Origin of the sequence: Acinetobacter sp. ASP199, from assembly GCF_022700675.1 — a bacterium.
Lineage (GTDB): Bacteria > Pseudomonadota > Gammaproteobacteria > Pseudomonadales > Moraxellaceae > Acinetobacter.
Genome location: NZ_CP062182.1, coordinates 749,729 through 980,414, shown reverse-complemented (window position 1 = coordinate 980,414; position 230,686 = coordinate 749,729). Strand labels below are relative to the sequence as shown.

The window sequence follows — 230,686 nt, the reverse complement described above, 5'->3', positions numbered from 1 at the left end:
ATCTGAATAAATCCCACATTTTGATGCTATATTTTCATCATGAGCAGGAAATAAATCTCCACCATACACCCCTGTTATTTGTTCATGACTATCTTCCATATGCCAATAAGCAATATCGCCTACATTCCTCCAAAATTCATAAATAGCTTCAAGAAAATCGGGAAGTTGCTTAATAATTGAATTTACGAAGCTTGGTTTACTGGATAAGAATTCGGCAATATAACCTGGTGTTACATTTGCTTTTAACATCTGCTGATAAAAATGATCAAAATTAGTAAAAATAAAGTCGAATTATAAATTTTGTATTTCAAATAAAGAATATTTCTTTTTTAACTCATCTCTTGTATCTAATTGTTCCACTACCAATGCCATTGATCTAATACTGGCAACTACCGATTCCAGTATGATTTCTCCTTTATCATCATATCTAATATTACTCAGACTTTTTGTTACGGAGTCTCTTAGATGTTCTGCGACGTGAATTTTTCCAGCTTCAAGATTTTTTTGTAGAATTTTCAACCTTTCTTTAAGCCTAGTTCTATATTCTTCCTGTTCTGGAATACCCATCATTAAGGTGCTCTTTTTAATGTAAATTATTTATATAGATAGAGGTGAAATAGATGATTTCAATAAGTTAAATATACTTTTTATTGTTTACTATAGGCTTACGTTGCATAAACTCCAAAAACAACAAAGCCCTGACAATGTCAGGGCTCAGTGCTTGTAATTTGGCGGAAGCGGTGAGATTCGAACTCACGGAGGGGTATAAGCCCTCGTCGGTTTTCAAGACCGGTGCATTAAACCGCTCTGCCACGCTTCCATGTGCGCCATCATACGGAGCTTTTTCTCAACTGACAAGTGAAAATTACAGTGAATGCAATCAACTGCATATAGTTTCATCAAATCCTTACAATCTGGCTGCCAATTCAGCACCTTCACGAATCGCACGTTTCGCATCCAGCTCTGCCGCCAGTTTAGCACCGCCAATAATATGATACTTGGCTATAGTTTTTTGACCTTCAACAGGCATGATTTCTTTCACTGATTCCTGACCGGCACATACCACGATAGTATCTACGCGTAGCAATTGGTCATGTCCATCCACTTCAATCCATAAACCTTCATCTGATACAGATTTGTACTGCACACCACGCAACATACGTACACCATGCTTTTTCAATTGTGCACGATGTACCCAGCCTGTAGTTTTACCCAGACCCGCACCGAGTGGTGTCGTTTTACGTTGTAGTAGGTAAATTTCCCGGACAGGTGCCTCAACCTCCGCAGGTTGCATACCACCTTCAGTCACATAATTTGGATTTGGATCTACACCCCATTCGCGCTTCCATTCATCTACAGGCATTGGCTGGGGTTGCAATGGGGGTTTTAGTAAAAATTCAGATACATCAAAGCCAATTCCACCTGCACCAATTACAGCAACTCGATCACCAACAGAGGCCCCATTCAATACTTCGCTATAGGACAGTACCTGTGGCGCATCACTACCAGGAATCTTCAAAGCCCGTGGTACTACACCAGTCGCCACAATGACTTCATTAAAACCTTCTCGTTCTAACTGTTCACGATTGACCTTGGTATTCAGACGTAATTCAACACCTGTTTTTTCTATTTGCACCTTAAAATAACGAATGGTTTCGTGAAATTCTTCTTTACCTGGCACTACTTTGGCCAGGTTGAACTGACCACCGACATCGTTCGTGGCTTCGAATAGGGTCACCTCATGACCACGTCCGGCAGCAACTGTTGCTGCTGACATGCCTGCAACTCCACCACCCACAACGGCGATCCGTTTCGGTTTTTTGGTTTTGACATAAACCAATTCAGTTTCATATCCGGCACGCGGATTCACTAAACAGGTAGCACGCTTGTTTTTAAAAGTATGGTCCAGACAAGCCTGGTTGCAGGCGATACAGGTATTGATTTCATCAACACGGTTGGTCGCTGTTTTGTTGACCCAGAAAGCATCTGCCAGTAAAGGGCGTGCCATTTGCACCATGTCCGCCTGACCTGATGCCAGAATTTCTTCTGCAGTATCTGGCATATTAATCCGGTTAGAGGCAATCACCGGAACAGTGACATTTTTCTTCACTTCCGCCGTGTAATCGACAAAAGCGGCACGTGGTACAGAAGTGACAATAGTTGGGATACGTGCTTCATGCCAGCCGATCCCAGTATTGAGTAAAGTAATTCCGGCCTTCTCTAATGCTTTAGCGACGGTAATGACTTCCTGCATGGTATTGCCATCATGCACCAGATCCAGTAAAGACAGACGGAAGCAGATAATAAATTTTTCACCAATCTCAGCCCGAATCGCTTTGACAATTTCCACCGCAAAACGCATCCGGTTTTCGATCGAACCACCCCAGCGATCACGACGCTGATTAACATGACGACTCAGGAACTGGTTAATCAGGTAACCTTCTGAACCCATGATTTCCACACCATCATAGCCGGCTTTTTTTGCCAGACTTGCGGTTTTTACGTAGTCCTGAATGGTATCCAGAATCTGTTTTTCTGAAAGCTGGCGTGGCTTAAAGGGAGAAATCGGGGATTTAATTGGACTTGCTGAGACCACAAAAGGTTGATAGCCATAACGACCCGCATGCAGGATTTGCAACAGGATTTTAGCACCATGTTTATGCACCGCATGTGTTACCAGTCGATGTGGGGCAATATCCCCTAAGGTATTCATGGTCCCACCTGCAGGCAGCAACCAGCCCTGACGGTTTGGAGAAATGCCACCCGTAATGAGTAGACCTACCCCACCTTTGGCACGCTCGCCAAAATAAGCCGCCAGCTTGGGATAATTATAGAAACGATCCTCCAGCCCGGTATGCATTGAACCCATCACCACCCGGTTTTTGATCGTGGTAAATCCCAGATGAAGCGGTTTTAAGATATTTGCATAACGAGTCGTTGTCATGGCTATTCCCTTTCATTATGGCTTTGCAACTTGTTGCATATTACTCTAGCGTGTTTTTTATTTTTGTTTATGGCATTTTCATAAAATTATCGCTTTCTCAGGTCAATTCAGGCTTTCCACTGCTTCGTCGAACTTTTCCATAATGCAATTGCACCAAGCACAGTTCCCACAGGAAAGCTGAACAGCATCAGCACCGCCATAATCCGGGAGAGTGTGCGTCCCTCGCCCTGACCTTTTTTAACTTTCAGGGCTGCCTGAATATTGAAATAGATCAATACCAGCATTAACAGAATGACAAATCCAAGGCTAATGGTTGAAGCGGTTCTTTGCTGAAATTCAAGATAAAGAAATACTGCACCACTAAAGATCAACAGGCCGGCATAAATGCCATGTAATACAGACAAAGTCTGATTACGCTCATGCAGTCGTGGCAGCTGTGGCGGGGTGATACTTGAATTCATAAGAGACTCCTAAAAAATTGTTATTGTTGATTTTATCGTATCAGGATCAAATAATGATTTCTAATTGGCATATTAAAACCCAAGACTGGATCTAAATCAGTAGTTTTTCGATCTATGGCAACATCCGTACAACCTGTATTTTTCCAATGTTTTATAGATAAAAAAATGCAGTGCGAGCACTGCATGAGATAGGCCAGATCATATTATTATTGTTGTTATTCCCAGTTTTTCTGCTTATTTCCAGTATTTCAGCTTTGAGCTATGCCCAATACCGACATTAAAACTATTGGTCGGGTCCAGCTTCTGGTAATGGTTTTTTAATGCCGGTTTGGCAATGTAGAGATGTCCTACATTATGTTCAGCCGGATATTCCGCACCACGATCATCCAGCAGCTTCCACATGGCATGTTCCATTTTCAGCGGATTAACCCCTTTTTTCACGATATAATCCTGATGAAATACATGGCACAGGAAGTGACCATAATAAAGTTTATGTAAGATCTGCTCTTCCATCTCCTGTGGCAGAGTTTCTACCCATTGGCGGTCATTCCGACGCAGCGCAATATCCAGCGCCACAATATCTTCCACTTCACTTAAATGGGTATCACGGTAACGAATTGCTGCACCTGCTACGGCAAAACGGTGCAGAAATGCCTTACGTCCTTCATCTTCGGTACAGAGAAAATAGTTCCCGTCAGGATGGGCCTTAAAGTACCCTTCAAAGAATGCCTGTACCTGTGCCACATCCTGATTTTCAATTCTGAGAATCAGATGATGCTCATACAGATCACGGTACTCATTCATGCGTTTTGGCAAATGTGATGGCAGCATTTTACTGATCATTTGCAGAATTTTGTCGCTTAAGCCACGTAGCCCCAGTTTCTGCAATATTCCATCAACCTTGTCTTTCATGGCAAATGCGGCAGGCACTTTGGCAGTACCAAATTTTTCAATGAACATAAAAGTGTCTTTGCCATATTCCGCACCGATGTCATAAGCCACACGGTGAATATATTCTCCAGCAATCGGTAGACGCGGTAGATCTTTGAGCAGAAAACGACGGATTTCCGTCAGGTCCTCCTGCGAGTTAGTGCCGACATAGAACACCTGGCTTGGAATCTTTTCAAAAGTATCCAGACGCACGGCAAATACGCAAACTTTACCAGCAGAACCAGAGGCTTCAAACAGACGACTTGGATCGGCATTGAAGCGTGCCGGAGTATCAGCATCGACCTGACGCACATCCTGACTATAACGATGATCGGAAGCACAGCGATGTTCCTGCTGCTGGATATCCTGCTCATTATATTGTTTCTGTTCCAGATTTTTTAGGATCTCTTCCGGACTGTGACCCAGATGGATACCGAGATGATTCACCAGCTCCAGTTCGCCATGTTCATTCACACGCGCATACAATGCCAGTTCAGTATAGGCCGGCCCCCGGCGAACCAAGGCTCCACCGGAGTTATTGCATACGCCACCCAGCACCGAAGCACCGATACAGGATGAACCAATCACCGAATGCGGTTCACGGTTAAATGGCACTAGCTGTTTTTCCAGTGCATCAAGTGTTGCACCCGGCAAACAGACAACCTGTTTGCCTTTCTGGATCACCTGAATGCCTGCCAGACGGCGAGTACTTATCACGATCACTGGACGGTCATATTCACCAAACGGCGTTGAACCACCAGTTAAACCGGTATTGGCTGCCTGCATAATCACGATACAGTCTGCGGCAACAGCAATTTGCAATACTTGCCATTGTTCCAGTAATGAACCTGGAGTGACGACTGCAAACACCTCACCTGAACCATAACGTCGGCCTTGCCGATACAGACGAGTATCGTTATCGTTCGTCAATACATGTCGCTGGCCGACCACAGCGACCAGATTGTTTAAGGTCGCAGTAGCGTCAAATGAGTTTTGCATAGTAGAGCCCCGTTTCATTTTTATGGCTATCTTTTTATAAAATCAGCCATAAGCATGTTTTGGATTTTTAATCTTGAATAGATGAAATAGCCGTAATTCTGTTGTTCCGAATTGCTCTAGGATGACCACGATTTAGAGTGGTCATCCTGATTGGTTTTATTGTGAAATTTCGCGATCGAGCTTTACCAGACAATCCTGTGTAATGTCAGCAATGGTCTTGGCACCTGTTAAGGTCATGGCAACACGCATTTCCTTGTCAATCAGATCAAGAAGGTTGCTGACACCTGCCCCGCCTGCAGCACCCAGTGCATAAACGAAGGCCCGACCGAGCATACAGGTGTCCGCACCCATTGCCAGCATACGCACCACATCCAGACCATTACGGATACCAGAGTCGACCAGAATTTTCAGTTCACCTTTTACCGCATCAGCAATTGGTGGCAAGGCACGTGTGGTAGATAACACACCATCTAACTGACGACCACCATGGTTGGATACTACAATGCCATCCGCACCGAAACGTACAGCATCTTTAGCATCTTCAGGATCCAGAATCCCTTTGATCACCATCGGACCATCCCAATAGTCACGGATCCATTCCAGATCTTTCCAGGAAATAGACGGATCAAAATTGGCACCCAACCAGCCGATATAATCTTCAAGGCCTGTCGGTTTACCGAGGTATTTCGAGATATTGCCCAAGTCGTGTGGACGACCCATTAAGCCGACATTCCAGGCCCAGTGCGGATGCATGCAAGATTGCATATAACGGCGCATCGCTGCATTTGGTCCACTCATGCCGGAATGCGCATCACGGTAACGTGCACCCGGCACTGGCATATCCACGGTAAAGACCAGCGTTGAACAGCCAGCCGCCTTGGCACGTTCCAAGGCATTTTTCATAAAGCCACGGTCACGCAGGACATAGAGCTGGAACCACATTGGGCGCTGGATCGCTGGTGCCACTTCTTCAATTGGACACACAGATACCGTCGACAAAGTGAATGGAATCCCTTTTTGGTCTGCCGCAACTGCTGCCTGCACTTCCCCACGGCGTGCATACATACCGGTCAAGCCTACAGGTGACAAGGCCACCGGCATCGAAAGGGTTTCATCAAATAATTTAGTTTCCAGATTTAGTGCTGACATGTCATTCAAGACACGTTGACGCAGCGCTACTTTTGATAAATCTTCTACATTGCGTTTCAGCGTGTATTCTGCATAAGCCCCACCATCAATATAATGAAACAGGAATGGTGGAAGACGACGTCGTGCGGCTTCACGGTAATCATTTGCAGAAGAGATAATCATAATTTAGATCCTGTTTAATCGGCTCATACGCTGCTGACGGGCTTCATCCTCATCAATCGTGCGTACTTGCTGAATGACAAACTCAATGTGTCCACAAACTGCCTGACGTGCAGCTTCTGGATCTTGACGCTCAATTGCGGCCATCACCTTAAAGTGCTGGTCCTGCAACTGATCAAAACGGTGGGCCTCGGAATAGACCTTGCGTCGTCCGAGTACCACATTAAATTGCAGCAGGTCGAACAGACTGCGCATCAACTGGATCAGCACCACATTATGCGATGCCTCGGCAATCGCAAGATGAAAACGGGCATCCGCGCGAGCTGCCTCATCGTCATCACCCAACAGCTGATAATGTGCAATCTGGTCATAACACTGTCTGATTTTTTTTATATCATCGGGTGTGGCTCGCTGTGCTGCATACCAGGCTGTACCGCCCTCCAGAATCAGACGAGACTCCTGAACATCAAAACGGTATTCAGGATCGACATCCATCAGGTCACTTAAAGGCTGCACAATATGATGCTGTGACCAGTGATTCGGCAGTTCCTGCAAATAAGTACCGGCACCAACACGGCTCACCAGCATGCCCTGGCTAACCAGATGCTGCAGCGCTTCTCGCAACGAAGAGCGCGACACGCCTAACTGCTCACATAATTTACGTTCTGCGGGCAAACGGTCCCCGACCTGCATATGATTTTTTTCAATCAGACTACGCAGACTTTGTACGACTTTATCAGAGACTTTCATTGCACCGCCCTCAGTATGGTGTTATGGAATCATCCATGGGAACACATAAGCTTGTAAGGTGATAATGATACCGATCATCACCGTGAAGGTGATACTGTGTTTTACGGTAAAGCGGAATAAATCCGATTCTTTACCGACAAGACCTACTGCGGCACAGGCAATTGCAATCGATTGTGGTGAAATCATTTTACCGGTTACACCACCGCTGGTATTCGCTGCCACCAGCAATACTTCAGGTACACCGATCTGCTGAGCCGTGGTTGCCTGTAAAGCCGAGAACAATGCGTTTGCTGAAGTATCAGACCCTGTCAGGAATACACCGACCCAACCCAGGAATGGCGAGAAGAATGTGAAGGCTTGTCCAGTATGTGCCAAGGCTAACGCCAAGGTTGCCGATAAGCCTGAGTAATTGGCAATAAAAGCAAACGCCAATACCATACCAATTGAGTAAATTGGTGTTTTCAGTTCATTTACCGTTTCCGCAAAGGTCGCCACAGCCTCTTTCGGTTTCATTTTTAAGTAAATGATGGTGATGATTGCAGCGATCATGATCGCTGTACCCGTCGCCGATAACCAGTCAAATTTATAGATCGCGTCGTAATCTTTCGCTTCAGCGACCACCGGCGGCAACTTTTGGATCATTTGATGCAGGAAAGGCACTTTAATGGAAATTACTAAATCACTTAAAGCCCCATCTTTGGCAAACAGATCTTTAAAGGGTTTGATGCTCCATAAAGTTACCATGGCAGTCAGTACCGCAAATGGCGACCATGCTTTAATAATTTGACCGATGCTATATTTTTGCTGGCTTGCCAAAGCAATATTGCTATCGACCTGTTGTTCATTATCAAAACGGAAAATATGTTTTGGCTGCCAGAACTTGAGTAATACCGTTAAGCTCACCAAAGATGCAATCGCTGCAGTGATATCGGGTAATTCAGGACCCACATAGTTAGCAGTCAGGAACTGCGCCAGGGCAAAAGAACCACCACCGACTAAAATTGCAGGCCAGGTTTCTTTCACACCACGCCAGCCATCCATGATTGCCATAATCCACACCAGTACAATGGGTACCATGATTGGCAATTGACGTCCTACCATCTGGCTGATTTCCATGGTGTCTACGCCTGATACCTGACCAGCGACAATAATCGGAATTCCCATCGCACCAAAAGCCACAGGTGCAGTATTCACAATCAGACATAAACCCGCAGCATACAGCGGTTTAAATCCAAGACCTACTAATAATGCAGCAGTAATCGCAACCGGTGCGCCAAAGCCTGCAGCACCTTCCAAGAAAGTACCAAAAGCGAAGCCGACCAATAACATTTGTAAACGCTGGTCTTCGGTTAATGACAGGATCGATGAGCGAATAATGTCAAATTGACCGGTCTTCACTGAAATCTTGTAAAGGAATACGGCGCCAATAATAATCCAGGCAATCGGCCACAAGCCGTAGAAGAACCCATAGACCATGGAAGCCAATGCCATAGTGACTGGCATTTTGTAGAGAAACATTGACACCAGAAATGCCAAAGCCACAGTAATCGTTCCTGCTACACTGCCCTTCATTCTGAAAACAGCAAGAGCAAGGAAAAAGAATACGATTGGGATGAGGGCGATCGCGCTGGAAATCCAGATATTTCCGATTGGATCGTAAATTTGTTGCCACTGTTGAAGCATTCTCTACTCCTTGAAATGCTTGTTTGTTATTTCATTACAGGACATGTCCAAAAGATTATTGGTATGACCAATTTAGAATTAAGCAGACCAATATCAGTCTTTTAGGTAGCTAAATTAATAAAATATTTAAAATACCGCAATAGTTAAATCATTAAAATATAATTGGTATGACCAATTTTATATATTAAAAGATGAGATTCAATATGAGCGAAAGCTAAGCAACATCCGGTATTTAACAAGTCGAGAGAAGCAAAGGTTGAGATAAAATGAAGCCTATAGAACTTTAGTCTTAGCCCGCTTTAAAACCCTGGATTTGGCCAATTCAAGGCCATTTTTGATAGCTCTCTTTGCATTAGATTGTTTATTTTTTTGTCTATTTTTTAGATTTTGCATTTTTTTTGCGAAAACTTGCCATTTGAAAGGTGTTACAATATCTGCATTCAAAATTCTCCTTGGCCACCAATATAAGTGGTGCCTATATTATTTTAGGATTAACAATGTCTGATAATGCAACTATCTTACAGAATGTACCTGTAGGCAAAAAAGTTGGTATTGCCTTCTCTGGTGGTCTAGATACTTCAGCTGCACTTTTGTGGATGAAACAAAAAGGCGCTGAGCCATATGCATATACTGCAAACTTGGGTCAGCCTGATGAAGATGATTACGATGCAATTCCAAAGAAAGCTGAAGCGTATGGGGCAGTGAAAGCACGTCTAATCGACTGCCGTTTACAGCTTGCATTAGAAGGTATTGCTGCAATTCAATGTGGCGCGTTCCACATCTCGACTGGTGGTGTCCCTTACTTCAACACGACTCCATTGGGTCGTGCAGTAACAGGTACGATGCTTGTTACAGCAATGAAAGAAGATGACGTAAACATCTGGGGCGATGGTTCTACGTACAAAGGTAACGACATCGAGCGTTTCTACCGTTATGGTTTGTTGACCAACCCTGCGCTTAAAATCTATAAGCCTTGGTTAGACCAAACCTTTATTGACGAATTAGGCGGCCGTGCAGAAATGTCACAGTTCCTGATCGACAACGGTTTTGACTACAAAATGTCAAAAGAAAAAGCATATTCAACTGACTCAAACATGCTTGGCGCGACTCACGAAGCGAAAGATCTTGAATACCTCAATGCGGGTATCAAAATCGTTGATCCAATCATGGGCGTTGCGTTCTGGAAAGACGACGTTGAAATCGCACCTGAAGAAGTATCGATTACTTTTGAAGAAGGCTTCCCTGTTGCAATCAACGGTCAACGTATCGAAGATCCAGTTGAGTTCATTCTTGAAGCGAACCGTATCGGTGGTCGTCATGGTCTAGGTATGTCGGATCAAATCGAAAACCGTATCATCGAAGCGAAATCTCGTGGTATCTACGAAGCTCCGGGTATGGCACTTCTTCACATCGCTTACGAGCGTCTTGTGACAGGTATTCATAACGAAGATACGATTGAACAATACCGCATCAACGGTTTACGTTTAGGTCGTCTGCTTTACCAAGGTCGTTGGTTCGACTCTCAAGCGCTTATGCTTCGTGAAACTGCCCAGCGTTGGGTTGCTAAAGCAATCACAGGTACTGTGACTTTAGAACTTCGTCGTGGTAATGACTACACGATCATGAACACTGAATCTGAAAACCTGACTTACGAAGCTGAACGCTTGACAATGGAAAAAGGTGATTCAATGTTCTCTCCAATGGACCGTATTGGTCAATTGACGATGCGTAATCTGGACATTACAGATACACGTGCAAAATTGGGTATCTACACTCAGTCTGGTTTACTTGCAGTCGGTACAGCTTCTGCTGTTCCACAACTAAAAGACAAAAACTAATTTTTATCTGATTAAAAACCGCTCAAATGAGCGGTTTTTTTATTATCTGTTATTCAGAAAATATTTAACTGGTATGCATCGGGTTTGAACTTGCTGAAGCAATGCTCTGATAATAAATCTGATTGCGCCCCAGTTGCTTGGCACGGTACAGCGCCTGATCTGCAATGCCCAATAATGCATCTTTATCAATATCTTCTTCACCACGATAGACAGTAATGCCTAAACTGATGGTGATATGTTTTGCAACCGAAGATTTTTCATGTGGAATTTCCAAACGTTCAATGGCTTTGAAAATATTGGATGCCACTGCATAAGCCCCGTGTGCATCGGTTTCTGGAAGCAGCACCACAAACTCTTCCCCACCATAACGTGCCACAAAATCCATATGTCGAATGGCATTTTTGACAGTCTTGGCAATATTCGAAATGACGTCATCGCCCTTCTGATGCCCATAAAAATCGTTATAGTTTTTAAAGAAATCCACATCGATAAACAGAATAGCCAAGGAGCTTTCTTTACGCTGAGCGGTAGAAAAATAAATTTCCAGCATTTCATCAAAAGTACGACGATTCGAGATTTTGGTCAGTTCATCATGCTGGCTCAGGTGCAACAGTTCAGTATTATGAATCCGATGAATCTGTTCGCTGATCCGCGCCCGCATGGAATAGAGGAAAATCATCCGTTCACGTGCAAAAATCATATGACTAATCACAAAACCCAGCAGGCAACTGCCCAACAAAATTCTGCCAAATACCAAGGGATTAAAGTTCGCTCCAATCAGTATCAGGCAAATAATCGTGGTTCCTGCTGCCAATACACCAGTCACCATCATCTGAATCGGCTTCACACCGGTAAGAATATAACCCAGCACATAAATAATGGTGACAATTGCCATAGACTGATGTTGTAAGGCAGCTGTCTGGATAGACATGGTCAGGCATGAAATTGAAACCAGTGCCCAGAAAATCAGGATCAATGAAGCTGGCTGAAAAAAGGGTTTTAATCTCTCTAAACTGGAAAACAAATAGAAGACAAATAAACTGATTCCACCATTAATAATGCCCAATAAGCATAGTGCAAAATCATGAACAAAATATTGTTTATCGATGATCCAGTAATCGGTCGGAATAAGAATAAGCATACCGACAAAATAGATTAATAGTCCCGCCCAGACATACCGATCGGCGTGCTTACGGGCACGTTCCAGATTTTTAGTCCAGAATTCATCTTCAAGAGGTTGTGGAAAAACTCGGCTTAATTTCTGCCCAGCAATAAGTTCTTCGACTTTTTCCTTTTGATCCTGCAGTTTCGCTAAATTGTATTTATATTCCATGGCAAGCATGTATGTAATTTTTTTAATGTTTTTAAAATAACATACTTTTTTAAATTAATTCATAGTTAATGCATCTTTTGTCAGTATTTCACATTACCATTTTCAGCATAGATGCATTATCATTCATATTATTTCTCTGATTGAATTCGCCTTGAATACGATTACGATTCTCCAGCCAGATGACTGGCACGCTCACCTACGTGATGGTCTAGCACTTAAGCGTACTGTTCCTGATTTAGCTCAACAATTTTCCCGCGCAATCTGTATGCCAAACCTGGTTCCGCCAGTAAAAACCGTGGAAGAGGCAAACAGCTATCGTGAACGCATCATGGCGCATGTGCCTGAAGGCTTAAACTTTGATCCACGCATGGTGTTGTACTTCACCAACAATACTTCACCTGCAGAAGTCAAAAAAATCAAAGAATCTGAGCATGTGAATGCTATCAAGCTTTACCCGGCTGGTGCGACCACAAACTCGGATAGCGGTGTAAGCGATATTTCTAAAGTCTATGCCGTGATTGAGCAACTTGAAGAACATCAGGTGCCTTTATTGCTACATGGCGAAGTCACGCATAACCACGTCGACATTTTTGATCGTGAAAAACGTTTCCTGGATGAAGTGCTTTCCCCATTATTAAAGCAGTTCCCGAAGCTGAAACTGGTGCTAGAACATATCACCACCAGTGAAGCGGCAAACTTTGTGCTGGAACAAGACCGTAATGTGGCTGCAACAATTACGCCTCAACATTTATTGTTCAACCGTAATGACATGCTGGTGGGCGGTGTAAAACCTCATTTCTACTGCTTGCCGATTTTGAAACGTCAAACACATCAGCAAACCCTGCTTGAAGTCGCGACCAGCGGTAATCCCAAGTTCTTCCTTGGAACTGACAGTGCGCCGCACTCAAAAAACGCCAAAGAAAATGCATGTGGTTGCGCAGGATGTTATAGTGCGCCCACTGCAATTGAACTTTATGCTCAGGCATTTGATCAGGTCGGCAAAATTGACCGTCTGGAAGGTTTTGCAAGCCACTTTGGTGCTGATTTCTACGGCCTTCCTCGCAATACCAATACCATTACCTTGGTAAAACAAGATCAAGTGATTCCTGAGAGTCTGGACTATTTGGATGGTGAACAAATTATTCCGTTATATGCGGGTAAAACCATTCAATGGAGAAAAGTGTGACAAATGAAACTCTCCCAGTCATTGGTCAACGTTTCCGTGGATTCCTGCCTGTTGTTGTCGATGTAGAGACAGCAGGCTTTAATGCACAAACTGACGCCTTGCTGGAAATCGCTGCCATTCCTATTATTTTTAATGAGAAAGGTGAATTTGTGCCTGGTCAAGCTTACCATGCACATATTAATCCGTTTGAAGGGGCAAACCTCGACCGCCGTTCGCTGGACTTTATTGGGATCGATCCCTCTAATCCGATGCGTATTGCGATGGCCGAAGATGAGAAAACTGCGTTAAAACGCATTTTTAAATCTGTCAATGAAGTACGTCGCCAGCAAAACTGTACTCATGCAGTTCTGGTGGGTCACAATGCCCATTTCGATTTAGGCTTTGTACAGGCAGCGATTGCACGTACAGGGACCAAAAACCAGAATCCGTTTCATAGCTTTTCTGTGTTTGACACAGTGACTTTAAGCGCGGTGATGTTTGGTCAAACCGTACTGGCAAAATCCTGTATTCAGGCCGGAATTGAGTTCGATGGCAAAGAAGCCCACTCTGCGTTATATGACACACAGAAGACAGCTGAACTGTTTTGCTATATTTTAAACAAACTCACCCCACACCTCCTTGACACTTTAGTGGCGGATCAATAAGATACCGCCATCTTCTAAACGTCCCTATCGTCTAGAGGCCTAGGACATCGCCCTTTCACGGCGGTAACCGGGGTTCGAATCCCCGTAGGGACGCCATCTATTCTGCTTCTCTCTTTCAGTTTTATTCTTATTCATCAAGAATATCCAGTTTTTAATTATTCATTTCAATTTTAGTTTTGCGAATACGCTACTTTAGTGCCCTTTCCAATCTGCTTAGGCTATAATCAAAACAAGTTCAAGATTTATCATTTTTCATTATGTTCAAGAAACTCCTGATTGTTTTACTTATTCTGGCTCCTTCAATGCTGTATATTTATATTGTCAACCGTGATGATAATAAAGCTGCTGAAACTAAGACAGTCACTACACCTGCAGAAAAAATACCAACTGAGCAATATCAGACGCCAGATCACTAATTACAGTGATCTGCACCTGTATTTACCTTCTAAATAAAAAATGAATATTCATTTGAATATCCTTATTAATTGCAAATATTCATATAAATCAAACTTAAAATAGCGCCTTTATTTCTCTCATGAAATTTAAACTTTTCTTCAAAAGTGAACCTCACTTAAGTCAGGTTTACTTTTTTATTTATATTTCAGTCATTTGCTGCAATAACAATCACCTGATAAAATAAAGTTCTTGTTTTGTTTAATGTTTAATCTGTTAATACATTTTTAGCAAAAAGCCTTTTGACAAAACCTGGCTTAGTCCTTAATATAGCCATCACCTCGCAACGTCCCTATCGTCTAGAGGCCTAGGACATCGCCCTTTCACGGCGGTAACCGGGGTTCGAATCCCCGTAGGGACGCCATCTTGATCATCTCCGATCAGCACTAATTGAAATTTACTATTATTCCATTGCAGATTTGTAGTTTTTCACTACAATAGCTCGCTTCATTCCTTTTGAAGTTTTTTTTATTTCCTATGCACTCATCTCCGAATGATGCTTCGCATCAGGGCAATTCTGCGCCTTTAAAACGCGCTATGAGTACTCGACATCTGGTCATGATTTCGCTTGGTGGCGCAATCGGGACTGGCCTATTTTTAGGGTCGGGTGAAGTCATTGCACAGACGGGGCCTGTAGGTGCCATTCTTGCTTATCTCCTTGGCGGTATCATCGCTTACATGGTTATGCTATGTCTGGGCGAACTTGCCGTACATATGCCTGAATCTGGTTCATTTGGTGCTTATGCCAAACGTTATATCGGTCCGGGCACAGGCTATACCATTACCTGGTTATACTGGCTGACCTGGTCAGTGACACTGGGAACCGAATTTACCGCTGCAGCTTTATTGATGCAGGAATGGTTCCCGGACAGTTCCATGTGGATGTGGACACTGGTCTTTGGTGCCCTTGTATTTACACTGAATATGATTTCGACCCGCTGGTTTGCAGAATCCGAATTCTGGCTGGCGTTGATTAAAGTGATCACCGTTATTGCTTTTATCCTGCTGGGCTTGTTAGCCATCTTTGGTGTACTGGGTTATGCAGGTCAGGAAACGGCGCCACTGTTTACCAATCTGACAGCTCAGGGCTGGTTCCCTGAAGGCCTGCTCCCGATCTTCACCACCATGCTAATTGTCAACTTTGCCTTCTCAGGTACAGAACTGATTGGTGTAGCGGCTGGTGAAACCAAAGATCCTGCCAAAAATGTACCGAAAGCCATCAATACCGCAATTTTTCGCCTATTGATTTTCTTTGTAGGTACGATTGTCGTGGTGACCTGTCTATTACCCCATCAAGAAGCAGGTCTTGCTGCTGAAGGCGTAAGTAGTAGTCCATTCGTGACCGTATTCCAGCACATTGGTATTCCATACGCTGAAGATGTCATTCGCTTTGTAATTATTACTGCGCTGTTGTCTGCTGCAAACTCAGGTCTATTTGCTGCTTCTCGTATGATGTGGTCATTGTCTTATAGCAAACAATTACCAACAATGTTCTCAAGAGTGAATGCACGCGGTATTCCTTACATTGCAGTGATCGTGACCATGATCGGTGGTATGCCAGGTCTGTTATCTGAACAGTTTGCGCCAGAAACCATTTTCACTAACCTGTTGGGTATTGCTGCCTTTACCATGGTGGTGGTCTGGATGAGTATCTGTCTCAGTATGTTCAACTTCCGCCGTGAGTGGTACAAACAGGGCAAAACTGCAAAGGATCTTGAATTCGCTGCACCATTGTTCCCGATCGTACCGATTCTAGGCTTCCTGTTCTGTCTGCTCACCTGTATCAGTATGGTATTTGATCCAACAATGCGTATCAGCTTCTTTGGCTGTCTGGTGTTTATTGGACTTTGCTATGCCAGCTACTACAAGTTCTATCACAATAAAGCTTAAATCTTAACGCTAACAAAAGAGCAGCTCCGGCTGCTCTTTTTTTATCTATACTGAATATGTTTCAGGCAGCCACAGCGATGTGTCGATGAAAATTATTTATATCCACGGGATGAACAAGCAGAAGTTTAGTTCTGCTTCTTTAAGGCAACGTTGGCTAAGTTTGCTTAAACATGGTCTGGAACAGTCACATCGACAGGCCTGTTTTGCCTATCTCAAACGCCATGTTCGCATCCCGTTTTATGGGGATTTACTGTTACGGCATCATTTACATAATGTATTGAACGCCAGTACCTTAATGCCACAAGACTGGCCACATTTTCCCTTGCGCCATCCACTTAAATCCCAACCGCCACCGCCACATTTCCATCAGTATTCACCTGAAACTTGTAAGATTCCTGAATTAAATGTTGAGGATGCTCTGACCTTCAACCAGAAGCTGAAATTCATTACTACCTTAAGCCGAAATACGGCCTTACGGGATTTTATGGTCTTGCTGAATTATTTCCCCCATCTGCATGATACGCTCGTCAAAAAATTCCTGATCGAAACATATTCCTATCTGGCCAATGCCAGATTCATGCAGCAAGTTCACCAGCGTATTGGCCAGCAGCTGCATGACAATAAACCCTGTATGCTGATCGCCCACTCCTTAGGCAGTGTGATTGCCTATCATTATCTGCTTTTACATCCGGAATTAAATGTGCAGCGTTTTATGACGCTGGGATCACCCATGGCCTTCCGTATGATCCAGGAACACCTACCACAACCCATTCGCCGACCGGAGGCAATTAAGGGTGACTGGATCAATTTCTATTGTAGCGACGACTTTCTGACTGCCTTCCCATTATCAGAACCACCCTTTCAGTTTCAGCCGGCAATTATTAATCAGAAAATTCGTACCTCCATCTATCATCCGCATGATATTGATGGTTATCTTCAGCATCCGGACGTTATCAAAACACTGCTGGAATTAATCTAGGACTGACTTAAAAATCTGGATTCAACTTTTACCGTTCTATTCGTATCTTTTTTCTATCCAGTAAAATCCTTAATCCGCACCCGTCAATTTACTGCTTTTTCTGCCTTTTTTATAAATATACAACTGTCTGTTAATGATTGTTTTATCGAAGAAATTTACACATTAACACCACAAAAAGTGCAGCTTGGCTTGCGGTAATTTTCTCTATACTGTGAATATATAGATCGACCTCCGTGAGGTATCGATGAAAGTTATTTTTATTCATGGAATGAATCAGCAACATCATAGCGCTGCATCGATCCGCCAGCGCTGGCTGCATATACTTCAAAAAGGCATTCGCAAACATCGTCATGATGCCAGATTCAGTTATTTACGACGTCACATCCATATTCCATTTTATGGGGACTTGCTTTCACGCTATAACGTTCGCAACATCCTCAATGCTGGCACCCTGATGCCACAGCAATGGCCCAGTTTTCGTTTTCGTAAGCCTGTTCAGCCTCAGCTTCCTGCACCAGTTCCACGTCCTGGCTGGCGCAAACCCGTGATTTCCGATCTTCCCCAGTTCAATCTGAAGGACTCAATGAATTTCAAACAGAAATTCAAATTTATTACCACACTGAGCAAAAATTTTGCACTTCGGGACTTTGTATTATTACTCAATTATTTTCCCAGTCTGCATCGTAGCCTGCTGCAGAAATTTCTCATTGAAACCTATTTGTATCTCGACAATCCTGGTTTCATGAAGGAAGTTCATGAGCGGATTGCACGGCAATTGAATGGTCGCCAACCTTGTATTGTAATTGCTCATTCTCTAGGCAGTGTGATTGCCTATAATCATCTCATCCAGCATCCGGAACTGAATGTACAGCGTTTTATTACTTTAGGATCGCCATTAGCCTTCCAGGTGATCCAGTCACATTTACCACAACCGATTGTACGACCTGCTGCAATTACAGGCGACTGGATAAATTTCTATTCAACTGATGATTTTCTCACCGCCCTTCCTCTTAAACAACCGCCATTTCAGTTTCAACCTGCAATTATTAATCACGGCATTCGTACGCATATTCACCGTCCACATGATATTACCGGCTATTTACTCCATCCGCAGGTGGTGGAAGCCATTCTGGAATTGCTTAAAAATCCGGCTTAAACCATGTATTTTTCAAGTATTTTCTTAAGATTGTTTTAATTTTATGCACTCGATTCAAAAAACCCGAAAAAGTGCAGAAATGCGTTTGACACCCCCCTTTTTTCACCCTATTATACGCCCACCTCTGAAACGTCCCTATCGTCTAGAGGCCTAGGACATCGCCCTTTCACGGCGGTAACCGGGGTTCGAATCCCCGTAGGGACGCCAATTTTCAGAAGTACATTTTATTAAGTCCCTATCGTCTAGAGGCCTAGGACATCGCCCTTTCACGGCGGTAACCGGGGTTCGAATCCCCGTAGGGACGCCATTACTTCAAGCTAAAAGTAAGGGTTTTAAAATTTATCTTCTGTACTGTCCCTATCGTCTAGAGGCCTAGGACATCGCCCTTTCACGGCGGTAACCGGGGTTCGAATCCCCGTAGGGACGCCATATTCGAGATGATTATCTTAAAATGATCTTCTCATAAAAAAGCTCAGGCATTATGACCTGGGCTTTTTTATTGCCTTCAATTTAATTTATTTTTACCATGTATTCAAAATTATAAACCTCTAAAAATTTACGCACTTTTGCAAAGCCCTTGTATTTTCCGCCATAAAATCGAACAAAAACCAAACATCTGACCTTTTACATAAGGCTAAGGTAAGTTAGGAGCCAATATGCAAGGATAAGATTATGTTCACGAGTACGGAGTTTTGTTTAACTGCACCCCCATTTGAAAATCTTGCTCAACAACCAAATAAAAGCTTCAAAGATTGGGTGAATTTTTTTCTGGATGAGCAAATCTCTAAAAAAACAAAAACAGATTCGGCAGAACAATACCTCAGTCGGTTAATCCAGCACATCGATCTGAGTTCTATGCGCTGGCTCGACCAACCCGAACGTGCCGCTACGCATTTTTTAGAAGAACATCATAAGATTTGTGGCATATTTCAGGACTATCTCAACCGCCGCAAACAAGGCGGGCAACGTGAATACTTTGCTACGGTATCGCATGCGTTTGAATTTCTTTACCGTGTTGCGCCTACGAAAATGGTCGATGGCTCATGGTTATACTCCACCCTGGAACATGCAGATCAGCCTGCGCTGAAAGACCTGATTCATATTTATCTGGAAGAACTGGGGCTAGGTCATCCACAAGCCAACCATGTCACCATGTATCAGGACCTGCTGAATAACTATGAACTCACTGCCTATAGCGAACAGCTCGATGATCGCCACTATGAACAGGCTGCCGTCCAGTTGGCCTTGGCTTATGCACCAGCGGAATATTTACCTTTGGTGATTGGCTTTAATCTGGGCTATGAACAATTACCGCTACATTTATTGATTACCAATTATGAACTGGCTGAACTCGGCATCAATCCGCATTACTTTAATGTACATATCACGATTGATAATGCACATAATGGACATGCGCAAAAATCCCTGCAAGCTTTCTTGGACCTGTACCGTTCCGCAGAACATCCAGAGCATTATTTGAAAATGGTCAAACAGGGTTACCTGCTCAATGATATAGGCAAAAGTTCTACCCAGATCGTGCGTGAACTGAATCTCGATGCCCAGGTGTTGAAACTGTTCCAGCAGAAGGCTTTAATTGGTCAGTACATTCATAACCAGAAATGCCAGTTTGGCGGCAAGACCCTCAATGAATGGTTATCACAGCCTGAACAGATTCAGGATTTTCTACAGATAATGATGGATAAAGGCTGGATTCAACGCGGACAACCTGTAGAGCAAAGCCGTTTCTGGAAACTGATTGATGATCCAGATGGCAAAATGTTTGGCGTATTTAATGCCACAGAGAAACAGATGATTCGTGACTGGATTCAGGGTCCGGAACTGGCTCGAAGGCTTTCTTCACATCAGCTACGGACGCAAACACCGATAATGAGCCGGCAAGAGCAACATAAACTGGAAGAACTGCGCTTGCATCTAAAGCGTTGTGAAAATACTGAAGAAAAACTCGAGATTCTTACCCCTTATGTCGCACCACATTGTCATTATCAGCAGCCTGGACTTTGGGCGACACAACAGGTCTCTAAAATCCTGTTTCCTTTCCAGACCCAAGCGGTACAATTCAGCTAATTCTACGGCATTTAAAAAGACACCTTAGGGTGCCTTTTTATATTTAGATCAGGTTAGGCAGATTTACGTGAATTGATCTGCCCTTTAATCACAGCAGTGACATTGTCTTTGAGATAATGCAGGAAAACTTTTAATGGCGACAGTTTCTGATTTGGCTGCTTGCCTTGAGCAATCTGTTTAAACTGCGCGGCATACCAGATGATTTCCATGATTGCCATTTTATCAATCATTGGAATACCGGTTTTAATCTTCTCTACGGCATAGCGTACATCCTGCCCTGCCACGAGCTTCTGCCCCAGATCCGTTTCTACCGCAAACGGACGGGCAATACCAATAAAGTCACAGGCACCACTTTCAAGTGCGGCATTCATACCAGCAGCAGTTCTAAAACCACCAGTCACCATAATATGGCAGTTTACTTCCTGACGGATTTTTTCGGCAAAATCCAGGAAATAGGCTTCACGAGCAATCGTGGAAGCTTTACGTTTATCCGCTTTGGCGCCTGCCATTGCTGGCGCCTCATAAGTACCGCCGGACACCTCAATCAGGTCAATCCCTGCCGCATCGATGGCTTTAAAGACATAGATTACATCTTCTTCGGTAATACCACCACGCTGGAAATCAGCCGAATTTAATTTGACAGAAATGATAAAATTTTCAGAAGTTGCAGCACGCACTGCCTTATAGATTTCCAAGAGGAAACGAGTGCGGTTTTCAATACTGCCACCCCACTGATCCTGACGTTTATTGGTCAGGGGAGATAAGAACTGACTGATCAGATAGCCATGCGCACCATGGAGCTGTACGCCCTCAAAGCCTGCTTTTTCACAAATTGCAGCTGAAGTTGCAAAACGCTGGATAATATCCAGAATTTCATCTTCGCGCAGTTCACGTGGCGTACCAAAACTGACCGCCAGTGCCGGACTAAATGGCACTGCCGATGGTGCTACAGTTTCCCGATTCAAACCTTTCGGACACTGACGCCCCGGATGTGACAACTGTACCAGTTGCACCATACCGTAACGTTTGCCAACGTCTGCCCAAGCCTTGAGTTTTTCCAGGTCACGTTCTGTTTCAGCGACTACAACACCCGGTTCATTCTTGGCACGGAAATCCACCATGACATTACCAGTAATCGCACAGCCTAGCCCGCCTTTAGCCCAGGCTTCATAGAGTTTTAAATGTGATTCATTGGGCTGACCAGCATCATTGGCGAGCGCCTCACTCATAGCACCCTTGATGATGCGGTTTTTAAAAGTGGTATTACGAATCTGAATCGAATCTGCCAGTTGTGTCATGCTTTTTCCTAAAAATTATACTTTTATTCTGTCGGTGTTATAACCTGTCAGCAAGAAATTGACAATGACCCATGTCAATTTCATCTGAAGAAATTTGTAGTTTTAATACTGGCTGGCTGCAATCAGCTGACGGGTATACTCAGTTTGTGGATGCAGGAATAATTGTTCGGTTTCCTGAACCTCCATGACTTGAGCATGATGTAGTACCAAAACCTGCTGACAGAGTGCACGTACTACCTGTAAGTCATGACTAATAAACAGGTAACTAATCCCTTCTTCCTGTTGAATACGGCGTAACAGTTTCACAATTGCACGTTGTGTAGTGCGGTCCAGCGCAGAGGTCGGCTCATCTAGAATTAAAAGTTTTGGGCGTAAAATCAATGCCCGTGCCAATGACACACGTTGACGCTGGCCACCAGAAAGCTCATGCGGATAGCGGTCTTTAAAAGCTGCTGGCAGCTCTACTCGTGTTAAAGCCTCCTCGACACGACTCCGGATTTGCTCATTGGTCATCGCCCTTAAACCAAGCCCTTCGCCAATGATCTGTTCAATGGTCATACGCGGATTCAGGCTGCTGAATGGATCCTGAAAGACAATCTGGAAATTACTACGTAATGGCCTTAAGGCTTTTTCAGACAATTGATTCAAATCCTGATTTTCCAGAAGGATTTGACCATGGCTTTCAATCAATCGTGCTATGGCTAAAGCAAGCGAGCTTTTACCTGAACCACTTTCTCCCACCACACCAATCGATTGTCCTTGCAGCATAGTTAAATCGAGCGGCTCGACAGCAACTACATAATCCTTAACCCGATTCAGTAGACCCTGTTTGATAGGAAATTTGACTTCTACCTGCTTGAGTTCGAGCAAGGTTTCGGTTTGTTCTAAAGGCAGCGCTTGACCAAAATCATGATTGAGCAAGTCTTGGGTATAAGTTGATTGTGGTGAATTAAAGATTTTCTCGACCTCACCTTGCTCTTCAACACTGCCCTTGTTCATGACAATCACCTGATCAGCATAACGCCTCACCAGATTCAGGTCATGGCTGATCAGAATCATCGCCATCTGCCGACTCTCCTGTAAGGATTTGAGCAAATGTAAAATCTGGGCTTGCAAGGTGACATCGAGTGCTGTAGTGGGCTCATCAGCGATCAGAATATCTGGATCTAACGCCAATGCCATGGCGATCATCACGCGCTGGCGCTGACCACCAGAAAGCTCATGTGGATAACGCTTAAGTTTATCTTCCGGGTCAGGAATACCAACATCCTTCAGCAACTCCAGAACCCTTTCTCTTGTCTTGGCTTTGGACCATCCCTGTAGCAACAAGGTTTCGCCAATGATCTTTTCTACCCGATGCAAGGGATTCAGTGCCGTCATCGGCTCCTGAAAGATCATGGCAATTTTCTTGCCACGAATCTGACGTAATTGAGCTTGAGTCAGGGCTAGTAGATTTTGTCCGTCAAGTAAGGCCTGTCCTTGTACTTGAAGATTTCTTGGCAATAAGCCCAGGATTGCCAGACTACTGATGGATTTACCTGAACCGCTTTCACCGACGATCGCTAAGGTCTGCCCGGCAGACAGTTCAAAACTCAGCTGTTGGACCAGGACCTGTTCTGAACTGCGGATCTGCAGATTTTCGACCTGTAGCAACGGTGTTGCGTTATTGACGTCTTGGATCGAATGCATCACGCGTCGCCTCCCCAATGTAGATCAGTAAAGATAGAACAATGGCCAGCGTAAAGAAGCCGGATAAAGCCAGCCACGGCGCATTCAGATTATTCTTGCCTTGTAGCAGCAATTCACCCAGTGAAGCTGCATCAGGTGGCAGGCCATAACCGAGAAAATCCAATGCGGTTAAAGCGGTAATATTAGCAGTCAGCATAAATGGCAGCTGTGACAGACTTGAACTCATGGCATTCGGTAAAATATGCCGGAAGATAATCGCGCGATCAGAAACACCGAGACTACGCGCGGCACGGACATAATCAAAATTACGTGCCCTTAAGAATTCAGCCCGCACCAGACCGACCAGTGTGGTCCAGCCAAACAGCAGCATGATCAGGAACAGCCAATACACATTTGGGGTAAACATGCTGACCAGAATCATCACCATAAATAGCATTGGCAAGCCACCCCAGACTTCCAGAACACGTTGTCCTGCCAGATCAATCCAGCCACCATAGTAGCCCTGAATCGCACCAACAATAATACCGATCAGAGCCGATGCAATGGTCAATGCAAAGCCGAATAATAAAGATATTCGCAGGCCGTAAAGGATTCGCGCCAACACATCACGACCTTGGTCATCAGTCCCTAGCCAGTTTTGTGAGGTAGGTTCAGATGGTACTGGCACTGCCAGTTCCAGGTTTGGTGTCTGGTAGGAATATTCAATCAGCGGCCACAATGCCCAACCCTTGGCATTGATTAACTGCTGGACGACGGGATCTTTATAATCTGCTTCAGTTTCAAATACCCCACCAAAGGTGGTTTCCGGATAAGTCTTAAATGCCGGCATATACAGTGAACTGTCATATCTCACCAGCAACGGTTTATCATTAGCAATCAGTTCTGAACCAAGGGACAAAATAAAAATAATGATAAAGACAATAAAGCAGCTGAAGCCCAGTTTATTTTCCTTAAAACGCTGCAAACGCGCCTGCATGATCGGTGACATTATTTGGCACCTCGCGATTCAAAGTTAATCCGCGGGTCAATCACCTGATACATCACATCACTGATCAAACGCAGAATCAGCCCAAGCAAAGTAAAGATAAACAAGGTCCCAAAAATCACCGGATAATCACGTTGCACAATGGCTTCAAAGCCAAGCAGCCCCAGACCATCCAGATTAAAAATGATTTCAATAAACAGGTTGCCGACAAAGAAAATCCCGACCAGCGCTTCCGGCAGACCCGCGATGACAATCAGCATGGCATTTCGGAAAACATGCCCATACAGTACACGCGATTCGTTTAAGCCTTTAGCACGTGCTGCAAGTACATACTGTTTGCTCAGCTCTTCCATAAAAGAATATTTGGTCAGATAAGTCAGCCCGGCAAAACCACCAATCACCATCGCCAGCAATGGCAAGGTCATATGCCAGAAGTAATCCTTAATTTTCCCTAACAAAGATAATTCAGCAAAGTTTTCCGATACCAACCCTTGCAGTGGGAACCATTGAAAATAGGAACCGCCGGCAAAAAATACGATGAGTAAAATGGCAAAGACAAAAGCCGGAATGGCATAACCCACAGCGAGCAGCATGGAAGTGGATTTATCAAACAGACTGCCATGCTGACGCGCTTTTCGAATCCCCAGTGGAATCGAGACCAGATAAATCAGCAAGGTGCTCCATAACCCCAATGACAGAGAAACTGGTAATTTTTCCAACAATAACGTGGTTACTGGTTTATCTTTAAAGAAACTGATTCCAAAATCTAGCTGCACATAACTTTTCAACATTTCCCAAAAACGGATATGAGCGGGCTGATCAAAACCGTATTGGGCCTTGATCTTTTCCACCATCTCATCACTCAGACCTTTGGCACCCTGATAGCTACTTTTGCTCTGTGCCGTTTCTGCACCTGTGGTTCCGCCCATGCCCTGAAAAGTTTCTGCCTGTTGAATGGCCTGCTCTACCGGTCCACCCGGAGCAATCTGAATGACAATGAAATTAATCAGCAAGATCAAAAATAAAGTCGGGATAATCAGCAAGAGCCGCTTAAGTATGTAAGTTCCCATTGTCAGTAATATTCCTTATTATTTTTGACGACGTAGATATTGGCTCACTTGTGCAGCTTTTTGTGGATTACTCCACCAGAAGTCAAATCCAACCGCAAGCTTCGGCTTGATCTTTGGCTGTTCATACATATTCCAGTAAGCATACCAGTTGCCGCCTTTCCCATAGGTCGGGATCTGATAATAGCCAGCACGCAACAGACGATCCAGAACTTTGGTTCGAATTACCAACTGCTTACGATCCGGCGCCTGAATCACCTTGCTAATGGCATCATCAATCACAGCATTTTTGATACCCGCATAATTGTAGTTACCCGGCTGATCTGCCGAGGCACTACTCCAGAACTGTGCCTGCTCATTGCCCGGATTCAGCGATTGTGGCAAGACATTGGTCGTCATATCAAAATCTTTACTGCGCATACGCTCAATATACTGAGGTACATCGACATGACGGATATTCACCGTGATCCCAAGTCGTTTCAGGTTACGTATAAAAGGCATTAAGGTCCGTTGCAAACCATCCTGATGAATCAGAAACTCAAGTCGAATCGGCTTACCTTTTGGATCTACCAGTTGCGCATTGTGATAACGATAACCCGCCTTGAGTAATAATTCCCGCGCGATCAGTAAATTCTTGCGATTAAAACCTGAAGCATCCGAAACTGAATATTTCCAGTCTTTTAGTACACCAGCACGCTGAATCGGATCCAGCTTAGCCAGATAAGGCTTTAAAATCGCCAGTTCTTCAGCTGAAGGGATGCCCTTCGCTTCCAGCTCACTATTGGCAAAATAACTTTGTAACCGGTGGTATTGACCATAGAACAGCGCCTTGTTCTGCCATTCAAAATCATAGGCATACGTTAAAGCCTGACGGAAGCGGATATCCTGCATTGGTGCACGACGGGTATTGAACACAAAGCTTTGCGTCGGGATCGGGTTTTCATGGTTGAAGTTGTATTTCACCACCATCTTGTCCTTGATAGCAGAAAAATTATATTCAGTTACCCATTTACGCGCGGTGTATTCCTGATGCACGGTGTATTGACCAGACTTAAAGCCCTCAAAACTAACATCCATATTGCGGTAATAAACAAACTTCAGGCGGTCAAAATTATATTTGCCCCGGTTAACAGGTAGATCTTTGGCCCAGTAATTCGGATTACGTTTATAGCTAATGCTGCGCCCTGCATCAATGCTTTCAATCAGATAAGGACCTGAACCCAAAACTGGCTGCATGGTGATGCGGCTAAAGTCTTTACCTTGCCAGTTTTTCTTAGATTGGATAGGCATCTGTGCCAGGATCAGCGGCATTTCCGAATTATTATTCGACTTAAAACTCATCTTGACCTGGTACCTGGAGAGTACCTCGGTTTTATCCAGATCTGACAGATACATCTGCAAGCCCAGATTACCCTTGGTGGTGTATGTATCAAAACTGAATTTTACATCTTCCGCAGTGACCGGCGTACCATCACTAAAACGTGCTTTGGGATTCAGATGATAAATCACATAGGCAGTTTTTTTCGGATCATAGGTAACTTTTTCCGCCAGTAAGGGATACATCACGCCCGGCTCATCCAGTGAACTGACCATGAGATTATCAAAAAGATATTCCACCCCATCTGCCGCCGTACCTTTACCGTTCATGGCATTCAGATTATCAAAGGTACCATTGGCAGACTGGCTGAGATAACCGCCTTTAGGCGCTGCAGGATTAGCATAGGGTAAATGTGCCAGCCCGGCATATTTGGGCTGGCTATGAATGGCAATATAAGGGGTAGTCTGCAGTGCAGCCCAAGCCCCCTGAGTAATGACCGAAATTCCACAGATATAAATCAGGCGCTTTGCAGCAGCAAACGGCATTCAGATACTCCCTGTATCATTTCGGCTTTAGAGATTTGGAACCTTGATCACATCCCCGATACGCAGTTGAGTATTCGGTTTCAGGTCATTCATTTCTGCCAGTGTACTACTGTCCATACCATAACGTGAGGCCAAACCGATCAGTGTATCGCCACGCATGATTTTATATTCCGTAATCCGTTTAGGCACTTGCAGACTTTGACCCACACGCAAGCCTGCATTAGCACGCAGATTATTTAAGCTGGCAAGTTCTGTCGTAGTAATTCCCAAACGACTGGCAATCGCGTTAAGTGATTCACCTGACTTTACGGTATAGCTTTCTGTCGCTTTAGATAAAACAGTCGTGCTTACTGCTTTGATCCCATCGACCTTTTTACTTTCTGGCAGATCACCATCAATCTTCAGACGCTGTCCAACACGTAATGGACTCGATACAGACAAATCATTCAGTTCAGCCAGATATTTCAGCTGTAACTTGTACTTGCGCGCAATTGAACTGAGGGTTTCACCTGATTTCACTACATGGCTGTCTGGCTTCACACCTTTCACCGCCTGTTCAGTCACAGTTTCACGAACTGCTTCCGCGTCTCCGGTCAATTTCAGACGTTGTCCTACTCTCAGACCCGCATTACGGGACAAACCATTCAGGTTCGCCAGATGATCCATGCTCAGGTTATATTTGGCTGCGATCCCTGTCAGGGTATCACCCGACTGCACAGTATAATTCTCTGGCACAGTGCTGCCCGCAGGAATCTTGATCGTTTGACCAATACGCAAACCACCATTGGCCGCAAAGCCATTTAACGCTGCCAGTTCAGCCACACTGAGTTTGGTCTGATTGGCAATGCTATACAGCGTCTCACCGCGTTTTACCTGATAGTTTTCAGTGGCAGTCTGATCGACTTTAATATTTTCAAACTTCTGCTCAACTTTCTTGCTTGAGCTTGCAGATTCAACTTCGTTTACAGGCACATTGATTTTTTGGCCTGCCATCAGACTGCTGCCTGACGTTAAGCCTGGCGTCAACGCAGCCAGTTCCGCATTTGAAAGTGCATAACGGTCTGCAATTAGCTTTAGATATTCACCGCGCTGAACAATATAAGTCTTCGTCTGAACTTTGGTGCTTTCCGCTTTTTTCGCTTCTTCAACTTTTGCTTTAGAAGCAGCGGTTTCTTTTAATGATAATTTTTGACCAACAAATAAACCGCTGGTCGTGCTCAAACCATTATAGTCTGCTAGCTGTTTTACTGTTAAACCAAACTGGTTGGCTACACCGGTAAGAGAATCATTGGCTTGAACCACATAGCTTTCTGGTTTTGCAGCAGGTTTTGCTGCTTCCTGTACAGGCTTGGCGTCATAAAGATAGATGGTGGTACCGACATATAAAGTAGCATTTGGATCAATCTGGTTCCATTTCGCCACATCACGCCAGTTCACCCCATTTTTAGCCGCAATCAAAGCCAGGTTGTCACCCGGTAAAACCGTATAGGTACTACGCTTACCTTTTGGTGCAACAACCACAACTTCCGAATCTGTTTTAACGTAGTTCTTACCTTGGTTCAATTTAGCTTCGACTGAATCTGCCTTGGTATTTTCCGCTACGCCTTTTGGATAAGAGAAACCTTTGGTCAGTTCTTTACCCTGCTGTTCTGCTACAGAAAGGCTGGTCTGAATCGCTGTCAGCTTAATCTTGCCATCATAAGGATCAACAATTTCGGTACCCGCAGGTGCCAGTGCTTTCAGCTCTTCTACCACTTCTGCCTGTTCTGCGGCTGTCGCCACCGGCTTCAGGATTTCATCGACAGACTTTGGAATTTCCTCTGCCATAACTGCCGCTTGAATCTGTTCTCGTTCGGCTGCAGAAATTGCCGGTTCAACCTGAATCGGTTGTACGGGTGTGACCGGTGTCACTGCAACTGGAATACGCGGTGCGCTTGGAATCGGTAATTCACTCTTCGCAGCGAAATCAGCCAAAGCTGAAGAACCTTTTGGTGTGCTGACCCGGGTCTTGCTTTGGGCAGTCAGATTTGGTGTGGTTGTACTTGCAGCTGTTGATGTTGCAGCAGCCACACTAGTTGTAGTCGTTATCGGCGTCGCTTTGCTTACAGTAGCAGCTACAGGGGTTGCAGGTTTAACGGTAGTCGTCGTCGATGCAGTGATTGCAGGTGGTGTCGTTTTTATTGGTGTAATTGTTTTACTATTTAGCTCAGGTGGTGTGGTTTTTACTGGCGTAATCGTCTGATTATTCTTCGGCAAATTACTGTTAGTGCTTGCCCATAAGCCTGAAGATGATTGAAGCTTTTTCAGCTTTTCATCAATGGATGGACTCAGGTCAGCTGGAATCAGAATACGGCGCGGACTATCCGGATCAATCCGGTCGCCACGATGACCCGGGTTTAATTGATACAGTTCAGCCCGACTTAAACCTGTAATTGCAGCAATTTCATTTAGACTGGTTGCCCCAACACTGACTTCACGAAAGTGCGGACGGTTAGCAATTGGAGGCAGGTTCACACCATATTTGGCCGGATTTTTTACAATCTGCGCCACTGCCATGAAACGAGGAACATAGTTCATGGTTTCTTGCGGCAACTTCAGTGACCAGTAATCGGTTGGCAGACCGGCTGCCTTATTACGGTTAATCGCCTGCTGGATACGACCTGGACCGGCATTGTAAGCTGCTAAAGCCAGTTCCCATGAACCGAACTGATTATATAGTGCGCCTAAAAACTCATAGGCAGCACGGGTCGATTCAACCACATCACGGCGACCGTCATACATCGAGGTCTGTTTTAAACCATAAATACGACCGGTACTTGGAATAAACTGCCACAAACCCGCCGCAGCCGCACTACTGGTTGCTGCCGGATCGTATGAACTTTCAATGACTGGAAGCAATGCCAGTTCAGTCGGCATACCACGGCGTTCAGCTTCTTTCACGGTATAATATAAATAACGTGAAGCACGTGCACTTAAACGCTCCAGATAAGGTTGACGTGATGCAAACCAGCCACACTGGGCATCAATACGTGGATTCCAGATATCCAGGTTCATCTTGAAACCGACAGTCATACGTTTCCACACGTCACCGTGTTTCAGCACCAATAATCGATCGCCTTCTACCGCACGCATATCAGTTGCAGATAAAAGATCTTCCAGGCTATCCAGACTGTCGGCGCCTAAATAATTAGAACTTGTTTGTTTATGTTTGGACCCTGCCGCACTTTGTGTCGTCGAACAACCCGTTAAACCTAAGGAGGCAAGCGCAGTGCCGAGAACTGAGACTTTTAAGAATGAAGGTAACGATGGCTGCCACATGAATGCGGTTTGCTTATACATAAAGAAATCCAAACAACTTGTATAAAATTTATTTTTTAGATATGCCATTTTAATTAAGCATGTCGACGACACAAGCTAATAATTTACCGCGATTTGACGTTAAATGTTACAAGAAATTAAAAAATCGCGGAGATATGGATTATTCAAACGTATTTGCGTTATACAATATCCTGCTCAGCTTGTTCTTTTTTGATCGGATTTGGTTTATGTCTCAAACAATCACACTGTATGTGGATGGCGCATGCCGCGGCAATGGTAAGGAAATCGCTGTAGGTGGTTGGGGTGCTTACATTCAGCATGGTTCGGATGAGCATAAAATTTATGGCGGCGAGCTTCAGACCACCAATAACCGTATGGAACTGATGGCTGCCATTGAAGGGATTTCTGTCTGCCCGAAAGATGCCAAGCTGGTGATCTGGACCGATTCCAACTATGTCAAAAAAGGTATCACTGAATGGATTGAAGGCTGGAAACGCAAAAACTGGAAAGATGTCAAAAACCCGGACTTATGGAAACAGCTGGATGCGGTATGCCAGGGTCGTGACATTGACTGGCACTGGATCAAAGGACACGCCGGTCATGAGGGCAATGAAATGGCCGATCAGCTGGCAAATCTGGGGGCAGATCTCGCCTTAAAAAATGGCGAAAAATCCCGTCATGTTCCAGCAATTCATTTTGCAGCAAGCACCGAGACAAAAACACAAGATATAAAAAAGCCTGAAAAGGACTGGTTACTGGATGACCCGTTTGGCCTGGAACTGGCTGAAGCTGAAGAAATGGATGAACTCATGGAAGATGAAACTGAACTGACAATGGAAACTGATTTAAGCAATGAGTCCGTCGTTACTGAACAAGCTCCGGCGGAGAACCAACTGCACCCGCAGATTGTGATTACTCCAGCCACATTAGATATATACGGTCCTCGTCAACTAATTCTTGATACTGAAACCACCGGTTTCTATTATCAGGATGGTGACCGGATTATTGAGGTTGGTGCCATTGAAATGGTGAATCGTAAACTCACCGGCAGCTCGATTCATATCTATATCAATCCGAAGAAGCCGGTCGGCGATTCAGTCAATGTCCACGGTATTACCGATGAGTTCCTGCAAGACAAACCTTTATTTGAGGATATTTCTCAAGTTCTGTTCGATTACCTGAAAGGCGCAGAAATCATTGCGCATAACGCGACCTTCGATATGAACTTCCTGGATATGGAGTTCAAGCGTGCTGGTTTCCAGACCCTGTCAGAAGTATGTGAAGTCACCGATACACTGGCAATGGCCAAGTCACGTCATCCGGGCCAGAAAAACTCTCTGGATGCCCTAGTGCGTCGTTATGAAATCCCACAGCGTGACCGTACCTTCCATGGCGCCTTGCTCGATGCGGAAATCCTGTCAGATGTTTACCTGGCGATGACTGGTGGTCAGGTGTCTTTTGATATGGATGCCCTGTCTCAGAGTGAAGAACAGAATGCCGGTTCAGGTAGCGTAAAAATTGAAATTGACTTGCCGGTGATTTTACCGTCTGACGAAGAATTGAGCGCTCATGAGAACTGGGTCAAACAATATGAAGAAAAACATGGAGCACCTTGCCTTTTCGCAAAATAAAATCCATTATTCAGTTAACAATTTATGTTAAAAAAAATAACAGTTCAGTTATAGTAAATACAAAGATGTCCTGCCAATTGCAGCAGGACTCAACTATTAGATAAAACTTCAGGAAAGGTGCAGATCAATGTCTTACCAAACCTCTATACATTTTGACCCTACGGCTTTACTGATAATAAAAAATGAGGTTGATAATTCGATCAAATTGGTTGAATCAGCAGTCAGCACACTGGTAGAAGATCAGACCTTGCCATTTGGGATTGATGATGCGCTCAACCAGTTCGAGCAGTGCGCACAAGTTCTTGCACTGATCGATATGCCAAGCCTGGCCAAAGTTGCTCAATATTCTGCTGAGCTTATGCGCAAGATCATGGGGAATCCTGCCAGCGTGAACACAGCGGAAGTGATCGCCCTCAGTGAAGGGACGACCATGCTGAAGCGCTATATCGAATTCATTTGCTTACGTGAAGTCAAAATTCCACAATTTTTGCTGGATACTTTAAACCGGCTGGAACTTGCTCTGGGCAAGCCACTGACCACTGAAGGCCATCAGATTGAGCCCCTGCTCGACCTGATCACGCCTGATTTTGATCTGCCACAAGCACCCGGACTGGAAAAATCTGCTTATGTGCATCGCCTGTACAAATTATCGCTGAATAAACTGCTCAAGCAGGAAGAAAGTGATCTGGACTTACAAGCGATCAAACTGGTGGGGACTTATCTGACTGGCCTTTCTGAGCAGCATCCAAGCAAACAGTACTGGAATCTGGTTTATGTGGCATTCAACCATATCGATGAGATCCTGATCAACGAACCACGTCTGCGCACCCTGATCAGTGTTGAGCGTAATATGGCACAGTATTTCAATGCACCAGACCGTTTCAAGGCGAACATTGCTGATTTGGCCAATATCTTGAGCTTATGTATCAGCCAGGAAGATGATATTGCCCATCATATCCGTAGCAAGCTGAATATCGGTGAGGACTCGCTGACCGATACGCAGTTACAGGTATTCAGCCGTCATTTGTATGGTCCTGATTTTGAAACCATGCATACCATCAGTAATCTGGTGACTGCAGAAATGGCTCAGATCCGTAATGACATCGAATATAACTATCAGAACATGACAGCTGAAAAGACCCAGGAATTGCAGATTCAACTGAATAGCCTGGCGAACATCTTCAAGGTGTTGAACCTGAATGAAGCTTATATTGACCTCACCCGTCAGGCTGCTTCACTCAGCCAGGCTGAAATTCTGAAAGATGAAGGCTTTGCCCAACGGCTCATGAATGTGATTCTGTCTGCGATGAACTCGATTGGGGTGCTGGAACGTCATCACACCTCTAGCCGTTTACAGCTCCGTGTCAATAACATGAATATTTCACTGGATCGTCTGGATGAAGCACATGCTGCTTTACTGAGCGAGACCAAAGCGCTGATCGAACTTGCAAGCCACACCCTGACCAATTACTTGCAGGACCATAACCTGCAGGCACTGGAAAGCTTACCAAACCAGATCCGTGAAATTGCGGGTGCAATGCTGTTCCTGAATGCTGAAAATGGCCAGGCTGCACTCAGCACAACGGCTGACTTTATCCAAGGCCGTATTGAATCATCTACTGCACTGAGTGCAGATGATGTCAATCGCGTGCTCGATCCACTCGCCAGCGCAGATATGCTCATTGACAATTTAAAGAGCAAACAGCCTGTATTACAGTCGATGTTTAAGGTAGCATTGGACAGTAGTCAAAAACTGAAAACTGTAGCCTAATGTCTAAATTGTCACTTGCGTATATCTTTCAACAACAGCAACTTTTAGTCGATGAAAATCTCCAGCTTCCCCAAGTAGAAGCACTCGCAAGTGACATACAGCTCGGTACGGGTGATCAGGTGATTGCCCGTGACCTCCTTCCTGATGAACCAATTCCTCCAGGTCTGCAACTCGTTCCGATCCGTCAATTACTGCAATACTGGAATGTTCGTCAGTTTGAACAGGCCAGCCGTGCTGTACAGCTACTGGAATGGCGTCGCAATCATCGTTTCTGTAGCCATTGTGGTACACCGACCGAAGCCCATGCCGTAGAATATGCCATGGTCTGCCCAGCTTGCCACTACCGTCAATATCCACGCGTACAACCGTGTGTCATTACAGTGATTACCCGTGGTGAAGATGAAATTCTACTGGCTAAAAATGCTCGCAATAAAAACAGCCAGATGTATGGGCTGATAGCCGGTTTTGTCGAAGTTGGTGAAACTCTGGAAGAAGCGGTCCGTCGGGAAACGCAAGAAGAAGTCGGAATTAAGGTTAAAAATATTCAATATCTTGCCAGCCAGCCTTGGCCCTTCCCAAGTAATCTGATGATTGCCTTTAAAGCAGAATACGCTTCTGGCGAGATCAAACTGCAGGAAGAAGAGATTAGTGATGCACAGTTCTTTAAGCTGAATGCATTACCAGAAATTCCCTTCAAAGGCAGCATTGCACATTCTATGATTATGCATATCACGCAAGGTACGCCTGTCGCTGATGATACTCAGGCTTGGCTCTAAGCTAATTGATAAACAAAAAGCCCGATATTAAAACCGGGCTTTTTGCATTCAATAAAATGAATTATTTAAATACATCTTCTAGTGCCCACAGCACTTTAGACTTGGTCACAAAGAACCGGCTAAACAGGCTTGAGAGTGATCCAACAATGGTAATGTGACCGAGTTTCGGGATACTGATCACGTGACTGTGATTACCATATTGCTTCAATACTCGATCCAGATCATGGCTGTTGAAATGCCCCACGATATTGTCCTTTTCAGCAATAAACAGATAGTGCTTTAAAGGCTGAGGCTGTACAAAGTATAGTGGCATCACCTGCTGATAAGGCACCGCCTGATCAAAGGCATCGGCACAAATCGGATCATCTTTATAGTCAAAATGATACGGTCCCGCCAAACCAATGATGGCGCGGATATTTGCCAGTCGTTCTGGTTTATGCTGCTGCGGATAATACACCGCTGACATGACATTAAACGCACCGGCAGAATGTCCCATCAATATAATATTCTCTGAAGAAATTTGCAGCTTTGCCGCCGCAGTTTTCAGATGATCCAGGAGTAGATGCAAGTCATCCACAGATTGCGGGAAGATATGTTCGGGCGCCAGATGGTAATTTGGAACCACGACATCATAGCCTTCACGGGCAAAAGCCTCACCAATGAACTGATATTCTTTCTTATCCCCATGTAACCAGGCCCCACCATGTACAAAGACAATCAGGGGGCGATGCGGCAAAGGCTGTGCACTACGATACAGGTCAAAACGCTGCCGGGCTTTAAGGCCATAGGCCAGATGTCGTTCGGCGCTATAACCCGCTTTGGGCGTGAAACGGTTCAGCACATAGCTGCCGAGATCATATAAACGAAAATCCCGGTAGATTTGTCTTGCAACGTTCAGATGACTCGACAGCCTGGCTTTAAATGAGTGCACTTTATTGTGCATAGGTTGGTTCAACTGTATCAGGATCAATCGCAACTGGGGTCTGGATCAAGGCACTCGACGAACTGGCTGTTGCATAGTTTTGGCTCGTTGAATTGCTGAGTGTCTCCACATTATCAATCAGGGTGACGATCTTGGTCACATTACCCACCTGAGCCAGCACCTGATTTAAGTCGGCAATTTCTGCACTATTCAGACGGCCCATCACATATAACACACCATCTTCAGTATGCACATGCACCTTGCTGTCTGCGACTACAGGCGCTTTCATGATCAGACCACGGGTATTTGCAGTTACTGCAGTATCCTGCATGATGGTGCCATAGCTAATCTGATTACCGACAGTAATAAAGTTATGTACGGCTTTTACATCACTCATGGCTTTGACATTGTCTTCAGCCAGTTGTTTCAGATGCGTATCTGGCACCTGCCCGGTGAGCAATACATGACCATGGAAACTTTCAATATTGACTCGCGACTGTTTGAATCGTGAATCCAGTTTATAAAGATTAATTTTTGCGGTGCGAACAATCGAAGAATCGATAAAAACCTGTCCAAGGGTACGCGCCCCCTGCTCCGTACCGACAGGAGCCGTGCCAGTACCACCTGAAATAAAGCTGGCACAGCCCGATAAACTTGCGACACATAACATTGTTATTGCAATACGCTTAACCACTCAGCAAGACTCCTTATTTTTTAATGCGTCTTTGTTCAATTTAATAAATTCTGTCGCGCAATCTTGATCAACTTTTATTATCCTTGAACATTACCATAATCTCTGTACAGAAAACCGCACAAAGAAAGCCTGTGTTGTTCAAAGATTAATAAACTCTTGATCAAAAGTAAAAGCATTTTCAATCCATTGCGAATCATAAGTGTAATTGCAAAAATCATGCTGTATAGTTTTTGCAAAATGTTGATTAAAATCAAAACAAATCACATCAAAACGACAATAAAAATACTGAAATTCTTCATGATTTTGCAGGAAATATAGGGCAGTTTTCATCATTTTTCGCTGTTTGCTGGGGGAAACAGACTCAAGTGCATTGGCATAATCTGTACTTGCCCGTGCTTTTACCTCGACAAAGACCAGCTCCTGATCGCGTTGTACGATCAGATCAATTTCACCATAACGGCTATGATAATTGGCTTGGATTAACTGAAAACCATGACCCTGCAACAAGGCAAGCGCTTGCTGCTCTGCCCATTTTCCCAATTGTTGACTGATACGCATAATGGTTAAATCAGCTTGACGCCCTTGGTGGTATTTTCAAAACAGGCAGGCATACGTTGCAGTCCCTGCGCATTGACCTGAATATGTCCGGTACGCCCCTGAAATTCCAGCTGTTCGGCTTTCTGGTGATTTAAATACAGCTGACTGATCTGCCAGGCATCTCCACCAAAGGCGATTAGCCGCTGATAGGACATCTGCACGGGTGCCTGCTGATAAGCATTCAGTACATCAGGCCAGGCATGCGTATACAGTGCAGGCACATCACAAAATTTAATGCCTTTAGGCAAGGTTACATGTTGGTCAATTGCATTGGATACGGTATAGAGCCGTTTCTTCGGCAAGTTTTGCATCCCCGCCAACCACTCTGCATTGCCCATGAGTAATAAACCCTGTTTAGAGGATAACGATTTTGGCGCGGTATCGATAATATCGACTCGAAGATTCCCTACACTGAGCAAAGACATCAACATCAGTTCATACTCAGTTTCACTCCCCGGCTGACGCAGTACCTGTAAATGCAGAATCCGGTCCTTGGTCAGTACATTCTGTAAAGCAATTGCATCTTCACGTTTAGACAGACTGAACTGCCAGACTTGCGGTGAACTGCCAATGCTGTCATTCAGACTTAGGGTTTTGACTTTGGGCTTGGCCTGAACCAGTGCTTCAATATCCTGACGAGCCAATGGCCCGACAATGAGTTGAGTCTTTTTATTGACATGCTGTTTCAGTAGTTGTGACATTTTCTTCTGCTCAGAATTCACCCATTTAATCGGTACTTTTTGCCCTGACGCCAGATAGGCACTCATGAATCCCTGTTTGATATTCGATGCAGCTCGCGCCAGAGGGCCAGATTCGGGTAGAATGACCAGAATTTCCGCTTGCACGCTGCTCATGCAGCCCAATAAGCTCAAAGCCAATATTTTTTTAATATTCTTCCGTTTTTTATAATTCTGTTGATTCCACATGGAGAAACCTATGAGTGCTCAGTTATTTGTTGTTGCGACTCCAATCGGGCACTTAGATGATATTAGTTATCGTGCAATTGAGGTATTGAAGTCGGTGAGTCTTATTGCTGCTGAGGATACACGAACTTCTATGCAATTGCTCAAGCATTTTAATATTTCCACTCCACTGACGGCCTGCCACGACCATAATGAAAGCAACAAGATCGATCAACTTATTCAACGTCTGCTCAATGGCGAAAACATGGCACTGATCAGTGATGCGGGTACACCATTAATTAGTGATCCGGGCTTTAAATTTGTGCGTGCTGCACAGGAACACAATATTCGTGTGATTCCTGTACCTGGTGCCTGTGCTGCAATTGCTGCATTAAGCGCAGTAGGTTTACCGAGTGATCGTTTCAGCTTTGAAGGCTTCCTGCCATCGAAACAAAGCCAGCGTCTGCTCAATCTGGAAAAACTCAAAGATGAAACCCAGACCATGATTTTCTATGAGGCACCGCATCGCATTCTGGAATGTGTGAAAGATATGGCGAATGTATTTGGTGCTGATCGTCCGGTGGGTTTTGCCCGTGAAATTACCAAGACTTTTGAAACGATCCGCAAGATGACCCTGGGTGAATTGATTGAGTTTATCGCTAATGACTCTAACCAGCAAAAAGGTGAAATCGTCCTGGTGGTAAGTGGAGCGACTGTCGAAAAAGATATGGAGCAGGAAAAACTGGATAAGCTGCTACTTCGTTTATTACAGGATTTATCGGTAAAAGCAGCTTCCCAGCTGGCGGCTGACCTGACCGGTATCAAAAAGAAAGTGGCTTACCAACGTGCACTTGAGTTGACGGGTGCTAATGACTAAATAGCGTCCATCGATGGATAGGCATAAAGAAACACCACAGTAATCTGTGGTGTTTTTTATATTCAGGAGATAGGCAACTTATTCGCGTACTGAGTCGTCTGCTGGTACTTCAGTAATTCGACCACCGCGAGCCAGGAACGCAGCCACTTCATCTTCAAGTGCCTGACGCTTTTTCAGCTTCGCTGTTACAGTCAATGTTTCAGCTTCCTGAACATCTGTATCACTAACAACTTCATCACCTTCAGCAGCGCCTTTCTCTGCTGCTTTCGCTTCATCATCATCAACTACAGCATCTTCTGCTTCATCATATTCATTCATATCTGTCATTTTCATCTCCCCCACAAATGACCATCACATGTGCATTTAAACTAGGTTGTAAATTACCTGAAATTTAGCAATCTCTTTGTGTTTCGCCTAGTACCAAATATTAAAAAATCGTATCTTTTTTAAACAAATTCGTTTCTTTTTACACATGATTGTTTAAAAAATAACAATTCCAGGTCATATGGCGTAGCGGGTATTTTTAAGCAGCGCCAAACCATTGGCCTGCGCCATAAAAGCATCTTTTAATACAGGCAGCTGTTCGACCTGTTTCAGGCCAAAATTGCGTGCCCAAACTACAGGGAAAAGTTGGGTAGTTTCCATCCAGCCAATCGCAGACATACTGTGCATCATGGCATCATTTTGCCCCTTACGCAGATGTTCATAGCGCTGTAAAGTTTGCTCATGTGCCCAGACACCACGTGCTTTATCATGCAGTAATACATCACAGAGCACTGCCGCATCCAGACAGCCAATATTGACCCCTTGTCCTGCCAATGGATGGATGACATGAGCTGCATCACCGATCAAGGCCAGACCATCTTGCACATATTGCTGAGCCGCACGTGCTTTAAGCGGGAAAGTTGCTCGTCGGGTCGCTTCCAGAACCTCACCGAGCATATGATGACTTTCTCGGGTGAGTAATTGAGTAAATTCCTGATCTGACAGTGCTGCATATTCTTCAGCATAATCATCCGGTAGGGTCCAGACGATCGATTGCCAGTGACCCTGTTCTTCAGCTTTTAAGCTTGCCATCGGTAAATAAGCCAATGGACCAGTTTCCAGGAAAATCTGGCGTGCGACGTGCTGATGTGGTTGTGCAGTCTTAATGGCACAGCTGATGCCAGCCTGTTTATAATCCAGCACATCAATATCAATAAAGGCTTGTTCACGGACAAAGGAATTGGCACCATCTGCACCGATCAGCAGTCTGGTTTTGATCTGGGTACCATCGGCAAGTTGTACCATCCAGACACCCACACCGCGTTCTACCCGGCTAACTTTGACCTGTGTGCGGTAATCTTTCAGTTCTTCCAGCATTTTTTGCTGAATGGCCAGGTTCAGAATACTGGGTTCAACCATGGAACCAAGCGCCTGCTCGGCTTTTGGTGTGTTCTCTGAAGGCTGGCCAAAATTGATTTCACCATAACCATTTTTATTCCAGACCTGCATGCCTGTATATGGCTGCTGGCGGGCAAGTTTATCCCAAACACCTACAGTTTTTAGCAAATGAATGGTGGCCTGACTCAGTGCCAATACGCGTGGATTGGCAACACTTAACGTCTTTTCAGCATCCAGAATCGGTGCAGCATCCAGCACGGTTGCCTGTACGCCACCTTGAGCCATTAATAATGCCGTTAAACCACCTACCAGTCCGCCACCCACAATGACAGCATCGAGTACCTGATTTTGTTCTGTCATGCTTTGAGCCCCATTGCATAGTTTGCTACAAGTGGCTTGATGCCTGGAATATTTTCAAAAGCCACCAATCCGGTATTACGAATCAGTTTCAGGAATGGATTCTGGTTGCTAAAGCCACGTACGACTGAATCACAGAATTTGATCACACGCTGCTGGTCTTTTAAGCGTGATTTTTCATAGTCTTGCAGCATTTGAGCATCGCCCAGATCAGCAGCCTGTTCCAGCTGTTCTGTCAGATAACGGTTCAGCACATGAGCATCGCGCATACACAGATTAAAGCCCTGACCTGCCACTGGATGAATCGTATGAGCGGCATTCCCCATTAACACTACACGACCCACCGCCTGCTTTTCTGCCAGGACTTGTGATAATGGGAAACTGAAACGCTTACCAGTTTTCTGGAATTTTCCAGCACGATCGCCATAGGTCTGCTGCAGCGCATCCAGGAAGTGCTGATCATTTTCCTCACCAAGCCATTCATGCTCGGTACCTTTTGGTACTGGCCATACCACAGAACGGCGGTATTCGCCTGGAAGTGGTAGCAAAGCTAATGGGCCAAGCGGACTAAAACGCTCAAAGCCAACATGACCATGTGGTTTAGAAGTTTGTACGGTCGTGACAATCGCGACCTGATCATAGTCATGCACCGACGCACCGATACCAAGTGCCTTGCGACAGAAAGAATCACGACCGTCTGCAGCAATCACCAGTTTTGATTGCAGTTTTAAAGTCGTCTCGCCACGCTGTGCTTCAATATAAGCGAAGTCTGCATCCTGGATGAGTGAAGTCACCTGGACACCATCGATCAGTTCAATGCATGGCTCTCTTTTGACTTGTGTCAGCAGTACACGACCAAGCCAGGCATTTTCAATCACCTGACCAAAGCTTTCGACTTTTTCTTGTTCTGCAATTAAACGTGCCTTACCAAAACTGCCCTGTTCGGTAATATTCACTTCCAGAATCGGCGTTGCATGTTCCTGCAGAGCATCCCACAGACCCAGTTCCTGATAAATCTGTACGCTACGGCGTGACAAAGCGCTATTACGGGCATCGAAGCTGGAGTGATAGGGAGCAAGATTGATGTCATCATAATCTGGGTATTGGATTGCCTCTAACAGTTTGACCGCAATCCCGGTTTTCGCCAGCATCAGTGCGAGGCTTAAGCCTACCATCCCACCACCGACAATGATGACTTCTTGTTGCATGCTTTGATCCTTATCTGGGGTATCTATAAAGTCTAGATACGTCTAATCATGTTGGATTTAATCTTACCTTAAAGATTTTTATTTTTATAATGAATTAGTAGGGTTCTTTCATAAATCATTTTTGAATCACTGCAAAGGAAATTCCCTCTCATTGTAGGAGACTTGCGGAGCATGCTCCTCAGGGAGAGGTTTTTCTAAGAAATCCCCTCATCCTCTTGCGAAGTAACACTTCTCATCCCAGAGGGAGAAGGAACTTTCAATATCCATTTAAATATAACAATCATTTTTTGATTTATGGAAGAGATCTAATAGACCTCTTGCGAAAGTTGTTATTGCAAGTTGATTCGGTTTACCAGTGCAGCAATTAAGTTCATGCGTAAACCGAATCTTTTCCGTCTATTTCGATAGCGTTCACTTAAGATTCTAAATGTTTTCAATTGACTATTAATGTGTTCGATCACAACGCGTATTTTTCCAATCATTTTATTGTACTTTTTCTCAACTTCAAATAAAGGAAAATTCTTCTTTTTCTTAATGGGCATCAATAATTTAAAGCCATCTTGCTCTAATCCGTAGTACCCTAAATCAGTCATAACATATTCACAATGTTTGAATTTCTTAACCGTTTTCCTTGCCAATTTAATGTCATGCTGACTGCCATACGATATATCTAATCCTATGATTTGTTTACTCTTAGGATGGTAGATCACTTGGGCTTTAAGCGTATGTTTCTTCTTTTTACCACTATAGAACTTACTCTGATTTTTTTTTCGGGCGTTCTATTGAACATTCTGTCGCATCAATAATGACCCAGTTAAAGCGTTCGTCTGTTGTGGTAAGGCTTCGTTTTGGCAGAGTAAAACGTCTTGATCTCATTAAGGCATCTTCAACCTTTTTAATGGTTCGGTTCACATTACTTTCAGCGATATGATAGTGTGCTGCTAACTCCAATTGAGTGCTATAATTTCGTAAGTAATTGAGTGTTAATAACAATTGATCCTCTATAGCTAAAGTATGAGGACGGCCTGATTTCTTTTTGAGTGATTCTGCTTTTTCTAAAACCTCGACCATTTCGGTAAAAACTGCTCGAGGTACGCCAACCAAGCGCTTGAATTCAGAATCTGAAAAACGGTTTAAGTTCTGATATCTCATGAAATCTATATGGGGATGGTTTTTACTTTCGCAAGAGATCTATTAAATTAAGTAAAAAACATTGACTATTATTTTTCTATTGCAATTTCATAAAAAAATTATAATAAACAACCAAATACAAAAAGATACAGCACAAATATTCTAAAATTAAATAAAATTATCTATCTTATTAGGCCTCTTTCATAAATCAAAAAACAAACAGTCTCTTGCTGATTATTTGTACCGAAGAATTTTAAATATTCATGCATAATCTGCGGATGAAATACATCGATTCAAAAAAGCTTTCTGAAACACAGTTTAAGCGATACACAGGCATCTCATGGTCAACCTTTGATTTAATGGTGGAACAACTGAAAATGCATGTTCCTGCTAAAGGTAGACCCACCAAATTAAGCATAGAAGATCAAATCCTTCTGTGCTTAAGTTATTGGCGTGAATATCGAACATTGTTCCATGTTGCAACTAGTTATGGTGTGTCAGAGCCGACTGCTTCAAGAATTGTCCGTCATGTAGAGGACTGCCTGATCAAGTCTAATCTATTTAATTTACCGAAGCATTTACCTAAGGGCGAAGGCATCGACTGGAACGTGGTGATTGTTGATGCCACAGAAATTCCAATACAAAGACCTAAAAAAACAGAAGAAAAGCTATAGTGGCAAAAAGAAGGCACATACTTTCAAAGTACAGGCCATCATTCATTATAGAACTCAACAAATTCTGAGTTTATGCACGAGTCGTGGTGCTGTACATGATTTCGCACTCTTCAAACGAAACTTGCATCAGATTCCGGCAGGTGCCTTTATCCTTGCAGATAAAGGCTATCAAGGGATTTACTCAGTGTATCCAAATAGCCTATTGCCATTAAAAGCAAAAAAGCGCTGTAAATTGAATCCTGAACTAAAAATCTATAATCAAGAAATCAACAAAAGAAGAATTGGGATTGAGCATGTATTTGGCAGTTTAAAAACCTTCAAAATCCTTGCTGAGCGATATCGTAATCGAGGAAAAAGACTGGGTTTAAGATTCAATTTAATTGCTGGAATCTACAATATGGAACTGAGTAAAAAATGACTTATGAAATAAGTCTATTATTCAGATAAATAAAAATATAAATCTATATTTAATTATTCTTTATACAATAAAAACGGAGCATAAGCTCCGTTTTTATTTAGCAGCCAACTCACTTTAACTATTTAATTCATTAACTAAATAATGAGTGAGCTTATATATGCTGATTTATTAATGCATTGTTCGTGTATGAGCTTCATGATGCACATCATGACGGCCTAACTTAGTTGCAGTATAGATCAGGTAAATCGCAGACAGGCCAACCAGAACATAAATAATTCGAGAAAGTGCACTCTGCTCACCAAAGATTGCTGCGACTAAGTTAAAGTCAAATGCACCAACCAAGCCCCAATTCAAGCCACCAATAATGGCTAATGCGTAGGCGATCCAGTCTAAAGTTCCAAGTCTTCTCATGATTTTTCTCCAGGTTATATTTGATTAATTCTCACCCAAAATTATGCAAGCCATAGCGGAATGAATATGTAGTCTTGATGCTAAAAGTCCGTATTCTGTGTTGATCTATGTTGAATAAATGTCATGTTATAAGCATTAAATTTTAATTGAGTTGGTTTTCTTTGAGTTGTTCATATTTTACGTAAACCAAATCAAAATTTGAGCTTTAAATATTTTATTAAAACATATTTAATCAATTGATTTTAAAATCATTATTTTATTTAAAAAGCAGTAAAAAAACAGTAGACCTCTTTCATAAATCATTTTTTGCTCAGTTCCAAGTTGTAGATTCCAGCGATTAAATTGAATCTCAAACCAAGCCTTTTACCTCTATTTCGATAACGCTCAGCAAGGATTTTGAAGGTTTTCAGGCTGCCAAATACATGCTCAATTCCGATTCTTCTTTTATTGATTTCCTGATTATAGATTTTCAATTCAGGATCCAATTTACAGTGTCTTTTGGCTTTTAATGGTAACAGGCTATTCGGATACAACACATAAATCCCCTGATAGCCTTTATCTGCAAGGATAAAAGCCCCAAAAGGAATCTGGTTTAAATTGCGTTTGAACAACTCGAAATCATGCACTGCACCGCGACTGGTACATAAACTCAGAATTTGCTGAGTTTTGTAGTGAATCATGGCCTGTACTTTAAAGGTATGGGTCTTTTTCTTGCCGCTATAGCTTTTCTTCTGTTTTTTTAGGCCTTTGGATTGGAATTTCCGTGGCATCCACGATCACAACATTCCAGTCGATGCCTTCGCCCTCGGGTAAATCTTTGGGTAAATTAAACAGATTGGACCGAATCAGGCAGTCTTCAACATGACGGACAATTCTTGAGGCTGTGGGCTCTGAAACCCCGTAACTCGTCGCAACGTGAAATAAGGTTCGGTATTCCCGCCAATAGCTCAGACAGAGCAGAACCTGATCCTCCAGGCTTAACTTGGGCGGTCTGCCTTTGGCAGAGACATGCTTCTGCAATTGCTCAACCATCAAATAGAAAGTTGACCATGAGATGCCTGTGTATCGCTTGAACTGAGGATCAGAAAGCTTGTTTGAATCGATGTATTTCATCCGCAGATTATGCACGAATGCCAAGAAATCCGGAGTGCAAATATTAACCAAAAAGAAGATCGTTTTTTGATTTATGAAAGAGATCTAATTAATTATTTATTCTTTTTCCTCCTAATTTAATCTCTTATCATTACTGGCAAGATTTCTTTTTAAAAGTATTCGCAATCACTTTCATGAGTTTAGGCTTTGCTTTGTCCCTCAAAATATTTCCCTCTGCAGCCACCAGAGATTGAATATCCAAATCCAGCAAATGATGAAAAATCAGACTAAAGCCTGTTTTTCTGCGCAAAGGGAGCAATCTTGATACTGGCTCACAACAGATACACCTTAGGGACAATTTCTTGCAGCTCATCAAGCCTGGATAGTTTGGTCTTAACCAATTTTAGTTTATAAAATCATCTGCTTCCAGTTTGGCTTTTTTCTTATGCTCATACATATTCTTATCTGACTCTATTAAAACCTCATATAGATCTGTTGTCAGCTGGCGGACTGCGTAGCCAATTGCGACATGAATATTAGCAGTTGCAAATGTATCGGTTAGACGAAGATATAAAGCCGCTGCGTCTTCAGCTTTAGTTTCAGGACATAAAATCGTAAATTCATCACCCCCCATACGTGCAATCACATCATTGACACGCATATGTTCTACCAGTACAGCTGAAGTACGCTGAATTAACTGATCCCCTGCATCATGTCCAAACTGGTCATTCACCTGCTTTAAATTATTCAGGTCAATACTAAATATTGCAGCGGGTAAGCCATAACGCTGACAGCGTCCTTCCTCAGCTTCTAACAACTGATCCCATGCCCGGCGGTTATACAGTCCGGTTAAACTGTCGGTGAGCGCCTCTACCTCATAACGTTCACGTAAACGTCTCTGCTTGTTTTCTCGCAATTCACTTTGCAAAATTGAGCTTAATAGACTGCCTAAAAGTGAAATAAGTGCTGCATCTTTTAAAATGTCTTCAGAATGAGGCTCATCATCAATAGCACAAATTGTTCCAAAAATTGAGCCATCCTCATTAAACAGTGGCTCACCGATATAAGATTCAATCGACAATTTCTTATTTATTGGTGCCTTGGCATATAGCTCGATTGCCTTGGAGCATGGCGCTATTTTAGGAGCCTTTCCCTGTACCATGTGATAGCAAAATGAATCGGTCCAACTGAAAACTTCGCCAGGCTTAATATCATATTTTTCATTTTCAGCCTGTAGAATAATCCAGTCCTCATTTTCTAAACGAGTGATCATCCATAAGCCAAAACCCAAATGCTGATGAAGATATTGAAGTACCTGTTTACCCGCTTCTTCAAAATTATGAAATTTTATACTGTGCATGGAGAACACTCAGAATGATGAGTATTTATAAATACTAGTGAGGGAGATTAAAAAAGAATTATATAAGAATTGAATCAAAAAATAACCAGATTAACTTCGATAAGACCAATTGGTAAAAAAATAATTCATTATTTATTTGATTGAATTCACATTAATTTAAAAAACAAAAAAGCTGGTCAAATGACCAGCTTTTTTTCAATCTCTCTTATTTTCAGGCAGCACGAGCTTTTGCCATCAAGGCTTCAATATCTTCCACGGTTTTGACCACTTTGGCTGTTAATACCAATGGGCCATTTTTAGTAACAGCCACATCATCTTCAATACGGATCCCGATACCACGCCATTTTGGATCTACCGTTTCATCATCCGGTGCAATATACAGGCCCGGTTCTACGGTCACGACCATGCCTTCTTCATAAGCACGCCATTCGCCATTGGCTTTATAAGCACCGACATCATGCACGTCCATGCCCAACCAGTGTCCCGTACCATGCATATAGAACTGGCGGAAACTTTCGGTTTCAATAATTTCCTCAATATTGCCCTGCATAATGCCCAAGTTCAGCAAACCTTGAACCAGAATGCGTACCGCTACATGATGTGGCTCTTTATATGATTGACCAATCTGAACTGCATTGATCGCCGCAATCTGTGCATCAAGCACGATGTTATACAGTGCTTTCTGTTCAGGACTGAATTTACCATTTACCGGGAAAGTACGGGTAATGTCGGATGCATAGAACTGATATTCGCAGGCTGCATCAATCAGTACCAGATCACCGTCTTTCAGTTCTTTGTCATTTTCCACATAATGCAGAATACAGGCATTTTCACCGCCACCGACAATACTGTTATAAGCAGGTACGCAGCCATTTTTGCCAAATACATAATTCAGCTCTGCTTCCAGTGCATATTCCATCATGCCAGGACGTACAGTCTGCATCGCTTTAGTATGGGCTTCCGCAGAAATATCTGAAGCAATCTGCATCAATTCAATTTCATTGGCATCTTTATGCAGACGCATTTCATCAACAATACAGTCTAACTGAACGATTTGAGCAGGTGCAGATTTTCCTCGGCGGCTTTCACCACTGGCTTGTGCAATCCATTTTGCTACACGCGCATCAAACTCTGCACTATGGCCGACACGGTAGAATAACTTGTCCTTATTTTGCAGTTTTTCCAGAATTTCTTCATCCAGCAGATCAATCGCATAGGCTTCATCTGCCTCATAGTCATCGACAGCACCATCTACCCCAGCCCGATAACCATTCCAGATTTCCATCTCGCGGTCACGTTCACGACAGAACAGGCTGTAGGTATAGCCTTCTTCTTCACTGTCAAAGGTTTCGATGACAGCGACAGCTTCGGGTTCAGCAAAGCCCGTTAAATAAAAGAAACTGCTATCGGCACGATATTTATAGTCAGCATCACGGTTACGCAGTGCCACTGGGCTGGTGGCAATAATGGCAATACTGCGTAGTCCCATTTCCCCTGCGAGGGTGTCACGACGTTCCTGAAATTCTGCTTGTGTCAGTTTCTTCATTGGTCCTTACTTCTTATATCAATGCTGTTTTTGAATATGATTTGATGTGCCGGAATAAGCCAGATGATTACTGGACTTATTACCGGGTTTTCTAAAGCGAAATGGCGATGCTTCAGCTTGGGCGGTTTGGTGAGAAAATCTCAACCACGGATTGTGCCTGAGTTGGGTCCGTAGACTCAGTTTTTACTTTCGCTGTAAAACGCTTCAAAAGTGGCGTTTCCTCAACTTCAACTTTTTTACGGCCTATAGATAAACTTACCGGAATCAGACGTACAAATTCGTATAACTCCAGATAGCTTTCCTCACCTTCAGCATCGTCGTCAGAATCTTCAAATTCCACTGCTGCAACATCTTGTAAATGTTCAATCAGTTCCATTTCATCATCACGGATATGACCTGTTGCCAGACCAAAGCCTAGGACTACACCGGCACACCAGTCTGCCAATGCCTGCACACGTTCTGCCAGGCTATGCTCGTCATCTGGAAGTAATGGAAGATAATCCAGCTCATCTTCAGAAAGTGAGTGAAAAACATCTTCTGCTTCACCCGTCAACAGTTCCAGTGCTTCAGCATCCAGCTCCGGGATATCTAAAGTTTCCAGAATCTGTAACCATTCTTCGCTACTCGGCGCCTGGGTCACACAAACAATACCGGTAAGCAAACCATGCAGTTCGCTTGGGCTGGAAATTTCCTCAATTGAAGAAAAATTGCGGTGCCAATCTGACCAACCTGAAATATCGTCTTGCATTCGTTTATCCAATCTCTATACTGCTTATATATTACCTTTGTTTGCAATACTGTGCGACCTCGATATGTTAGAAGAATTACAGCGTCTACAAGTGCATATTGGCGTTTTAAAAACGCGCCTTGCACATCTGGAGAACGAAAACTCCAGCCTGCGTGAAGAACAGGACTCCTCTCTGAGTCAGCATCAAGCCGAAATCATTCAAAAAAACAGCATTATTAGCCAAAAACAACAAGAAAATGACAGTTTAACTGAACAGTTAGCTGAGTCTCGCTCGCAATATCAACAGCTTAATAATGATGCAACTGCACTCGCAGACCGGTATGGCCGTCTGGAAAAAAGCTGCACCGATCTGAAAAACCGTTTTCAGGAAATTCTGGCTGAGCGTAATGAACTGCGTGCTTTGAAAGAAAAGCTGCTGAATGAACAGCAACAGGCGCGTCAGGAAATTCAGCGCCTGCATCAGGAAACTGAGCGTCTGACCCAGAAGAATGAGCATGCTAAAGCCAAGGTTGAAGCGATTATCCAGCGTCTGGCGATTCTGGGCACAGCTCAAGACCATCATGCACAGGAAATTCAGCAATTGGCCCATCCGACTGAAACGACTGAGGAAGCGTCAACATGAGCGAACAGATTGCTATTGATTTAAGAGTAATTGGCCATAGTTTCCGTCTGGCCTCCACCGCAGATCAACGCGAAGAACTTGAACGTGCAGCGCAACTATTGAATGACAAATACGATGAATTTCGTCGTAAAGCACCACGTATGGAACCAAGTAAGCTGGTGATTATGATAGCGCTAGAACTGATGCAGGAAGTATTGAGCATGAATAAATCGCTGCAACAATACGCTCACTGCGAACGTTTGTTACAAACTATTTTAGAAGAAGTTGAGGAACTGACTGAATAAGCAGATTTTGTGTTTAAACTTCATCCGATCAATGGTGAAGTTTACAGTTCCAACACAGCATAGAGTTGCCACATAAACTTTATCGTTTATACTAGGTCTAACTCTGGGATGTTCGCCAGCAGGTCTATATCCCTGCCGATACTTATATCTCCGGATGCGTTCTGTATATTTAGAGTGTATGCCCACCTTCGAGTGGGAAACCCAGCAAGTATGCGTCGCGTCCACCTTGAACTCGTCGGGTTCAGGGTAACGACATTGCAGCGGCATCTCCGGAGTGTTTTAAGTGATTATTTTCTAACAATCATGAACAAAATTTCTAAATTTCCCACTAAATCAATTTTCATTTTCTAGCCCTTTGCATATTCCATATATACCAAAGATCTAATCCCTAATTCAGCTAGTGCTGGTAGGGAATGATAAGGTCAAATAAAAAAGTAGTTATTACCCTCTCATTTGTTAAAAACCTGATGATCCAGACGTGGAAGATTCAAGTTTTTAGTAATTTTTTATACTTAGCTACCTATAAAGGCATTTTCAAAACACAAGATGGAGATAGCATTCTACTTATCTGATCCATATAGTGCAGGCAGAGAGATACGAATGAAAACACCAATGGTTTAATCAGGCAGCACATCAGCAAAGACAGTGATTTAAAGGATTACTTAGAGGAATATATTGCTGAGATTGCCCAACGACTTAATCATCGGCCAAGAAAAAGACCCGGATTTAAAAGTCCGAGTCAGATATTATTCAAAGAACATGGTGTTGCACTTTAAATGCTAATCTAAGGCTTATATAAGTTTATGTAATACTTAATTTTAGTTCATGCTGTGCTTCAAAAGCCCGATAACTGCGGCGCTCTGCCGAATCTTCAGTTAAAGGTTCAACTTCCTGCATAGTATTTAAACAGCGTGTAGTGAGCTGGATATATTGTTCAGTACCATGACTTTTCCAGACTATTTCTTTTTCTTCTAGTGGGCGAACGACTTTTGCCGGGCTGCCAAGTACCAAACTATTCGCTGGTACTTTGAATTTGGCTTTTACTGTGCTGTTGGCACCGACAATCACATTTTCCCCGATCTCGGCTTCATCCAGAATCACGCTGTTCATACCAATCAGGGCATTTTTTCGCACCACACAACCATGCAGAATCGCACCATGGCCGACATGTCCATATTCCTCGACTAGGGTCACACTGTCTGGAAAGCCATGAATAGTACAGGAATCCTGCACATTGGCATTTTTCTGGATATGAATCCGGCCAAAATCGGCGCGTAAAGAAGCGAATGGTCCGATATAGGCACCTGCTTCAACAATGACATCGCCAATTAGCACGGCAGTGGGATGCACATAAGCTTCAGGACTAACGACAGGAATGACCCCATCAATGGCATAACATGGCATTTGATCCTCCTTGATCTGATGCAGATTTTATAAAGTGCTTACCAGCTGTTTCAGGCCACCAAAGCGTTTATAGAATTGTGGATGTGCCGGTGGCATAGGCCCCTCGGCAGTACGGGCAATGTCGAGGAAAAACTCATCCCCTGCTGCAAACACCGCCTGATACAGGTTGGTACTCAGGTTTCGGGCGATCAATGACAGCCAGTCTGATGGCAACAGTTCAAATGGCAGATTCGGATCTTTCAGTAAAATACGGCGATACTGGTGAATTAGCAGAATACGGATCTGGAAGGCTTGTGCCGGGTCCAGCTCATCTTCATTTTCCACCAGATAGAAAAACTCGCGGAAATCACTGATAAATTTTTCATAGCGCTGATGTAATTCCTGAACCGGCCAGTTAGTTGCGACCATGCGCTTAATAGTCGGATAAGACTCCTGCCATAGCTGCAAGGTTTCAGCACGAAACACCACGACCTGATCAGTCATCTTGTTATTGAGTAGCAGGTTTTGCAATTTCTGCTGATCACAACCCGGATAGGCCATGACATTGGTCGCGATATTGGCAAAACCGAGCCATTCCAGTTCTTTTTTCAGGATCTGTTTATTTTCCAGCTCAACTGAACTAAGCAGTACCAGATCCCATTTCTGGTCCCATTCGCTATGCTGAAAACTGTAAATCTTCTGATCTGCCATGATAAAACGCTGACGACTGCTGTCAGTAATACAGTAATAACTGGTTCGGCCAATCTTTTCAGAACTGAGCCAGCCATTTTGTACCAGACGAAATACTGCGGTTCGTACAGAACGCTCATTAAAACCGAATACGTCCATCAGCTGGATCAGACTAGCAAGACTAATCACTCCCCCACGGTGATAAATGCTGTCACCAAAAATCGTCATTACCAATGAGGTTCCACTGAGCGCCTCATGCTGAATGAAATCATCAATTACTTGTTTTAATTTCGGATTCATTGCGTTTAATTTTACCTTATCAAAGCCGGATGACAGACCAGAGCCTGTCATCCGCGCATATTTAAGCGGACTTTCGGATATCAAAAACCCGCTGAGCCTTACCTTCAGAACGTGGCAAGCTACCTTCTGGCAGAACTTCGACGCTGACACTGATCCCGACCATAGTCTTGATTTGGGTTTTCAGCTGATTTGCCAGTTGGTGTGTCATATTCATGGCATTATCTTTACGCATTTCGGTACGAATATGCAATGTATCCAGATGACCCTGTTTACAAATATGGATCTGGTAATTTGGAATAAGTTGTGGAATGTGCAGTATTTGCTCTTCGATCTGTGACGGAAACACATTTACCCCACGAATAATCATCATGTCATCACTACGACCGACAATCTTGTCCATACGACGCATAGTACGTGCTGTTCCTGGTAATAAACGTGTCAGATCGCGGGTACGGTAGCGAATCACCGGCATGCCTTCTTTGGTAATGGTGGTAAATACCAGTTCACCCAGCTCGCCATCCGGCAGGACTTCACCTGTTTCCGGATTGATGATTTCAGGATAGAAATGATCTTCCCAGATGGTCGGACCATCTTTAGATTCCAGACATTCCATCGCCACACCAGGTCCCATCACTTCAGACAGACCATAAATATCCAGCGCATTGATGCCCAGACGTTCCTCAATTTCACGGCGCATTTCATTGGTCCATGGCTCTGCACCAAAAATGCCGGTCTTGATTGAACAGTCCTTGGCCGTTCCAAATTTTTTCTCCAAACATTCAATAATATTCAGGCAGTAAGACGGCGTCACCATTAAGGCAGTCGGTTTGAAGTCATGAATCAGCTGTGCCTGTTTCTCGGTCTGGCCACCAGACATTGGAATCACAGTTGCACCCAGACGTTCTACGCCATAATGCGCACCTAGACCACCGGTAAACAGGCCGTAACCATAAGATACCTGAATCGTATCTTTACTGCTAAGCCCAGCCGCACGTAGCGAACGTGCTACCACATCTGACCAGGTAGTGATGTCATGCTGGGTATAGCCCACCACGGTTGGCTGACCTGTAGTACCAGAAGAAGCATGCACACGTACGATCTGTTCCTGAGGCACGGCAAACATACCAAACGGATAATTGTCACGCAGATCCTGTTTGGTGGTAAACGGGAATTTCGCCAGATCTTCCAGTGACTTCAGGTCATCCGGATGCACACCGGCTTCATCAAACTTTTTCTTATAAACCGCGCTGTTCTGATAGGCATGCTGCAGCGTTTTTTTCATACGTTCCAATTGCAGGCTACGTAATTCATCCACTGAAGCGGTTTCAATCTTTTCCATTGCATTGTTATTCATATTGTTACTCCTGACGCAGTCTTCCTGACCACGATTTAATTCATTGATTGATAGGGTCTGTTGACAATTCGTCTATGTTTGCGACTACGCATATTTTTTAGCTGATAGAAGGCATGAGGCAGGAAATTTAGTCACTCTAAATGACTGACTCATAACGCAATAGCAGCAAAAAATATGCTTGTCCTGAAAGGCTGTGGCTAAAACTTTCTCAGATTGCGTTATGAAACTTAGCAATAGTCTCGCTATTCCTTTCGTTTCATGCCTGATCTGCTCAGTTTTAGCCTACAGCGCAAGCCATTTATGAAATGCCAACAGACCCTAATGTGTTTAATCCATATTTTCTAAAACCAGTGCAACACCTTGACCGACACCGACACACATGGTGCAAAGTGCATATTTGCCATTGCGGCGTTTAAGTTCATGCATGGCAGTAATCACCAGACGTGTACCGCTCATCCCAAGAGGATGGCCGAGGGCAATGGCGCCGCCGTTCGGGTTGACCCGTGGATCATCATCCTGAAGTCTCAACTCACGCAGTACCGCAAGTGCCTGTGCGGCAAAGGCTTCATTCAGCTCGATGACATCTATCTGTTCCAGACTGAGACCGGTCTGTTTTAATACTTTCTGTACGGCCGGTACAGGACCAATACCCATATAACGGGCTGCGACCCCTGCACTGGCAATTCCGACCACACGGGCCAAAGGTTTTAAACCATGCTGCTCGGCAAATGCCTGATTTCCTAAAAGCACGCAGGCTGCACCGTCATTAACACCGGAAGCATTGCCCGCAGTCACCGAACCACCTTCCTTACGGAATGGCGCTTTCAGAGAGGTTAGTTTTTCTAAAGTAGTATCGGCACGTGGATGCTCATCTTCAGCAACCAATTGAGTAGAGCCTTTAGTACCCTTGATTTCTACTGGCAAGATTTCTGCCTGGAAAATGCCATTCTGCTGTGCCTGTGCAGTTTTTTGCTGACTGCGATAAGCAAACAGGTCCTGATCTTCACGGCTGACCTGGTATTTTTCAGCCACGTTTTCTGCCGTTTCCGGCATGCTGTCCACACCAAAACCGGCCTTGAATTTTGGATTAATGAAACGCCAGCCAATGGTGGTGTCATAAATTTCCGGGGTACGGCTAAAAGCAGTGGTTGGCTTAGACTGTACAAATGGTGCGCGGCTCATTGATTCCACACCACCAGCCACTACAAACTGCGCTTCACCCGATTTAATTGCTCGTGCAGCGAGGCCTACAGCATCAAGTCCAGACGCACAAAGGCGGTTTACGGTAATGGCGGGCACGCTTTCCGGAAGACCAGCTAAAAGTGCAGCCATACGTGCGACGTTACGGTTATCTTCACCCGCCTGATTGGCACAGCCTAAAATCACCTCATCAACATCTGCCCATGGCAGGTCAGGATGCTGGTTTTTTAAATACCGGATCGGTAAAGCGGCCAGGTCATCGGCACGAATGCCGCTCAAACCACCCGCATAACGACCGATTGGGGTACGAATACCGTCAAAAATATAAACATGTTCCATCATTTTTATTCCTTAGCCCGCCACACGTAACTGTGTTGGCGATACTTGTTGCGCCTGTCCTAGCGCTGCCTGCTTAGCTAAATATATACTAGGTCGGTACCGTTCTTCACCATAAATACGATACATATTTTTTAATATTTGTAAAATTGTGTCATATCCAATTTTATTCACCCATTCAAATGGGCCATTTGGATAATTGACACCAAATTTCATCGCTGAATCAATATCTTGCTCATTAGCAATATTATGTAGAACAGCTTCACAGCCTTCGTTGACCAGCATGGCAATGGTACGTAGCACATAAAGACCAGCATGGTCTTTAGACCAAATTGGTATCACATTCATACCTACCAGCAGCTGTTCGATCACATATCGATCCTGCTCCGTACAGGCAGGTGATGCAGTTACCGGAATCGCTTTGGCATTATGCCAGTCCGCATGCCAATCCATCAGTACGACTTTCTGCTGGGTATAGTCCAGTTCAACCGACTCACCCAGAGACAAACGCAGTGACACGTCACCAATCAGAATTTCACTGTGCTCAGCTGCCTGAAAACTCAGCTCTACATGCGAGGCTTGCTTTAAGCGTTCAATTAACGCGGCAGAATACTGCCAGGCACCTTTCACTGTCACTTTAAGTTTTTGTACAGATTTGGCATATAGCACCGGCAATTCATAAGTCGGGGTACGCACATCAGTACGGTAGTCATAGAAACCCTGCTTGGACTTGCGCCCCAGACAGCCGGCATCGACCAGTTCTTTCTGGATTAAAGATGGACGGTAACGTGGTTCATTAAAGAATTCGTTATAGACGCTTTGAGTCACCGAAAAATTCACATCCTGCCCGATTAGGTCAGTCAGCTCACATGGCCCCATGGCAAAGCGACCACATTCGCGCATGATAAAGTCCAGCTGTTCAGGGGTGGTGACATTTTCCTGCAAGGCACGAAAGGCTTCTGCATAGTAAGGACGTGCCACACGATTCACGATAAAACCTGGAGTAGATTTTGCCGTGACCGGTACTTTTTTCCAGCGTGTCATCAGCTCAATCAGGGCATCCGCAATTTCCGTAGCGGTTTTCAGACCACGAATAATTTCCACCAGCTTCATGACTGGTGCCGGATTAAAGAAGTGCAACCCCACCACCCGTTCTGGATGCGGTACAGCCGCAGCAATGGCAGTAATTGAAATCGATGAGGTATTTGAAGCAAAGATGGTCTCAGCCGGGCAGATTTCTGCCAGTTGCTGGAACAGGTTCTGCTTCACTTCCTTCTTTTCAACAATTGCTTCAACAATCAGGTCACGGTCAGCAAGCTGATTTAGATCATTCACTACTGTCAGGTTGGCAAAAGTACTGTCTAGCAGTTCTTGAGTCATTTTACCTGCAGCGACACGCTTGCTCAGCTGTGCCTGTAATTCCTGTAGTGCAGTCTGGGTCCGGCTAACATCGACATCATAAACATAGGTCGAGTGACCATGCATCGCAGCCAGCTGGGCAATCCCGATACCCATGGTACCGGCACCAATCACCGCAACTTTGGCCTGAATTAAATCAATATCTGGCATATTTAGCACCCCTTATATTGCGGTGTGCGTTTTTGCATAAAGGCCTGTACACCTTCACGGTAATCGCTAGAACGACCAGCCAGACGCTGCAGGTCGCGCTCCAGAATTAGTTGCTCATCCAGATTATTGTCTGCAGCAGCATGAATCGCTTTTTTAATCAGAGATAGACCATATGTTGGTTGAGTCGCCAGATGCTCGGCCATTTTCGCTGCTTCCGCTTTCAACTGATCATCTTCGACTACTTGCCAGATCATGCCGAGTTGCAGCGCACGTTCAGCAGAGATTTTGTCACCCAGCATTGCAAGACCCATTGCCTGGGCACGACCGACCAGACGTGGCAGGAACCAGGTACCGCCTGAATCTGGTACCAGACCAAGGCGGCAGAAGGCCTGAATAAAAGAAGCAGATTTGGCTGCCACCACAATGTCACAAGCCAGGGCGATATTGGCGCCTGCACCTGCTGCTACGCCATTTACGGCACAGATCACCGGTTTAGGCATTTCGGTAATCAGCTTGATTAGCGGGTTGTAGTATTTCTCAATTGACAAACCCAGATCCGGTGCATCGGCATTCGGATCAACCACACGGTCATTCAGGTCCTGACCGGCACAGAAACCACGACCTTCCGCCGAAATCACCACGGCACGAATTGCAGTATCTTTAGCCCAGCGTTTCATCACAGAAGATACTTCCTGATGCATGGTTTCGTTAAAGCTGTTGAGCTGTTTTGGACGGTTAAAGGTCAGGTAGCCCACTGCATTTTTTTCTTCGACAATAATTGTTTGGTAATCCATTACGCACCTATAAATTCTGGTTTTCTTTTTTCCAGGAAAGCGTTAATGCCTTCCTGACGATCCTGTGTAGCCGCCAGCCAGACAAAATGCTGACGTTCCAGTTTGAGGCCCTGACTCAGGGTCACTTCATGTATTGATTTCAGGGATTGTTTAATCACACGGATGGCCAGTGGCGCCTGTCGGGCGATTTTAGCTGCCAGTTCTACTGCATATTGCACCGTTAAATCAGCTGGGCAGATCTGGCTGGTGATGCCGTGCTGCAGTGCGGTCTGTGCCGAAATTACTTCACCGGTCATTGCCCAGCGCATACATAGCTGCTGACCGACCAGGCGGGCCAGGCGTTGAGTTCCTCCGGCTCCCGGCAACATACCCAGACCAATTTCAGGCAGTGCAAACTGGGCATTTCCCCCTGTCAGCACCATGTCGCCGTGCAGAGCCAGTTCAAAACCGGCACCAAAGGCATAACCATTTACTGCCATAATCAATGGCTTGGAAAATTCATCAATGCGTTTCCACAATAATGGACGCTGATCCTGCTGAATGCTCACTACATCCAGCTGCGCCAGTTCATTTAAATCGGCACCAGCGGCAAAACACTGGGTGTTACCGGTGATCACTACAGCCTTGACCTCAGTTTCTGCATCCAGGTTCTGCAAGGTATCAGCAAGCGCCTTGAGTGTGGCATTGTTCAGGGCATTGCGCTTTTCCGGGCGGTTCAGCTCGATCAGTACCACGCCGGCTTTGGGTGAACTGGTTTTAATCAATTCCGTTTTCATCATTTCCATAGTGATCTTCCTGTAATGGACCTGACTTGCCTGTTATTCATCAAAACTGAGGCGGACATTGGCAGAGGTCGGACGGGCCTGACAGCTCAGCACATAACCTTTCTGGATTTCTTCTTCCTCCAGGCTGTAGTTAATCGCCATTTCCACTTCACCCTGCAGCACCTTACATTTACAGGTTGCACAGACCCCGCCCTTGCAGGCATAAGGTAGATCGGCACCAGCACGTAAAGCGGCATCCAGAATGCTGTCATCCTGCTTGGACACTTCAATGATCAGTTCACGACCATCAAGAATAATATTGACCTTTTCTTCACTACGGCTTTCGATTTGCTGTGCAGAGGCTTTTGGTACTGTCCCTGTATTGAAACGTTCGGTGTGAATCTTGCTGCGGTCGATCCCCAGTTCCGGCAAAACGGTTTCTACCGCATTCATCATTTCTTCAGGACCACAGGCAAAACAGTGATCGGTTTCTGCCGGAAGCAAACCGGCCTGATACAGCTGCTGCAGTTTTTCTGCATCAATACGGCCATTAAAAATTTCGCTGTCATTCAGCTCACGCGAGAAAATGTTAATCAGCTGCAGGCGCTCCTTGAAGCGGTCTTTCAGGTCCATAATCTGCTCGGAGAACATGGTCTGTTTCCAGGAACGGTTACCATAAACCAGGGTAAAGCTTGCACCCTGATGATGGTTCAGAACCGCTTTGACAATCGACAAGATAGGCGTGATTCCACTGCCCGCCGCAAAGCCCAGATAATGTTTGCCGCCAGTTTTGGCTGCTTTCTGGAAAAATACGCCTTGTGGTGGCATCACTTCCAGCACATCGCCAACTTTCAGGTTTTCATTGGCCCAGGTCGAGAACTGGCCCTGATCAATTTTCTTGATCGCGATACTCATATCTTCTTCAGTATCACTACAGATGGAATAGCAGCGGCGCAATTCTTCCTGTTCAGCCAGGTGACGAATCGTCAAATGCTGACCCGGCTGATACTGAAAGCTTTCGGCATGTTCAGGACTCAATTCAAAAGCAATACAAATTGCCTGTTCAGTCTGAGGCTGAATAGATTTAATCGTTAACGGAATAAACTGGCTCATTTTAAAATCCTTCTTAAGCTGTGGCGATCTCACGCTTTATTGTTCTGGCTTGTGCGCTTAAGCCCTTAAATACATTTAAAATAGTCAAACGGCTCCAGGCATTCCTGACATTTGTACAGCGCCTTGCAAGCAGTTGAACTGAATTCACTTAACAGTCGGGTGTGGTGGCTATGACAATATGGACACTGGATACCATCACTGAGCGCGATATGGGTACCGCAGCTGCTTGAATTCCCTTTGGGTGGGGCGATCCCGTATTGCTGCAGCTTCTGTTTACCTGCTTCGCTCATCCAGTCAGTGGTCCAGGCTTCGGACAGGTCAACCACTACTTTGACCGGCGTCAACTCATGTGCTGCAAATGCCTGGGTGATCTCGGTTTTGAGCAGATCGGTTGCCGGACAGCCACTATAGGTCGGTGTCAGGCGGACCACGATTTCATCCTGCGGGTTAACCTCTATCCCACGAATCATGCCCAGATCGAGAACTGACAGTACTGGAATTTCCGGATCGGAAACCTGCGCCAGCACTTCCCAACATTGATCTTCTACATGTCTGATCAGGTTCATGCCACTCACTCCCTGTGATGTGTTGGATTTACCAGTTCATGCCTGGATAGCTACGCTGCATATATTGCAGTTCCGCCAGTACATAACCCAGATGTTCGGTATGCAACCCTTGCTTGGCACCGCTACGGTAAGCTCCACTCTCTGGCAGGCTCAACTCAAAACGTTGCAGCTCGGCGTTAATATTTTCGAGCCATTTCGGTTTCAGCAATTCCAGATCAGGAATCAGATAGGCTTCTACCAGCTGACGTTCATCTGCGGTTAGACTGAACAGCTCTTCAGTGAAGCGCCACAGCTGGTTCAGACCTTGCTGGATTTTTTCATGTGCTTCTGCAGTGCCCAGACTCAGGCGTTCCATCCATGCAGTAGAAAAACGCAGGTGGTATTTCACTTCTTTTAAGGACTTAATTGCGAAAGCTGCAATATCTTCATTCTTGCTATTACTGAGTGCTGCAAACAGCAAGGCATGGTAATGATCCATCAACCACTGGCGTACGATGGTTTGACCAAAATCGTTATTTGGTTGTTCGCAAAGCAGCAAGTTGCGATATTCACGTTCGGTACGGAAATAGGCCAATTTGTCTTCATCACGGCCCAGTCCTTCAATTTCGCCCGCCAGACTCAGTGCGGTACGTGCCTGCCCCAAAAGATCCAGACCGATATTGGCCAATGCAATATCCAGCTCCAGCTCAGGTGCATGACCACACCATTCCGCCAGACGGTGTGAAAGGATCAGCTGGCTGTCGCCAACATGCAGCAAGAATTGTGCTAATACCTGATTTGTCATTGTTCTTTCCTCCACCTTACATATGCTCGATGCCATCTGGAATGTGATAGAAGGTCGGATGACGATAGACCTTGCTCAGTGAAGGGTCAAAAAATTCCTGTTTTTCATCTGGCTGTGAAGAGGTAATCAGTTCAGATTTCACCACCCAGATACTGATTCCTTCATTACGGCGGGTGTAGACGTCACGGGCATTTTGCAAAGCAATTTCATCATCAGGTGCACGCAGGCTACCCACATGACGGTGACTCAAACCCTGTTTGCTGCGAATAAAAACTTCGTATAAAGACCAGTTGTTTTTGTTCATTTGCATATCCTTTTGCTATTCCGTTGCCTTAGGCGATTTTTCTGTTATCTGACTGCTGCTGTTGCTTGCTGGCATAAACTGCCGCTGAATCACGCACCCACTTGCCGTCTTCCCAAGCCTTACGACGCGCTTCAATACGCTCGTGATTGCATGGGCCCTTGCCTGCCAGTACGTCAAAAAACTCATCCCAGTTCACTTCGCCAAATTCATAATGGCCCGTTTCTTCATTAAACTTCAGGTCTGGATCCGGCACGGTCAGGCCCAGCTGCAATACCTGTGGTACGGTGTTGTCGACAAATTTCTGACGCAGCGCATCATTACTGAACAGCTTGATTTTCCACTGCATGCTCTGTGCACTATTTGGAGAGTTGTCATCGCTTGGACCAAACATCATGAGTGCTGGCCACCAGAAGCGATTGACTGCATCCTGTGCCATCTGCTTCTGCTCAGGGGTTCCTTCTGCCAACTGCATCATTGCTTCAAAGCCCTGACGCTGGTGGAAACTTTCTTCCTTACAGATACGTACCATGGCACGTGCATAAGGACCATAAGAGGTACGGCACAATGCCACCTGATTGACAATCGCAGCACCATCTACCAACCAGCCAATCGCAGCAACATCTGCCCAGCTTAAAGTTGGGTAGTTAAAAATTGATGAATATTTCATACGGCCAGCGATGAGTTTTTCCATCATGTCATCACGGTCGGCACCCAGTGTTTCTGCTGCGCTATAAAGGTATAGGCCATGTCCAGCTTCATCCTGAACTTTAGCCAGTAATACCGCTTTACGTTTTAAAGTCGGTGCTCGGGTAATCCAGTTACCTTCCGGCAACATGCCAATCACTTCTGAATGTCCATGCTGACCAATCTGGCGGATCAGGGTCTTTCTATAGGCATCTGGCATCCAGTCCTTCGCTTCAATAGAAATGTCCTGTTCTATTTTCTGATCGAAAGTTTGTTGTTGCTTATTCATGTTTGTCTCACTTATCCCAAGTGCTGATACATTCAAATTAAAACGATACAAATATAAAATCAATAGTATTTTTTAAGTATCAAATAATTTTTCTAGATGATTTTTTTCAACTTATTGTTTTTATTATTTTTAAATTTTTAATTACATGAAATTTACTTTTTTACCTGTGGATTATGATTGACATTTGAGCTTTTTGATTGCAATTTATGAAACATCAAAAGTAAAAATAAACTCAACAACGTATCATAAATGGAGTTATACAATGTTGGAGCTAGACAGCACTACCCAGAATATGGATCTTCAGGACGACATGCAGGCACACTACCCACCCGCAGTTAAAGTATTGAGTTCACTGGTTTTAGGTCGTGAACATAACGCGCAAAGTGATTTACGTACGGTCTATCACGCCATTAGCGGTGAAGCGATTTATCAGGTCAGTAGCCACGGCATTGACATGCATAACGTGGTGCAATATGCCAAACAGAAAGGTGCATCCATTGCCAGCTGGACCTTCCACCAGCGTGCCAATGCCCTGAAACAGGTGGCACAATATTTACTGGAACGTAAGGAAGATTATTACCGTCTGGCAGCAGCTACGGGCTGTACCCGCAAAGATGCCTGGATTGATATTGAAGGCGGGATCGGCACCCTGTTTGCCTATTCAAGTCTGGTTCGCCGTGAACTCAGCGATGAAACCGCACTGGTTGAAGATACCTGGATTCCACTGTCTAAACAGGGCAGCTTTGGTGCCAAGCATATTCTAAGTCCAAAAGCCGGTGTCGCTGTGCATATCAATGCCTTTAACTTTCCGATCTGGGGCATGCTGGAAAAAATTGCACCGACTTTACTGGCAGGTGTACCGTGTATTGTAAAACCGGCAACCGAAGGTGCCGAGCTGACGCATGCCGTGGTAAAAGACATTCTGCAAAGTGGTTTACTGCCAGAAGGTGCCCTGCAGCTGATCTGTGGCCAGACTTATGACTTATTTGATCACCTGAATGCACAAGATACCGTGACCTTTACCGGTTCAGCAGCAACCGGCCAGAAACTGCGTGCCCATCCACATCTGAATACCCATTCAATTCCATTTAGTATGGAAGCCGATTCTGTTAACAGTGCCATTCTGACTCAGCAAGCCAATGATGAAACCATTGACCTGTTTGTACGTGAAGTCTTCCGAGAAATGACGACTAAAGCCGGCCAGAAATGTACTGCCATTCGCCGTGCCTTTGTTCCGGCAGAAATGCTCGAGACCGTACAGCAACGTCTGACTGAAAAGCTGCAAAAAGTGGTCATCGGCGATCCCGCACAGGACGGCGTGACCATGGGTGCTCTGGCCAGCGTTAAACAGAAACATGATGTCGCTGCTAAAGTAGAACAGCTGGCACAGGAAGCTGAAATTGTCTTCGGTAGCCACCTGCGTCAGGACTTTAATATTCAGGGGGGGCATCCTGAAAAATCTGCTTTCTATCCACCGACAGTGCTGTTGTGCAAGGATCCGGTACAGGCCAAGCAGATTCATAATATCGAAGCATTTGGTCCAGTTGTAACCTTGATGCCGTATAGTGACTTGCCACAGCTGGCAGCCTTGGTGGCACGCGGTGAAGGCAGTCTGGTTGCTTCGATTGTGCGCAACCAGGATGAAAATATTGAACAGCTCTTAAGTAAAATTGCGCCTTGGCATGGTCGTGTACATATTCTGGATCGTGAAAGTGCCAAGGAAAGTACCGGCCATGGTTCACCATTACCATTATTAGTTCATGGTGGTCCGGGGCGCGCTGGTGGTGGCGAGGAACTGGGCGGACTGCGCGCAGTGAAACACTATATGCAGCGCACCGCAATTCAGGGTTCGCCAAATGTAATGACCCAGGTTGGACACAGCTGGACGGCAGGTGCAGAAGTGTTTGAAGACCGTGTGCATCCATTTAAGAAATCCTTTGATGAATTGCGTATCGGTGAACGCCTGCTGACTGCACGCCGTACCATTACCGAAGCCGATATTGTCAATTTTGGCGGACTGAGTGGTGACTACTTCTATGCCCATATGGATAAGATCGCGGCAGCAGAGTCTCTGTTCGGTGAACGTGTCGCACACGGTTACTTCATTGTTTCTGCAGCTGCCGGCCTGTTTGTTGATGCTGCACCGGGTCCTGTGATTGCCAACTATGGTATGGACAACCTGCGTTTTGTAGAGCCAATAAAAATTGGCGATACTATTCAGGTAGAATTGACCTGCAAGCAGAAAACACCAAAACCGCTACGTGATGAGCAAAAACCACACGGCGTGGTGGTCTGGGACATCAAGGTGAAAAACCAGCGTAATGAACTGGTTGCGACTTACGACATTCTAACCTTAGTGGAAAAAACGGCTTAATACCCGTTTTCAGTGAGTCGAAATATCAAAGGGAATCTTTATGATTCCTTTTTTTTATAATTCCATTTTTATTGTATCTATTTCAAAAAATATATTGACTGAAATTTGATTTACTCCTAGATTAGAGAATAACGATACATTAAAAATATAAAAATAATTAATTTTGTATCGTTTAAAACCAATCACCATAAATTGCACAGGATGTTGCATGATGAATGAAAAAACATTGGTCATAGACAAGGTTGACAATGATGTACAACCGCTTGATTCCCATTTGAAAATTGCTACGCCAGAGCCTAAACAGGCTACTGTAGAACTTACTCCACCTACAACGGAAAGCAGCGCCTACCAGTGGTATGTTGTGCTCATCTGTATGGTGGCCTATATCCTGTCTTTTGTAGACCGTCAGATCTTGTCGTTGATGATTGAGCCGATTAAAGCCGATCTGATGCTCAGTGATATCCAGTTCAGCCTATTACAAGGTCTGGCATTTTCCCTGTTCTATGCCTTTATGGGCGTACCAATTGCCGCACTGGCTGATAGGAAATCCCGGATCAAGATTATTTCTATCGGGATCGCTTTCTGGAGTCTGGCAACTGCGGCCTGTGGCCTCAGTAAGAATTTCATTCAGATGTTTGCTGCACGACTCAGTGTCGGTGCAGGTGAAGCTGCACTCTCTCCTGCCTTTTACTCTATCGTGGCGGATCTGTTCCCGAAGCATAAACTCGGACGCGCACTTGGCGTGTATGCCATTGGTGCCTTTGTCGGTTCAGGACTTGCTTTCCTGATCGGTGGTTATGTGATTGGTCTACTCAAGGATGTCAGCTTTGTCACTTTACCAATGATCGGTGAAATCAAAACCTGGCAGCTCACTTTTATGATTGTCGGTTTACCGGGGGTTTTACTGGCGCTGCTGATGATCCTGACAGTACGAGAGCCACAGCGTAAAGGCTTAAAAATGGATGCCAATGGTGTAGCGGTTAAGGCTTCTTTCAAGAATTCTTTAGGTTTCCTCAAAACCCATAAAAAGACCTTCTTCTGTCATTTTATTGGTTTCTCATTTTATACGATGATGCTGTATTCTCTACTCGGCTGGGCACCTGCCTACTACATGCGTCACTTTGGACTGGATGCAAGCCAAACAGGATATATTCTTGGAAGTATTATTCTGATCGCTAATACTGCAGGTGCCCTCTTCTGCGGCTGGCTAATCGACTTCTTTTCTAAACGTGGCTATAGCGATGCAGCAATACGTGCCGGTGCAATTGGCTGTGCAGCCTTGATCATTCCAAGTGTGCTGTTTACCCAGGTCGACAATATGCATCTTTCATTTGCGCTGATCTTTGTCGCGATGTTCTTTTCCACTTTCCCGATTCCAGCATCCGCTGCAGCAACACAAATGCTGACACCGAACCAGTTACGCTCTCAGGTATCGGCTAAATTCCTGCTGATCTCCAACCTCATTGCACTTGGTGTAGGTACCACTGCTGTTGCCGTGATTACAGATAAATATTATGAAAATACTTTAATGGTCGGTAATTCAATTTCCATCGTAAATGCAGTTGCAGGTGTGATTGGCGTGTTCTTGCTATATAAAGGTTGTCAGTACTATCGTGAAAGTATGAAAGCGGAAAAACTGATAGATTAAGCTGAATATTTAAATAGCATAAAGCCCTTAGATCTAAAAATCTAAGGGCTTTATTATGAAAATCTTGTTTAACTTGAGCTGAAAAATAATTAAAGATTTAAATCTTAATGCCACAAAAAAACACCTCGTTGTTTACCGCATTTGAAAAATGCATATTCAAATAACAGCACATGTAGCAGCATCTTCGGAGTGTTTTATTTCTAAAGAATATGAACAACTCAATTCTTAGCAGTATTCTAAAAACAATAGACCTCTTTCATAAATCATTTTTTGCTCAGTTCCAAGTTGTAGATTCCAGCGATTAAATTGAATCTCAAACCAAGCCTTTTACCTCTATTTCGATAACGCTCAGCAATGATTTTGAAAGTTTTCAGGCTGCCAAATACATGCTCAATTCCGATTCTTCTTTTATTGATTTCCTGATTATAGATTTTCAATTCAGGATCCAATTTACAGTGTCTTTTGGCTTTTAATGGTAACAGGCTATTCGGATACAACACATAAATCCCCTGATAGCCTTTATCTGCAATGATAAAAGCCCCAAAAGGAATCTGGTTTAAATTGCGTTTGAACAACTCGAAATCATGCATTGCACCGCGACTGGTACATAAACTCAGAATTTGCTGAGTTTTGTAGTGAATCATGGCCTGTACTTTAAAGGTATGGGTCTTTTTCTTGCCGCTACAGCTTTTCTTCTGTTTTTTTAGGCCTTTGGATTGGAATTTCCGTGGCATCCACGATCACAACATTCCAGTCGATGCCTTCGCCCTCGGGTAAATCTTTGGGTAAATTAAACAGATTGGACCGAATCAGGCAGTCTTCAACATGACGGACAATTCTTGAGGCTGTGGGCTCTGAAACCCCGTAACTCGTCGCAACGTGAAATAAGGTTCGGTATTCCCGCCAATAGCTCAGACAGAGCAGAACCTGATCCTCCAGGCTTAACTTGGGCGGTCTGCCTTTGGCAGAGACATGCTTCTGCAATTGCTCAACCATCAAATAGAAAGTTGACCATGAGATGCCTGTGTATCGCTTGAACTGAGGATCAGAAAGCTTGTTTGAATCGATGTATTTCATCCGCAGATTATGCACGAATGCCAAGAAATCCGGAGTGCAAATATTAACCAAAAAGAAGATCGTTTTTTGATTTATGAAAGAGATCTAATATACAAAGGTATTTGGATTGATGGGGAAGTTTCCGATAGATAAATTAATTCTATGTATATTTATAAAATACTTTTCAAATTCCGAATATCTTTACAAATTCTTTGTCATCGCCTGATTATCCTCAGAACTTATCCGGTCTATCCTTCTTTTTACTTTCTCGCCCCTTTCCCTTAAACTTGGTTCGCCTGTTTATTTTACTTAAAGATGTCATGACTACGACGATTCCGGAACTTCGAAAACAAATCCGCCAAGCCCGTCGTCGCATTTCCCGATTTGAACAAAAACAAGCCGCCCAGCAGGTCCTAAATCTGCTGAGAGCAAATCCCCAATTTATCCATGCACAGCGTGTTGGCCTCTATTTAGATGCTTTCGGTGAAATTCAAACGCAAAAGATCATTGAATATTGTTTTTCGGTCGGTAAAAAAGTCTATTTGCCGGTGATCTCCAACATGAATCAGCGACTAGAATGGGTAGAGATTAATAAGCATCAATATCGAAACAAACGTTTTTTTCATCACCGTTTAGGCATGCGTGAGCCTATGCAAAGCCGCGGTTTGCATGTATCAAAACTTGATTTGTTAATTATGCCCTTACTGGTCTGTGACTATCGAGGCACCCGAATTGGTATGGGGGGTGGGTATTATGACCGCACCTTGGCAACGGCATATAAAAAACCCTATCGTCTTGGTTTGGCACATGATTTGCAACTTGTAAAAACATTATTACATCGGGAGAAATGGGATCAACCTTTAGATGCGCTTTTAACTCCTACACGCTTGCTACGTTTTAAGCGCTTGTAGATCAATTGAATGACTAAGTTACTTTTAAATCAAATGATTAGTCAATAATTATACAATTTCATCTGAACGGCCCTTGTAATTTTAAAAATACCCATCACTATAAAATACATGGCAACATTGTTGTCACTCATTAGGAGTGCCCATGTCTGAAATTATTATGAATGAAGAAAGCTTTGAGCCTCAGGTTCCAAGTGTATTACCACTTTTAGCGTTACGTGATGTCGTGGTATATCCACACATGCAAATCGCGCTATTTGTCGGTCGTGAAAAATCGATCAATGCAGTTGATGTGGCTCGTAACAGTGACAATCTAGTATTTGTGGTTGCGCAAAAAGATTCGCTTACAGAAGAAATTGATCACGATAACTTATATCAATACGGTACTGTCGCGAAGATTGTGCAGGTTGTGAATCATGAAAATGATGAAAACTGTATCAAGGTTCTCATCGAAGGCCTATATCGTGCCAAATTAACTAAAATCATTGATGACACTGATTATCTGACTGCTGAACATGAGCTTAGTCCGATCACAGTCAATATGGATCAAGACACGCAGGATACGCGTGTAGAGGAATTGCGTGCGCTATTTGCCCAGTATGCAGAAGCGAAGTTACGTAATGCACGTGAACTGATTGCAGCTGCAAATAAAATTGAAGACCTGCTTCAGTTATTGTTCTTTGTCGCAACTCGTGTGCCGCTAAACATCGAAATCAAGCAAAAATTCCTTGAGCACGATGAATTTGAAGCACATCTGACTGAACTCATGACTTATTTGCTGCAACAGTCTGAAGAACAGCAGATTGAGCAGACTTTGCATGATTCAGTAAAACGCCAGATGGAAAAGAATCAGCGTGAATACTTCCTGAATGAAAAAATGAAGGTGATTCAGCGCGAACTTTCTGACCTGAACGGCGGTGCAGAAGATGATGTCGCTGAAATTGAAAAACGTCTGGCTGAAGCAGATCTGCCTGAGCACGTGCGTAAAAAAGCAGAAGCTGAGTTCCGCAAGCTAAAAGCAATGCAGCCTGCATCAAGTGAAGCTGCGGTTGTTCGTAACTATCTTGAGGTGATCCTGGATACACCTTGGAATAAAGCGAGCAAAGTCAGCATTAACCTGAACAAGGCTCAGGAAATTCTGGATACTGATCACTATGGTCTGGATGATGTCAAAGATCGTATTGTGGAATATCTGGCAGTTCAGTCACGTGTGAAAAAATTGCGTGGCCCGATTCTGTGTCTGGTCGGTCCTCCGGGTGTAGGTAAAACCTCTCTGGGTGAATCTGTTGCCAAAGCAACTGGCCGTGAGTTCGTGCGTATGGCCCTAGGTGGTGTACGTGATGAAGCTGAGATCCGTGGCCACCGTCGTACTTATATCGGTGCGATGCCAGGTAAAATCGTACAGTCTTTGACAAAGGTTGGTGTGAAAAACCCACTGTTCCTGCTCGATGAGATCGACAAGATGGCTCAGGACTACCGTGGCGATCCAGCCTCAGCCCTGCTTGAAGTCTTAGATCCATCACAGAACAGCAAGTTCAACGATCACTACCTGGATCTGGATCTGGATCTCTCTGAAGTGATGTTCATCTGTACTGCGAACAGCATGAATATTCCTGAGGCCCTGCTGGACCGTATGGAAGTGATTCGTCTCCCGGGCTACACCGAAGATGAAAAAGTGAATATTGCTGAGCGTTACCTTGTTCCGAAAGCAATCAAGAACAATGGTCTGCGTAGCAAAGAATTAACTATTCACGAAGAAGCGATTCGTGACATCGTACAGCGTTATACCCGCGAAGCTGGTGTACGTAGTCTGGAACGTGAAGTTTCTAAAATCGCCCGTAAAGTTGTCAAAGAAGCGGTGAGCAAGAAAGCGAAAAATCTTCAGCTTGAAGTCAATTCGACTAACTTGCCTGAGTACTTAGGTCCTCACAAATTCGACTTCGGTATGGCTGAAGAAGAAGCTGAAGTGGGGCGCGTAAATGGTCTGGCTTGGACTTCGGTTGGTGGTGAGTTACTGACGATTGAAGTTGCAGCTGTGCCTGGTAAAGGTAAATTCATTACCACCGGTTCTCTTGGTGATGTGATGAAAGAATCAATTACCGCCGCGATGACTGTGGTACGTACGCGCGCTACTGAATTGGGTATCGAAGCTTCCCGCTTTGAAGAAACCGATGTACACGTGCATTTACCTGAAGGTGCAACACCAAAAGATGGTCCATCTGCCGGTCTGGCACTGACCACTGCTCTCGTGTCTGCATTCACAGGTATTGCGATTCGTCCTGATATTGCGATGACAGGTGAAACCAGTTTACGTGGTCGTGCGATGCGTATCGGTGGTCTGAAGGAAAAACTGCTTGCCGCACACCGTGGTGGGATCAAGCTGGTATTCATTCCACAAGACAACGTCCGTGACCTGGCTGAAATTCCTGAAAATGTGAAGGAAGGTCTGGAAATCAAAGCCGTGAAATCAATCGATGAGGTTTTACCGTTGGCACTTACTTCTATGCCGAAAGCATTAGTAAAAACACCAATTGTAAAAGCAACTGATGAAGGCAAAGCCGCACGTCACTAAGTGATCTGCTCATAAAAAACCCTGCTCCGGCAGGGTTTTTTATTATCTCTCTATTTAGAGTTTATGGACTTAAAACGGTGTGCACCAATCCATCTATCACATAAGTCATTTTTTTCAGATCCAGTTTATCTAAAGTATCCTGCTCTGTGTTGTAATAAGGATAACGGTAATGAGCTGTATCACTGATCAGTACGGTGGGAAAGTTCTGTTTGGCATAACTGAGATAGCCTGAATAATCCAGTCCCTGCATAAAAGTAGGAATAATAAAACGTTCGCAGTCTAAATCCTGACGCGTCTGCATGGCTTCGCAAAATCTTCCTGTAAGTCCTACTGAACTGAGATGCCCAATACTGGCAATATAATTGGCATGCCGAGGATAGAACCATTTTAAAGTTGCTGGATAGCTTTGTACCAGATTTTCATCATAGTAGCCGATAGAGTCCAGTACAAAGACGCCACGTATTTTCTGCTTTTGTTTTCTTAATGACTTGGCATGGACCGCACTGCCCATATGCTCGGTATTGAAATAAGGTGGTTCTTCCAGACCATAGAAAACAAACTCGATATTATTTTTCAGTTTGTTTTTTTGCAGGGCCAATAATCGCGCTGTTTCCACCACTCCTACTACACCAGAGGCATTATTATTCGCGCCGAGATGATTGGCAAAAACATCGTAGTGCGCTCCGATGACGACTTTGTCTTTGGATTTTACATTGAGCTGACAAACCAGATTACGATAGCCCTGACTATTCACAATATAGCTTTGAAACTGACACGGGATACCAAAGCGTCGCATCTGCTCTTTTAACCAACCGGATACCCGGTTCAGTTCAGCCGTATTCTTGTGGTTTCTAAATTCATCCACATTCAGGATCTGGCTAAAGTAAAGCTCGAGATTCTTGACTTGAGCGTTTCTGGCCGGATTGGCCCAGGCCCAACTCGGGAAGATTAAAGAGAGACCGATCAGCAAACCCAGATAACTTTTTCTTAAAATAGCTACAATCCGCATTTGTTATTATTTCCATGACATGATCAAGTGGCAACTTGAACTCTGGATATTTATGCAGCAGTACTTTTTCTAATTCAATTTCAATTTGTTTCTATACTCAACTTCATGTTGTTTCATCGTTATAATGATCCCTTCCTGAACTACACGATGTCTGTATGAAAATCCGTATTCTGACCATTGGTCAAAAAATGCCAGCTTGGGTGCTCACTGGTTTTGAAGATTATTTCAAGCGCATACAGCCATTTGTTCAAACACAAATCATTGAATTACCGATGGCGAAACGTGGCAAGAATGATTCTGAAGCCGACATCCTGAAATATCGTAATATTGAAGGGGACAGCATCCTGAATGCGTTGAAGCCCAATGAAACCCTGATCGCACTTGAAGTCGGCGGTCGTGAATTCAGTACCGAAAAACTGGCTGAAACCATGAAAGGCTGGATGCTGGAAGGCAATGATGTGGCTTTAGCCATTGGCGGACCGGATGGTCATTCTGAAGCGGTACGTAAGGCAGCTGCATGGCACTGGTCATTGTCCAAACTGACCTTGCCGCACCCTCTGGTTCGTGTCATGCTGATTGAGCAGTTGTACCGTGCCATGAGCATTAATCATAACCATCCTTATCACCGTGCGGGTTAACGAGAATGAGTGATTGTTCTATTTTCGCAACGAATTGTTGAACAATCCCCTCTCCTTACTTCGCTTGCTTTCGTGCATTATTGAAGACATCTTCCAGATGTGGTTTTGAACTATGAACTTACAAACGCTTCCCGGCCTGTTTATCTCCCATGGCTCCCCAATGCTTGCCCTTAACCCTGAACAGGTGGGTCCGGCACTGGAGCGTTTAAGTGTTAATCTGCCACGCCCTGAGGCCATCATTGTGATGTCTGCCCACTGGGAAAGTAATGCACTGGAAGTGAATACCGGTATTCGTCCAGAAACCTGGCACGATTTCCGTGGCTTCCCGCCTCAACTGTATCAGCTGCATTATCCTGCGCCGGGTCAACCAGAATTGGCTGAACGGATTCTTGGCTTGCTATCTGAAGCTGGCTTGAGTGCTTATGCGAATAATTCACGTCCGCGTGATCATGGCGTATGGATGCCATTGCTGCACATGTACCCGGATGCAGATATCCCAGTTGTGGAAATTTCCCTGCCAATGAACATGACTGCACATGACATATATAAAATTGGTCAAACGCTAGCTCCCTTACGTGAACAGCAGGTTCTACTGATCGGTTCAGGAAGTATTACACATAACCTGCGCGAGCTGGATCGCACTGGACAATCCAATACCGCTCCAGAATGGGCATTGACCTTCCGCAATTATGTGGTAAACAAACTCGCTCATAGTGACTATGAAGCAGTACTGGACTGGTCAAGTATTCCGTACTTGGAACGTAATCACCCAACCTTGGAACACTTCGCACCGATCTTCTTTTCGATGGGAACCGGTACACGTTTCAGTCTGGTGCATAGCAGCTTTAGCATGGGTTCACTGGGTATGGATATCTACCGTTTTGACTAGGATCTAAAGGCTCTATCTGAGCCTTTTTTCTTGGGTCTAAGAAAATTTTGTTCTCTTGCTTTACTCATCATTCAATTTCCATGGATACATTTTGCTACCTAAAGCTTCAGAATGTATCCATATTTTTTAAAAATGAATCGTTTAAGCTTAAGTCTGCTTTATTTACTTCATGACTATTCAATCAATGAAATTAAAATACTTAATTATCGCTTTATTTCCCCTAACCCTTGCAGCTTGTCAGTCCAATGATGTCCAAAAAGTAGGAGATCTTGCCGTGTCCGTATTACAGCAACAAAATGCCGAAAATACCTTGAGTGCTTATGAATGGCACATTGATACCGGTGCAAAAGAACATATGGTACTGAGCTTCCATGATGAAAATCGTTTTAGTGTCACTACCAGCTGCAATAGTTTAGGTGGCAGCTGGAAAATCACTGAGGGTCAGCTGGAAACTGGTACCTTAATCTCAACCATGAAAGCTTGTGATGCGAATGCCATGCAACAGGAAAAGCTGGCAGGCGAAATTTTTAATGATGCCCGTATTCCGTTTAGCTTAAATACCAGTGATGCTCAAACTCCGGTTCTGACGCTGACCGTAAACGGAAAGACTTATGTATTCACAGGCAAGATGACACCAGAAGCCCGTTATAATAGTCAGGCTGATATCATTTTCCTGGAAATTTCTCCTGAAACCAAGACCTGTAGCGGTGTAGCACAGCAAACCTGCCTACAGGTACGCGAAGTGAAATACAATGAGCAGGGCTTGAAAACTCAGGTCGATAAAAATTGGACCCTGTTCTATGACCAGATTGAAGGCTTCCAGCATACGCCAAATGAACGTCAGGTGATTCGGGTAAAACGCTTTGAAATCAAGAATCCGGCAGCAGATCAGTCTAAATATGCCTATATTTTTGATATGGCAGTCGAGCGTGAAGCAGTAAAAGGCTCGCTGTAAAATATTTTTATGTCTCATAAAAAAACCGAGGTGAATACCTCGGTTTTTTAAAGCTTAAACTAAGTCAGACTTAGAATACGCCTTGAGCAAGCATTGCATCAGCAACTTTTACGAAGCCAGCAATGTTCGCACCGTCAACATAGTTCACAGTACCATCTTCTTTAGTACCGAATTTCACACAGTTACGGTGAATTTCTTTCATGATCGCGTGAAGACGTTCGTCAACTTCTTCGAAAGTCCAGCCAAGACGCAATGCGTTTTGAGACATTTCAAGACCAGAAGTTGCTACACCACCAGCATTCGATGCTTTACCTGGCGCATAAAGGATTTTCGCTTCAACGAATTTCTCTACTGCACCTAGAGTAGATGGCATGTTTGCCCCTTCAGCAACACAGATTACACCGTTTGCAAGAAGTTTATCAGCATCATCAGCATCTAATTCGTTTTGAGTTGCGCATGGAAGTGCGATGTCACACTTAATACCCCATGGGCGTTGGCCTTCAAGGTATTCAAAACCGTGTTTAGATGCAAATTCTGAAATACGACCACGTTTCACGTTTTTCAATTCCATCACTTCTGCAAGAAGTTCAGTCGTGAAACCGTCTTTCACATACACAGTACCGTTAGAGTCAGAAAGTGAAACCACTTTCGCACCTAAGTACATTGCTTTTTCAGCAGCATATTGTGCAACGTTACCAGAACCTGAAATCGTTACGATTTTATCTTTAAAGCTTTCGCCACGAGTTTTCAGCATTTCCTCAGCGAAATACACTGTACCAAAACCTGTTGCCTCTGGGCGCGCCAAAGAACCACCAAAGGTTAAACCTTTACCTGTGAATACACATGAAGTGTCATTGCTGAGCTTCTTCATCATACCCGCCATGTAACCCACTTCACGGCCACCCACACCAATATCACCCGCAGGGATATCAGTATCTGAACCTAAGTGACGATATAACTCGATCATTAACGCTTGGCAGAAACGCATGATTTCGCCTTCTGATTTACCCTTGGGGTCAAAATCAGAACCGCCTTTACCACCGCCCATAGGCAAAGTAGTCAAAGCATTTTTGAAAGTTTGTTCAAAACCCAGGAATTTCAGGATTGAAAGGTTCACAGATGGGTGGAAACGCATACCACCTTTAAATGGACCAATCGCTGAGTTGTACTGTACGCGGAACGCACGGTTTACGTGAGTTTGACCTTTGTCATCTACCCAAGAAACGCGGAACTGAATCGCACGCTCTGGTTCAACTAGACGTTCTAGTAAACCGTGAGCTGCATATTGCGGGTTCTTTTCAATGAAAGGCCACAAGCTTGTCATCACTTCTTCTACAGCTTGAAGAAATTCTGGTTGATGTGCATCACGTGTTTTAACGTAATCTAGGAACTCATTAAGTGTGTTGTATTTCAACGCTTAATCCTCAGCAGAAAATGGATCAAAATTGGTCAAATTTACAATCAATGTTAAATTTTGGCGCAAAATATTAAATATCTTTTGTAACTAATCCACAATAGTTTTTTTGAAAAAATATGAAAATTAATTTTATAACAGATATTTATATTTATTATGAATTAAATTTGTAAATAGTAAAATATGAGTGTAATCAACGCTAAATTCTCATTCATGCATGATAATAAGGCATTTTGGTTACCCTAATTGTGCACAAACAAGTCGTCCAAAATATGCTAAAATTTCTAACTTTGACATATTTTGTTTCACCTCCTGAAATGCTCACTGTGAGCGACTTTGAAATATCATGAATTCGCAGATTTCTCTCATCCAATCTATTGATGCGCTATTGCCACAGACCCAATGTGGTCTGTGTGGTCATCGTGATGGCTGCCTGCCCTATGCCCAGTCCATTGCCGAGGGAGAAGAGGCCAACAAATGTGTCCCCGGTGGACAACCGGTAGCAGATGCCCTTGCCCAATTGTTAAATCGTCCTAAACTTACGGCTGAACCCAGTGTCTGGCCCATTCAGGCCGATGGACGTCCTCAGCGTATGAAGGCCGTGATTCGTGAAGATGAGTGTATTGGCTGTACCAAATGCATTAATGCCTGCCCGGTCGATGCCATTATTGGCTCAGGAAAACTGATGCATACCGTGCTGACAGATCTGTGTACCGGTTGTGAACTCTGTATTCCGCCCTGTCCGGTCGACTGTATTGACCTGGTGGAAGATATTCATCCCCTCATGTCGGCTGAACAACATATTCAGGAACAAAATGATCTGCGCCAACGTTACTATGCGCATATTCAGCGAGAGGAAAAACGCCGCATTGACCGTAAGGGACCGGTAGTTCGTGCTGAAATCAATACCGAGCTGTTTGCCGAGTTCTCTGCACAGAGTCAAAATGTGCCAGTAATTGAAGTGGTAGAAAAGCCAAATGAAGATGTACTGATCCAGGATGCAAAAACGACAATTGAACTGGCCAAACTGCGTACCCAAATCAAAAAGCTCGAGAAACAGTTGTCTGTACGCGAAGATGCGGGGAAACGCGCCCAGCTTGCCGAACTAATGCAGCAATTACAGGATTTACAGGGATAAGACGATGACAAGCATAAGCGGCAAACCTGTAAAGAACATGAACCGGAAACAGATTCAGACTTTTTTTGAACGATTACGCGAACAACGTCCGAATCCAAAAACTGAACTGAATTATTCCAATCCTTTTGAATTATTGGTTGCAGTGACGCTCTCTGCTCAGGCCACTGATGTCAGCGTCAACAAGGCGACCGATAAGCTATTTCCGGTGGCAAATACGCCAGAAGCGATTTATGCCCTTGGTGTGGATGGCTTGAAGGAATATATCAAAACCATCGGGCTGTATAACTCCAAGGCAGAAAACGTCATCAAAGCCTGTGAGATGCTGATCAAGAAACACAACAGCATAGTACCGGATAATCGTGCTGATCTGGAAGCTTTACCGGGTGTAGGTCGTAAAACGGCGAATGTGGTACTCAATACTGCATTTGGTCAACCGACAATGGCGGTCGATACCCATATTTTCCGGGTCGGTAACCGGACTGGCCTGGCCGTCGGTAAAAATGTGCTTGAGGTTGAACATCGCCTGGTCAAGGTGATTCCAAAAGAATTTATTATTGACTCTCATCACTGGCTGATTTTACATGGCCGTTATTGCTGCATTGCACGCAAACCAAAATGCAATGAATGCGTGGTCGCGGATGTCTGTAACTGGCCGGACCGTTTTAACTTTGGTGCACTCAAACCCATTACAGTGAAAAATATCGACTGACCCCTTAATAAAAAAGCTGAACTCTGGTTCAGCTTTTTTATTAAGGGGTCAGCAGATGAGAATACTTACTTTTGCTTTTCTTCTGACTGCTGTTGCGTCTTTTTGCGCTGCTCTAATTCAGCCTGTAATTTCGGGTGCAATTGTCGTTCTGGGGTTTTGTCCCTATTTTCGATTTTTTCCTGCTTCTGCACTTTGTTCAGCATTCGGTAGCTCATGACCAGAAGACCTGCTAAAACAGCCAAGAACACCACCATGAGCAATAACAAACCAATTTTCACAGTCGCAATTCCTTTAAAGACACAGAAATAAAAAGAGCCCTAATATGACTTAGGGCTCTTCGATTGTCAAAATAATCGGTTAATGATTATTTTGATTGATCTAGAATCGCGAATAGATCCGTTTGAACTTGTTCAATTGGACGTAGACCGTTCAATTTGTCATAAGTCGGAGCATTTTCGCCTGATGCTGCACGGCCTTGGTAGAAGCCAACCAGCTGTTCAGTTTCAGTGTGATAAGAGCCCAAACGCTTACGAATAGTTTCTTCCTGGTCATCAGGGCGTTGAACCAGATCTTCACCAGTTTCATCATCTTTACCTTCCACTTTTGGCGGATTATAAACAATGTGGTAAACACGACCAGAAGCCGGGTGCTGACGACGGCCAGAAAGACGTTGTACGATTTCTTCGTCCGGTACATCAATTTCAATCACGTGATCGATGTTGATGCCTTCATTTTCAAGCGCTTCAGCCTGTGGAATAGTACGCGGGAAGCCATCAAAAATGCAGCCATTTACACAGTCAGGCTGTGCAATACGTTCTTTAACCAGACCGATGATCAACTCATCAGAAACCAAACCGCCATTATCCATGACGCTTTTAGCTTTTAAACCTAATTCAGTTCCTTCACGAATTGCAGCACGGAGCATATCACCGGTTGAAATTTGTGGGATATTGTAGCGCTTACAGATCAACTGAGCTTGTGTACCTTTACCTGCTCCAGGTGGTCCGAGTAAGATAATGCGCATATATAAACATCCTCATTTTTTTAACAATGTATAGGACACCAAATGTCTGGACATCCCCAAAGGTATCCAGCATTTCAGCGTCTCGTTATAAGAAAGCCACAAACAAATGGATTAAACCCGCGACAAAACCGGTTACTCCACCCAATACAATCAGAATCCACTCATCCTCCTGAAACGCAGGTCGTAACAGATTCTGAAACTCCTTCGGTGTCAACTCGCGTATGCGGTCTCTAAACATTTGATAGATTTTCTGTGCACGGCTCGCATTAAACGCAGGGTCGCATACAGGCACCATCGTAATTTCAATTGAGCGATCGATCAAGTCTGTCTTGAGTTTTGCATACTCTCTTGGCCCTAAAGATAGCTGTAAAGAGGTGCGAACCAATGGAGTTTCCATAATTTCGTTAATGTGACGTTTGACGATCCGGCGGGTTTTTTCTTTCTTACCACCATACATCATTTCTGTCATGATCGATTTTAGCGTAATCAGATCTTCTGTCACTACGCTTGCGAAGACGTCAGAGACTTCTTCCTGACGTTTCATAAAAGCACCTTGTATGTTATAGGTGCCAATACGTGGAATAACCGGTTTGATCCATGGAAACTTGCGACTCTGCGTGCGGGCGAAGAACTGCGGGTATTTCACATAGTGTGGTTCTATCGGATTGAAGACCATCCAGATAGCGATCCAGTTGGTCAGGAAACCCCAAATTGCTGCCCAGAAAGGTACAGTCCAGTGCCAAGGCACCACAAACCAGACGATCATCTGAAACAGACCAAAGAACATACCAATTAAAGCACTGATATGCCAGATAAAGTTAATTTCTTTCTGTCCGACCTTCAGGAACATGCGCACCATCAAACGGCGGTCACCCTCCATTTGACTAACCACCATGTCACGCATATCCACAAGTGACTCGACGTTCATGGTCAGCTCAGTCACTAATTCGCGCAACACATCCGGCAACTGCTTGTGTGCCTGGGAATAAATACGGCGCTTGATGGAATACGGCAAGTTTTCCCACAAGACTGCATTACGGTCGATCATGACCTCATCAATCAGATGTTCAAGTTCGAAACCCACCTGCTCACCGATGATCCGTGCCATATCATCCGGATCCATCGCCTGTAGAAATTCCTGGATCGATCCCAGTTTAGACAAGGTATTGTCTGTGATAATGCCTGAAATTCGTCCTGCTTTACGCGGCACAATGCCCTGCCAGCCGACAGGCAATGGACCAATATGGAATCCCCAGAACGTGATTGGATAAAACACCATTTTCAGTGCCATCCATACGTGTGCCCAGGTAACGAATGCAGTGACAGGAATAATACTGAGCACGGCCCAGAAATCTGGACGCATCAGAAAGGCTTGCCACAACTCGTTAACGTACTCAAGCATGTATAACTTCCATATTTAATTCTTTGTTCACAGAATACAATTTCTTATCAAGTCGAATATTTTCTCTATAAACCGATACTTAAAGTATAGGAGAATTGTAGTTGAGGTTCGATTTCGGCCACAACATGTCCACTTCGGCTTTTCATTTCCTCACCCGCACCGATTCCGACACTGAAGGTACTGATCCGTTCTGAACTCAGCATGACATAGGATAAATCCACCCCGCCACCAAGACGTGCTTCATATTCCCCATCTACTTTTCTACTCTGGATATGACCAGCATATGCCCCGACATAATACCCATTTTTATCTTTTCCTGTGAGGTGTGCCGGGTAGCGGAAGCCAACTTGTGCACCAAATGGCTTATCATCGTCCAGAAAAACACCACCTTTTACATATGTAATCCCATATGGATTCACCCATTCAGTATTCAGGTGAATCATATTACGGGTAAATCCTGCCCCCACATTCCAGGTACTTGCCTGACTATTGCTCAGTTTTGCTTCAGGTATAGACGTGGAATCATGTGCATGAGCCGCATTTGCGATTAAAGCAAATGCCAGCAAAGGGTATAATTTATTCATTCCTTTTCACCAATATCCTTGATTCATTATAATTTTAAGGTATCGTCCTTTTTTTATTCACTTTGGACTTTAGCAGAATTATCCACGCAGTTGTATACAACAGTGGACAATTTTAATGTCTGCAAAGTCAACGTTTAACCGGTGGGCAACCTGCTCGTATTTCAATATCCAAACCAGGCCAGTTGGGTTAGAATAACGCACTTTCATTCCCATCCGTGTTCAGGTCTAAGTCGATCTCGTATGAAGCAGCATTTTCCATTAAAAAATGTACAGCAAGAAAAACGCATTTATCGCAATCGTGTGTTTTTCTCGATTGGCTTGGTCATCATCTGTATGCTGCTACTGATCAGCCGCTATGCGTATTTACAGATTGTCAGCTTCAATGAATTCAACACCGCTTCTGACCAGAACCGTATCCGTCTGCAACCGCTTGCCCCTGCACGCGGCTACATCTATGACCGCAATGGCGTACTTTTAGCGGATAACTATCCGGTATTTACTGCCACCTTAAGTCGTGCCGATGTTGAGGATATTGATGATACGATTAAGCGCCTGACCCCGATTCTGGAGCTAAACGAAGAAGATATCGAACGTTTTAATAGCCGGATTAAAACCGCAAAAAAAACAGAACGTGTTTCTATCAAACTAAATCTGACCGAAACCGATATTGCCCGCTTTAGTGAGATCAAACACCTCTTCCCCGGTGTAAAAATTGATACCCAGATGACCCGCTACTATCCACATGGTGAATTATTTGCCCACGTGATTGGTTACGTCGGCCGTATCAATGACAAAGAATTAAAAAGTATTGATAAGGACCTGTATGCCGGCACCAACCTGATCGGGAAAATCGGGGTGGAAAAATCCTATGAGGAGCTGCTCCACGGCGTGCCAGGAAATGAATCGGTCGAAGCCGATGCACATGGTAATGTGCTGCGCCATCTTGGGCGTAAGGATCCGGTACGCGGCAATGACCTGTTTTTATCTCTGGATTATGGTCTGCAAGTGGTGGCTTCAGAGCAACTGGCAGGACGTCGTGGCGCCATTGTTGCCATGAATCCAGGTACAGGGGAAATTTTAGCACTGGTTTCTAGCCCAAGTTTCAATCCGAACCTGTTCGTGACCGGGATCAGCACCAAAGATTATTCTTTCTTGCGTGATAATCTTGATCAGCCGCTGTATAACCGCGCGGTTCAAGGCACTTATCCTCCAGGTTCGACCATTAAACCGATGTTTGGCCTTGGTGGCCTTCATTATGGCTTGGTCGATTGGAGTACCGCGATTTCCGATCCCGGTTATTTCACTTTACCGGGTGATAGCCACCGTTTCCGTGACCATAAGAAAACCGGCCATGGTACTGTAAATCTGCATAAAGCTCAGGTGGTTTCCTGCGATACCTATTTCTATGTCATGTCCTATCGTATGGGCATTGAAAAGATGAATGACTGGATGCGTCAGTTTGGTTTTGGTGAAAAAACGGGTGTCGATCTGCCAAGTGAAAGCTCTGGTCTATATCCAAGTCCTGAATGGAAAATGCGTACGCGGAACTCTAAATGGTTACGTGGTGAAACGATTTCGGTAAGTATTGGCCAGGGTGCCTTTACAGCAACCCCATTACAGTTAGCTATGGCAACTGCAATTACTGCCAACCACGGCAATAAGGTCGTACCGCATGTCCTGCGTGAAAGCCGTGGTGCCAAAGCATTTAAAGTCCATAATGGAACCCATGGCAAGATCGATTTTAATGGGCAAGAAGAAGACTGGTTCAAGATGCGCGATGCCATGGTTGATGTCATTCAATCCGGTACAGGTCGTGGCATTAAAGGCGGCTTGCAATATAGTATTGCCGGTAAAACCGGTACAGCCCAGGTGAAAAGTATTGCCCAGGGTAAACGCTACAATGAAGCCCTGCTCACTGATCGCCAGCTTGACCATGGTCTGTTTGTCGGTTTTGCCCCTGCAGAAAAGCCTGAAATTGCCATTGCAGTCATTCTGGAAAATGGCCGTGGCGGTAGTGCAGCCACTGCACTGGCCCGCCCTATTTTTGATTACTGGTTATTGCATAAGGATAAAAATCCGGTACGCCCTCTCAGCCATCAATTAAGTGGGGGACTGATGACAGCCGGAATTAAACCTGGTGAACTACCAAGTGGTGCAAGTATTCTTAGCCCTGATGCTGCAGCAACACCTAACAGCACGGATGCACCACCAACTTCATCAAATACAACATCAAACCCATCTCGTTCGAACTCATCTGCGAACTCTGCACCTGCTGTAGAAGGAGATTAATACATGAAAAATCAGCTACGAATTATTGGCGGTGACTGGAAACGTCGTCAACTGGCCTTTGCCAGTATAGACGGTTTACGTCCCACCCCGGACCGTGTCCGTGAAACCCTGTTTAACTGGCTGATGTGGGATATACAGAATGCCAAGGTGCTGGATATCTGCGCCGGTTCTGGTGCTTTGTCCTTTGAAGCACTTTCTCGTGGTTCAGCCAGCGTGGTGATGATTGAACCGGATCGTACTCAGGCACAATTTTTAAGCCAGAATCTGGAGCTGCTTAAAGTCACCAAAGCACGTGCACAACTGAAAGTGACCACGGCGCAGCAGGCTTTACCAACTTTGAAAGATCAATTTGATCTGGTCTTTTTAGACCCACCATATAGCCTGGACTTGTGGACTTCTCTGGCTGGACTTGCTGATCCGCTGATTAAGCCTGAAGCTCTGATTTATGTCGAAGCAGATCGGGATTTGAATACTTTGCAGCTCCCTTCGTCTTGGCAACTGATTAAAAACACCAAGGCTGGGACAGTACGTGCCGGGTTATATCAGAAAAAGTAAATAAATATTTGCATAAAAAGCATTAAAAAAAGGATTCCTGTATGGAATCCTTTTTTTGTGAAATGTAAGTTATAAATAGCTGATCTGTTAACGGCGATCACGCCAGTCACGGTCGTCCCGATCACGTTTCCAGTCACGATGATCTTTATTTTTCCAGTCCCGGTCACCATGGTCGCGGTCATAATGTCCATTACGATCTCGATGACCACGATAATCATCATCCCAAGGATCGACCATACAACCGGTTAAGGCCACTGCCAATACAGATGACAGTAATATCATTTTTTTCATTTTCATCACCTCTTTCCTGCACTCTGTTAGTATCAAACTATTTCATGGAGAGTGCACGAAGCCCTTGTTGGTCTCCTGTACCGATTTGTTTACTTTTTATGCATTACAAAAACTATTCAATCAATTTTTTAAATAAATTATTTATCTAAACTTTGACTAAGAATTGCATAAATACAGCTAAATATCAGCTTGGCTTTTCCAGCAATCTTTTAAATACTGCTGACTTTCTTTATCGACTGATCAGAATGACTTGGCTGTTATTTATTTTAGGTGCAATGATCGCAGGATTCGTACAGGGTCTTACCGGTTTTGCCTTTGCTTTAATTGCCATGTCATTTTGGGTATGGGTACTCAGCCCTCAAATTGCTGCGCCCCTCCTTGTATTTGCTTCGATTTGGAGCCACGTCATTTCATTATCGAATGAACAAAAGCAAGTTCATCTGCATAAGGCACTTTATCTACCCTATTTAATTGCCGGACTGATCGGAGTCCCGCTCGGTACCTGGTTATTGAATATCATTGAGGCACAAAGCTTCCGTGTCTTGCTGGGCCTTTTCCTCATCACCTGGTGTCCACTCATGTTATGCAATCCTCAAATCCGACTAATTCAACATTCAGGCAAAACTGCCGATGCGGGTATTGGTTTGGTAGGTGGAATTTTAGGCGGTTTGGGTGGGTTCTGTGGTTCAGTACCTTCTGCCTGGTTAATGCTCAAACAGCTCCCCAAAGATCAACAGCGCTATATTTTGCGTCACTTTAATTTCGCCATTCAGATGTTTACCTTGGCAGCCTATCTTTATCAGGGCAATTTAAATCAGAGTCACTTGCCCTATATGGCTGTACTGATTCTTGCAGTCAGTATTCCCGCCATTTTGGGTGCGCGCCTATTCCATCGAATTTCAGAACAACTTTTTAAACAGATTGTGCTTGGATTACTCTTCAGTTCAGGATGCTTCCTGCTGGTTAAAGAGTTGATAAACTAAGCTATTCTAAAAGACCAAAGCCGTACCGTACTTTGCTTTCAGCAAGTTTGCTGATAAGGTAAGCCGAATGATTTTTCTGTAGAAATGACTATGCAAATTCGTGATCAAATTGTGCTTGTGACTGGCGGTGCACGTGGGCTTGGCCTGGCGATTAGCCAGCTTCTGATTGCGGAAGGGGCACGTGTCGTTGTGAACTATCTCAATAGTAAAACGCAGGCTGAAGCGTTACAGAAGCAGCATCCAGATCAGGTATTTACCTATCAGGCAGACGTCTCTCAAGCAGATCAGGTCAAAGCTCTATTTACTGCAAGCAAAGTACATTTTGGTGAAGGCATTCATTCGGTTGTGAATAATGCCCTGGTACAATTTGAATTTAATAGTGATGATCGCCCCAAGGTTGAAGATTTAACGTGGGAGATGATGTCGCGTCAATTTAGTGGTGCTGTTCAGGCTTGTCTAAATACCACTCAGGCAGCGCTGGAAGATATGAAACAGGCACATTTTGGCCGGATTGTGAATATCGGTACCAACCTGGTTCAAAATCCGGTCGTGCCGTATCACGACTACACTACCGCTAAAGCTGCTTTACTGGCATTCACCCGCACGACTGCACAGGATCTTGGGCAGTATGGGATTAATGTGAATATGCTTTCAGGCGGGTTATTACAAACCACAGATGCCAGCAAAGCTACACCTGAGTTTGTGTTTGACCTGATTGCTCAGTCAACACCATTACGTCGTGTCATTACCCCTGAAGAGTTCGCTTCTGCAATCCTGATGTTCTTGTCCCCTTATTCACGCGCGGTCACGGGTCAAAACCTGATTGTTGATGGAGGCTTAGTGAAAGGTTAATAAATATAGTGCAGCATCAAAAAATCATTCCATACTCATGTCGATTGTTCGATGCATCACATTTTAACCAACTGTTCAAAAAAAAACGGTTTTGGAACTCGAAATACCTTTTAAAATATTAAGACCTTCCAAAACCGTCTGACTTCCCTCTATGAAAGCCTTAGCAGCATTGAGCCTGCCTCTGCTACTGACAGCTTGTATGTCAAGTGATGCTCAAAAAGCCGAACATATTTTAAAACTCTTCCATTGTACAGGAATTGAAACCTCACAAATGTCGCATAATAGTGTCACGCAATATTATGAGCAGTCTCTGTATAGTTCAAAAAGTAAAGCAGAGTCTTATATAGAGCAGTATAAAAATGGCGAGAAATCTTTTGAAGTCTCACTCTCTGAAATCGTGAACCAGCAATATGAGCTATACAAATCAGCCTGTCAAAATCTGGGAGGCATCCCCGCCAAGCAATCATCCTGATCTTTAGATCAACATTAAATAGAATTTTAATGCTAAAAAACAGGAGTATTCTCCTGTTTTTTATTTTAACCCGCTTTGTAATATCGCTGGTCCACACTAAAATCCTGAGGAAATTTCGCTTGGATGCCTGCATAGAAATCCATGATCTCCGCCATATCTTCCTCAAAATTTCCTGTTGGATGAATGATTTTCCCTACCCCAGCCTTCTTTTGCTCATAATCCATATAGGCCAGTGCAATCGGCACACCAGCATTCACCGCAACATAATAAAAACCGGTTTTCCATTGCTCCTGACGTGCACGTGTTCCTTCAGGTGTAACCAACATGACCAGTTCAGGATGGTGTTTAAACAGGTCTGTCATCACCTGAACCATACTTGGACGTGGTTCACCTGCCTGCTTGGGACGGCGATCAACTCCAATTCCGCCCATCGCACGTACAAAAGGTCCCAGTGGAAACTTCATATAGCTGTCTTTAATGGTAATACGCACATTGACACCTAACACCTTCAGCGCTAGCCGTGCATATAAGGCATCCCAGTTACTGGTATGTGGTGCAGCAATCATGACACATTGACTCAGGTTTTCAGGCCATTGGTCATCTGTTTCCCAGCCCATTAATTTGAGTGATTTTTCAGCTAATTTTTCAAACACAGTTCAATCGCAAAATAAATAAAAAATTATGTAACAGTATAACGATACCATCATTTAAGTCACTTTGTAATCAATTGTAGACATATCAATTGATGCACTTTTTATACAATCAACCTCCCAATATTAGGATATCCCTTCATCATTGGCTTCCCTAGACTCAGGTGGACAATTATAAACCGCCCATGGGGTCAATGATGAAAAAAACAATACTTGCAGTAATGCTCTCAACACTCGCACTGACAGCATGTCACGATGACGATGATGATCATCATCATTCACCAGGAAATGGTGGTAACCCACCTGGAGCACAACAAGGTGTCTTGACTGATGGCCCAATTCAAAATGTCCGCTATGAGACATCAAGTGGTGTAAAAGGCACTACCAATGCAGAAGGAATATTTACCTATAATACAGGTGATACAATTAAATTCTTTATCGGAAACCTTCAGTTAGGTGAACAGGATGGTGTTCAAGCTCAAGCACGAATTACCCCAACAGATCTCTATGAGGATGATCCTGCCATAGATGGAAATGAAGATGAAGACTTAGAAGAAGCCTTAACTGTATTCTTGCAATCGATAGATAGTGATGCAGATCATGATAATGGAATCCAAATTAGTGGCGAACTCATAGAAAAAATTAATGCTCTCAATACAACAACATTTGAAACATTATTTGATCCCGCATCTACAGAGAGCCTGACTACTCAAATAACGACGATTTTAACTGAAGATCTTGATATACCAGAAGAAAATATTGTTACTCCTGAGGAAGCTGCAGCTAATATTCAAGAAGCGTTCTATAAAGATATTGCCGGAACCTGGCAGTTAGGCTCTGAAGACAAATCGGACAAAGTCATTCTAGTTGTTTATACCGATGGTAGCTACAAACTGGGCGAAGCTGATGAAGCTGATGATGATGGAAATCCAGGTTATGAACTTGGCAATCTCAATTGGACTTGGAAAGGTGGTGTGATCACACCTGAGATTGATGAAAATGGTGATAACAATGGTTCTTGGGGACTTTCCGATTCTGAAGGCAACCAAGGCTATACTCTAACTTTTGATGGTACAAACTTAGTTCTTACTGAAACTGGTTTAGAGGAAGATGATACCTATACCTTTACACGAGTAGAAAATTCAACCAACGGCCTGGTAGGCACTTGGGAACTGGATGATACCCATGTACTGGTATTCCTGAACGATGGCTACTACTTCCTGATTGACACTACAGGAGGAGAGGATTGTGGTCCAGAGGGTATTGAATACGGTCGATATAGTACTTCTACTTCTAATAACGTTAATAGTTTAACTGTTAACTCTAATCTGTTTGATACAAATGAAAGTTGTGGTCTATATGATGGTCAAACCACTCCATTCGTTGTTGGAACCTATACAGTTAATGCAACTACTATGACATTAACCCCAACCGGTGAAACTGCTGTCACTTTCACTCGGGCTAATTTCCAGCGTGATTCAGAAGAACCATCTCCTGAACCACAGCCACAACCACAACCACAACCACAGCCACAGCCACAGCCACAGCCACAGCCACAGCCACAGCCACAGCCACAGCCACAGCCAACAACTTAACATTATGTTGGCATAACTTTCAAAAGCCAGGTAATTAGCCTGGCTTTTTTATGCAATATGCTGAAACTGTAACGTACAGTTCATCAACTTATGTATCAGTTCAATCTGGCTATTTACTTCTAGCTTTTCATAAATCTTTTTCATATAAGTTCTGATGGTTTGAATACTGAGTTGCATCTGTTCGGCAATATCTTCAGGTTTACAACCATTAATCAGGTATTCACATAATGCGATCTCACGGCATGTCAACTGATAATGCTGCCTTAAATAGCTTTGTGACAAGATGTGGTATTGATTTCGGTCCGTCAAAAATATTGCAACTTGATATCGTCTCGATTCTTCAATAGGTGTCATCGACTGTTTCGACCAAGGTACGATCGTCAGCATGATGCAATGACCTGTTGCATCCTCTACAGACATTACCCCACCGATTTTATTCAATCCCCCACTACCCTGCTGTAAAGCCCCTCTGATAAGTTGTTCTAGTTGTAGATGATAGGCTCTATTTAGCTTCAGATGATTATACTGATCTATTTCAATTTCCTGATTTTGCTTCAGCATTTTTTTTGCTTCAATATTGGCAAACTGTATCTCGAAATTCTCAAGTAATAATACAATCCCGACCTTTAAAGCATTCATGGCCTGATAAGCATTGTATTTATCCTGAACAACCAAACTGAACTGACGGTAAATCTGTAGCGCACGCCTTAAATGAATACTGATACGCTCCAGAAAATCCAGTTGTTCTTTACCATAGGGGGAGGCTTCAGGTGCCCGGTGAATTCCCAGTACAGCCCAACTAAAATCACCACGATCCAGCAATACACCTGCAAGATGTAAAATACCGGTAGGCTTTAAACATTTCTCATAAAAGACATGCTCTTCCGAGCCTTCCATGGCGGGATAATGCTGACAATTGATCTGTAATGCCTCTCCTACTTCAATCTCATTCCATAGCGGCAAGTGCAGCTTCATATCAATGACTTGAATACGTTCATCCCAATAAGCAGCTAGACCTTCATAAGGAATATTATAAGTATGGACAAAGTTATAAGATGGATTGAGCTGATCCATCGCAGTAAAAATGGCTGTCTTACTTTGTGTATATTCCACCAGCTCATGCATAACCTGAGTCCACAACTGAGGATCAAGTGCTGCATCATAGATATGCGCAATAATGTTATTTTCTTTATTCAAATCCATCATTGCCCTCATTATTATTTTAAAATCTGTGAAAGCACTATTTATCTGAGATGATAGTGGTTTTATTTTTTTATAATTTTAGCAATTCCTTTAGCTCATCACACCTGCAGAGTGAATTTCACTTAATCAATACATCATTTACAAAGTTACACTACCCTTATGATTTTTAAATTTTTATGTTGGATAATAGCAAATTTGAAATAGGCATAAAAATGAGAAAGTCTCTCCTTATCATCGCAACCATCACAATTACGCTAGGTTTGAGTGCCTGTTCTAAAACCCAAGAACCCTCTAGCATTGAAAATACAGATTCACAAAATTCTACTCAGATGAATACGCTAACGACATCACGCAGCTTACCTGCCGGGGACACTGCAGAAACCTCTCTTGACTGGGCGGGCAAATATGAAGGAACTTTCCCATGTGCTGACTGCGAAGCGATCAAAATTGAGCTGGAACTTCACCCTGACAAAACTTATGAGCTGAAAGAAGAATATGTTTCCGATACCAAAAGCACGGAAACCAAAACCAAAGGAAGTTTTAGTTTTGACCCTAAAATGACTTCAATTATTACGCTGGATGAAAAAGGTGAAAACCGTAAATTCTTTGTCGGTGAAAACTTCTTAGAAGCTCGAGATATTCAAACTGGTGAAAAAATTAACAGTAATTTGAATTATAGATTAATTAAAGATTAATATTCTTGAGTTAACCCGAATGAAAAAATCCCCGCAAATGCGGGGATTTTTTAGATCATATGATCGGATGATGAATTACATCATGCCGCCCATACCACCCATGCCGCCCATATCAGGCATTGCAGGTTTGTCTTCTGGGATATCAGTGATCATACATTCAGTAGTCAACATTAATGCAGCAACAGAAGCAGCATGTTCAAGAGCAGAACGTGTTACTTTTGCTGGATCTAGAATACCCATTTCAAGCATATCGCCATATTCGCCAGTTGCAGCGTTATAACCGAAGTTGCCTTCACCATTTTTCACAGCGTTGATTACAACTGAAGGCTCATCACCCGCATTAGATACGATTTGACGAAGTGGCGCTTCGATTGCACGACGAAGGATGTTAATACCTACGTTTTGGTCATCGTTCGCACCCGTTACACCGTCAAGTGCTTTTGCTGCACGTACAAGTGCAACACCACCACCTGCAACAACACCTTCTTCAACCGCTGCGCGAGTTGCATGAAGTGCGTCGTCTACACGGTCTTTCTTCTCTTTCATTTCAACTTCAGTTGCCGCACCGATTTTGATCACAGCAACACCGCCCGCTAATTTAGCAACGCGTTCTTGAAGTTTTTCTTTGTCGTATTCAGACGTAGATTCTTCAATTTGCGCACGGATTTGCTGAACACGTTCAGCGATTTGACCTGCATTACCAGCACCATCCACAATCACTGTGTTTTCTTTAGATACAGTTACTTTGTGTGCAGTACCTAAGTGTTCAAGTGAAGTTTGGTCTAACTGCATACCGATTTCTTCAGAAATCACAGTACCGCCAGTTAAGATCGCGATGTCTTGCAGCATTGCTTTACGACGGTCACCGAAGCCAGGCGCTTTCACCGCACATACTTTGATGATGCCGCGCATGTTATTCACAACAAGAGTAGCAAGTGCTTCACCTTCAACATCTTCAGCGATAATAAGAAGAGGCTTACCCGTTTTTGCAACAGCTTCCAATACAGTGATCAATTCACGGATGTTACTGATTTTCTTGTCAACCAATAGGATGTATGGGTTTTCAAGTTCAGCAGTTAGCGTGTCTTGTTTGTTTGCGAAGTATGGAGAGATATAACCACGGTCAAACTGCATACCCTCTACAACGTCAAGTGCATCTTCAAAGCCTGAACCTTCTTCAACAGTGATCACGCCTTCTTTGCCCACTTTTTCCATTGCTTGCGCAATCAATTTACCTACAGTGGTGTCAGAGTTTGCAGAGATCGAACCCACTTGCTCAATTGCTTTAGAGTCAGATGCAGGCTGAGAAGTTGCTTTAATTTCAGAAACTAAAGTTTTAACCGCGATATCGATACCACGTTTCAAGTCCATTGGGTTCATACCCGCTGTTACTGACTTGATACCTTCGTTCAAGATTGCTTGAGCAAGGACAGTCGCAGTCGTTGTACCATCACCCGCGATGTCATTGGTTTTTGAAGATACTTCGCGAACAAGTTGAGCACCCATGTTCTCGAACTTGTCTTTTAAAGTAATTTCTTTCGCAACAGTTACACCATCTTTAGTGATATGTGGTGCACCGAAAGAACGGTCGATGACAACGTTACGGCCTTTCGGACCAAGTGTTACTTTTACTGCATCTGCAAGGATGTTCACACCAGCGATCATTTTCGCACGAGCTGAATCACCAAATTTTACGTCTTTAGCTGACATATTTGACTCCGAGTATTTTTAATAGCTTTACAAAATCTGATATGGAATATGTAAGACTGTTTTAGCGAAGATTAACCTTCAAGAACCGCTAAAATGTCAGATTCTTTCATGATAAGTAGTTCTTCGCCGTCTACTTTTACAGTTGTACCTGCATAAGTGCCGAACAATACTTTGTCGCCAACTTTAACGTCTAACGCGCGTACGCCATTGTCAGTGATTTGACCATTACCAACTGCAATAATTTCCCCTTGCGCTGGTTTTTCTGCTGCAGAACCTGGAAGTAAAATACCGCCAGCTGTTTTAGTTTCTTCTTCAACACGACGAATAACAACGCGGTCATGTAATGGACGAATGTTGCTCATTTTTAACTCCATCAGACTAAGTCTTTTTTGATGACTGATGACGACTTGGTTATTCCCTGGTCATCATCAAAACTTCTAGATGTCACTTTTATGGAGATGGAATAAATCGCTTCAAGGGTAAAACTGAAAAAAAATTCATTTTTTTTTATTTTTTTATCATGCGCATATACTTTTGCTGCTTTTTTCTTCAAGGCCTGCCTAAAATTAGGGAATAGCCTTCTGTTTTCAGACTTTTTCACCTTTCTGTAGGCTTCTTTAATGAGTTGGTGAAGCACAATCTCACTTACATTTGATCAGTCAGCAGACACAGCTCCACTCCTCCTTCCTATCTTCTCAACCATTAAAAATAAGCGATTTAAATACCTTGAACTCACCCGCTATATAAAGGTCTATTTCTGAAGTGAACCGATGTATAGATAATTTCATTGATGACAATAAATACTTTTTATCTGGTGATTTTGCTTTACACAGGAGGATCATTTCTCTTAGCAGACTCTCAAAGATGCTTTTAAGAAATACTATTCTTAGCTTCTAGAACTAAGCCAATAAAAAAATCGAGTATTAATTCTTTATAACTTACCAATAGAAAGATACCAACCAATTCAAAGATTAATCTTAAAATTGTTTTTCTTAGACTCTTTTAAAAAGCAGAAATGACTAATTTGTCTTTTCGAAATCTCCATTTAGCAAGTTGAACAAACTACCTAGCAAAAGCTCAGTTATAAGCTTAGGTGAAAATCACCCCAACCTTCTATAGCTACAGCTTTTTATGTGATATAAATTAGATATATATCGTTTATAATGCTTCAGAAAATCCTCAGCGCTGATTATTTTTCTGGCAAACTGTCTAAATACCAACCAGATGTCATAAGTACTATGCAAAATTCAAATTACCCTCATTTATTTAATCAATGATATAAGTCTTTACTAGAAAAATAATAAGTAAATGTTTTTTATAATTATATTTATCAAAAATATTAACCATAATTGAAATAAATATAAGATTATTTAGTAATGATATTTTATATGTTATTGTTTTTTAAATACTTATTTAAAATATTGCATTATGTGACAATTTAATTCTAACCCTGCTTTGGTCTTATTTTTTTTGTCATTTTATGCTTTAATAACGCCACTTTTTTTTCATATTTCTTCTAGCAGCTTTATGACTGTCTAGAATTACTTTGTACAGTTATCTGTACATTTTTGAGATAGGCCTCACCATGACTCAAGTGAACGCACCAGAATTCGTTCGTCACCCTAAGCTTATTGCTTGGGTTGAAGAAATTGCAAAATTAACAAAACCAGCAAAAATTGAATGGTGTGACGGTAGCGCAGAAGAGTATCAACGTTATATCGACTTGATGATCGCTAACGGCACAATGCAAGCGCTGAACCAAGAAAAACACCCTGGTTCTTACCTTGCAAATTCTGATCCTTCTGACGTTGCACGTGTTGAAGGTCGTACTTATATCTGTTCTGAAAACAAAGAAGACGCTGGTGCGACAAACAACTGGGAAGCTCCAGCTGAAATGCGTGCTCGTCTAAACGGTTTATTTGATGGTTGCATGGAAGGCCGTACTTTGTACGTTGTTCCTTTCTCTATGGGTCCTTTAGGTTCTCATATTGCACACATCGGTATCGAATTAACAGATTCTCCTTACGTTGCTGTAAGCATGTCTAAAATGGCGCGCATGGGTAAAGCCGTTTATGACGTTCTTGGCACAGATGGCGAATACGTTCCCTGTGTACACACTGTGGGTGCACCACTTGCAGAAGGTCAAAAAGACGTTGCTTGGCCATGTAACCCAGACAAATGGATCGTTCATTACCCAGAAACTCGTGAAATCTGGTCATTCGGTTCAGGTTACGGCGGTAACGCATTGTTAGGTAAAAAATGCCTAGCATTACGTATTGCATCTTACATGGGTCGTCAACAAGGTTGGTTAGCTGAACACATGCTAATCCTTGGCGTGACAAACCCACAAGGTGAAAAACACTACATCGCAGCTGCATTCCCATCTGCTTGTGGTAAAACAAACTTCGCTATGTTGATTCCTCCAGCGGGCTACGAAGGCTGGAAGATTGAAACTGTAGGTGACGATATTGCTTGGATCAAACCAGGTGAAGATGGTCGTCTATACGCAATCAACCCTGAAGCTGGTTTCTTCGGTGTAGCTCCTGGTACGAACACCAAGACTAACCCGAACTGTATGGCAACACTGCACAAAGACGTGATCTATACCAACGTTGCTGTAACTGACAACGGTGAAGTTTGGTGGGAAGGTCTGACTAAAGAAGCGCCTGCTAACCTGACGAACTGGAAAGGTCAACCACACACTGGCGAAGAAAAAGCAGCGCATCCAAACGCTCGTTTCACAGTTGCTGCTGGCCAATGTCCTTCTATTGATGCTGATTGGGAAAATCCAGCAGGCGTGCCAATTTCTGCGTTCATCTTCGGTGGTCGCCGTGCGGACACAGTGCCTCTAATTTCAGAAGCATTTGACTGGGTTGACGGTGTTTACAAAGCTGCGACTATGGGCTCTGAAACAACTGCTGCTGCCGTTGGTCAACAAGGTGTTGTTCGTCGCGACCCATTTGCGATGCTTCCATTCGCTGGTTACAACATGGCGGATTACTTCACGCATTGGTTAGAAATGGGTGAGAAAGTTGGCGAGAAAGCTGCTGCTGCTGGCAACAAACTTCCTGGTATCTACAACGTGAACTGGTTCCGTCGTGATGCTGAAGGCAACTTCGTATGGCCTGGTTTTGGTCAAAACATGCGTGTTCTTGAGTGGATCATCGATCGTTGTGAAGGTCGTGCAACTGCTGTTGACACACCAATCGGCCGCGTTCCAACTTACGAACAGTTAAACTGGACTGGTTCTGACTTCACTAAAGAACAGTTTGACCTTGTGACTTCTCAAGACAAAGATCAATGGATTAAAGAACTTGAAAGCCACACTGAATTATTCAACAAACTTGGTGATCGTTTACCAGAAGCGTTGAAAAAACGTCAAGCTGAGCTTTTAGAAGCTGTTAAATCTGCATAATTGCTGATGTAAAAAAAGGTCGCGTAAGCGGCCTTTTTTATTGGCTTTAAACAATTGATCACAATTGACCAGAGCAGCAGCTTGAGCAAAATATGGCATACTTAAGCCAAGACTTTAGGAAATATAAATATGAAAAGAACAACAGTAATTTTAGCTGTAGCTGCCAGTAGTTTTGTACTGGGTGCATGTCAGACCACACCCCATCAATTTAATGGACAAAGTGGCTATGAGATTCTGGAGCGTTCAGGCAATACTGCGACTTTGAGCTATACACTTTCAGGACGACTGAGCCAGGATGAAAACCGTCTACAAGCCGCTTGCAGACAGGTTTTAGGAAATTCTAAAACTTACAATATCCAGATTTTAAGCACGAATGAAATTTCTACTCCAATTGCAGAGCAGGAAAACTATGGCCGTCAACTGGGTAATAGCCGTACGCAAATCAGCTTAAGCAATACGCCTGATCTACATAATAGTGAAAATCCTGGCGCGCGCGAAGCCTTAGAAGCCCGCCCTACGACCATGCGCGTTATTCGTTATACTTGTTCTTGATACTTAATTACTTACTCAAATACACAATAAAAAAGGGCTTAATGCCCTTTTTTATTCGCCTCTTCAAAGTGTTTTATAAAAACTGACATTACGAAATTCGGGTGATTCATCCAGATCTGGCCAGGTCGTCGCACTGCGTTCATCCAGTTTTTCATATTTAGGATGGCTAAAGTTTTTCACTCGGCTGTCTGCAACCCAAACTTCTGGCGCAAATTTCAAGAATTCATCCAAGAAAAAACGGTTGCATTGGTCATAAAGCACATCTGCTGCCAATAAAATATCGACTTGTTCTGCTTTATAAAGATCATCAAGATATTCTAACTCAACGTTATTTAATTCAGCATTGGCACGACAAGCATCTAGACTGACCTGATCGATATCACAACAAATGACACGTTTAGCCCCTGCCATTTTCGCAGCAATTGCGACTACCCCTGAACCTGCACCGAAATCCAAGACCACTTTATCTTTGACATGCTGTGGTTCAGCCAAAAGCCACTGTGCCATCGCTAATCCTGAAGCCCAGCAAAAAATCCAATACGGCGTATCATTCCAGATGCGACGAATGACTTCATCATCCAGTTTATCGGTTGGGAATACGGGTGGAATAAGCCAAAGTGATATAGGTGTTTCAGGCAACTGCTGCGCGTGTAATTCACACTGTGGAATCACATCATGTAAAGCTTTTAATAGATGTTCAGGTGCTTTAGTAAATTGGAAGGTACAGCTCATGGGGTTTTTTATATTTTATATATGTCAGAGGAATTCTTGAAGTCTTACCCTCATCCCAACCTTCTCCCAAAGGGAGAAGGAGCATCCATTATTTTTATAATAGATTTCCCCTCTCCTTTTAGGAGAGGGTTAGGGAGAGGTCTACTGATTAACCTAGCGCTTTCTCAGCAGCTTCAACCGTTTGACGAATCAATGTTGTGATGGTCATTGGACCTACGCCACCTGGAACTGGTGTATACGCAGAAGCGATTTCTTCGATCCCTTCTAATTGGATATCACCTACACCACCGCCATCACGTGGATGGAAACCAGCATCTACAACCACAGCACCTGGTTTAATCCAGTCTTTTTGAATCAGTTCAGCTTTACCTACAGCACCCACAATGATGTCAGCTTGTTTTACAAAGCTTGCAAGATCTTGCGTACGTGAATGGCAAATCGTCACAGTTGCATTTGCTTCAAGCAGCATTGCAGCCATTGGTTTGCCCAGAATTGCAGAACGGCCCACAACAACAGCATGTTTACCTGCAATTTCAATGTTGTTTTCTTTCAAAATCGTCATGATGCCTGCTGGTGTTGCAGAACCATAAGCCGCCTCGCCCATTGCCATACGGCCGTAACCAAGGCAAGTTACACCATCAACGTCTTTTGCAAGCGAGATCGCATCGAAACACGCACGCTCATCGATTTGAGCAGGCACTGGGTGCTGTAAAAGAATACCGTGAACATCTGGATTAGCATTTAATTTTTCAATTTCTGCAAGAAGTTGTTCAGTTGTGGTTTCTTTTGGAAGCTCAACTTTCAATGAATCCATACCAACACGACGGCAAGCATTGCCTTTCATACGAACATAAGTTGCAGATGCACCATCGTCACCTACTAAAATCGTCGCAAGAATTGGAGTACGACCTGATTTTGCTTTCAGCGCTTCCACGCGAGTTAACAAGTCAGCTTCAATTTGCTTCGCCAATGCACGACCGTCTAGAACTAATGCCACGGCACTTCTCCCAAGTGTTGGTATGAATCAATTTTGCACATTCTACATGATTATTCTGAATATTTTCCGCCATATGCTGCTTTTATGCGCATATGAATGAATACACTATTGTTTTTTTTTCAGAGCTTGATAATATACGCATCAACAAGACGCGGCGGGGTGGCAGAGTGGTCATGCAGCGGACTGCAACTCCGTGGACGCCGGTTCGATTCCGACCTCCGCCTCCATCTTGTTAAAGCCCGAGTGGTGAAATCGGTAGACACAGGGGATTTAAAATCCCCCGCCCACAAAGCGTGCCAGTTCGAGTCTGGCCTCGGGCACCATTCTTCTACTACTGAAGATGGTGCAAATAAAGAACCCAGCGAAAGCTGGTTTTTTTATGCCTGAAATTTGGTGAAATCTATCTACAGCCGAAATCAATAAAATAGATTTACCTTGTTTTATTGGAACATAGTTTCAATCAGCCTAACGGCGTTTACGTTTACGCCTAGACAATTTGGTCATGTAACTTTCAAGATTCAATAATGCTAAATAAAAAGTTTTAGCCTGCTGTGTAGTGACCCGGTTAAATAATCTGGCCTGAATCACTTGTGCTAATGCCCGAGTTTGATGGACCCGTTTAAATGGTCCTTTTGCAATCATCATCGCTATTACTCTCTTGGATAAAGGAGAACAAGGTGACTGTTGGATAAACAGCTTCAATAACTTAATTGCAAAAACCTGACCATTTTTTAATCAAAATTCAAAAATATAACTACCGTTTATCGGAATGAATAAAACAAGCTCCCAATAAAACACATAAGTTATTGTTATTTATATATTTTTATAAAATTAAGATTTTAGATAAACTTTCACATAAATAAGTATGTTTTCTTTCAAGTTTAAATACCATGAATCTCAGCTGTTATTGTATTGCTACAAACTGACACAGGGTGTCAGTTTTTGCAAAAAAAAAGAGAATAAAATCATTAGATTTCATTCTCTTTAAGTATTTTAATAATATGTGAACTAGATCACTTCTACCACAACCTTTCCGATATGCTCACCTGTATCCATAGCTGCATGTGCATCCTGAATCTGGTCAAACTTAAAGGTCTTATAAATCATTGGCAAGCATTCCCCTTTTGCCCATAAAGGTGCCACATGTTCTTTCAAACCTTGTGCAATTTCCGCTTTTTCCGCCGTGTTACGTGCACGCATGGTTGAACCGGTAATGGTCAAACGCTTCATCATGATCTGACCAAGCTTCACGTCTTTGGCCTTGGCACCGCCCAAAAATGCGATATATACCAGACGACCATCACGGCGTAACAGATTCAGGTTTTTCTCCAGATAAGGTGCACCCACCATATCCAGAATCACATCGACACCAGCATTATCCGTCGCTTCATTAATCACCTGCTCAAAGTCCTGAGTCTTGTAATTAATTCCTGTAGTCAGATGTGCAATCGCCTGGATTTTTTCATCACTCCCTGCTGTGGCAAAGGTTTGAATACCCAATGATTTACACAGCCTGAGTGCAGTAGTTCCAATCCCGCTAGTCCCACCATGTACCAGTACCGTTTCTCCTGCTTTGGCTTTACCCATCTGGAACACATTTGCCCACACCGTAAAGAAGGTTTCAGGAATCGCTGCAGCCTGCACAAAACTTACGCCTTCAGGAATATTCAAAGTCTGGCTTTCAGGTACGACGCAATATTCTGCATAACCACCACCATTGGTCAGGCCACACACCTTGTCCCCGACTTTAAACTGGCTTACATCACTTCCAACTGCAACTACTTCACCAGCCACTTCCAGACCTGGAACAGGAGTTACCCCTTTTGGCATCGGGTACAGGCCCTGACGCTGCAAGATATCCGGACGGTTAATCCCGAAGGCATGAACCTTGACCAGCACCTCGTCAGCTTTTGGTTCAGGAATAGCAACTGTTTCATAAGCGAGCTTATCTACTCCGCCCGGTTCCGTAATGATGACGTGTTGCATGTTCTGTTGCGACATGGATTGTTTCCCTAACATTGATGTTTTATCTCTCTTGAACTTATTTGAACATAGAACGCTTATGGATTGAAGGCTAATGGACTTATGTATAATCCTTTGAGCATTTTATAAATTGATATTACCCAGCACATGATCATCATTCAAAAAGCTGAAACAGAAGATATCCATCCTATTCTAGACATCTGGCTAAATGCCTCCCTACAGGCGCATGCCTTTATTCCCGCAATATATTGGGAACAACAGCTGCTTCCGATGCATGATCTGTATCTGCCTCTTGCTGAGAATTATGTGATTAAAGAAAATCATACAGTTCAGGGTTTTGCTTCACTGCTAAGATCAGAGCAGGTACTGGCTGCACTGTTTATTCATCCTGACCAGCAGGGCAAAGGTTATGGCGCGCGTCTGCTGGATTTCCTGAAACAGCAATGTGAGCAGCTACATTTAAATGTCTATACTGCAAATACCCCAGCCGTTCATTTTTACCAGAAACATGGTTTTAAGATGATCCATCAAGGGATCGACCACAATACCGGTCAGGCAGAGCTCAGCATGAGCTGGTTCAAGTCTTGATTTAGAAATTATGAGAGCAAACTGATGTCAGCAGTCATCGCCTATAATGAAGATAATTACAGTGACTTCGAATGGTTTGAAGGCTTTGCCATGATTCGCTTCTATGCCGACTGGTGCAAGCCATGTGTTCAAAACTTTCCTGTATTTGAACAATTGGCAGCGCATTATGCCGGGCAAAAACCAGACATCAAATTCGGCAAGATCAATGTTGACCAGTCACCGATTCTAACCTTACGCTACAATGTTTATGGCCTGCCCTCTACCCTGATTTTCAACAAGGGACACATTATTCATCGTATTGCTGGTGTAAAAAGTCTGACCGAAATGAAAGCCATTCTGGCTCAAGTACTGGATGAATCATCTAACTGATGCAAGCAGACCAATCCCCTATTTGGTAGATTGATCCGGCATCTGTACAAACTGCATCAGGAATTTTCGTACCAGTGGCAGTACTACTAGAATCAGTGGAAATGCCATCAGCCATGACATGCTCCAGGCATGCAGCCACAATGAGATAAACTGATCACTCCAGCCTTTGTTCAGTAGCATGTTAAAACAGGAAATTGCGCCACTCATAATGCCAGAAAGGATTAAAGGCATGAGCCAGTTCAAGTGTTTGGCATGAAATTTGGGAACTATCTTTTTCATCATTTTACCTAATTTTTAAATCGTAAACCGAATTACAGACGTGTGATGTTTATTGCTGCCTGGTCAATCTGTTCTGCAATTTCACGTACTTGGATTTGATTAAGTTCGCTATGTTGAATCTTTAAGCGCAGGGAGGTCTTTAAGTTTTCCATCGCGTGCTTAATATCGACATACTGTTCATTCGATTGAATTTGTTTGCGCGTATTAAAACGGTCTAGTACCTTTTCTAAGGTTTGCTGATGTTCTTTGAGATGTACCTGACCTTGGTCAGTAATATGATACTGCTTGCGTTCATCAGCACTGATAGTCACTTGTGTATATTGCTGTTCTTCCAAATAACTGATGGTTGGGCAGATCGTGCCGGTACTCGGCTTATAGTTCCCTCCGACCAGAGCAGCCACTTCTTTAATAATGTCATAGCTAAACTTGGGTGCCTGGGCAATAAAATGCAGCACCAGCAGTTTCATTTCGCCAGCTTCAAACAGGCGTTTGCGAGGCTTGGGAGAGTTCTCTTGTTCTTCTGTTAGAACAGAATGAGGAGTTTTTGACATAGATAAGATATATCTTAAATTTAATTAAGATATATCTTATTAGGGTTTAAATAATAAATCAAATATAAGTTTTAAACCAGATTATGGACAGAGCCAGTTGTTCTAAATTCAAATTTAAAACTCAATTTACGTTCCTCTAGGAAACTCAAATAATCATCTTTCATCAAAAAATCAAGAGCTTTTTCACTTATAACATGCCCCTCTAAAATATTAAGTAGTTTTTGTCTAGCATGATCACCCTCACCAAAAAAAGACATAATATCCTTCAAATATTGCGATGGAAGTCTATCTTTAATAATATCCCTGTTCGTATCAGAAAGAATCCAAGTCTGATTAAATATAGAATCAACCTGATAATCTCTTTTTAAAATCTTATCTGCTTCATCTTTATTTCTAATTCCTCTCTCGTGCATGATTTTGTTTCGAAGTGCTGCTTTTGGAAAAATATGGTGTAAATCGCAGCTATGTTTAGCATTTGCGCCAACCACTCTATCTACATCATAGAAATCTTTAGGTTGTTTCAAATTAAGCATAGAGACTATTGTCTTCCCTAAGGCACCATTTTTATATGCTTCGCTAAAATCTACTGAGACCTCTTTTAACCATAGAGGCATACCATCATTAAAGGTAGGCGAATCGAACCAAATTCGCATATCCCGCAAATCTTGATTTTGTTTTGCATCAGATCCCTCCCCATATCTTTGAGTAAGTCCAGCTCCAAAGTACCAAGCTTGTAATTTTTGCTTCCTTAACAACTTTAAGGAATTAGTTTTATCTATTATCGGAAACTCTTCCAAAATTACAGCTACCGGTGCTAAAAGAGGGCTATATACTAGCCAAGTATCTTTTCCAATAGAAATGCATGAACCACAATACTCATCTAAAAGCACACAGATATGATTCAAAGCTTCGCATGCCTTATTCCAAGTATTTTCAATATGCGGTTTAGTAATGACTTCTGGTAATGAAACAGTTTTAGGACTTACACCCTCAAATAACGCTATAGTTTGTAATAAATATCTTTTATTATTTTGATCTACCACTCTAATATATTCATAGTTTTCCATAACCTCATCAAACATTTGCTTTATTGGGATATTCTTCGGATACATTGTTGCCACAAGCAAATCGAAAGCACCCAATCGAACACCCGTGGTATTCATTTTAGTAAATACCTTACAAATACCTGTTATACCCATTTTCTCTGAAATAAGTACACAAGGAACATTATAATCATAATAATTATCAAATATTCTCATGAGTGGTGCAGATAAAAAATCAACCCATTCATTATTTACAACTATCTCTTTCTCCAACTGCTCGATAGATTCTTGAACATTCAATTTTGAGTGATATTTAATTAAAGTCTGTTGTTCTATAATTTCTTCTTTAATTTGATCTCTAACAGTATTTATTTCATTAGAAAATATTGTCTTATTTTTCAATATATTTAATGGCATCAATCGACTAGACTTACCTCTAAGCCCTTTTAAAATATCATCTTGCTTTTTTAGCTTTGTTAATGCTGATGCTATATCAATACTCGTATCTATCCATTTTCGTATTGCAAAATCATCTTTAGGCATTCCCTCATTTACCCAACTTTCCTTGATTTTCTTTAAATCTAGATACCAAATATGCTTAGAGGTCCCATTAGTCAATTTACTTAATGAAGTAAGTCTCTGTTGACCATCCAGAACTAGAAATTTAGGAGGTTTTTCCGAATCCTCTGGAAAAATTTCATGGAAATAACTCCATGCAAATAAAGGATTTTCTTTATTAAGTTCAAGTATTAATAGCGAACCAATAGGATGTCCCAACAATACAGATTCAAATAAACTTTTGATATTTTGATCTTTCCAAACATAGTCACGCTGAAACTCAGGCAATTTATAATCACCATCATAAATATCATGAATAACGCTTGTTAATTTTAAGTCTTTAGATGAAATATTTGACACAAACACCCTCTTGCATTAGCTAGTATTTTGTTTAGCATTTTACCCTATTTGTTTTTATTATGAATAAAAACCCGCCTTTCAGCGGGTTTTCTTAGAACTTGCTCAGTCTTACAGACGAACCAATTCCACAATTTTCTCAGCAAGTTCTTCAGCAGATTCCTGAGCAAAAGTAACATCTGTACCTTCAGTTGCATCGGTGACTACAACCACACCAGTTTCACGGACCAGCACAACTTGATCAACTGAAAGACCTGCTTTCGCAATCGCAACAACACCTTGCTGGATCAGCAGGCTTTCAAGTGCTTGAGCATTTTCAAGCGCTTTAGCAGATACAGATACCGCAGCTGGTTTTTGACCTAAACGTGCAGCACGGTCTTCAGCAGTCACAGGATTAGCATGTGCTATCCATTCGATTGCATCTTCAATCATGCCCGCACCAACAGTGACGTTGCTTAAACGGTCAATGAAGATAAACGAACCAGTATGACGGCTTTCACGGTAACGGTCGAATACCACTGGTGCATCAAATTCGATTTGAACATCAGCAATGGCGTTCAGATCCAGCTGCTCTACCTGAGATTTCTCAAGTGTATTTACGTTTACACGGTAGTTGATCTCTGCAACTTTTGCAGGAACCGTTTGCGTACCCAGCTTAACGTTGTACAGCTTACCTTTAACCAATGGCTGGTCATTCATCCATACCACAGAAGCACGAACCGAACGTGAAGCTAAAGGCTGATCACCCGCTTTAACCAGCATGTTGCCGCGAGAAATATCAATCTCATCGTTCAAGGTTAAAGTCACTGCCTGACCCGCAAATGCACGTGGCAAATTGCCATCAAAAGTCACAATTTCCTTAACAGTAGATTTCTTGCCTGATGGTAATGCAACAATCTCATCACCTACAGCCACTTCACCCAGCGCTACAGTACCGCAGAAACCACGGAAATCGAGGTTAGGACGGTTAACATACTGAACCGGGAAACGGAATTCTTCTTTATCTACGCTGTGGGTAATTTCAACAGTTTCCAAAGTACCCATCAGGGTCTGGCCTGTATACCACGGCGTATTTTCAGACTTGTTCACCACGTTATCGCCATTCAGGGCAGAAATCGGCGTGAAGATAATGTTCGCTGGCGTACGGTCACCTAACTGGTTCACGAAGTCAGTATAGTCTGCCTTGATCTCGTTGAAGCGAGCTTCAGAGAATTCCACCAGGTCCATTTTGTTGATCGCAACAATAATGTTCTTAATACCCAGCAGGCTGGCGATAAAGCTGTGACGGCGAGTCTGAGTCTGTACGCCATAACGTGCATCGATCAGGATAATCGCAAGATCCGCAGTAGACGCACCTGTCGCCATGTTACGGGTATATTGCTCATGTCCCGGAGTATCCGCGATGATGAACTTACGTTTTTCAGTAGAGAAATAACGGTAAGCGACATCAATGGTAATCCCCTGCTCACGTTCAGCTTGCAGGCCATCTACCAGCAAAGCCAGGTCAGGTGCATCACCAGTGGTACCAACTTTTTTAGAGTCACGAGTTACGGCTTGCAATTGATCTTCATAAATCAGTTTTGAATCGTAAAGCAAACGACCGATTAAAGTAGATTTACCATCATCCACGTTACCGCAAGTCAAGAAACGCAGTAAGTCTTTATTTTCATGTTGTTTTAAATAGCTCAGGATATCCTGGCTGATTAATTCAGATTGATGAGACATCGCTCAAACTCCACAAATGCTTAAGAAATCGGTTTTGGAATCCCCCTGTGTCCCCCTTTGATAAAGGGGGAAAATCTCCTCTCTTTTAAAAAGAGAGGTCGGGAGAGATTAGAAATAGCCTTCCTGCTTTTTCTTCTCCATTGAACCTGCCTCATCATGGTCAATCATACGGCCTTGACGCTCAGAGCTGGTTGCAAGCAACATTTCCTGGATAATTTCCGGCAAGGTGTTGGCAGTGGATTCAACCGCACCCGTTAATGGGTAACAACCTAAAGTACGGAAACGTACCGATTTCATTTGTGGAACTTCACCTTCTTTTAAAGGCATACGCTCATCATCCACCATAATCAGTGTACCGCCACGCTCAACAACCGGGCGTTCAGCAGCAAGATATAATGGAACCAATGGAATACTTTCTAGATAGATGTATTGCCAGATATCAAGCTCAGTCCAGTTTGATAATGGGAATACACGAATACTTTCGCCCTTGTTCACTTTACCGTTGTAAAGGTTCCAAAGTTCTGGACGCTGGTTCTTAGGATCCCAACGGTGTTTCGAGTCACGGAATGAGTACACACGTTCCTTGGCACGAGACTTTTCTTCGTCACGGCGTGCACCACCGAAGGCAGCATCGAAACCATACTTATCAAGTGCCTGTTTCAGACCTTGAGTCTTCATGATGTCGGTGTATTTTGAACTACCATGATCAAACGGGTTAATACCAGCATCTACACCTTCTTTATTTTGATGAACAATCAGGTCAAAACCATGTTGTTTTGCCATGTTGTTACGGAAGGTGATCATGTCTTTGAATTTCCAGCCCGTGTCTACATGAAGTAGCGGGAATGGAAGTTTTGCAGGATAAAACGCTTTTAATGCTAGATGCAGCATTACCGCAGAATCTTTACCAATCGAATAAAGCATGACTGGGTTTTCAAACTCGGCAGCAACTTCGCGAATGATGTGAATACTCTCAGCTTCAAGCTGTTTAAGATGAGTAAGTCTTTCCTCATTTAATGACATGGACAACCTGCGTATTACACGTGTACTTATTACACTTTATAAAATTTATATTCATTATAGTGATTAAGTTTTCATAACGTTTTCTTGTTTTGTGCTATCCATATATCAAAACATCATATAAAACTTCACTGATATCTATTATTAGTTTTATTCAATCTGATGATTTTTAACACTTTGAATTTCTATATTTTCGCCCATTTAACCTTTTAAACCCACTATTTTTTAGCAATAACTTCATAGATAAATCATCTAAACTAACTGTTCCCAACAGCTGCAAAACCACCTAGAGTAATCCTAGTACCTATGGATCTAAATTTAGACATGCCATTTACTCAATATACCTTAGACACTTTAAAAACCCGTCTTGAACAGGCCAAACTGGCTGGCTATATCTATCAGCATCAACAACACATGCTGGTATTACAAGAACCCTTTGCTGATGATGGCAATGCCTTAAATGTCTATATACAGCATGAACTGACTGCAGATCAGATCGGTCTACAGTTTGGAGTTCGCTTGCAAGACAATAATGCTGAATATGTCATTGGTCTGACACATAGCAATCAGAACCCGAGATATGAAATTGGTGCAGGTAATCTGAAAGGTGACCAGAAAGCCTTTAACCTTTTATATGCCTTTTATAACTATCCTAAAGCATTTTATCTGGTTGCCCTGCCTTTGGCCGCAAATAGCCAGACACTTGAACAGGCACTTGAAGATCAGCTATTTAGCAAGCCTGAACTGGAGTTCCTGAATACAGCGGTGAAAACCAATCCAATGGGTGAACAGGTACAGTGGATGAAGGCCTATATTCTTCAGCAAGCTTTAGATATGAAAGTACGGATTCAGACGTCATTGTTGTAATTCTACTTAGGCTAATTGAATTGAAAGTAAAGTCGATATAAATACGATCAACTCGATTCAATTTAGCCTCTTTAAGCAACCCTGATGTTAGAACCTTGATATAGGTTAATTGGCTTTAGCTCAGGATCAGAGATCTATACTATTTGAAAGGAAGGATTAGCCTTAAAAATGGTTCATTTGAGGCTTTCTCACCGTCATTACTACGCACCTTCTATCAGATCTTAAAAAGTACGGATTAAGATATCTTCCAATTAAACCAAGTCTTTATCGCTGACTTAAACTCGTGTTTTATACAGATTAGCGCTTCAATAAAAGTGTGACCGAGTTAAATTTTTTCTTCATCTATTCATAAACTTATTAAATTACTATCATAATCGCGAAGCTATTGTTTCCTAAAATAATAATTTGATAACTCATACAAGAATTCAATCTAACTTCCAAAGCATTACAATTATTCAAGGTTAATATCTCGCACTTTTATGTGTATTTAGATTGCAAAATGTATAATCAATGTTATCTTTTTATAAGCAAGAATTATTCTTACAAATTTTGCCAAACATAATTATAGATAGAGACCCGAAGGAATGTGGGAGCTTTTTACCGAACCATCGAACGTTGTTTTCAGCATCAGTCTTAGCCTGATGCTGATGTTTGCAGCGCTGGAATGTATATTGCTGTTTCTGGGTGGCGGTTCACAAAGTGTTTTTGACCAGCTTTTACCTGAAGACTCGCATCATGTAGAGCTTCATCCCGCCAATAACCCGAATATCTTTAGCAAGGTATTTGACTGGCTGTATCTGGGTCAGCTTCCCCTGTTTATCTGGTTGATCATTTTTCTGACCACCTATGGCTTAAGCGGTCTGTTGATTCAAGGCATATTTGAAGGCTTTACTGGACAATTAATTAATGGCTGGATCATTTCCCCAGCCTGTCTGTTCCTGTGCATGCCCCTGGTACGTTTCAATGCCAAAATGGCTGAAAAGATCCTGCCAAAAGATGAAAGCACTGCAATTCATATTGAAGAGCTGATTGGCCGAACTGCAACCATTATCCTCGGTGATGCTCGTGCAAACTCACCTGCACAAGCCAAAGTTCAGGATCAGCATGGTCATACCCATTATGTGCTGGTCGAACCTGCCAATGGTGAAATCCTGAAACAGGGCCAATCTGTAATTTTAATGGATAAAACCCGCAATGGCTTCCAGGCCATAAAAGTCTAATTACTGATTCTCTATTACTTTATACTTATTATTTTATCCAAAATTATATTTTTAAATACGCTAAAACAGAGAACGAATAACAATGTTGAATTTTGATTTATATAACATTTTAATCATTACAGGGGTTATTTTCGCCAGCCTGATCACCTTTGGCCTGATCATCGCTCGCCTTTACCGTCGTTCAAGTAAGGAAATTTCTTTTGTCCGTACCGGTTTTGGTGGAGAGAAAGTCATTCTGGGCGGTGGTGCACTGGTCCTGCCTGTGTTGCATGAAATTATTCCTGTAAACATGAATACCCTGCGTCTGGAAGTCCGCCGTGCTGATGATCAGGCACTGATTACGCGTGACCGTATGCGTGTCGATGTCATGGCTGAATTCTATGTTCGGGTTAAACCAACTGCAGATTCAATTGCAACAGCAGCACAGACACTTGGTCAGAAAACCATGTCACCAAATGAGTTGAAAAATTTAGTAGAAGGCAAATTTGTCGATTCTTTGCGTGCTGTAGCTGCTGAAATGGCAATGGAAGAGCTCCATGAGAAACGTGTTGACTTTGTGCAAAAAGTACAGCAAGTGGTGTCTGAAGACCTGCATAAAAATGGTCTTGAATTAGAAACTGTTTCTTTAACAGGTCTGGATCAAACCGGTTTTAAATATTTCAATCCGCAAAATGCTTTCGATGCCGAAGGCCTGACAAAACTGACTGAAACGATTGAAGACCGTCGCCGTAAGCGTAACCATATTGAACAGGATACCGATCTGGCAATTAAAACCAAAAATCTGGAAGCTGAACAGGCACGTTTACAGATTATCCGTGAAGAAGAATATGCCAAGCTGCAACAGGAACGAGAAATTTCGATTCGCCGCGCTGAACAGCTGGCTGAAATTGCAGCCCAGGAAGCCGCGAAAAAGCGTGAAGCTGAGGAAGCACGTATTGCCGCTGAACGTGAAGTGGAGTTAAAACGCATTCTGGCAGCCCGTGATGTCGAAAATGAAAACATCCAGAAAGCACAGATCATTCAAAAAGCTCAGGTTGAACAGAAGAAAACCATTGAACTGGCTGAACAGGATCGCGCCATTGCAATTGCTGAAAAGTCTCGTGCCGAATCCGAAGCCAAAGCCCAAGCCGACCTTGCCCGTGCTCAAGCAGTAAAAGCTGAAGAAGAAGTCGTAACCGTGCGTCAGATTCAACAGGCAGAGCGTCAAAAAGCGGTTGAACTGGTGGCTGCCAAAGAACAGGCAGAAAAAGATGCGATTGCCATTACGGTTGCGGCTGAAGCGGGTAAACAGGCAGCAGCTGATGATGCAGAAGCCATTCGTATTGCCGCTGAAGCAGAAGCTGAAAAAGTTCGTTTAAAAGCTAAAGGTGAAGCCGATGCTAAAGTCCTGCTTGCTCAGGCAATGGAGAAACAGTATCAGGTCGATGCTGAAGGTACCCGTGCAGTGCATGAAGCCAACAATGTGCTGTCTTCAGAACAGGTCGAAATGCAGATCCGTCTGGCGATGCTCAAATACCTGCCTGAAATTATCCGAGAAAGTGTCAAACCTATGGAAAACATTGATGATATTAAGATTCTTCAAGTCAATGGCTTACACGGTCACCCTGCAGGTTCTTGCCAAGCAGATGCCCATCATGAAGGGGGCAATGTGGCCCTGTCCGATCAGGTTGTAAATAGTGCCCTACGTTACCGCAGCCAGGCGCCGCTCATTGATAGCCTGATGAGTGAATTAGGCATCCAGGGCGGTGATATTAATGGGATGACACAAAGTCTAAAGACAAAAACCTAAACATTTATCGCTTAAATATTTGAAACAAAAAAGCTTCCATCAAGGGAGCTTTTTTTTCAAAAATACACATATATTTCAAAACAAATATGCTATCAGTGAAGAAAAAGAGAATAAGCCTCATTCTCATGATGGATTATTCAGAGAATTTATAACGATCATAATTACTGGATAAACATAATGAAAAATATAACTCACTCCAGAAAATCTGCACTCAGTATAACTTTAAGCTTAGGTTTAATTACTTCTTTAAGTTTACTTAGCACCTTTTCTAGCTCATCAAATGCACTGACTAAACCTTTATCTTTTTCTTCATTAATTGACAAATATAAGATGGAACAACAATTAGAAATGTCGATTATGCATCTTGATTTAGACTATATCTATGATCCAGATCCACGCCAGATGACACGTAATATAAACCAGCTCATCAAGCGCATAGAGGCGGTCCAGCCTAATACAGTTTTTTTACAAGCTTATGCCGATCAGGATGCTAATGGCTCAGCGAATGAAGTGTATTTCCCTAATCCACATCTGCCGGTTAAGGAAGATTTGTTTGAGAAAGTCACTGAACAAATTCGAAGCCGTACGACTGTTAAAAAAATCTATGCCTGGTTACCAATGTGGGCTTGGGAGCTGCCAAAGCACTATCGGGCAAATTACCTAGAAACAACGAATCAGAATGTAAAAGGTTATATTCGCCTGTCGCCCTTTGATCGAAAAAACTTTGATTATGTCTACGATATCTATAAGGCATTAACAGATAACATAATTGTAGATGGTATTTTGTATCATGATGATATTACGTTGAATGACTATGAAGATAGCTCGCCTTCTGCCCTGCAAGTCTATAAACACTGGGGATTTAAAGATGCCGAAAAAATATTACGTGATCCTCAACATCCAGAACAAATGAAGTTTGCTAAAGCTAAAACTGCCTATTTAGATAGCCTCGCTTTAAAACTCAGTAATAAACTTAAAATCACCAATCCATCACTGAAGTTCGCCCGCAACTCTTATGCACCTGTGATGTTGAATCCAGAAAGCGAAAAATGGTTTGCACAATCAACATCAAGCACTCTACAGCATTATGATTACAATGCAGTTATGGCGATGCCCTATATGGAAAAAGCGCCAAACCACTCCAAGTTCTATCTTAATTTGGTAGAAAAAGCGCGGCAGTATGACCCTACTCTATCTCGGACGATTTTTGAACTTCAAACCATAGATTGGAATACACAGAACAAACTTTCAAATGAGGAACTATTAGAAACTGTCCATCTATTAAAAGAACAAGGAGTGCAGCATATTGGTTATTATCCAGAAGATCCTTTTATACCACACCCACATGCCACGATTTTTAAGCCAAAGAAAGTTTCATAAGCCTACCCTGTATGTCGTACTGCTCCAATCTCCCCCCCTGGTCATAGTACAGGATCAAGTGTTTGGCCTGTACCATTTCCAGTAGAGCATGCTTTTCTACATCAAAGCTATAAGCAATCTCCTGGAGTTCCACAGGTCTGGGTGCTGAACGTCGATCTATTCGATTGAATCGGATCCAGTTATAACTAGCCCATAGCAGCAGACTTAAAAAAGCTACAATAATCAGTAGGGCCAGTTCAAGCAGTGTCATCCCCTGATAGGGTTTATGGTCTCTTAATACATGATCAAAAATCAGGCTAGATTCAAACCACCATAAACCGAGGGAGACCAATGGCATAAATAGCCATATCCATGCCATCCAGCCTAATGCCATCAGGGTATAACCACTCGTTCGATCACTTACATATTCCGGAACATCGATATACTCCGGGATATCGAGTTTAGCTTCTTTAACAGTTGTCGCGACACTAAGTTCAGAAAGTCCACCAGCTGTTGGGAGCTTCATATACTCGGCAGTTTTAACCTGCGGCTTAGCAGGAATATTTTTATTGTTTTCCACGTTATTCTACCTCTGTTTCGCCACGGAAACCTCGGTCTGGACTGGTCCACCGTGCACGGGTTTGGGTTTTAAAAATGGTCTTTGGCAACGCTACGACAGTCGTCAACATGGTTAAAATCCAGAAAAATAGTGGATACCAGATTACCCAGAAATAATTTCTGAACATTCGACCTTTGTCATAACGGCGGTCAATCCATAGACTGACCATGAACTGAATCAAACAGCTTACACCGAGAATCACACCATACCACTGGGGCAACAGAGAATTGATATACCACTCTGGTGCCACAGAAAAGAACAAACCATAAAAGAACAAAACGAATACACCAAACATGGTATATGCCCATAACACGCTAATTACAGATTCCAGTGCAATCGGCCACATGCGGCGCAAACGCCATTTGAATATTTTAGGAACATAGGCAAATAGGACTTCAATACCACCTTGTGCCCAGCGTAGTCGCTGCTTCCACAACCCTTTAAAAGTTTCGGGCATATAAATATATGTGAGTGCTTGTGGGACATACTGTATATCCCAATGGTCAAACTGCAAACGCCATGACACATCAATATCCTCGGTAATCATGTCATCACGCCAGTAACCAATACGATCTAGCGCCGTTTTTCTAAATCCGGCACAGACACCAGAGACGGTGAAAATGCGACCATAAGTACGTTGTGCCCGCTTAATCAATCCGATAATAGAAGAAAATTCTCCCACCTGGACTTTGCCTAGTACGCTGGAACGATTGATAATCCGCGGATTACCTGTGACTGCTCCTACACGCGGAAACATGGTTAAGTGGTGCATCATCCAGAGTACACAATGTGGATGCATTAAGGCATCGCCATCAATACAGACCAGATACTCATAGCCACTCACCATTGCACCTGCGCGTAGTGCATACGCTTTACCTTGGTTCTCGGTTAAATGAACTACACGTAATTTTGGATATTTTTCTGCCAGTTCATCCAGGATTTCTCCAGTCTGATCCGAACTGCCATCGTTAATCGCAATCACTTCAAATTTTGGATACTGACTTTGCATGGCATAGCGAATAGTCTGCCTGACCTGTTCAGCCTCATTAAAACAGGGAATCAGAATGCTACAACCTGCTTCTTTGGGTTCAGGTAATGCTTTTTGATTCAGTTCGCGTTTTATAAAAAACCAGATCCCGCCAGCAATCCACATCCAGGCCATAAACAATGGGTAGAAAAAGGCAAAGCCAAAAATGACATCATTTAAACCAATACTATTGATCATTTACGTTCTCCCTGCTGAGCCTGAAAGGGATCACGATAAACTAAAGGATTACTGTTTAAGCTAATCGATGCATAAAGTCTTTGTTGAACCTGCCCGGCATTTTTAAAATTATAATTTTCAAGAGAAATTTTCTGGATACCTTGTCTACGTAAATCCGCAATACGAGTAGTAATCCACTGATCTCGTTCTGATTGACCTGCCAGATCAAAACCGACCATCAAACGTTGTTTTTGTACGGAAGTCAGCTGCTGAATATTTTTGAGCAACTGATTATGCTCAGCTTTACTGGTTTTCTCATCCAAAACCAGATAGATATAATCTGAATCATCTGCCAGGGTTTCAAATAAGGCTTTCAGCCCCATAGTTTTATGGGTATTTATTTTCAGTACTGACAAATAGACATTACTGATATTGGCATAGTATTTGGCACGTTTAGTTGTATTTTGTTTTAAGTTAATAACTCGCTCAATCTGTTTCTTACACTTATCCGACCACTGTGTAGTTTCTACAGCACAATTTAACTCTTGGCCAGCATCTATCACCAAGCCTTCCAGGTTACTGTTATATTTGAATATATCTTCTACCAGCTGAACCATATTGTAGCCTTGGTTCATCATACTGAGCGGTAACTCTGCATAAACACGCTGATATGTACGGGTACGTGCTTGCCATAAAGTACGGTTCAGCAGATCCTGTTGCATTTTTAACTGGCTATTCGGGAAGTAAGCAACATCAATCGTGCCATTACCATCGAGGTCGGCAACTGGTTTCAAGATTAGCTGATTGGTTTTCAGGGCATCCAACTGGTTAAGGAACTGACTGAGTTTTTCATCAGCCTGTTTTATACTCGGCTGCGCAAGATCTTTCAAATTAAACTGAATAAAGCTCTTTTGCTCCAGATAGGGTTGCTTGGTATGATACAAAAACTCAGACATGGCCTCTTTAATTTCTGCCAGGTTCGGATTATTCATGATCAAGGCACGCTGATAAGTTTTTACTGAATCAGCCAATGGCGCCATAGTCCCAAGGCTAAAGGACATACTTAGGCCTACCTGCTTAGCAATATCTTCTGTTTCCGCTGTCACAGCACCATATGGCCAGAAAATAGCATGTGTCGGTACTGATAATTGCTGTTCCAGAATAGCTTTGGAACGTTTTAAGTCTTCCAGAACACGCTGCCTATAAGCACGGTCAGATTCATAACGTCCTTTTTTCAGGTCATAAATACGTGCGGTTGCAGCAGGTTGCATATTTCTTTGCGGATTGGAAATAACGCCACGATGCAAGTTATGTGAATGCGATACAAATTCGACTAAGCCAGTATTTTGCATTTCCCGCATCTGGTCCCAACTCATCAGATTATTTGCCCCATAGGACTCTATGGCATCCTTATGATTGGTACCAATCCAGCTGGTTGGAATAGCAAAAACGGCACGTAATCCATACTGCTTGAGCAAAGGAAATACTTTGGTATATCCACTTAGTGCACCATCATCAAAGGTCAAAAGTACTGATTTTTCTGGTAATGGAATTTTTTTCTCACGGGCACGGCGGATATCTTCTAAAGAAATAGTTTTCCAGCCTTCACGTTTTAACCAAGCAAAATATTGAGCCAAATATTCAGTACTAATCGCATATTGATCACGATCACCCTGACGCGCTACATCATTTCGGACATCATGGAAAGTAAGGGTTACAAACTGGTTTTCAGGCAGATCCATCGCTTTATTTTCAGCATGACTATACGCCATAAAAAGACTTAAGCATCCTAATAGAGCGAGTGTATTTTTTATTGTTTTCATTAGAATCTCCCTTCAAATCCAAAACTTGCTTCGAGTCTGTTTTCATCTTCACCGTCATAAGGGTGTTGCCCATAGGACACCCCATAGTTCAGGGACCAAGTTCTGGTGATTTGCCAGAGGTGTTGATATTTCGCCAAATAAATCAGGCCAGAGTCATAATCTTCCTGATCATATACACCAAGATTGAATGAAAAACGTTGAGTCAGTGACTGATCATAACTACGCCAGGTTACCCAATCATGTTCCAGACCTGCTTCTGCACTCCAACTTGAAGATGGATTGAAATAGGGAGTTTCTACATCATCTTTATTGGATGCCCAGAACCCATATAAGTTCAGATCGGTTAAATGATGTGGAGCCTGGAAAATACGTTGCTTGAAATAGGTACCTAGCTCCTGACGCTCATTTCCGTCATCAATATCAGTAAACTGATAGCTCAATCCCGCCTTGGTAGATTCGTGCTGTTGCCAGTTTAAGTCGAAACGGTAAGACTGCCCTTCATGTTCATCCTGGATCTGCAATGGAATCTCTGCCTGACTGTTATAAGCCAAGCCATAATTCCAGTGATCATTTAACCAGTGATTCCAGGTTAAATTCACACCGAAGCGATCACCATCGGTCGCTTGTGAAAGTGCTACAGTGGCATACTTACGGTTGTCGGCCCATTCCAGCCCTACACCGATCCGCTGGTCATCTCGCTTACCTTCTTCATACTCCCCACTACGGTACTGATGTTCCACAAAAGCACGATAATAATCCGTAAACCATGGGGTATTTAGTCGCGTCCAGCTTTGTTTCTCACGTGAACCATTCAGATTAGTGACTTGATCTTGATCATCTGCTTCACTTTTCGCATAAATACTATTATGTGAAATGGTAAAACGCTCACGATCCTCGAGCTCCTTATGACTACGCACTACCCCGGTATCCGTTGCTGCCCGCTCTAATAGATCAGTATTCCTACTACGCCATGTCTGTACATCAAAGACAGCTTGCGCATTTTGCATGCTATTAATTCGGGTTGCCTGTGTGGATGGCTCTGTACCATTGAGTAAGGAAACTGTTGCCTGTGCTTGCAATGGTTTCTCACGCCAACGCTGTACAGTCGCAAGATAATTGATATAACTACGATTTGCTGGAGATTTATTTACCAGGTCCTGAAAATATTGTTCTGCCTTATCCAGCTGGTTTTTATAACTATAGTGAAGACCTCTTAAGATCAGATACTCATCACGGTCCATATGGATCGTACGGTCTACACCTTTGGCCTGACTATAGAAAAATATTGGTAAGCGCTGATCCATTTCCTTAATCACATCATCAGCAGCTTTAAATTTTTCTTGTTCAATCAAGCTATAGTACAGACCTGCATAGACGTCATAGTCCACATAATTCTTTTCTTTAAACAGACTACGGTACAATATTTCCGCCTGCTTTGGTTTATGATTGCGCAAATAGCTATCAGCAAGTGCATGTCGGGTATAGGCAGGCATCTGCTCCACTGACTGATTTATTTTAGCCAGTTGTGCCAAAGCCTCAGTAGAACGTTGCCGTGCACTTAATGCAAAAATATATTCATAATAAAATCTTTGACGTAACTCGGGATATTGAGCCAGCTCATTTTCATAAGCCTGCATTTCCGAAATCACCTGATCCAGCTCTGTATAGGCAATCTTGCCCTGATCCTTTTCACTTTGTACTTTATAGAAGTCAATGGCATTACGAATGTGCTGACTAAACTTGATCAGCTGTACTTCATGCTTGAGACGACCTTGCCCTTTACCCTGCTGCTGTAAATAACGGTTTGCACTGTCATAATCAGCACTGGCTGCTAAAGCCAGCACATACTGCTCCTGCACGCTTTCCGAACGACTTATCGATAAAGCGCGAGTTGCGGTATTCAGTGCCTGTATAGGTTGTCTTAATAAACGATAGGTATAGGCCAATTGTACCAGCTGATCAGCATTCAGCTGTTGCTGGTCAATTTTCCTGACCCGTTGCTCTGCCTGCTCGAATTGACCACTTTCCGCAAGCAACATGCCACGATATAAATCCCATGGAATATCACTTGCGCTGTTTTTCTGAAATTTTGCTGCATATTGTTCAGCCAGCGAAAACTTCCCCTGATCACGCAGTAACATGACTAAAGGCAGCTGCCCATAGACTGGATATGTTGAAATTTTTAAGTGATTCAGATTGTAATCTTGCTGAATTAGGTTGGGATTATATTGTCGGCTTAACAAAATAAAGTCAGCCAGCAGGTTCATGTTCGCAGGATCTTTGCGTACCATTTCTGCGAGTATCTTAAGACCTTTTTGGGCGTCTCCAGACTTAATTTGTTTGACCACCTGATGCCTTTGTGTGTCTGTAACAGCAGCATATAAAGGATTCAAGCTGATTCCTGCAGCAAACAACACATAGGTGATGGAGTAATAGTTATTGTTATTTAGCATTGGCATTCATCTTATTATGTATTTTATTTACACAAACATTATAACAAAGTGCGATTCAGCTCACAATTTCTTCTTATCAAACCAAACTATTATGTATTTCTTATAAAAAAAGCCCTCAATCAGAGGGCTTTATGTTGGACTTTTATCGTTTAAATTAAACCTTTATCCTTTAGCAACTGATACATGGTCGAACCAAGCTCAGCCGGACTACGTGTATAGGCCATCCCTGCTTTTTCGAAAGCTGCAAATTTCTCTTCGGCAGTACCTTTACCGCCCGAAATAATCGCACCCGCATGCCCCATACGCTTGCCTTTCGGTGCTGTCACGCCAGCAATATAACCCACCACAGGCTTAGTCACATTGGACTGGATATATTCGGCAGCTTCTTCTTCAGCCGTACCACCAATCTCACCGATCATGATAATAGCTTCTGTTTCAGGATCTTCTTCAAACAGTTTCAAACAGTCAATCTGATTCATACCTGGAATCGGATCACCACCAATACCAATACAGGTTGATTGACCTAGGCCCAGTTTAGTCGTTTGGGATACAGCTTCATAAGTCAGGGTCCCTGAACGTGAGATAATCCCAATCTTGCCTTTCTTATGAATATGGCCTGGCATAATCCCGATCTTGCATTCTTCAGGTGTAATAATACCCGGACAGTTTGGGCCAATCAGACGTGTACCATTGCCATTGGTTTCCAGATAGCGCTTGGCTTTTAGCATATCCAGTGTTGGTACACCTTCAGTAATCACTACAATCAGCTCAATACCTGAGTCAACCGCTTCCACAATAGAATCCAATACAAATGGTGCAGGTACATAAATTACAGAAGCATCGGCTTGAGTTTCTCTGACTGCTTCACGCATAGTATTAAATACTGGCAGATCCAGATGTGATTGACCACCTTTGCCGGGTGTTACCCCACCTACGACCTTGGTACCGTAAGCAATTGCCTGCTCGGAGTGGAAAGTTCCGTTTTTACCGGTAAAGCCCTGGACTAAAACTTTAGTGTCTTTATTAACTAATACGCTCATTGTGATACTCCTTAAGCTTTTACTGCAGCAACAATTTTTTCTGCAGCATCGGCCAGGCCATTTGCAGAAATTAATTTCAAACCAGATTCATCAAGTAATTTTGCACCTAACTCGGCATTGTTCCCTTCAAGACGAACAACCACAGGTACAGTTACATTTACTTCTTGAACTGCTGCAATAATTGCTTCAGCGATCATGTCACAACGTACAATTCCACCAAAAATATTAATCAAGACACCTTGCACAGAAGTATCTGCCAAGATAATTTTGAATGCTTCAATCACACGCTCTTTGGTCGCACCACCACCAACATCAAGGAAGTTGGCTGGCTGACCACCATAAAGCTTGATGATGTCCATGGTTGCCATTGCAAGACCAGCACCATTGACCATACAACCAATATTGCCTTCCAAAGCTACATAGTTCAGGTCGAACTCAGAGGCTTTTAGCTCACGTTCATTTTCTTGAGATTTATCGCGAAGTGCAGCGACTTCTGGAAGACGATATAGCGCATTCGAATCGATACCGACTTTGGCATCGACACACAGAATGTCGCCATTCTCACGTACAGACAGCGGGTTAATTTCAAACAGGGCAAAGTCATTTTCAATAAAAGCTTGATAAGCTGCTGTCATGACTTTAACGAATTGGTTGATTTGTCCATCTTTAAGATTTAAGGCAAATGCGACTTCACGTGCCTGAAATGGCAATAAACCGACTAGAGGATCAACTTCGACTTTAATAATTTTCTCAGGGGTCTCTTCAGCCACTTTTTCAATTTCAACACCGCCTTCAGTCGATGCCATAAAAGTAATGCGACGGCTTGAACGGTCAACTACTGCGCCTAAATACAGTTCACGCTCTACCGGATAAACATCTTCAGACACCAGAATGCTGTTGACTGGTTGACCATTGGCATCAGTTTGATAGGTCACTAAACGTGAACCAATAATTTGATTGGCATATTCAGCGGCTTCTTCGGCAGATTTAACTACCTTTACCCCACCCGCCTTACCACGCCCCCCGGCATGAACTTGTGCCTTTAATACGGCAAATTTCCCACCCAGCTGCTGAAAGGCCTGAACGGTTTCATCAGCATTGGTCGCAAGAATACCTTCCTGCACTGGCATGCCATATTTTTTTAATAACGCTTTTGCTTGATACTCATGTAAATTCATTGATTGACCTTTTACTACTTTTTCACTTTGTTATTACTGCGTCCAATATCCTGTGGCGCTGCAACATCGATATTGGAATTTATTAAAACGATGTTTTGATTCTTATCTTTATTTTTAGATGATTATTCAAACGAACACAACCACCAAATGTAAAAAGAGCGGCCGGAGCCGCTCTTTTTTAGCTTATTTACGCTTGCGTTGGATCGCGTGAATCGCACGACCATCCACTGCAAGAGCAGCTTCATGTACCACTTCAGAGAACGTTGGGTGACCGAAAGTCATCAACTGTAGGTCTTCTACTGAAGATACAAATTCAAGAGCGATCATACCTTGGTGAACGATGTCAGACGCAGCAGGTCCAATCACGTGCATACCCAGTAAACGGTCAGTTTTTGCATCAGCAACAAACTTCACGAAACCAGCATTTTCGCCCGCAGCCATTGCACGGCCGTTCGCAGCGAAACCGAATTGACCAGTTTTAACTTCATGGCCTTTTTCTTTGGCTTGCTCTTCTGTTAAACCTACCCACGCCGCTTCTGGATGTGTGTAAATTACAGAAATGATGGTGTCGTAGTTTACTTGTGCAGCATGACCGTGAATACGTTCAACGGCCATTACGCCTTCTTCCATTGCTTTATGTGCAAGCATTGGACCACGTACCAAGTCACCAATTGCGTATACGCCTTCAACAGAAGTTGCACACCAATCGTTTACTTCAACCAAACCACGTTCAGTCAGTTTGATACCTGAATCTTCAGCCAATAGGCCTTCAGCATAAGCACGACGACCAACACAAACGATCAACTTGTCGAAAGTTTGAGTTTTGTCTTCGCCACCTTGAGTGTATTGAACAGTAACTTCACGACCATTCACTTCAGTACCAGATACTTTCGCGCCAACGCGGATATCCAGACCTTGTTTAGTCAATACTTTTTGATAGTCTTTCGCCAATGCTTTATCAGCCATTGGTAAGAATGCATCCATTGCTTCAAATACAACAACTTCTGCACCAAGACGACGCCATACTGAACCAAGTTCAAGACCGATTACGCCAGCACCGATGACACCAAGACGTTTAGGAACTTCCTGGAATTCAAGCGCGCCAGTAGAGTCAACAATGATGTCTTGGTCTACAGGAGCTACAGGAATATTTACAGGTACAGAACCAGTCGCAAGAATCACGTATTTAGGTTCTAAAACTTGAGTTTCGCCTTCGTGTGAAACGAACTCAACTTTTTTACCAGCAAGCAATTTACCAGTACCTTTTAACCATTCAACGCCATTGCCTTTAAGCAAACCGTCGATACCCATGGTCAATTGGTTTACAATTTTGTCTTTACGTGCAAGAAGTTTTGCAAGATCAAACTTCACTTCACCAGTCGTAATACCGTGATCATCTAAGTGATGAACAGTATCTTCATAACGGTGAGAAGAATCTAAAAGTGCTTTAGAAGGGATACAACCTACGTTTAGGCAAGTACCGCCTAAAGATGGTTTACCTTTATGAATACGTTTTTCGATACAAGCAACTTTGAAACCAAGTTGCGCAGCACGAATTGCAGCTTCGTAGCCACCTGGGCCACCACCAATTACAACTAAATCGAATTGTTGAGACATTATTCTCTCCAAAAATGGGCCTAGAGGATCACTCTAAGCCCATGGATTTATTCTTTAGAATTAAAGATCAAGGATCAGACGAGCTGGTTCTTCTAACAATTCTTTGATTGTTACAAGGAAGCCAACTGCTTCTTTACCATCGATTAGACGGTGGTCATAAGAAAGCGCTAGGTACATCATTGGCAAGATTTCAACTTGACCATTCACCGCCATAGGACGTTCTTGGATTTTGTGCATGCCAAGAATCGCAGTTTGTGGAGTGTTCAAGATTGGAGTTGAAAGCAATGAACCGAAAGTACCACCGTTAGTGATCGTGAACGTACCACCAGTCATATCTTCGATTGCAAGTTTGCCTTCACGTGCCTTTCCAGCGTATGCACGAATGCCATTTTCAACTTCAGCATAATTCATGCGGTCTGTATCACGAAGAACAGGAACCACTAGACCACGGTCAGAAGAAACTGCTACACCGATGTCATAGTAACCGTGGTAAACGATGTCGTCGCCATCGATAGACGCATTCACCGCTGGGTAGCGTTTAAGTGCTTCAGTCGCAGCTTTAACGAAGAATGACATGAAACCAAGACGGGCACCATGACGTTTTTCAAACGCATCTTTGTACTGGTTACGCATTTCCATGATTGGTTTCATGTTCACTTCGTTGAACGTCGTCAACATTGCTGTTTCTTGAGTCGCAGCAAGCAGACGTTCAGCAACACGTTTACGCAGACGAGTCATCGGAACGCGTTTTTCAATACGTTCACCAACTGCAACGCTTAACGGTGCAGCAGCAGGAGCTGCTGGTTTCGCTTGATGGTTCGCAACATCTTCTTTAGTGATGCGACCGCCACGACCTGTACCAGATACGTCAGACGCAGCAATACCAGATTCAGTTAACGCTTTACGAACTGCAGGTGCTTGATCAGCAACTTGTGTACGCTCAACGATCGGTGCATTGCCCGCTTGAGTTTGCGCAGCAGCTTGCTCTACTTTCTCTTCAGATTGAACTGCTTGAGTTTGTGTAGCGCCAGAAACAGCACCCTCTTCGAATTGTGCAATCACTTCAGCAGAAAGCACTGTGTCGCCTTCATTTTTGATGATTGATGCAATTGTACCGTCAGCAGGAGCAACAACTTCTAAAACAACTTTATCAGTTTCAATATCACAGATCACTTCATCACGTGATACTGCTTCACCTGGTTGTTTGTGCCAAGTTGCGATCGTGCCGTCCGCAACTGACTCTGGAAATACCGGTGCTTTAATTTCGGTTGCCATTACTTAGAATCTCCTGGATTATTCAGCATCGATCGCTAGAGCGTCGTTAACGAGCTGAGCTTGTTGTTTTGCATGCAAATATGGTGAACCACACGCTGGTGCAGCAGAAGCTTCACGGCCAGCGTAGCTAATACGAACTTGTTTACCAGACTTCATCACGTCGTCATACAGACGTGGAGCGATGAACAGCCAAGCACCTTGGTTCTTCGGTTCTTCTTGAGCCCAAACCAGTTCTTTAAGGTTCGAATACTGAGCAAGAACTTCAGCAAGACGTGCTTCTGGGTATGGATACAATTGTTCAATACGAACGATCGCAATGTTGTTCAATTCTTTTTCACGACGTTTTTCAACTAGGTCGTAGTAAACCTTACCACCACACAGTACCAGACGAGTTACATCTGACTTGTTGATGTTGTCCACTTCGTCGATCACAGTCTGGAATGTACCGTTTGCAAGTTCATCAAGGTTAGACACAGCTAACTTGTGACGAAGTAATGATTTCGGTGAAGTCACAATCAATGGTTTACGGATTGGGCGAATCGCTTGACGACGTAATGCGTGGAAAATCTGCGCAGGTGTAGTCGGAGTAATCACTTGCATGTTGTCTTCTGCGCAAAGTTGCAGGAAGCGCTCAAGACGTGCAGATGAGTGTTCTGGACCTTGACCTTCAAAGCCGTGTGGCAGAAGCATAGTCAGACCACATACACGTTCCCACTTGGTTTCACCAGATGAGATGAACTGGTCGATTACAACCTGTGCACAGTTCGCAAAGTCACCGAACTGAGCTTCCCAGATGATCAAGCTCTTAGGAAGCGTTGTCGCATAACCGTATTCGAATGCCAATACTGCCATTTCAGACAATAAAGAGTCATAGATCGCAACGCGTGGCTGGTTTTCTTTGATGTGGCAAAGTGGAATATAAGTTGAGCCATCTACCTGGTTATGCAGTTTTGCATGACGATGTGAGAATGTACCACGACCCACGTCTTCACCAGTTAAACGAACCAGGTAACCATCATCTAGCAGTGATGCATACGCTAGAGTTTCAGCAGCACCCCAGTTCAGTGGCATTTCACCAGTTTGCATTTTCAGACGGTCGTCGATGACTTTAGAAACCTGACGTTGCATGACGAAGCCTTCTGGAAGCTCACGCATTTTTTGGCCAAGTTCTTTTAAGCGATCAAGTGAACAAGTTGTGTCCCACTCGTCTGTGTATTCATGACCCAGGTAAGGCGTCCAGTCCACAAACATTTTCTTGTTTGGTTCTAGAACAAGCGCATTGGCAACGTGTTTACCTGCTTCAAGATCTGAACGGTAGTTTTCTACCATTTGATCTGCAGTTGCACGGTCAAGGATGCCTTCTTGAACAAGTTTGTCAGCATACAAAGTACGTGTAGTCGCTTTCTTCGTAATAACTTGGTACATCAATGGCTGAGTTGCAGCTGGTTCGTCCGCTTCGTTGTGACCACGACGACGGTAACAGAACATGTCAATCACGACGTCTTTACGGAAAGTATGACGGAAGTCATGAGCAAGCTGAGCAACAAACAATACAGCTTCTGGATCATCACCATTTACATGGAAGATCGGTGCCTGGATCATTTTCGCGATGTCAGTACAGTATTCTGTAGAACGTGCATCACGTGGATCAGAAGTTGTGAAACCAACCTGGTTGTTCACAACGATATGAACTGTACCACCAACGGTATAACCACGAGTTTGTGACATTTGGAAGGTTTCTTGGTTTACACCTTGACCTGCAAATGCTGCGTCACCGTGAACGATGATTGGTAATACGTCATCACCACCGATGTCTTTACGACGTACTTGACGCGCACGTACTGAACCTTCAACTACAGGTCCAACGATTTCAAGGTGTGATGGGTTGAACGCCAATGCCAAGTGAACTTCGCCACCTTGAGTCATGACATTTGAAGAGAAACCTTGGTGGTATTTAACGTCACCTGAGCCTTTCTTGTTAATTGATTTACCCTCGAACTCACCGAACAGGTCAGCCGGGTTTTTACCCATGATGTTAACCAGAAGGTTCAGACGGCCACGGTGTGGCATACCGATGACAACTTCTTTACAACCAACAGAACCTGCACGTTGAATTACAGCATCAACCATCGGAATGAAAGACTCACCGCCTTCGACACCGAAACGTTTTGCACCAACGAATTTGTTACCTAGGTATTTTTCTAGACCTTCAGCTGCAGTTAGACGTTCAAGGACGTGTTTCTTTTGGTCTACAGAGAAGTTGAATTGACCACGTGCACCTTCAAGACGTTGTTGGATCCAACGTTTTTCTTTGGTGTCCACGATGTGCATGTATTCGGCACCGATCGAGCTACAGTAGATCGCTTCCATGGCCTGAACCATTTCACCTAAAGTCGCTTCTTCTTTGCCGATTGCAAGGTTACCAGTATTGAATACGGTATCCAGATCAGACTTGGTCAGACCGTGTGCATCAAGCTCAAGGTCAAAAGCCTGCTCACGTTTTGCAAGACCTAATGGATCAAGTTTTGCTTTTTGGTGACCACGGTTACGGTAAGCCGCGATGAGTTGTAATACGCCAATTTGACGACGCTCATGCTCAGAACTTACGCTACTTTGAACAACAGGCTGAATACGGTTTGAGTTGCGACCTAGGAGAAGGAATTGCTCACGTACATTGCTGTGTGGTTGATCACCTTTAGGGAATTTATCGAAGTATGCTCTCCAGTCAGCACCCACTGAGTCTGGAGCAGTCATATACTGCTCGTAAAGTTCTTCAATATACGCTGCACTATCAGCGCTAAGTTCAGTGTCAAGACGCAGAGCGTCAGCAACTTCTTGCATTTGTGGACCCATTTCCTATTGCAAAAACATTTTCAGGATGCTTTTTAAGCAAAACCCAGGATTAGTAATGTCATATTGGTAATATGACATTAGTCCCCCATAAGGCATAAGCCATGAGGCGTTATCACCACACCAAGAACCACTCTTGATATGTTTAATGAACAATAACGCCCCTCAGCGGCATCATCACTCATCTAATACCCGATGAATACCGGGCAATTTTTTGCAAATCGACTTAGAAAAAACAAAGGCTTAAGCTATATTTTTTCTAAAGCGACTTTAACTTACCTTTATATACCAGTCGTGCATTTTTCCGTGTTTAAAAAATGTACATGAATTGACTTTCTTGACATATAGTCTTGTGCTAAATGCTACCACGATCTCGACTAATCAATTGATTTTTTTGACGAGAAATGCGTGTTTTTTAGTCAAATACATCAGCCAGAAATTACTCTAACATAGGGAGCTTTAAATGAAAAACACAATCTCCGTAGACTAAAGTCCTACATCCGACTGATAAACAAAAAGAGAGTAAATCTCCCAATCCACTCCCTTCGCAATCTTGCGTTATATAATAACATTATCGGGAATCTTTTTCAGTCCAGTTTTACATCTAAAAATCATAAATAAATCGAACTACATCAAAATAGTGCATAAACCTGAGTACCATGCTCTGAAATGACTCATCTATCTTTATAATCACATCCAACCAATACTGATCACCCCTGCTTTTCAGCAAGTCCTTTCATTTTCGGCGCCCATACAAAGCAAAAAGCACACCAAGTGGTGTGCTTTTTGACAAACTGTTTTTCACAGTCTGAATTAGCCAGCCATATCTAAAAGCATGTTACGGATGTGACCGATTGCTTTAGTAGGGTTCAAGCCTTTAGGACATACAGATACACAGTTCATGATACCTTTACAACGGAACAGCGAGAATGGGTCGTCAAGACGAGCCAAGCGCTCTTGAGTTGCTGAATCACGTGAGTCAATGATGAAGCGGTAAGCATTCAACAATGCTGAAGGACCCAAGAATTTGTCTGGGTTCCACCAGAATGACGGACATGAAGTTGAACAGCATGCACAAAGAATACATTCGTACAGACCATCAAGATGTTCACGTTCTTCAGGAGACTGCAGACGCTCTTTCGGCGGCGCAGGCTGGTTGTTGATCAAGAACGGATGAATCTTGTTGTACTGATCGTAGAACTGGTTCATGTCTACAACAAGGTCTTTAATGACTGGAAGACCTGGAAGCGGACGAATTGTGATTGTTTCTGGTAAATCATTCAGGTTCCACAGACATGCAAGACCGTTTTTACCATTGATGTTTACACCATCAGAACCACAAATACCTTCACGACATGAACGACGGAACGTTAAAGATTCGTCTTGTACTTTTAATGCTAGAAGTGCATCAAGCAACATACGGTGCTTGTCAGTCAATTCCAGTTTAAAAGTTTGCATGTACGGTGCTGCATCCTTATCAGGATCGTAGCGGTAGATATTAAATGTACGAGTACCTCTACTCATCTTACTTCTCCGAATTAGAATGTACGTGGTTTAGGTGGAATTGCTTCAACCGATAATGGACGGTAACGTACTGGTTTGTACTCAAGATGGTTATCAGCAGAGAACCATAATGTGTGCTTCATCCATTCATCATCACGACGGCCATATGGGTAGTCAGCATGATCAGGTGGTAACTCGAAGTCAACAACCGTATGCGCACCACGACATTCTTTACGAGCAGCAGCTGAAATCAGTGTTGCTTTAGCAACTTCATACAAGTTCTCAACTTCTAGAGCTTCAATACGTGCAGTGTTGAATACTTTAGATTTGTCTTTCAAATGAATGTTGCGAACACGTGGTTCAATTGCAAGAATCTGTTTAACACCTTCTTCAAGCAGTGCAGATGTACGGAATACACCAGCGTGGTCTTGAACGATGTCACGAATTGCATCAGCAACTTCTTGAGCGTTTTCACCTGCAGTAGATTCGTCAAGTTTACGAATACGTGCAACAGTTTGCTCAAGTACAGTTGTAGGAAGTGGCGCGTACTCATCACCGTGGTGTTTAGTCACGTAGTCGATGATGTGTTCACCAGCAGCCTTACCAAATACAACAAGGTCAAGTAATGAGTTTGTACCTAGACGGTTTGCACCGTGTACAGATACACATGAACACTCACCAATTGCATAGAAGCCTTTCACTGGTTTAGTGAAGTTACGACCATCTTGGTTGGTTGAGTAAACATCATTTTCTTTGTCGTAGTGAGTAACCAACGCTTCAGTTTCGCGAGTTTCTGGAACAACAACCTGACCATGAATGTTTGTAGGAATACCACCCATTTGGTAATGAATTGTTGGTACTACAGGAATTGGCTCTTTAGTGATGTCAACGTTCGCGAATTTCTTACCAATCTCGAATACAGAGGGAAGACGTTTCATGATCGTATCAGCGCCCAAGTGAGTCATATCAAGTAGGATATAATCACCTTTAGGACCACAGCCACGACCTTCTTTGATTTCTTGGTCCATAGAACGTGATACGAAGTCACGTGGAGCCAAGTCTTTCAGAGTCGGAGCATAACGTTCCATGAACGGTTCACCGTCTTTGTTACGAAGAATTGCACCTTCACCACGACAACCTTCAGTTAACAGTACGCCTGCGCCCGCAACACCTGTAGGGTGGAACTGCCAGAATTCCATATCTTGTAATGGAATACCTGCACGCGCCGCCATACCAAGACCGTCACCAGTGTTGATATATGCGTTAGTAGATGCACGGTAAACACGACCAGCACCACCAGTAGCAAATAGAGTAGCTTTTGCTTGGAATACTGCAATTTTACCTGTTTCTTGGTCAATTGCTGTTACGCCAAGTACATCGCCTGCTTCGTTACGGATCAAATCAAGTGCGATCCATTCTACGAAGAATTGAGTACCCATTTTCACGTTGCTTTGATAAAGCGTGTGAAGAAGTGCGTGACCTGTACGGTCGGCAGCAGCACATGCACGTGGCACAGCTTTTTCACCGTAGTTCGCTGAGTGACCACCGAATGGACGTTGGTAAATTGTACCGTCAGCGTTACGGTCGAATGGCATACCTAGGTGTTCAAGCTCATATACAACTTGTGGCGCTTCGCGAGTCATGAACTCGATTGCGTCTTGGTCACCTAACCAGTCAGAACCTTTAACAGTGTCGTAGAAGTGGTAGTGCCAGTTATCTTCTTGCATGTTACCAAGAGATGCACCAATACCACCCTGCGCTGCAACTGTGTGCGAACGTGTTGGGAATACTTTAGTCAGTACTGCAACTTTTAAACCCGCTTGAGCAAGTTGGTAAGATGCACGCATACCTGAACCACCACCACCAACGATGACGGCATCGAAAGTTTCGTGTGGAATATTTGTGTAATCTTCTTTAGGGTTAATTGCGCCCATGATCTCTTCCTATCAAGCCCAGAAAATCTGGATAGCCCAGATTGCATATGCCAATACAGCAATAATCACTGCTGAAGTCAGTACAAGGCGTAAACCTGATGCTGATGGACCCATTTGACGAGTAGTCACGTAATCCGTGAATACTTGCCACATGCCAATCCATGCATGTGCAACAAGTGAGAATACTGCCAATAAAGACATAATCTTCATTGGAGTCGTCATCATAAAGCCGTACCACTGTTCAAAGTTGAAACCACCGTTACAAAGGATCCAACCTAAAACCACAACTGTATATACAGCGAGTACAACCGCACTTACACGTTGAAGAAACCAATCGCGAGAACCTGAACCTGTTAAACCAGTAGCACTTTTCATTAGAGTACGATCCATACAAATGACGCAACGATACCGATTGCAGACAAGATTAATGCGATAGTAGCTGCAGTACGACCACTTTGCAGTTCTTCTGCTACACCAACGTCAGCAAGTAAATGCTTAACACCAGCGATGAAGTGATAGATTAAACCAGCTACAAATACCCATACGATGAAGCGAACAATGAAACCGTTAAAGATTTCTTGAACTTGAGCAAAACCTTCTGGAGAAGACAATGACTTGTCTAAAATCCATAGAAGAACGGGTACAAGTAAAAATACGATAACACCTGATAGACGGTGTAAAATTGATGCAATAGCCACAGGGGATTTTAAGTTTACGTCTAAAACTTGACCCATGGACAAATTGACAGGTCTGTTGCTTTTCACAGCGGGCATCCTGTAGTTAAAAACTCCATCCGGAGTTTGTTGGAATTAATTCGAAGGAAAGCTGGCATTGATTAGACAAATACATGCCTAAACGTAAAACGACACTGAATTATAAAACGCTAACTATCAAAATACAAACAACTCTCATGGGCTTTTTGGCTAAAAACCTTTTAAATAAGAATCATTAACAATAAGATTAATCTATAACGATTTGCTAAGCCCCTCCTACTTGGTACTTATATATATGTTTTTAAATAATAAAGCCGATTAATTTAGTCCGAATGGATATTCAATAGAAACACTCGCTCTTTAGACTAAAGGTGAAGATTCAAACACTTAGCGCTCGATTGAAAATATCACTCAAACTATACAGAACCCTTTATTTTATAAAGCTTTACTAAAAGCCGAACAGTAAACAAAGAACTATCTTTATAATAGTTAAATAAATGCGTCACTTAATTAGATATAAGGTATTACAGTATAGATCCACTCTATTCGATTCAGAAATGTGAAATAGGTCTCCAAACAAATCGAATTAGCATAATTTAATCGAGTAAAAATAAGTCATTTTTTAATCAAACGGACATTTTAAAATATTCTATTAAGTGCTTTTATTTATAAAATCTAGCAAAAACTATCAAGCCTTGAAAAAGCTGTAAGTAATGAAATTTATATAGTTTTAGCCACTTCCCTGTTATGAAGCTGATCTTTTTAAACATTTTTTACGATTAAAAGATGATGATTATTGCTGCAAACAATGCATTTTTTTCTGCACCTTCTGCATGTTTTATCTTATTATAGCGCGTTGATGCTGTGATTTTAATAAAGCTTTTTATACAGAGATTATGTGACTAAGCCGCTGTGTAACGTCATCTTTTATCCATAAGTATAATTGACAAAATTTCAGTACGCTCTAATCTTATAGCAAATTTTTGATCCATCCGTTTTGTACATTAAAAGATTGATAGACAACTCGGATAAACATTCACCAGGACAGGAGATCTATTGAATGTCTGAAGCAACTGGCAAAAAAGCCGTTTTACAGCTTGATGGCAAACAAATTGAACTACCAATTTACAGCGGCACATTGGGCCCAGATGTAATCGACGTTAAAGATGTGTTGGCCGCAGGTCACTTTACTTTTGATCCTGGTTTTATGGCTACTGCTTCTTGCGAGTCTAAAATCACGTTTATCGATGGCAACAAAGGTGTTCTTTTACACCGTGGTTACCCAATCGACCAACTTGCAACTAAAGCTGACTACTTAGAAACTTGCTACTTATTATTAAATGGCGAGCTTCCTACTGCTGAGCAAAAAGAAGAATTCGACGCGAAAGTTCGTAACCACACTATGGTTCACGATCAAGTTAGCCGCTTCTATAACGGTTTCCGTCGTGATGCACACCCTATGGCGATCATGGTTGGTGTTGTTGGTGCGTTATCTGCGTTCTACCACAACAACTTAGACATCGAAGATGTTAACCACCGTGAAATCACTGCGATTCGTTTAATCGCGAAGATCCCTACGCTTGCTGCGTGGAGCTACAAGTACACTGTTGGTCAACCATTCGTTTACCCACGTAATGACTTAAGCTACGCAGAAAACTTCTTGTACATGATGTTTGCAACGCCTGCAGACCGTGATTACAAAGTTAACCCTATTCTTGCTAAAGCAATGGACCGTATCTTTACGCTTCATGCTGACCACGAACAAAACGCATCTACATCTACTGTACGTTTAGCGGGTTCTACTGGTGCTAACCCTTACGCATGTATCGCTGCTGGTATCTCTGCACTTTGGGGTCCTGCGCACGGTGGTGCAAACGAAGCTGTTCTTAAGATGCTTGATGAAATCGGCTCTGTTGAGAACGTAGCTGGCTTCATGGAAAAAGTGAAAACTAAAGAAGTTAAACTTATGGGCTTCGGTCACCGAGTTTACAAAAACTTCGATCCACGTGCGAAAGTCATGAAAGAAACTTGTGACGAAGTACTTGGTGCACTTGGCATCAATGATCCACAGCTTGCACTTGCTATGGAACTTGAGCGTATCGCACTTTCTGACGAATACTTCATCAAGCGTAACCTTTACCCGAACGTAGACTTCTACTCAGGTATCATCCTTAAAGCGATTGGTATCCCAACAGAAATGTTTACTGTAATCTTCGCTCTTGCACGTACAGTTGGCTGGATCAGCCACTGGTTAGAAATGCACAGCGCACCTTACAAAATCGGTCGTCCTCGTCAGCTTTACACTGGCGAAACTCAACGCGATATCGCTCGTTAATTCGAGTCGCGTCGAAAGACCAAAAAAACCGCCCTTGTGGCGGTTTTTTTATAGGGTATAAAACCGCAGATTCAAATACCAAGTGCGACATATTTGTAGTTAGTTGAAAAAGTTAGGTGTATTAAAATCATTAGACTTTTTTCAACTCGCAATTGGAAAGCACCCAATGAAGCAATACACCCAACTTTCTCAAGATGAAAGATACGAAATTTATGCTGCTTTGAAAAGCAAATCTTCAATCTCTACCCTTGCCAGGGAGCTTGGACGTTCTCGATCAACCCTTTATCGTGAGATCAAAAGAAATACTGGAAAACGTGGATATCGAGCTCAACAGGCAGAGAAATTTTCAAGTCAAAGACGATATCGATCCTCTTCACAAATGACAGATTTTGCTCTCGTTTATATTCGTTATCTGATTGGCTTAGATTGGTCTCCTGAGCAAATTTCAGGTGCTTTAACACAACGAGGTTGGCTTGATGTGCCTTCACATGAATGGATTTATCAGTATGTTTATCTAGATAAATCTAAAGGTGGTAAGCTCCACCTTCATTTAAGGCATCAAAAGAAATATCGTAAACGAGGTTATAAAAATACAGACCGTAGAGGCCAACTCGTTGATAGAACAAGTATTCACTGTCGCGATGAGGTCGTCGAGAAACGTCAACGCCTAGGTGATTTTGAAGGTGATACCGTGATAGGCAAGAATCACAAGGGGGCATTATTAACTCTGGTTGAGCGCAAAAGCTTGTATGTACATATCGTTCATTTGGGACAAACTAGAACCACAACTAAAACGATTTCGTGTGCTTTAGCATGTTTGCGCAGCAGTCATGCCTACAGTGTAACCTTTGATAATGGTAAGGAGTTCTCCGAGCACCGGCGGATAACGGAAGCAGGGATAGAGACGTACTTTGCAGATCCATACAAGTCGATTCAACGAGCCAGAAATGAAAATACCAATGGTCTGATCAGGCAATATCTGCCAAAATCATCTTCGTTTGATGAAGTGTCAAATGAACAAATAGAGCAGATAGAATTTGCTCTCAATCATCGCCCTAGAAAAACACTAGGCTGGTATACGCCTAGTGAAGTTATGGCTGGTTTTTATACTGTTGCACTTGCTGCTTGAATCCGCCAACTATTAAGGTCACAGCAGCACCAAATAAAAATTGAGATCATTGTGGCAAATAGAAGGATAAACATGCTTACAAACCTAAACCTATAATCTCGCTATAATCAGATCATTCTGAATATCTGTCATGACTATGCCCTACCGTTTTTTATTCTTGCTGTTAAGACTGATTCGATTTCCACAATTTAAATGCCGTCAACTGACTGAAGGCGAAATTCAGTTATGCCATTCTGTTTTTGACAACCGGATTGATTACAGCAAGGTGCATATCATGAACCATCCTTTCCTTCCGTGGCAATCCAAGCATATTCTGATGGCTCCTAGCGGCTATATTCATGTACGCAATGTGCTTTTTAAAGAGGATTATTCCAAAGAGACTACAAGTTATCGCGCAGTGTTTATTCACGAGATGACGCATATTTTTCAGCATCAGCAAGGCATTAATGTGGTATTACGTGGAGCGATATTACAGACCGCCTATTTTTTGAGTTTTGGCCGTTATAATCCTTATAAATACTCCTATATTCCCGGCAAATCTTTCTGGACCTACAATATTGAACAGCAAGGTGATATCGCACGTGATATCTATCTTAAAAAGCTGCCAAATATTATTCAGGAACTAGATTAGAAACTTGCACGCTAAAATCTTCATATATAGATCTTCTCGCCCCAATCAGGCAGATTCGATACAAAACAATATGCGATCCTTTTATTTTTAATCATCCAGTTGCATTTCAACAATAAATCTATGCAAACAACGCTAGCATCTGCTTCAAATTTCGATAGAATAACTCTTGTGTGATATTTTATTTCCAAAAATGAGATTAGGTATCAAGCTTTTATTATTGTGTTTATGTTTCTCGCCATTTGGCATTATGTAGCTACCAGATTGCACTCGACTAAATAACTATAATTTTAAATAACAGCCGATTAGTGCAAAAAATCTATCAGGATTAGGATTTAGTTGGAATGAAAAGTTTTAAAATTGCCCTTGCTCAATTCTCTCCACATGTTGGCAATATCGATGCAAATACGCAAAAAATGATCGAACAGGCCAATCTGGCCAAAAAAGACAATGCTGACCTGATTATCTTTCCAGAACTTTCGACTCTTGGCTACCCTGCAGATGACTTGATTCTGCGTCCAAGTTTGGCTAAACGTACCCAACAGGCATTTGACCAACTGGCACAAGTCAAAGATATCGTCATGGTCTTTGGTTTTGTGAACCAAACTGAAGATGGCCAGCGTTTTAACTCTGCTGCGGTGATGAAAGACGGTCAGGTATTGGGGATCTATAATAAACAAACCTTACCAAATTATGCTGTGTTTGATGAGAAGCGTTATTTTAATGAAGGTCATCAACACCTGGTATTTGAATATCTCGGTCATAAATTTGGGGTACTGATCTGTGAAGATGTATGGTCTCTGAATATCGTTCAACAGTTGGCTCAGCTGAATGTTGATACTGCTTTGGTACTAAACTCTTCTCCATATGAAGTTGGCAAGCCACAGCACCGTATTGAAACCATGGCGGCTTTGGTTAAACAGCTCAATATCAACCTGGTATATTGCAACCAGGTCGGCGGTCATGATGATCTTGTATTTGACGGTACAAGCTTCGTACTGAATAAATCTGGTGAAGTTGCTTTGCAAGCACCAAGTTTCCAGGAAAATCTGTCTATAGCCGAGTTTGATGCTGAACAGCTTCAATTCAAAACAGGTAGCATTACTCCTGCGCTTGACACGATGGCAGAGATCTATCAGAGCCTGGTCGTGGCGACACGTGACTATGTCCAACGCTCTGGTTTCCCGGGTGTGATTTTAGGCCTATCTGGGGGTATTGATTCTGCATTGACACTTGCGATTGCTGTAGATGCGATTGGCGCAGATAAAGTACAAGCTGTAATGATGCCTTATACCTATACAGCCCAAATCAGTGTCGAAGATGCAGCTGAACAGGCGAAAACACTGGGTGTGACTTTCGGTATTGCCGAGATCAACCCGATCGTAAATGGCTTCCTGCAAACGCTGTATCCTTTCTTCGGTGATGCCCCAGTAGATGCGACTGAAGAAAACTTGCAGGCTCGTTCACGCGGTACACTGCTGATGGCATTGTCGAATAAATTTGGCAACTTGGTACTCTCTACGGGCAATAAATCTGAGCTTTCTGTAGGTTATTGCACCCTTTATGGCGATATGGTCGGTGGTTATGCTGTACTGAAAGATGTGTACAAAACCATTGTCTTTGAACTGGCGAAATACCGTAACAGTATTGCAGATAAACCAGTGATTCCTGAGCGTGTAATTACTCGTCCACCTTCAGCAGAACTACGTCCAGATCAGCTTGACCAGGATTCCTTGCCTCCATATGAAGTACTGGACGCGATTCTTTACTCTTATATCGAAGAAGACATGAGCCAGGATGACATCATTGCAAAAGGCTTTGATGCTGAGGTTGTGAAGAAAGTGATTCGTCTGGTTGACATAAATGAATACAAACGTCGTCAAGGTGCGATTGGTCCCCGTATCAGCTCACGTGCTTTTAGTCGCGAACGTCGTTACCCAATCGTGAATGGATGGAAAGCAGGCGTTTAATTTAGCCCTGTTTATTCAGAGAAACGCCTAAGTCCGCTTAGGCGTTTTTTTATTGGCCATGATTTAAGTTAAATATCCAACTCAATGCATTTATAAGTTGGTATGAAAAAATTTTAATTAACAAGAATAGTGCAACAGTTTTATGGACTTAAATCTATTTATGTGGCACAAAAAAAGAGACCAAGCTGAGAGCTTGGTCTATAAAAATGGTGGCTATGACGAGACTTGAACTTGTGACCCCCGCATTATGAGTGCGGTGCTCTAACCAACTGAGCTACATAGCCGTAAACTGTGTGCGCATTATCTTAACTTCCGTATTCCCCGTCAAGCATTTTAACTCACAAATGTTCAGTCTTTAGGCAAATATGTGTATTTATATCAAACTTTAACCAAAATCATTTTTTATTATGTATTTCACGTATTAATATAAATTTTAAAGCCGTTTCAAGTTACTCAGATATGATTAAAACTAAAATTCTCTTGACCATTTCTACTGTACTTAGTCTGAGTGCCTGCCAATTGATTTCACCACTGCTGGTGGACTATAACGGTGTACGCCGTGATGTTGCACATTGGATCAATAATCACCAGCTTATGAGCATGCAACAAAAACGAAGTTTGGTTCAACTGAGTAAAGCACAGCAAAAACTGAAGCATTTTGCTGAATATGAGGCAACTGAACAAATCAAAGTTACCCAAGAGAACCAAATCGCCCTGCATTGTGCACGCATACACATTACAGAATCCAAAATCTCCCAACTCCAACAACAAATTTATGGATCAGCCAATGCCTCTATTCAACAACAGTATCAACGGCTCGCACCAAAATTTAAAATAGATACGACACAAATTCAATGTGAATAATGCAGATGATCCATTAGGTGCGACCTTAGTCTGACAGCTTGGAGCATTTAAAATCCAAACGAATTTATTTTTTATTATTTTTAATATAAAACAATAGCTTATAAAAGTATTTTTTACTAAACCATTATTTAACCATATGGATTTACTTGGTTTTATTTTAATCTAATTAGCGTTATTATTTAAAAAATACCATGCCCGACGGATCATAGGCATTGTTTAAAATTTTTATAATACACATAAACACATGTGGAGAATGATCATGGCTTTTCAACATATTTTAGTTCCAATTGATGGTTCAGAAACCTCTTATGCTGCTGTAGATCAGGCAGTACAATTGGCGAAGACTTTTAACGGTAAAATCACTGTAGTTCAGGTGATGACTTTAGACCCTTATATTGCGGCTGAATACATTACCGCAGCACAAACCAATGATTTAATTGAACGTGCACGTACTGCAATCCAGCAAAACCTGGATGAAGCGAAAAAACGTTTTGAGACAGCTGGTGTACAGGTAGATACCCAGTTACTTGAAGGTCAGGTGGTGAATACCGAGATTACCAAAGCAGCCAAAACTTTAGGTGCTGATCTGATTGTGATTGGCTCGCATGGCCGTACTGGCTTCAAGAAATTCTTCCTTGGCAGCGTAGCTCAAAGCATTCTGGGACAGTCCGATGTTCCAGTAATGGTGGTGCGGGGCAAAGCATAAATTAGCTCTCTTCACCTTTCTCCAGATACCTCATGTACGCATGGGGTATTTTTATTGAATCGTGCCATCCCATCGGTACAGTTTCAGATTAATCTTATCTCCAATGACTGCAATCCCTTCCTGCATCAATTTCGCTGCCTGAATATTCATCCCCTGCTCATCCAGTTTATGCACACTGATTTTACCCTGCGAATTAATGACGCGATGCCAAGGCAGGTCAGATGATTCATCCATATCTCTCAGTACCCGTCCAACCAGACGTGCATGTCTTGGTAATCCTGCAAGTTGGGCAATCTGACCATAACTGGCGACTTTCCCTTGCGGGATGAATGCAATCACACTCAGAATCATCCAGGCAAGTTCATTACTGGGTTTGGCTGACATTGTCAATATATCCATTTAAGCTCCTTTGATCATAATATTTGGATTTAAACTCGCCAAGTGAATATCCAGGAAATAAAAAAGAGAATCCAAAGATTCTCTTTTTCAAATTAAAAATATTTTAGAAGTTATCGGGACTTTCCAGACGTTTTACTTCCTGCACTTTTTCAGGATTATGCACTGCTGCTACACCATCTGCATCTTTTTCATCAATCAGGCTTTCAGGCTTGTACACCGTAATAATCTCATTGCCATGGGCATCCTCACCGATAATGTACTGGAAGCCTTTACGGTTCATCTTATGGCACATGCGCTGATACCAACCTTTCCAGCCTTCTTTCTCTTCATTTGGATTGTAATAAAAGGCATTCATTACCGCTGGCAAACCCAGACCGCAGACCACACCGGATAACAGCACCACAATAAAGGTATAGCCGACCAAAATACTGCTGTACTCTTCCAGTTGCGGAACATTGGCAACAGCCAGAATCAAAGCTAAAGAAATCCCACCACGGACACCGCCCCAAGAGAGAATTGCAAGACTGCCGTTATAACGTTTTTTACGCAAATGTGGAAACATGGCAAAAGACAGGAAGTTTGCTGCGAAACGCGCCCCATGCAGAATAATAAAGGCCACGATGCCGCCCAGAATCAGGCTGGTGCTTAAATCCAGAATAAACAGTTCCAGCCCAATCAGGGTAAACAGGAAAGAGTTGATAATGCCTTCCACCGTATGCCAAAAATGGTTCACATCACCAATATCAGCACCTGCCAGAATTTCCTTCCATTTATTGCCGACGATCAGACCACCAATCACACAGGCAATTGGCGCAGAAGCATGTGCTAGTATGGCAACCAGATAGGAACCACAAGCCAACAATGCAGTAGTTAGAATCAGAGATTCCATTTCATGTTTGCCGCGAAGAATGCGTAGAATTGCCCAACCAAATACCACACCAATAAAGACTGCTACCACAATTTCATAAAGCAATGTTTGTAGTACACCCAACAAGGTAAAGTTCTCGCCCTGCAATACATTCAAAAGGGTCATAAACAAGGCAATACACATCGCATCGTTAAACAACGACTCGCCTTCCAGCTTGACCATTAAGTGGTGTGGCGCACGAACTGAACTGAGAACACCTTTAATCCCGATTGGGTCCGTTGCCCCTAATGCGGCACCCAATAATAGAAGTACTAATAGATCAACATGCTTACCAATCAGGAACTGATAACCATAGAGAACCAGGCCAAACAAGACTGCGCAGAACACCAGTGCCAGACTGGCCAGAATTCCGATCGGACGCCAGTGACTGCGCAAATCGGAAACCTTAAATTTCAGTGCAGATGAGGTCAAAATAAAACAGATAACGCCGTTAATCAGGAAATCATAAAAATCGACATGTCGGACTGCATTTTCAATATTGGCAATATTGATACTGAAAAATGGATTGCCATGCAGCAGGCTCGCACCCCATTGCAGGATAAATACAAAAATTGCAGAAACAATCGGAACACCAATCGCTTGAGGAAAACCCAGCACCCTTTTATTAAATAATGTCGTGGCAATAGATAATGCAAAAACAACAGTCAAAAGTTGCAAAAAAAAGAAATTGCCCATGGGTTCCCTTAAAACGCGACTCATTCCTAAAAATGAGTAATTTGGTTTATTTAAAAATAAAATATCAAATGAAAAAGTATTTCCAGATGAAATATTTTAATCCCGTTTATTTTGCTATTTAGTTAAGTTTCTTTTCAATAGTTCCAAATGGTGGTTTATCATACAATTCAGCATATCGCTTTCATCTATTTTTTTACCTATTCTTCTGAATTCTTCTCCCATGCATCAAACCGTTAAAATTATTTTTCGTCTTTTTCTGGCTGCTGTGATTTTTTTAGTCACTCTTGCGCTGTGTTTTACCTGTTTTGCCAAAATTCAGGAGATTATGCAGGCTGAGCAACATTATCAACAAGCGAAGTCTTTTAGCCTGACCAGCTCAGCAGATCAGCAGTATGTTTTGCTGTCCAATAACCAGAAACCGGATAATGCCGTTTTTGTCCTGATTGCAGGGAATGGTTATATTGCCAAGAGTAGTTGTACCCATTATACGGCGTTGTGTAGTGATGACTTTAATCAGTCACATACCCGTCAGATTGAGCAGATTAAACTGTTTAAGGCAGGTGAGTTTTCTTATATTGAGCAGGTTAAATATAAAGATAGCCGCACTGGTCAGGTTTCAGAGTTTTCCTATTCTGCTCATGAGATCCAGCAGTTTTATCAACAGGACATTTCTGGCCTGAAATATGTAGTATTTGGTATTGGCTTATTTGCTTTAGCGGCTTTATTTGTCAGCTTCAAGCTGATCAGGAATTTCCGCCGATTTCTGAATAAATAAGTTTTGTTATATTCAAGAAAAAAGGGGCAACTGCTCCTTTTTTCATTTCAGCTCATCTGTCACTTTAAATAAATCTAAATACCTTTAGGGCATTAAATTCCTTTATTAAAAGTATCGCAGTCTGCCATCTGACCAGATTTCAGGCCGGTATTAAACCATTGCACCCGCTGCGCACTGGTACCATGGGTAAAGCTATCTGGCACCACATGTCCTTGCGCCTTTTTCTGCAGATAATCATCTCCAATCTTATGTGCTGCATCCATAGCTTCCTGTACATCACCCTGCTCCAGGAATTGGGTACGCTCATGATTATGATAAGCCCATACCCCAGCCAGACAGTCAGCTTGCAGCTCCTGATAGACTGAAAGCTGATTCGCTTGCGCCTTTGTGGCTTGCTGGCGTGCCTGCTGTACCTGAGAAGAAATACCTAGGATGGTCTGAATGTGATGCCCAACTTCATGTGCCACCACATAGGCTTGGGCAAAATCACCCGCCTGATCATTACGTGACAGTTCAGTTGAGTTCTGCTCACCACTAATGCCCATCTGGCTACGCATATCTCTAAAGAACGCCGTGTCGATATATACTTTCTGATCTGCCGGACAATAAAATGGTCCCATAGCTGATTGCGCCGCACCACAACCTGAGTTCACCACTCCACTAAAGAGCACCAGTTTAGGCGGTGTATACTGCTGATTCAGCTGCTGCTGAAACACCTGTGACCAGGTATCTTCTGTATCGGCAAGAACAGTTCCGACAAAATCAATTGCTTCTTGCTGCTCTGGCGTTGGATTTTCCAGACCACGCGTTTCAGCGCTAGAAACGCCTTGTGTCACCTGCTTGGTGGCTTGATAAGCTTGTTGCGGGTCCACACCAAAAAACTTCCAGGCAACAAAAGCTACAATCAGACCTAGAATACTGATACCACCCGCTTTGGCGCCGCCACCACGACGATCTTCTACATTGCTACTAACACGACGACCTTTCCAGCGCATAGTAAGATTCCTTATAGTTTAATGCCGGCTTATTCTAACCAGACAGGATTATGCCTGCTTCGATTTCGATCTGATTTTTTGAATAAATGCGATCACCATGAATACCAAGAGTCCTGCGATAAAACCAATGACTAAATTAATGAGCGTTGGTGTGATTGCACCCACAATACTGCCCATTGTAGGAATGTGCTCTACATACTCGACTGAATCTTCAGTGAAATGATGGAACCATGTGATGGTGTGGGCAATAATCCCGCCACCTACCAGGAACATGGCAATTGTTCCAACAATCGTTAAAGTTTTCATCAGCTTAGGTGCAAAAGCTAACAGACCTCGACCTACACTTTGTTTGAAACTGGAGACCTGTTCGGTTAGGTGCAAACCGAGATCATCAATTTTCACAATCATGGCAACAAAGCCATACACCCCGATCGTCATGAGCACTGCAATCGTAGAAAGTACCATCACCTTAGTGGAAAAAGCAGCTGTTGCCACCGTCCCCAAGGAAATCACCACAATTTCAGCTGACAAAATAAAGTCGGTCCGAATCGCACCTTTAATTTTATCTTTTTCGAATTTAACCAGATCCGTTTCGATGGCATTTAACTCTGCTTCCGCAGCTTCTTCTGTTTTGGCTTGTCTATGCTTAAGACTATGCAGTACTTTTTCTACGCCTTCATAACACAGGAACAAGCCGCCAACCATCAATAAAGGATTAATCAGCCATGGTGCGACTACACTGATCAGCAAAGCCAAAGGAACAAGAATGAGTTTATTGACAAAAGAACCTTTGGCAACGCTCCATACGACCGGAAGTTCACGTTCCGCACGTACACCGCTCACCTGTTGAGCGTTAAGCGCCAGATCATCTCCCAATACTCCTGCCGTTTTTTTTGCCGCCATTTTACTCATGACCGCAACATCGTCCAGAACCGTGGCAATATCATCCAATAATATTAATAAGCTACTTGCCATTCTTGTTATTCCTTATAAATATAGAAATATTCTAATCAAAAAGCAGCGGAAAGATTGTATTTACTTCTTTAATTTCACAGATTTTTTATCACTGTGATTTATTGTGACTGACATTCAAAAACAGAATGCCGTACAATGTTGCAATCCTAAAAATTTGAATGTAGTACGACTACTGTTTTGGAATAGATAATGAGTAATCAAGATAATCGTCCAGTGATCTTGACTGGCGACCGTCCTACCGGACAACTTCACCTCGGTCACTTTGTTGGTTCATTACGCTCTCGCGTGGGTTTACAGGATTCTCACCATCAACATCTTCTGTTGGCAGATGCGCAGGCCCTGACTGACAATGCGGACAACTTCGAAAAAGTACGTCGTAATATCATTGAAGTTGCAACAGATTATCTTGCAGTGGGTATCGACCCAACCAAAAGTACAATCTGTGTTCAGTCTTGCCTCCCCGCACTGAATGAATTAACCATGCTGTACCTCAACTTCGTGACGGTTTCACGTCTTGAGCGTAACCCGACGATTAAGTCTGAAATTCAGATGCGTGGTTTTGAGCGTGATATTCCAGCAGGCTTCTTGTGCTATCCAGTAGCTCAGGCCGCGGACATTACGGCATTCAAGGCGACTGTAGTTCCAGTGGGTGAAGACCAGATCCCAATGATTGAACAGACCAACGAAATCGTGCGTCGTCTGAACCGTCAGGTCGGTCGTGAGCTGCTTCCAGAATGTAAAGCTCTGCTATCTAATGTTGGTCGCTTACCAGGTTTTGACGGTAAGGCGAAAATGTCTAAATCTCTGGGCAATACCATTGTGCTCGATGCATCTGACAAAGATATCAAGAAAGCCGTTAACGCAATGTATACCGATCCGAACCACCTTCGTATTGAAGATCCAGGTCAGGTTGAAGGTAACGTTGTATTTACTTATCTGGATGCGTTCGATACCAATAAAGAAGAACTGGAAGAACTAAAAGCCCATTACCGCCGTGGTGGTTTGGGTGACGGTACAGTGAAAAAACGTCTTGAAGGTATTCTGAAAGAATTAATCGGTCCAATCCGTGAACGTCGTATGGAACTTTCTAAAGATCCTGACTACATTATGGATGTGCTAAAGACTGGCACAGATAAATGCCGTGATATTACTCAAGCGACTTTGGACGAAGTTAAAACTGCCCTGGGTGTGTTCCGCTTCTAATGATTAAATAAATTCTAAAAGCCCTTCACATGAAGGGCTTTTTTATTAAATTCCTACACAGTTGATTCATATTCCTTGTTTTCTGTCACACAAAGGTAGAAATACTTACCTTAGTTAACAGCTCTTTACACGTTTACCAATGTAAAAATGGTAAAGCAGTTTTAATATGAAAATATATTCAGGAAACAGCAAGAAACATTCTCCACAGTTTCATTTGCAATTCGTTTTTCCTTTTTCTACGCAATGACAACCCCAATCATTGCGTTTTTTTTGTCTGCAATTTTTATAAGAAACGACTCTAGCTCAAGCTGCTCATTTACAATGTTTTGCTTATGTAGCAAAAATAGCCAATAAAAAAAACCCGCAACATGTGCGGGTTTTTTCGTTCTGATAATTAAGCGTGTTTATGACGCATGTGCGGGAACAGGATCACATCACGGATACTTGGTGCATTGGCAAAGATCATCACCAGACGGTCAATACCGATACCTTCACCTGCTGTTGGAGGTAAACCATATTCCAATGCTTCAATAAAGTCTGCATCGAAGTGCATTGCTTCATCATCCCCTGCATCTTTCTCGGCAACTTGTGCCTGGAAGCGCTCAGCCTGGTCGATCGGGTCATTTAATTCCGAGAAGCCATTTGCCAGCTCACGACCACCGATGAAGAATTCGAAACGGTCTGTGATGTGTGGGTTGTCATCATTACGACGAGCCAGTGGAGAAGTTTCCGCTGGATATTCAGTAATGAAGGTTGGCTGGCGCAGTTTGGTTTCAACTGTTTCTTCAAACACGATAGTTTGCAGTTTACCCAGACCAAAACCTGGTTTCACCTGCTCTTTCAGTTCATTTTTAACAAATTCAGCAAGGAACTCACGATCACCTACATTTTCAGGTGTGAATTGTGGGTTATGTTCAAGAATCGCATCAAACATTGAGATTTTCTTGAATGGACCTTTGAAGCTAAATACTTCTTCACCATAAGGCACGTCAGTTGTACCCAGAATATCCAATGCCAGTTTTTCCAGCATTTGCTCAGTCAGTTCCATCAGGTCTTTATAGTCTGCATAAGCCTGGTAGAACTCGATCATGGTGAATTCTGGGTTATGACGAGTTGAAACACCTTCATTACGGAAGTTACGGTTAATTTCGAATACACGCTCGAAACCACCAACAACCAGACGTTTCAAATAAAGCTCAGGTGCAATACGCAAGAATAATGGCATGTCCAAAGCATTGTGATGCGTTTCAAACGGACGTGCAGACGCACCACCTGGAATCACGTGCATCATTGGTGTTTCCACTTCCATATAACGTTTTTCAGTCAGGAAGTTACGGATACCAGAAACAACTTTGGCGCGGATTTCAAAAGTCTTACGTGTTTCTTCGTTCACGATCAGATCCAGATAACGCTTACGATACTTCACTTCTGTATCGGTTAAGCCGTGGAACTTGTCTGGAAGTGGACGAAGTGATTTGGTTAATAATTCAAATTGTTCGATGTGAACATATAGATCGCCTTTACCCGAACGACCAATATAACCTTCAATAGCAATGATATCGCCAAGGTCTAGACCTTTGATCGTTGCAAGTACTTCAGCGTCTAATTCTTTACGAGGAACATAAAGCTGAATACGGCCAGTCATGTCCTGGATCACGATGAATGAACCACGGTTCAACATTACGCGACCTGCAACTTTTACATAAACCTTTTCGCCTGCTTCAATTTCTTCTTTTGATTGGTCAGCGAACTGGTCTTGAAGATCTTGTGCGTAGTGCTCACGCTTGAAGGTATTCGGCCATGGGCTCTTGCCGGTGCCCTTGGCTTGATCTTCGATTTGCTTTAACTTGGCATGACGCTGTGCAATTAAATCGTTTTCGGAAATGATTTGTTCAGAAGTCGATTGAGCGTTAGTTTGCGTCATCTCTGCCTCGAATAAGATTAGTTAAAAAATGGAAGGTGCATACAATAGCAGATTTTGCAGTTAAATCGTAGCGTCCAGCAGTATCTGAATTGGCTTTTCTTTTCAAATATCTCCGGAACACTCAAATTCCTCTTTTAGGTAGGGCTTTTCACTCTGTCCAAGCCTGGAGATACACAATTTTAATTGACCAATCAATCAAATAATAACGCTTTAATATCAAACCCTTTACAGAATCTTTCATTCTTTTTGACCAAGATCAGCTTGGACTAAAGTCTTTAGACCAAATGCTAACTTCATTCCCTAAATAGAAGTTCTACAATGCACTCTGACGCAAATCGTTGCGGGAATATAAAACAAATTGATACGAACGAGCATAATGAGCCAGTGCACCTCTAAAATCCTGTTTTTTCATGGACTTGATTCTTCACGAGAATCTACAAAATTCCATGCCATCGATGCAGATCATAAATATTGCATTGATGTGGATTACCGCAACCTCAATTATGCGACTGTGGCAGAGTTTTATAACGAGATGATTGAAAAAATTCATCCGGATATTCTGGTTGGGCACAGTCTGGGGGGGTACTGGGCACTGAAAATGTCTCAACAACACCAGATTCCTTGTGTGATTGCCAATCCAAGTTTAGCGCCCTATTTCCGCGATGATTACCCAGCCATTTGTGATGATGACTTACAACATGACATTCCTCAGCTCGCCTATATTGAATTAGGCGACGAAATGCTGGATATGCATGCAGTACAGTCTCAACTCGAAGATTATATGCAGGTAGAAGCAGTTCCCGGTGGGCACCACCGTCTGGAAACACCGGAACGGATCAACCCGCTGATCCTGCAAATTGAACAAAATCTGCAAAAAAGTTAAGTATTAGATTGAAATAATGCCATCAAAAAAGCCCCGCATATTGCAGGGCTTTTTTCATCTATTGTGCTTAAGCTGCGTTAGCTTCAGGCTTAGATTTGTCATCTAATACAGACCAGATGTTCATTCCAAAATCACCATGTAAATCAGGCAAATCAAGGAAAATGCTCGCACCAAGTACTTCGTGATTGCATTTTTCAGCCAGTTCATTGACAGCTTTCAAGGTACCGCCAGTTGCCAGTACGTCATCTACAATAATTACTTTTTGTGATTGAACTTCGGCAGACATTTCCAGACGGTCCATACCGTATTCCAGGCTGTAACCAACACCCACTACTGGAGGCGGTAATTTACCAGCCTTACGAACCAGTAACAGACCTTTGCCAGTACGTTGAGCCAATAAGCTTGCCAATACAAAGCCACGTGCTTCAACAGCAATAAAGCTATCTACTTCTGCCAGTTTTTCAGCAGGAATGCTAGCAATCAAAGCATCAGTTAATGGACCGATGTTGTTCATGAAAAGCGGTGTTAAGTCAAAAAAACAAATACCCGGCTTTGGAAAATCCTGGACAGTACGAATGTGAGACCACAATGAAGTAGACATATTGCTCATGGGAGATCATTTAAAAGAAAAAGGAACCGGCAAATTTTAAACTGAATTACGACTAAAGGATAGGGAAAATCGAGTATTATTGCAGCAACACCCCTCTTGACATTTAATTATTTACTTACATTTCATTAATTTATAAAAGGACTTTTTTCATAAAAATTTTAATGATTGTTTTAAATCCATGAACTATTACCCTACGGTAAAATATTTTCTTATTTCTCTCATTGTGAGAAACAATAAGCTCTTATTTATTTTTATAAATATAATTATGTTCCGACACTTTTAAGAGAATAAAAAGCTTGAGTAAATGACTTTTACTGACCTCGACCGCTATTCTGCTTTTAATTTCGCTGTTTAAACTGTTATCCACTTTACTTTATGAATAGAACTGCGTAAAAATTTAGCCAAATATGTCTGCTGTTGAATGTCATATTATTAGAGTCTTGCCTGTTTAGGTTTTTTGAACCAGCTCCAATATTCGCTGGTTTTGGAGAGTTACATGAAAAAATATCAATGCATCGTTTGTGGATGGATTTACGACGAAGCGGAAGGTTGGCCTCAGGACGGTATCGTACCTGGCACCAAGTGGGAAGATATTCCAGATGACTGGACTTGCCCAGACTGTGGCGTTTCTAAAGTCGATTTTGAAATGATCGAAATCTGATTTCGCCCAGACAAAGGCCATATTGAGTGGTCTTTTTTTATGCCCTTTTACAATCTATAAAAAAGCATGGAGTTAAATATGCATCCTATCGTCATCATTGGTTCAGGTATGGCAGGCTATGCTGTCGCACGCGAATTTCGCAAGCTTAATCCAGACCATGAACTCGTCATGATTTGTGCCGATGATGCAACCAACTACGCTAAACCGACACTTTCCAATGCTTTAGTGGGCAAAAAAGCACCTGACAATATTGCCTTGGGCGATGCTGCAAAAATGGCAGCTCAGTTAAATATGCGTATTGAAACACATACCTGGGTTAAAGCCATTGATGCTGCTGCACATGAACTGACGCTCGTAAAAGATCAGTCTGAGCAAAAACAGGTATATTCAAAACTGGTTCTTGCTGTGGGTGCACAGCCAATTCGTCTGGCAATTGCCGGTGATGGCAGTGATGACATTCATGTGGTGAATAACCTGACTGATTATAAAGCTTTCCGTGCCAGCCTGGACAAACGTGAAGATAAGCGCGTGGTAATTTTAGGTGCCGGTTTGATTGGCTGTGAATTTGCCAATGACCTTCAGCACACGGATCATCAGGTGACTGTGATTGACTTGGCACCTCAGCCTTTAGCACGTTTACTTCCTTCACATGTTGCAGATGTTTTCCAGCAAAATCTGGAAGAAACTGGCATCAACTTTGTATTAGGCACCACTGTAGAGAAAGTTTCAAAAGTTGAAAATGGTGACTATCTGGTGACTTTAGCCAATGGTCAGTCAGTCGTTGCAGATGTGGTTCTGTCTGCAGTAGGTTTGCAACCCAATGCATCTGTAGCCAAAGAATCGGGGGTACAGATCGGTCGCGGTATTTTGACCAATAGCCAGCTCGAAACCAATCTGGCGGATATTTTCGCTGTCGGTGACTGCGCTGAAGTGAATGGTACTTTATTGCCCTATGTCATGCCGATCATGCAGCAAGCACGCGCGCTGGCTAAAACCTTGAATGGTGAAACCACTGCAGTACATTATCCAGCCATGCCTGTTGCGGTAAAAACACCTGCTATCCCCCTGACTGTACTACCTGCACCCGCTAATGTTGAGGTGACCTGGGATACTGAAGAGTTTGAGGATGGCATGATTGCCAAAGCCACAGATGCTGAAGGTACCCTGCGCGGCTTTGTGCTATTAGGTGCTAGTGCAGGGAAACAACGTCTTACATTGACTAAGCAGGTTCCTGACTTGATTCCTGCATCAGTTTAAGGTTTAAATACAAAGGACATTCTTTGTACAGAATGTCCTTTTATAGGGAACTTAACATGAATAGTCATGTGCAATCGAGTCTATTACCATCGCCATATACTGCCTTTATGCATGAAACCAAGGTTGATCTTGGTAATGGTATTGAGTTGCATATAGAGGTAGGTGGTCAGGAGAATCGCCCGACCTTATTGCTGATTATGGGTCTGGGTGCACAGATGCTGTATTGGCCAGACTTTTTCTGTAAATCATTTATCGACCAAGGTTTCCGGGTCATTCGTTTTGATAACCGCGATATCGGTCTATCTTCCAAAGTCCATCATAAAGGTCCACGACTGAACACCGTTAAACTGATGAGTCGCTTTATGCTAGGCCTAGGCAATCAGGGTGCCCCTTATACCCTGTATGATATGGCCGAGGATGTCAGCCTGCTGATTGATAAAATGGAGCTGGACGAGGTTTATGTGCTTGGTGCTTCTATGGGCGGTATGATTGCCCAGATCCTGGCAGCACGTTACCCTGAAAAAGTAAAAAAACTGGGCCTGTTATTTACCAGCAACAATCAGCGCCTGTTACCTCCACCCTTTCCAAAACAGCTCTTTAGTCTGATTGGCAAACCTGCTTCGCAGGATGAAAATGGTATAATTGACCATAGTTTGAAATTGTTTAACATCATTGGCTCGCCTGGTTATATCAATCAGCTTGAGGCAATGCAGACCGCCCGTAAATTATATAATCGAAGTTATTACCCAGCGGGTGTACTTCAACAGTTTTTAGCAATATTATGTACGGGCTCGTTGCTGCAACTGGATAAGCAAATCCGACAAGAGACGCTGGTAGTTCATGGTTCTCAAGATCGCTTGCTCCCACCCGGCCATGGTAAGGCTGTTGCGAAAGCAATATCTGGTGCTAAATTTGAATTAATTGATGGAATGGGGCATGATATCCCACCGCATTTTATTCCATATCTTAGCGAATTATTTGCTGATCATTTTAAATCATAAAATTAGGACACTATGGCTGCATTACCATCCCTAAGACAGCTGTCATACCTCGTAACACTGTCTGAGACGCTGCATTTTACAGAAGCTGCTCGCCGTTCATTTGTGACCCAGTCCACCCTGTCTGGCGGGATCATGGAGTTGGAGCGTTTACTCGGTGGCGTTCTTGTTGAACGTGATCGCCAGAATGTACGCTTGACTCCACTTGGAGAGCAAGTGGTTGCACGCGCTCGTGTTCTACTGGCTGATGCTCAGGACTTAATGCGTTTAAGTCGTGAGATGAGTGAACCTTTGACAGGTGATCTGCATTTAGGTGTGATTCCGACCATTGCCCCTTTCATTCTGTCGCAACTTCTTGATGAAGTGCATAAACAGTTGCCGAAAATTCAGCTGCATCTGCACGAAGCGCAAAGTGAAAAGATTGTTGAAAAGCTGGAACATGGCAACCTGGATATGGTTGTACTGGCCCTGCCTTTTGATACACGCAGCCTGAAAGTTGCTGAAATTGTGAAAGAAGATCTATATGTGGTTCACCACAAGTCAGATCAGAATGCAGCTCAGGCCACTTCCTTAGAAGATCTGGATCTTTCTCGTTTAATGTTACTTGAAGAAGGCCACTGTCTACGTGATCATGCTTTAAGTGCTTGTCCAATTGGTGAGCGTAAGAATGATCATCGCCTGAAAGCAAGCTCATTGCCAACGCTGATCGAGATGGTGTCTTCCAATCTTGGTTTTACCCTGTTGCCTGAAATTGCACTTCATACCAACATGATTAAAGCCAACCCTGAACTTCAGGTGAAAAATATTGCTGCTGCACCAAGCCGCACCTTGGCTTTGGTGACACGTAAGAGTACACCGCTACAAAGCGAATTTGATGTACTGCTACCAATTCTGCAAAAGATCGCTCAGCAATAATTATATGCTGACGTTAAAAGGAGCCCTTGCTGGCTCCTTTTTTTATTTTTAGAAACAGTATATTTATATAAAAAGAGACTGAAAATTCAGTCTCTTTTTAAAAGATTAGTCTTATTTAAAGGTTTCCAGTAACACACGCTGTGCATTATGCGGCTGTTCACCTTGTGCAGGTTGTGCACGGACCCAGGTACCGTCACTCTGTAGCAACCAGGCTTGCTGATTATCTTTGAGATAGTTCAATAAGCCTTGCTGATAGATGCGTTTCTTCAAGGCTTCATCTTCAATCGGGAAACAGGCTTCAACACGATTAAACAGGTTACGGTCCATCCAGTCTGCGCTTGAGCAATAAATACGGGAATTACCATTATTGCTAAAATAATACACACGAGTATGTTCCAGGAAACGTCCGACGATGGAACGAACACGGATATTTTCCGACAAGCCCGGCAGACCAGGACGTAAACAGCAAATCGAACGGATAATCAGGTCAATCTGCACGCCTGCTTGCGATGCTTCATACAATTTATTAATGAGCTGTAGTTCTGTCAGCGCATTTACTTTAACAATGATCTGAGCCTTTTTGCCTGCTTTGGCATTGGCAATTTCATTGTCGATGTAACTCACCAGCTGGGTATGTAGTGTAAATGGTGCATGTAACAGCTTTTTCAGCTTGGCCATTTTTCCCATACCGGTGAGTTCCTGGAAGATACGGTGTACATCTTCACACAGTTCTTTGTCTGTGGTTAACAGTCCATAATCGGTATAGATACGTGCATTACCCGCGTGATAGTTCCCGGTACCCAAGTGTACATAGCGCACCAGCTTGTTATTTTCACGGCGTACCACCAGAATCATCTTGGCATGGGTCTTATAGCCAACAATGCCATAGACAACTACAGCCCCCGCTTCTTGCAGGACATTGGCTACGGCGATATTGGACTCTTCATCAAAACGCGCACGCAGTTCGATGACCGCAGTCACTTCCTTGCCATTGCGTGCTGCTTCAGCCAGTACCTGAACAATTTCAGAGTCCGCTCCACTACGGTATAAGGTCTGCTTGATAGCCAGGACTTGTGGATCACGCGCAGCCTCACGTAGTAATGAAATCACGGGCGAGAAAGATTCAAAAGGATGATGCAGCAGAATGTCCTGTTTCTGCATCGCACTGAAGATATTTTCTGATTTCTTCAGTACTTTCGGTACGATTGGCGTATGTGAATCATAACGTAAATGTGGACGTTTAAAATTCGACAGCAAACGTGCCAGGTTTACCGGTCCGGCAACTTTATACAGTTGCTCTTCTTCTAGATCAAATTCATCCAGCAGGTATTCATAAATATGTTCTGGACAGTTTTCGGTGACTTCCAGACGTACCGCACGACCAAAACGACGCGAGTTTAATTCGCCTTTTAAAGCAATCGCCAGATCTTCAACATCTTCGTTTAAAGCCAGATCGGCATTACGGGTTACACGGAACTGATAGCAACCTGTTGCAGTCATACCCGGGAACAGGTCAGAGACATGCTCATGAATAATGGCGGAAAGCATCACATGATGTTCTTTTCCTCCAGTCAATTCATCCGGCAAACGTACTACACGTGGCAGTGAACGCGGTGCAGGAACAACTGCCAAGTCGATCTGACGACCAAAGGCATCCTTCCCTTCCAGCGTTACAATAAAGTTCAGCGATTTATTCACCAAACGCGGGAATGGATGGGCTGGATCCAGACTGATTGGAGTTAAGACGGGTGCCACCTGTTCCTGGAAATATTTTTTTATCCACTGCGACTGTGCCGGAGTCAGTTCACCGCGGCGCAGGAAACAGATATCTTCTTCACGCAGTTTAGGCAGAATTTCTTCATTCAAAATGCGGTACTGACGTTCAATGGCAGCATGCGCAGTTTTGGAAATTTGATCCAGCACCTGCTTTGGCGTGAGACCATCCGGACTGCGGCTTTCATTGCCGAGATCCAGCTGTTCCATGACACCAGCGACACGAATCTCAAAGAACTCATCCAGGTTACGTGAGAAAATCAGCAGAAAGTTCATGCGTTCAAGCAATGGATGTAAAGGATCGACAGCCTGCTCCAGGACACGCAAATGAAAGTCCAGAATAGACAATTCCCGGTTAATGTACCGGTCATTATAGGTATATTCAGTTTGTACCGAAGGGCTGTTAGCTGCCGTATTCATATTGAACCTTTAATCGTTTTAAAGCCTTAGTCAATAGTATCAGTATGCTTCAAATTTATGACAGTTTCATAAAAAAAAGCCCGAATTCTCGGGCTTTATGGCATTTTTTTATAACGAATCTTTACTGTCAGGGTAATTCTGCATAGCGCATATAACGTTGAATCATACGTTTACGGGCGTTTAAAGCAGAAGCATTGCGATTTTCTTCAAAATATTTGGGATTGGTTAAAATTGCCGCCAGAAAAATGGCCTCTTCTCTGGTCAGACTTTTTGAAGTTTTACCAAAATAATGTTTGGCTGCTGCTTCCACCCCGTAAATATGATGACCAAACTCAATCGAGTTTAAATACACTTCAAGAATACGCTCTTTTGACCACATGCGTTCCATCATCCAGGTGGCAACCGCTTCCTGACCTTTACGCAGGAAAGAACGTTTGTTGAACAGGAACAGATTTTTTGCCAGCTGCTGGGAAATAGTAGAGCCACCGGCAACCACTTTACCCTGCTCTTTATTACGACTTAAAGCTGTTTGAATTCCATCCCAGTCAAAACCATGATGATGCACAAATTTTCCATCTTCCGCAGTCACCACCGCTTTTTTCAGATTGGTACTGATCTCGTCATAAGGACGCCATTGGTGCTGAATAGGTTTGGAGGGCTCAGACCAATAATCGATCCGCATCATCATGGTTGTATTAACCGGATTAAAACGCCACCATGCCAGGCTGGCAAAGATCCAGAGTTGAATACATAAAACCACACTGAACAGCAGCAAGAATATTCGGATCAGAAAAGCTTTCATGTCAGAGGGTTACTCCTGAAGATGTCATTTTTTCGTGTTAAGCTTATTTGAAATATCTCATACAGCGCAAGAATAGCATGTCTGAATACGCTCCTCCTTCCATTCACCGTAAACTGGATGTCCACACCTGGTGGTTTACTGCGGTATTGATTGCAGTGAATGTCGGATTATTTGTCTGGCAGATTTCTACCGGCACAGATGCTAGTCAGCCAAGTACACAAGATGCTATTCGCTGGGGTGCTGATTATGCACCTTTGACTTATCTGGCGGAACCCATTCGCGTATTCAGCAGCATGTTTTTTCATTTTGGCCTGATTCACTTAATGCTAAACATGTGGGCGCTGTATATTTTTGGAAGCGTTGCGGAACAGCTATTTGGACGTTGGTATTTTGTTGGTCTTTATCTCTGTGCTGGACTGATGGGCAGCCTGTTCAGCGGTTATGTGAATATTCAGGATAGTTATGCCTTAATTGAAGGCGGCGTCGCCAATCCGGGACTTTTACCGAGCGTGAGTGCCGGTGCATCGGGTGCAGTCATGGGCCTGGGCGGTGCGTTGACTGTCTTGTCGATTCTGCCAATTCTTCCCCGTCAGCGCTTTATTCTGGATAAAAAAACCCTGCTAATGGTGATGGGGATTAACTTATTTATGGGCTTTATGATTGCCGGCATTAACAATGCTGCACATATTGGTGGCATGATCATGGGCGCTGTGCTGGCTGCACTGTGGTATGCCGGGCAGAAGCTGCAGCGTGCAGGTTTTATTCAATTCATCGCACTGATAACTGCTTTAGCAGCCTGCTATGGGTTATATCAATATAACTTGATCCTTATTGATCCTATTAAGCCGCTCTGGCAGGAAATTCTGGAGATGATGCGCCAGCAGTTAAAGCTCTAACCGACGCATCATTTTCAATTTTTTATTGATTCAGCTCGCGCAGACTTTGCAGTGGTGGAATTTCACTGAGATAACTCAGTCGATAACGGCCAATCAGCGCACAGAGTAAGGTCATAAAGATCGGTAGAATCAGCCAGATTTCCCAGTGTGGCTGAATTGGTAATTCCATGCGGTAACTAGCGACGGCGCTAATCACTTCCGCAAACAGACAGGAAACTACACCTGCACACAGACCAATAAAGCCAATTTCTAGACTAAGTATGGTTTTCAGTTTCTGTTTGGAACTTCCAAATGAGCGAAGTAAAGCCACCTCCCGCTTGCGTTCATCCATGAGCAGATTTAGACAAGCAATTAGAACCAGTATCCCAGCCACACTCACCAGTAACGCCAGAATGGTCACGATCTGCACCAGTACATTCACAATACGCTTGATCTCGTTCAGAATCAGACTGACATCGATAAAAACCGTATTAGAAAACTGCTGAATCAGCTCAACCAGTTTTGGCCGCTCCTGTTCTGGTACATAGAAACTGCCCAGATAACTACCGGCATTGGCATCCATGGTATTTGGAGTAAAAATAAAGAAAAAATTCGGACTAAAGCTTTCCCATTCCACACTCCGCAGATTCACCACTTTGGCTTCCAGTGGTCCCTCAGGTAAGCTAAACGTCAGCTTATCCCCAATCTTGATGCCCAGTTCTTCCGCTGTCGTGGCTTCAACCGAAACCTCTCCTGGCTGTTTGAGCTGAGCCTCGCCAGTTAGAATCACATTATCTTGTGGATAGCGATCGGTCTGGGTCAGGTTCAGTTCACGGCGTAACGTATTACTCTTCTTGACTAACTCTGCAGCGAATGGCTGATCATTTTTGGCAATCAGACGGCCACGAATATTTGGATACAGCGGCGTACTGCTCCAATCATTTTGTTCTAACTGCGCCTTAAATTGTGGCATCTCAAAAGGTGGTAAACCATAGACAAACTGGTTCGGGGTGCCTTCAGGCAACTGCTGTTGCCAGCGTTCCAGCAGATCGGTTCGTAATACAGCCAGTACCGTAATAAGACTTAGACCTAATGCCAAAGCAGTGATCTGTAATGCAGTCTGATACGGTGTCCGCACATAAGCGGAAATTCGAGATTTTGTATTCCGCAGGACTTTCAGCAATCCCCATACGGTGAGATATAGCACAGCACAAAGCAGAATAATCGCACCAATCACCCAGGCAGTTAATACGATGTTCTCGGTGAGCACCACACTGAAAATAATCAGGCTCAGTGTCCCACTCACCAGCATCCACAACATGGAATGCACGGATTTTTCTTCCTGACGGATAACGCGAATCGGTGCAGTGTTAAGTAATTGCCACAAACTTGGCAGCACAAAACCGAGTAGCACCACAGCACTGGTCAGCATCGCAATCGGTAATGGACCTGATAGCATCGCCATCGCCGAGAATTGCAGCTGAAGATTTGGAATCAGCTGTAGCATCAGTTGCAGCAAACCATAACCTAAACTGATGCCGACAATGGTGCCTATCAGCATCGCGATTGCCAGTACCAGTCCAAGTAATGCCAGATAAGCCGTCAGAATTTGTTGTTTCGTCGCACCGATACAGCGCATCAATGCAATATGATCCTGATTCTGCTGTACATAGCGCTGTGCGCTTAAGGCAATCGCGATGCCACAAAGCAAGATGGTCAAAATATTCGCCAGCTGCAGGAAGGTATCCAGATTCGCAATCGGCTTCATCAGACGGGTATTACTTTCACTGGCATTTCTCAGACGTAAACTATTCTGCTCCTCAAACTGTTGTTCTTCAGCCTCTGTCTCCGCACCCGGTTTAACAATTTTCCTAAAATCTTTTTGATAGGTTTGAATACTGTCCGGATCACCTGCCATGAGCAGGCGATAATCAATGCGGCTACCAACCTGAATCGCATTGGTTTGTGCCACATCTGCCTGAGAGATAATGACCGTTGGCGAGAATCCGGAAAAGCCCAGCTCCTGATTAGAGTCATAGTCAATCACGGCAGTAATCTTGAATGAGGCATCGGCAATATTGACCTGATCCCCTACTTTAACTTTCAGCAGATCCATGGCACGCTGACTGAGCCAGATTTCACCCGGTTTTAGCTGTTTAGCTTCGGGTTTGACTCGTAGCTCACCGCGTAAAGGAAAAGCAGTATCAATGGCTTTAACATTGACCATAACAAATTCAGCATTGGTATGTGCCATGCTGCCAAATACAGTGACCTCGGATTGCTCCAGCCCCAGCTGATCAGCCTTTTCTCGCCAGGCATCTTCGATTGGCTCATTATTACTGAGTAGCAGATCTCCAGCCAGCATTTCCGCTGCTTGCAATGCCACGGCATTCTGAATCTGCTCATTACTAAACTTAAGTGCTGTGGTCGCGCTAATGGCTAAGGTCAGCGCAATGATCAGCAGATAAATGCCCGTAGTCTTAAAACTTTGAGTCAGTAAAGGACGGAAGAGGTTCATATCATCCTCCATTCACATGTTCAGTCAACTGACCATTGCTTAACTCAAAATGACGCTGGCAGAGTTGTGCCAGTTTCTGGTCATGGGTCACCAAAATTAAAGTGGTACCCAATTCATGGTTTAACTGAAATAACAGCTGTTCAATTTCCTTGGCGGTCTCCCCATCCAGATTTCCAGTCGGTTCATCAGCAAAAATAATTTTTGGCTCACTCACCAAAGCACGGGCAATCGCAACACGTTGCTGTTCCCCGCCAGAAAGCACTTTAGGGGTTTGCTGGGCCTGACGGTCCAGCCCTACTCTTTGCAACAGATTCAACGCTTTTTGTTCAGCTGCGGCATAATTGAAGTTTGGCTGTAAACGTAACGGCAACATCACATTTTCTAATGCAGTCAGATGTGGCAACAGCTGAAAAGACTGAAATACAAAACCGATATTTTCCAGTCTGACCTTGGCTCGCTGTTCTTCATTCATTTCAGTAGTCGATTCACCACAGACCTGTAACTGACCTGAACTGGCCTGATCCAGGGTTGCCAGTATGCCCAGTAAGGTTGATTTTCCAGAGCCGGATCGTCCGGTAATCGCTACCTGTTCTCCAGCCAGAATCTCCAGATTAAGGTTCTCAAAAATCGTCAACTGTTTTTGTGATAGTTGTATCTTTTGTGTCAATTGTTGAGCAGAAATTATTGGCTGTGGCATGATGGTAGCTTTCTGGCGATCTTGAATCATACTTTTCCTATGCATCTGAATATTCAAATTCTAAAGTCTTATTTATTCCGCAGCTTAGCACTGTTTGGCCTGTGCCTGATGCCGGTGCTGGTTTCAGCAAAGACCATTATGATTCTGGGTGACAGCTTAAGTGCGGGTTATGGTATTCAACCTGAACAGGGTTGGGTCAATCTGTTGCAAAAACGTTTAAACCAACAGTATCCGATACAGCATAAAGTGGTCAATGCAAGTGTGAGCGGTGAAACCACCAGCGGTGCACTGGCACGTCTGCCTAAACTGCTCCAGACCCATAAGCCACATATTGTCGTGATTGAACTGGGTGGCAATGATGGCCTACGTGGTCAGCCGCCACAGATGATTCAGAAAAATCTGGCAAATCTGGTTCAGCAAAGTCAAAAAGCCAAAGCAAAGGTCATTCTTTTTGGCATGAAAATGCCGCCAAATTATGGTCAAAGTTATACAAAAGCTTTTGAAAATAATTACAAGGTGGTGAGCCAGCAATATAAAGTGAAATTGTTACCATTCTTTTTGAATGGGGTGGCAGGAAATAAAAACTTGATGCAACAGGATCTGGTACATCCAAATGCCAAGGCACAAAGCATCCTGTTAAATAATGCTTATCCATATATTAAAGGCGCCCTCTAAGGCGCCTTTAATATCATTCATTCTTAAAATTCAAATTAGAAATCAAAAAAGGTGACTTCACCAGTTTCCAGTGAGTATTCAGCTCCCACCACCAGTAATTTGCCTTGTGCAATCAGATTTTCCAATACTGCTGAACCATGACGTAATTGATTCACAGAAGCAAACACATTCGAGCGTACTGCATGCTTAGACAGTTTGTTCAGGTCATCTTTCAGTTCAGTCTGCATCAGAATTTCAACTGATGGACGTACACGATTCACGATTGACATCAGATTTGCAGATGGCGGAGTTGCTGGATTGGTCAATGCTTCAATCGTAGAATGAATTGCACCACAATGCGTATGACCCAAGACAATGACTACAGGACAACCAAAGCTTTCTGCAGCGAATTCAACACTACCGACCTGAGACGGCGCGACAATATTCCCTGCTACACGAATGACAAACAAATCACCCAGACCTTGGTCAAATACCATTTCTGCTGGTACGCGTGAATCTGAACACCCTAAAACAATAGCAAATGGTTCCTGACTTTCTGCCATTTCAGCACGTTGCTGATGCGATAATAATTTTAAATGCTGCGTTTCACCTTTGACAAAGCGTTGGTTACCCTTTTTAAGACGTTCTATAGCTTCCTGAGCTGTGAGCATTCGTGTTTACCACCGTTGTTTTAAGTTGCAATATCTTAATCCTCTGATTTATGAATGTCACTTGCAAAAAATGAGCTTGTCTAAATTTCTATCAGTGGACCTATATCACACTAATATTGCATTTTCTGATCAGAGTTCACATGAAAACTGAATTTTTTTAATGATTCTGGTAACTTATTGATGACATTACTTCACAATTATTTACAATAGAAATAACCCTATGATTTTATTCGAACAAGGTGAGCTTGTTTCAGGATGAGACAGTTTTGAACAGTACACTGGATGCAAGACAAGGAATGTGACGCCATGATAAGAAAATTAATAAAGCGCTCAAAATTACTCTGCGCCATGACCCTAATATTAGCCCCAAGCTTGAGTACCTTAAGTCAGGCCCAAGTCAGTTTTCCTACGCGTGCTCAGCCAGGCAATAATATTCTTAGCCAGTATCTGGTTCAGGAACGTCTGCATGCGGGTCTGAGAAGTAAGATACTGAAAGTCGGTAATATTTCCTGGAGCTATAACGAAGGCGGCAATGTCAATAAACCGTCCATTTTGCTGATTCATGGTCTGGCTGGCACCAAAGACGATTGGAATCGTGTCGCACAGTTTCTCACGCCGTATTATCATGTGATCATTCCGGATTTACCCAATAATGGCGATACCCGTACACCTGCAGATTTTGATTTCTCAGTACCGAATGTCACCTCTCAACTGCGCATCTTCCTGGAAGCTTTGGATGTCGATGAAAATCTGCATGTAGCCGGGCATTCTCTAGGGGGGTCAATTGCCACAGTTTATGCCTCTCAATATCCTTTCGATACGCAAAGCCTGTTCTTACTCAATAGTGCCGGAATCTATAAAAATGCCAATACGCGCTATACGCGTGACCCACATGCGCTAAAAAATCTGATTGTGAGCAAACCGGGAGATCTGGAAGATGTCAGTCATAAACTGATGCAGCACCCGCCTGCTCTCTCAGATCAGTTAAAACATGCCCAGGAAAAACTGCTGATTTCCCGTTCCGAGCAGACCAGCAAAGCCATTGATCAAATTATCATGCTGAGCCGGATCTATACCCCGGAAACTTTTGCTCGTTTGACCCGTACTGTAGAAGCGCCAACACTGATTCTATGGGGCAAGCAGGATCGTATTATTAATGTTGAAGTGGCTAAAGAGCTACATTCCTTATTTAAACGCGCTGAAACACCTGTGATTCTGAACAATGTCGGCCATATACCGATTCTTGAAGCAGAAAGACAGGTTGCGCAGTATTATTTACCTTTCCTTGCAAAGACACAGACCCTAAAAAATCCACTTGCTGATAAACTCATCCCTTTAAATTAACTTTTAGAATCAATATGCAGAAACACCCTATGATTGAGCAATTGATCGACGCTCAGCTCGACTTTCTAGATCAGTCATTTGCTCAATCTGAAACGATTCAAGATGAGTTTCAGGCTTTCTATCTGTGGTTCCGCAAACAGACACTAAAAGATCTGTGGAATCCGATGCAAATTAACCAGCTATTACAAAAACAAATATTAGGCACAGCTGCCAGCTCTTTTCTGATTGAACAGATTGCAGAACATATCCGTTTTGCTCTGGTCCACCCTGCAAATGACAATACCAAGATTGCCGATGTGATTCCTGTACTGACTATTGATAAGATTGCTCAGTATGTCGCAAGTAAAAGTGGCCATCGTCAGCGCCTGATCAAGAAAATGGTCAACAACCCTGCCTTTTCTGCCATGATCAGTCAGCTGATCCAGCATTCAATTCAGGATTATCTGGATAATTCGGTAATTGCCAAAAGCGTACCCGGTGTTTCTCGCTTTATGAAAATGGGCAAGTCTGTACTGGAAAATGTCACGGATAGCAGTCTGGACAATACAGTTGCCCGTTATTTGCAAAAAAATATTTTAAAACTTAGCCAAATGAGTGAGCATGTGCTGAACCAGCACTTTGATGATGAAAAACTCTATCATTTTCAAGCGAATCTCTGGCATAAAATCAAAGATATGCCTCTGTCCGTATTAAAGAATTATATTGAAGTACAAGACCTGACCCAGACTGTGAATTTGGGCCATGAGATCTGGGATCACATGCGCCAAACTGATTATCTACAACAGCAGATACAAGATGGCGTGCACGCTTGGTATGTGCGTAATCAGGAGCACACTTTTGATCTGCTACTGCGTGATCTGAATATCGATGAATCATTGATTCAACATGAATTATATGAATTACTGGTTCCTGTCATTCAGCAGATGATTTCACAAGGTCATTTACGCGCACGCGCACGTGCCTATCTGGAACAGTTCTATTATTCGGAAAATACACTGAACATCTTAAGGATTGAAGAATAAAAAAAGCCACCGAGAGGTGGCTTTTTACTATCGCTTAGAAGTTATATTTAATATTAAATGTATAAGCTCGTCCTGGCTCATTGAAAGTACGGGCTCCCGCATTATTAGCAGTTCCTTCACGTTTCACTTCTTCATCGAACAAGTTTTTAACACCCAAACCTAAGGCTAAATGATCATTCACTTGATAATTTGTATTCAAATTCACCAATACATATTCATCACGATCTAATAAACTTTCCTCTGCAAGATCCTCACCTGTAGTTGCTGATTTTTTCGGAGCTTCTATTTCACCGTAATAACTTGCAATCACATTCGCATTCCAACGATCATTAATATCCCAATCTAAACTGGTATTAAAAGTATATTTGGGAATCAGAGATAAGGGTTCACCATTATCTTTACGTTCTGAACGAATATTACCTGTAAAGTTATGATTCCACTTTAAGTTATCTGTTAAAGGAACTTGTACAAAGGCTTCAATCCCTTCAATAATTGCTTCACCTTGATTTTCCCACTGGAATAATGTTCGGCTTGGACGATCACTATTTAGACTCGGGTCAACATTCACGAAAGCCACAGGTGTATCACCTGCTGCAACACGGTTTTCATAATCATTACGATAGTATGTTAAGCCTGCGTTTAATCCTGTCCCATCATCATAAGTAAACGTAATTTCTTTATTCCAAGATACTTCACTTTCAAGATCTGGATTACCCAATACATGACAGCCACGTTGATTTGTTGGAACCCAGCTCGGACAACCATTCCCTCCTGTATAATAAATATAATTTGGGTCTAGTTGATAAAGGTTTGGAACTTTGAAGGCACGGCTAATACCGCCCTTTACCGACCAATTTTCACTAAACTGCCATGTACTATTTAAGCTTGGTGACCAATTACTTCCCGCTTGATTGTGATAGTCGAAACGTAAGCCTGGTGTGATATACCAATCCGGTGTAATTTGAAAATTATCTTCAAAATATAAACCGACTGTATAAGCTTCTGTATTTGGATCTCGCTTACTTTGTTCTAGTTCAAGTTCGCCGAAACCTCCTTCAAAAGGTAAATCGTCTGACTGCGCTACCAATGGATTATGCAATCGTTCACCACGAAATTCCGCGCCTGCAGTCAATGTGTGACGCTTAAAAAATAAATCCCATTCAGATTTAGCATTCAGGGTTTCAAATTTAGCCGTATTCCAAATAGGAGTTTCTATATTTGATGTTTGAATTTGACCTTCTCCCCTACCGTTATTACCTTCTTGTAATCGTGTATTGTCAGTTCGGTTATATTCAATATAGCTATTACTTTTACTGTTAGCGTAATCCCCACGGTGGATTAGAGAAATACCATAGCGTTCCATTTCATTGGTTTTTTCTCCTTCTAATGCATTGACTAAATTTTCATTCACAGATTGGAACTGAGCATCACCCGCCCATAGGTTACTTTGATTTGAGTAATTTATTTCAACACCTACGGTATTCATCGTATCAATCACATACTCAAACAACTGACGTGCATCAATATTCTCAACCCCTTCAGAACCTGCTGCCACACTGCCATTAATAGCATCATTTTTATTGATGTAAGGATCGTCACCTTTTGATTTGTTATAGCCAAGAGTTGTTCGATACGATAATTTTTCGGTAACCGGACCCGCAAGATTAATCCCGGTACGCCAAGATTGCCCCTCTAAATCGCTTTCAGGCATTTCGTAATAGCCATTAATAGAGGCTTCTTGTTCAGTTGGTGACTTCGTGATGATATTTACGACACCACCCATACTACCTGAACCGTAACGTGCAGCTGCCGGTCCTCTTAATACTTCAATACGTTCAATAGAAGTTGGTGGTACCCACTGCGAATCCCCTCGCGTATCTTTTTCACCTGCACGTCCTGGACGCACTGCCATCCGAGATGTAACTGGGCGACCATCTATTAGAATTAAAGTATTATCTGGTCCCATACCACGTAAATCAATTTGACGCTGGTTACCTCGTTGTCCTGAGGTTGATGAACCACTCAGGTTTACACCAGGCATTTTTCTAACAATTTCAGCAATATCATTAGATACTGGTTGTTTTTTTAAAGTTTCTTCACCAATTACAGATAATCCAGCAGCTTGTTTTAATTCATCTTTGGCCGCTTTTACAACAATGGTTTCCATCTTTACAGTATCTGTCTGCGCGTCCTGTTGTTCTGCTACATTAATTTGCGCTTGAACACTTACAGCCATCGCTGAAACTACTGCAAAAGCCAACGTCGATTTTATAAATGGTGTTGTCATACCCGTATACCCAAGCCTATTTATGAAGAGATCATGTTCTAATTGTTGCGGATTGTAACAACCAACACCTCATATGCAAATAGTTTTAATAATCATTCTCATTTATATTTGCGATTATTTTTCACCTCATTTTAGGTTTTATTGATCGATCAATCACGTACCACCCATGCAGCATGTGCAAATGATTAAAATTGAGGCAAAAAAATAGCCCCAAAATGGAGGCTATTTTTAGCTGGCAAAAGGCTTATTTCATATAAGCGCCTTCAGATTGACTATGATCCGTTTCATCAACCACATTCATCAATTCAGGAATATGCTGTTTTAGCGTTGTTTCTACACCCTGTTTCAAAGTGATATCAATTGCTGAACAGCCTTGGCAACCACCACCAAATTTAAGTACAGCGGTTAAACCTTTTTCTGGGTCTTCTTTGACTTCAACCAGTGCACAGTTACCACCGTGACCTGCCAGACCCGGGTTAATTTCTGACTGAAGCACGTAAGTAATACGCTCTTCTACAGATGCATCAGGACCTACGCGTGGCACTTTAGAGTTTGGCGCACGGAAAGTCAGCTGACCACCAAAACGGTCTTTGTTGTAATCAATTACTGCATCAAGCAAATAAGGAATAGATGGAGCATCGATATACGCAGGGAATTCTGGATAATCCTGTTTGTAATCTGTCGGTACAACTTCATCTGGTGCACTATAAGCCATGCAACATTCAGCGCGCGGTGTACCAGGATTTTCCACGAAAACGCGTACACCAATACCTGGTGTATTTTGCTTTTCCAGTAGATCCTTTAAATACTCTTGTGCAGTCGGTGTAATCAATAGATTTGGAATTTCTTCTGTAACTGCAGTGCTGCTGTTCTCAGTCGACATAACAATAATTTCCTCAAGCTGAAGCTGCTATTTTAACTGAAGATGCGGGGTAAATTTAAAATTTCAACTAAAATTGTCGGATTTATTATAAAAGTACTACCTAAATGTCAGAATAATGGCAAGATTAGGGATCACTACTTCAGAATTAGAACTGCCGTCTATGCTGCATTTACCCTTTAATCATACCGTTACCCTTATTCTGATTACCTGCATTATCTCTTTTGTTGCTTTTTCCAAAGAGCAGGTCATGAACCGTCTGATTTTCTGGCCACCGGCAATTCAACGTGGTCAGTATGACCGTTTTATTTCGCATGGCTTTATTCATGCAGATGGCACACATCTACTGTTCAATATGATTACGCTGTTCTTCTTTGGCAGTATTATCGAGAGCTTTTATCGCCAGTATCTTTATGATCTGGGCTTTGTCCTGTTCTATCTGGGTGGTCTGATTGCAGCCATTATTCCGAGTTATCTGCAAAATAAAAATAATCCACGCTGGGCAAGTCTGGGGGCCTCGGGTGCAGTATCAGCAGTGCTATTTGCCTATATTCTGTTTGAGCCATGGAAACTGATTTTCGTGTTCTTTATTCCTGTGCCTGCGATTATTTTTGCAGTGCTTTATGTCGCTTATAGTGTCTGGTCTGGCAAACGCGGGAACAGCAATATCAATCACAGTGCTCATCTTTGGGGGGCGGCTTATGGTGTGATTATGACTATTATCCTGGAACCTCGACTTATTCCACACTTCCTGAATAAACTGACTCAACTTCCCTTTTAATTCTTTTATTCATTAAGGGATAGAGATATCCCTTTTAAAAATATATTGCCAATCTGACTGAACGTACTTGTGTATTGGCATGCGTACTCAGTAAAGAGAAAATTACAACTTTGACTTTGTTTATAAACTCGGTGGCCTGAAACCGTTTTTAGATTTATCTGAACAATCTGATGTACCTCATGCTAAAACAGGTTCTCCGGAAGCATTAAAAATACCTGAGGAACGTGTGTAGCGGACTGCAGCAGCAGTCGAGAAGAATCCGGATTACATCATTGTCTTGGATCATGGTGCAGTGAATACCCAGAAATATAGGGCTCAGGATAATATTCAAAAACACCCTACACTGAAAAATGCCCAAGCTTTGACAGGAAAGAAAGTTATCTATGTGAATGCAGATGCTGATACATTACAGGCGCCGATCTGGACAATACAGCCTTCATGTTTGAAGAGCTGATCAAGGGGACTGCGAATTCATTCTTAAGCAAGCGATACAAAAAGCTTGAATCTTCCTTTTTACTTGAAACATCTCGTAATAATTTTAAAAGTCAGGATGTCATATATTGCCAACCTTGGACTGAATTTTGCAGCGATAATGTATACATCTGTATATTAATTGCTGTAAATCGCGAGATATTTTGCATGTCCAATTCCCCAGACGGTCTTCAATTCCCTATTTCTGCTTCACAACAAAAACCTAGCACATCAAAAATTGGCCGCAATATCATTTCTGAAGCTTTAGGTGCTGTTGATCCTGTGCATGCCAGCGCAGCACAACAGGAAAAAAACTGGCGTAAACAATATCCAGTTCACTTTAAACATCTGGTTGAAGATGGACTGCGCTCTCAGGGTGCAGCACTCAGCATTGCCAAACAGGGTCTGGAAACTGCTCATGCCAGCTTTGAATTTTATCGTGATGGTCAGAAATATCTGCTCAAAGACGTGATGTCTTTGCCTGCTAAAAATCTGAATACTTTTCAGCTGAAAGGTCAGTCAGAAAAAGCGCCAGAATGGTATGTACCTTATCATGGCCAGAAACTGCAAGGACAAGCCTTGCTGGACCAGATCCAGTCTTGGGAAGAGCGAGGGATTGTTGAACCTAGCCATGCGAATGCTTTGCGTGAATGTATTGCCCATCCGGAATGGTTTAACTTGTCGGATCGTACCACAGTGCTGTTCGGTGCTGCCTCTGAAGCAGGTCCTCTGACCTGGCTATCTAAATGGAAAGCCAATATCGTAGCGATTGACCTGCCCAATACCCGTGTCTGGGGCAAGATTCTAGATACCGTAAGTCAGGGTAATGCCACTTTATATGCACCTTCAGTTGAAGCACTGCCTGCTGATACTTCGATTGAAGTTCTAAAAGAAAAGCTCGGTGCCAACCTGCTGACCCAAATTCCTGAAATTACCCAATGGCTCATTCAATTCGAGCAGAATCTGGATCTGGCGGCAATTGCCTATCTGGATGGTGAAAAGCATGTGCGTGTTTCCATGGCGATGGATGCAATCATGAAACATGTCAGCGAACAGAAAGCCAATACCAGCCTGATGTATATGTGTACCCCAACTGATGTTTATGCCGTGCCGGAAGAAGTCGTACAAGCATCACAAAGCAAATATCAGCAATTGTCTAAACTGGAAAGCACTTTAACCAAAAGTATTTCCCTGATTTCACGCAAGCATTTCTTTAAGAAGAATGAACAGGAGCTATTTAAAGTCGGTGATAAATCCTACGGCGTATGCGACTGTCTGGTTGTAGAACAAGGTCCAAACTATGCGCTGGCAAAACGGATCCAGCAGTGGCGTGCGACTCTCGCGCGTGCCAACGGTCAACGTGTCAGTATTAATATTGCGCCATCGACAACGACATATTCTGTCACCAAAAACCCACTTTTGAAGGCTGCATTTAACGGTGCAAGCTTATTTGATGTCGAAGCTTTTGCGCCAGAAACTACCAATGCGATTATGGCTGCACTGTGGATTTATGATCTGCGTAATTCTGAATCTGTAGCGAACCCAGAAGTGAAATTGAATCATCCTTTAGAGTTGATGATGTCTGGTGCGAATCATGGCGGTTTATGGCGTGTGGCTTATCTGGCACGTACTGCGCTACCGTTTGCTGCATTATACGGTTTTGCGACGGATAAGTTGCCAAAAGGTTTGTTGGGCAAGTTGAACAAGTAATTTAGTTCCTTCTTTCGAGACTTCTTCTACGTTAGATAAACTTTTATTTAATGTTTATCCCCTCACCCTTGCGAACTCAGAATATATGCTGAGGATTCTCATCTCCTGAGCAAGTTTTAAAGCACCGCTTTTAAAACGAAGCGCAAGTGAGGGTTAGGAAGAGGTAAAAATCGCCCATAAAAAAACGCTGCCGAGGCAGCATTTTAATATTAAATCTTCTTAAAAAACTTTTAACAGTAACCAGTACAAACCGCCTGACAAACAGATGGTTGCAGGTAAAGTAAAGATCCATGCTGACAGAATGGTTTTCACCATTTGAAAATTTAGACCTGATTTATTTGCAACCATGGTACCTGCAACCGCAGAGTTCAATACATGCGTGGTCGATACTGGCATACCAAAACCATCTGCTGCTGCAATAGTCGACATTGCGACAAGCTCAGCAGACATCCCTTGACCATAAGTCATGTGTTGCTTACCGATACGCTCACCTACAGTCACCACAATACGCTTCCAACCGACCATCGTACCTAGACCTAGCGCCAGTGCAACTGCAACTTTCACCCATGTTGGGATGTATTGTAAGAATGAATCCAGGCTATCACGGTATTGATCTACTGTTTTTTCCTGTTCAGTAGTCATCACCGGTAAAGCTTCTGCTTTATCTAAACGTTTGAATGTAGTGGTACTTAAATACATATCGTTACGGAATTCAGATACCTGTGCTTCAGGTACATCCTTAATGCTGGTATAGCTGCCCACTTTATCACCCAAATGATCAGTTAAACTTGCCAAGGCAGGTACAACTTCAGGGGTAATTTCTTTGGTTTGAATATAAGTCGTAATGATTTGACGTGCTTTTTCGTCTTCAATATCGGCATGATTTGGATAAATCACATCAGCCGTTTGTGCTGATAATTCACCAAAAGACTGGATATGTTGTGTATCTAAATTTTTATTGAGTGAATAAGCTAACGGTACACAACCAATCAAAATCAGCATGATTAAGCCCATACCTTTTTGACCATCATTTGAACCATGTGCAAAGCTTACGCCTGTACACGTAAAGATCAAAATAGCACGAATCAGTGGTGGTGGTGGCTTGTTGCCTTCAGGGGGTTGGAATAATTCAACTTGTTTCTTGAAGATTTTTTTCACCAACAAGAACAAAATGGCTGCAAAAGCAAAACCAATTAAAGGTGAAAATAACAGTGCTTTACCGACTTTCATCACCTGTTCCATGTCCACACCCGATGCACCACTTCCTGCATGCAGAATGTAGTTCATGATTCCCACACCGAGGATCGAACCGATTAAAGTATGTGAACTCGATGCTGGAATTCCTAAGAACCACGTGCCTAGGTTCCACAAAATGGCAGCAATCAGCATGGCAAAGACCATGGCAAAGCCGGCACCCGTGCCAACATTCATGATCAGTTCAACAGGCAGTAATGCAATGATCCCGTAAGCAACGGCACCACTGGCCACCATTACCCCAAGGAAATTACAGAAACCTGCCCACATGACTGCAACCGGTGCAGACAATGCGTTGGTATAGATTACGGTGGCAACCGCGTTGGCGGTATCGTGGAAACCATTGACGAATTCAAAGCCCAGCGCAATAAACAGCGCTGTGGCTAAAAGAATCATCGAATACAGACCGATTGGTGGAACATGCGCCAGGTCTGAAGTCAACTGGAAGCCGATATAAATCAGCGTAGAAATAATTACAGTCAGAAACACCGGCATAAAAAATTTCGGTGTTGGCACATGCACATTGGTCGACTTATGTGAAGACGACTGATGGGCTGAACCTGAGGGAGTTTGATTAGAATTCATGCAAGCAGGAATAGAGGATTCAAGAATCCCCTTATTGTTCAGTTTAATTGTGACAATTATATGACAAAGCGCCGTCATATAGGCCAATTTTTTAGACTTTCTTGCTGCCGTTCATCCTGTAGCTATATGCTGAAATCTTAAAATTAAAATTTTAGAAACAAAAACTTATTAGAATAAGAACCGTCTATCCAGTCAACTTTATTCATGTTTTGCAATAAAATTGATCATTCCCTCGGAACTGTCATCTTGCTGAGCCTGTCATGCTTGAATCAATCTTGCCCGAGCAATATGACATTTTCATGAAAACTCATTTACATTTTATTTTTGGTCAAATTCCTTCGTAATCACCTTCAAGCTTTCAGTTTTCTATCTGTTTTCAGCTTTCTATGCACAGTTTAATCCGCTTATCAGATTTTCATATCAGTCATATCCAGCATTCTGAATAATGGCTACAGAAAACTGCGCACTAATCTGTTAAGATTATTGCCGTTTTTGATTCCTGCTGAGAAAGTTTGAATGTCCACACTAGCCACCCTTAAAGAACTTCTTGCCAAAAGAATTTTAGTGATCGATGGTGCGATGGGTACCATGATCCAACGCCATAAACTGGAAGAAGCCGATTATCGGGGTGAGCGTTTTGCTGACTGGGCATACGACCTTAAAGGCAACAATGATTTATTGGTTCTGACGCAACCACACATTATCCAGGGTATTCACGAAGCTTATTTAGAAGCCGGTGCAGACATCATTGAAACCAATACCTTTAACGGTACACGCGTTTCTATGTCGGATTACCATATGGAAGATTTGGTTCCTGAAATTAACCGTACGGCTGCTCGTCTTGCAAAAGAAGCCTGCGCCAAATATTCAACACCTGAAAAACCACGTTTTGTGGCAGGTGTCATTGGTCCAACGTCACGTACGACGTCTATTTCACCAAACGTAAATGACCCTGCGTTCCGTAACATTACTTTTGATGCATTAAAAGTAGATTACATCGAATCAACTAAAGCGCTGATTGAAGGTGGTGCGGACATCATCCTCATCGAAACCGTATTCGATACCTTAAATGCCAAAGCTGCGATCTTTGCAGTCAAAGAAGTGTTTAAAGAACTCAGAATCGAGTTACCAATTATGATTTCAGGTACGATTACTGATGCCTCGGGTCGTACATTAACAGGTCAAACCGCTGAAGCATTCTGGAACTCAATGCGTCATGCAGAACCAATCTCAATTGGTTTTAACTGTGCCCTTGGTGCAGATGCAATGCGTCCACACGTAAAAACGGTGTCTGACGTTGCTGATACCTTTGTTTCTGCGCATCCAAACGCGGGCTTACCAAATGCCTTCGGTGGTTATGATGAAACCCCTGAAGAAACCGCAGCATTTATTAAAGAATTTGCGGAAAGTGGCTTGATCAACATCACGGGTGGTTGCTGTGGTACAACGCCTGACCATATTCGTGCAATTGCACAAGCGGTTGAAGGTATTGCTCCTCGTCAAGTGCCTGAAATTGAACCTGCGTGTCGTTTAAGTGGTTTAGAACCATTTAACATCACTAAAGATTCACTCTTTGTAAACGTGGGTGAACGTACCAACGTGACCGGTTCTAAAAAGTTCCTACGCCTGATTAAAGAAGGTAACTTCACTGAAGCTTTAGACGTGGCACGTCAACAAGTTGAAGCCGGTGCGCAGATCATCGATATCAACATGGATGAAGGCATGCTCGATTCACAAGCTGCAATGGTGCACTTCTTGAATCTGATCGCATCTGAGCCAGATATCTCTCGCGTGCCAATCATGCTTGATTCTTCGAAATGGGAAATCATCGAAGCGGGTTTAAAATGCGTCCAAGGTAAAGCGGTTGTAAACTCGATTTCATTAAAAGAAGGTTATGACGAGTTTGTAGAACGTGCCCGCCTCTGCCGTCAGTACGGTGCAGCCGTGATCGTGATGGCCTTTGATGAAGATGGTCAGGCTGACACAGCAGAACGTAAAAAAGAAATCTGTAAGCGTTCGTACGATGTCTTAGTCAACGAAGTGGGCTTCCCGTCTGAAGATATTATCTTTGACCCGAACGTGTTTGCGGTGGCAACGGGTATTGAAGAACACAACAACTATGGCGTGGACTTCATTGAAGCAACAGGTTGGATCAAACAAAACTTACCGAATGCGATGATTTCAGGCGGTATTTCTAACGTATCGTTCTCGTTCCGCGGTAATGAACCGGTACGTGAAGCGATTCATGCAGTGTTTTTGTATCACGGTATTCAACAAGGTTTAACCATGGGGATCGTGAATGCAGGTCAGCTTGCGATTTACGATGACATTGATGCAGAACTGAAAGAAGCCGTTGAAGATGTCGTGCTGAACCGTAACCAAGGCGCAAGCGGTCAAGAAGCGACTGAAAAATTACTTGCTGTGGCTGAAAAATACCGTGGTCAAGCAGGCGCACAGAAAGCCGAAGAAAACCTTGAATGGCGTAACGAGCCTGTTGAAAAACGTCTTGAATATGCCTTAGTCAAAGGCATTACAACGTACATCGATGAAGATACCGAAGAAGCACGTTTAAAATCTGCACGTCCTCTTGATGTGATCGAAGGACCACTCATGGCAGGTATGAACGTGGTTGGCGACCTATTTGGTGCCGGCAAAATGTTCTTACCTCAAGTAGTCAAATCTGCACGTGTGATGAAACAAGCCGTGGCTTGGTTGAACCCGTTCATCGAAGCAGAAAAAACCCAAGGCGAAGCCAAAGGTAAAATCTTGCTTGCAACCGTAAAAGGCGACGTACATGACATTGGTAAAAACATTGTGGGCGTGGTACTTGGCTGTAACGGTTATGACATCGTTGACCTTGGCGTGATGGTTCCCTGCGAGAAGATTCTACAAACTGCGATTGATGAGAAAGTTGACATCATCGGTTTGTCAGGTCTAATCACTCCTTCATTGGATGAAATGGTCTTTGTTGCCAAAGAAATGCAACGTAAAGGCTTTAATATTCCGCTCATGATTGGTGGTGCAACGACTTCTAAAGCGCATACTGCTGTGAAAATTTCACCGCAATATCAAAATGACGGCGTGTACTACACAGCTGATGCTTCACGTGCAGTCGGTGTTGCGACTCAACTCTTGTCTGCGGACATGAAACCGCAACTTGCAGCTGACTACGCAGCGGACTATGAAAAAATCCGTACTCGTCTAGCCAATAAACAGCCAAAAGCGGCGAAGTTGTCTTATGCTGAATCTATTGAAAACGGTTTCAAAATTGATTTTGACAAGAATGCCCCTGCGAAGCCTAACTTTATTGGTACGCAAACCTTCACCAATTATTCTTTAGAAACATTGGTGGAATACTTTGACTGGACACCATTCTTTATTTCTTGGAGTTTGGCGGGTAAATACCCGAAAATCCTTGAAGATGAAGTAGTGGGCGAAGCAGCACGTGATTTGTTTGAAAATGCGCAAGCAATGCTGAAAGACATCATTGAGAATAAACGTTTCGATGCACGTGCAACATTCAGCATTTACCCTGCCAACCGTGTTGCAGCGGATACCGTTGCGGTAACTGATGAAAATGGCAATGTGACGCATAGCTTCGAGCATTTACGTCAGCAGTCTGACAAAGTGACAGGTAAAGCGAACTTCTCTTTAGCTGACTTTGTTGCACCGAAAGATGTGGCGCAGGATTACTTGGGTGGTTTCACTGTATCGATCTTTGGTGCGGAAGAACTTTCTCAAGAATACAAAGCCAAAGGTGATGACTATAACGCGATTATGGTTCAAGCCTTGGGCGACCGTTTTGCTGAAGCATTTGCAGAGCATTTACATCAGCGTATTCGTAAAGAGTTCTGGGGCTACCAAGCAGACGAACAGCTTTCAAATGAAGATTTGATTAAAGAGAAGTATGTCGGTATTCGTCCTGCACCGGGCTACCCTGCGTGTCCTGAGCATTCTGAAAAAGCGCCACTGTTTGATTGGTTAGGTACAACGGACAAGATTGGGACTTACTTAACCTCTAGCTTTGCAATGTGGCCACCTTCATCAGTAAGCGGTTTCTATTATGCAAACCCTGAAACTGAATATTTTAACGTGGGTAAAATCTCTGGTGATCAGTTAGAAGATTATGCGAAGCGTAAAGGTTGGACGTTGGATGAAGCAAAACGTTGGTTAGCGCCGAATTTGGATGATTCTGTGGTTTAAAGGATTAATGAATCCCCCCCTATTCCCCCTTCAACAAAGGGGGAATAAAAATCCCCTCAAGTGAGGGGATTTTTTTGTTTTAAATTTTTTAATCTCCCCTAACCCCTCTTTGAAAAAGAGGGGAATTTTACGGATCAAATGGATTGCGTGATAGCTCCTCCCTTTCTAAAAGGGAGGTTGGGAGGGATTAAATAAAATCAGAAATTAGTGGACTCTTATTAATATCAAATTTGAAACCAATATAATCATCACTTATGACTCTTACATCTGGCGGATTCAAGCAGCAAGTGCAACAGTATAAAAACCAGCCATAACTTCACTAGGCGTATACCAGCCTAGTGTTTTTCTAGGGCGATGATTGAGAGCAAATTCTATCTGCTCTATTTGTTCATTTGACACTTCATCAAACGAAGATGATTTTGGCAGATATTGCCTGATCAGACCATTGGTATTTTCATTTCTGGCTCGTTGAATCGACTTGTATGGATCTGCAAAGTACGTCTCTATCCCTGCTTCCGTTATCCGCCGGTGCTCGGAGAACTCCTTACCATTATCAAAGGTTACACTGTAGGCATGACTGCTGCGCAAACATGCTAAAGCACACGAAATCGTTTTAGTTGTGGTTCTAGTTTGTCCCAAATGAACGATATGTACATACAAGCTTTTGCGCTCAACCAGAGTTAATAATGCCCCCTTGTGATTCTTGCCTATCACGGTATCACCTTCAAAATCACCTAGGCGTTGACGTTTCTCGACGACCTCATCGCGACAGTGAATACTTGTTCTATCAACGAGTTGGCCTCTACGGTCTGTATTTTTATAACCTCGTTTACGATATTTCTTTTGATGCCTTAAATGAAGGTGGAGCTTACCACCTTTAGATTTATCTAGATAAACATACTGATAAATCCATTCATGTGAAGGCACATCAAGCCAACCTCGTTGTGTTAAAGCACCTGAAATTTGCTCAGGAGACCAATCTAAGCCAATCAGATAACGAATATAAACGAGAGCAAAATCTGTCATTTGTGAAGAGGATCGATATCGTCTTTGACTTGAAAATTTCTCTGCCTGTTGAGCTCGATATCCACGTTTTCCAGTATTTCTTTTGATCTCACGATAAAGGGTTGATCGAGAACGTCCAAGCTCCCTGGCAAGGGTAGAGATTGAAGATTTGCTTTTCAAAGCAGCATAAATTTCGTATCTTTCATCTTGAGAAAGTTGGGTGTATTGCTTCATTGGGTGCTTTCCAATTGCGAGTTGAAAAAAGTCTAATGATTTTAATACACCTAACTTTTTCAACTAACTACAAATATGTCGCACTTGGTATTTGAATCTGCGTCTTTAATTAGATACCCTTTTTCAAGATAATCTCTAAATGGATTACTTTGCAGGTTATTGTCTAAAATTAATTTTCGCTCAAAATCACAAAAGCTTATTTTTTCAGTCATTAAATTAACAAATAATTTTATAGCAACAATGGCATCATAATTGTAAAGTTCTTTATCTATCCTTAACTTAGATTCTTTTTTACATCTTATGTTGAAAATGAAATCTTCTTTATAGACTTTCTGATCAACCCAAATTTCCACTATTTCTTGCAATGGAATACACGGGAACAAATTATGTTTGTCATTTAACATTATTTGCACCTTACCCGCTAATACCGATTGGATTTCTCTCAAGCTAAAACCATAAGTTGTTTCCAATTTATTACTTTGTCCTCGAAATCCAATCGAGCCACTCCCGTATTTATTTTTTGAAGATAGTAAATTCTTAACATTAACTGGTGATCTAATCACTTCAGGTAGTTCTTCTACAATATGTCCAAATAATTTTTCTAATTTTTTCTTTTCACACAGATCATTACAGTGAACTTCAAATTTTATGTCATAACCTCTCTCAAAAGCTCCTTTTTTATTTTCAATCCATAAACCCACAACGAACCCTACTTTACTTTTGTATTCTAAATAACGATTGCAGACAGATTCAAAAGTTGCATATTGCTTTCTAACACTATAATTTCTTTGTCTAAACAAGTCATAATCACCATCACAGACAATAAAACCTTTGAATCCCTCATAAAATTCAACCTGCTTATATTGCTTATCAAGAGTCTTATAAAGAGTAGTATTTTTATCATCTTCCGATACGGTATAACTTGCATGATGCGCAGTAGAATACTGATCATTTAATCTGACCTCTAGACTAAAGCACAATCCTTTATGGTCACCCAAGTCCTTAAAATCATAATTGAATTTATCTGGTTTTAGTTCCTTTTTAATATGATTATGAAAATATCCTGAAATATCCTTAGGCAATTTAAGATCAACTGATTTCCCATTCCTATTTTCAACAATAGTATCTTGTACTTTTACATGACATGAAAATGTGTTCAAACCCAAATTACAGAAGTGTTTATAGATTAAAAGCTGCAACTCTCCAACTCTGTTATTTTCATGTTTATTTTGATCAGAGATACATTTTATATCTGCAAGGAAGTCCAACTGATCAGAACTAAAAAAGATATCTGGCTTCACATTTACGCCAAAATCTTTTTCGAAATCTACATTTCCCAACTTGGATAATTCGGCAGAAACCACGACTTCCCACATCGCCCCCAAAGCTTCCTCTGGTCTTTTCGAATTATTGAGACGCATTAATAAATGCTTTAGATCACTCGTTTTATGTCTAATTAAATCAATGCACTCTTGAATATATTGTCTTGGAAAAATCATGATTTGATTAATATTTATTCATTCAATTCATTTTCTTATAGTATATTGATTTGTTCAACTAAATCTTAATGTATTAAGTCTCGCATCATTATTTGCATACTGCTAACCATCCTCACAAATAATCCCTCCTAACCTCCCTTTAAAAAAGGGAGAAACCACACGAATCTAAAACTGCCATTAAATTCGCGGGAAGTCCCCCTTTATCAAAGGGGGATTTAGGGGGATTCTTGTTGAATAAATTGATAAATCACTTCCACCACATCATCCAACTGCCGCATCACCTGCCCATTATCAAATCGTAAAACCTTTAACCCAAGCTGAGTCAAATCTTCATCGCGAATACGATCTGCTTCTAAGCCATCAATTGTAAAGTGCTGGCTACCATCACACTCTATCACCAAATTAGCAGCAGGACAGTAAAAATCTACGATGTAGTTTAAAATTGGCTTTTGCCGATAAAATTGCAAGCCTAGTATTTTCTTATTACGCAGCCGCGACCAAAGCAACTTTTCAGCATCCGTCATGTTATTGCGTAAATCCCTTGAGGCCTGTTTTAAATTTTTATTGTAGGGTTTCATTTTTATGCTCTTTTATTTTTATTAATCCCTTCCCTTGCGCCATACATAGCTCACCTTTAAAAATATGGGCCATGCCAGTACGGTCGGTGACCGTAGCTTAGGCTATCCGAATGCTGGGACACATGGTTTAGGTATGATCTTTAGCGATATTGCTGATCATATTAAATAAGAATTTCAAGATTTGAAAAAAACCTCGCATCATCGGAGCTTTTTAATTTACTGACATACACTCCGTGCTGAAGCAAGCTAGTAGAAAGAAGGTCTATTGAAATTTTTCTAGATAGTTAGTTAGTTTTTCTTTAACAACAACCCTTTTATTACCCTTCATCTGAGCTTCACTCAAAATTCCTTCCGAGTCGACCACCACGACTGGATGACCATCCTTTTTCAAGCGAGCTACGCCTTCAAATAACATCCGGGCACCGACATTATGAATTAAGGTCAAATTGGTCAGATCCAGCACGATTCGTTTTTTGCCTTCTGGTTCATCTTGCAAAATCCGTAGCAGCATTTCCGATTCAGTAAACTGCAAAACGCCACGTAGTTCATACACCACCACATGGTCACGTTTTCCAGTGAGATAACGACTTTGCAAAATGGTCTGTGCCGATGGCGTACCTTCCATTAAATGCAGACCCATTTCCCGGGACAGACGCTCAAAAGTATCGACGCCACGTACACTATGTCCATGCTCATCAATTCGTGGAGAAAACACAGCAATGCCGACCTGTCCCGGCAACACACCGATAATACCGCCTGCGACCCCACTTTTAGCCGGAATACCCACCGATGTCAGCCAGTCACCGGCAGCATCATACATTCCGCAAGTGAGCATCACACTCAGGACTTGCCGCACCACCGAACGATCCAGCAATTTTTTACCGGTTTGCGGCTGAATCCCGCCGTTGGCAAGTACCGCGGTGATCATCGCTAGATCTTTGACCGTCACCTTGATTGAACATTGCTTGATATAACCATTAACAATAGCCTCTGGATCTTCTTCCAGTACGCCTACTGTACGTAGCATATAACCCAAGGATCTGTTACGAAACGCTGTTTTCATTTCAGAGGTATATACTTCGGTATCAAAACTCAGCTCACGCCCAGCCAGACCACTTAAAAAACGGCGTATCTGTTCCGCACGGGATACGGTGCGTTTATAAGGAATCAGAGAATGGGCGGTAATTGCACCCGAATTAATCATTGGATTTTTCGGAATATTGGTGTCTTTCTCTAGTGAAATCTGGTTAAAAGCCTCGCCCGAAGGCTCCACGCCTACTTTTTCCATAACCTTGGTCAAACCGACTTTCTGCAAAGCCAGAGCATAGGCAAAGGGCTTGGACATAGACTGCATGGTAAACTCAAGCTCGTCATCACCGGTTGAATACACTGTGCCATCTACGGTGGAGAGCGCCAAAGCAAACTTCTCCGGATCTACTGCTGCCAGCTCAGGAATATAATCTGCCAAGGCACCTTTATCATTGTCACGGCAGGCGCTTAAAACATGCTTGAGATAGTCTGGCACCGGAGTTTTCATCGAATGAGCTTATTCCAATTCACTATTATTTTTAATTAACATACTGGCTTTTGACTTAAGTACCAGAGTGAAAAAGTAATTTTCTGCATATCCGTGTTATCGGATCTGCGTTCTTTGGATCAAATTCTCTAGACATAAATGGTATGTATATTTTAATTTTCTCTTTTTAAGAGATATCAAAAAAGGGCAATGCCGCCCTTTTATTTATGCTGAATGATTTATTTGACTTTGGTCTTGCGAATCATCTTGTACAGCATCTTTGGAGAAATACGCGAAACTACTACGCCAAGTTTTTCTTTCTTGCCGCCAATCACAATATATTCTTCGCTCTGCTGTAATGCTTTCACCGTCTGTTTGGCAAAATCCTCCGCCTCTAAACCATTTTCAATCGCTTCGTCCTGCTTGGCTTGCGGTTTGCCTTGACCATTTAGGGCATTAAAAGAGACATTGGTTTTTACGAAGCCGGGGAAAATCACTGAGACCTGAATACCCTGATCTGCCACTTCAGCACGCAGGCTGTTCGCCCACATATGGATTGCACCTTTGGCAGCTGAATAGGATGCTCGATACTGGGTACCCAACAAGCCAGCGACACTGGACACAAAGGCAATACGACCGGACTTTTGTGCAAGGAACGTCGGTAAAACTGTTTTGGTCAGAAACACCTGCGAGAAATAATCCACTTCCATAATGGCTCGTTCAGTTTGCATGGTGGTATCGGAAATCAAGGCACGCTGGCTGAGACCTGCATTATTGATCAGCCAGTCTATACGCCCTTTCTGGCTCAGCACTTGCTCATAAGCATGACGAACCTGATTTTCATCGGTAATATCGGCAGCGATACAGATATGCTGATCAGGATTGCTCAAGCTTAAACGGACATTTTCCAGTTCATCCATACGGCGTGCAGTCAGTACCACTTGCGCCCCCTGCAAGGCACACTCCTGAGCAAGAGCCTTGCCTAAACCTGAAGATGCACCGGTAATCCATACCACTTTGTTGTTTAAACTGTCCTGCTGCGCCATGTTATGCTTCCTGTTTTGAATTACGATTCTGAATGGTTTGATCTGTCATTTTTAGGCCCTTGATTCAAAAACATTAGAAAATGATCAAAGTAACGATGGGTTTCTTGAGCATCATAATATGCACCCAATTTTTCCAGACGTTTATAGCCCAATTGCGTGGTCAAACTAATTACACCATTTAAGGTTTTATCAACCACCAAATTGAATTTCAACATTTTTTTAGGTTCACGTACCAGATACGTCACCCCTTGATCAACCATTTCGGTAAAAGCCTTCAAGGCAGGCGAAACATATTGGCTATTTCCACTCTTTACCTGTTCCACACAACCTAACAGTTCCACCACCATTACATGATCAACATTATAGGAAATATAGTGTTGATCATCTTTTTCGTGAGCCATTTCAATTAAATAGTTGACCATCGGAATTAAGCGATCATTGCCAAAAAATGACACCGACCACGGCATATACTTACGTACCGTATCTAAAATCTGCTGCACCACTTTGTCTGACTCCCGGTCACCCGAGGTAGATAAACGCGAGATTTCGCCAAAAACCTGATCGACAATTTCACAGGAGATATCTGCCAGCACCTCACCCAGCGGTTTCGCCAGGCTTTGGGTTTCACCTTCATTCAGTTGCTGGTGAATCTGGCGGAATCTTTGGTGGGTTTCAGCCTTTAATTTTAAAGAAATCAGATAACTCATAATCATTATCTCCTTTTAGAATTGTTCTGCGATCATCTGCGCTGTTTTTATAATACTCTCATCATAGAACCTAATTGTGTATGTGCCAAATGCTTATTTTTTGCATTTTCTTTAGCTGCCTAATCTGCATTTTTTTTTGCTACAATAAATGCAATTTTTTATTCACTTTTGATCTGTTCGAACTATGACTGATTCTGCGCAAAATATTGCTACAACCTACGATCCGACCGAGATCGAGAAAAAATGGTACCAAACGTGGGAAGAGCGTGGTTACTTTAAGCCGTCTGAAAAGGGCGAGTCTTTCTGTATCATGATTCCGCCACCAAACGTCACTGGTAGCTTGCACATGGGTCATGGTTTTAACAATGCCATCATGGATGCCTTGACTCGTTATAACCGTATGTCAGGTAAAAATACCTTATGGCAACCGGGGACTGACCACGCAGGTATTGCAACACAAATGGTTGTAGAGCGTCAGTTGGGTGCGCAAGGTATTAGCCGTCATGACCTGGGCCGTGAAAAGTTCATCGAAAAAGTCTGGGAATGGAAAGAACAATCTGGCGGTAATATCACCCGTCAAATCCGTCGCCTCGGTTCTTCGGTTGACTGGTCACGTGAACGCTTCACCATGGATGAAGGCCTATCTAACGCAGTGAAAGAAGTGTTCGTTAAACTGCATGAAGAAGGTCTGATTTACCGTGGCAAACGTCTGGTGAACTGGGACCCTAAACTACAAACTGCCCTGTCTGACCTGGAAGTTGAGTCTGATAAAGAAGAACAAGGTTCGCTGTGGCACTTTAAATATTTCTTTGAAGACAAGTCATTGCGTACCCACGATGGTAAAGATCACATTGTAGTTGCAACAACACGTCCTGAAACATTGCTCGGTGATACAGCGGTTGCGGTTGCCCTAGATGATGAACGCTATGCACACTTGGTGGGTCAAAACATCATCTTACCTATTACAGGTCGTGCGGTTCCAATCGTTAAAGATGAATATGTTGACAAAGAATTCGGTACCGGTTGTGTAAAAATCACCCCTGCACACGACTTCAATGACTATGAAGTAGGTAAACGCTGCGAATTGCCAATCATCAATATCTTCAACAAAAATGCGGAAGTATTGGCTGAGTTTGAATATATTGAAAAAGCGGGCGAGCAGATTTCTAAAACTATTCCTGCACCTGCAGAATACGTTGGCTTAGAACGTTTTGAAGCACGTAAAAAATTAGTTGCACAAGCTGAAGCTGAAGGCTGGTTAGACCAAATTCAACCATACACATTGAAACCACCTCGCGGTGACCGTTCAGGTGTGATCGTTGAGCCTCTATTGACTGACCAATGGTATGTGAAGATTGCGCCACTTGCGAAACCTGCGATTGAAGCGGTTCAAGACGGTCGTATCAAGTTCGTTCCTGAGCAGTACAGCAATATGTACATGGCTTGGATGAACAATATCCAAGACTGGTGTATCTCGCGTCAATTGTGGTGGGGTCACCGTATCCCTGCTTGGTACGATGCTGAAGGCAATGTTTACGTGGGTCGTGACGAAGCTGAAGTTCGTGCGAAAAACAACATCCCTGCTGACGTTCAGTTAAACCAAGACGAAGATGTACTGGATACATGGTTCTCTTCAGGTCTTTGGACATTCTCAACTTTAGGTTGGACTGGCGACGAAGCAAAAGACAAAGAAAACTACTTCTTAAATACATTCCACCCAACAGATGTATTGGTGACAGGTTTTGACATCATCTTCTTCTGGGTTGCACGTATGATCATGCTGACCATGCACTTCATGAAGAATGAAGATGGTACGCCACAAGTGCCGTTCAAAACTGTGTATGTACACGGTTTGGTACGTGATGGCGAAGGTCAGAAGATGTCTAAATCTAAGGGTAACGTGCTTGACCCATTAGACTTGATTGACGGTGTGGATTTAGAAACTTTAGTACAAAAACGTACGACTGGTTTGATGAACCCGAAACAAGCGGCGAAGATTGAAAAATCAACCCGTAAAGAATTCCCTGAAGGTATTCAATCTTACGGTACGGATGCAGTTCGTTTCACTTTCTGTGCGCTTGCAAACACAGGTCGTGACATTAAGTTCGATATGAAGCGTGTTGAAGGTTACCGTAATTTTGCCAACAAAATCTGGAACGCGACGCGTTTCGTGATGATGAATTGTGAAGAACAAGTGATTGGTACTGAAGTTCGTCAAGACCTATGGGAATTGCCTGAACAATGGATCGTGAGCCGTCTACAAAAAGCGGAACAAGCGGTACAAACAGCATTTGCGACCTATCGTTTAGACTTGGCTGCGCAAGCGATTTACGAATTCATCTGGAATGAATACTGTGACTGGTATGTCGAATTAACCAAGCCTGTATTAAACGATGAAAACGTATCGGTTGAGCGTAAAGCCGAAGTTCGTCGTGTATTACTTGCGGTGATGGAAGCATCTTTACGTCTTGCTCATCCGTTAATGCCTTACTTGACTGAAGAAATTTGGCAAACGCTTGCGCCTAAACTTGGCATCACTGGCGAAACCATCATGCTTGCGCAATACCCAACAGCTGATGAAGCGTTGATGAATGACCAAGCTGAAGCAGATATGCAATGGCTTCAAGGTTTGATTGGTGCGGTACGTAACATCCGTGGTGAGATGGGTTTAGGTAATGCACGTTTATTGCCTGTTCTTCTTCAAAACACGACTGAAGCAGAAAAAGCACAGATCACACGTATTGAAGCATTGTTTAAAGCATTGGCGAAAGTTGAAAGCATAACTTTCTTGGCTGATGGCGAACAACCACCATTGTCTTCATCTTCTGTTGTCGGTCATGTGTCTGTATTCGTTCCAATGAAAGGCTTAATTGACCCTAAAGCAGAATTGGGTCGTCTACAAAAAGACTTAGACAAAGTTCAAAAACAGCACGACCAAATTGCAACGAAACTTGCGAATGAAGGTTTTGTCGCGAAAGCACCTGCTGCTGTAGTTGAAGGCGAGAAAGTTAAACTTGCTGAGTTTGCTGACCAGTTAGCAAAGATTAAAGCGAATATGGAGCAAATTGCGGCGCTTTAATGCTGTAGTTTGATTCAAAAAAATCCCCTCGAATGAGGGGATTTTTATTAGTCATCTTCAATAACGTACACATCATATTTATCAAATATATTATCAATTTCCTCCCCCGTGTATTTTTGAGTCAAAAAATTATAAGTTTTGATATCAGTAGCGCCCCATGGTCTTAAATCGAAAAATACTTTTTCAAAATACTCACTAAGATTTTCCAACATCATAAGATCTCTACAAAATCCTAGAATTGTATTGTTCGGTTGAAAATCATATTGATTTGTTAATTTTTCTATTTCTTTATCTAACTTAGATAAAGTGTCTAATCCAAACAAATTTAACTCTGATATTAAAATATTCCCAATCGATGCTTCTAATTCATAATCTTGAAACTTCAAACTTTTATATTTATTTTGAAATAATTTCTTCAATCCGATATTCGTAAGTTCATAATTTAATATATCTTTATTAATATTCTCATTTACTTGTTTTGCATACTCTTCGATTTCAACAGTTAAACGGTTAAATTCAAGATCTGCTGACTCTAACAAACCTGAAAGTAATTTAAACCGGCGATTTAAATATGATGGTAATTTCCCCCCTAATTTATAACCACGATCATGCTCAATTTCAGCCCATGCATGTTCTAAAGCAGTTCTAACTTGAATCTCAAAACATAAACCTTTATATGCTGAAAATTCAGGTAACTTTTCTCGATTTTTTCCTACATCACATACAAAATGGACTGAACGATAACCAACTTTTTCCTCACCTAATTTTTCTGATTTATTTACGCTATCAGCTTTATGCACATTAAACATAGCAGTAATCAAGTCACAAACTTTTTGTACGTCCGCTTCAATTAATGTAATAACCCGAATACCTGCTAAATCAGTCATTGACTCAGGGCTATAATCTTTTTCTGTCAGTTTATCTTGAATTTTCTTTAAAAAGCTTTTCTTAGTTTTGGAACGATAAGGTACATCTACAAAACTAATTTGCTGAGAAATTAATGAATTCTTTAAGGTAACAGCAATAATTTCCGCTAATCCTTTATAGGGATCAATATTATTGTCATACCATAGACCATGATCTTCTTTAGTTTTGATCTCAACTTTAGAATTCACAACACCCCCACATAATAAATTTTAATTAATTGTTTTATATCATTTTGAAGTAATTCAATCACTCTATTTTTATACTTTAAACCCTCACCCTAGCCCTCTCCCATAGGGAGAGGGAGCATCGTCGGATTTAAGACCTATATGAATTCCACAACGGAGTCCCCTCTCCTCTCAGGAGAGGGTTAGGGAGAGGTGCTTTTGCTTTTTAATTCAAAACACACATTCCACAAATCCTCCAACACCACATCCGTCCGCCCCAAAATATCATGATTCCAATACCGAATTACAGTTAACCCCAAAGCCTCTAAAAATTTGGTACGTTCAGCGTCGTATTCTTTTTTCTCAGCCGTTCCATGCTGACTCCCATCCAACTCAATCACTAAGCCAGTCTCATGACAGTAAAAATCTACAATATAAGGTGCGATTACTTGCTGACGACGGAATTTAAGTACCATAAAACGCTTGGCACGTAGGACTTGCCACATAAGAGCTTCTGCATCGGTGGCGGTGTGGCGCATAGATTTGGCGAATTCTAATAGTTGGGGAACTATTTTTATTAAGCTTAAAAAAAACACCATACAAAGATGATGCTTCATTCAAAATCAATGATAAAATTAATCCAATGACCAACCAAATGTCCTGCTTTTAAGTAAAGTTTTTAAGTAATCAAAATCCTTGTAATCATTTAACAGTTTCTGATCTTTTAACAGTTTTTTTTGAATATCAGCCAAATCACGTTGATATTTTTTAGTCAAATCAACAGGATTAAAGGTCTGTTTATAAAAACCTGAGCCGACCCAATCAAATGAATAAACAATATCATCTACCTCAAATTGCAATTGCTCAATTTGCTCTTCTAGCAATAGATTATAAAGTTTCAAATGCTCATTTGCGATTTTAACTGCCTGTTTTTGATCAACTTGTGCTGCATAAGCACGTAATTTTAACAAGGTAAGTAAATCTTTCTGCTCTAAAGCTGAATTGGCTTGCTGTAATAATGCTGTCTTTTCAATTTGTTTTTGCTCATCTTGCTCACGATCAGGATGAATCAGTGAAGCGATTTTTAAATAAATCTTTTTCAATGACTGCTCTGCCATTTTTTTTGCTTCTTCAAGCTGTGCTTGCTTTTTTAAAATCTTCTTTTTTTCTTTTTCAGCAAATTTTTGATAATCATTACGCTCATCTTCATTAAGTTGGTTTTGTAGAAAATCAGCTTCTTCTCGATCTAATTTATCTTTCACTTTTTCCATAAACGCTTCGAGATTATCGAGATCTAAATCGAAGTCAAGCCAATCAACTGTCACCCCTATTTGATCTGCTAGAATTTCTTTCATGACTTGTTTCTTCATCATTTCATCAGCATCCTGTGCTTGATTCGAATGATCATTGACATGAATATCGACTTCCTCAGAATGAGAATCCACTTCTATAAGCTCGTAATATTGAGCGATGATAACCATCAACTCATGCTGCTGTGCAGATAGATTAGGATTATCAAGGAGCAGACTCGCTAAAATTGAAATTTTTTCATCCAAACGCTGTAAATATGTTTTTGCGATTTTATGCGTATTTTTATATTGCCAGAGGGTCTCTAATTGACTGAACAAAATTTGGTGCCACTGACTATATAAAGGTAAAAGTTCTTTACTTGCCTCCTGTTGGACTTTTTGCTGCGCTTGTTGCCATTCCTCTAATACAGCTTGTAATTTCTCAATTTTATTAACCAAGCGATTAAACTTTTTCTGTTGTGGAGATAAATTTTCAGTTGCTTGATACGCACTTAAATCCAAAATGCTCATGATCTGACTTCATTACCGATTTCAATACTTTTAATATCTTAACATGATGAATCCTTAAGCACTTTTGAACTATTTAAAAATCTTAAGTTACTTATAAAACCCCATGCTCCATCAACATCTCTACCCCACTCACTTTCTTCATATACTTCAACCGTTCCTTTTCCCCTTTTAGCTGCTTTTTCAACGCTGAAGTATCCACATCCACCTGCTTATATAAATCGGTAATTTTGCCCTTGCCTGTCCATGTTTTTCTATTCCAGCTCAACGATTGAATAATTTCCTCTATCTGGTCATCCAGTTTCTGGCTTTGCATATCTAAAGCAAGTTGATAGAACTTCATCTGTTCGGCACTTAAACCCTTTTGTGAAGCGCCACGATTCTGCTCGATCTGGATTTGCAGTTTCAGCAAATAAAATAAATCCTGTGCTGCATAGGCTTCATTTGCCTGCTGCAACAGCTCAGTCTTTTCTATTTTTTTCGCTTCATCCGGTTCACGGTCTGGGTGAATGGTTGCCGCAATTTTTAAATAAACACTTTTCAACGATTGCTCAGCCAGCTTTGCAGCTTGCTCCAGCTTTTCCTGCTGGCGTTTTAACTTGGCTTGTTCACGGGCCTGACTGTACTTTTCGCTATCCCATTCCTCCAAGTCATCAGATGCAGCCTGATCCGAATCACTTTCTTCATCGAAAAATAGCTCTATCTCCTGGGCGCTTTGCTTTTTATTTTTTCTGACTTGCGTGTATTCAATATGCTGTTGATAATAATTGTAAATGTCGTCAACAATCTGGGCATGTTGCCCTGATAAAGATTGAGAATCTTTTAAGTAAGCTGCAAGAGACTGGATTTTGACATCTAGCTGGGTCGCCTCTGTCTTGGAAAATTCTGCCTCATGCAAATGCTTCCATAGCTGTTCCAGTTGCTGAAACAGCACGGTATGTAACTCATGATAAACCGGCATTAAAGTTTGACGGGTATATTGCTGAATCTGTTCCTGCGCCTGCTGCCACTGCTTCAGTTCAAGCTGCTGCTGTTCAATTTTATCAATCAGCCGGTTCAGCTTTCTCTGCTGCGGTGAAAGCTCGGCATCTGGCTGAACAGTGGTTTTTAAATCAAAAGACATGGCAAAGATGCAACGCAAATAAATGCTATTTTATCCCTAAAACTTTTAAGTGACTGCTGATTTACTGCAAATAAAAAAAGCAGACCTCAGTCTGCTTAAGGGAGTTATCAATTAATTTTCAACAATAACCCGTCCATTTAAGGGCTGAATCGGACGATTATTCGGATGTCCCATAAGTTTGGAGAACGCTGCAATCTGTTGTGCCGAAGCCTGCTGAATATCTTTTAGAATGAGCCAGCGTACTCCTTCCGAACATGGTGGTGTCGTCAGTGATCCGCTAAAGCGATAATAATCAAGGTTTTTAGGCAGCATCTGATTCACCGGTTGCGGTTTGCTTAATACCACTTTTTCACCTTGTTTTTTCGGCAAATGGTTCCACATGTGTTTAAGCATCTGGCTTTCTGCACCCTGCTCGAACATCATGCCGACCACAGCAAGCTCACCTTTAGTATTGGCATGCACAAAGTGAATTTCCAGTGGATAGCTTTTACCCTTGATCAGATTTTCACTCGGGCTATGCAAATGGAACTGTTTTAGCACAAAGGTATCGCCATCCAGCTGCAATTCACCACCTTGAGCAAAATCCACCTGTACGGTATGACCTTTATTTTCGATCGCATGAATCATGGTGTTATAGCTGAACTTTAAAGGTTGCAGCTCTGCCTTTACACTACCTTGGATATTAATAGGTGACTGATTTACACTATTACATGCAGCATATTTATCGCTCAACGAACCCCACTGATGGGTATGCTTATAATCCCAGTCTGCATCTGCATATGCGGTATTCATAAGTCCAAATGCAACTGCACATAGCATGGCCTTTTTCATTTATTCACCTACCCTCGTTATCAATCATTTTTTAAATACATGAATGATCATGTATTTATTTTCCTTACGATATAATTAAGCAACTGATTTATTAATAAATAATAGACTTATTTCATAAGTCATTTTTTACTCAGTTCCATATTGTAGATTCCAGCAATTAAATTGAATCTTAAACCCAGTCTTTTTCCTCGATTACGATATCGCTCAGCAAGGATTTTGAAGGTTTTTAAACTGCCAAATACATGCTCAATCCCAATTCTTCTTTTGTTGATTTCTTGATTATAGATTTTTAGTTCAGGATTCAATTTACAGCGCTTTTTTGCTTTTAATGGCAATAGGCTATTTGGATACACTGAGTAAATCCCTTGATAGCCTTTATCTGCAAGGATAAAGGCACCTGCCGGAATCTGATGCAAGTTTCGTTTGAAGAGTGCGAAATCATGTACAGCACCACGACTCGTGCATAAACTCAGAATTTGTTGAGTTCTATAATGAATGATGGCCTGTACTTTGAAAGTATGTGCCTTCTTTTTGCCACTATAGCTTTTCTTCTGTTTTTTTAGGTCTTTGTATTGGAATTTCTGTGGCATCAACAATCACCACGTTCCAGTCGATGCCTTCGCCCTTAGGTAAATGCTTCGGTAAATTAAATAGATTAGACTTGATCAGGCAGTCCTCTACATGACGGACAATTCTTGAAGCAGTCGGCTCTGACACACCATAACTAGTTGCAACATGGAACAATGTTCGATATTCACGCCAATAACTTAAGCACAGAAGGATTTGATCTTCTATGCTTAATTTGGTGGGTCTACCTTTAGCAGGAACATGCATTTTCAGTTGTTCCACCATTAAATCAAAGGTTGACCATGAGATGCCTGTGTATCGCTTAAACTGTGTTTCAGAAAGCTTTTTTGAATCGATGTATTTCATCCGCAGATTATGCATGAATATTTAAAATTCTTCGGTACAAATAATCAGCAAGAGACTGTTTGTTTTTTGATTTATGAAAGAGGCCTAATATTTATCTTAATGATTAAAATATTAAAAAATTCAGACGGGCATTATTAAAACAGAGGGGAAAATCGAAACAAGCACAAAAGATTCCATTCTCAAACTAGAATGTCGTTGAAGTTTTATAGTTTTGTTATTAATTGAAAAATATAATATTTTTAATTCGGCAATTCATGTTCATCATTGAGTAATCCATGACGGATGATACCGAGATCTTACCTGTATAAACATAATCACTAAACTTCGCATTCAAGTTCATTGCTACACTCAGGTCACCTAAGGAAATATGAGCTAAGTCTATGGATTTTTTTAAGATTTTTATCCACGATACTGACTGGACCTTTATTAGCGAAATTCTGCTGCGCTGCTTGGTCATGTATATCATGATCATTGTCTTCTTGCGTTTGACCGGCAAGCGTGGAGTACGTCAACTTTCTATTTTCGAAGTTGCAATTATCTTGGCTTTGGGTTCGATCGCAGGCGATCCTATGTTTGATGAAACACTGCCTTTGCTGCAGGCATTTATCATCATGTCTACCATTATTATTTTATACCGTCTTACCACCTACCTGACCATGCAATACCAACCCTTTGAGGACCTCCTCGAAGGCAAACCGCTTTATATTGTTGAAAATGGTGCCATGGTGCTTGAACATATTGCCAAAGGCAAAATGTCGCATGACGAATTCTTTGCTGAGATGCGTCAGCAAGGTGCTGAACACCTGGGACAAATTCGTACTGGATTGCTGGAAAGCGACGGTAAATTCAGCATACTCTTTTATAGTCCCGAAGAAGTCCGTTATGGCTTACCTCTATTTCCTAGAGCCCAACAGGACCTCATTACAGAAGTTGAACCGCATAATTATTATGCCTGTCTGCATTGCGGTAACGTGGTGTTGCTATCTAGTCCAGATGCAATCTGCCAGCGCTGTGAATATTGTAAATGGGTCAAAGCCATCAATACCCAGCGCCAGACTTAATGCTTGAGATAATCCAGCACTTGAGCCAGATTCTGGATCTTGTGTTCTATCTGCTGTAAAGGCGTATGGAATCCTTCCATCCATAAAGTCTGCATACCAGCATTCTGTGCACCCTGAATGTCATTGACAGGATGATCTCCAATATAAAGACAGTGCTCTGGAGCCACAGCGAGCTTTTGCGCAGTATATTGAAAAATTTCAGGATTTGGTTTACTGATGCCAACCAGACCTGAACTCATGATTTCATCAAAATAATGAGCAAAACCCAGCCCGTTAATAATATTCATACGAGTGTCATGTCCACCATTGGAAATAATCGCCAGCTTATAATCTGCAGCTTTAAGTGATTGCAATACGTTTTCTGCTTGTGGCATGGCGACCGCGAACTGGCCAAAATTATGGAACCAGAAGTCACTCAATTCTTCTAATGGTGGCTGAGATTGCCAAGACAATTCTTGCAGAAGCGCAAAAGCCACCGATCCACCAATTGTGGAATGGGTCAGCAGTTCTTTTTTCGGATAGCCACCATTATCAATACGGCGCACGATCTCGGTAATTTTTGCGATATCGACCAGATTTAGCATCTGACTATATTGCTCTGCCAGATATCGGCTATAAGCCTGCACACTTAAATCACGATGCGTCAGTGTATTATCCAGGTCAAATAAAACAGCTCGTACAGTCATAATAGTTACATCAAACTTTTATATTTACTTTAACAGCTCAAACCCTGCTGCTAATGGGTTTAAACTCATAAGCTATACAAAATTCCATATAAAAAGGCGATGTAAAAACATCGCCTTTTTTCAGAATACGAAGTCTAAATTAGAATTTGTATTCAAAACCTGTACCAAGTACTGGTTGTTTAGTTTCATTTGAAGCTTGTTCAAGTGTTAAATAACCAGCGTAGCCATAAGCTTTCACTTGTTTAGAGAATGCATAGTCTGCACCCACAAGAATTTGTTGGGCTTCAAAATCTGCAACATTGGCTTTTGTAAAGCTTGTAGAGTTTTGACTATATTGGCCTTTTACTGTCCATTTATCAGCATTTGGTAATTTATATTCTGCTCCAATTAGCCAGCCTTGTGCATCATCAATATCATTACCATTTACAGCAATACCATTACTTGCCACTGAAGTTGCATTTGAATTACCTTCAACCTCTGCAAGATCAGATGTTTGGAATAACGCCTTAATGGCTAAGTTATCATTTACATTTACTCGGCCAATCGCACGAATTGTATCAGCAGCAGCTAACAAAGCTTTTGCTGTACCAATTTCACCATTTTGTGTGTTTAAGATACCTACACCAGCAAAGTTGGATGGAATCGCTTTATCATAACCAAGACCTAAAACAACTGCTTTGCTGTCATATACTAAAGATGCTGACCATGCATCACCTAAGCCACGGCCTGCAACTTTAGCACCGCCTTTAGAAGAGCTAATACCACCGGCTTCACCTGTAGCTAATAGTGCAGTTGCTTTTAGTTTACCTTCACCGACTGCAAAGCCAGGAGCTTCATAGACGACAACATTATCGATACGGTTTTCACCGGTAAAGATACCCGCCATATCCGCTTTATTTGCAACATAGTTATTGAAAGTATCAACTACTGAAGAAAGCTGTTTTACAGGCGTATCGATTTTACCTAGTTTTACTGTACCTAACTTTTCATCTTTAAGACCGACTAAAAGATTACGCGGTACAAATGTATCTGTACTTCCACCATTGTCTACATAGAAGGTAAATTCAGCTTGATAAAGCCCACTTAAACGGTCAGTAAGTTTCTCCTCGCCTTTTAAACCCAAGAATGAATTATTAGTATTCAGTTCAATAACATCGCGATCAGACACAGGTGAAGCATTGTCTTCAGGTAAATAATCAACTGTGGCATCAATCTCACCATAAAAAGTTGGTGCTGCAAAAGTAGTTCCCGCCAACAAACTTAAAGCAATCGCTGTTGCTAACTTAGTTTTCATTTCAATAGTCCTTTAGTTAATTTTGTAACAAATCATACACAACGTCTTTATATTACAAAATTATTAAAAATGTATTTATATATTCTTTTTAGTACTTTAGGCTAATATTCAACCAAACATTTGATTCAGCGCGATTTTCTATCAATTTCACGTTGTTTTACCCAACCGCTTATCGGGATTAAGCACAATATTGCAGTAAAAACGATGCCATACAGATAATCCTGATAACCCAATCTATCCCCTAATATTCCACTTATGCTATAAAGCCCGCCACTTACCGTCGCCATGATCGCTACTTGAAACGTAAAGTCCGTTCCCGCCAGATGTTTACGGCTGTATTGCATAACTAAAGTCAGCATCACTACCAGTAACATGGCAGAAATCATATCTTCAGCCGCATTAATCAAGTAAATCACCATGGGTGTAACTGACTGTTTGGCTTCGTATTGCATTGCCAGCCAGGCATACGCCATTAGGGTGATAATTTTGATAATTGAGAAAGCCATCAAAGTTCGGGCACGGGAAAATATTTTCAGGCACCAGCCCGCAAGTCCTGCACCAATCAGTGCCGCAAATGCACCGAGCATAGTCACGTAAATCCCGATCTGGCTAAAACTCAACCCCATATCGACCATTAGCGGTTTTAATAAAGGTCCAGACAGGCCATCCGCAATTTTAAAAGTCACCAGAATCGCTAGCCACCAGCGTAAAGTAGATTGTTGGAGAAAATATTGAAAATAGCTTTTTAACTGAAATTTATTTTGCTGGGCTTTGGCAATCGCGTTCAGGTTTTCATGTTGTGGCTCTTTAAATAAAAGTATGGGTAAAGTATTCAGAAAGACAAGAGCTGCTAAAATCAGGAACGTCGTTTGCCATTGCAGGACATCCAAGAGCCATAGGATGGCACCGCCACCGACAATAAAACCCAAACGTGAACCCATCACCTGAAAGGTATTACCCCAGTGTTGCTGGTCATTTTTCAGAATATTGACCGCGAGTCCATCCGTAGCAATATCCTGTGTCGCCCCAATACCATTCATAAATAACAGCGCCACAAAAAAAGCCAGCAGATAAACTGGCTGATTTAATGCATCAATTGGTATAAAGGACAGGATGATGAGTACGATGACAGACAATAACTGTGCGGGAATAATCCAGCTACGATAATGGCCTTTTGTAGAACCATAACGATCGACTAGAGGTGCCCAAAAAACTTTGATTGACCAAGGCAGCATCAGCAGGCCAAATCCACCAATATGCGTCAAAGATACACCTTGAGCACGCAAAATTACTGGAAGTGCATGCGTCATAAACCCTACCGGTAAACCTTGCGCCCAGTATAAGGAAAATAGCAAAACATAGAGGTTGCGCATGGCCGGCATTAAAAGTCCTTGGCTGATCAAACATTCCAGAAAACATTATCTGGCATGGATATTTTGCCAGTGAAAAAATTACCACGAAGGAATAATATAATAAAAAACAAAGAATATTGTCGTAATTCAAGAGTCTTATAAGATGGCAAATACTTCCTTTCCTGACCTGCCTGCTTTAGTCCCTGGGCGTGGCAGTAAATTCAGCCGGACATTTTATAAAAAGCTTTTTCTTGCTCAAGGCTGGAAAATGGAAGGTGAATTTCCAAATCTTCCAAAAGCAGTTGCCATCATTTCTCCGCATACCTCCAATATTGATGCCTGGCTGGGCTTCAATGCCCTGCTCGGTCTCGGCATTCAGATCACGATTTTTGGCAAGGACAGTCTGTTTCGTACACCACTGAAACCGATTCTGGAATGGATTGGTGTGGTTCCTGTCGTACGCGACACCCCTCAAGGACATACCCGGCAAATTGTTGATGTCATTAATCAGACAGACCGGATCTGGGTAGGTATGGCACCTGAAGGTTCACGTAAAGCACCGGAAAAAATCCGTAGTGGTTTTTATCATATTGCCAAAGCTGCCAATCTGCCGATTGTGATGTTTTCCTTTGACTATGACATTAAAACCATTCATATCCTGGGTGTGTACTATTTAACCGGTGACTATGAATATGATCTGGAGCAAATCTATGCTCATTATGAAGGCAAAATCTCGGCGAAAAATCCGCACTGGATTGCCAAGCCTTTACAAAAACTGGTGAAAAAACGCTAGGCAAAATGTCTTTTTTTTGCTCTGATAACCATAATTTGCTTATTTAACCCTCAATTTTTAGAATGAAATTAATTCGTTATGCAATGATTGGTTGTTTGGGCCTAAGCCTTGCAGCCTGTGACAGAAGCCCATCGAAACCTGTTGTGACCCCGACGCTAAAAGCCCGTGAACCCGTAGTTGCTCTTGCCTTGGGTGGTGGCGGAGCGAAAGGCTTTGCCCATATAGGGGTGATTAAAGTCCTGGAATCACATGGGATTAAACCTAAAATCGTCACCGGAACCAGTGCCGGCAGTTTTGTCGGCAGCCTGTATGCCAGTGGTAAAACCCCATATCAGTTACAGCAGATTGCGCTTAATTTTAAGGAAGCGGATATTCGTGATCTGACCTTAAACCGTCAGGGCATTATCGCCGGTCAAAAGCTACAGGATTATGTCAATAAGAACGTGGCCAATAAACCCATTGAACAGTTCCCGATCCGTTTTGCTGCGGTTGCTACGCGCTTAGATAATGGCCGTAAGGCTGACTTTATTAAAGGCAATGCCGGCCAGGCTGTGCGTGCCTCTTGCAGTATTCCGAATGTCTTTGTGCCAGCGGTCATTGGCGGTACTAAATACGTCGATGGTGGACTAGTCAGTCCGATTCCAGTGAAAACAGCCAAAGATATGGGCGCTGATATTGTCATTGCGGTTGATATCTCGGCACGCCCGGATGCCAACAAAGCCATGAACATGTTTGGCCTGCTCGATCAGACTATTAATATCATGGGTCAGCAAAGTATTAATGAAGAACTGGCTCAGGCCAATGTTGTCATTCAGCCGAAGGTCGGACATATTGGCACACTGGATCTGAAATCCAGTAATGAAACTATTCTGGAAGGTGAAAAGGCAGCCCAGTTGAAAATCCGTGCTATTGAAAAGGCCATCAGCGATTTCAGCAAGTCACCAGCCGCTTTACAACCACCACGCAAGGCCAAGTTCTAAATCGGGATGGCAGGTATTCATCCGCTGCTGCATCTGCTACATTGAAGTAAAGATAAAAATCATGATGAATATTTAATTTTGAATTACATAGGTCAATTTATGCAATTTGTTCTTGAACCCTGGCACTGGTTTGTACTTGGCATCCTCCTCATTCTGTCAGAGTTAATTTTACCGGCATTTGCTGCGCTCTGGTTTGGTATTGGGGCCATTATGGTGGGTATTCTGTACTGGATGTTCCCGATGATGGGACTGACCACGCAGCTGCTGACCTGGATCATTCTTTCTGTACTATGTACCCTAGCCTGGTTCAAATTTATTAAGCCACTTTCTACGGACAAGACCAAAGCTGGGCTATCACGTGAAGCGACTATTGGCCAGGTGGGTATGGTGATTCAAACCAATCTGGATCATGGTCAGGTCAAAGTCCGCTTTCCGCTGCCTGTCCTCGGTTCTGATGAATGGGACTGCCGTTCCTTAAGTCCGGTACAAGTCGGCGACCGGGTTCGTGTGGTCGATATTCTCGGCAATGACCTGGTGATACAACCGCATAGCAATAATTAAGCAAAGGAAAAGGTGAAAAAGACATGAGTGTAAGTTCTATTATTGTATTGGCCCTGCTGGCCTTTGTAGCTGTCACCATTTTCAAAGGTGTACGAATTGTTCCTCAAGGTTACAAATGGATTGTACAGCGTCTGGGCAAATACCATTCTACCTTGAATCCTGGCCTGAACTTCGTGATCCCTTATATCGACGAAGTTGCTTATAAAGTGACGACCAAAGATATCGTGCTGGATATTCCTTCTCAGGAAGTAATTACTCGCGATAACGCAGTCTTACTGATGAATGCCGTAGCTTATATTAACCTGACTACACCTGAAAAAGCCGTGTACGGGATTGAAAACTATTCATGGGCGATTCAAAACCTGGTTCAGACGTCATTGCGTTCGATTGTTGGTGAAATGGACCTGGATGATGCGTTGTCATCTCGTGATCACATTAAGGCACGTTTGAAAGCCAGTATTTCAGATGATATTTCGGATTGGGGGATTACCCTGAAAACGGTTGAAATTCAGGACATCAAGCCATCACATACCATGCAGGCAGCAATGGAAGAACAGGCTGCTGCGGAACGTCAACGTCGTGCCACAGTGACCAAAGCCGATGGTGAAAAACAGGCTGCGATTCTGGAAGCAGATGGTCGTCTTGAAGCCTCACGTCGTGATGCAGAAGCACAAGTGGTTTTGGCTGAATCTTCACAGCGCGCGATTGATATGGTGACTCAGGCGATTGGTGACAGAGAAATTCCAGTAGCCTACTTACTTGGCGAGCAATATGTGAAAGCCATGCAGGATATGGCGAAATCCCCAAATGCCAAGACTGTAGTCTTGCCAGCGGATATTATGAATACCATTCGTGGCGTCATGGGTCGCAACAATTAATTATTAAGAAATACGAATCAAATAGGCAGTCGAATGACTGCCTATTTTTATTTAAATCAAGAAAATCTCAGCAAAGATTGTGAAATTATGGTTAAATTTCGCGTTTATTTTTGAAATCTTCCGGATTTAATGTTGCATGGCTTTCGGATTAAAGACCACAACATTTGCCATAATCCTTATTTCGATCTACTGTCCAACTTAAAAATGGATACCGTATGAGCTCCCTAAATCCAACTTTAATAACCTTCCTCTTTTATATTGTCGCCATGGTTGTGATTGGCCTGATGGCTTATCGCGCGACAACAAACTTTTCCGACTACATCTTAGGGGGCCGACGTTTAGGTAGTTTTGTCACTGCACTTTCTGCTGGTGCTTCCGATATGAGTGGTTGGCTGCTGATGGGTCTGCCCGGTGCAATTTATCTTTCAGGTCTGTCTGAAATGTGGATTGCGATCGGTCTGATTATCGGTGCCTGGCTGAACTGGCTTTTGGTCGCCGGACGCTTACGTGTGCATACTGAAGTGCAGCACAATGCCCTGACCCTGCCAGACTATTTCTCGAACCGCTTTAACGACCAGAAGAAAGTTCTGCGTGTGGTTTCTGCATTCGTGATCCTGATCTTCTTCGCAATCTACTGTGCTTCCGGCATGGTTGCAGGTGCGCGTCTGTTCGAAAGCATGTTTGAACTACCATATAGCACTGCCCTGTGGATCAGCGCAATTGCTACCATCAGTTATGTATTTATTGGTGGCTTCCTGGCGGTCAGCTGGACTGATACGATTCAGGCGGGTCTGATGATCTTTGCTTTGTTGCTGACACCAATTGTGGCTATTTTATCTTTCTCCGATATGTCACAAATCACTTTGGCACTTGAAGCGGCTCGTCCACAAGCCATGAATGTCATGGGTGATCTAAGCTTTGTTGCGATTATTTCCTTACTGGCTTGGGGTCTGGGTTATTTTGGTCAACCGCATATTCTGGTGCGTTTCATGGCAGCAGATTCGGTGAAATCTATTCCGAATGCACGTCGTATTGGCATGACATGGATGACACTGTGTCTGGGCGGTGCGGTTGCAGCCGGTTTCTTTGGTATTGCTTACTTCCAGGCACATCCAGAACTGGCAAGTGTGGTCAATGCCAACCCTGAAACCGTATTTATGGAGCTGACTAAAATTCTGTTCAATCCATGGATTGCCGGTGTGGTTCTGGCTGCAATTCTGGCTGCGGTAATGAGTACGCTTAGCTGTCAGCTACTGGTGTGTTCGAGTACTTTGACTGAAGACTTCTATAAGTCTTTCCTGCGTAAAAATGCCTCTCAAAAAGAATTGGTCTGGATCGGTCGTTTGATGGTGCTATTGATTGCCCTGCTTGCGATCTGGATGGCGGGTAATCCGGAATCTAAAGTGCTTGGTCTGGTTGCTTATGCTTGGGCGGGCTTTGGTGCTGCATTTGGTCCACTGATTATCCTGTCTCTGTTCTGGAAACGTATGACCTTGAATGGCGCTTTAGCAGGGATGATCGTAGGGGCTACAGTAGTGATCCTATGGAAGAACCTGTTTGCTGCGACTGGCCTGTATGAAATCATACCGGGCTTCATCTGTTCAATGATGACTATTATTGTGGTGAGCTTGATGGGCAAAGCGCCAACAGCAGAAATTACCGATCGTTTTGAACAAGCAGAACGTCTGTACAATGAAAGTAAATAAAATGAGCTAAAATAAAAAAGAGGACTAAATGTCCTCTTTTTTATGCGCTGCATCACTATAAAAATTAACTTTTGCGATGCAACAAGAACTGTGTAATCTGAGTCAATTCTTCAGCCTGACCTTCGAAATGAGCCAAAGCATTAAGGGCTTGATCATGCAACTGCTCAGCATACTGTTTTGCCTGCTTAAGTCCCATAAGCGCAGGATAAGTCGATTTCTCTACCTGTTCATCCTTCCCTGCCGTTTTTCCTAGTACTTCGGTATCAGAAATGATATCCAGGATGTCATCCTGCACCTGGAAAGCCAGACCAATCGCCTGACCAAATTCACGCAGTTTCGGAATCGCCAGATCCGTCCCTTCAAAAATAGTCACCGCTGCCATCATGATTGCTGCTGAAATCAGTGCACCGGTCTTATTACGATGAATGGTTTCTAATGCTTCCTGATCAATGCGTTTCCCTTCAGACTGCAGGTCTAAAACCTGACCATTGACCATCTTGGAAGATGCTGTTGCCAGAATCTGCATCTGTTTGAGTACAATCGCGGATTCAACTGCGGGTCCCTGATCGAACAGGCGACTGCCTAAAATTTCAAATGCCATGGATTGCAAAATATCGCCAGCAAGCAATGCGGTATCTTCACCAAAGGCAGCATGACAGGTCGGCTGGCCACGGCGCAACAGGTCATTGTCCATACATGGCAAGTCATCATGCGCTAGTGAATAGCAGTGAATGAACTCAATTGCGACTGCAGCACGACGCACAGCAGCAGTATTTTGATTCGGTTTAAGCGCGGCTGTGGCATAACACAAGGCTGGACGTACACGTTTTCCACCCAGCATCACTGCATGGTGTACGGCTGATTTCAGCGGCTCAGGAATGGCAAAAGCATCTAATGCTGTCAATAGGTCCTGTTGAATACGATGTTGTGCTTGAGTCAATGCATGGGTTGACAGCTCAGTTGTAGATGACACATTCGCCTCAGATCGGTTGTTCAATATATTTTCGATGACAAGAATAAGGAACTTGCCGCTTTATTCCCGCATTGTACCTCTAAATATCCTGAATTATCAGCTTGAAATCATCTATTCATTCTGCTCTATCCAGTGACCAGATCATTTTTAATAAGAAGATGCTGCTTGGAAAGTTAAATGTGCTGACCTGAATATAAAAAACCATTGTGCGGACAATGGTTTTTTATAGAGATAATGCTCAAGACATCAGTTTTGCTCTATGAGTACATCCGCAGGCACACGTACCCAGCCTTCCATCAGTACACGTGCACTACGGCTCATGATAGCTTTCTTCACTTTCCATTCACCATTTTCCTGAGTAGCTTGCGCACCCACGCGTAAAGTCCCTGATGGATGACCAAAACGCACCGCTTCACGCTCCCCGCCACCTGCGGCCAGATTTACCAATGTTCCTGGAATCGCAGCTGCAGTGCCAATCGAAACCGCAACAGTTCCCATCATGGCATGATGTAGCTTGCCCATTGATAAGGCACGTACCAGCACATCGGTATCTAATTCGGTGATCGCTTTACCACCTGAAGATACATAGGCTTTAGGTTGAGATACAAAAGCAATTTTCGGCGTATGCTGACGTTGAGCTGCTTCAGTAATATCTGAAATCAGCCCCATTTTTAATGCACCATAAGCACGAATGGTTTCAAATTTAGCCAGTGCGTCCGGATCACTATTAATATCTTCCTGTAATTCAGTACCTTGATAACCCAGGTCTTCAGCTTTCAGGAAAATTGTCGGAATACCCGCATTGATCAAAGTTGCTTCGAAAGTGCCGTATTCTGGAACAACCAGCTGATCGACCAAATGACCTGTCGGGAACATGGTTCCACCCTCGGCATCATCATCGGCAGGATCCAGAAACTCGATCTGAACTTCAGCCGCTGGGAAGGTAACGCCATCCAGCTCAAAGTCACCCAGTTCCTGTACCTGTCCATTTACGATCGGGACATGAGCAATAATGGTTTTCTGGATATTTACCTGCCAGATCCTGACTGTGCAGATACCATTTTCCGGAATACGAGAGGCATCTACAAGACCATTACTAATTGCAAATGAACCTACACCTGCCGTGAGATTGCCGCAGTTACCACTCCAGTCGACAAAAGGCCGGTCAATTGCGACCTGTCCAAACAGATAATCTACGTCATGATCAGGCCGCTGGCTTTTAGACAGGATTACCGTTTTGCTGGTACTTGAACTGGCTCCTCCCATCCCATCAATCTGCTTGCCATAAGGATCTGGGCTACCAATCACACGTAAGAGTAACTGGTCTCTGATTTTGCCCGGCTGTTGTGCTGCAGGTGGAAGATCTTCCAGCTTGAAAAATACACCTTTACTGGTACCGCCACGCATATAGGTAGCTGGAATCTTGATTTGCGGGGCAAAACTCATCGTTATTATCTTCCTTTGTCTGATCTTTATTTTGTAAATGCAATGTAACTGAGGTTGAATTTGAGTATAGTATATTTATATCGTGATAAATTGACTGCAAGACCTTTGTATAAAAAAACAACATATACAACCGCTGTCTTTTTAGTATTCGATGAGGAATATCAGATTCAATAAAATTAATATATTGATTCATTTATCTTTTATTTAATTTATTTTTATAATAATTTTTTATTAATCTGATAATAATTTTTCATTCAAGGCTTCTACTAGGCTTCTTTTGACTGATCAATTACAATCTTTCAACTTATTTTTACATTGTCGGGCTGAATACTTTGAATAACGAGTCTTCACAACTTCAGCGTGGCTTAAAGAACCGTCATATTCAGTTGATCGCCATGGGCGGTGCAATTGGCACAGGCTTATTCTTAGGTTCCGCACAGGTGATCCAATCCGCTGGTCCTTCGATTATTCTGGGCTATGCCATTGGTGGCTTAATTGCTTTCCTTATTATGCGTCAATTGGGTGAAATGATTGTTCATGAACCTGTTGCAGGTTCTTTCAGCCATTTTGCTTATAAATATTGGGGTAAATTCCCTGGTTTCCTCGCGGGCTGGAACTACTGGATCCTGTATATCCTGGTCGCAATGACCGAGCTTACCGCTGTCGCAAAATATATTAACTACTGGTGGCCACATATTCCTGCCTGGGCATCGGTGCTGTTTTTCTTCATTGTGATTACCCTGGTCAACCTCGGCAATGTGAAATTCTACGGTGAATCAGAGTTCTGGCTTTCAATCATTAAAGTGACTGCGGTCATCTCGATGATTGTCTTTGGTTTATACCTGATCCTGACTGCAGATGCTTCATCTACCGCATCTTTTAGCAATTTATGGACTGCAGGTGGCTTCTTCCCGAATGGCTTTGAAGGTTTATTCTTCATGCTGGCCTTCCTCATGTTCGCCTTTGGCGGGATTGAACTGATTGGTATGGCAGCAGCAGAAGCGGAGAATCCGGAAAAGACTATTCCTAAAGCGATTAACCAGGTTGTTTTCCGTATTCTGATTTTCTATGTCGGTGCGTTGACCATCTTGTTATCATTAGTGCCTTGGAATCAGTTGGAACTCGGCGGTCTGGATAAAAGTCCATTCGTAATGATCTTCAGTCAGCTCGGTATTGACTGGGCAGCCCACCTATTAAACTTTATTATTCTAACTGCTGCACTGTCTGTATATAACAGTGGTATGTATGCGAATAGCCGTATGCTTTACGGTCTGGCACAGCAAGGTAATGCACCCAAAATCTTTAATAAGGTGAATAAGCAAGGGGTTCCTATTCCTGCCGTGCTATTCTCTGCCCTGCTGATTTTTGGCTGTGTATTATTGAACTACTTCGTTCCTGAAGATGCGCTGAGCCATCTGATTTATATCGTGGTCGGGGCATTGGTATTGAACTGGGCAATGATTTCGATGACACATTTCAAGTTTATTCAGGCAATTAAAAAAGTTGGGGAAAAAACCAAATTTCCAGCACTTTGGTCTCCAGCAAGTAACGTACTTGTATTGGGCTTTATTGCGACTATTCTTTACATTATGTGGACTCAGGGCTTCCAGGAATCAGTATACATGCTGCCGATTTGGGTGGTGATCATGTTTATCCTGTTTAAACTGCTCCAGACCAAGAATTGATAAAACGTTTTAATTGACTATTTTTTAAAGTTATTGCTTCGGCAATAACTTTTTTTTTCGTCTTTTTTGGAGTAGATTAGGGATCGTTTTGCGCCCTTAGCTTAACTGGATAGAGCAGTTGCCTCCTAAGCGACCGACGTGGGTTCGAGTCCCGCAGGGCGCACATATTTCAAATATGTGAACTAATTAACAAAAAATTTAAGCAATAATTCAATATATTTATATTTTTTTCATTTTTTTACTATTTCCCTATCTTTAATTAAATTTTTAAATTTCAAAAGCTTATATCCTTACATTACTTTTCAATTAGTATTTTTACTCTAATTTGATGTTTTTTTGAACTACTCATTCAAACTAGAGCATTTACTCTTTTTTATATTGTGTTATTTTTGTCACATGGAGTAACAAATCAGCCATTGAAGGCATAGGAATGACTCCAAAAACAATACCAAGCTCATACCGAATAAATGTTTTAAAACCCCAATTTGTACCTCAAGGGAAGATGAAGAATGAAATTAAAAACGCTTAGTACAGCAATGATTTTAGCAACGTTACCAATGACAGGCGCGTTTGCTGCAGCTATGGATCGTTCTGGCCAGTCAATTGCAGCATTTTTGCAACCAGGTAACTACTTTGAAGCGGGGTTTTCTGTTTTAGATGCTGATGTTTCTGGTACTAATAATCAATTAAATGGACTTGGTCCTATCCCAGGTGCAGCTCCTCAATCTAGTGGAGATATGGCAAGTTCTTATTATTTCCCAACAGCTGCTCTTAAATTACAACTGACAGATAACTTCTCTTTTGGTCTTTTATATGATCAACCATTTGGCGCTAAAGCAGAATATGAAGCACGTGGGGCTTGGTCAGCTTTTTCAGCGGGTGGCGAAGGCACAGAAGCTGAAGTCCATACTCAAAATCTAACAATGCTACTTGGATTCCAACCAAATGAGAACTGGAATTTTTATGCAGGTCCTGTATATCAAGAAGCAAAAGGTGAAGTGAGCTTACGAGGGGCTGCTTACTCTGCATTAAGTGGATACGATGCAAATATGAAAAAGGATAGTGAATTAGGCTGGGCCGCAGGTTTAGCCTTCCAAATTCCTGATATTGCGCTTAAAGCTTCATTAACTTATCGCTCTGAAATTGAACATGAATTAGATACTACTGAAACTGGTTTACCTGCTGGCTTACCAGTTACTATTCCAGGTGTTGGTACTCAAATTTTACCGCTACCAGCAATCGTAAACGGTAAAACTAATGTCACTACGCCGCAATCAGTAAACCTCGATCTTCAATCGGGCATTATGGCTGATACCGTAGCTTTCTTAAATGTCCGCTGGGTAAATTGGGATGGCTTTGAAATCCGTCCAAATGCTTTCGGTAATACCTTAGATGGCTTAGCAGGTTATGCAGATCAAGCAACTGCAATTGGTCAGCCAGCTTTGGCTAACACTTTAGCAAGTCTAGAAGGTGGTAATTTAGTCGAATATAATAAAGATCAATGGACTGTCACTACAGGTGTAGGTCGTAAATTTAGCGAAAAATGGGCTGGCAATGTCTCAGTAGGCTGGGATTCTGGTGCTGGCAATCCAGTGACAACACTTGGACCAACGGAAGGCTATTGGAATGTTGGCTTAGGTCTTCAATATAGCCCTACTCCAACTACCTTTATTGCTGGTGGCGTGAAATACTTCTGGCTGGGTGATGCCACTGCACTTACTGTAGCTAACCCTGATGTTGGTGATTTTGAAGACAATAATGCTATTGGTTATGGTTTAAAAATTGGTTACCGCTTCTAAATCTAGAATCTCTAGATAAAAACCACCTTCGGGTGGTTTTTTTATAATGGCGGATTCAAGCAGCAAGTGCAACAGTATAAAAACCAGCCATAACTTCACTAGGCGTATACCAGCCTAGTGTTTTTCTAGGGCGATGATTGAGAGCAAATTCTATCTGCTCTATTTGTTCATTTGACACTTCATCAAACGAAGATGATTTTGGCAGATATTGCCTGATCAGACCATTGGTATTTTCATTTCTGGCTCGTTGAATCGACTTGTATGGATCTGCAAAGTACGTCTCTATCCCTGCTTCCGTTATCCGCCGGTGCTCGGAGAACTCCTTACCATTATCAAAGGTTACACTGTAGGCATGACTGCTGCGCAAACATGCTAAAGCACACGAAATCGTTTTAGTTGTGGTTCTAGTTTGTCCCAAATGAACGATATGTACATACAAGCTTTTGCGCTCAACCAGAGTTAATAATGCCCCCTTGTGATTCTTGCCTATCACGGTATCACCTTCAAAATCACCTAGGCGTTGACGTTTCTCGACGACCTCATCGCGACAGTGAATACTTGTTCTATCAACGAGTTGGCCTCTACGGTCTGTATTTTTATAACCTCGTTTACGATATTTCTTTTGATGCCTTAAATGAAGGTGGAGCTTACCACCTTTAGATTTATCTAGATAAACATACTGATAAATCCATTCATGTGAAGGCACATCAAGCCAACCTCGTTGTGTTAAAGCACCTGAAATTTGCTCAGGAGACCAATCTAAGCCAATCAGATAACGAATATAAACGAGAGCAAAATCTGTCATTTGTGAAGAGGATCGATATCGTCTTTGACTTGAAAATTTCTCTGCCTGTTGAGCTCGATATCCACGTTTTCCAGTATTTCTTTTGATCTCACGATAAAGGGTTGATCGAGAACGTCCAAGCTCCCTGGCAAGGGTAGAGATTGAAGATTTGCTTTTCAAAGCAGCATAAATTTCGTATCTTTCATCTTGAGAAAGTTGGGTGTATTGCTTCATTGGGTGCTTTCCAATTGCGAGTTGAAAAAAGTCTAATGATTTTAATACACCTAACTTTTTCAACTAACTACAAATATGTCGCACTTGGTATTTGAATCTGCGAATTCAAATATTATTTTTATACACTTGTAAACTATTTGACGATTTAAACATCACTTAGTTTTTAGATAATTTATTTGTCATTTTAGCCAATCCACATAACTAAAATACTATTTAATTCACATATTTAACCTAGTATTTTTAGTACAAAAACTCTAAATGATTCTATTTTAATTACTACTCAGTTCAAATCTTCATCGAACCTGAGCATTTACTCTTTTTAATTTTATGTTACTTTTCCACAACTTTTTATTATGTTTATGCAACATTTCAGGGAAGAACCATGAAACTTAAGCCAATTTCTACTGCAATTTTACTTGCAACCCTTCCAGCTACAGCAGTTTTTGCAGCAGGTTTAGACCGCTCAGGACAGTCAATTCAGGCATTCTTGCAACCAGGTAATTATGCTGAAGCGGGTATTTCTGTTTTAGATCCTGACGTCAAAGGTAAATCTAAAATCATCAATGAAAATATCGATGATATGGGTGAAGACTACTACTTTGTCAATGCAGCAATAAAAGTACAAGCAACAGATAAAATTTCATTAGGTCTGATCTATGATCAACCCTATGGTGCAGATGCTCAATATGATGCTTCTACACTTTCATTCGGTAGCAATGGTGAAGGCACTTCAGTAGAAGTTAAAACCCAAAATTTAACTGCCTTAATTGGTTATCAACCTACAGAAAACTGGAATTTCTACGCGGGTCCTGTTTGGCAAACTGTACAAGGCACAGTATCTTTACGTGGACTTGCATACGGTGGTACTTCTAAACTTGGCAGTTACGACATTAATTTAAAAGAAGATGAAGCATACGGTTGGCTTGCTGGTTTTGCTTATCAAATTCCTGAAATCGCATTAAAAGCGGCTGTTACCTATCGTTCAGAAATCAAACATGAACTCGATACAACTGAAACTTTTGGGTTTGGCGCAATTCAACGACCAAATGCACTCACTGAAGTTGTAACTCCGCAATCAGTAAACATTGATTTCCAAACGGGTGTTGCAGCCAACACTTTAGCTTTTGCCAATATCCGTTGGGCACATTGGGATCAATTTGCGGTCACACCAAAGTTTTTAAATGCAGCTTCTGGCAATAACCTTATTGACTATTCAGACGATCAATGGTCTGCAAATGTAGGCGTTGGCCATAAATTCTCAGATAAATGGTCTGCATCTACTTCTATCGGTTGGGACTCAGGTGCAGGTAACCCTGTAACAACACTTGGCCCAACTGAAGGTTACTGGAGTTTAGGTGTAGGTGCTCAATACAGCCCAGCTGCTAATTACTTTATTGCAGGTGGTGTAAAACACTTATGGCTAGGTGATGCTACTGCACGTACTGGCACATCAAACGTAGGTGAATTTGAAGATAACAATGCTTGGGCATATGGTATGAAAATCGGTTACCGTTTCTAATTATCTTCTATAAAAAAGGATGCTTAGGCATCCTTTTTTAATTCTAAAATAATAGTCAGTCATCAGAAAAATCTTGCATATCTTTCAATAAAAATTATCATAATATTTCAAATAAATAAAGTTTAGAAATCAAAAATATAAATTTTTTAATAGGGACATACAATGAAACTCAATCCAATTTCGATTGCCATTCTTAGCTCTTTTTTACCTACAACACTACTCCATGCCGCTGCACTCGACCGTTCTTCACAATCCATAAGTGGCTTTTTACAACCTGACAATTATGTTGATCTCAGCTACTCGATTTTAGATGCAGATTTATCAGGAAAAATGCGTAGCTCAGCTTCTGGTGAAGGACGTGATTTTGATAGCAATGGCTGGAATATGCCAAGTGCTGACCGCCTAAATTTAGGTGGCGAATTAGCAGGAAGTTCTATTAGTGACATTGCTGAACGCTTTGGAATTGCCAACTTCAACTTAAAATATCAAGTGAATGAGAAAGTATCAATTGGACTAATCTATGACCAACCTTTTGGTGCAAAATCAAGTTATCAAACAAGTGATAAACGCCATGATACGGTGACAGGTTCAGGGCTCCCTGTGGGTTCTAATCATTATAAATTGGCTGAGAACTATGGTACTTTCCACAGTGTAGATGGTGGCACCTCTGTCGATGTAAATACACATAATTTGACTTTGTTGGCAGGTTATCATCCCACAGAACAAATTACAGTTTATGGCGGTCTTGCGTACCAAAGCATCAGTGGTGAATTAAAATTACGTGGAACGGCATATGGTCCACTCGGTGGCTATCTCTGTAATACAGAAACCACTATGGCTACGATGTGTACCGTGTTTAAAGAAAAAGGAACAGGCACACGCCCATCGAGCGGCACTGACCCACGCACTGACTATAAAGGCTATGAGGCTGAAATCCCATCAGAAAGCGCATTCGGTTTAGTGCTCGGTGCGGCTTATCAAATCCCTGAAATTGCACTGCGTGCATCACTGACTTATCGTTCAAAAATTGAATACGATATGAATGTGAAAGAAAAAATGCCTGAAGTGATTTCAGACACTTTACCTTTGATCAATGCAGGCTGGCATGTCAATGATAAAATTCCAGCTCTAGGTACCAAGTATCAATATACAGAAGGCAAAACCACGATTTCGACCCCACAATCGATTAACTTAGATTTTCAATCGGGGATTATGGCGAATACCCTTGCCTACGTAAATTTACGCTGGGTAGATTGGAGTTCTTTCAGTGTACGCCCACATAAAGCAGGCATCTTGTCTGAAGCAATTACACTCGGACAAGATAAAGGTCCTGACGGCTTTAATTTGATTTCCTATAAGAAAGATCAGATTTCTGCGATTTTTGGCATTGCGCGAAAATTGAATGATAAATTAGCACTTTCAATTATTGGTGGTTGGGATTCTGGTCTAGGCGAATATACAACCACACTAGGTCCATCAGATGGCTTCTGGAGTGCAGGTTTCGGTGGTCAATATAGTTTTACACCAAAAACTTTTGTACAAGCAGGTGCACGTTACTTCTGGATGGGAGATGCTAAATCTCAATCTGCGAGCTGGTATGGCACATCCCGTTATGATGCGGATTTTAAAGACAATACAGCAATTGGGATGAGTGTAAAACTGGCTCATCGCTTCTAAAGATTCAACATAAAAAAGGCATCAAAAGATGCCTTTTTTATTTTAAACAGTCCTTAAGCAGGAATATCACGATTCGATGCTTTACGGATCGCTTCTTTCAACGCTGCATAACCATGAATCGGTGGGAATTGCGGGAATTCAGCAATGACATTTTCTGGCGCATCAAATAAGAAACCAGCATCTGCTTCACCCAGCATGGTCGTATCATTATATGAATCACCTGCCGCAATTACACGGAAGTTCAAACCATGTAATGCTTGCACAGCTTTACGCTTTTGATCAGGCTGACGCAGTTTATACGCTGAAATCATGCCCTTTTCATCAGTTTCAAGTTTATGACAGAAAATGGTTGGCCAGCCTAACTGCTTCATTAATGGGTGAGCAAATTCATAGAAAGTATCAGACAGAATAATTAGTTGGAAATGAGTGCTTACCCATTCTACAAATTCTTTGGCACCTTCAAATGGTCCCATATCTGCAATTACTTCCTGAATATCATTCAGACCCAAGCCATGCTCTTTCAGAATATTCAGACGTTGTGTCATCAACACATCATAGTCAGGAATATCACGAGTCGTTGCTTCAAGCGCTTTAATACCTGTTTTCTTTGCAAAATTAATCCAAATTTCAGGAACCAATACACCTTCAAGATCCAGACATACGACTTCCATGAATATTCCCCTCAGTTATCATCGAAAAATTTTCCATATCATAGCTGAAGATTCACATTTTGCACCTTTCTTTTTTTAAATCTATTTTTTTCATTAGTATTTATTTTTTAATGATAAGCCTGCTAATTCTCTTCTATTAAAATACATGTGAAATTAATTAATATAGGCAGAGTCATTCCAAGCCTATCTCGCCAGGATTCTCATGACCACTATTCCTACTATTGATATTGTGGATGCGCTCGCATCTGAATATGCTGATAAATCTCCAAGTGAAATTTTGGCACTGGCCCTGAATCAATCAGGTGAAATTGCCATTTCATTTTCTGGTGCAGAAGATGTTGTGCTTATTGATATGGCTTCCCATCTCGGTAAACCTTTCCGTGTCTTTAGTCTGGATACAGGCCGCTTGCACTCTGAAACTTATCAATTTATTGAGCAAGTTCGTAAACACTATAATATTGATATTGAAATCTGCTTCCCTGAACGTGAAGCCATTGAAAATTTGACCACCAGTAAAGGGATGTTCAGCTTCTATCAAGATGGTCATCAGGAATGTTGTGGAATCCGTAAGGTACAGCCATTACGAAAAAAACTTGCAACGCTCGATGGCTGGATCACGGGTCAACGTAAAGATCAGAGTCCAGGTACCCGTAATGAAATTCCGGTAGTTCAGGCAGATCCAGGCTTTTCAGGTCCCGGTAAACAGCTGATTAAATACAATCCGCTGGCCAACTGGTCGAGTGCCGATGTATGGAGTTATATCCGTATGATGGAAATTCCATATAACCCATTGCATGAGAAAGGATTTATTTCAATTGGCTGTGAACCATGTACTCGCCCCGTATTACCGAACCAGCATGAACGTGAAGGTCGCTGGTGGTGGGAAGAAGCAACACATAAAGAATGTGGCTTACATGCAGGCAACCTGAAAAAGTAAAATTAAATCAGACTGTGTATATTTGTAAAAGGCTATCCTGAATGAGGATAGCCTTTTTAACTACGAATCTTACATTTGGTGACAAGATTTAAAGTCTCCTCTTTTACCATTCATCAGGAAAGATCCTGAGGATTATCAAAGAATTTATAAAATGTTATTTAATAGATTTATTTGCAAAAAAATGTGAAATTGAACTCAATACCTTATTTTTAATGACTCATAATTATTCACTTACCCTCTTATCTACCTGAAAAAATCTATTTTTAGCACTAGCTTTAAAAACTAAAATTTTCACATTTCAAAAACTTAGCAATGTATAAATCTTCCTGTCAATCACTACTTTTTAACTTAACAGATTAAGATTAAGCAGTTCATTTCTACGTTAAAACAGCTATACTTTCTTTACTAAAGCAATAATTCTAACAAGGCTTTTCAGATAGAGAACAGCCATATAGAGTGCAGTGAGGCAATCCACGCTATGCGTCCATTACATCCAATTGATCTTATTTTTTTATCTTTAGAGAAACGGCAGCAACCTATGCATGTAGGTGGTCTTTTTTTATTTCAGATTCCCCATAATGCACCGGCAACTTTTATTCAGGAATTGGTGCGTGATATCCGCACTTCCAAATCTATTCCAATCCCACCTTTCAATAATTATTTAAATGGCTTGTTCTGGGACGAAGATCAACAGTTCGATCTGGATCATCATTTCCGGCATATTGCCCTGCCAAAACCGGGTCGCATCCGTGAATTACTCACCTATATTTCACAGGAACATAGTGCTCTGATTGACCGTGCCAAACCACTCTGGACCTGTCATATCATTGAAGGAATAGAAGGTAATCGTTTCGCGATGTATTTTAAAATCCACCATGCCATGGTCGATGGCATTGCGGGTATGCGTCTGGTAGAGAAATCACTGTCTCATGATCCACATGGAAAAAGTATTGTCCCACCATGGTGTGTAGAAGGACCACGTGCCAAGCGCCTGAAAGCACCAAAAGTTAGCCGCATTAAAGGCGTTTTATCTACGCTGAAAGGACAGCTGGAATCTACTCCGCGTGTCATCTATGAGCTGTCGCAAACTGTATTAAAAGACATGGGACGTAATCCTGATTATGTCTCCAGTTTCCAGGCCCCTTCATCCATTCTAAATCAACGTGTCAGTGCATCACGCCGATTTGCTGCGCAATCCTTTGAATTTGAGCGTCTTCGTCGTATTTCTAAAGCCTTGGGTGTAACCATTAACGATATCGTGCTGGCAATCTGTTCCGGTGCCTTACGTGAATATTTAATTAGCCAAGATGCTCTGCCGAAGAAGCCATTGATTGCCATGGTGCCGGCTTCTGTACGTTCCGATGACTCTGATGTATCAAACCGTATTACCATGATTCTGGCGAATCTGGGTACGCATAAGGAAGACCCTTTAGAACGCCTCAAGATCGTACGTCGTAGCGTACTAAATGCCAAAGAACGTTTTAAGCGCATGAATGCCAATCAGATTCTGAACTATAGTGCTTTTGTTTATGGCGCTGCAGGTTTAAATATTGCATCAGGTCTGATGCCAAAACGCCAGGCATTTAATCTGGTGATTTCCAATGTTCCAGGTCCACAAGAGCCACTGTACTGGAATGGAGCCCGTCTGGAAGCTCTCTACCCTGCCTCTATCGTGCTCGATGGTCAGGCACTCAATATCACCATGACCAGTTATTTAGACAAACTCGAAGTGGGTCTGACCGCCTGCCGTAATTCCCTGCCTAAAATGCAGAATCTGCTTACTCATCTTGAGGACGAAATCCAGCGTTTTGAACGGATTGTCGATGGTGGCAAAACCCCAAAGCTCGCAGCAGTAAGTTAGACTGCAATGAAGACTAAAATCAAGACTAAGTTTCTATGCAAAAATAGGTATGAACATTTTTGCCAATAATTTCATGCAATAATAAAGGGGCATATGATGCCCCATTATTTTTTATTTGATTATTTTTTATTCAAATCATTCAAGCAATATTCAAATTTTAACTTTTTACAGTACGACATTGTTTTAATAGCTGATGGCAGACCGTACGGATCATAGATGAAGTAATCTGAACTTCATTGCCGCGTTCGTCCACAATGTATCCCGCGTGGACAGTTTTCGGTTCAAGCACGTGTTTTAGACCCTTATTAATAACTGCTTTACTTATACTCATGACACACCTCATTTTTTGCTAAGCCAAAATATTGGGAGATTGGCTTTGGCTACTGGATGTGTCTAGTATTCAGAATTCACCTGCGCTTGTAAAATTCCAGTTGTAACAAGGGTTTTACGATATTCTGTTACAATTTCAGCTGAGAATGATATCGTATTGCTCTTGCGTATATAAATTTTCAACCTGGAACTTAATCACGCGATCAATAAAGTGTTCCAGATCCGCCACAGCGGGTGCTTCTGCGGTAAGCAGTCGATCAATGACTGATGGATGTGCAACTACAGTGAATCCACTTTGGGATTGATAAGCACGTGCATAACGCAAAATTTCACGGAATATTTCGTAACACACTGATTCTGCTGTTTTAACGTATCCACGCCCCTGACAGGTTGGGCAGGACTCACATAACAGGTGTTCTAAAGACTCACGGGTACGCTTACGTGTCATCTCAACCAGACCCAATTCAGATACCTGAGTAATCTTGGTTTTGGCATGATCACGTTCCAGCATTTTTTCGAACTGGTTCATCACCTCATCACGGTGCTGCGCTTCCTGCATATCAATGAAATCAATAATGATGATCCCGCCAAGATTACGCAGCCGTAACTGACGTGCAATCACCTCAGTGGCTTCCATATTGGTCTTGAATACGGTGTCTTCCAGTGAACGACCACCGACATAGGAACCAGTATTCACATCAATCGTAGTCATGGCTTCAGTCTGATCAATCATCAGATAGCCGCCAGATTTCAGTGCCACACGGGTCTGTAAAGCCTTCTGGATATCATCTTCAACATTATATAAGTCAAAGATTGGACGCTCGCCTGGATAATGCAGCAAACGATCGTTCATGCTTGGCACAAATTCTTTAACAAACTCTTTCAGTTTGCCGTGGATTTCACGTGAATCAACATAGATTTTAGCGGTGTTTTCATTGGCCAGGTCACGAATCACACGCTGCGGCAGCGGCAGCTCTTCAAAGATCAGTGATGGAACAGCAATACTCTTTTGTTTACGCTGAATGTAGTCCCAGAGTTTAGCTAGATAAGCCATGTCCTGAGCAATTTCGGCTTCATCAATGCCTTCTGCAGCAGTACGTACAATGACCGAACCTGGCAGTTTATGTTCAGCCTGAATCCGCTCAATAATAGAACGTAAACGGTTGCGCTCTTCTTCAGATTCAATACGTTGTGATACGCCAATATGATTACCATAAGGCATCAAAACTAGGTAGCGTGAAGGAATAGACAGATCAGTCGAAAGACGTGCACCTTTAGTCCCGAGCATGTCTTTCATCACCTGCACTGTCAAGATCTGACCGGGTTGCAGCAATTCAAACACATTCGGCGTCGGCTGCTGACGCGGCCAGACCATATCATTGATATGCAAAAAGGCAGTACGTGACAGACCAATATCGACAAAAGCAGCCTGCATCCCGGGCAGGACACGCACCACTTTGCCTTTATATACATTCCCCACCAGACCGCGCTTCGCGGTACGCTCGACGAACAGTTCGTTCACCGTGCCGTTTTCAATTAACGCCACACGACATTCCATCGGTGTGAAGTTAATCAATAACTCGTCAGACATAACAACACTCAAAACATTATAAGAATTCTTTTTTCAGTAGTTAATTTAGTGCCTTAACCATCTGTAATAACTGTACCGCTTCATATAGGGGCAAACCGACTACGTTGGAGTAGCTTCCCTGAATCGCAGGGATATAACGTGCTGCAATGCCCTGAATGGCATAACCGCCTGCCTTGCCTACCGGTTCACCAGTCGCCCAATAACTTTCCATATCATGGGTGGTGAGTGATTGAAATTCAACCTGTGTCTGTACCACTATACTGTATTTTTCATTTTTTGTGCGTACGCAGACACCGCTAAATACATCATGTTTACGACCTGATATTTTAGCCCACATTGCAAAAGCATGCTGTTTGGATTCAGGTTTGCCCAAAATCTCATCATCGACCCCTAAACTGGTATCCGCAGCAATAATAATTGCATCAGGATAAAGCTCGGCCACAGCATCGGCTTTGGCACGTGCCAAACGCTCAACATAAGCCGCAATCGATTCATTTGGCTGTACCGATTCATCAATGTCGGGACTGTAAATCTCGAACTCCAGTCCCAACTGTTGCAACAGTTCACGGCGTCGAGGTGAACTGGAGGCCAGAATCAGATGCGCCATTTTCTAAGCAGATAATATAAAACAGGCCATACCATGATGCTAGTCAGCATAGGTAACCAGTGACGTGGAATAGAGAACTGTACACCGCTAATCACCTGAGCAAACAAGGTGAGCATCAGATGGGCAACAAGTGCCAATGCCGTAATAATCCAGAGATTGCTAAAAGTCAGGATGCGGCGTTCACGGGTCAGGAAGCGTGCCATAAAGGCAATAATAATAAAACTCAGCGCATTCAGACCTAAAGGTGCATCTAATAGCAGGTCTAACAAAATTCCGGTACTGAACGCAAACCAGATCCCGCACCAGGTCGGCTGACATAACACCCAGAACAGCATGATCATCAGCATAAACTGCGGACGCCAGCCAGAGAGCGAATACGATAAAGGATAGACCACCAGAACCGAGGCGAAAATCACCGAAATAATGATCGGGAACAATGGATCCCGATGGGTTCTATACTGCATTTTAGCGATCGACATGTGGCTGCTCCATCGCTAATGAATCAGAGAACAGCACCACCACATGATGACCACCACCCAGCTGTGCTGCCGGAATCACATCAATCTGGGCAAATTCACCTGAGTTATGACGTTGTACTTTAGAGACGGTACCGACCAGATAACCAGCCGGAAAATGCTGTCCTAGACCTGAGCTATAGACTTTTTCACCGACCTTGATATTGGCACTGGTCGGGACATATTCCATTTTCAGACGCCCAAGATCACCCGTCCCCGAGACGATGGCACGCATGCCGGTGTGTTCCAGACGCACTGAAAGGGAATGTTCTTTATCTGAGAGCAGCATGACACGGCTACTATGCGGATAGACACTAATGATCTGCCCCATAATCCCCTTGTCATCCAGCACAGTCTGCCCTATCCGCAGGTGGCTATTAGAACCTCGGTTAATCACGATGATATGACGCAACGGATCGGGATCGGTGCCAATCACTTCTGCAATTTCCATACGTCCATCAATGATTAAAGGCGTGTCCAGCAGCCCGCGCAGACGGGTATTTTCAGCAGACAGTTCAGAAATTTTTTGTAAGCGTACCTGCGCCTGTAATAGCTCAGCCTGCATCGCCGTATTTTCACGACGCAGTTGTGCTTCAGACTTGGTTTGTTGATTCAGCCATTCTCGCGACAATACAGGATAACTGGCCACGGCATATATCGGATTATATGCCGCGTTCAGCACATCCCTTGCAGGTTGAGCCAGATGCGGCATGCGCCAATCAAAGAAAAGCACCACCAGACAGGTCACCAACGCAATGACGAATGAGCGAAAAGATGGCGGTTGTCGAGAAAACAGATGTGTTTGCACCCGCCGTATCCTGTTCTTAGCCTACGAATAACATGTCATGATTTGGGTTGTCGAAAAATTCGAGAACCTTACCGCCACCACGTGTTACACATGACAGTGGATCTTCTGCAACCACAACAGGAAGACCAGTTTCTTTGGCAAGAAGCTTGTCCAGGTTACGTAGTAATGCACCACCACCCGTCAACACGATCCCGCGCTCAGCGATGTCTGAAGACAGTTCAGGAGGTGTTTGTTCCAGAGCCGATTTCACAGCAGAAACGATATACTGCAATGGATCAGAAATTGCCTGAGTCACTTCGTCAGAAGTCACCGTAATTGCGCGTGGCACACCTTCAGCCAGGTTACGGCCACGAACTTCGATTTCCAGCGGTTTAGCACCTTCATCAGGCAGCGCCATACCGACTTCTTTTTTAATAATTTCAGCAGTCGTTTCACCAATCACACAACCATGTGCTTTACGCACGTAGTTAATGATCTGTTCATCAAATACATCACCGCCAATACGTAATGAGTCTGCATAGACACAGCCCTGCAGCGAGATGATCGCGATTTCTGTTGTACCGCCGCCCACGTCCACAACCATCGAACCACATGCCTGTTCTACCGGCATGCCAGCGCCAATTGCCGCTGCCATCGGTTCTTCAATCAGACGTACTTCACGCGCGCCAGCGTTGTACACGGCTTCACGAATAGCACGACGTTCAACCAGGGTAGATTTACATGGAACACACACCACAACACGCGGTGCAGGCGGGAATAAACGTTTTTCGTGAACCTTGCCGATGAACTGATTCAACATGGTTTCAGTGACTTCAAAGTCTGCAATCACGCCATCTTTCATCGGGCGGATTGCTGAAATATTTGCCGGGGTACGACCAAGCATTTGTTTCGCGTCAAGACCTACGGCAGCAACAATTTTTTGTGAACCACTATGACGGATTGCTACAACCGTCGGTTCATTTAATATAATGCCTCGTCCTGGCGCATAAATAAGTGTATTTGCAGTACCTAAATCAATGGCTAGATCTGGCGAAAACAAGCCTATTAGTCGTTTTAGAATCACGGGGACGTTCTCAATTAAACTTTATATGGACGCAAGGTGGCAACTTTAACTAAATGTGATGCTTTGGACAAGTCAATCGCTTATCATAACGCATGATAATTTGATTTTTTTTTAATACTGATTAGGTAATGTTATGTCTACATCGGATGCACAGCATTCTGCAGATTTAAATGCAGAAACAGTTTCAGCTATTGCGAACCTTGCACGGTTATCTCTGAATGATACGCAATCTGCTGAATATGCTCAAAGTTTAAATAAAATTTTAGGCATGATGGAAACGCTGAAAGGTATCAATACTGACGGTGTTGAACCATTAAAAAGCCCTTTCGACCATCCTCAGCCATTACGTGAAGATGTAGTGAGTGAAAGTAATCACCGTGATGAATATCAAGCCGTTGCGCCAGCGGTACAGGACGGCTTGTACCTTGTTCCTCGCGTGATTGAGTAATTACTACCCAGTTCAATCTTTTTATTAAATTAAACGTAAAGAATTATTTCTCATGACAGATTTACACCGCCTATCAATTCGTGAACTTACCGAAGGTTTGGCTAATGCTAAATTTTCATCACGCGAATTGACTGAACATTACTTAAAACGCATCGAAAAAGTGGATGCTCAAGTGAAGTCATACGTGACTGTGACTGCTGAGCAAGCACTGGCACAAGCCGATGCTGCTGACGCACTGCGTCGTGCTGGTAGCGCAAATGTGCTGACTGGTGTGCCAATTGCACATAAAGACATCTTCTGTACCCAAGGCATTAAAACCACTGCTGGTTCTAAAATGCTGGACAATTTTATCTCTCCTTACGACGCGACCGTTGTAGCGAAAGGTAAAGCTGCGGGCCTGGTGACGCTTGGTAAAGTGAACATGGACGAATTCGCCATGGGTTCCACTTCCGAGTCATCTTACTTTGGCGCGACCAAAAACCCTTGGGCACTGGATCATGTTCCGGGCGGTTCTTCAGGCGGTTCTGCTGCGGCTGTGGCGGCTGATCTAGCACCTTTTGCAACCGGTACGGATACCGGTGGTTCTATCCGTCAGCCAGCCTCTTTCTGTGGTCTGACTGGTCTGAAACCGACTTATGGCCGTGTATCACGTTTTGGTATGATCGCGTATGCATCATCTCTAGACCAAGGCGGCCCAATGGCACGTTCGGCTGAAGACTGTGCGTACCTCATGAATGTGATGGCAGGTCATGACGCAAAAGACTCAACATCAGTGCAAAAAGATGTCGACAACTACGTTGCTAACTTGAACAGCACATCGGTAAAAGGCTTACGCATTGGTATTCCAAAACAGTACTTCAATGTTGAAGGTCTGGATGCAGACGTGAAAGCACGCGTTGAAGAATCACTGAAAAAACTGGAAGAAATGGGCGCAACTCTGGTTGAGATTGATCTCAACATGACTGAAGCTTATGTTCCAACTTACTACCTGATCGCACCTGCTGAAGCATCTTCTAACCTGTCTCGTTATGACGGCGTGCGTTATGGCTACCGTTGTGAAGAGCCTAAAGACCTGCTCGACCTGTATAAGCGTTCTCGTTCAGAAGGTTTCGGTGCTGAAGTTCAGCGTCGTATCCTGATTGGTACTTATGCCCTGTCTGCCGGTTATTACGATGCTTATTATGTGAAAGCACAGAAAGTACGTCGTTTAATTCAACAAGATTTCTTAAAAGCATTTGAATCTGTTGATGTGATTGCTGCGCCTTCTGCACCGACTACTGCATACCGTATCGGGGCAAACCTGTCTCCGGTTGAAATGTACCTAGGTGACATCTATACCATCGCGGTAAACCTTGCAGGTCTTCCTGCGATTAACGCGCCTGTTGGTTTTGACAATGACAACTTACCTGTTGGCTTACAGCTGATTGGTAATTACTGGTCAGAATCACAACTCTTGTCTGTCGTGCATCAGTATCAACAAGCGACTGACTGGCACACCAAACGCGCTGCAATTGCTGAGGAGAATGCATAATGGCGAAGAACGCTGCTAAACCAAAATCTAACCTGATTGATGGTTGGGAAGTCGTTATTGGTATCGAGATTCACACTCAGCTTGCGACTAAATCTAAAATCTTCTCTGGCTCATCAACTGAGTTTGGTAATGATCCAAATACTCAGGCGAGCCTTGTAGATTTGGCAATGCCAGGCGTATTGCCAGTATTGAACAAGGAAGTGGTTGATCTTGCGATTCGCTTTGGTCTAGGTATCGATGCCTACATCGACCAAGCCTCTGTGTTTGCACGTAAAAACTATTTCTACCCGGATTCTCCGAAAGGCTATCAGATTAGCCAGATGGATAACCCGATTGTGGGCTTGGGTCATATCGACATCCAGCTTGAAGATGGCACTGTGAAGCGTATAGGCGTTACTCGTGCGCACCTTGAGGAAGATGCAGGTAAATCGATCCATGACCAATTTGAAGGCATGTCAGGCATCGACTTGAACCGTGCAGGTACTCCACTTCTAGAAATCGTATCTGAGCCAGATATGCGTTCGGTTGAAGAAGCAGTTGCCTACATTAAAGCGATTCACACACTGGTACGCTGGTTAGGGATCTCTGACGGTAACATGGCAGAAGGTTCGTTCCGTGCTGACTGTAACGTGTCGTTACGTCGTCCGGGTCAACCGTTCGGTACACGTTGTGAATTGAAAAACTTGAACTCATTCCGTTTCATTGAACAAGCGATCAATGTTGAAATTGAACGTCAAATGGAAATCCTGGAATGGGACGGCACCATTGATCAAGAAACACGTTTGTTCGATCCTGTGAAGATGGAAACGCGTTCAATGCGTTCTAAAGAAGAAGCGAACGATTACCGCTACTTCCCAGACCCAGACTTGTTACCTGTAATCATTGCAGACGAACAAATCGAAGCGATTAAAGCAACGATGCCTGAGCTTCCTGCTGCACGTCGTGCACGTTTCGTGGCGGACTTTGGCGTGACTGAGTACGATGCTCATGTTTTAACGCTGACTCGTGAAATGTCAGAGTTTTATGAAGAAGTCGTTAAGGCTGCTGGTGGTGCTGCACAAGGTAAGATTGCTGCAAACTGGGTGATGGGTGAATTCTCTGGTGCTTTAAACAAAGCTGGCCTAGAGCTTCATGACTCTCCTGTATCGGCTGAAAAACTTGGCGGTATGATTGCACGTATTGTGGACAACACAATTAACGGTAAGATCGCGAAGCAAGTATTCGGCTTTATGTGGGATGAAGGCAAAACTGCGGACGAAATTATTGCGGAAAAAGGCTTGAAACAGGAAACTGATACAGGTGCAATTGAAGCAATTATTAAAGACGTGCTTGCTGCGAACGAGAAGATGGTTGAAGAGTATAAATCTGGTAAAGAAAAAGCCTTTAACGGTCTTGTTGGTCAAGTGATGAAAGCAGCAAAAGGGAAAGCTAACCCTGCGCAAGTGAATGAATTGATGAAGAAATTGATTGGTTAATCTAATCTTTCTTTAAAAGAAAACCCGCTTTAGAGCGGGTTTTCTTTTAAATTTCAACACCGAAGTCATTTTTTAAAATATAATTTGTAATATCATTTTGGGCATCATAACAATGTTTAAATATCTCCTTCTTAAATAAAGAAACATCACACATTTTAATCCATTTCTCATTATGAATATCTGTATAATAAGAAATATGTATCATTTCTTCAAAATAATCAGCTAACTCTTTTATTCTGTCCTGTCCTTGTTCGGGTTTCTCATAAATTAATCTATATGCCTCTTTAAGATATATACTCACATTTTCTAAATATTTATGAAACTTGTGGCGAAACAATAAATACTCTTTATTTTTATCTGTTAAATAATACAACTCTTTCAGAAGAGACAGAACATCATTGCCTACTTTCCTAAGAATCTCATTTTCTTCAAGATCTAGACTAAAATCATAATTATGTCCAAGTTTTTTATCATCGCATATACGGTTATAAAGACCATGATTTCTATATAAAATAGTAGACAAAATCCTTAAACCATCATTCAATTTCCCAATAACTTCTTGCTTCTGATTATGATTAGATTGTTTCTTCCACCCATTAAAAATATACAAAGCAACTATAGGAGAAATAATATATGTACATAGTGTGATAAATGCAATAAGTTTAGATTCATCAAATTGACAAACGATAGCTCTTTCAGTACAAAACAATAAATATTCAGCCAAGCTATAAGGAATTAAAATCAAAATATAGATTGATAAATATATCTTAAGAATCGTTTTTAGCTCTATATCCATTAAATTCTTTAAAAATTTTACTATTATTCCAATAATTTACACATAATTATCATAACAAATCAACAAATTAAATAAACATCCTAAAAATATTTTTTTGAATACAAATAAAGAAACTGAATATCCAATTTCTAATTTTTTAGAGCCAATCTAAGAAGTTAACAATCAAAAAGATGACCATCAAAAAGTATACTCTATCACCAAACTTGAAGACTTAGGACACATTCAACTTTCTCAATCCCTCTAAATCTCCCTTTAAAAAAGGGAGACTTTGTCATGTGATTAATTTAATACGCGTGATTCCCTCTCCTGAGCGAGTTTTAAAGCATTGCTTTTAAAACGAAGCGTAAGAAAGGACGAGGGCTAGGGAGAGGATTTAAACTAACGAATCTCACCTAACTTATTCCAAATATCAGGCGTCAAAAACGTCATCACCAGTTTATTTAAATCAACATAACGCAGCACACCTTTCAGCTGACTTTCCACTTCAGGATTTTCTAAAATTTCTTCACCGGTAATTTGTCCAAGCTCCTGAAAACTATCGCCCACCGCTTGTACACCCTCCGCAGCAATTACAGCTTTGGTCTGACCTGAGCATTGATCTACCAATATCCGCTGCAAGACCTGAGCTAAATTTTTATCCAGTTGGGTTCTCTGCTCTTCATTCACATTGCTGAATTTCGTCAATTCTGGATGTGCGGATAACGCGACAAAAGTCCATTGCAACACCGTTGTTTTATCTGCTGCCGTGGTAGATTTCACCAGACAGTTACTCAACTGATCCACCGTTGGCCCGGCCATTGCAATTTGTGTGGTTCCCATAATCGTAGTTGCCATCAAAACAGAACAACCGATTCGAGCAAAGCGACGACCAAGAGTGGTAAAAATAGAGTGAAACATAACGTGAACTTCCCTTCTGAACTGCTGTCTTTTTATCATAAATTACCGGGTGCAGCCTATTATGGCTCTGTAAAATAAAACCTCTTTTCAGCCTATCTCCCCCTGATGATTTTGTACGGTTGATGGCTTCGACTAAAGAAAGCAAGCTCCTTCTTAAAACTGACATCTGATTATGCTAAGGTAAATGAAAATAAAACTTTATATAAATCATATCCAAACAGAGGGAAAAATCATGGCTAAACAAATCTTGATGCTCGTTGGCGACTATGCCGAAGACTATGAAACCATGGTGCCGTTCCAGTTTTTAACGGGTCTGGGCTATACCGTACACGCGGTCTGCCCGGATAAAAAAGCCGGTGACAGCATCGCTACAGCCATTCATGACTTTGAGGGCGAGCAAACCTATAGCGAAAAGCGCGGTCATAACTTTGCCATCAATTATGACTTTAATGCGGTCAATACTTCAGATTATGTCGGACTAGTGATTCCGGGCGGACGTGCGCCGGAGTACCTGCGTATGAATGCACGTGTTGTCGAGATTGTGCGTGAGTTTGATGCTGTTCAAAAACCGATTGCAGCTGTCTGTCACGGCGCTCAACTGCTTGCCGCGGCCGATGTACTGAAAGGTAAAACCTGTTCTGCTTACCCTGCATGTGCTGCGGAAGTAAAACTTGCAGGCGGTCAATATGCTGACATCGCCGTGACGGAAGCAGTCACGGACGGACATCTGGTGACTGCTCCTGCCTGGCCTGCCCACCCTGCCTGGATGGCACAGTTTGTGAAAGCATTAGGCGCAACGATTAGCCTATAATACTCTGGGCACATTAAGATTTGAAAATTTAATATTCACGTTCCATCGCATGATGATGGAACGTGACGCTGATCAAGATGAGCAAAATTGCTTTTTACTTCATCTGCTTCAACATATTCTTGGCACCCGCATGATTATATTGCGTTGCCAGTCCATTCAAGATACGTTGAGCCTGTCCTTTGGCATTTGGAAAACGACTGCTATAGGTCGAAATACCAGTCAAACAACGTGCTACCAACATGCCGGATTCGGTATACACCCGAGTTCCTTCTGTCCCTTGCTGCTTGCCATAGTTATAGGCACGTTGGGCATTGTTGCAGGCATTATTCAGGTTCCTGCCACTATTAATATCACGCCGAGCAGCAACATATAGCTTCATTTGCTGTTGCTGTGGGGTTTCATTCACGCTCGCACGCGGCTTAGCAACCGTTACTGGCTTAGGCTCTTTTTTCTCTGCTTCGACCTTGGCTAACTCTTTGCGCTCATGATCTTTCAGTTCTGCCGCTGATTTTGTTGCTGTTGACGTTTTAGCAGTAGCAGTTGTCTTCGCCACATTAACCGGTTTCTTGGCTATCTTTGCAGTGCTCGCAGCTGCCTGATAGAAATTATGGGCTTCAGCTGGTTCCATCACTCGGGTCAGCAACCGAACGCTACGGGTCTTGCTATTTTTTTCCGCCTGACGTTCCGCAACAGGTTCAATCGATACAATCCAGTTTTCCGCAAGATCACCCATCGTACATTTATAGGCACCAATTCCCTGTACCACACCTCGATTTGCAGCGAGACGGGTACGCTGAGCAGTATTACTGACCAGACCAAACTTACTCTTATGCAGCAGAGATAACTTGCCCCCTTGCTCATGGCAATATTGTGTCACGATTGAACGTGGATACATGGCCTGAGTCGTATTATGGCGCTGTTGTTGATCCCATAGATAAACATACTCTTTCGCCTTGCCATCTGGCTGATTGATGCCCCGTTTCACAATCAGTTCCTGTGGACTGTGAAAAGGATGTAATATATTTTTCTTTGCGCCTTGCATGCTATTACACGCTGCCAAGCTCATTGTTATTGTTATCAATAAAAATACTTTCAGTTTCACCGTAGATATCTCAACCCAAAGCATATACATAAAATAATGCAAAATTGGGCAAACAACAAATACAAGCTTCTGATTAATAAAATTATTTTTAAGTTTAAAAAGATCAAAAATGACGACCATAATACATTTTAATAGTTATTCTTGAACTTATTTACATTAAGTTTCATACGGTGCAGTATTACTTGTTAGATAAAACCTAGACACGAAAAAAGACCAAAGAAGGAATCACGTACTTCTTTGGTCACTCATCTGTCAGGCTGGATCGAGTTTTTATACTTGCACAGCAAACCACTCTCCATCACCAGCATGCAGTTTATGAGCTTTAAAATACTTAATTTTCATCAACGTACGTTTATTGTTTTTATACGTCAAAGAGATTGAAAATTAAGTACCAAACACGTTTGGCCCTTAGGATTCTAGTCAAGCGAATATTCACTGAACATCCCCAAATTGGGAGGTTTTACAAATATTCTGACTAAAATTGACCGTTCATCGGATACTCCGGCCAATCCTGAGCTGATAGAAAAAAGACCCGTCAATAGACAGGTCTATTTAAAATACGAGACATAATCTTTAATGAAGATGAGATTCAAACGCTTTCAGACGTTTGTAGATCGACATCAACTCGATAATCTTTGGCCAGGACAAAATCAGGTACTGGAACGATTCACGCACTTTATTAAATACATTCAGGATCTGCATCATCAAGCCTAAAGTAATCGCCCCTGCTGCAATACTCGGAAACAGTACAAACAGACCATAAATATTGTCGAGCTGCAAATACCAGATGCGTACCATATTGAAATAGGCATAGTGAAAATACAGACGGAAATAATTCCAGCGCACCCGGCCGAACAGTTCTTTTAGCGTTAGCGGTTGAGCACGTTCGGCATGATCTTCTCCATAGACCAGTTCTTTACGGTAAGCCGCTTCGACCTTCTGGTTATTAAACTCCAGTCCTGGCAGTTTCATACCAACGACCATCAATACCACTGTACCAAAAACCGCCCAGCCCAAGGATGCCCAGACCAGCGCATGAGTAATCTCACCCACAATAGGTAAGGTCTTGACGTGGCTTGAAAGCTTGTACAGAACCGGCAAGAAAGCCATCAGCAGCATAAAGGATTCAATAAAGGAAACACCGAGTTCTTCAGTACTGCGGGCAAAGCGCATAGTATCTTCCTGAATACGCTGTGAAGCCCCCTCGATATGACGCAGTTTTTCCCAGTAAGCCGTATAGTAATCATTCATTGCGGTCCGCCAGCGGAACACATAATGACTGACAAAGAACATGTTAAATACTGCCAGAGTGACATAGATCATCGCGATATAGATAAAGACCAATGCGCCCTGATAGAGCAAAGTCACGTCTCCACCACCACTGGTGAGCATCTTCTGGATCTGGTCATAGAAGGGACTGTACCATTCATTCAGTACGACATTGACCTGCACCCCAAACCAGATATTAAACAGGATAAAGGCCGAACCCCATACCGACCAGCGCTGCCAGGGATGCCGCGCTACCACATACCAGAATCCTGCAAAAAGTGCAGTTGCGATCAGGAACCAGAGATAAAACCACAGGAATTTCTGCGACCAGAAACGGCTAATATCAATCGCCATCGTCGCTTCATGGTAGCCTTCGCTAAAACCCACATAGCTGCCCCAGCTTGAACCTCCACTATGCCAGATCGTGAGGTTGATGAAGAACCACACCACCACGCTAAGAAAAAACCAGACGGGTTTTGGAAAGAAAGACTTAAACATGTCCTTTGCATGCTCCTTATTTTTAGTAGAACTCAGGCCAATCAATCATGATGAAATCTGCTGCAGTTTAAAGCAGTTCACAACAAGTTTTTCAGATTGATCAAAAAATATCTGCCTGAAAACTGCTTATTTTTATCGGCTTATTTATAAGCATGAATCATTATGTGTGTAGTGGACTGAATACTTATGTGACGAATCCTGTGATCAATCCTTTGTTGGTTTTAACATCAGTTAACAAGCCTGTACAGAACAGATACGATATATGGTTATTTTCCATCCTAAGCTACAGCGACATGCACTATTGAAAGGATTCATCTCAATTTTCATTTTGCAAAAACTACTAAATAACAAAGAAAAATTATGCTATCCTTGAATGGATAGTAAACATAATAACTCGCGGGAAGTTAAATCATGGAAAGCTCTGTAATTGAACTACTGAAGCCGATTACCCTGGAAAAAGAAAACTGTACGCCGATTATTTATGAAGAAGGTACAGTGCTGAAAGTAGTGATGCAAACACCAACCAGTCTATTGGTGACTACAGACAACCAGTTTAACTTTACTGTTGCACTCAAAGATGAAAATGAAATCTGGAGAGAGTTGTAATTCTGCTGATTAAAAGTTTGGGTTGGTGTCTGTTTTTCTTCCTCTCCTGAATACAGATCAATACCTTGCTGACAGCATTCTCATTTCAGTCCTAAAGCTGAAACAGATATAAAAAACCTCCCATCAAATCGGGAGGTTTTTTATTGTTTTATGAAAATGCAGAATCTTGAAACTTAATACACAATCAATATGCCAGTTGTAGCAGGAAGCGGAAAAGTCCTGCAATAATCGCCATCGTGAGAAAGCCCGCGAGCCATAACACAATAAACCATCCCGTCCGATTCAGTTTCATTCAATTTCCTCCGCAAACTTAATGATAGCCATCATCACCTACCCGAACCTTATCGCGGAACACCCAATAAGACAGACCGGTATAGAACAGAATAATGGGTATCAGAATCAGTGCACCAATCAGGGCAAACAGCTGACTGCTTTGCGGTGCAGCAGCTTCCCAAAGGGTAACGCTTGGCGGAATGATATAAGGCCACAGACTGATCAGGAATCCTGTATAAGCCAGAATCACCAGCGCCAAGGTATAAATGAACGGTGCAAATTCCTGACGGCGCTTACAGGCACGTAGCGCCATAAAGGTAAATAATAAAACCAGTATCGGCACCGGACTGAAATAGAAAATCTGTGGCTGACCAAACCAGCGCTCGGCAATCTGTGGATGTGCCAGTGGCGTATACAGACTGACTGCCCCAAAGATCAGTAATAACATCATGATGAGTTTTGGCATCAACTGAAACATCTTGTCCTGCAATTCATGATCCGTTTTAAAGATCAGCCAGCCACAACCTAAAGTTGCATACAGGGTGACTACACCGACTCCGGTAAACAGCGAAAATGGAGTCAACCAGTCCAGTCCACCACCGCTATAGATGCCATTCGTGGTTTTAATGCCCTGGATATAGGCTCCCAAGATCACGCCTTGCAAGAAAGAGGTCAGAACCGAACCACCAATAAAAGCGATATCCCACCAATGCTTACCCTTATGTGCCTTAAAGCGGAACTCAAAAGCAACCCCACGGAAAATCAGTGAGATCACCATCAGGATAATCGGCATATACAGCGCAGATAGCACGGTTGAATAGACCAGTGGAAAAGCCGCAAATAGACCTGCTCCACCGAGTACCATCCAGGTTTCATTACCATCCCAAACCGGTGCCACAGTATTCATCATTACATCGCGTTCATGCTGATCCTTAAAGAAAGGAAACAGAATACCGATGCCCAGATCAAAGCCATCCAGTACCACATACATCAGTACACCGAGCGCGATGATCGCAATCCAGATCAATGACAGGTCAATCATTTGTTATTCTCCTGATCACGTTGAGCACGCTCATCTTCTTCATTTTGCTCAAAGGTACTCATTGGACGTTTAGATGCACGGATGACTTCACCCTCAGTATGCGGACGGGCATGGATAAATTCTGGTCCTTTATGCATCATTTTCAGCATGTAATAGATGCCAACACCAAATACCACGCAGTAGACCACCACAAAGATAATCAGCGTTAGTCCGACCTGTTCAGCTGATACAGGTGACAGTGCATCACGAGTGCGCATGACCCCATAGACCACCCATGGCTGACGGCCCACTTCTGTAGTAAACCAGCCTGCCAGTAAAGCAATAAATCCGGAAGGTCCCATGAAAAATGCGAAACGATGTAACCAGCGCGATTCGTAGAAACGACCTGTTTTGCGCAGGATCAGACCTGCTAGTGCCATTAGCAACATCAACATGCCCAGACCGACCATGATACGGAAGCTCCAGAACACCACCAGCGAGTTTGGACGATCTTCAGGTGCAAAATCTTTCAAACCCTGCACTTCACCATCCATACTATGGGTCAGAATCAGACTACCCAAGTTTGGAATTCCGATTGCATATTTGGTTTCTTCTGCTTCCATGTCTGGAATGCCAAACAGATAAAGCGGCATGCCTTCACCACGGTTGGTTTCCCAGTGTCCTTCAATTGCGGCAATCTTGGCCGGCTGATATTCACGAGTATTCAAACCATGAAAATCGCCCACAATCACCTGTAAGGGTGCCAGCGCCAGAATCATCCACATGGCCATGGAAAAGGATTTTTTAACCAGTGCATCACGGCGACCTTGGAGTAGATGCCAGGCAGCTGTAGCCGCCACCAGCAGTGCCGAAACCAGAAAGGCAGCAATCCCCATATGCAATAGACGGTACGGAAAGGACGGGTTAAAGACAATCGCAAACCAGTCCTGCGGCATGATGATGCCATTTTCAATAATGAAACCCTGCGGGGTCTGCATCCAGCTGTTGGAAGACAAAATCCAGAACATGGAAATACATGTGCCAAGGGCAACCATCACCGTAGCAAAAAAATGGGTTTTCGGTCCGACCCGATCCCAGCCAAATAGCATGATGCCGAGGAAACCTGCTTCCAGGAAGAAAGCTGTCAAGACTTCATAAGCCAGTAGCGGTCCAGTGACGCTTCCAGCCACCCGGGAAAATTCACTCCAGTTGGTACCGAACTGATAGCTCATGACCACGCCAGAGACCACCCCCATACCAAAGGCCAAGGCAAAAATCTTGATCCAGAATTTGAACAGATCCCGATAAACCGGATCCTGGGTTTTGAGCCAGCGCCATTCCAGGACAGCCAGAAAGCTGGCCAGACCGATAGAAATCGCCGGGAAAATAATATGAAAGGAGACAGTAAAGGCAAATTGGATACGTGCCAGTTCCAGCGCAGTTAAACCTAAATCCATGTCGTCACCTTATTGTAGAATTTGTTGGTGAGAGAACTTCAGCTTAAATAGCTGAAATGACTTCATAATTTTGTAGTTTAGATGGTATGCGACTTTCACAATGTTGCAAATCTGTAGGACTTTAATATCTGCATGCTGCCCTTTTTTCAGGCTGAGCAGCTCCGCTCCGCCATGGATCAGCCAGGCGAAAATTGTCATGTTCATGTTATTTCACTCTTTAAAACGTTTTAGATAGCGGCAAGGTCGGACCTCGCCAGACTTGACGTGTTAAAACGCAATAGGAGGTGCCCTGCCTTGCGGTAGCAAATAGAGCCGTTGCAGGGAGAAATAGACGTGTCGGTAAACGGATTTATAGAAGCTTAGCTTGACCTGAATCCGATCAATAACCTCATCAATACCAAAATTAAATGGCAGGACAATATCACCATACACGGTACAGTACTGGCATTGATGGTTATGTTCATTATGGTCATGATGATGTCCGGATTCGGCATCCAGATGATCAATCAACGCGTGATAGCTTGCATGTACATGCTGATGCTGTTTTGGTGAGAGAAGATTATGTGTAATAGAGAAACAGACCGGCGCAATATGGTATTGCTCCGGTAATAGCGGCTGTAAATATACGGCAAACTGTAATAGCAAGGTTGCACATGCCAACAGTAGCCCACTACGTCTCAGCAAAACATTCTCTCGAATTGACCGAAGTGAAGGAGTATAAGCTTTATGCTAGATTAAAATCCAAGCAATATACTCAACTTTAATTATATAACCTTATAATATATATAATTATTATAAAAGCCCTATTTTCATTCTTAATTTTTATAGTTCGCAGATTCAAATACCAAGTGCGACATATTTGTAGTTAGTTGAAAAAGTTAGGTGTATTAAAATCATTAGACTTTTTTCAACTCGCAATTGGAAAGCACCCAATGAAGCAATACACCCAACTTTCTCAAGATGAAAGATACGAAATTTATGCTGCTTTGAAAAGCAAATCTTCAATCTCTACCCTTGCCAGGGAGCTTGGACGTTCTCGATCAACCCTTTATCGTGAGATCAAAAGAAATACTGGAAAACGTGGATATCGAGCTCAACAGGCAGAGAAATTTTCAAGTCAAAGACGATATCGATCCTCTTCACAAATGACAGATTTTGCTCTCGTTTATATTCGTTATCTGATTGGCTTAGATTGGTCTCCTGAGCAAATTTCAGGTGCTTTAACACAACGAGGTTGGCTTGATGTGCCTTCACATGAATGGATTTATCAGTATGTTTATCTAGATAAATCTAAAGGTGGTAAGCTCCACCTTCATTTAAGGCATCAAAAGAAATATCGTAAACGAGGTTATAAAAATACAGACCGTAGAGGCCAACTCGTTGATAGAACAAGTATTCACTGTCGCGATGAGGTCGTCGAGAAACGTCAACGCCTAGGTGATTTTGAAGGTGATACCGTGATAGGCAAGAATCACAAGGGGGCATTATTAACTCTGGTTGAGCGCAAAAGCTTGTATGTACATATCGTTCATTTGGGACAAACTAGAACCACAACTAAAACGATTTCGTGTGCTTTAGCATGTTTGCGCAGCAGTCATGCCTACAGTGTAACCTTTGATAATGGTAAGGAGTTCTCCGAGCACCGGCGGATAACGGAAGCAGGGATAGAGACGTACTTTGCAGATCCATACAAGTCGATTCAACGAGCCAGAAATGAAAATACCAATGGTCTGATCAGGCAATATCTGCCAAAATCATCTTCGTTTGATGAAGTGTCAAATGAACAAATAGAGCAGATAGAATTTGCTCTCAATCATCGCCCTAGAAAAACACT

Annotated in this window: 205 protein-coding genes, 10 tRNA genes, 1 other RNA gene and 1 pseudogene (2 of these 217 cut by a window edge); 89 read left to right on the top strand and 128 right to left on the bottom strand. The window is 42.7% G+C overall.

Annotated elements, in window-relative coordinates:
• From IHE35_RS04590 to IHE35_RS04545, 10 genes are all read right to left on the bottom strand, one after another.
• Positions 1 to 249, bottom strand: the 5' portion of a protein-coding gene (locus IHE35_RS04590) for a hypothetical protein (RefSeq protein WP_242789493.1). The gene continues 1,098 nt to the left of window position 1, outside the view; 249 of the gene's 1,347 nt are visible here — the first part of the coding sequence; the start codon lies at positions 247 to 249; its stop codon lies off the left edge, out of view.
• 42 nt (positions 250 to 291) lie between these two features.
• On the bottom strand, positions 292 to 570 hold the full coding sequence (locus IHE35_RS04585) for a hypothetical protein (RefSeq protein ID WP_242789492.1): 279 nt from the start codon (positions 568 to 570) through the stop codon (positions 292 to 294).
• A gap of 159 nt (positions 571 to 729) precedes the next feature.
• Positions 730 to 820, bottom strand: a tRNA-Ser gene (locus IHE35_RS04580).
• A gap of 87 nt (positions 821 to 907) precedes the next feature.
• Positions 908 to 2,944, bottom strand: coding sequence for an NADPH-dependent 2,4-dienoyl-CoA reductase (locus tag IHE35_RS04575; RefSeq protein WP_242789491.1), 2,037 nt, complete (start codon positions 2,942 to 2,944; stop codon positions 908 to 910).
• A 107-nt stretch (positions 2,945 to 3,051) separates the two neighbouring features.
• Positions 3,052 to 3,405 carry a hypothetical protein gene (locus tag IHE35_RS04570; protein WP_242789490.1) on the bottom strand — a complete coding sequence of 118 codons (354 nt, stop codon included), beginning with the start codon at positions 3,403 to 3,405 and terminating at the stop codon, positions 3,052 to 3,054.
• A gap of 234 nt (positions 3,406 to 3,639) precedes the next feature.
• Positions 3,640 to 5,334 (bottom strand): D-lactate dehydrogenase, encoded by a 1,695-nt coding sequence (dld, locus tag IHE35_RS04565; RefSeq protein ID WP_242789489.1) that lies wholly within the window; start codon positions 5,332 to 5,334, stop codon positions 3,640 to 3,642.
• A 156-nt stretch (positions 5,335 to 5,490) separates the two neighbouring features.
• Positions 5,491 to 6,645: an FMN-dependent L-lactate dehydrogenase LldD gene (lldD, locus tag IHE35_RS04560; RefSeq protein ID WP_103800404.1), complete on the bottom strand. Its 1,155-nt coding sequence runs from the start codon at positions 6,643 to 6,645 to the stop codon at positions 5,491 to 5,493.
• 3 nt (positions 6,646 to 6,648) lie between these two features.
• Entirely contained in the window at positions 6,649 to 7,392 is a 744-nt protein-coding gene (gene lldR / locus IHE35_RS04555) for a transcriptional regulator LldR (RefSeq protein ID WP_004893693.1), read from the bottom strand.
• A gap of 21 nt (positions 7,393 to 7,413) precedes the next feature.
• The gene (gene lldP / locus IHE35_RS04550) at positions 7,414 to 9,075 is read right to left on the bottom strand and encodes an L-lactate permease (RefSeq protein WP_180013902.1); all 1,662 of its coding nucleotides are present in this window, start codon (positions 9,073 to 9,075) and stop codon (positions 7,414 to 7,416) included.
• A 273-nt stretch (positions 9,076 to 9,348) separates the two neighbouring features.
• Positions 9,349 to 9,519, bottom strand: coding sequence for a hypothetical protein (locus tag IHE35_RS04545; protein WP_242789488.1), 171 nt, complete (start codon positions 9,517 to 9,519; stop codon positions 9,349 to 9,351).
• 38 nt (positions 9,520 to 9,557) lie between these two features.
• On the opposite strand from IHE35_RS04545, the gene argG reads away from it, so the two are divergent.
• Positions 9,558 to 10,913 carry an argininosuccinate synthase gene (argG, locus tag IHE35_RS04540; protein WP_242789956.1) on the top strand — a complete coding sequence of 452 codons (1,356 nt, stop codon included), beginning with the start codon at positions 9,558 to 9,560 and terminating at the stop codon, positions 10,911 to 10,913.
• Between the two features lie 64 nt (positions 10,914 to 10,977).
• Here argG and IHE35_RS04535 read toward each other — a convergent pair whose 3' ends face one another.
• Positions 10,978 to 12,246 (bottom strand): GGDEF domain-containing protein, encoded by a 1,269-nt coding sequence (locus IHE35_RS04535; protein WP_242789955.1) that lies wholly within the window; start codon positions 12,244 to 12,246, stop codon positions 10,978 to 10,980.
• A gap of 151 nt (positions 12,247 to 12,397) precedes the next feature.
• On the opposite strand from IHE35_RS04535, the gene pyrC reads away from it, so the two are divergent.
• From pyrC to IHE35_RS04475, 12 genes are all read left to right on the top strand, one after another.
• Positions 12,398 to 13,432 (top strand): dihydroorotase, encoded by a 1,035-nt coding sequence (gene pyrC / locus IHE35_RS04530; RefSeq protein WP_242789487.1) that lies wholly within the window; start codon positions 12,398 to 12,400, stop codon positions 13,430 to 13,432.
• Entirely contained in the window at positions 13,417 to 14,076 is a 660-nt protein-coding gene (gene rnt, locus IHE35_RS04525; RefSeq protein ID WP_099337003.1) for a ribonuclease T, read from the top strand. Before pyrC ends, rnt begins: the two co-directional genes overlap by 16 nt.
• A gap of 20 nt (positions 14,077 to 14,096) precedes the next feature.
• Positions 14,097 to 14,172, top strand: a tRNA-Glu gene (locus tag IHE35_RS04520).
• 161 nt (positions 14,173 to 14,333) lie between these two features.
• Positions 14,334 to 14,492, top strand: coding sequence for a hypothetical protein (locus IHE35_RS04515; RefSeq protein WP_242789486.1), 159 nt, complete (start codon positions 14,334 to 14,336; stop codon positions 14,490 to 14,492).
• Between the two features lie 325 nt (positions 14,493 to 14,817).
• Positions 14,818 to 14,893, top strand: a tRNA-Glu gene (locus IHE35_RS04510).
• A 113-nt stretch (positions 14,894 to 15,006) separates the two neighbouring features.
• Entirely contained in the window at positions 15,007 to 16,419 is a 1,413-nt protein-coding gene (locus tag IHE35_RS04505) for an amino acid permease (RefSeq protein ID WP_242789485.1), read from the top strand.
• A gap of 85 nt (positions 16,420 to 16,504) precedes the next feature.
• Positions 16,505 to 17,398, top strand: a complete 894-nt coding sequence (locus IHE35_RS04500; RefSeq protein WP_242789484.1) for an alpha/beta hydrolase — start codon at positions 16,505 to 16,507, stop codon at positions 17,396 to 17,398.
• Positions 17,399 to 17,642: 244 nt separating this feature from the next.
• Positions 17,643 to 18,554 carry an alpha/beta hydrolase gene (locus IHE35_RS04495; protein WP_242789483.1) on the top strand — a complete coding sequence of 304 codons (912 nt, stop codon included), beginning with the start codon at positions 17,643 to 17,645 and terminating at the stop codon, positions 18,552 to 18,554.
• 131 nt (positions 18,555 to 18,685) lie between these two features.
• Positions 18,686 to 18,761: transfer RNA gene (locus IHE35_RS04490), tRNA-Glu, on the top strand.
• A gap of 24 nt (positions 18,762 to 18,785) precedes the next feature.
• Positions 18,786 to 18,861 (top strand) — tRNA-Glu (locus IHE35_RS04485).
• A 46-nt stretch (positions 18,862 to 18,907) separates the two neighbouring features.
• Positions 18,908 to 18,983: transfer RNA gene (locus tag IHE35_RS04480), tRNA-Glu, on the top strand.
• 243 nt (positions 18,984 to 19,226) lie between these two features.
• Positions 19,227 to 20,639 (top strand): iron-containing redox enzyme family protein, encoded by a 1,413-nt coding sequence (locus tag IHE35_RS04475; protein WP_242789482.1) that lies wholly within the window; start codon positions 19,227 to 19,229, stop codon positions 20,637 to 20,639.
• Between the two features lie 53 nt (positions 20,640 to 20,692).
• On the opposite strand, the gene IHE35_RS04470 is transcribed toward IHE35_RS04475, so the two are convergent.
• The 6 genes from IHE35_RS04470 to IHE35_RS04445 all read right to left on the bottom strand — a co-directional run bounded on the left by IHE35_RS04470 (position 20,693) and on the right by IHE35_RS04445 (position 30,880).
• Entirely contained in the window at positions 20,693 to 21,937 is a 1,245-nt protein-coding gene (locus tag IHE35_RS04470; protein ID WP_242789481.1) for an NADH:flavin oxidoreductase/NADH oxidase family protein, read from the bottom strand.
• 102 nt (positions 21,938 to 22,039) lie between these two features.
• Positions 22,040 to 23,626 (bottom strand): dipeptide ABC transporter ATP-binding protein, encoded by a 1,587-nt coding sequence (locus tag IHE35_RS04465; RefSeq protein WP_242789954.1) that lies wholly within the window; start codon positions 23,624 to 23,626, stop codon positions 22,040 to 22,042.
• A complete protein-coding gene (locus IHE35_RS04460) occupies positions 23,601 to 24,614 on the bottom strand; it encodes an ABC transporter permease (protein WP_242789480.1) in 1,014 nt (337 codons plus the stop codon). The genes IHE35_RS04465 and IHE35_RS04460 overlap by 26 nt, the downstream gene beginning before the upstream one ends.
• The gene (gene yejB / locus IHE35_RS04455) at positions 24,614 to 25,681 is read right to left on the bottom strand and encodes a microcin C ABC transporter permease YejB (RefSeq protein WP_242789479.1); all 1,068 of its coding nucleotides are present in this window, start codon (positions 25,679 to 25,681) and stop codon (positions 24,614 to 24,616) included. The genes IHE35_RS04460 and yejB overlap by 1 nt, the downstream gene beginning before the upstream one ends.
• Before the next feature lie 18 nt (positions 25,682 to 25,699).
• The gene (locus IHE35_RS04450; RefSeq protein WP_242789478.1) at positions 25,700 to 27,541 is read right to left on the bottom strand and encodes an extracellular solute-binding protein; all 1,842 of its coding nucleotides are present in this window, start codon (positions 27,539 to 27,541) and stop codon (positions 25,700 to 25,702) included.
• 27 nt (positions 27,542 to 27,568) lie between these two features.
• The gene (locus tag IHE35_RS04445) at positions 27,569 to 30,880 is read right to left on the bottom strand and encodes a LysM peptidoglycan-binding domain-containing protein (protein WP_242789477.1); all 3,312 of its coding nucleotides are present in this window, start codon (positions 30,878 to 30,880) and stop codon (positions 27,569 to 27,571) included.
• 206 nt (positions 30,881 to 31,086) lie between these two features.
• Between IHE35_RS04445 and dnaQ the strand changes: the two genes are divergently transcribed.
• The 3 genes from dnaQ (at position 31,087) to nudC (ending at position 35,037) form a co-directional block, all read left to right on the top strand.
• Positions 31,087 to 32,490: a DNA polymerase III subunit epsilon gene (gene dnaQ / locus IHE35_RS04440; protein WP_242789476.1), complete on the top strand. Its 1,404-nt coding sequence runs from the start codon at positions 31,087 to 31,089 to the stop codon at positions 32,488 to 32,490.
• A 127-nt stretch (positions 32,491 to 32,617) separates the two neighbouring features.
• Positions 32,618 to 34,261 (top strand): chemotaxis protein, encoded by a 1,644-nt coding sequence (locus tag IHE35_RS04435; RefSeq protein ID WP_242789475.1) that lies wholly within the window; start codon positions 32,618 to 32,620, stop codon positions 34,259 to 34,261.
• Positions 34,261 to 35,037, top strand: a complete 777-nt coding sequence (nudC, locus tag IHE35_RS04430) for an NAD(+) diphosphatase (protein ID WP_242789474.1) — start codon at positions 34,261 to 34,263, stop codon at positions 35,035 to 35,037. Before IHE35_RS04435 ends, nudC begins: the two co-directional genes overlap by 1 nt.
• A 61-nt stretch (positions 35,038 to 35,098) precedes the next feature.
• Here nudC and IHE35_RS04425 read toward each other — a convergent pair whose 3' ends face one another.
• The 4 genes from IHE35_RS04425 to IHE35_RS04410 all read right to left on the bottom strand — a co-directional run bounded on the left by IHE35_RS04425 (position 35,099) and on the right by IHE35_RS04410 (position 38,176).
• Positions 35,099 to 35,980, bottom strand: coding sequence for an alpha/beta hydrolase (locus IHE35_RS04425; protein ID WP_242789473.1), 882 nt, complete (start codon positions 35,978 to 35,980; stop codon positions 35,099 to 35,101).
• On the bottom strand, positions 35,970 to 36,653 hold the full coding sequence (locus IHE35_RS04420; protein WP_242789472.1) for a BON domain-containing protein: 684 nt from the start codon (positions 36,651 to 36,653) through the stop codon (positions 35,970 to 35,972). Before IHE35_RS04420 ends, IHE35_RS04425 begins: the two co-directional genes overlap by 11 nt.
• Positions 36,654 to 36,791: 138 nt before the next feature.
• The gene (locus tag IHE35_RS04415; protein ID WP_242789471.1) at positions 36,792 to 37,211 is read right to left on the bottom strand and encodes a YraN family protein; all 420 of its coding nucleotides are present in this window, start codon (positions 37,209 to 37,211) and stop codon (positions 36,792 to 36,794) included.
• 5 nt (positions 37,212 to 37,216) lie between these two features.
• The gene (locus tag IHE35_RS04410) at positions 37,217 to 38,176 is read right to left on the bottom strand and encodes a penicillin-binding protein activator (protein WP_242789470.1); all 960 of its coding nucleotides are present in this window, start codon (positions 38,174 to 38,176) and stop codon (positions 37,217 to 37,219) included.
• Between the two features lie 10 nt (positions 38,177 to 38,186).
• Between IHE35_RS04410 and rsmI the strand changes: the two genes are divergently transcribed.
• Entirely contained in the window at positions 38,187 to 39,029 is an 843-nt protein-coding gene (gene rsmI, locus IHE35_RS04405) for a 16S rRNA (cytidine(1402)-2'-O)-methyltransferase (protein WP_242789469.1), read from the top strand.
• A gap of 78 nt (positions 39,030 to 39,107) precedes the next feature.
• Here rsmI and IHE35_RS04400 read toward each other — a convergent pair whose 3' ends face one another.
• The 4 genes from IHE35_RS04400 to IHE35_RS04385 all read right to left on the bottom strand — a co-directional run bounded on the left by IHE35_RS04400 (position 39,108) and on the right by IHE35_RS04385 (position 43,129).
• Positions 39,108 to 39,356 (bottom strand): hypothetical protein, encoded by a 249-nt coding sequence (locus IHE35_RS04400; protein WP_242789468.1) that lies wholly within the window; start codon positions 39,354 to 39,356, stop codon positions 39,108 to 39,110.
• A 174-nt stretch (positions 39,357 to 39,530) separates the two neighbouring features.
• Positions 39,531 to 40,772, bottom strand: coding sequence for an FAD-dependent monooxygenase (locus IHE35_RS04395; protein WP_242789467.1), 1,242 nt, complete (start codon positions 40,770 to 40,772; stop codon positions 39,531 to 39,533).
• The gene (locus IHE35_RS04390) at positions 40,769 to 41,977 is read right to left on the bottom strand and encodes an FAD-dependent oxidoreductase (protein WP_242789466.1); all 1,209 of its coding nucleotides are present in this window, start codon (positions 41,975 to 41,977) and stop codon (positions 40,769 to 40,771) included. The genes IHE35_RS04395 and IHE35_RS04390 overlap by 4 nt, the downstream gene beginning before the upstream one ends.
• Before the next feature lie 329 nt (positions 41,978 to 42,306).
• Positions 42,307 to 43,129 (bottom strand): IS5 family transposase gene (locus tag IHE35_RS04385; protein WP_242786769.1). Its coding sequence is split into 2 segments (ribosomal slippage): positions 42,307 to 42,747 and positions 42,749 to 43,129, totalling 822 coding nucleotides; the frame shifts between segments, so codons are not numbered across the junction.
• A gap of 257 nt (positions 43,130 to 43,386) precedes the next feature.
• On the opposite strand from IHE35_RS04385, the gene IHE35_RS04380 reads away from it, so the two are divergent.
• Positions 43,387 to 43,782 carry a transposase family protein gene (locus tag IHE35_RS04380; protein WP_004646478.1) on the top strand — a complete coding sequence of 132 codons (396 nt, stop codon included), beginning with the start codon at positions 43,387 to 43,389 and terminating at the stop codon, positions 43,780 to 43,782.
• Positions 43,730 to 44,200: an IS5/IS1182 family transposase gene (locus IHE35_RS04375; RefSeq protein ID WP_004646477.1), complete on the top strand. Its 471-nt coding sequence runs from the start codon at positions 43,730 to 43,732 to the stop codon at positions 44,198 to 44,200. Before IHE35_RS04380 ends, IHE35_RS04375 begins: the two co-directional genes overlap by 53 nt.
• 168 nt (positions 44,201 to 44,368) lie before the next feature.
• On the opposite strand, the gene IHE35_RS04370 is transcribed toward IHE35_RS04375, so the two are convergent.
• The 6 genes from IHE35_RS04370 to IHE35_RS04345 all read right to left on the bottom strand — a co-directional run bounded on the left by IHE35_RS04370 (position 44,369) and on the right by IHE35_RS04345 (position 49,357).
• Positions 44,369 to 44,611 (bottom strand): DUF378 domain-containing protein, encoded by a 243-nt coding sequence (locus IHE35_RS04370; protein WP_004810720.1) that lies wholly within the window; start codon positions 44,609 to 44,611, stop codon positions 44,369 to 44,371.
• 299 nt (positions 44,612 to 44,910) lie between these two features.
• Positions 44,911 to 45,381 carry an IS5/IS1182 family transposase gene (locus IHE35_RS04365; protein ID WP_004809604.1) on the bottom strand — a complete coding sequence of 157 codons (471 nt, stop codon included), beginning with the start codon at positions 45,379 to 45,381 and terminating at the stop codon, positions 44,911 to 44,913.
• On the bottom strand, positions 45,329 to 45,724 hold the full coding sequence (locus IHE35_RS04360; RefSeq protein ID WP_008306679.1) for a transposase family protein: 396 nt from the start codon (positions 45,722 to 45,724) through the stop codon (positions 45,329 to 45,331). The genes IHE35_RS04365 and IHE35_RS04360 overlap by 53 nt, the downstream gene beginning before the upstream one ends.
• Before the next feature lie 382 nt (positions 45,725 to 46,106).
• On the bottom strand, positions 46,107 to 47,063 hold the full coding sequence (locus tag IHE35_RS04355) for a sensor domain-containing diguanylate cyclase (protein ID WP_242789465.1): 957 nt from the start codon (positions 47,061 to 47,063) through the stop codon (positions 46,107 to 46,109).
• 211 nt (positions 47,064 to 47,274) lie between these two features.
• A complete protein-coding gene (gene pepP, locus IHE35_RS04350; protein ID WP_242789464.1) occupies positions 47,275 to 48,609 on the bottom strand; it encodes a Xaa-Pro aminopeptidase in 1,335 nt (444 codons plus the stop codon).
• A 112-nt stretch (positions 48,610 to 48,721) separates the two neighbouring features.
• Positions 48,722 to 49,357, bottom strand: a complete 636-nt coding sequence (locus IHE35_RS04345; protein WP_242789463.1) for a UPF0149 family protein — start codon at positions 49,355 to 49,357, stop codon at positions 48,722 to 48,724.
• Between the two features lie 64 nt (positions 49,358 to 49,421).
• Here IHE35_RS04345 and IHE35_RS04340 point away from each other — a divergent pair, with 64 nt between their 5' ends.
• The 3 genes from IHE35_RS04340 (at position 49,422) to ssrS (ending at position 50,543) form a co-directional block, all read left to right on the top strand.
• The gene (locus IHE35_RS04340) at positions 49,422 to 49,979 is read left to right on the top strand and encodes a hypothetical protein (protein ID WP_004810729.1); all 558 of its coding nucleotides are present in this window, start codon (positions 49,422 to 49,424) and stop codon (positions 49,977 to 49,979) included.
• On the top strand, positions 49,976 to 50,263 hold the full coding sequence (locus IHE35_RS04335) for a cell division protein ZapA (RefSeq protein ID WP_242789462.1): 288 nt from the start codon (positions 49,976 to 49,978) through the stop codon (positions 50,261 to 50,263). Before IHE35_RS04340 ends, IHE35_RS04335 begins: the two co-directional genes overlap by 4 nt.
• Before the next feature lie 97 nt (positions 50,264 to 50,360).
• Positions 50,361 to 50,543, top strand: a non-coding RNA gene (ssrS, locus tag IHE35_RS04330) — 6S RNA.
• A gap of 521 nt (positions 50,544 to 51,064) precedes the next feature.
• On the opposite strand, the gene IHE35_RS04325 is transcribed toward ssrS, so the two are convergent.
• From IHE35_RS04325 to paaA, 12 genes are all read right to left on the bottom strand, one after another.
• A complete protein-coding gene (locus IHE35_RS04325) occupies positions 51,065 to 51,667 on the bottom strand; it encodes a gamma carbonic anhydrase family protein (RefSeq protein ID WP_242789461.1) in 603 nt (200 codons plus the stop codon).
• A gap of 27 nt (positions 51,668 to 51,694) precedes the next feature.
• Positions 51,695 to 52,636, bottom strand: coding sequence for a phenylacetic acid degradation operon negative regulatory protein PaaX (paaX, locus tag IHE35_RS04320; RefSeq protein WP_242789460.1), 942 nt, complete (start codon positions 52,634 to 52,636; stop codon positions 51,695 to 51,697).
• Between the two features lie 61 nt (positions 52,637 to 52,697).
• On the bottom strand, positions 52,698 to 53,990 hold the full coding sequence (gene paaK / locus IHE35_RS04315) for a phenylacetate--CoA ligase PaaK (RefSeq protein ID WP_242789459.1): 1,293 nt from the start codon (positions 53,988 to 53,990) through the stop codon (positions 52,698 to 52,700).
• A gap of 327 nt (positions 53,991 to 54,317) precedes the next feature.
• The gene (pcaF, locus tag IHE35_RS04310; protein ID WP_242789953.1) at positions 54,318 to 55,529 is read right to left on the bottom strand and encodes a 3-oxoadipyl-CoA thiolase; all 1,212 of its coding nucleotides are present in this window, start codon (positions 55,527 to 55,529) and stop codon (positions 54,318 to 54,320) included.
• 12 nt (positions 55,530 to 55,541) lie between these two features.
• Entirely contained in the window at positions 55,542 to 57,095 is a 1,554-nt protein-coding gene (locus tag IHE35_RS04305; protein WP_242789458.1) for a 3-hydroxyacyl-CoA dehydrogenase, read from the bottom strand.
• Between the two features lie 2 nt (positions 57,096 to 57,097).
• Entirely contained in the window at positions 57,098 to 57,889 is a 792-nt protein-coding gene (gene paaG / locus IHE35_RS04300) for a 2-(1,2-epoxy-1,2-dihydrophenyl)acetyl-CoA isomerase PaaG (protein ID WP_242789457.1), read from the bottom strand.
• On the bottom strand, positions 57,889 to 58,665 hold the full coding sequence (locus tag IHE35_RS04295; protein ID WP_242789952.1) for an enoyl-CoA hydratase-related protein: 777 nt from the start codon (positions 58,663 to 58,665) through the stop codon (positions 57,889 to 57,891). Before IHE35_RS04295 ends, paaG begins: the two co-directional genes overlap by 1 nt.
• Before the next feature lie 42 nt (positions 58,666 to 58,707).
• Positions 58,708 to 59,766, bottom strand: a complete 1,059-nt coding sequence (gene paaE / locus IHE35_RS04290; protein WP_242789456.1) for a 1,2-phenylacetyl-CoA epoxidase subunit PaaE — start codon at positions 59,764 to 59,766, stop codon at positions 58,708 to 58,710.
• 65 nt (positions 59,767 to 59,831) lie between these two features.
• The gene (paaD, locus tag IHE35_RS04285; RefSeq protein WP_242789455.1) at positions 59,832 to 60,332 is read right to left on the bottom strand and encodes a 1,2-phenylacetyl-CoA epoxidase subunit PaaD; all 501 of its coding nucleotides are present in this window, start codon (positions 60,330 to 60,332) and stop codon (positions 59,832 to 59,834) included.
• A gap of 28 nt (positions 60,333 to 60,360) precedes the next feature.
• Positions 60,361 to 61,116 carry a 1,2-phenylacetyl-CoA epoxidase subunit PaaC gene (gene paaC / locus IHE35_RS04280; protein WP_242789454.1) on the bottom strand — a complete coding sequence of 252 codons (756 nt, stop codon included), beginning with the start codon at positions 61,114 to 61,116 and terminating at the stop codon, positions 60,361 to 60,363.
• 16 nt (positions 61,117 to 61,132) lie between these two features.
• Complete coding sequence (paaB, locus tag IHE35_RS04275) at positions 61,133 to 61,420, bottom strand: 1,2-phenylacetyl-CoA epoxidase subunit PaaB (RefSeq protein ID WP_242789453.1); 288 nt, start codon at positions 61,418 to 61,420, stop codon at positions 61,133 to 61,135.
• Between the two features lie 28 nt (positions 61,421 to 61,448).
• Positions 61,449 to 62,393, bottom strand: coding sequence for a 1,2-phenylacetyl-CoA epoxidase subunit PaaA (paaA, locus tag IHE35_RS04270; protein WP_242789452.1), 945 nt, complete (start codon positions 62,391 to 62,393; stop codon positions 61,449 to 61,451).
• 262 nt (positions 62,394 to 62,655) lie between these two features.
• Between paaA and paaZ the strand changes: the two genes are divergently transcribed.
• Positions 62,656 to 64,767 carry a phenylacetic acid degradation bifunctional protein PaaZ gene (gene paaZ, locus IHE35_RS04265; protein ID WP_242789451.1) on the top strand — a complete coding sequence of 704 codons (2,112 nt, stop codon included), beginning with the start codon at positions 62,656 to 62,658 and terminating at the stop codon, positions 64,765 to 64,767.
• 208 nt (positions 64,768 to 64,975) lie between these two features.
• A complete protein-coding gene (locus IHE35_RS04260; protein ID WP_242789450.1) occupies positions 64,976 to 66,415 on the top strand; it encodes an MFS transporter in 1,440 nt (479 codons plus the stop codon).
• A 263-nt stretch (positions 66,416 to 66,678) separates the two neighbouring features.
• Here IHE35_RS04260 and IHE35_RS04255 read toward each other — a convergent pair whose 3' ends face one another.
• Entirely contained in the window at positions 66,679 to 67,149 is a 471-nt protein-coding gene (locus IHE35_RS04255; protein ID WP_242789449.1) for a transposase, read from the bottom strand.
• Positions 67,097 to 67,492 carry a transposase family protein gene (locus IHE35_RS04250; RefSeq protein ID WP_008306679.1) on the bottom strand — a complete coding sequence of 132 codons (396 nt, stop codon included), beginning with the start codon at positions 67,490 to 67,492 and terminating at the stop codon, positions 67,097 to 67,099. Before IHE35_RS04250 ends, IHE35_RS04255 begins: the two co-directional genes overlap by 53 nt.
• Before the next feature lie 299 nt (positions 67,493 to 67,791).
• Here IHE35_RS04250 and IHE35_RS04245 point away from each other — a divergent pair, with 299 nt between their 5' ends.
• The gene (locus tag IHE35_RS04245; RefSeq protein WP_242789448.1) at positions 67,792 to 68,382 is read left to right on the top strand and encodes a 5-formyltetrahydrofolate cyclo-ligase; all 591 of its coding nucleotides are present in this window, start codon (positions 67,792 to 67,794) and stop codon (positions 68,380 to 68,382) included.
• A 142-nt stretch (positions 68,383 to 68,524) separates the two neighbouring features.
• Positions 68,525 to 70,951, top strand: coding sequence for an endopeptidase La (lon, locus tag IHE35_RS04240; RefSeq protein ID WP_242789447.1), 2,427 nt, complete (start codon positions 68,525 to 68,527; stop codon positions 70,949 to 70,951).
• A gap of 61 nt (positions 70,952 to 71,012) precedes the next feature.
• Here the strand turns inward: lon and IHE35_RS04235 are convergent, their stop codons facing one another.
• Complete coding sequence (locus IHE35_RS04235) at positions 71,013 to 71,960, bottom strand: M28 family peptidase (protein WP_242789446.1); 948 nt, start codon at positions 71,958 to 71,960, stop codon at positions 71,013 to 71,015.
• Positions 71,961 to 72,115: 155 nt separating this feature from the next.
• Here IHE35_RS04235 and rlmH point away from each other — a divergent pair, with 155 nt between their 5' ends.
• The 3 genes from rlmH (at position 72,116) to IHE35_RS04220 (ending at position 74,442) form a co-directional block, all read left to right on the top strand.
• Positions 72,116 to 72,598 (top strand): 23S rRNA (pseudouridine(1915)-N(3))-methyltransferase RlmH, encoded by a 483-nt coding sequence (rlmH, locus tag IHE35_RS04230; RefSeq protein ID WP_017401572.1) that lies wholly within the window; start codon positions 72,116 to 72,118, stop codon positions 72,596 to 72,598.
• Between the two features lie 112 nt (positions 72,599 to 72,710).
• On the top strand, positions 72,711 to 73,487 hold the full coding sequence (locus tag IHE35_RS04225; RefSeq protein WP_242789445.1) for a class III extradiol ring-cleavage dioxygenase: 777 nt from the start codon (positions 72,711 to 72,713) through the stop codon (positions 73,485 to 73,487).
• Positions 73,488 to 73,671: 184 nt separating this feature from the next.
• Positions 73,672 to 74,442, top strand: a complete 771-nt coding sequence (locus IHE35_RS04220; protein WP_242789444.1) for an META and DUF4377 domain-containing protein — start codon at positions 73,672 to 73,674, stop codon at positions 74,440 to 74,442.
• A 70-nt stretch (positions 74,443 to 74,512) separates the two neighbouring features.
• Here the strand turns inward: IHE35_RS04220 and gdhA are convergent, their stop codons facing one another.
• Positions 74,513 to 75,856, bottom strand: coding sequence for an NADP-specific glutamate dehydrogenase (gene gdhA / locus IHE35_RS04215; RefSeq protein ID WP_242789443.1), 1,344 nt, complete (start codon positions 75,854 to 75,856; stop codon positions 74,513 to 74,515).
• A 346-nt stretch (positions 75,857 to 76,202) separates the two neighbouring features.
• On the opposite strand from gdhA, the gene IHE35_RS04210 reads away from it, so the two are divergent.
• A complete protein-coding gene (locus IHE35_RS04210; protein WP_242789442.1) occupies positions 76,203 to 76,994 on the top strand; it encodes an RnfABCDGE type electron transport complex subunit B in 792 nt (263 codons plus the stop codon).
• Positions 76,995 to 76,998: 4 nt separating this feature from the next.
• Positions 76,999 to 77,703: an endonuclease III gene (nth, locus tag IHE35_RS04205; protein WP_242789441.1), complete on the top strand. Its 705-nt coding sequence runs from the start codon at positions 76,999 to 77,001 to the stop codon at positions 77,701 to 77,703.
• 65 nt (positions 77,704 to 77,768) lie between these two features.
• Here the strand turns inward: nth and IHE35_RS04200 are convergent, their stop codons facing one another.
• The 4 genes from IHE35_RS04200 to IHE35_RS04185 all read right to left on the bottom strand — a co-directional run bounded on the left by IHE35_RS04200 (position 77,769) and on the right by IHE35_RS04185 (position 80,713).
• Positions 77,769 to 77,981, bottom strand: coding sequence for a hypothetical protein (locus tag IHE35_RS04200; RefSeq protein ID WP_242789440.1), 213 nt, complete (start codon positions 77,979 to 77,981; stop codon positions 77,769 to 77,771).
• An 86-nt stretch (positions 77,982 to 78,067) separates the two neighbouring features.
• Entirely contained in the window at positions 78,068 to 78,727 is a 660-nt protein-coding gene (adk, locus tag IHE35_RS04195) for an adenylate kinase (RefSeq protein WP_242789439.1), read from the bottom strand.
• A gap of 85 nt (positions 78,728 to 78,812) precedes the next feature.
• Positions 78,813 to 80,129 carry a hypothetical protein gene (locus IHE35_RS04190; RefSeq protein ID WP_004893578.1) on the bottom strand — a complete coding sequence of 439 codons (1,317 nt, stop codon included), beginning with the start codon at positions 80,127 to 80,129 and terminating at the stop codon, positions 78,813 to 78,815.
• Positions 80,130 to 80,194: 65 nt separating this feature from the next.
• Positions 80,195 to 80,713 carry a hypothetical protein gene (locus IHE35_RS04185; RefSeq protein ID WP_242789438.1) on the bottom strand — a complete coding sequence of 173 codons (519 nt, stop codon included), beginning with the start codon at positions 80,711 to 80,713 and terminating at the stop codon, positions 80,195 to 80,197.
• Between the two features lie 240 nt (positions 80,714 to 80,953).
• Here IHE35_RS04185 and mrdA point away from each other — a divergent pair, with 240 nt between their 5' ends.
• Positions 80,954 to 83,002 carry a penicillin-binding protein 2 gene (gene mrdA, locus IHE35_RS04180; protein ID WP_242789437.1) on the top strand — a complete coding sequence of 683 codons (2,049 nt, stop codon included), beginning with the start codon at positions 80,954 to 80,956 and terminating at the stop codon, positions 83,000 to 83,002.
• 3 nt (positions 83,003 to 83,005) lie between these two features.
• Positions 83,006 to 83,557 carry a 16S rRNA (guanine(966)-N(2))-methyltransferase RsmD gene (rsmD, locus tag IHE35_RS04175; RefSeq protein WP_242789436.1) on the top strand — a complete coding sequence of 184 codons (552 nt, stop codon included), beginning with the start codon at positions 83,006 to 83,008 and terminating at the stop codon, positions 83,555 to 83,557.
• 87 nt (positions 83,558 to 83,644) lie between these two features.
• Here rsmD and IHE35_RS04170 read toward each other — a convergent pair whose 3' ends face one another.
• Positions 83,645 to 83,848 (bottom strand): hypothetical protein, encoded by a 204-nt coding sequence (locus IHE35_RS04170; RefSeq protein WP_242789435.1) that lies wholly within the window; start codon positions 83,846 to 83,848, stop codon positions 83,645 to 83,647.
• 245 nt (positions 83,849 to 84,093) lie between these two features.
• On the opposite strand from IHE35_RS04170, the gene IHE35_RS04165 reads away from it, so the two are divergent.
• From IHE35_RS04165 to IHE35_RS04155, 3 genes are all read left to right on the top strand, one after another.
• On the top strand, positions 84,094 to 84,831 hold the full coding sequence (locus IHE35_RS04165) for a sulfite exporter TauE/SafE family protein (protein WP_242789434.1): 738 nt from the start codon (positions 84,094 to 84,096) through the stop codon (positions 84,829 to 84,831).
• Positions 84,832 to 84,921: 90 nt separating this feature from the next.
• Positions 84,922 to 85,683, top strand: a complete 762-nt coding sequence (locus IHE35_RS04160) for a 3-oxoacyl-ACP reductase (RefSeq protein ID WP_242789433.1) — start codon at positions 84,922 to 84,924, stop codon at positions 85,681 to 85,683.
• Positions 85,684 to 85,834: 151 nt separating this feature from the next.
• Positions 85,835 to 86,155: a hypothetical protein gene (locus tag IHE35_RS04155; RefSeq protein WP_242789432.1), complete on the top strand. Its 321-nt coding sequence runs from the start codon at positions 85,835 to 85,837 to the stop codon at positions 86,153 to 86,155.
• Positions 86,156 to 86,220: 65 nt separating this feature from the next.
• On the opposite strand, the gene IHE35_RS04150 is transcribed toward IHE35_RS04155, so the two are convergent.
• Complete coding sequence (locus tag IHE35_RS04150; protein ID WP_242789431.1) at positions 86,221 to 86,808, bottom strand: 1-acyl-sn-glycerol-3-phosphate acyltransferase; 588 nt, start codon at positions 86,806 to 86,808, stop codon at positions 86,221 to 86,223.
• 218 nt (positions 86,809 to 87,026) lie between these two features.
• Here IHE35_RS04150 and IHE35_RS04145 point away from each other — a divergent pair, with 218 nt between their 5' ends.
• Positions 87,027 to 88,400: a hypothetical protein gene (locus tag IHE35_RS04145; protein WP_242789430.1), complete on the top strand. Its 1,374-nt coding sequence runs from the start codon at positions 87,027 to 87,029 to the stop codon at positions 88,398 to 88,400.
• 48 nt (positions 88,401 to 88,448) lie between these two features.
• Here the strand turns inward: IHE35_RS04145 and IHE35_RS04140 are convergent, their stop codons facing one another.
• The gene (locus tag IHE35_RS04140) at positions 88,449 to 89,603 is read right to left on the bottom strand and encodes a helix-turn-helix transcriptional regulator (protein ID WP_346015090.1); all 1,155 of its coding nucleotides are present in this window, start codon (positions 89,601 to 89,603) and stop codon (positions 88,449 to 88,451) included.
• Between the two features lie 212 nt (positions 89,604 to 89,815).
• On the opposite strand from IHE35_RS04140, the gene IHE35_RS04135 reads away from it, so the two are divergent.
• Positions 89,816 to 90,298, top strand: coding sequence for a copper resistance protein NlpE (locus IHE35_RS04135; protein WP_242789428.1), 483 nt, complete (start codon positions 89,816 to 89,818; stop codon positions 90,296 to 90,298).
• A 75-nt stretch (positions 90,299 to 90,373) separates the two neighbouring features.
• Here the strand turns inward: IHE35_RS04135 and groL are convergent, their stop codons facing one another.
• The 3 genes from groL to IHE35_RS04120 all read right to left on the bottom strand — a co-directional run bounded on the left by groL (position 90,374) and on the right by IHE35_RS04120 (position 92,645).
• Positions 90,374 to 92,008 carry a chaperonin GroEL gene (gene groL, locus IHE35_RS04130; protein WP_242789427.1) on the bottom strand — a complete coding sequence of 545 codons (1,635 nt, stop codon included), beginning with the start codon at positions 92,006 to 92,008 and terminating at the stop codon, positions 90,374 to 90,376.
• 71 nt (positions 92,009 to 92,079) lie between these two features.
• On the bottom strand, positions 92,080 to 92,370 hold the full coding sequence (locus IHE35_RS04125) for a co-chaperone GroES (RefSeq protein WP_004810787.1): 291 nt from the start codon (positions 92,368 to 92,370) through the stop codon (positions 92,080 to 92,082).
• An 11-nt stretch (positions 92,371 to 92,381) separates the two neighbouring features.
• The gene (locus IHE35_RS04120) at positions 92,382 to 92,645 is read right to left on the bottom strand and encodes a hypothetical protein (RefSeq protein ID WP_242789426.1); all 264 of its coding nucleotides are present in this window, start codon (positions 92,643 to 92,645) and stop codon (positions 92,382 to 92,384) included.
• Positions 92,646 to 93,593: 948 nt separating this feature from the next.
• On the opposite strand from IHE35_RS04120, the gene IHE35_RS04115 reads away from it, so the two are divergent.
• Complete coding sequence (locus tag IHE35_RS04115) at positions 93,594 to 95,423, top strand: phosphoenolpyruvate carboxykinase (GTP) (protein ID WP_242789425.1); 1,830 nt, start codon at positions 93,594 to 93,596, stop codon at positions 95,421 to 95,423.
• 129 nt (positions 95,424 to 95,552) lie between these two features.
• Positions 95,553 to 95,975, top strand: coding sequence for a hypothetical protein (locus IHE35_RS04110; protein WP_242789424.1), 423 nt, complete (start codon positions 95,553 to 95,555; stop codon positions 95,973 to 95,975).
• A 63-nt stretch (positions 95,976 to 96,038) separates the two neighbouring features.
• Here IHE35_RS04110 and IHE35_RS04105 read toward each other — a convergent pair whose 3' ends face one another.
• Both IHE35_RS04105 and folD read right to left on the bottom strand, forming a co-directional pair.
• Complete coding sequence (locus IHE35_RS04105; protein WP_242789423.1) at positions 96,039 to 96,707, bottom strand: 50S ribosomal protein L11 methyltransferase; 669 nt, start codon at positions 96,705 to 96,707, stop codon at positions 96,039 to 96,041.
• A gap of 148 nt (positions 96,708 to 96,855) precedes the next feature.
• Positions 96,856 to 97,704, bottom strand: a complete 849-nt coding sequence (gene folD, locus IHE35_RS04100; RefSeq protein ID WP_242789422.1) for a bifunctional methylenetetrahydrofolate dehydrogenase/methenyltetrahydrofolate cyclohydrolase FolD — start codon at positions 97,702 to 97,704, stop codon at positions 96,856 to 96,858.
• Positions 97,705 to 97,857: 153 nt separating this feature from the next.
• Between folD and IHE35_RS04095 the strand changes: the two genes are divergently transcribed.
• Together IHE35_RS04095 and IHE35_RS04090 are read left to right on the top strand one after the other, a co-directional pair.
• Positions 97,858 to 97,931, top strand: a tRNA-Cys gene (locus IHE35_RS04095).
• A gap of 10 nt (positions 97,932 to 97,941) precedes the next feature.
• Positions 97,942 to 98,027 (top strand) — tRNA-Leu (locus IHE35_RS04090).
• Between the two features lie 142 nt (positions 98,028 to 98,169).
• Here IHE35_RS04090 and IHE35_RS04085 read toward each other — a convergent pair.
• Positions 98,170 to 98,349 carry a hypothetical protein gene (locus IHE35_RS04085; RefSeq protein WP_242789421.1) on the bottom strand — a complete coding sequence of 60 codons (180 nt, stop codon included), beginning with the start codon at positions 98,347 to 98,349 and terminating at the stop codon, positions 98,170 to 98,172.
• A 363-nt stretch (positions 98,350 to 98,712) separates the two neighbouring features.
• The gene (locus tag IHE35_RS04080; RefSeq protein WP_242789420.1) at positions 98,713 to 99,705 is read right to left on the bottom strand and encodes an NAD(P)H-quinone oxidoreductase; all 993 of its coding nucleotides are present in this window, start codon (positions 99,703 to 99,705) and stop codon (positions 98,713 to 98,715) included.
• A gap of 129 nt (positions 99,706 to 99,834) precedes the next feature.
• Here IHE35_RS04080 and IHE35_RS04075 point away from each other — a divergent pair, with 129 nt between their 5' ends.
• Both IHE35_RS04075 and IHE35_RS04070 read left to right on the top strand, forming a co-directional pair.
• Positions 99,835 to 100,275 carry an N-acetyltransferase gene (locus tag IHE35_RS04075; protein WP_242789419.1) on the top strand — a complete coding sequence of 147 codons (441 nt, stop codon included), beginning with the start codon at positions 99,835 to 99,837 and terminating at the stop codon, positions 100,273 to 100,275.
• Between the two features lie 24 nt (positions 100,276 to 100,299).
• Complete coding sequence (locus tag IHE35_RS04070) at positions 100,300 to 100,644, top strand: thioredoxin family protein (RefSeq protein WP_242789418.1); 345 nt, start codon at positions 100,300 to 100,302, stop codon at positions 100,642 to 100,644.
• 18 nt (positions 100,645 to 100,662) lie between these two features.
• On the opposite strand, the gene IHE35_RS04065 is transcribed toward IHE35_RS04070, so the two are convergent.
• The 5 genes from IHE35_RS04065 to cysD all read right to left on the bottom strand — a co-directional run bounded on the left by IHE35_RS04065 (position 100,663) and on the right by cysD (position 106,180).
• Positions 100,663 to 100,923, bottom strand: coding sequence for a DUF2798 domain-containing protein (locus IHE35_RS04065; RefSeq protein WP_242789951.1), 261 nt, complete (start codon positions 100,921 to 100,923; stop codon positions 100,663 to 100,665).
• A gap of 32 nt (positions 100,924 to 100,955) precedes the next feature.
• Complete coding sequence (locus IHE35_RS04060; RefSeq protein ID WP_242789417.1) at positions 100,956 to 101,474, bottom strand: PadR family transcriptional regulator; 519 nt, start codon at positions 101,472 to 101,474, stop codon at positions 100,956 to 100,958.
• A 71-nt stretch (positions 101,475 to 101,545) separates the two neighbouring features.
• Positions 101,546 to 103,435 (bottom strand): DUF262 domain-containing protein, encoded by a 1,890-nt coding sequence (locus tag IHE35_RS04055; protein WP_242789416.1) that lies wholly within the window; start codon positions 103,433 to 103,435, stop codon positions 101,546 to 101,548.
• Between the two features lie 108 nt (positions 103,436 to 103,543).
• Entirely contained in the window at positions 103,544 to 105,157 is a 1,614-nt protein-coding gene (gene cysN, locus IHE35_RS04050) for a sulfate adenylyltransferase subunit CysN (protein ID WP_242789415.1), read from the bottom strand.
• Positions 105,158 to 105,265: 108 nt separating this feature from the next.
• Positions 105,266 to 106,180 carry a sulfate adenylyltransferase subunit CysD gene (gene cysD / locus IHE35_RS04045; protein WP_242789414.1) on the bottom strand — a complete coding sequence of 305 codons (915 nt, stop codon included), beginning with the start codon at positions 106,178 to 106,180 and terminating at the stop codon, positions 105,266 to 105,268.
• 321 nt (positions 106,181 to 106,501) lie between these two features.
• Here cysD and IHE35_RS04040 point away from each other — a divergent pair, with 321 nt between their 5' ends.
• The 4 genes from IHE35_RS04040 (at position 106,502) to pgaB (IHE35_RS04025) (ending at position 111,433) form a co-directional block, all read left to right on the top strand.
• On the top strand, positions 106,502 to 107,044 hold the full coding sequence (locus IHE35_RS04040; RefSeq protein ID WP_242789413.1) for a hypothetical protein: 543 nt from the start codon (positions 106,502 to 106,504) through the stop codon (positions 107,042 to 107,044).
• Positions 107,045 to 107,628: 584 nt separating this feature from the next.
• Entirely contained in the window at positions 107,629 to 108,264 is a 636-nt protein-coding gene (locus IHE35_RS04035) for a YqiJ family protein (protein WP_242789412.1), read from the top strand.
• An 82-nt stretch (positions 108,265 to 108,346) separates the two neighbouring features.
• Entirely contained in the window at positions 108,347 to 110,053 is a 1,707-nt protein-coding gene (locus tag IHE35_RS04030) for a flotillin family protein (RefSeq protein WP_242789411.1), read from the top strand.
• A gap of 177 nt (positions 110,054 to 110,230) precedes the next feature.
• Complete coding sequence (gene pgaB, locus IHE35_RS04025; protein WP_242789410.1) at positions 110,231 to 111,433, top strand: poly-beta-1,6-N-acetyl-D-glucosamine N-deacetylase PgaB; 1,203 nt, start codon at positions 110,231 to 110,233, stop codon at positions 111,431 to 111,433.
• On the opposite strand, the gene pgaD is transcribed toward pgaB (IHE35_RS04025), so the two are convergent.
• From pgaD to sdhC, 13 genes are all read right to left on the bottom strand, one after another.
• A complete protein-coding gene (pgaD, locus tag IHE35_RS04020; protein ID WP_242789409.1) occupies positions 111,411 to 111,938 on the bottom strand; it encodes a poly-beta-1,6-N-acetyl-D-glucosamine biosynthesis protein PgaD in 528 nt (175 codons plus the stop codon). The two genes, pgaB (IHE35_RS04025) and pgaD, sit on opposite strands and share 23 nt — an antisense overlap.
• A gap of 55 nt (positions 111,939 to 111,993) precedes the next feature.
• A complete protein-coding gene (gene pgaC, locus IHE35_RS04015) occupies positions 111,994 to 113,256 on the bottom strand; it encodes a poly-beta-1,6-N-acetyl-D-glucosamine synthase (protein ID WP_242789408.1) in 1,263 nt (420 codons plus the stop codon).
• Complete coding sequence (gene pgaB / locus IHE35_RS04010) at positions 113,253 to 115,058, bottom strand: poly-beta-1,6-N-acetyl-D-glucosamine N-deacetylase PgaB (protein WP_242789407.1); 1,806 nt, start codon at positions 115,056 to 115,058, stop codon at positions 113,253 to 113,255. Before pgaB (IHE35_RS04010) ends, pgaC begins: the two co-directional genes overlap by 4 nt.
• Entirely contained in the window at positions 115,058 to 117,511 is a 2,454-nt protein-coding gene (locus tag IHE35_RS04005; RefSeq protein ID WP_242789406.1) for a poly-beta-1,6 N-acetyl-D-glucosamine export porin PgaA, read from the bottom strand. Before IHE35_RS04005 ends, pgaB (IHE35_RS04010) begins: the two co-directional genes overlap by 1 nt.
• Positions 117,512 to 117,660: 149 nt before the next feature.
• Positions 117,661 to 118,551 (bottom strand): succinate--CoA ligase subunit alpha, encoded by an 891-nt coding sequence (gene sucD, locus IHE35_RS04000; protein WP_242789405.1) that lies wholly within the window; start codon positions 118,549 to 118,551, stop codon positions 117,661 to 117,663.
• An 11-nt stretch (positions 118,552 to 118,562) separates the two neighbouring features.
• Positions 118,563 to 119,729: an ADP-forming succinate--CoA ligase subunit beta gene (gene sucC, locus IHE35_RS03995; protein WP_242789404.1), complete on the bottom strand. Its 1,167-nt coding sequence runs from the start codon at positions 119,727 to 119,729 to the stop codon at positions 118,563 to 118,565.
• Positions 119,730 to 119,912: 183 nt separating this feature from the next.
• Positions 119,913 to 121,346 (bottom strand): dihydrolipoyl dehydrogenase, encoded by a 1,434-nt coding sequence (lpdA, locus tag IHE35_RS03990; protein ID WP_099337078.1) that lies wholly within the window; start codon positions 121,344 to 121,346, stop codon positions 119,913 to 119,915.
• A 60-nt stretch (positions 121,347 to 121,406) separates the two neighbouring features.
• A complete protein-coding gene (gene odhB / locus IHE35_RS03985; RefSeq protein ID WP_242789403.1) occupies positions 121,407 to 122,621 on the bottom strand; it encodes a 2-oxoglutarate dehydrogenase complex dihydrolipoyllysine-residue succinyltransferase in 1,215 nt (404 codons plus the stop codon).
• Positions 122,622 to 122,639: 18 nt separating this feature from the next.
• Positions 122,640 to 125,462, bottom strand: coding sequence for a 2-oxoglutarate dehydrogenase E1 component (locus tag IHE35_RS03980; RefSeq protein WP_242789402.1), 2,823 nt, complete (start codon positions 125,460 to 125,462; stop codon positions 122,640 to 122,642).
• Between the two features lie 822 nt (positions 125,463 to 126,284).
• Positions 126,285 to 126,995, bottom strand: coding sequence for a succinate dehydrogenase iron-sulfur subunit (locus tag IHE35_RS03975; protein ID WP_099337080.1), 711 nt, complete (start codon positions 126,993 to 126,995; stop codon positions 126,285 to 126,287).
• 14 nt (positions 126,996 to 127,009) lie between these two features.
• Positions 127,010 to 128,908 carry a succinate dehydrogenase flavoprotein subunit gene (gene sdhA, locus IHE35_RS03970; protein WP_242789401.1) on the bottom strand — a complete coding sequence of 633 codons (1,899 nt, stop codon included), beginning with the start codon at positions 128,906 to 128,908 and terminating at the stop codon, positions 127,010 to 127,012.
• 12 nt (positions 128,909 to 128,920) lie between these two features.
• On the bottom strand, positions 128,921 to 129,283 hold the full coding sequence (gene sdhD / locus IHE35_RS03965; RefSeq protein WP_242789400.1) for a succinate dehydrogenase, hydrophobic membrane anchor protein: 363 nt from the start codon (positions 129,281 to 129,283) through the stop codon (positions 128,921 to 128,923).
• Positions 129,283 to 129,681, bottom strand: a complete 399-nt coding sequence (gene sdhC, locus IHE35_RS03960; protein ID WP_242789399.1) for a succinate dehydrogenase, cytochrome b556 subunit — start codon at positions 129,679 to 129,681, stop codon at positions 129,283 to 129,285. The genes sdhD and sdhC overlap by 1 nt, the downstream gene beginning before the upstream one ends.
• A 1,000-nt stretch (positions 129,682 to 130,681) precedes the next feature.
• Here sdhC and gltA point away from each other — a divergent pair.
• The 4 genes from gltA to IHE35_RS03940 all read left to right on the top strand — a co-directional run bounded on the left by gltA (position 130,682) and on the right by IHE35_RS03940 (position 135,683).
• On the top strand, positions 130,682 to 131,956 hold the full coding sequence (gene gltA / locus IHE35_RS03955; RefSeq protein ID WP_242789398.1) for a citrate synthase: 1,275 nt from the start codon (positions 130,682 to 130,684) through the stop codon (positions 131,954 to 131,956).
• Between the two features lie 166 nt (positions 131,957 to 132,122).
• On the top strand, positions 132,123 to 133,085 hold the full coding sequence (locus IHE35_RS03950) for an IS30 family transposase (RefSeq protein WP_180182461.1): 963 nt from the start codon (positions 132,123 to 132,125) through the stop codon (positions 133,083 to 133,085).
• 136 nt (positions 133,086 to 133,221) lie between these two features.
• A complete protein-coding gene (locus IHE35_RS03945; RefSeq protein WP_242789950.1) occupies positions 133,222 to 133,716 on the top strand; it encodes a hypothetical protein in 495 nt (164 codons plus the stop codon).
• 341 nt (positions 133,717 to 134,057) lie between these two features.
• Positions 134,058 to 135,683 carry an NAD+ synthase gene (locus IHE35_RS03940; RefSeq protein WP_242789397.1) on the top strand — a complete coding sequence of 542 codons (1,626 nt, stop codon included), beginning with the start codon at positions 134,058 to 134,060 and terminating at the stop codon, positions 135,681 to 135,683.
• A gap of 207 nt (positions 135,684 to 135,890) precedes the next feature.
• Here the strand turns inward: IHE35_RS03940 and IHE35_RS03935 are convergent.
• Positions 135,891 to 135,967 (bottom strand) — tRNA-Met (locus IHE35_RS03935).
• A 79-nt stretch (positions 135,968 to 136,046) separates the two neighbouring features.
• On the opposite strand from IHE35_RS03935, the gene IHE35_RS03930 reads away from it, so the two are divergent.
• Both IHE35_RS03930 and IHE35_RS03925 read left to right on the top strand, forming a co-directional pair.
• On the top strand, positions 136,047 to 136,547 hold the full coding sequence (locus IHE35_RS03930; protein WP_242789949.1) for a hypothetical protein: 501 nt from the start codon (positions 136,047 to 136,049) through the stop codon (positions 136,545 to 136,547).
• A 259-nt stretch (positions 136,548 to 136,806) separates the two neighbouring features.
• The gene (locus IHE35_RS03925) at positions 136,807 to 137,253 is read left to right on the top strand and encodes a universal stress protein (RefSeq protein WP_242789396.1); all 447 of its coding nucleotides are present in this window, start codon (positions 136,807 to 136,809) and stop codon (positions 137,251 to 137,253) included.
• A gap of 51 nt (positions 137,254 to 137,304) precedes the next feature.
• Here IHE35_RS03925 and IHE35_RS03920 read toward each other — a convergent pair whose 3' ends face one another.
• Complete coding sequence (locus tag IHE35_RS03920; protein WP_242789948.1) at positions 137,305 to 137,637, bottom strand: MGMT family protein; 333 nt, start codon at positions 137,635 to 137,637, stop codon at positions 137,305 to 137,307.
• 118 nt (positions 137,638 to 137,755) lie between these two features.
• Entirely contained in the window at positions 137,756 to 139,255 is a 1,500-nt protein-coding gene (locus tag IHE35_RS03915) for a sodium:proton antiporter (RefSeq protein ID WP_242789395.1), read from the bottom strand.
• Between the two features lie 220 nt (positions 139,256 to 139,475).
• Between IHE35_RS03915 and IHE35_RS03910 the strand changes: the two genes are divergently transcribed.
• Entirely contained in the window at positions 139,476 to 140,030 is a 555-nt protein-coding gene (locus IHE35_RS03910) for a hypothetical protein (protein WP_242789394.1), read from the top strand.
• A 92-nt stretch (positions 140,031 to 140,122) separates the two neighbouring features.
• On the opposite strand, the gene IHE35_RS03905 is transcribed toward IHE35_RS03910, so the two are convergent.
• Positions 140,123 to 141,025, bottom strand: coding sequence for a neutral zinc metallopeptidase (locus tag IHE35_RS03905; protein ID WP_242789393.1), 903 nt, complete (start codon positions 141,023 to 141,025; stop codon positions 140,123 to 140,125).
• Positions 141,026 to 141,073: 48 nt separating this feature from the next.
• The gene (locus tag IHE35_RS03900) at positions 141,074 to 142,000 is read right to left on the bottom strand and encodes a DUF808 domain-containing protein (RefSeq protein WP_242789392.1); all 927 of its coding nucleotides are present in this window, start codon (positions 141,998 to 142,000) and stop codon (positions 141,074 to 141,076) included.
• 189 nt (positions 142,001 to 142,189) lie between these two features.
• Here IHE35_RS03900 and trpS point away from each other — a divergent pair, with 189 nt between their 5' ends.
• Positions 142,190 to 143,203 carry a tryptophan--tRNA ligase gene (trpS, locus tag IHE35_RS03895; RefSeq protein WP_242789391.1) on the top strand — a complete coding sequence of 338 codons (1,014 nt, stop codon included), beginning with the start codon at positions 142,190 to 142,192 and terminating at the stop codon, positions 143,201 to 143,203.
• Between the two features lie 394 nt (positions 143,204 to 143,597).
• Here the strand turns inward: trpS and lysS are convergent, their stop codons facing one another.
• Entirely contained in the window at positions 143,598 to 145,127 is a 1,530-nt protein-coding gene (lysS, locus tag IHE35_RS03890) for a lysine--tRNA ligase (protein ID WP_242789390.1), read from the bottom strand.
• A 376-nt stretch (positions 145,128 to 145,503) separates the two neighbouring features.
• On the opposite strand from lysS, the gene IHE35_RS03885 reads away from it, so the two are divergent.
• Positions 145,504 to 146,010, top strand: coding sequence for a YqiA/YcfP family alpha/beta fold hydrolase (locus tag IHE35_RS03885; RefSeq protein WP_242789389.1), 507 nt, complete (start codon positions 145,504 to 145,506; stop codon positions 146,008 to 146,010).
• Between the two features lie 67 nt (positions 146,011 to 146,077).
• Here the strand turns inward: IHE35_RS03885 and IHE35_RS03880 are convergent, their stop codons facing one another.
• On the bottom strand, positions 146,078 to 146,620 hold the full coding sequence (locus IHE35_RS03880; protein WP_242789388.1) for an adenine phosphoribosyltransferase: 543 nt from the start codon (positions 146,618 to 146,620) through the stop codon (positions 146,078 to 146,080).
• A 496-nt stretch (positions 146,621 to 147,116) separates the two neighbouring features.
• Between IHE35_RS03880 and rubA the strand changes: the two genes are divergently transcribed.
• From rubA to oxyR, 4 genes are all read left to right on the top strand, one after another.
• Positions 147,117 to 147,281, top strand: coding sequence for a rubredoxin RubA (gene rubA, locus IHE35_RS03875; protein ID WP_004783011.1), 165 nt, complete (start codon positions 147,117 to 147,119; stop codon positions 147,279 to 147,281).
• Positions 147,282 to 147,359: 78 nt separating this feature from the next.
• Entirely contained in the window at positions 147,360 to 148,538 is a 1,179-nt protein-coding gene (locus IHE35_RS03870) for an FAD-dependent oxidoreductase (protein WP_242789387.1), read from the top strand.
• 56 nt (positions 148,539 to 148,594) lie between these two features.
• Positions 148,595 to 149,539, top strand: coding sequence for an esterase EstB (estB, locus tag IHE35_RS03865; protein ID WP_242789386.1), 945 nt, complete (start codon positions 148,595 to 148,597; stop codon positions 149,537 to 149,539).
• A gap of 12 nt (positions 149,540 to 149,551) precedes the next feature.
• Positions 149,552 to 150,451 carry a LysR family transcriptional regulator OxyR gene (oxyR, locus tag IHE35_RS03860; RefSeq protein WP_242789385.1) on the top strand — a complete coding sequence of 300 codons (900 nt, stop codon included), beginning with the start codon at positions 149,552 to 149,554 and terminating at the stop codon, positions 150,449 to 150,451.
• A gap of 111 nt (positions 150,452 to 150,562) precedes the next feature.
• Here oxyR and ppk1 read toward each other — a convergent pair whose 3' ends face one another.
• Both ppk1 and mtgA read right to left on the bottom strand, forming a co-directional pair.
• Entirely contained in the window at positions 150,563 to 152,644 is a 2,082-nt protein-coding gene (gene ppk1 / locus IHE35_RS03855) for a polyphosphate kinase 1 (RefSeq protein WP_242789384.1), read from the bottom strand.
• Between the two features lie 127 nt (positions 152,645 to 152,771).
• A complete protein-coding gene (gene mtgA / locus IHE35_RS03850) occupies positions 152,772 to 153,446 on the bottom strand; it encodes a monofunctional biosynthetic peptidoglycan transglycosylase (protein ID WP_242789383.1) in 675 nt (224 codons plus the stop codon).
• Between the two features lie 77 nt (positions 153,447 to 153,523).
• Between mtgA and IHE35_RS03845 the strand changes: the two genes are divergently transcribed.
• The gene (locus IHE35_RS03845) at positions 153,524 to 154,342 is read left to right on the top strand and encodes a rhomboid family intramembrane serine protease (protein ID WP_242789382.1); all 819 of its coding nucleotides are present in this window, start codon (positions 153,524 to 153,526) and stop codon (positions 154,340 to 154,342) included.
• Positions 154,343 to 154,364: 22 nt separating this feature from the next.
• Here the strand turns inward: IHE35_RS03845 and IHE35_RS03840 are convergent, their stop codons facing one another.
• Both IHE35_RS03840 and IHE35_RS03835 read right to left on the bottom strand, forming a co-directional pair.
• On the bottom strand, positions 154,365 to 156,839 hold the full coding sequence (locus tag IHE35_RS03840) for an FtsX-like permease family protein (protein ID WP_242789381.1): 2,475 nt from the start codon (positions 156,837 to 156,839) through the stop codon (positions 154,365 to 154,367).
• A gap of 1 nt (position 156,840) precedes the next feature.
• Complete coding sequence (locus tag IHE35_RS03835; RefSeq protein WP_242789380.1) at positions 156,841 to 157,566, bottom strand: ABC transporter ATP-binding protein; 726 nt, start codon at positions 157,564 to 157,566, stop codon at positions 156,841 to 156,843.
• 27 nt (positions 157,567 to 157,593) lie between these two features.
• On the opposite strand from IHE35_RS03835, the gene IHE35_RS03830 reads away from it, so the two are divergent.
• Positions 157,594 to 158,211, top strand: a complete 618-nt coding sequence (locus IHE35_RS03830) for an arylesterase (RefSeq protein ID WP_242789947.1) — start codon at positions 157,594 to 157,596, stop codon at positions 158,209 to 158,211.
• A gap of 35 nt (positions 158,212 to 158,246) precedes the next feature.
• Here the strand turns inward: IHE35_RS03830 and IHE35_RS03825 are convergent, their stop codons facing one another.
• Entirely contained in the window at positions 158,247 to 158,861 is a 615-nt protein-coding gene (locus tag IHE35_RS03825) for a carbonic anhydrase (RefSeq protein WP_242789379.1), read from the bottom strand.
• A gap of 306 nt (positions 158,862 to 159,167) precedes the next feature.
• Here IHE35_RS03825 and IHE35_RS03820 point away from each other — a divergent pair, with 306 nt between their 5' ends.
• Complete coding sequence (locus IHE35_RS03820) at positions 159,168 to 160,205, top strand: alpha/beta hydrolase (RefSeq protein ID WP_242789378.1); 1,038 nt, start codon at positions 159,168 to 159,170, stop codon at positions 160,203 to 160,205.
• Between the two features lie 14 nt (positions 160,206 to 160,219).
• Positions 160,220 to 161,227, top strand: coding sequence for a hypothetical protein (locus IHE35_RS03815; protein WP_242789377.1), 1,008 nt, complete (start codon positions 160,220 to 160,222; stop codon positions 161,225 to 161,227).
• A 34-nt stretch (positions 161,228 to 161,261) separates the two neighbouring features.
• On the opposite strand, the gene IHE35_RS03810 is transcribed toward IHE35_RS03815, so the two are convergent.
• Together IHE35_RS03810 and nfuA are read right to left on the bottom strand one after the other, a co-directional pair.
• Positions 161,262 to 163,514: a FepA family TonB-dependent siderophore receptor gene (locus IHE35_RS03810; RefSeq protein ID WP_242789376.1), complete on the bottom strand. Its 2,253-nt coding sequence runs from the start codon at positions 163,512 to 163,514 to the stop codon at positions 161,262 to 161,264.
• A gap of 244 nt (positions 163,515 to 163,758) precedes the next feature.
• Positions 163,759 to 164,397, bottom strand: a complete 639-nt coding sequence (gene nfuA, locus IHE35_RS03805; protein ID WP_242789375.1) for a Fe-S biogenesis protein NfuA — start codon at positions 164,395 to 164,397, stop codon at positions 163,759 to 163,761.
• A 160-nt stretch (positions 164,398 to 164,557) separates the two neighbouring features.
• Between nfuA and IHE35_RS03800 the strand changes: the two genes are divergently transcribed.
• A complete protein-coding gene (locus IHE35_RS03800; protein ID WP_242789946.1) occupies positions 164,558 to 165,175 on the top strand; it encodes a rhomboid family intramembrane serine protease in 618 nt (205 codons plus the stop codon).
• Positions 165,176 to 165,814: 639 nt separating this feature from the next.
• The gene (locus IHE35_RS03795; protein WP_242789374.1) at positions 165,815 to 167,356 is read left to right on the top strand and encodes a hypothetical protein; all 1,542 of its coding nucleotides are present in this window, start codon (positions 165,815 to 165,817) and stop codon (positions 167,354 to 167,356) included.
• A 219-nt stretch (positions 167,357 to 167,575) separates the two neighbouring features.
• Here the strand turns inward: IHE35_RS03795 and IHE35_RS03790 are convergent, their stop codons facing one another.
• Complete coding sequence (locus tag IHE35_RS03790) at positions 167,576 to 169,195, bottom strand: inorganic phosphate transporter (RefSeq protein ID WP_242789373.1); 1,620 nt, start codon at positions 169,193 to 169,195, stop codon at positions 167,576 to 167,578.
• 516 nt (positions 169,196 to 169,711) lie between these two features.
• Here IHE35_RS03790 and metH point away from each other — a divergent pair.
• Positions 169,712 to 173,398: a methionine synthase gene (gene metH / locus IHE35_RS03785; protein WP_242789372.1), complete on the top strand. Its 3,687-nt coding sequence runs from the start codon at positions 169,712 to 169,714 to the stop codon at positions 173,396 to 173,398.
• 276 nt (positions 173,399 to 173,674) lie between these two features.
• Here the strand turns inward: metH and IHE35_RS03780 are convergent, their stop codons facing one another.
• The 3 genes from IHE35_RS03780 to IHE35_RS03770 all read right to left on the bottom strand — a co-directional run bounded on the left by IHE35_RS03780 (position 173,675) and on the right by IHE35_RS03770 (position 176,714).
• Positions 173,675 to 174,637, bottom strand: a complete 963-nt coding sequence (locus tag IHE35_RS03780; protein ID WP_180182461.1) for an IS30 family transposase — start codon at positions 174,635 to 174,637, stop codon at positions 173,675 to 173,677.
• 59 nt (positions 174,638 to 174,696) lie between these two features.
• Complete coding sequence (locus IHE35_RS03775; RefSeq protein ID WP_242789371.1) at positions 174,697 to 176,058, bottom strand: hypothetical protein; 1,362 nt, start codon at positions 176,056 to 176,058, stop codon at positions 174,697 to 174,699.
• A gap of 293 nt (positions 176,059 to 176,351) precedes the next feature.
• Entirely contained in the window at positions 176,352 to 176,714 is a 363-nt protein-coding gene (locus tag IHE35_RS03770; protein WP_242789370.1) for an endonuclease domain-containing protein, read from the bottom strand.
• A gap of 64 nt (positions 176,715 to 176,778) precedes the next feature.
• Here IHE35_RS03770 and IHE35_RS14700 point away from each other — a divergent pair.
• Positions 176,779 to 176,883, top strand: a pseudogene (locus IHE35_RS14700) (dihydroxyacetone kinase); the annotation flags it as partial.
• 93 nt (positions 176,884 to 176,976) lie between these two features.
• Here the strand turns inward: IHE35_RS14700 and IHE35_RS03765 are convergent.
• From IHE35_RS03765 to IHE35_RS03755, 3 genes are all read right to left on the bottom strand, one after another.
• Positions 176,977 to 178,251 (bottom strand): glutaminase, encoded by a 1,275-nt coding sequence (locus tag IHE35_RS03765; RefSeq protein ID WP_242789369.1) that lies wholly within the window; start codon positions 178,249 to 178,251, stop codon positions 176,977 to 176,979.
• 218 nt (positions 178,252 to 178,469) lie between these two features.
• Positions 178,470 to 179,276, bottom strand: coding sequence for an SDR family oxidoreductase (locus IHE35_RS03760; protein WP_242789368.1), 807 nt, complete (start codon positions 179,274 to 179,276; stop codon positions 178,470 to 178,472).
• A 20-nt stretch (positions 179,277 to 179,296) separates the two neighbouring features.
• Positions 179,297 to 179,983 (bottom strand): hypothetical protein, encoded by a 687-nt coding sequence (locus tag IHE35_RS03755; protein ID WP_242789367.1) that lies wholly within the window; start codon positions 179,981 to 179,983, stop codon positions 179,297 to 179,299.
• A gap of 184 nt (positions 179,984 to 180,167) precedes the next feature.
• Between IHE35_RS03755 and IHE35_RS03750 the strand changes: the two genes are divergently transcribed.
• Complete coding sequence (locus IHE35_RS03750) at positions 180,168 to 183,062, top strand: valine--tRNA ligase (RefSeq protein WP_242789366.1); 2,895 nt, start codon at positions 180,168 to 180,170, stop codon at positions 183,060 to 183,062.
• Positions 183,063 to 183,109: 47 nt separating this feature from the next.
• Here the strand turns inward: IHE35_RS03750 and IHE35_RS14655 are convergent, their stop codons facing one another.
• The 7 genes from IHE35_RS14655 to IHE35_RS03715 all read right to left on the bottom strand — a co-directional run bounded on the left by IHE35_RS14655 (position 183,110) and on the right by IHE35_RS03715 (position 188,857).
• Positions 183,110 to 184,177, bottom strand: coding sequence for a RelA/SpoT domain-containing protein (locus tag IHE35_RS14655; RefSeq protein ID WP_275975178.1), 1,068 nt, complete (start codon positions 184,175 to 184,177; stop codon positions 183,110 to 183,112).
• Positions 184,178 to 184,356: 179 nt separating this feature from the next.
• Positions 184,357 to 184,770 carry an endonuclease domain-containing protein gene (locus IHE35_RS03740; protein ID WP_242789365.1) on the bottom strand — a complete coding sequence of 138 codons (414 nt, stop codon included), beginning with the start codon at positions 184,768 to 184,770 and terminating at the stop codon, positions 184,357 to 184,359.
• An 18-nt stretch (positions 184,771 to 184,788) separates the two neighbouring features.
• Complete coding sequence (locus IHE35_RS03735) at positions 184,789 to 185,973, bottom strand: molecular chaperone DnaJ (RefSeq protein ID WP_242789364.1); 1,185 nt, start codon at positions 185,971 to 185,973, stop codon at positions 184,789 to 184,791.
• 91 nt (positions 185,974 to 186,064) lie between these two features.
• Positions 186,065 to 187,093 carry a molecular chaperone DnaJ gene (locus tag IHE35_RS03730; RefSeq protein ID WP_242789363.1) on the bottom strand — a complete coding sequence of 343 codons (1,029 nt, stop codon included), beginning with the start codon at positions 187,091 to 187,093 and terminating at the stop codon, positions 186,065 to 186,067.
• A 111-nt stretch (positions 187,094 to 187,204) separates the two neighbouring features.
• A complete protein-coding gene (locus IHE35_RS03725) occupies positions 187,205 to 187,924 on the bottom strand; it encodes a carbonic anhydrase family protein (protein ID WP_242789362.1) in 720 nt (239 codons plus the stop codon).
• A 119-nt stretch (positions 187,925 to 188,043) separates the two neighbouring features.
• On the bottom strand, positions 188,044 to 188,514 hold the full coding sequence (locus IHE35_RS03720) for an IS5/IS1182 family transposase (protein ID WP_004646477.1): 471 nt from the start codon (positions 188,512 to 188,514) through the stop codon (positions 188,044 to 188,046).
• Positions 188,462 to 188,857: a transposase family protein gene (locus tag IHE35_RS03715; protein WP_004646478.1), complete on the bottom strand. Its 396-nt coding sequence runs from the start codon at positions 188,855 to 188,857 to the stop codon at positions 188,462 to 188,464. Before IHE35_RS03715 ends, IHE35_RS03720 begins: the two co-directional genes overlap by 53 nt.
• Positions 188,858 to 189,237: 380 nt before the next feature.
• On the opposite strand from IHE35_RS03715, the gene IHE35_RS03710 reads away from it, so the two are divergent.
• The gene (locus IHE35_RS03710; protein WP_242789361.1) at positions 189,238 to 189,918 is read left to right on the top strand and encodes a YetF domain-containing protein; all 681 of its coding nucleotides are present in this window, start codon (positions 189,238 to 189,240) and stop codon (positions 189,916 to 189,918) included.
• Here the strand turns inward: IHE35_RS03710 and IHE35_RS03705 are convergent.
• The 3 genes from IHE35_RS03705 to IHE35_RS03695 all read right to left on the bottom strand — a co-directional run bounded on the left by IHE35_RS03705 (position 189,915) and on the right by IHE35_RS03695 (position 193,280).
• Positions 189,915 to 190,604 carry an HAD family hydrolase gene (locus IHE35_RS03705; RefSeq protein WP_242789360.1) on the bottom strand — a complete coding sequence of 230 codons (690 nt, stop codon included), beginning with the start codon at positions 190,602 to 190,604 and terminating at the stop codon, positions 189,915 to 189,917. The genes IHE35_RS03710 and IHE35_RS03705 overlap by 4 nt on opposite strands.
• A 139-nt stretch (positions 190,605 to 190,743) precedes the next feature.
• Positions 190,744 to 191,898: a porin gene (locus IHE35_RS03700; RefSeq protein ID WP_242789359.1), complete on the bottom strand. Its 1,155-nt coding sequence runs from the start codon at positions 191,896 to 191,898 to the stop codon at positions 190,744 to 190,746.
• Positions 191,899 to 192,023: 125 nt separating this feature from the next.
• Entirely contained in the window at positions 192,024 to 193,280 is a 1,257-nt protein-coding gene (locus IHE35_RS03695) for an MFS transporter (RefSeq protein ID WP_242789358.1), read from the bottom strand.
• A 133-nt stretch (positions 193,281 to 193,413) separates the two neighbouring features.
• On the opposite strand from IHE35_RS03695, the gene IHE35_RS03690 reads away from it, so the two are divergent.
• The 5 genes from IHE35_RS03690 to putP all read left to right on the top strand — a co-directional run bounded on the left by IHE35_RS03690 (position 193,414) and on the right by putP (position 198,168).
• Positions 193,414 to 194,043: a 1-acyl-sn-glycerol-3-phosphate acyltransferase gene (locus IHE35_RS03690; RefSeq protein WP_242789357.1), complete on the top strand. Its 630-nt coding sequence runs from the start codon at positions 193,414 to 193,416 to the stop codon at positions 194,041 to 194,043.
• A gap of 62 nt (positions 194,044 to 194,105) precedes the next feature.
• Positions 194,106 to 195,023: a patatin-like phospholipase family protein gene (locus IHE35_RS03685; RefSeq protein ID WP_242789356.1), complete on the top strand. Its 918-nt coding sequence runs from the start codon at positions 194,106 to 194,108 to the stop codon at positions 195,021 to 195,023.
• Positions 195,024 to 195,122: 99 nt separating this feature from the next.
• Positions 195,123 to 195,584 (top strand): NfeD family protein, encoded by a 462-nt coding sequence (locus tag IHE35_RS03680; RefSeq protein WP_242789355.1) that lies wholly within the window; start codon positions 195,123 to 195,125, stop codon positions 195,582 to 195,584.
• A 23-nt stretch (positions 195,585 to 195,607) separates the two neighbouring features.
• Complete coding sequence (locus tag IHE35_RS03675) at positions 195,608 to 196,462, top strand: SPFH domain-containing protein (protein WP_242789354.1); 855 nt, start codon at positions 195,608 to 195,610, stop codon at positions 196,460 to 196,462.
• 215 nt (positions 196,463 to 196,677) lie between these two features.
• Positions 196,678 to 198,168, top strand: coding sequence for a sodium/proline symporter PutP (putP, locus tag IHE35_RS03670; protein ID WP_242789353.1), 1,491 nt, complete (start codon positions 196,678 to 196,680; stop codon positions 198,166 to 198,168).
• Between the two features lie 64 nt (positions 198,169 to 198,232).
• On the opposite strand, the gene IHE35_RS03665 is transcribed toward putP, so the two are convergent.
• Both IHE35_RS03665 and prpF read right to left on the bottom strand, forming a co-directional pair.
• A complete protein-coding gene (locus tag IHE35_RS03665) occupies positions 198,233 to 199,141 on the bottom strand; it encodes a farnesyl diphosphate synthase (protein WP_242789352.1) in 909 nt (302 codons plus the stop codon).
• A gap of 246 nt (positions 199,142 to 199,387) precedes the next feature.
• Positions 199,388 to 200,587 carry a 2-methylaconitate cis-trans isomerase PrpF gene (prpF, locus tag IHE35_RS03660; protein WP_242789351.1) on the bottom strand — a complete coding sequence of 400 codons (1,200 nt, stop codon included), beginning with the start codon at positions 200,585 to 200,587 and terminating at the stop codon, positions 199,388 to 199,390.
• Positions 200,588 to 200,919: 332 nt separating this feature from the next.
• On the opposite strand from prpF, the gene IHE35_RS03655 reads away from it, so the two are divergent.
• From IHE35_RS03655 to IHE35_RS03645, 3 genes are all read left to right on the top strand, one after another.
• Complete coding sequence (locus IHE35_RS03655) at positions 200,920 to 202,272, top strand: amino acid permease (RefSeq protein WP_242789350.1); 1,353 nt, start codon at positions 200,920 to 200,922, stop codon at positions 202,270 to 202,272.
• Between the two features lie 90 nt (positions 202,273 to 202,362).
• Positions 202,363 to 202,435 (top strand) — tRNA-Arg (locus IHE35_RS03650).
• Positions 202,436 to 202,781: 346 nt separating this feature from the next.
• Positions 202,782 to 204,071, top strand: coding sequence for an outer membrane protein transport protein (locus IHE35_RS03645; protein WP_242789349.1), 1,290 nt, complete (start codon positions 202,782 to 202,784; stop codon positions 204,069 to 204,071).
• Between the two features lie 55 nt (positions 204,072 to 204,126).
• On the opposite strand, the gene IHE35_RS03640 is transcribed toward IHE35_RS03645, so the two are convergent.
• The gene (locus IHE35_RS03640) at positions 204,127 to 205,089 is read right to left on the bottom strand and encodes an IS30 family transposase (protein WP_180182461.1); all 963 of its coding nucleotides are present in this window, start codon (positions 205,087 to 205,089) and stop codon (positions 204,127 to 204,129) included.
• Between the two features lie 382 nt (positions 205,090 to 205,471).
• Between IHE35_RS03640 and IHE35_RS03635 the strand changes: the two genes are divergently transcribed.
• Together IHE35_RS03635 and IHE35_RS03630 are read left to right on the top strand one after the other, a co-directional pair.
• Positions 205,472 to 206,608 (top strand): transporter, encoded by a 1,137-nt coding sequence (locus tag IHE35_RS03635; RefSeq protein WP_242789348.1) that lies wholly within the window; start codon positions 205,472 to 205,474, stop codon positions 206,606 to 206,608.
• Positions 206,609 to 206,770: 162 nt separating this feature from the next.
• The gene (locus IHE35_RS03630) at positions 206,771 to 208,285 is read left to right on the top strand and encodes an outer membrane protein transport protein (protein WP_242789347.1); all 1,515 of its coding nucleotides are present in this window, start codon (positions 206,771 to 206,773) and stop codon (positions 208,283 to 208,285) included.
• 53 nt (positions 208,286 to 208,338) lie between these two features.
• Here IHE35_RS03630 and thrH read toward each other — a convergent pair whose 3' ends face one another.
• Positions 208,339 to 208,956 carry a bifunctional phosphoserine phosphatase/homoserine phosphotransferase ThrH gene (gene thrH, locus IHE35_RS03625; protein ID WP_242789346.1) on the bottom strand — a complete coding sequence of 206 codons (618 nt, stop codon included), beginning with the start codon at positions 208,954 to 208,956 and terminating at the stop codon, positions 208,339 to 208,341.
• Positions 208,957 to 209,158: 202 nt separating this feature from the next.
• Between thrH and IHE35_RS03620 the strand changes: the two genes are divergently transcribed.
• A complete protein-coding gene (locus IHE35_RS03620; protein WP_242789345.1) occupies positions 209,159 to 209,893 on the top strand; it encodes a phosphoadenylyl-sulfate reductase in 735 nt (244 codons plus the stop codon).
• Between the two features lie 478 nt (positions 209,894 to 210,371).
• Positions 210,372 to 211,754 carry a wax ester/triacylglycerol synthase family O-acyltransferase gene (locus tag IHE35_RS03615; RefSeq protein ID WP_242789344.1) on the top strand — a complete coding sequence of 461 codons (1,383 nt, stop codon included), beginning with the start codon at positions 210,372 to 210,374 and terminating at the stop codon, positions 211,752 to 211,754.
• 157 nt (positions 211,755 to 211,911) lie between these two features.
• On the opposite strand, the gene IHE35_RS03610 is transcribed toward IHE35_RS03615, so the two are convergent.
• The 6 genes from IHE35_RS03610 to IHE35_RS03585 all read right to left on the bottom strand — a co-directional run bounded on the left by IHE35_RS03610 (position 211,912) and on the right by IHE35_RS03585 (position 216,668).
• Entirely contained in the window at positions 211,912 to 212,085 is a 174-nt protein-coding gene (locus tag IHE35_RS03610; protein ID WP_004810972.1) for a PA1571 family protein, read from the bottom strand.
• Positions 212,086 to 212,220: 135 nt separating this feature from the next.
• Entirely contained in the window at positions 212,221 to 213,675 is a 1,455-nt protein-coding gene (gene rng / locus IHE35_RS03605) for a ribonuclease G (RefSeq protein WP_242789343.1), read from the bottom strand.
• 40 nt (positions 213,676 to 213,715) lie between these two features.
• A complete protein-coding gene (locus tag IHE35_RS03600; protein WP_242789342.1) occupies positions 213,716 to 214,282 on the bottom strand; it encodes a Maf-like protein in 567 nt (188 codons plus the stop codon).
• Positions 214,270 to 214,761, bottom strand: a complete 492-nt coding sequence (gene mreD / locus IHE35_RS03595; protein WP_242789341.1) for a rod shape-determining protein MreD — start codon at positions 214,759 to 214,761, stop codon at positions 214,270 to 214,272. Before mreD ends, IHE35_RS03600 begins: the two co-directional genes overlap by 13 nt.
• Positions 214,748 to 215,605 carry a rod shape-determining protein MreC gene (gene mreC / locus IHE35_RS03590; protein ID WP_242789340.1) on the bottom strand — a complete coding sequence of 286 codons (858 nt, stop codon included), beginning with the start codon at positions 215,603 to 215,605 and terminating at the stop codon, positions 214,748 to 214,750. Before mreC ends, mreD begins: the two co-directional genes overlap by 14 nt.
• Before the next feature lie 16 nt (positions 215,606 to 215,621).
• The gene (locus IHE35_RS03585) at positions 215,622 to 216,668 is read right to left on the bottom strand and encodes a rod shape-determining protein (RefSeq protein WP_004893381.1); all 1,047 of its coding nucleotides are present in this window, start codon (positions 216,666 to 216,668) and stop codon (positions 215,622 to 215,624) included.
• 133 nt (positions 216,669 to 216,801) lie between these two features.
• Here IHE35_RS03585 and gatC point away from each other — a divergent pair, with 133 nt between their 5' ends.
• Genes gatC through gatB form a run of 3 tightly spaced genes read left to right on the top strand, consistent with a single transcriptional unit; the run spans position 216,802 to position 220,122 of the window.
• Entirely contained in the window at positions 216,802 to 217,116 is a 315-nt protein-coding gene (gene gatC, locus IHE35_RS03580) for an Asp-tRNA(Asn)/Glu-tRNA(Gln) amidotransferase subunit GatC (RefSeq protein ID WP_005221175.1), read from the top strand.
• 52 nt (positions 217,117 to 217,168) lie between these two features.
• Positions 217,169 to 218,647, top strand: coding sequence for an Asp-tRNA(Asn)/Glu-tRNA(Gln) amidotransferase subunit GatA (gene gatA / locus IHE35_RS03575; RefSeq protein WP_242789339.1), 1,479 nt, complete (start codon positions 217,169 to 217,171; stop codon positions 218,645 to 218,647).
• A complete protein-coding gene (gene gatB, locus IHE35_RS03570; protein ID WP_242789338.1) occupies positions 218,647 to 220,122 on the top strand; it encodes an Asp-tRNA(Asn)/Glu-tRNA(Gln) amidotransferase subunit GatB in 1,476 nt (491 codons plus the stop codon). The genes gatA and gatB overlap by 1 nt, the downstream gene beginning before the upstream one ends.
• A gap of 46 nt (positions 220,123 to 220,168) precedes the next feature.
• Here gatB and IHE35_RS03565 read toward each other — a convergent pair whose 3' ends face one another.
• Both IHE35_RS03565 and IHE35_RS03560 read right to left on the bottom strand, forming a co-directional pair.
• Positions 220,169 to 220,918 (bottom strand): hypothetical protein, encoded by a 750-nt coding sequence (locus IHE35_RS03565; protein ID WP_242789337.1) that lies wholly within the window; start codon positions 220,916 to 220,918, stop codon positions 220,169 to 220,171.
• 378 nt (positions 220,919 to 221,296) lie between these two features.
• Positions 221,297 to 221,815, bottom strand: coding sequence for a hypothetical protein (locus IHE35_RS03560; protein ID WP_242789336.1), 519 nt, complete (start codon positions 221,813 to 221,815; stop codon positions 221,297 to 221,299).
• A gap of 232 nt (positions 221,816 to 222,047) precedes the next feature.
• On the opposite strand from IHE35_RS03560, the gene IHE35_RS03555 reads away from it, so the two are divergent.
• Positions 222,048 to 222,626 (top strand): DJ-1/PfpI family protein, encoded by a 579-nt coding sequence (locus IHE35_RS03555; protein WP_242789335.1) that lies wholly within the window; start codon positions 222,048 to 222,050, stop codon positions 222,624 to 222,626.
• Between the two features lie 94 nt (positions 222,627 to 222,720).
• Here IHE35_RS03555 and IHE35_RS03550 read toward each other — a convergent pair whose 3' ends face one another.
• Together IHE35_RS03550 and sbmA are read right to left on the bottom strand one after the other, a co-directional pair.
• Positions 222,721 to 223,692 carry a hypothetical protein gene (locus IHE35_RS03550; RefSeq protein ID WP_242789334.1) on the bottom strand — a complete coding sequence of 324 codons (972 nt, stop codon included), beginning with the start codon at positions 223,690 to 223,692 and terminating at the stop codon, positions 222,721 to 222,723.
• A 609-nt stretch (positions 223,693 to 224,301) separates the two neighbouring features.
• On the bottom strand, positions 224,302 to 225,495 hold the full coding sequence (gene sbmA, locus IHE35_RS03545; RefSeq protein WP_242789333.1) for a peptide antibiotic transporter SbmA: 1,194 nt from the start codon (positions 225,493 to 225,495) through the stop codon (positions 224,302 to 224,304).
• Positions 225,496 to 225,906: 411 nt separating this feature from the next.
• On the opposite strand from sbmA, the gene IHE35_RS03540 reads away from it, so the two are divergent.
• Positions 225,907 to 226,101 (top strand): hypothetical protein, encoded by a 195-nt coding sequence (locus IHE35_RS03540; protein WP_242789332.1) that lies wholly within the window; start codon positions 225,907 to 225,909, stop codon positions 226,099 to 226,101.
• Between the two features lie 184 nt (positions 226,102 to 226,285).
• Here the strand turns inward: IHE35_RS03540 and IHE35_RS03535 are convergent, their stop codons facing one another.
• The 4 genes from IHE35_RS03535 to IHE35_RS03520 all read right to left on the bottom strand — a co-directional run bounded on the left by IHE35_RS03535 (position 226,286) and on the right by IHE35_RS03520 (position 229,536).
• Positions 226,286 to 226,393, bottom strand: a complete 108-nt coding sequence (locus IHE35_RS03535; RefSeq protein ID WP_242789331.1) for a DUF2474 domain-containing protein — start codon at positions 226,391 to 226,393, stop codon at positions 226,286 to 226,288.
• An 18-nt stretch (positions 226,394 to 226,411) separates the two neighbouring features.
• Positions 226,412 to 227,416, bottom strand: a complete 1,005-nt coding sequence (gene cydB / locus IHE35_RS03530; protein ID WP_242789330.1) for a cytochrome d ubiquinol oxidase subunit II — start codon at positions 227,414 to 227,416, stop codon at positions 226,412 to 226,414.
• Positions 227,413 to 228,852, bottom strand: coding sequence for a cytochrome ubiquinol oxidase subunit I (locus IHE35_RS03525; protein ID WP_242789329.1), 1,440 nt, complete (start codon positions 228,850 to 228,852; stop codon positions 227,413 to 227,415). The genes cydB and IHE35_RS03525 overlap by 4 nt, the downstream gene beginning before the upstream one ends.
• A 267-nt stretch (positions 228,853 to 229,119) precedes the next feature.
• The gene (locus IHE35_RS03520; protein WP_242789328.1) at positions 229,120 to 229,536 is read right to left on the bottom strand and encodes a DUF2946 domain-containing protein; all 417 of its coding nucleotides are present in this window, start codon (positions 229,534 to 229,536) and stop codon (positions 229,120 to 229,122) included.
• 248 nt (positions 229,537 to 229,784) lie between these two features.
• Between IHE35_RS03520 and IHE35_RS03515 the strand changes: the two genes are divergently transcribed.
• A protein-coding gene (locus IHE35_RS03515; RefSeq protein WP_180182461.1) for an IS30 family transposase crosses the window boundary here: on the top strand, positions 229,785 to 230,686 show its 5' portion. It continues 61 nt past the right edge of the window; only the first 902 of its 963 coding nucleotides appear in the window; the start codon lies at positions 229,785 to 229,787; its stop codon lies off the right edge, out of view.

What these genes read in the sequence shown, in the direction of transcription:
- IHE35_RS03620 (WP_242789345.1), top strand. Translation starts at nt 209,159, where the DNA reads ATGACCACTATTCCTACTATTGATATTGTGGATGCGCTCGCATCTGAA.
- paaX (WP_242789460.1), bottom strand. Translation starts at nt 52,636, where the DNA reads ATGAATCCGAAATTAAAACAAGTAATTGATGATTTCATTCAGCATGAG.
- IHE35_RS03900 (WP_242789392.1), bottom strand. Translation starts at nt 142,000, where the DNA reads ATGGCAAGTAGCTTATTAATATTATTGGATGATATTGCCACGGTTCTG.
- IHE35_RS04515 (WP_242789486.1), top strand. Translation starts at nt 14,334, where the DNA reads ATGTTCAAGAAACTCCTGATTGTTTTACTTATTCTGGCTCCTTCAATG.
- sdhA (WP_242789401.1), bottom strand. Translation starts at nt 128,908, where the DNA reads ATGGGCGCAATTAACCCTAAAGAAGATTACACAAATATTCCACACGAA.
- IHE35_RS04535 (WP_242789955.1), bottom strand. Translation starts at nt 12,246, where the DNA reads ATGGAATATAAATACAATTTAGCGAAACTGCAGGATCAAAAGGAAAAA.
- IHE35_RS04235 (WP_242789446.1), bottom strand. Translation starts at nt 71,960, where the DNA reads ATGCGGATTGTAGCTATTTTAAGAAAAAGTTATCTGGGTTTGCTGATC.
- odhB (WP_242789403.1), bottom strand. Translation starts at nt 122,621, where the DNA reads ATGGCAACCGAAATTAAAGCACCGGTATTTCCAGAGTCAGTTGCGGAC.
- IHE35_RS04190 (WP_004893578.1), bottom strand. Translation starts at nt 80,129, where the DNA reads ATGCTTGAGTACGTTAACGAGTTGTGGCAAGCCTTTCTGATGCGTCCA.
- mrdA (WP_242789437.1), top strand. Translation starts at nt 80,954, where the DNA reads ATGAAGCAGCATTTTCCATTAAAAAATGTACAGCAAGAAAAACGCATT.
- IHE35_RS04435 (WP_242789475.1), top strand. Translation starts at nt 32,618, where the DNA reads ATGTCTTACCAAACCTCTATACATTTTGACCCTACGGCTTTACTGATA.
- paaG (WP_242789457.1), bottom strand. Translation starts at nt 57,889, where the DNA reads ATGGATTACCAAACAATTATTGTCGAAGAAAAAAATGCAGTGGGCTAC.
- pgaC (WP_242789408.1), bottom strand. Translation starts at nt 113,256, where the DNA reads ATGATCAATAGTATTGGTTTAAATGATGTCATTTTTGGCTTTGCCTTT.
- IHE35_RS03685 (WP_242789356.1), top strand. Translation starts at nt 194,106, where the DNA reads ATGAAATTAATTCGTTATGCAATGATTGGTTGTTTGGGCCTAAGCCTT.
- putP (WP_242789353.1), top strand. Translation starts at nt 196,678, where the DNA reads ATGAGCTCCCTAAATCCAACTTTAATAACCTTCCTCTTTTATATTGTC.
- IHE35_RS04395 (WP_242789467.1), bottom strand. Translation starts at nt 40,772, where the DNA reads ATGACAGAACAAAATCAGGTACTCGATGCTGTCATTGTGGGTGGCGGA.
- IHE35_RS04375 (WP_004646477.1), top strand. Translation starts at nt 43,730, where the DNA reads ATGCCACAGAAATTCCAATACAAAGACCTAAAAAAACAGAAGAAAAGC.
- lpdA (WP_099337078.1), bottom strand. Translation starts at nt 121,346, where the DNA reads ATGTCTCAACAATTCGATTTAGTTGTAATTGGTGGTGGCCCAGGTGGC.
- IHE35_RS04360 (WP_008306679.1), bottom strand. Translation starts at nt 45,724, where the DNA reads ATGAAATACATCGATTCAAACAAGCTTTCTGATCCTCAGTTCAAGCGA.
- IHE35_RS03555 (WP_242789335.1), top strand. Translation starts at nt 222,048, where the DNA reads ATGGCTAAACAAATCTTGATGCTCGTTGGCGACTATGCCGAAGACTAT.
- IHE35_RS03915 (WP_242789395.1), bottom strand. Translation starts at nt 139,255, where the DNA reads ATGGGCAATTTCTTTTTTTTGCAACTTTTGACTGTTGTTTTTGCATTA.
- IHE35_RS03715 (WP_004646478.1), bottom strand. Translation starts at nt 188,857, where the DNA reads ATGAAATACATCGATTCAAAAAAGCTTTCTGAAACACAGTTTAAGCGA.
- IHE35_RS03710 (WP_242789361.1), top strand. Translation starts at nt 189,238, where the DNA reads ATGGATTTTTTTAAGATTTTTATCCACGATACTGACTGGACCTTTATT.
- dnaQ (WP_242789476.1), top strand. Translation starts at nt 31,087, where the DNA reads ATGTCTCAAACAATCACACTGTATGTGGATGGCGCATGCCGCGGCAAT.
- sucC (WP_242789404.1), bottom strand. Translation starts at nt 119,729, where the DNA reads ATGAATTTACATGAGTATCAAGCAAAAGCGTTATTAAAAAAATATGGC.
- IHE35_RS03695 (WP_242789358.1), bottom strand. Translation starts at nt 193,280, where the DNA reads ATGCCGGCCATGCGCAACCTCTATGTTTTGCTATTTTCCTTATACTGG.
- IHE35_RS03690 (WP_242789357.1), top strand. Translation starts at nt 193,414, where the DNA reads ATGGCAAATACTTCCTTTCCTGACCTGCCTGCTTTAGTCCCTGGGCGT.
- sucD (WP_242789405.1), bottom strand. Translation starts at nt 118,551, where the DNA reads ATGAGCGTATTAGTTAATAAAGACACTAAAGTTTTAGTCCAGGGCTTT.
- IHE35_RS03775 (WP_242789371.1), bottom strand. Translation starts at nt 176,058, where the DNA reads ATGCGTCTCAATAATTCGAAAAGACCAGAGGAAGCTTTGGGGGCGATG.
- metH (WP_242789372.1), top strand. Translation starts at nt 169,712, where the DNA reads ATGTCCACACTAGCCACCCTTAAAGAACTTCTTGCCAAAAGAATTTTA.
- lldD (WP_103800404.1), bottom strand. Translation starts at nt 6,645, where the DNA reads ATGATTATCTCTTCTGCAAATGATTACCGTGAAGCCGCACGACGTCGT.
- IHE35_RS03600 (WP_242789342.1), bottom strand. Translation starts at nt 214,282, where the DNA reads ATGGCGCATCTGATTCTGGCCTCCAGTTCACCTCGACGCCGTGAACTG.
- IHE35_RS04415 (WP_242789471.1), bottom strand. Translation starts at nt 37,211, where the DNA reads ATGCGTATCAGTCAACAATTGGGAAAATGGGCAGAGCAGCAAGCGCTT.
- IHE35_RS04585 (WP_242789492.1), bottom strand. Translation starts at nt 570, where the DNA reads ATGATGGGTATTCCAGAACAGGAAGAATATAGAACTAGGCTTAAAGAA.
- IHE35_RS03870 (WP_242789387.1), top strand. Translation starts at nt 147,360, where the DNA reads ATGCATCCTATCGTCATCATTGGTTCAGGTATGGCAGGCTATGCTGTC.
- cydB (WP_242789330.1), bottom strand. Translation starts at nt 227,416, where the DNA reads ATGATTGACCTGTCATTGATCTGGATTGCGATCATCGCGCTCGGTGTA.
- IHE35_RS03700 (WP_242789359.1), bottom strand. Translation starts at nt 191,898, where the DNA reads ATGAAAACTAAGTTAGCAACAGCGATTGCTTTAAGTTTGTTGGCGGGA.
- lysS (WP_242789390.1), bottom strand. Translation starts at nt 145,127, where the DNA reads ATGACGCAAACTAACGCTCAATCGACTTCTGAACAAATCATTTCCGAA.
- IHE35_RS04005 (WP_242789406.1), bottom strand. Translation starts at nt 117,511, where the DNA reads ATGCTAAATAACAATAACTATTACTCCATCACCTATGTGTTGTTTGCT.
- mreD (WP_242789341.1), bottom strand. Translation starts at nt 214,761, where the DNA reads ATGTCGATCGCTAAAATGCAGTATAGAACCCATCGGGATCCATTGTTC.
- IHE35_RS04475 (WP_242789482.1), top strand. Translation starts at nt 19,227, where the DNA reads ATGTTCACGAGTACGGAGTTTTGTTTAACTGCACCCCCATTTGAAAAT.
- IHE35_RS04075 (WP_242789419.1), top strand. Translation starts at nt 99,835, where the DNA reads ATGATCATCATTCAAAAAGCTGAAACAGAAGATATCCATCCTATTCTA.
- estB (WP_242789386.1), top strand. Translation starts at nt 148,595, where the DNA reads ATGAATAGTCATGTGCAATCGAGTCTATTACCATCGCCATATACTGCC.
- pepP (WP_242789464.1), bottom strand. Translation starts at nt 48,609, where the DNA reads ATGAAGAAACTGACACAAGCAGAATTTCAGGAACGTCGTGACACCCTC.
- IHE35_RS04370 (WP_004810720.1), bottom strand. Translation starts at nt 44,611, where the DNA reads ATGAGAAGACTTGGAACTTTAGACTGGATCGCCTACGCATTAGCCATT.
- IHE35_RS03735 (WP_242789364.1), bottom strand. Translation starts at nt 185,973, where the DNA reads ATGAGCATTTTGGATTTAAGTGCGTATCAAGCAACTGAAAATTTATCT.
- nfuA (WP_242789375.1), bottom strand. Translation starts at nt 164,397, where the DNA reads ATGTCGACTGAGAACAGCAGCACTGCAGTTACAGAAGAAATTCCAAAT.
- nudC (WP_242789474.1), top strand. Translation starts at nt 34,261, where the DNA reads ATGTCTAAATTGTCACTTGCGTATATCTTTCAACAACAGCAACTTTTA.
- IHE35_RS03725 (WP_242789362.1), bottom strand. Translation starts at nt 187,924, where the DNA reads ATGAAAAAGGCCATGCTATGTGCAGTTGCATTTGGACTTATGAATACC.
- IHE35_RS03885 (WP_242789389.1), top strand. Translation starts at nt 145,504, where the DNA reads ATGAGCCAGTGCACCTCTAAAATCCTGTTTTTTCATGGACTTGATTCT.
- IHE35_RS04575 (WP_242789491.1), bottom strand. Translation starts at nt 2,944, where the DNA reads ATGACAACGACTCGTTATGCAAATATCTTAAAACCGCTTCATCTGGGA.
- oxyR (WP_242789385.1), top strand. Translation starts at nt 149,552, where the DNA reads ATGGCTGCATTACCATCCCTAAGACAGCTGTCATACCTCGTAACACTG.
- IHE35_RS04340 (WP_004810729.1), top strand. Translation starts at nt 49,422, where the DNA reads ATGTTAGAAGAATTACAGCGTCTACAAGTGCATATTGGCGTTTTAAAA.
- IHE35_RS03630 (WP_242789347.1), top strand. Translation starts at nt 206,771, where the DNA reads ATGAAACTCAATCCAATTTCGATTGCCATTCTTAGCTCTTTTTTACCT.
- rng (WP_242789343.1), bottom strand. Translation starts at nt 213,675, where the DNA reads ATGTCTGACGAGTTATTGATTAACTTCACACCGATGGAATGTCGTGTG.
- IHE35_RS03780 (WP_180182461.1), bottom strand. Translation starts at nt 174,637, where the DNA reads ATGAAGCAATACACCCAACTTTCTCAAGATGAAAGATACGAAATTTAT.
- mtgA (WP_242789383.1), bottom strand. Translation starts at nt 153,446, where the DNA reads ATGAAAGCTTTTCTGATCCGAATATTCTTGCTGCTGTTCAGTGTGGTT.
- paaE (WP_242789456.1), bottom strand. Translation starts at nt 59,766, where the DNA reads ATGAGCCAGTTTATTCCGTTAACGATTAAATCTATTCAGCCTCAGACT.
- IHE35_RS03945 (WP_242789950.1), top strand. Translation starts at nt 133,222, where the DNA reads ATGCCCTACCGTTTTTTATTCTTGCTGTTAAGACTGATTCGATTTCCA.
- IHE35_RS04185 (WP_242789438.1), bottom strand. Translation starts at nt 80,713, where the DNA reads ATGAATAAATTATACCCTTTGCTGGCATTTGCTTTAATCGCAAATGCG.
- IHE35_RS04040 (WP_242789413.1), top strand. Translation starts at nt 106,502, where the DNA reads ATGCCATTTACTCAATATACCTTAGACACTTTAAAAACCCGTCTTGAA.
- IHE35_RS04365 (WP_004809604.1), bottom strand. Translation starts at nt 45,381, where the DNA reads ATGCCACGGAAATTCCAATCCAAAGGCCTAAAAAAACAGAAGAAAAGC.
- sbmA (WP_242789333.1), bottom strand. Translation starts at nt 225,495, where the DNA reads ATGTTTAAGTCTTTCTTTCCAAAACCCGTCTGGTTTTTTCTTAGCGTG.
- IHE35_RS03525 (WP_242789329.1), bottom strand. Translation starts at nt 228,852, where the DNA reads ATGGATTTAGGTTTAACTGCGCTGGAACTGGCACGTATCCAATTTGCC.
- pgaD (WP_242789409.1), bottom strand. Translation starts at nt 111,938, where the DNA reads ATGAAGCTCCCAACAGCTGGTGGACTTTCTGAACTTAGTGTCGCGACA.
- paaK (WP_242789459.1), bottom strand. Translation starts at nt 53,990, where the DNA reads ATGAATAACAATGCAATGGAAAAGATTGAAACCGCTTCAGTGGATGAA.
- pgaB (WP_242789407.1), bottom strand. Translation starts at nt 115,058, where the DNA reads ATGAAAACAATAAAAAATACACTCGCTCTATTAGGATGCTTAAGTCTT.
- rnt (WP_099337003.1), top strand. Translation starts at nt 13,417, where the DNA reads ATGGAGAAAAGTGTGACAAATGAAACTCTCCCAGTCATTGGTCAACGT.
- IHE35_RS03800 (WP_242789946.1), top strand. Translation starts at nt 164,558, where the DNA reads ATGCTGCATTTACCCTTTAATCATACCGTTACCCTTATTCTGATTACC.
- gltA (WP_242789398.1), top strand. Translation starts at nt 130,682, where the DNA reads ATGTCTGAAGCAACTGGCAAAAAAGCCGTTTTACAGCTTGATGGCAAA.
- IHE35_RS04125 (WP_004810787.1), bottom strand. Translation starts at nt 92,370, where the DNA reads ATGAGCAACATTCGTCCATTACATGACCGCGTTGTTATTCGTCGTGTT.
- rlmH (WP_017401572.1), top strand. Translation starts at nt 72,116, where the DNA reads ATGAAAATCCGTATTCTGACCATTGGTCAAAAAATGCCAGCTTGGGTG.
- IHE35_RS03640 (WP_180182461.1), bottom strand. Translation starts at nt 205,089, where the DNA reads ATGAAGCAATACACCCAACTTTCTCAAGATGAAAGATACGAAATTTAT.
- paaD (WP_242789455.1), bottom strand. Translation starts at nt 60,332, where the DNA reads ATGAACCTGATCAGACATGTAGAAGATCAATGTTGGGAAGTGCTGGCG.
- IHE35_RS03940 (WP_242789397.1), top strand. Translation starts at nt 134,058, where the DNA reads ATGAAAAGTTTTAAAATTGCCCTTGCTCAATTCTCTCCACATGTTGGC.
- IHE35_RS03675 (WP_242789354.1), top strand. Translation starts at nt 195,608, where the DNA reads ATGAGTGTAAGTTCTATTATTGTATTGGCCCTGCTGGCCTTTGTAGCT.
- trpS (WP_242789391.1), top strand. Translation starts at nt 142,190, where the DNA reads ATGAGTAATCAAGATAATCGTCCAGTGATCTTGACTGGCGACCGTCCT.
- IHE35_RS03950 (WP_180182461.1), top strand. Translation starts at nt 132,123, where the DNA reads ATGAAGCAATACACCCAACTTTCTCAAGATGAAAGATACGAAATTTAT.
- rsmD (WP_242789436.1), top strand. Translation starts at nt 83,006, where the DNA reads ATGAAAAATCAGCTACGAATTATTGGCGGTGACTGGAAACGTCGTCAA.
- IHE35_RS03905 (WP_242789393.1), bottom strand. Translation starts at nt 141,025, where the DNA reads ATGCGCTGGAAAGGTCGTCGTGTTAGTAGCAATGTAGAAGATCGTCGT.
- IHE35_RS04060 (WP_242789417.1), bottom strand. Translation starts at nt 101,474, where the DNA reads ATGTCAAAAACTCCTCATTCTGTTCTAACAGAAGAACAAGAGAACTCT.
- sdhD (WP_242789400.1), bottom strand. Translation starts at nt 129,283, where the DNA reads ATGAAAAGTGCTACTGGTTTAACAGGTTCAGGTTCTCGCGATTGGTTT.
- IHE35_RS04165 (WP_242789434.1), top strand. Translation starts at nt 84,094, where the DNA reads ATGACTTGGCTGTTATTTATTTTAGGTGCAATGATCGCAGGATTCGTA.
- IHE35_RS04380 (WP_004646478.1), top strand. Translation starts at nt 43,387, where the DNA reads ATGAAATACATCGATTCAAAAAAGCTTTCTGAAACACAGTTTAAGCGA.
- IHE35_RS04225 (WP_242789445.1), top strand. Translation starts at nt 72,711, where the DNA reads ATGAACTTACAAACGCTTCCCGGCCTGTTTATCTCCCATGGCTCCCCA.
- IHE35_RS04085 (WP_242789421.1), bottom strand. Translation starts at nt 98,349, where the DNA reads ATGATGATTGCAAAAGGACCATTTAAACGGGTCCATCAAACTCGGGCA.
- IHE35_RS03645 (WP_242789349.1), top strand. Translation starts at nt 202,782, where the DNA reads ATGAAATTAAAAACGCTTAGTACAGCAATGATTTTAGCAACGTTACCA.
- IHE35_RS04425 (WP_242789473.1), bottom strand. Translation starts at nt 35,980, where the DNA reads ATGCACAATAAAGTGCACTCATTTAAAGCCAGGCTGTCGAGTCATCTG.
- IHE35_RS03975 (WP_099337080.1), bottom strand. Translation starts at nt 126,995, where the DNA reads ATGAGTAGAGGTACTCGTACATTTAATATCTACCGCTACGATCCTGAT.
- IHE35_RS03535 (WP_242789331.1), bottom strand. Translation starts at nt 226,393, where the DNA reads ATGAAACTGAATCGGACGGGATGGTTTATTGTGTTATGGCTCGCGGGC.
- IHE35_RS03920 (WP_242789948.1), bottom strand. Translation starts at nt 137,637, where the DNA reads ATGTCAGCCAAACCCAGTAATGAACTTGCCTGGATGATTCTGAGTGTG.
- IHE35_RS03565 (WP_242789337.1), bottom strand. Translation starts at nt 220,918, where the DNA reads ATGGATATAGAGCTAAAAACGATTCTTAAGATATATTTATCAATCTAT.
- IHE35_RS04465 (WP_242789954.1), bottom strand. Translation starts at nt 23,626, where the DNA reads ATGCATTCGATCCAAGACGTCAATAACGCAACACCGTTGCTACAGGTC.
- IHE35_RS04155 (WP_242789432.1), top strand. Translation starts at nt 85,835, where the DNA reads ATGAAAGCCTTAGCAGCATTGAGCCTGCCTCTGCTACTGACAGCTTGT.
- IHE35_RS04445 (WP_242789477.1), bottom strand. Translation starts at nt 30,880, where the DNA reads ATGTATAAGCAAACCGCATTCATGTGGCAGCCATCGTTACCTTCATTC.
- IHE35_RS03845 (WP_242789382.1), top strand. Translation starts at nt 153,524, where the DNA reads ATGTCTGAATACGCTCCTCCTTCCATTCACCGTAAACTGGATGTCCAC.
- IHE35_RS04410 (WP_242789470.1), bottom strand. Translation starts at nt 38,176, where the DNA reads ATGTGGAATCAACAGAATTATAAAAAACGGAAGAATATTAAAAAAATA.
- IHE35_RS04135 (WP_242789428.1), top strand. Translation starts at nt 89,816, where the DNA reads ATGAGAAAGTCTCTCCTTATCATCGCAACCATCACAATTACGCTAGGT.
- IHE35_RS03680 (WP_242789355.1), top strand. Translation starts at nt 195,123, where the DNA reads ATGCAATTTGTTCTTGAACCCTGGCACTGGTTTGTACTTGGCATCCTC.
- IHE35_RS04255 (WP_242789449.1), bottom strand. Translation starts at nt 67,149, where the DNA reads ATGCCACGGAAATTCCAATCCAAAGGCCTAAAAAAACAGAAGAAAAGC.
- IHE35_RS04295 (WP_242789952.1), bottom strand. Translation starts at nt 58,665, where the DNA reads ATGAAAACGGAATTGATTAAAACCAGTTCACCCAAAGCCGGCGTGGTA.
- IHE35_RS03550 (WP_242789334.1), bottom strand. Translation starts at nt 223,692, where the DNA reads ATGAGCTTGGCAGCGTGTAATAGCATGCAAGGCGCAAAGAAAAATATA.
- IHE35_RS03635 (WP_242789348.1), top strand. Translation starts at nt 205,472, where the DNA reads ATGAAACTTAAGCCAATTTCTACTGCAATTTTACTTGCAACCCTTCCA.
- gatB (WP_242789338.1), top strand. Translation starts at nt 218,647, where the DNA reads ATGGCGAAGAACGCTGCTAAACCAAAATCTAACCTGATTGATGGTTGG.
- IHE35_RS04035 (WP_242789412.1), top strand. Translation starts at nt 107,629, where the DNA reads ATGTGGGAGCTTTTTACCGAACCATCGAACGTTGTTTTCAGCATCAGT.
- IHE35_RS04450 (WP_242789478.1), bottom strand. Translation starts at nt 27,541, where the DNA reads ATGCCGTTTGCTGCTGCAAAGCGCCTGATTTATATCTGTGGAATTTCG.
- IHE35_RS04495 (WP_242789483.1), top strand. Translation starts at nt 17,643, where the DNA reads ATGAAAGTTATTTTTATTCATGGAATGAATCAGCAACATCATAGCGCT.
- IHE35_RS04210 (WP_242789442.1), top strand. Translation starts at nt 76,203, where the DNA reads ATGAATTCGCAGATTTCTCTCATCCAATCTATTGATGCGCTATTGCCA.
- IHE35_RS03610 (WP_004810972.1), bottom strand. Translation starts at nt 212,085, where the DNA reads ATGAGTATAAGTAAAGCAGTTATTAATAAGGGTCTAAAACACGTGCTT.
- IHE35_RS03760 (WP_242789368.1), bottom strand. Translation starts at nt 179,276, where the DNA reads ATGGCGCAGCAGGACAGTTTAAACAACAAAGTGGTATGGATTACCGGT.
- IHE35_RS04390 (WP_242789466.1), bottom strand. Translation starts at nt 41,977, where the DNA reads ATGCAACAAGAAGTCATCATTGTCGGTGGTGGGATGGTAGGCTTAAGC.
- IHE35_RS04115 (WP_242789425.1), top strand. Translation starts at nt 93,594, where the DNA reads ATGACTCAAGTGAACGCACCAGAATTCGTTCGTCACCCTAAGCTTATT.
- sdhC (WP_242789399.1), bottom strand. Translation starts at nt 129,681, where the DNA reads ATGCCCGCTGTGAAAAGCAACAGACCTGTCAATTTGTCCATGGGTCAA.
- paaB (WP_242789453.1), bottom strand. Translation starts at nt 61,420, where the DNA reads ATGAACAAAAACAACTGGTCTTTATACGAAGTTTTTATTCGCAGCAAA.
- IHE35_RS03825 (WP_242789379.1), bottom strand. Translation starts at nt 158,861, where the DNA reads ATGCTCACAGCTCAGGAAGCTATAGAACGTCTTAAAAAGGGTAACCAA.
- IHE35_RS03740 (WP_242789365.1), bottom strand. Translation starts at nt 184,770, where the DNA reads ATGAAGCATCATCTTTGTATGGTGTTTTTTTTAAGCTTAATAAAAATA.
- IHE35_RS03750 (WP_242789366.1), top strand. Translation starts at nt 180,168, where the DNA reads ATGACTGATTCTGCGCAAAATATTGCTACAACCTACGATCCGACCGAG.
- IHE35_RS04065 (WP_242789951.1), bottom strand. Translation starts at nt 100,923, where the DNA reads ATGAAAAAGATAGTTCCCAAATTTCATGCCAAACACTTGAACTGGCTC.
- IHE35_RS04245 (WP_242789448.1), top strand. Translation starts at nt 67,792, where the DNA reads ATGACTACGACGATTCCGGAACTTCGAAAACAAATCCGCCAAGCCCGT.
- IHE35_RS03770 (WP_242789370.1), bottom strand. Translation starts at nt 176,714, where the DNA reads ATGAAACCCTACAATAAAAATTTAAAACAGGCCTCAAGGGATTTACGC.
- IHE35_RS04145 (WP_242789430.1), top strand. Translation starts at nt 87,027, where the DNA reads ATGCTCTCAACACTCGCACTGACAGCATGTCACGATGACGATGATGAT.
- IHE35_RS03925 (WP_242789396.1), top strand. Translation starts at nt 136,807, where the DNA reads ATGGCTTTTCAACATATTTTAGTTCCAATTGATGGTTCAGAAACCTCT.
- IHE35_RS04345 (WP_242789463.1), bottom strand. Translation starts at nt 49,357, where the DNA reads ATGCAAGACGATATTTCAGGTTGGTCAGATTGGCACCGCAATTTTTCT.
- IHE35_RS03795 (WP_242789374.1), top strand. Translation starts at nt 165,815, where the DNA reads ATGTCCAATTCCCCAGACGGTCTTCAATTCCCTATTTCTGCTTCACAA.
- IHE35_RS04140 (WP_346015090.1), bottom strand. Translation starts at nt 89,603, where the DNA reads ATGGATTTGAATAAAGAAAATAACATTATTGCGCATATCTATGATGCA.
- lon (WP_242789447.1), top strand. Translation starts at nt 68,525, where the DNA reads ATGTCTGAAATTATTATGAATGAAGAAAGCTTTGAGCCTCAGGTTCCA.
- IHE35_RS03615 (WP_242789344.1), top strand. Translation starts at nt 210,372, where the DNA reads ATGCGTCCATTACATCCAATTGATCTTATTTTTTTATCTTTAGAGAAA.
- IHE35_RS03910 (WP_242789394.1), top strand. Translation starts at nt 139,476, where the DNA reads ATGCATCAAACCGTTAAAATTATTTTTCGTCTTTTTCTGGCTGCTGTG.
- IHE35_RS03880 (WP_242789388.1), bottom strand. Translation starts at nt 146,620, where the DNA reads ATGAGCAATATGTCTACTTCATTGTGGTCTCACATTCGTACTGTCCAG.
- gatC (WP_005221175.1), top strand. Translation starts at nt 216,802, where the DNA reads ATGTCTACATCGGATGCACAGCATTCTGCAGATTTAAATGCAGAAACA.
- IHE35_RS04505 (WP_242789485.1), top strand. Translation starts at nt 15,007, where the DNA reads ATGCACTCATCTCCGAATGATGCTTCGCATCAGGGCAATTCTGCGCCT.
- IHE35_RS03835 (WP_242789380.1), bottom strand. Translation starts at nt 157,566, where the DNA reads ATGATTCAAGATCGCCAGAAAGCTACCATCATGCCACAGCCAATAATT.
- IHE35_RS03705 (WP_242789360.1), bottom strand. Translation starts at nt 190,604, where the DNA reads ATGACTGTACGAGCTGTTTTATTTGACCTGGATAATACACTGACGCAT.
- ppk1 (WP_242789384.1), bottom strand. Translation starts at nt 152,644, where the DNA reads ATGAATACGGCAGCTAACAGCCCTTCGGTACAAACTGAATATACCTAT.
- paaZ (WP_242789451.1), top strand. Translation starts at nt 62,656, where the DNA reads ATGTTGGAGCTAGACAGCACTACCCAGAATATGGATCTTCAGGACGAC.
- prpF (WP_242789351.1), bottom strand. Translation starts at nt 200,587, where the DNA reads ATGAGTTTTGCCCCGCAAATCAAGATTCCAGCTACCTATATGCGTGGC.
- IHE35_RS04070 (WP_242789418.1), top strand. Translation starts at nt 100,300, where the DNA reads ATGTCAGCAGTCATCGCCTATAATGAAGATAATTACAGTGACTTCGAA.
- IHE35_RS04400 (WP_242789468.1), bottom strand. Translation starts at nt 39,356, where the DNA reads ATGACAGATATGAATGAATATGATGAAGCAGAAGATGCTGTAGTTGAT.
- gatA (WP_242789339.1), top strand. Translation starts at nt 217,169, where the DNA reads ATGACAGATTTACACCGCCTATCAATTCGTGAACTTACCGAAGGTTTG.
- lldR (WP_004893693.1), bottom strand. Translation starts at nt 7,392, where the DNA reads ATGAAAGTCTCTGATAAAGTCGTACAAAGTCTGCGTAGTCTGATTGAA.
- IHE35_RS03720 (WP_004646477.1), bottom strand. Translation starts at nt 188,514, where the DNA reads ATGCCACAGAAATTCCAATACAAAGACCTAAAAAAACAGAAGAAAAGC.
- IHE35_RS04470 (WP_242789481.1), bottom strand. Translation starts at nt 21,937, where the DNA reads ATGACACAACTGGCAGATTCGATTCAGATTCGTAATACCACTTTTAAA.
- rubA (WP_004783011.1), top strand. Translation starts at nt 147,117, where the DNA reads ATGAAAAAATATCAATGCATCGTTTGTGGATGGATTTACGACGAAGCG.
- IHE35_RS04105 (WP_242789423.1), bottom strand. Translation starts at nt 96,707, where the DNA reads ATGAGCTGTACCTTCCAATTTACTAAAGCACCTGAACATCTATTAAAA.
- pgaB (WP_242789410.1), top strand. Translation starts at nt 110,231, where the DNA reads ATGAAAAATATAACTCACTCCAGAAAATCTGCACTCAGTATAACTTTA.
- IHE35_RS04110 (WP_242789424.1), top strand. Translation starts at nt 95,553, where the DNA reads ATGAAAAGAACAACAGTAATTTTAGCTGTAGCTGCCAGTAGTTTTGTA.
- thrH (WP_242789346.1), bottom strand. Translation starts at nt 208,956, where the DNA reads ATGGAAGTCGTATGTCTGGATCTTGAAGGTGTATTGGTTCCTGAAATT.
- paaC (WP_242789454.1), bottom strand. Translation starts at nt 61,116, where the DNA reads ATGACAAATCAGGTATTAGCACAATTCTTGCTGCATGTTGGCGACAGC.
- IHE35_RS04250 (WP_008306679.1), bottom strand. Translation starts at nt 67,492, where the DNA reads ATGAAATACATCGATTCAAACAAGCTTTCTGATCCTCAGTTCAAGCGA.
- IHE35_RS04460 (WP_242789480.1), bottom strand. Translation starts at nt 24,614, where the DNA reads ATGTCACCGATCATGCAGGCGCGTTTGCAGCGTTTTAAGGAAAATAAA.
- cysD (WP_242789414.1), bottom strand. Translation starts at nt 106,180, where the DNA reads ATGTCATTAAATGAGGAAAGACTTACTCATCTTAAACAGCTTGAAGCT.
- IHE35_RS03730 (WP_242789363.1), bottom strand. Translation starts at nt 187,093, where the DNA reads ATGTCTTTTGATTTAAAAACCACTGTTCAGCCAGATGCCGAGCTTTCA.
- IHE35_RS04160 (WP_242789433.1), top strand. Translation starts at nt 84,922, where the DNA reads ATGCAAATTCGTGATCAAATTGTGCTTGTGACTGGCGGTGCACGTGGG.
- IHE35_RS03815 (WP_242789377.1), top strand. Translation starts at nt 160,220, where the DNA reads ATGCAGAAACACCCTATGATTGAGCAATTGATCGACGCTCAGCTCGAC.
- IHE35_RS04305 (WP_242789458.1), bottom strand. Translation starts at nt 57,095, where the DNA reads ATGCCAGATATTGATTTAATTCAGGCCAAAGTTGCGGTGATTGGTGCC.
- IHE35_RS03755 (WP_242789367.1), bottom strand. Translation starts at nt 179,983, where the DNA reads ATGAGTTATCTGATTTCTTTAAAATTAAAGGCTGAAACCCACCAAAGA.
- rsmI (WP_242789469.1), top strand. Translation starts at nt 38,187, where the DNA reads ATGAGTGCTCAGTTATTTGTTGTTGCGACTCCAATCGGGCACTTAGAT.
- IHE35_RS04355 (WP_242789465.1), bottom strand. Translation starts at nt 47,063, where the DNA reads ATGCACAGTATAAAATTTCATAATTTTGAAGAAGCGGGTAAACAGGTA.
- pcaF (WP_242789953.1), bottom strand. Translation starts at nt 55,529, where the DNA reads ATGGAACATGTTTATATTTTTGACGGTATTCGTACCCCAATCGGTCGT.
- cysN (WP_242789415.1), bottom strand. Translation starts at nt 105,157, where the DNA reads ATGTCTCATCAATCTGAATTAATCAGCCAGGATATCCTGAGCTATTTA.
- dld (WP_242789489.1), bottom strand. Translation starts at nt 5,334, where the DNA reads ATGCAAAACTCATTTGACGCTACTGCGACCTTAAACAATCTGGTCGCT.
- IHE35_RS03765 (WP_242789369.1), bottom strand. Translation starts at nt 178,251, where the DNA reads ATGAAAACTCCGGTGCCAGACTATCTCAAGCATGTTTTAAGCGCCTGC.
- IHE35_RS04080 (WP_242789420.1), bottom strand. Translation starts at nt 99,705, where the DNA reads ATGTCGCAACAGAACATGCAACACGTCATCATTACGGAACCGGGCGGA.
- IHE35_RS04335 (WP_242789462.1), top strand. Translation starts at nt 49,976, where the DNA reads ATGAGCGAACAGATTGCTATTGATTTAAGAGTAATTGGCCATAGTTTC.
- lldP (WP_180013902.1), bottom strand. Translation starts at nt 9,075, where the DNA reads ATGCTTCAACAGTGGCAACAAATTTACGATCCAATCGGAAATATCTGG.
- IHE35_RS04500 (WP_242789484.1), top strand. Translation starts at nt 16,505, where the DNA reads ATGAAAATTATTTATATCCACGGGATGAACAAGCAGAAGTTTAGTTCT.
- IHE35_RS04260 (WP_242789450.1), top strand. Translation starts at nt 64,976, where the DNA reads ATGATGAATGAAAAAACATTGGTCATAGACAAGGTTGACAATGATGTA.
- adk (WP_242789439.1), bottom strand. Translation starts at nt 78,727, where the DNA reads ATGCGCATTATCTTACTCGGACCACCTGGAGCAGGTAAAGGTACACAA.
- IHE35_RS04030 (WP_242789411.1), top strand. Translation starts at nt 108,347, where the DNA reads ATGTTGAATTTTGATTTATATAACATTTTAATCATTACAGGGGTTATT.
- IHE35_RS03980 (WP_242789402.1), bottom strand. Translation starts at nt 125,462, where the DNA reads ATGCAAGAAGTTGCTGACGCTCTGCGTCTTGACACTGAACTTAGCGCT.
- IHE35_RS03790 (WP_242789373.1), bottom strand. Translation starts at nt 169,195, where the DNA reads ATGAATTCTAATCAAACTCCCTCAGGTTCAGCCCATCAGTCGTCTTCA.
- nth (WP_242789441.1), top strand. Translation starts at nt 76,999, where the DNA reads ATGACAAGCATAAGCGGCAAACCTGTAAAGAACATGAACCGGAAACAG.
- IHE35_RS04170 (WP_242789435.1), bottom strand. Translation starts at nt 83,848, where the DNA reads ATGAAAAAAATGATATTACTGTCATCTGTATTGGCAGTGGCCTTAACC.
- IHE35_RS03560 (WP_242789336.1), bottom strand. Translation starts at nt 221,815, where the DNA reads ATGTTTCACTCTATTTTTACCACTCTTGGTCGTCGCTTTGCTCGAATC.
- IHE35_RS04220 (WP_242789444.1), top strand. Translation starts at nt 73,672, where the DNA reads ATGAAATTAAAATACTTAATTATCGCTTTATTTCCCCTAACCCTTGCA.
- IHE35_RS03810 (WP_242789376.1), bottom strand. Translation starts at nt 163,514, where the DNA reads ATGACAACACCATTTATAAAATCGACGTTGGCTTTTGCAGTAGTTTCA.
- groL (WP_242789427.1), bottom strand. Translation starts at nt 92,008, where the DNA reads ATGTCAGCTAAAGACGTAAAATTTGGTGATTCAGCTCGTGCGAAAATG.
- IHE35_RS03820 (WP_242789378.1), top strand. Translation starts at nt 159,168, where the DNA reads ATGATAAGAAAATTAATAAAGCGCTCAAAATTACTCTGCGCCATGACC.
- IHE35_RS04325 (WP_242789461.1), bottom strand. Translation starts at nt 51,667, where the DNA reads ATGCCATGTTATGCCATTGATGGGGTCATTCCTGTCGTTAGTCCTGAA.
- IHE35_RS03540 (WP_242789332.1), top strand. Translation starts at nt 225,907, where the DNA reads ATGGAAAGCTCTGTAATTGAACTACTGAAGCCGATTACCCTGGAAAAA.
- yejB (WP_242789479.1), bottom strand. Translation starts at nt 25,681, where the DNA reads ATGGGAACTTACATACTTAAGCGGCTCTTGCTGATTATCCCGACTTTA.
- IHE35_RS04570 (WP_242789490.1), bottom strand. Translation starts at nt 3,405, where the DNA reads ATGAATTCAAGTATCACCCCGCCACAGCTGCCACGACTGCATGAGCGT.
- IHE35_RS03840 (WP_242789381.1), bottom strand. Translation starts at nt 156,839, where the DNA reads ATGAACCTCTTCCGTCCTTTACTGACTCAAAGTTTTAAGACTACGGGC.
- paaA (WP_242789452.1), bottom strand. Translation starts at nt 62,393, where the DNA reads ATGAATAAGCAACAACAAACTTTCGATCAGAAAATAGAACAGGACATT.